This is a genomic window from Microcoleus sp. B3-D7 (assembly GCF_036705305.1).
GTDB lineage: Bacteria > Cyanobacteriota > Cyanobacteriia > Cyanobacteriales > Microcoleaceae > Microcoleus.
Window position 1 is genome coordinate 57,672 of the sequence record NZ_JAUBUE010000005.1, and the last position, 180,169, is coordinate 237,840.

Here is a 180,169-nt window from a genome sequence, read left to right on the forward strand (position 1 = left end):
GGTGTTCTGGGGAGGCAGGTGGATTATTTCTTGTTTAAATTTCGGCTAACGTTTCATCTTTGCACTACAAGCAATGACGCTAGTCTCAAGTCTTAAAAATTTTGATACTCGTCAAAAAAAAAGCAGGTATTGAACAATATATAGAATATCTGACTTTTTACCGATCGGTAATCTTTTCTTGGGGAGCGCCCTTTTTTGCAAATTTTTCCCCTCTCCGGCTTGACATAAATACAGACATACCCATTGATTTTGTTTCTTCTGCTGAGATCTTTTGGGTAATTTAGGACTGCTATCCTTGTACGACAGCAATACTTTGCTGTTTGTTCAGACGCTAGTTTCGGGCGATCGGACTCTGTTCTTTCATAAAACTTTACTATTGTCCGGCTTGTATCTTATACTACGCAAGTGTGAAATATTAAGGAGTCTTAACAAAGATGTCGGAGGCAGGACGGCCGCTGACAGTGCCGAAAGAGTTTCTGAGTCCTCCCGGTGACTTTAATCCGACACTGCTGCTATTTTTGAGTGCAGTAGCGATTATCGTGATTTCTAACTTGGGTTTCTGGTGTTGGGGATGGCCGCAGTGGTGCTGTTTTACGCTGAACGTGTTGGCTTTGCACATGGCTGGAACTGTGATTCACGATGCGTCTCATAATGCGGCCCATCGCGATCGCACAGTTAATGCTATTTTGGGACACGGTAGCGCGCTGATGTTGGGTTTTGCTTTCCCGGTGTTTACGCGGGTACATATGCAGCATCACGCCCACGTTAATGATCCAGATAACGATCCAGACCATTATGTTTCGACCGGCGGGCCTTTGTGGTTGATTGCTGCGAGGTTTTTTTACCACGAGATTTTCTTTTTTAAGCGCAAACTGTGGCGGAAATACGAATTATTGGAATGGTTTCTCAGCCGTTTGTTTGTGATCGCGATCGTGTATATCTCGATTCAGTACGACCATTTAGGTTACGTGCTGAATTTCTGGTTTTGTCCTGCTATGGTGGTGGGATTAGCCTTGGGGTTATTTTTTGATTATTTGCCGCACCGTCCGTTTCACGATCGCGATCGTTGGAAAAATGCCAGAGTATATCCTAGTCCTCTTCTAAATATCTTGATTTTGGGGCAGAATTATCATCTGATCCATCACTTGTGGCCTTCGATTCCTTGGTACAATTACAAGCCTGCTTATGAGGCTGTGAAGCCGCTGTTGGATGAGAAAGGTTCCCCTCAAAGTTTGGGAATATTGGAAGGCAAAAAGGACTTTTGGAATTTTATATATGACATCTTTTTAGGGATTAGGCTGCATCACAAGAAAGCGTCTGATTGACAAAAAACCCGGCTTCTCAAAGAAACCGGGTTTTTTTTATAATAAAAGCTTTTAACCATATATTCCCAGGGCAGGTTTTGAACTGTATCAAGTCCCGTAAAAAATAAACCCACCTGTAATGGTGAGTTAACTTTTAAATCAAGCCCAAAGTGAATCTATTATTTTTCTCCAACCACCGCCACTGCTAAATTCCTATCGGGGCGCAAATTTTGAGCTCCCCGCAAATAAGGATGATAAATTTCAGTATGTGCCGGCCAATTGACGTGAATTAAAAACCGGATGCAGCGTTCCAAAGCACCCTCAACGTGCATTTGCTGTACGTCCAACAAAGGAACATTACACCAGTGAGGACGTTCGCGGGCGATCGCGGCCGGAAACACAGCATCTAAATCGCGAGTAGCAGAAAACGTAGCACTAATAATTAATTCTGGATTTATATCATTTTTTGCTTCTAATTCATCTAACAATTCTCTTACGGCTTCTCGAATTGCTTCCACCGAATTCTCGCTGGCAGTTGTTGCCCCGCGAATCGCCCGCACTTGCCACTCCACGCAAATTTCCTCCATTTTTTGTCAGTTGTTATCGCTCATTAGTCATTAGTCGTTAGTGATTAGTCACTAATAAGTAGTTATACTAAATTAGGCTTAAATACCCACTTTATTTCTTAGTCCGCCCTTGAGTGGAGTTCGTTTGTGTAGTTTGACCTCAAACTCGTAGGCGAAGCCAGCGCGAAGCGCTTATGACGGGCGAAGCACCACATTTGAGTTTGAGGTCAACAGATTTCAATCGCCCAATCATCCAGGGAGTAACTAATGACTACTGACTCCTGACCAATGACTAATTTATTTAATCACGGGCGATACATCCACAGCGGCAAACCGCTAGTAGAAAGCTCGAATTCCAGCACATTATTGTAAGCTGAAAGCCCGGATATATCCAGACTACTCCCCAAGACGCGATTTAGGAAAGGTTTTTGTTTTTCTAGGGTGCAAGACTCGGTTTTTTCCGGGTCGAGGCCTGCGAGTTCGGCTGCAAGGCGACGAGCGTCCTCTTCTGTTCCCAGTCGATCGACCAAACCCAATTCTAAGGCTTGCTGGCCGGTAAAAACCCGACCGTCGGCAAAACTTTTTACTTTATCAACAGCCAAGTTCCGGGCTTCAGCAACGGTTTCCACGAATTGCTGGTAGCTGGTGTCGATCAAGTCTTGCAGAATTTGCTGTTCCGGATCGGTCAATCCTCGATCGAATGCCAAGATATCTTTATACGGGCCAGATTTAATCACCTCAAAAGAAACGCCTACTTTTTCTAACAGGCGTTCTATATTGTTGCCCCGGATAATCACGCCAATGCTGCCAGTAATTGTACCGGGATTAGCAACGATATGCTCGGCTCCCATGCCGATGTAAACTCCGCCAGAAGCTGAAATATTGCCGAAACTGGCGACAATTTTGACTTTTTCGCGCAAACGCTTGAGCGCGCTGTAAATTTCCTGGGAATCGCCCACAGTGCCGCCGGGGCTGTCTATCCGCAGCAGCAAGGCGGGAAATTTACGTTCTTCTACGGTTTTGAGAGCTTCTAGCACTCGTTTACGGGTTTCTCCGGCAATGGCTCCGGTGATTTCGATACGGGCGATTTGTTTGCGGTAGCGGGGCTTGAATGGCCAAATCATGGGCAGTGTACAGGCAATGTTACGGATTTTTGTAGCTAACTTCTTATAGTGTGCCTTATTCATCGGGGTAGATGTTGTGCTTGTGTTCGCAACAGGCAAGGTGCCTGTTGCACAAGAAAATTCTCGATTGTGGAACAGGCATCTTGCCTGTTCATAATTGCCGCAACAGGCAAGATGCCTGTTCCACAACAAAATCAAGGTGGAACAGGCATCTTGCCTGTTCATAATGGCCGAGGTTGGTGCGATCGCATTTAACTCAACACCAATATATAATTGTAAAAAATGCTTAACAAATCTACATCATTCTCGTGAGAGCCACTCTCATCAATTATTTGGAGTCTCCGCCATGCAGTTAAAACTTACCGATTCAAAATTGCCTTTTGCCCCGCTGTTGCTAATTGCGCCGTTTTTCCTGTGGGGAACCGCGATGGTAGCGATGAAGGGGGTGATGCCGCACACAACGCCGCTGTTTGTGGCTGTCGTGCGTTTGATACCTGCGGGTGCGTTGGTGCTGCTGGCGGCGGCGCTGATGGGAAAAGCGCAGCCGCAGGGTTGGAAAGCTTGGCTGTGGATTTCGCTGTTTGCTTTGGTTGACGCTACTTTGTTTCAAGGCTTTTTAGCTGAAGGTTTGGCGAGAACCGGTGCGGGTTTGGGTTCGGTGATGATTGATTCTCAGCCGCTAGCTGTGGCGATTTTGTGTTTGTGGCTGTTTCAAGAAAAAATTGGTTTTTGGGGCTGGTTGGGATTAGTTATTGGCGTTGCGGGCATCAGTTTGATCGGGTTGCCGGATGGCTGGATTTTGGGGCTTTTTCATCCTGAAAACAGGCAGGTTTCTGGGGGTATCGAACAGTTGTTTCAGGGTGGAGAATGGTTGATGCTGTTGGCGGCTTTGTCGATGGCTGTGGGTACGGTTTTGGTGCGCTGGGTTTGCCGTTATGTTGACCCGGTGGTGGCGACGGGCTGGCACATGATTTTGGGCGGTTTGCCGCTGTTGGCAATTTCGGCTGCAACTGAGTCTGAGCAGTTTGTGAATATCGATTTTTCCGGCTGGATGGCGTTAGGTTATTCTACTGTGTTCGGAAGTGCGATCGCCTACGGTTTGTTCTTTTATTTTGCTTCTACCGGCAGTCTAACCAGTTTAAGTTCTCTTACCTTTCTTACGCCTGTTTTTGCTTTGCTGTTCGGCAATTTGTTTTTGGGCGAAGTCCTCAATCCGCTGCAATCGATGGGAGTTGGGCTGACTTTGGTGAGTATTTATTTGATTAATCAGCGGGATACTTTGGGTGAGAAATTGCGAAAAGTGCGGCACGGCGAAGCGAGTGCAGAAGTAGAAGCAACAGGATTGTTAGAGCCGTCTGAGTTGAATTCTGTAGAATTACCCGTGCAGTTGCGGGTTAGCGAATTGGAATCAGAAGTTTAGATTGAGATTGGGTTCCCGACGCAATTAACTGTGTCCAGCAAAACAGCTTAATTTACATTAAAAATCCTCGTCGGGTTCTACAGCAATATTTCGGTCCTCAATTTCTTCTATAAAGAATTTGAAACTAGGATTGTCTGGGTAACTGGCTATTAAAACCTTCTGCTTGCAATATTTGCGGGCTATTTGTCGATAGTAGTCAGGATTTTTAGCATTGCGATCGATTGTAAAACCATCTTTTCTAAGTTGGTGGTTTAACGTATCCAGACAATTTATCAACTTAGCTTTTTTCTTATCTGTATAGTACAACGGCAGCAACCAGCACTCAATAGAATGTACTGATATGGCAAATACGATCCGATGTTCGTATTTGGTGTAAAAATCTTCCCCTATCAAACTTTTAAACTTATCTATGACTTTTTCAATCAACTGCCGAGGAGTCCACTCACCATTTTCATCTTGCTTGGCGATATTATAATCTTCTGAAACATCAGTATCTATTTGGATAATAATATAATCGATAAATTGAAATGCTTCCTTAAAGTTATTTGACTCGCAGTAAGCAAAAACTTGACTCCAACCTCCATAGCTATGAGATTTATTCTCATTATCTTTATCTCTTTCTGGTTGAAGGGGTCTAATATCTATATCCGGGTTATTGAAATATCCTGCTAAAATACTTTCAATAACAATCTGGTCAGTTAATCCCTCTGTAATTAATCCAAAATTAGTCATATTAAAAATTCTTAGGAAGTCCTCCGATATAGCCCCTCAAAAAAGCCTCTGATAATTTTACAGGTTCCTGTCCATCGATAGTTTTAGGTTTGAGAATGCGTCTAGCTTTAGTATGTCCTAATTGGTTTCGATAAATGACAAACAGCCGCTGTTCCTCATCATCTAAATCTAAACCGTCCAAAACAGCCGGGTTGTGGGTTGTAAATATAACTTGTTTGTCTGGTTTTTTTGCTAATTCGACTAATTCTTGCATTAATCTGCGACACAATCGGGGGTTGAGAGAAGCATCAATGTTATCTATTGCAAAAAATTTAGGAGTGAGATCGCTAATGAACAAGGCAAAGTAAAAGAGTAAAAATAAAAAGCCTTCATTAGAGCTTTTTTGGTCGAAGTAAGTTAAATCTGTATCTAAATATTTATCTTTTATTTGGAGAGAACTTTGCAGGGGTGATAAATCTTCAGGCACTTCAAAATCTCTAAACCAATCTATTAATCGCAACTTTTCTTTAATTTGATTGAGTTTATCTTGGTTTGTTTCTGAGTTCAAAAACTTTATAAGTTTAAACAAGCCTTCACCATTAATACCTAATGGTTGAATTTGTCCTTCTTTTTCAAAAGTTCGTAAGGCGTGGTTTTCAGGAGAGTAAATTGTAAATTTAATTAATTTAGAATGATAAAAAGAATTGTTCAACAATATTTTTAATACTAATGCAATATTTTTTTCCACTTCTTCTATACTGAAATTTTCTCTTTCTAAGGGTGCCATCTTTAAAATTTCATTTATTTTTTTTTGAAATGTTTGTTTTTTTGATCTTTCAGCAACCTCTTGTGCAATTTTATTAAATAATATAATATCTTCGGCTGTACCTGAGTTGGGAGCAACATTTTTCAAATAAAATTCTGGAGCGCTCACGATGTTTTTATTAACCCATTGAGAATAGGGAGAGTTGTCATTATGTAAAATACAACTAAATTTTTCTCCATCATTTTCTTTAAGATCAATTTTGATATCTTTAATCAAATTGTCAATTTCAAAAGCCGATCGCATAAATTGAGGTTCTGTAACTCTGATGCCCCGAGAAGCTAAAAACTCGTTATCCAGCTTGTCATCAGCAGCCGCAGAAGCCAGGGCGATCGCCTCTAGAATATTGCTCTTGCCACAACCATTTTCACCAATCAATACGGTGACTCGTCCTAATTCTAGCTTCAGCTTTTGAATGGACTTATAATTTTCGATTCTGACTTCTCCAATCATAATTCAATCCCATATAATCTTAGTGTACTCATTGTATCTCCGATCGCATGGATCTCAAGGAACGCCTGCACAGCCATCTGATTCAAATTGTACGCGATCGCAATCCATACCTCGCATCCGAAGGGCATTTTTATGCTCAGCAATACATCCGCGAACAGTTGGCACAGTGGGGGACTGTAGAAATTGACGATTTTTCCGTGCGCGGCCGAATTCATCACAATTTGATTTTGGATTTACCCCCCCTCAGTCCCCCCCTTGCTAAGGGGGGGAAGCAAGAAGAATCACCCGCAGCTTCGGGGGGGAAGCAAGACAATCTAGGTATTGAAAAGCAGATTAAAAAGCGGTTGCCGCCGATCGTAATTGGTGCTCATTACGATACTGTACCCGGATCGCCTGGGGCCGATGATAATGCTACTGGTGTGGCTGTTTTGCTGGAACTCGCAAGGGATATCGCATCTGGGCCGCTCAAATATCCAGTGCAATTAGTCGCCTTCGATATGGAAGAATACGGTTATTTGGGAAGCAGTCATCATGCAGCTAAATACAAGCAACAGCAAGAGTCAATCCGGTTAATGATTTCTTTGGAGATGTTGGGTTATTGCAACCACAATCCTAATTCTCAAACCTATCCCGCTGGCTTGAAATATTTTTATCCAAATAGTGGCAATTTTATTGCTTTAATTGGCACTTTGCAGACCGTTCCCGATTTGATTAATTTGAGTGGCAAAATTCGCAAATCTGGTCAGCCCTGCGAGTGGCTGCCGGTGCCGAATCGAGGTTTAATTGTGCCGGATACTCGTCGCAGCGATCATGTTCCTTTTTGGGATAATGGTTATCCGGCTATTATGGTGACTGATACTGCTAATATGCGAAATCCGCATTATCATCGAGAAAGTGATAGGATTGAGACTTTGGATTTGGATTTTCTGGCTGGTGTTTGTCAGGGGTTAGTCAAGGGCATTCGACATCTATAATTAACGCGAGCGAGCCCCTGCTAGTTTGAGCGACCATAAATTATGACTTTTATGAACCGAAGTTATGAGTTTTATGAATTGACTCGAACAGAAGTTGGGTCAATAATTGTAAATTAATCAAGCAAAAATATCAAAAAAAAGAGATATGAATCCTAATTATCCCGATCGCACTCGCTGGCAATTTTGGATCGATCGCGGTGGCACTTTTACTGATATTGTCGCCAAGAGCCCCGACGGTAAGTTAGTCATTCACAAGCTGCTATCGGAAAACCCAGAACGCTACACCGACGCCGCAGTTCAAGGAATTCGCGATATTTTGAGAATTCCCGCCGGCGCAGCGATACCCGCCGCCGAAATTGAAGCGATTAAAATGGGGACGACGGTGGCGACAAATGCTTTGCTGGAACGAAAGGGCGATCGCACAATTCTGTTAATTACTAAAGGTTTCGGCGATGCGCTGAGAATTGGCTATCAAAACCGCCCGAATATTTTCGCCCGTCACATTGTTTTGCCCCAGATGCTCTACGATCGAGTTATTGAAGTTGCGGAACGCTACAGCGCTCAAGGTGAGGAGTTAACTGCTGTCAATCCCGAGTTTATCCCGTCTTTGCAGCAAGCATACGATGAGGGAATTCGCAGTTGTGCGATCGTATTTATGCACGGCCACCGCTACTCGGAACACGAACAACAAGTTGCTAAAATAGCGAAAGAAATTGGCTTTACTCAAATTTCAGTATCTCACGAAGTTAGCCCGCTGATGAAATTAGTTTCGCGGGGAGATACTGCGGTTGTCGATGCTTATTTATCTCCGATTTTGCGGCGTTATGTCGAACAAGTAACCAGTCAATTAAGAGAGGCAGAGCCTCTGGATATGGGTTCTCAGGCACAGCCTGGGAACGAGGCTGTTGGGGCGGGCACCGGGGCAGCGTCCCCTAAATTAATGTTTATGCAATCGAACGGCGGCTTAGTGGACGCGGCACAATTTCAAGGAAAAAACAGTATTTTATCCGGGCCTGCTGGGGGAATTGTCGGTGCAGTTCAAACGAGCAAAAAGGCAGGTTTTGATAAAATTATTACCTTTGATATGGGCGGAACTTCGACAGATGTTGCCCATTTTAACGGCGAATACGAACGCGAATTTGAGACGGAAATTGCTGGGGTGAGATTGCGATCGCCCGTGATGGCAATTCACACTGTAGCAGCCGGCGGCGGTTCAATTGTCTTTTTTGACGGGGCTCGCTACCGCGTCGGACCGGAGTCTGCAGGGGCTAATCCTGGGCCCGCTTGCTATCGCAAAGGCGGCCCCTTGACGGTGACTGATTGCAATGTGATGTTGGGGAAAATTCAACCGGATTTTTTCCCCAAAGTATTTGGATTGAATGGAGATTTGCCGATCGCCCCTGACGTAGTAAAGCAAAAATTTGGGCAATTAGCGGGGGAAATTGGGGGCGAGAGGACGGCCGAAGAGGTGGCGGAGGGTTTTTTGGCGATCGCGGTGGAAAAGATGGCAAATGCTGTCAAAAAAATCTCGCTTCAGCGCGGTTACGATGTTTCGGAGTATACATTGTGCTGTTTCGGCGGTGCGGGCGGTCAACACGCTTGTGCGATCGCGGATGCTTTGGGGATGAAACGGGTATTTATTCACCCTTATGCGGGTGTGTTGTCGGCTTACGGTATGGGTTTGGCTGATGTGCGGGCTATTCGCGAAAGGGCGATCGAGCAACAATTAAGTCTCGAATTAATTACTGATTTACATCATATTTTAACTGCATTGGAGGCTGAGGGGAAGAGGGAATTGAACCGCAGAGGCGCAGAGAATGCAGAGAATGAGTCTGAGGTTTTAGTTGTTAGGAAGCTGCGCTTAAAATATCAGGGAAGTGACTCGGTTTTGGCGGTTGATTTTGCTGACAATATTGAGGTTATGCAAGCTGAATTTGAAGCGGCCCACCGACAGCGTTACAGTTTTATTATGCCCGAAAAACCGCTGATTGTGGAGGCGGTTTCGGTGGAAGTTGTAGAAAGAATGGATGTGCCGGAAGCATCCACAATTTCCCCCTCTGGTGGCACGGGCATCTTGCCCGTGCCACCAATTTCAACGGTGCAAATGTATGTTGCTGGCGGGTGGCGGGCAACGCCTGTTTATCAGAGAGACGATTTGCGATCGGGCGACTGCATAGAAGGCCCTGCTATGATTGTTGAAGCTACGGGAACTAATATCATAGAACCGGGCTGGGAAGGGGAAATCACCGAAAATAATGATTTAATTTTGAACCGCAGAGGCACGCAGATGGAGGCAGATAATATCCGCGTTGATTCGCGTTTATCTGCGGTTAAATCAGATCCAGTTTTGCTGGAAATTTTTAATAATTTGTTTCGGGCGATCGCGGAACAAATGGGCGTCACATTGCAAAACACAAGTTCCTCAGTCAACATCAAGGAACGTCTCGACTTTTCCTGTGCAATTTTCGACAAAAACGGCCAATTAGTTGCCAACGCGCCGCACATTCCCGTACATCTCGGTTCGATGAGCGAAAGCGTTGAAGCTTTAATTTTAGCACAAGGCAATTCGATTCAACCCGGCGATGTTTATGTTTCTAACAATCCCTACAACGGCGGCACGCATTTACCAGATATCACCGTTATTACTCCAGTATTCGATCGTGATTCCTCCCTTCCTTTGTTTTATGTGGCCTCGCGGGGACACCACGCCGACATCGGCGGCATCACTCCCGGTTCCATGCCTCCTAACAGTACAACAGTAACTGAAGAAGGTGTATTGCTTGACAATTTCCTGTTAGTAAGCGAAGGCAATTTTCGAGAAAAAGAATTACTTGAGCTTCTGACAGCGGGTAATTTTCCGGTTCGCAATTCCGCTCAAAATATAGCTGATTTGCAAGCACAAATTGCTGCTAACAAGCGCGGCGCAGAAGAGCTGCTCAAGATGGTAGAACATTATGGCTTAGAGACTGTGCAAGCTTATATGGGCTTCGTACAAGACAATGCGGAAGAGTCGGTACGCAGGGTAATTGATATTTTGCAAGATGGCGAGTTTACTTATCCGATGGATAGTGGCGGACAAATTAAGGTAGGGATTACAATTGACAAATCTACGCGCAGTGCAAAAATTGCTTTTACTGGCACTTCAGGTCAACAAACCAACAATTTTAATGCTCCGGCCGCCGTGTGCAAAGCGGCTGTTTTGTATGTTTTCCGCACATTAGTAGATGACGATATTCCTCTAAATGCGGGCTGTTTGAAACCTCTCGAAATCATCAATCCCGAAGGCTGTATGCTGAATCCTCGCTATCCAGCGGCGGTAGTTGCCGGAAATGTCGAAACTTCGCAGAATATTACCGATGCTTTGTATTGCGCGTTGGGAGTGATGGCTGCTTCTCAAGGAACTATGAATAATTTTACCTTTGGAAATCAGCGCTATCAATATTATGAAACAATTTGCGGCGGTTCGGGCGCTGGTGCAGATTTTGACGGTACTGATGCTGTGCAAACTCACATGACTAATTCACGTTTAACTGACCCAGAAGTATTAGAATGGCGGTTCCCGGTGTTGTTAGAAAGTTTTGCAATTCGGGCTAATAGTGGCGGGAATGGATCTCATCGCGGCGGTAATGGAGTTGTGCGGCGAGTACGATTTCGGGAGGCGATGACGGCGGGAATTTTATCGGGGCGGCGGGTGATTTCTCCCTGCGGTTTGAATGGGGGGGAACCGGGGAAAGTTGGGCGGAATTATGTTGAAACAGTGGATGGAAAAGTTGAGGATTTGGGGAGTACGGCGAGTGTGGAAATGCGGGCTGGGGATGTGTTTGTCATTGAGACTCCTGGGGGGGGAGGATATGGTTATCTATAGTAGTAATATCAACTCCGGTAGCATCGGAATTAATATTACCCACAGTCAGGACACGGCACTGCCGTGTCCTCGGTATCATTCTGATGCTACCGGAAACGATATAAGTAAGCGATCGCTCTTAATTTATTGTTATGAACCGACCCGCCTTTTTCCGGTTAAGGTTCTTTTTTATGGGGAGTAATATAGCCAGAGTTGTTCGTAACTTTTCTGATGTGTGAAAAGCTCGATCGCACAAGTGAAAAGTATATATTATCTTGAAAGAGGGACAAAATGGGAGAAATAGCGCTCTGCGGGCACCGCACCGCTAGAAAATGATCCTCAACTCTGGAATGTCGATCGACAAATCGTGTAGAATCGGGCTGCACCAGCATTTATTCTCAAAGCTATTCCATAACTATTGTGCAAACCCCTAATTTTTCCGAACTCAACCATCCTGTGGTCAAATCCCTGTTCCATCACAGCGACCAGGAATTATTGACTCTGTTTCAAAACCATCCCGATCAGGGTCGCTTCTTCACGGCGATTTTTTGCCGCTACGCTCAAATTGTACACTCCCTGATTCGCCATTCCGTGCGATCGCCCGTACAAGGCGATTACCTATTTGCCCACACTTGGCTGCACATCTATCACGAACTCCGAGGCCTCGATTTGCGCCGCGAAACCCAAGAGTCTGATGGCGGAAATCTCAGTCTCCAAAACTGGCTGATTAATGTCACCGCAGTCTGCATAAATCAAGCTGAATTGCCCCCTGTTGAGTCGATTCACTATTCTTTGCAGTCGGCTCCGCCTCCCCTGTGGTGTTACGTCAAACAAGCCTTGGAATTGTTAGCGCCGCTGCCGCGTTTAGTGGTGTTGATGGCTCAGACTTTCCGCTGGAGCGAAACTCGAATAGCAGCTTATTTGCAAGCAGAAGGCGAAGCTATTTCCCCCGCTCAGGTAAAGGCTTTGCTGCAAAAAGGATATCAAAGTTTAGAATCCAACTTGCCGGAGGATATTCGGGCTATTTATCTAGATGAAAATCTCGATTATCAAGAAGCGCTTGTCTAGAATAGCGATCGAGGTTGTGGTTTCTCAAAAACCCGGTGTTTTGAAAATACTGGGTTTTTTAGCTATCATGTATAGCGGCATATCCTCCGCCGGCACCCTACATTTTGATTTTTTCTGTAAGTTGTAATCATCTATTTTGGTTGAATACAAGGAATCCAAATATAAGAGGTGGAAATGGCTGTTTATCAAGTCCGGTTGGTGAATGAGGCTCTCGCGCTCGATCGCACGATCGCAGTACCAGACGACCAGTATATCTTAGATATCGCAGAAGATGCCGGCATCCGCTTGCCGAATGGATGCAAGCAAGGAGAGTGTTCTGCTTGCGTTGTCAAACTGCTGAGCGGTGAAATCGACCAAAGCGAACAAAAGTTTTTGAAGCCGTCTGAATTGCAAGCTGGCTACGCTGTTACTTGTGTAGCTTACCCGCTTTCTGACTGCACTTTGTTAACGCATCAAGAACAAGTTTTATATCAAACGTCTCTTTATTTAAAATCGTAAGTATGGAGCGATTTAAAGATACTCGTGAAGACATCTACTCATTCCAGAATGAATTTCTGGTGAGATGCCCTTTTTGTGGTTCATGTGCGATCGTGCGTTGTATAGATCCTGATAAGGTCGATAGCTTTGCTCCTCGCAGATTTTCCTGTACAACTTGTGGTTCCTCAAAAGATTGGTCTGAACAGAATATTGAAAGCTGGTATAGTAAGGCACAGGATAACTACTTCCACTATCCTCTGTGGCTTCAAACTTCCTGTTGCGGTAAGACACTTTGGGCTTTCAACCTTCGACATTTAGAATTTATTGAGGCTTTTGTTCGGGCAAAGCTGAGGGAACGAAAACCTCATGAAATTTATGGCTGGTCGAATCAGAGTCTGTTCTCTCGACTTCCCAAATGGATACAATTAGGTAAGAATCGAGAAGAAATTATCAAAGCGATCGCAAAGATACGTGAATCAGTTGTGACTCTTACCTAATATTCGCCGCTGGAAATGGTTGTTCAAGCAGATTTCGTATCATGTAAGGTGCGTGACTTTCCAGCATCTCGCTGCCACTTGAGTGGCTAGAAAGTCACGCACCCTAACGAGTATAGATAAACCCGTCCTTATAAATTCAGCAATTCTACAATCCGCTGAAGCGGAATGTGCGCCCAATCCAAGCGGTAATTAAGTTCGTAGGCTAGCTCGCCAACCGCTTTTTCCAAAATGTAAGCATCCAGCAAAACTTGTAGTTCCGGTATAGATTTGGGCAAGAAATCTGCATCGGCTGCTGTTGCCAAATAGCTCTTAACAAAAGTTAGGCTGACCCAGCGGTGCCAAACGTTCGCCCACTGCTGCATCTCCGGGAGATTTTCAGGGCGAATCATGCCACTTTCTACTTCATTGCGGAGTGCCAAAGTAACAGCGTAACTTATAGATTGCAGCATTCCCGCAACATCTCGCAGGGGCGACCTCTTCATCCGCCGCTCGTTTAAGGGTCGATCGCGTTCTCCTCCGAAATCAATAATTACGAAGTCTTTGCCTGTATAAAGAACTTGCCCGAAATGAAAGTCTCCGTGACAGCGAATTCTATCGGTCGTGATTCTCAAGTTCAAAATAGACTTGAAACGTTCCATGAGCAAATCTTCGCGGTTGAGCAGCTTTTGCGCCGATTTTTGTATTTCGGGCGGCAGTTTGGACATCCGTTTTTTCAGATCCAGCAAAGTTCTTCCTGCCAGATTTCTCATGTGTTGATAGATGGAACGCTGGTAAAAAGAGGTGAAGCTTTCTGGGGCAAAAGCGGGATTTTCTGTGTCACCAGCTAAAGCGAGGTGAAGTTCGGCTGTCCGCTGACCTAAAAGTTCGGCTGATGCTAAGTAAGAGCCGATGAGTTCGCGAGCTAATGCAGGAATTTCTAGGGATAAATCCGCTACTAGCGAGTTTGAGTTCCGCGGCATTTGTCCGGTCAAAGCGCTCGGTAAATAATTTTCGGGGGCAGTAGATAAATTCTCGCCGGAATGCTTTGCTTCTACGGTCATTACTTGCTCGAAATAGTCGCGCAGTGTGTCTAATGTATAAGACCAAGCATCTATGCTGTCGGGGATTAATTTTTGCAGTATTCCGACGGTAAGGACTTGTTTTCCTGGTGTGTGATATTCCAATGCTCCGGCAATTGGAGCGTAGTGTTGAATCGAGTTGAGATGGGTTAAAAAGCGTCCGATTTCTAATTCGGGGTTGATTCCTTCCTCGACTTTTCGCAATATTTTCAGGACGAAGCGGTCGCCGTAACCTGCGGATGTATTGCTTTGTTCTTTTTTGAACAGGTGAGGGTCGAGCTGCGATAAATCTTGTTCGGAGCTGAATGCACTGTCGGCAATTCCTAGCAGTTGACCTGCTGCACCTCTGTAACTGCGAGAAGTGGCGATCGCCCCCAGCAGCGCGCTCAGAAAACCTTTGTCCCCCGCAGCGTCAAATAGTACCCCGACTTCCTTGTTGGTTTCTGGGAAGTGGAGGCGCGCGATCGCCCGATCGTCGACATCGCCTTTAATCTCTTCCCAACCTAAAGGCAAAACGTAAGTTTCCGGCATACCTTCAGTATAATTCAACTGCAAAAACAGAATGTAAACTTGAGATTGCTCCCCCGCACTATCTTTACATTCAATCGGTACAATCTCACTTATTTCTAATGATTGAATTGTCCGAGCTGTACCGCTAAACCAGCGATGGCGCCGCAGGTATCCCGGCAAAATATTAAGCAGCATATCGCTTAACTGACTTGTAGTAAAAGCAGTTTTCCAATTGCCTATCACCGCCAAAGTAGGCAAGTCTGTGGGAACACCGTGCAGGGCCAAATCTTCATGTTTAACAGTAAGAGTAAACCAGTAAAACGTGTGAGGACTCAAGCACAAAAAGTAAGGATCTTCGCCAACAGCAGGAAACTCCGTGCGGCCGAAAATCTCCACCGGAACAGCACCTTTAAAGGGCGCAAGGTCTAATTCTGCCGTCTGGACGAAGCGCGACAAATTAGCCACTACGAGGATGTGTTCGTCTTGATAAGTGCGTACAAAAGCTAAAACTTTGCGGTTTTCCGGGTAGAGAAACTCGCAAGTTCCGCGGCCGAATGCTTGGAAGCGCTGCCTAATTGCAATCAGGCGTTTCATCCACCACCAAAGAGAACTCGGATTCGCCCGCTGCGCGTCCACGTTAACAGATTCGTAGTGATATTCAGGGTCAACAATTGGCGGTGCATACAGTCGCTGCGGGTTAGCACGGCTAAAACCGGCATTGCGATCGCCACTCCACTGCATCGGAGTTCTCACCCCGTTGCGATCGCCCAAATAGATATTGTCTCCCATGCCAATTTCATCGCCGTAGTAAAGCACCGGCGTACCCGGAAGAGACAGCAGCAAAGCATTCATCAACTCAATGCGGCGGCGGTTATTTCCCATCAAAGGAGCCAAGCGGCGACGGATGCCCAAATTAATTCTCGCCTGAGTGTCTTGAGCGTAAACCCGATACATATAATCTCGGTCTTCATCACTCACCATTTCCAGCGTCAATTCATCGTGATTCCGCAAAAACAAGGCCCACTGACAGTTATTGGGAATCTGCGGAGTTTGCTGGAGAATATCGCTAATTGGGAAGCTATCTTCCATATACAAAGCCATAAATAAACGCGGCATCAGCGGAAAATGAAAGTTCATGTGACATTCATCCCCAGCAGCGTAATATTCAACCGCATCCTCCGGCCACTGATTCGCCTCAGCAAGCAGCATCCGGTTCGGGAATTTCTCATCTACGTGCTTCCGCAAGTGCTTGAGGAATACGTGAGTTTCTGGCAGGTTTTCGCAGTTAGTACCTTCGCGCTCATACAGGTAAGGCACCGCATCCATTCGCAGTCCGTCTACTCCCAGTGCCAACCAGAAATCCACCACATCTAAGATGGCTTGGCGGACGGCCGGATTGTCGTAATTCAAATCGGGTTGGTGGGAATAAAAACGGTGCCAGTAATAAGCTTTTGCTACGGCATCCCAAGCCCAATTAGAGGTTTCAAAATCTTTGAAAATAATCCGAGCATCTTGATATTTTTCCGGCGTGTCGCTCCACACATAAAAATCTCTTTCGTTACTTCCTTTCGGGGCGCGGCGCGCTCGCTGAAACCAAGCGTGCTGGTCGGAAGTGTGGTTAACAATTAACTCAATAATGACCCGAATTCCCCGTTGGTGCGCTGCTTCTAAAAGGTCTTTAAAATCCTCTAATGTGCCGTAAATCGGGTTGACGGTAGTATAGTGAGATGTGTCGTAGCCGTCGTCTCGGAGCGGCGAGGGAAAAAATGGTAATACCCAAATTGCTGTTACTCCCAAGTTTTGCAGGTAATCCAGTTTTTCTGTCAGCCCTCTAAAGTCGCCGATGCCGTCTGCATTGCTGTCGGCAAAAGCCCGAACTGGTACTTCGTAAATAATCGCGTCTTTGAACCACAACGGGTCGTCATTTAACATTGAGTTTGGCATGATTTGTAGCGATGATTGGTAATTGGTAATTTGTACTTAAAATTTGGTAATTGGGATTTGTTAGTTCCCATCCAAACTGATAAATCATAACTTATAATTTGGCCGCTATTCCTCATGCCAGCCGCAGACTTTTAATCGTAATTTATTAACGCAAAACTTATAATTTCTTAACTATAAAATTTCAACAATCTGTTTGCTATTTCGGATACAGTTCACAATCCGGGTACTGTGCTAGCTACCGATGCGCGGTAGTGCCCACCATACATACTCTCGCTCTCTCTCCTTCTTCCCCTCTGGCGCTGCCGTCAAAGGTGCGGTATTTACTACCTGCCGGACGGTTGCCACGACATTACAGTACCTTGACGTTTATTACTAATTTTCGTTACATTAGTTTACATAAAGCAACAAAAGTTAAGGAAAAAGCAAATATGGCTATTGTAATCTCTCTTTTAATCGTCGGTTGGGTCGCAGCAGCATTAATTGGCACTCAAGCATATTTCCTCGGGGAACAGTCAAAGCCCATCCACGAGAGGAATTGGAACGATGAATCTTTTGAAAAATTGGCTGTAGCAATCACAGCAACAGAGATGGATTACAGCGTTCGCGTTCCTGCCTATAGCATGGATGCCTATGGTAGCCGCACCATCTCGAATTCTTGATATCAAGTAACAGGTTTCACCATTTTCAATAACAGGCAGGATGCCTGTTCCACAAGAGAATTGAGGGTTTGTGGAACAGGCATCTTGCCTGTTGCTAATTTTCAATAACAGGGCGGATGCCTGTTCCACAAGAAGACTTATTATTTGTGGAACAGGCAGGATGCCTTTTCCTAGCTGTTCGGCAACTACAAACTATTACCGACTAGCGCTGGGCGAGAATCTTTTTTGCGAAACTGCAAAGTGTTATTTTCGCAGTCGATCGCAATTGTATCACCCTCCACAAAGGCATTTTCCAGAATTTTGTTTGCCAGCGGGTTTTCCAGCTCCCGCTGGATGGCGCGTTTCAAGGGACGAGCGCCGTAAACCGGATCGTAACCGACATCTGTGATATGGTTTTTCGCCGCATCCGACAGTTCCAAAGTAATTTTTTGCTCGGCCAACAACCGCTCGATCCGCTTCACTTGAATGCTGACTATTTGCCGCAGTTCGACCTTGCTCAAAGTGTGGAACAAAATTATCTCGTCCACTCGATTGAGAAATTCGGGCCGAAAGTGCGATCGCAGGGCTGTCATTACCCGTTTTAACATCTGTTCGTACTCTTGGTCGGTCTCCCGTTCTTGAGTCAATAAATTTTCATTTTCACTCTTGTTTTCACTCTTGTTTTCACTCTTGGTTACACTATCAACATCAACTCGCTGGGCCGACACCTCAACAGTACCGTCGGCAGCCACTTTATAATCTGTCTTTTGACTTGACAAATCTTTCGTTTCCTGCTTCCTGCTAGCAGGTTTTTTGACGGTTTTTTCCTTCTTAGTAAACACGTCTAAAATGTGGTCGCTGCCGATATTGCTAGTCATCACAATTACAGTATTTCTAAAGTCAACCACTCGACCTTGAGAATCGGTAATTCTGCCGTCATCCAACACTTGCAGCAAAATGTTAAATACGTCCGGGTGCGCTTTTTCCACTTCATCAAACAGCACTACCGAATAAGGATGTCTCCGCACTGCTTCGGAAAGTTGTCCCCCTTCATCGTAACCGACATATCCGGGGGGAGCTCCTACCAACCGGGAAACGCTGTGTTTCTCCATGTATTCCGACATATCGATGCGGACGATCGCATCATCGCTGTCAAACAAAAACTCCGCCAACGCCCGCGCTAACTCAGTTTTGCCGACGCCGGTGGGGCCCATAAACAAGAAAGAGCCGATCGGCCTTCCGGGGTCTTTCATGCCCGCCCTAGCGCGCCGAATTGCCGCCGCCACGGCTGTTACAGCTTCCTCTTGACCGATGACTTTTTGGTGCAAGTGTTTTTCCAATTGCAGCAATTTTTGGCGTTCAGATTCTAACAACCGGTTAACCGGAATGCCCGTCCATTTAGCGACAATTTCCGCAATATCGCCCTCAGTAACTTTTTCGCGCAGCAGGGAAGAACCTTGAGCTTGCTGTTTCAAAAGTTCCGCTTCTTTCGCTTCGCGATCGCGCACCGCAGTTTCCAGCTTGCCGTACTTTAACTGTGCGGCTTTATTCAAATCGTAAGCCCTTTCTGCCTGTTCGATTTGGACTCGCAGTTGGTCTTCTTCTGCTTTCAATTTATTGATTGCATCCAACAACTGCTTTTCGCCCAACCACTGAGAGGACAATTTTTCCTGCTTGACTTTTAAAATGTCAATCTCCGATGTGATGCGTTCGACGCGGAAGCCGAGCCCAGGGGCTAGAGCACCTTTTCCTTCGCCTTCGATCGACAATTTTTCCATTTCCAACTGCATCACCCGGCGGTCAATGCCTTCCAATTCCACAGGTTTAGAGGTAATCTCCATTTTCAAGTGGGCGGCCGCTTCATCTACCAGGTCGATCGCCTTGTCCGGCAAAAAGCGATCGGAAATATAGCGGAAAGACAGAGTTGCAGCAGCTACCAGGGCCGAATCAGTAATTTTTACCCCGTGGTGGCGTTCGTAACGGTCTTTCAATCCGCGCAAAATCGAAACAGTATCTTCAACACTGGGTTCGCCGACAAATACTTGTTGAAAGCGGCGTTCTAGGGCTGGATCTTTTTCAATATTCTTGCGGAATTCGTCGAGAGTTGTAGCGCCGATGCAGCGCAATTCGCCTCTCGCCAACATTGGTTTTAACAAATTTCCCGCATCCATTCCCGAACCGGAACTGCCACCGCCGCCGGTGCCGACAACCGTGTGCAATTCGTCAATAAATAGGACAATTTGCCCGTCGGAATCGATGACTTCCCGCAGTACAGACCGCAATCGTTCTTCAAATTCGCCCCGGAATTTTGCCCCAGCAATTAAACTGCCCATGTCAAGGCTAAATAGCTGGCGATTTTTCAAAGATTCCGGTACGTCGCCGTTGACAATTCGCTGGGCTAAACCTTCGGCGATCGCAGTTTTTCCGACTCCGGGATCGCCAATTAACACCGGATTGTTTTTTTGACGGCGAGAAAGAACTTGTACCACGCGACGGATTTCCTCGTCGCGGCCGATTACTGGGTCGAGCTTGCCGGCTTTGGCGGCTTCTGTCAAATCGCGGCCATACTTGCTGAGGGCGTCGGAGTTAGCTTCGCCATCTTGATCTTGGGCTTTAGCGCTGCTGCGGCTGCCTTTCCCTGTTTCGGAATTTTTTTCTTGGGCTTTAGCAGTGGCGCGGAAAGATTTGATTGCTTCTTCGAGTTTTGGTCGATCGAGCGTACCGGCTGGGGGTTTGCGATCGTAACCGGGGCGGCCCGGCGGGCCGTCGCCTTTTGTCAGTAACCTGCGACCGACTCGTTCGTCTTCTACTAAGCCAATTAATAAATGTTCAACGGCGATAAAATTATCTTGCCAAGTCGCCCTGGTGGCCTCGGCAACATCTAACATAACTTCTAAGCCGCGACCGAGGTATAGTTGGTCAGCGTTGGCAACTCTGGGCTGTCGTTTGGCAAAAGCATCTAACTGCTGGGCCAAGCGGGGGGCATCGACTCCAGCTTTGCTGAGAATGCTGTTTGCCTGGCCTTGCTGTTCGAGAAGGGCGATGGCTAAATGTTCAACCTCTAGCTGCTGATTGGCAAAGCGGCGGGCTACATCCTGGGATTTGACAATGGCTTCCCAGGCTTGATCTGTAAATTTGCTAGGGTCTGTTGGCTGCACGTTGGTTCCTCGCAATCAAGGGGATTCCTGTTGTTATCCGTTAATACATCGTCTCACAACCATCATAATCTTTAAACAGGATTATGAATTTATGAGTGCGGTTAACTAGGGCGGAAGTTGTGGCCTAATTGACCTCTTACAAAAGCTTACAGTCCGCTATCCACCCCGAAATTTGGTGCGCTCAGACCGACTCTAGCGATTCCCTTCGGGATAGGTTGGCTGGCCGTACTTATAAAAATATTGCCACAAACAAGATTTTTTATCGGCTGAGACTTATGCTATTTCCCACTTACCAATTTCTAGTTTTTTTCCTAATTATTTTTAGCGCGATAGTCTCTGTGAAACCCCAAGTCAATTTGTATAAAATTGTCTTGTTAATTTCAAGTTTATTATTTTATTTCTTTTGGAGTTTCGACTTTCTCTTGCTCCTCGTTTTCTCTACAGCCTCTAACTATATCATTCTCCGGGTTCTCTGCAACAATAAGTATAAAAAACTTGCTTTAATCTCCGGCTTAGTTTTCAACATTGCCTATCTCGGCATCTTTAAATATTGCAACTTCTTTGTAACTTCTTTATTTGAGATACTGAACCAGCTACAAATTCCCGCCAGCTTTCCAGTTTTGCAAATAATCGCCCCCGTCGGCGTGTCTTTCTACACTTTTAGAATGATTTCTCATTTAATCGACTGCTGCCAGCAAAAAATACCCTGTCCAAAATTTATAGACTATGCCGCCTACATTACCTACTTTCCGCAAATTGCCTCTGGGCCAATATCGCGAGCTCGCGAATTTTATTTGCAGCTAAATTCACGGAAAAAATACGACTATCAAATTGAAGAAGTTATAGTTTTGATTTTGTCTGGGCTCTTCAAAAAATATACTTTATCGAGCTTTTTGTTTAACTTCACTGACTTACCATTCAAAGTACCCCAGCAGTACAGCAGCATCGATTTAATCCTCGCGGCAATTTCCTATTCCTGTTTAATTTATGTAGATTTCAGCGGCTATTCGGATTTAGCCAACGGTATCTCCTGTTTGCTGGGTTTCAAACCAATTGCCAACTTTAATATGCCATACCGATCACTCAGTCTGCAAGAATTTTGGAAAAGGTGGCACATCAGTCTTTCCGAGTGGCTGAGGGATTACGTTTACTTTCCCTTGGGCGGTAACAAATACGGCAAGTTCAGGAAGTACCTAAATCTATTTTTAACAATGGCGATCGGTGGATTTTGGCACGGCGCAGGTTTAAACTTTATTTTCTGGGGAGCAATTCACGGTTTAGGATTAATTGTCAACCATTTATGTAAAGATCTCCCCCAAGCTATCCACTTTAAATTAGACTATGCCTTTCCCAGATTTGCTAAATTTTGCAGTTGGCTGCTAACATTTACTTTTGTTACTTGTAGCTGGGTATTTTTTGGCACTCCCAACTGGGAAACTGCGGTGAGTTTTTTTGAAGGAATTTTCCATCCTGCAGTCACAAGTTTTCAATTTAACTTTTGGCAATTGTATTTAGTAATTGCAGTTATTGGCGCGCTCAACTTGTGGGGCGATCGCATCGCGAAACTATTGCAAACCGTATTGTCATTAAAAAACATTTTCTTTCGGGTTGTCTTAGTTTCACTGCTCGTGTATACTATCTTGATGTTGGGGCCAAGTACCGTCGCGCCTTTTATTTACTTTAATTTCTAAGAAATATGAAAGACCGGGAATTTTTGCTGATTGTTACTTCTGTAATTCTCACTTTAATATTTTCAAATTTCTCATTATTTCTGAAAAGCTTTGCTTCAACTCCTTTCGCCAGTGCAGAAATTAAAGAAGCAGCGCGCCAGATCGAAATAGACGGTTTCCGAAAATCAGAACAAGATTTTTGGAGCAAAATTAAAGATATTAACTTCGACAGCCTCCCCAAAGAACCAGAAATTTATTCTGTCCAAACCGAAACAAAAGCGCCCGTTGAACCCCCAAAGTCTGCTACAGCTAAAAAACCAACCCCAGCTAAAAAAACAACCCCAGCTAAACCTAAACTGACCCGACCTTATCGCAGATTTTTATTTATTGGAGATTCCGTAATGTTCGACTTAGGAATTCAACTTCAGTACACTCTTAAGAAAAAATACAATATCGCCGATACGAAAATTGACTACAAGGTAGCGACCGGATTAAATCGGATAGATTATTATGATTGGTATGCCAGAACTCGCCAAACTCTTAATAATTACCAGCCGGATGTAGTGATAGTTTTGTTCGGAGCCAATGACCGTCAAAATATCATTGATTCTCAAGGAAAAGCCTGGAGAATAATGACCAAAGAATGGCAAAAAGCTTATAAAGAAAGAGTTGAAAGATATGTCAATTTACTTGATGCGTCATCCGTAAGAAAAGTGTATTGGGTCGGTCAATCGATGCCTAACAAATCTTCGTATCTCAAAGCTTTTCCCCTCATGAACGATATTTATAAAAATGCCAGCAAATCTTCAGCCAAAATTGAATTTATTTCTACTTGGGACACTTTTGCACCCGGAGGAAGATTTCTTCCAGTAGTTGCTAATAAATCGGGTAAGCGAGGCTATGTAAAAAATAATGACGGCTTGCACTTTACATCCCACGGAGCTCAAATTATCAGCGACTTACTCGTTGACCAAATGGTAAGCGACAAAATATTAAAAGATCCGACAAAGAAATGACTATAGTAGGTTGGGTTTCGTTGCCCAACCTAAAATTTGGACATTTCACCAATTATTGCAAAATAATATATTTAGTTCGGGACGCACATTGGCCTTGATTAACTAGGTTTATAGGGAAAATCTAGGCTTGAGTTATAATAAATTTAGTCGTGAAACCGGGTTTATAACTCCCTATGCGTTCAGGACTAATATTGACAAAAAGCCACAGTAAATGTAATGCTGAATTCAGCATCCAACAACGGCCTCCATATCTAGCAATTGTCATGGCGACAAATTATGACGAGCAATATGTGGAAACTCGATCGCACTAACATCCCTGAGTCAATGGGGTGCAGCGGCAGAGCGCTAATCTTCACTCTCACTAAATATACTCAACCTTGGCAAAGAATAAACCTAGTTAAAAAAATCCTGCAACAGTGCGGCATCGAGCCTTTTGCTGAAGTTTTGGGCGTACCCAACAGCGGAATATTCAGAGAAAATATACCGGAATCCCTCAGAAAACCGCATCCGAATTTGCTGTTTCGCGCTTTGGCAATTCAGGCATTTGGGAAGGTGGGAGAGGGGCTGATATCAAGTGAGAGAAAGGCTAAAGCAAGTAATTTTAGCAAAAATCTGCTGGCGGCGTTAGAACAGGAAGCGCGAGGGGGATCGACTCCTTTAATTCGGTGGTCTGCGGCTGTTAGTATTAAGTCAATTTGGTTGGATGAAGCAGGGCAACAACAAGGCAAGGAAGGTGCTGTCAATGTCACAATCAATGCAGAGGAAATTGAGGGACGGGTTGTAGAAGAGCAAATTCAACTATTAGCAAGCAACAAATTTGCTTTGGGCGACAGCCGCAGAAATGACAGCCACAAGGAATATGATAATTGTCTCGATTTTTGGGTGTACGGCCCTAGCTGGCTGCTGCCGAGCCTGCCAATGAATGGCGACGAATATCTATTTTGGATTGATCGAGTATTTGCTGCGATCGCATTTACGGGCCCGTACAAATTGAATGCAGAAAACGATGCAGCCGCAACAAACTTTTTGGAAGGTGCGGAAAATAATTTTAATGACTGGGAGTTCTCCAAAATACTTGCCAAAATTTTTGAGTTCCTGCACCACCCGGAAGCGAGAGTTAAAAATCTAGCTGCCATTATTTTAGAACCTTACAAAGACAAGCTTGACCGAAAATCGGCGCAAATTCTGACAGCGCTTGTATATAAATTTAATATAAAATATCAGCCCTTAGAATGTATGACTATTCCCGAAATAGAGAAGTGCAAAGCGTCACTGTATCTAGATCAAATGGAAATTGACAAGGTGTATAGTGAGGCTTTGGCGCTGTGCGGCGATCGGGATGTCGAACTCGCAAGTTTATTGTCAGCTAAACAAAGGGAATCCCAAAATACTCTAGAGGAGCATATCAACAATCTCAGCAAGTTAGTTAAGTCAATCATAAATTGCCAGAGCTTGTTAGATGCTAATAGGGAACTTTTGTATTTGACTGTAGATCGGCTGGAAAAATGGGATTACACTCTAGACAATAAACTGGCGGCGCACCGCAAACAAATCCAAAACCTGAGCTTGGATAAAAGTACATCCGAGCAGTGCATAAACCTCGACAATGAACTCAATTATATCAGAGATGGTTTGCAGTATACTTTGTATGAAATTACCTCAAATATTAACAGCCAAATTAGAGAGTTAGAACTTTCTGCGTCCAAAAATAGCAAGACTGCAACAGATATGTTTAAGTGGACGTGGCTATTATTCAGGGTGGGGTTTTCAGTAGGGCTGTTTTTGTATTTATCGGATTTAGTGATTAAGTGGATATTCGCGGTCAGCTACACAAGCGAATTTCTAGTTTATTGGACTATTTTATTTAGTGTGATCGTAGTATTTTTGTTAGTGTTAGCTATATTTTTTTCGGGTATCGCTGCTTTAGACCAGCGCCGAGAATCTAAATTAATTCCTAAATTTGATAGCTTAAGCCAAATAGGGAGCAGTTTTTCTATATTGTGGCAAAAAATTTATTTGCAGCAGTTTGTACCGTCGGTGCGATCGAATTAAAAGTTTCAGTTGACAGTTGACAGTTGACAGTTGTGGGTACGACTGTTGTCAAAAGGAAAACGGAAGAGGGAAGATAGTTTTTCCTTCCCCTTCCCCCTCTTAAGAAAGTTAGGATGCGGTTGTTGCTGCTACTTTCTGGGTGTTGCTACCTTGATTTGCCAGTTGAATTAATTCAACTTTATATCCATCTGGGTCTTGCACAAAAGCGATGACTGTTGAACCGTGCTTCATCGGGCCGGGTTCGCGACTAACTTTACCGCCGCGGGCTTTAATTTCATCGCAAGTACCGTAAATGTCGTCAACGCCGATCGCAATATGACCGTAAGCATCCCCCAAATTGTACTCTGTGACGCCCCAGTTGTATGTTAATTCCAAAACTGTAGTGTCGGATTCATCGCCGTAGCCCACAAAAGCCAGAGTAAATTTACCGTCTGGATAGTCCTTTTGCCGCAGCAATTTCATGCCCAGAACCTCAGTGTAAAATTTGAGGGATTCTTCCAGGTTGCCGACTCGGAGCATCGTGTGTAGTAGTTGCATTTAGCTCACTCCAAATTTTTTAAGCTTTCATCTATTTTAGCGATTTCTTGCTGAAAAAACTCGCGCCTCAACCGTCGCAATTGCCGCAGGTTGACAACTGTCTATTTGATTTAGCTTTGTACTTCCACCACACCCCTAAACATATTCATACCGCAAGTAAATAGGTATCGTCCAGGTTTTTGAGGGGTAAATTCAACAGCAGTTACCTGATTTAGAGGTAATTCTCGCACAATGTGAAAATCTGGTAACAACACTTTTTCAAGACAACTGTTGGGGTCGCGCCTCAAGAAATTGAGCCTGACTAATTGACCTGCTTTCACAACTACAGTGGCAGGCTCATAACCCCCGTCTACAGTAATAGTCAACTCTTGTATCCCCTGAATATATTCAGCTTTCTGCCCTTTAGATTTACTGAACAAAAACCACCACAAGTCCAAACCAATTAATGTTAAACCACCTATTGTGACGCCAACTTTTAAACCTAGTGGCTGTTCAATGCTGCGGAATTGAGTCGTTGAAGTAGAATGCTGGACGGACATTTTGGAAGCTTGAACTCCCGATGCCATTCCCATCACAAGTCCTAAACTCGCGAGACTTCCCCAAATTTGACTAGGCTGTAACATTTTTATAATTACTCCAAATTTATGCACTAGATTTGGCTTGAAAATTCCGCAATCGCAAAGCATTAGTAACTACAGAGACTGAACTGAAAGCCATTGCTGCACCGGCGATAATTGGATTTAGCAGCCAGCCGAAAATGGGGTACAAAATGCCCGCCGCGATCGGTATTCCAGCGATGTTGTAAATAAACGCAAAAAACAGATTCTCGCGGATGTTCCGCATGGTGGCGCGGGAAAGTTTAATTGCTGTAACTATGCCTTGCAAATCGCCTGAAATTAAGGTAATGTCGCTGGCGGCGATCGCCACATCGGTGCCGGTGCCGATCGCAATTCCCACGTCTGCTAAGGCCAAAGCCGGCGCGTCGTTAATCCCGTCTCCCACCATCGCGACAATTTTTCCTCCGCGTTGCAGGGCTTGGATTTGAGCTGCTTTTTGGTCGGGTCTAACTTCGGCAAAAACGCGAGTAATGCCCACGGATTGGGCGATCGACTCCGCAGTCGCGCGGTTGTCGCCCGTCAGCATCGCTACCTCCAAACCGAGTTTTTGAAGAGCTTTCACCGCCTGCGCGGACGATGGTTTGAGAGCATCCGCAATGCCCAGAATTGCCTCTATTTGGCCTTCTACAGCCATCCAAACAACCGTTTTGCTCGCTGCTTCTAAAGCTCTCCCGCGCAGTTCCAGATATTCAGTATCGCAGCCTAGTTCCTGCATCCACCTCAGCGTTCCCAGGGCGATCGACTTTCCGCCTACAACCCCTCGAACACCACTTCCCGCGATCGCCTCAAAATCCTTAACATCCGTCAAATTAACCTCTTGAGATTGAGCGTACCTCACAACAGCTTCCCCCAAAGGATGCTCCGAATTTCGTTCTACAGACGCCGCCAATTTCAGCAAATTTAACTCATTGCTGTTCGCCGTTCCTTTAATTGTCACAAAATCAGTTACAGTCGGCTTACCTTCGGTGAGAGTTCCTGTTTTATCTAACACGATAATTTGGAGTTTGTGAGCCAATTCTAAACTTTCGGCTCCTTTAATTAAAATTCCCTTTTCTGCACCTTTACCAGTTCCCACCATCACAGCAGTCGGAGTTGCCAAACCCAAAGCGCAGGGACAGGCAATAATCAGCACTTCCACCATTGTCACTGTGGCTAGAGTGAAGTTTCCAGTCGCGTTAAACCAGATAATAAAAGTAGCTAAAGCGATGGCAATTACTGCGGGAACAAACCAAGCAGTCACTTGGTCTGCTAACTTTTGAATCGGTGCTTTTGAACCCTGCGCGTCCTGCACCATCTTGACAATTTGAGCTAGAAATGTATCTTTGCCAACTCTTGTCGCCCGAAATTTGAAGCTGCCAGTTTTGTTAATTGTGGCTCCGATAACTTCGTCGCCAAGCTGCTTTTTAACGGGCAAACTTTCTCCCGTAACCATTGCTTCGTCTACTGTGGAAGAGCCTTCAATAACATCTCCATCTACGGGGATTTGCTCTCCCGGACGCACCTGCACGACATCGCCAATTTCCACTTGGGCGATCGGCACTTCCAACTCTTCCCCGTTGCGAATTATCCGAGCAGTTTTTGCTTGCAAACCCATGAGTTTGCGAATTGCCTCCGAAGTCTCTCCCTTCGCGCGATTTTCTAGGGTTTTCCCCAACAAAATTAAGGCGATAACGCTGGCGGCTACTTCGTAGTAAACGCTAGGAGTCAAACCTTGAGCCGTTAAGAAACCGGGAAAAAATGTCACAAATACAGAATAAAAGTAAGCAGCACTCGTTCCCAAGGCAATCAAGGTATCCATTGTCGCAACGCGCCGTTTTAGGGATTTCCAAGCTCCTACATAAAACGATTTGCCGCACCAAAACTGTACGGGGGAGGTCAGGACTAATTGCAGCCAAAAATTGTGCAGCCATGCGGGAATAAATGGCAGGTGCAAGCCGGTCATCGCTGGAATAGCGCCCACAACCAGCAGGATGCTTATGATACCTGCTGTCCAGAGTTTCCGCTGCAAGGTTTGAGATTCAGATTTGCGATCGGCTTGTTCGGAATCATCCTCTGCCGCCGCCATTTCTTGAAGCGGCAAAGCTTGGTATCCCGCATCATCAACCGCCGATTGAATTGTTTCTAAGTTGGTTTGCTTGGAGTCGTATTGGATGGTTGCTTGTTCCATCCCAAAATTGACACGACACTCAAGTACGCCGGGAACAGATTGAATTGCTTGTTCGATAGAGGAAGCACAAGAAGCACAACTCATGCCCCGCAATTTAAGTGTGAGATTGTCCATGTATGCCATCCTCAATGAGACATTTACCCTTTGTCTTTAAATAGTTGGATAGCCCGCCGATGCGATCGCTTTCCTAACTTCACTTTCCGACTTAGCGGTTTGAATCGTGACCAATTTTGTCTTGAGATCTGCCTCAACACCAGCGGCTGAGTCAATGGCTTGGACTGCTTTTGTTATTGTATTCGCACAAGCAGAACAAGCCATCTTAGGAACTTTTAGCTGTAAAGTCATAGTTTGAACCTCAGCAGAAACTACTCTGCTCAATAAATGAATTAACTCCATTGTAAAGTCTCCTGTTCACTGGAGAGTCAAGAGGAATTGCGAAATAAATCAGAAATTCTCAAAAAAGTGGTTTGACACGCTACCCATAGGGGTAAGGCGCGCACTGTGCACCCTACATAATTCGGTTGTCAGTCCTGTAAATCTTAAATTTGAGTTCGATCGACGCCACAGCAATAATTCTTTACAATTCCGAGGCAAAAATTTCATCCTAATTTCATTTATATGTGGAAAGCTGAAGATAAATGGCCGTTTTAAGGATATAAAATCGATGAAACCAATTTCATTAAAAACAGGCTTTGCAGCCCTGATATTGACCGCCACAGCCGCTTTAACCAGCGGAGTGCTTGCAGCTTGTTCAAAAGCCCCTTCCAGTGAAACTCCAGCCCCAAACGTTACGGCTGCAACCGAAGCAAACAACAAGCAAAACGTGGCCCAAGGTGGCATGAATCATGGCATGGATCATGGCACGAATCACGATATGTCAATGGATTTAGGCCCTGCTGATGCCGACTACGATTTGCGATTTATTGATGGCATGACAGTACACCATCAAGGTGCTGTAAACATGGCAAAAGAGGTGCTGAATAAATCAAAACGCCCGGAAATGAAAAAACTTGCCACTGATATAATTGCTGCTCAAAACCGCGAAATCAATCAAATGAAAGAGTGGCGAAAAGCTTGGTATCCCAAAGCCAGCAGTACCCCGATGGCTTATCACGCTCCAATGGGTCACATGATGGCAATGACTCCCGAACAAATGCAAAGCATGATGATGAGCATGGATTTAGGGGCCGCTGACGACCAATTTGACTTGCGATTTATTAATGCGATGATTCCTCACCACGAAGGAGCTTTAGTGATGGCTGAAGATGCTTTGAAGAAGTCAAAACGCCCGGAAATGAAGAAATTGTCTCAAGAAATTCTGACTTCGCAAAAGCAAGAAATTGAGCAAATGAAACAGTGGCGGCAAACTTGGTATAAACAGTAATTTAGCTCACCTCAACAAAACGTGACCCAAATCCCCAAAATGAGTGACCTTAATCACAGTAGCTCAATAGTTAAGAAAATACTTGCTTCACAAAAGCAAGAAATTGAGCAAATGAAAAAGTCGCGACAACCTTGGTAGACAAAGTAATGTAGCTCGACTGTGGCTGTCAGCATTTGTCTGACTCCACCTCAGTTCCCTGAGAGTACCTACACCTACTGTAGATAATTGAACCGCCTTACCTCTAAAGTAGTAGAAAGTTACGTAAAAATACTGTAGACAATTGCTCAGCCCTACCTCTAAAGTAATAGATAGGTCAGCAAAAAGCTATATACATAGAGAGGGTAGTTTATGATATTGAATACCTTGGAATTAAACAGCACTTATAAATCAAATGCAGCCGTAGATGAGCTACGGAGCGAATTGAGAAAAGAAATTGCAGCGCCAGCAGAGATAAAAAAACCGGAAAAAAATATACAGCAAAATCGCTTGTCATTAGGCGAAACTTATCTTCGTATTTTAGAATCGGGTGGGCATCTGGGCTGTTGATTCAAAATTTTATCCTAATTTCATCCTAATTTCATTTGACCGTGAAATACTAGGTTGAGTAGAGCATTTCTAGCTCTTGGTCATTGCTTAGCGGTCGCTTCTTGGAAAATGCTAATAAGTAACTTTACTTAAGGGGTATCACTTACTTACCTTGGCAAAATACCAACTGCTAAACCTGTGGCACTCAACCTGATTTCAAGGACAATGCCAACGATGATATTCCACAAATATGCTCAGTGTTCGGCAATTATTAGCAGCTTGTCGGGAAGTTTGCTCAGCCTAATTTTGCTAAGTTCTCCTGCCGCTGTTTTTGCCCACGCTGGCCACGGAGATGAATTTCAGCATAGCGACGAAGCAACTGAAACTTCTACTGCTATTTCTGTAGATGCCGCAACAGCAAAACGATTAGGAATTAAAGTTTCCCCTGCTGCTCGCCAGCGGCTAGATATCGGCATCAAAACCACAGGACAAATTGAAACTTTACCCAACGAAAAAGTAGAAGTTACGGCTCCTGTTGCTGGGAAAGTAATAGAGTTGCTGGTTAAGCCTGGGGACAAAGTATCAAAAGGCCAACCCGTTGCGGTGTTATCGAGTTCAGAATTAGGACAGTTGCGGGTTGAATCTCTCTCGAAACGTGCCGAAGCTGAGGCAGATTTGCAGCAAGCGGAAGGCGATCTCAAACTAGCACGAGAAAATTACGATCGCCAACTTCAAATATCCGCAGCAGAAATCGCCCAAGCCAAAACCCAATTGACAGCGGTAACTAAGCAGTACCAACAAGAACAAGAATTAGTAAACAAGCGTTCTGTGGTGCAAGCCGCTAAAGAAAACTATCAGCGTCAAGTTGAAATAGCGCAAGCAGAAATAGCGCGGGCAGAAACTGAACTGACAGTAGCTAAAGAACAGTTCGATCGCGACAAAGAATTAGTGGCATCAGGAGCGATCGCGCGGCGCACAATGCTGGAATCGCAAGCCCACTTCGCCGAAGCACAAGCCGCTGTTGCTAAAGCAAAAAGCCGTCCTGAAGTTATCAAAGCCCAAACCGAAATTAAACAAGCCGAAGTAGACCTCCCAATGCGGGAATTGCGGGAATCTCAAGGCAGAGTAGCAGAAGCAAAAGCTCAACTTACCAGAGCTCAGAGCCGCCGGGAAGTCCTAGAAGCCGAGAACCAAGTCAAACGCGGCCAAACTGCCGTCGAAGTCGCTCAGTCGCGTATTCGCTTGGCTGACGCAGCCTATCAAGCGCGGCTCCAACAATTAGGAACTGCTGCCAACGATCGAGGACTCGTTACCGTAGTGGCTCCGATTTCGGGGACGGTAGCCGATCGCGAAATCACCCCAGGAGAGTCAGTAGACGCTGAAAAACCGTTGATGAGTCTGTTAAATGACAGCCGCGTTTTTGCCACAGCCAATATTTACGAAAAAGACCTGAATCAAGTAAAACAGGGTCAGGAAGTCAGGGTAAAAGTCGCTAATTTACCCGATCGCACTTTCAAGGGAAAAATCGCCTTAATTGGGTCATCCGTGGAAGGAGAAACGCGGGTTGTGCCGGTGAAAGCAGAACTAGATAATATTAACGGCGAATTAAAGCCAGGACTATTTGCTGAGTTGGAGATTTTAACCGACAAAACTGCAACAAATATTTTAGCAATTCCGAGTGAGGCAGTAGTGGATGTTAGCGGTAAAAAAACCGTTTACGTCCAAAATGGCAATGCTTATCAAGCTGTTGAAATTGAACTCGGTCAAACTGCCGGAGATTTAGTTGAAGTTAAGAGGGGTTTATTCGAGGGAGATTTGATAGTAACGCAGCGAGCACCTCAACTTTACGCACAATCTTTGCGGGGCGGCAGCCATAAACACTCAGAAGAGGAGGAAAAGAAAGAGGCAACTCCAAAGGTAACAGAGGTTAATTTTAATAATTTACCCGTGTCTTTATGGTGGGCGGGAATAGGGGGAGGAGTTGCGATAGCCTCCCTGACTTTCACAGCGGGTGTGTTGTGGGGAAATCGACGCAAATTGCCAGCAATAGCAGCGGATTCTGGAAACAATGCTGCAAATAATGGTTTTTCCGCTTCTACATCGACCTGGGACGATGAATTGCTATTACACAATGACAACCATCACGTTAAAACTCCAGAGGCAGAAGTCAAGAGTTTGAAGTAACAGCACGACACAGAAGTCACGGATACACGGATAGCTGTTTTTATCAATGCCCAATGCCCAATTCCCAATGCCCAATTCCCAAATTATTAAATGTTCAGCACAATTCTCAGATGGGTAATTAACCGTCGCTGGCTAGTCGTTGTCGCCACCATTATTGTTAGTCTGTGGACATTTTCTATCATCCCCCAAATGTCGCTTGATGTCTTCCCTCCTTTTGCACCCCCGCAAGTCGAAATTCAGACGGAAGCACCGGGGCTCGCGCCGGAAGAAATCGAGTCTTTGGTAACACTGCCGATCGAAAGTGCAATTAATGGAACTCCTGGGGTGACAGCAGTGCGATCGTCTTCGGCTGTGGGCCTTTCTGCGGTTAAGGTAATCTTTGATTGGGGAACTGAAATTTATCAAGCGCGGCAGTTGATAACAGAACGGTTACAGCAAGCGCAAAGCAAACTCCCGGCTGGGGTAGAAACACCGCAAATTTCTCCGACAACTTCTCCTGTCGGCACTGTTATTACCTATGCTTTTACATCAGAAACTACTCCTTTGATGGAAGTGCGCCGTCTGGTTGATTGGCAAGTCACAAATCGGCTTCTGGCAGTGACTGGCGTTGCTCAAGTGGTGGCTTACGGCGGCGAAGAAAGGCAGTATCAAGTATTAGTAGAACCTGCAAAGTTGAAAGCTTTTAATGTGTCGTTGCAGCAAGTAGCTGAAGCGGCGGCGGCTGCGAATGTTAACGCGCCGGGGGGGTATTTAATTACGCCGGATCGAGAAACTTTAATCCGGGGGGTGGGGCGGATTGAGTCTCTGGAAGATTTGCAGCAATCGGCGATCGCCTCTCGGCAAGGAACGCCCGTCAGAATTGGTGATGTAGCTGATGTCAAGATTGGTGCTGCCATCAAGCGGGGCGACGGCAGTTTTAACGGTAAAAAAGCTGTAATTGTGATGGTAAACAGACAGCCAGTTGCTGATACTCCGACGGTAACTAAAGCGGTTGAGGCAGCAATGGCTGAGGTGCAGCAAGCTCTGCCAAAAGATATTAAAGTTACTGTGACTTTTCGACAGGAAGAATATATTAATTCGTCGGTGGAGAATGTGCGATCGGCTTTAGTTGAAGGCAGCATCATTGTCACCCTTATTCTCATCCCGTTTTTGATGAATTGGCGCACTCTGGCGGTTGTTTTGCTGGATTTCTTTCTGACTTGGCTGTTGGCGCTGCTGGCGATGTATTGGTTGGGGCTGGGGCTGAATACGATGACTTTGGGTGGTTTGTCGGTGGCGATCGGCACTGCGATCGACGATGCGATCGTCTATGCCGAAAATACCTACCGCAACTTGAGAGAAAATAGGTCTTCGCTTCATCCGCGCCCGGTGATGGATGTGATTTTTGATGGCAGTCAGGAGGTGCGCGATTCGTTAATTGGAGCGACTGTTATTGGCATTGTGGTGTTTTCGCCAATTTTTACTTTGCCCGGTGTAGAAGGTAGGATTTTTACGCCGATGGGGATTACTTATTTGGTAGTTGTTGTAATTTCTAGTCTAGAATCGCTGTTAATATCTCCGGCCCTTTGCGCTATTTTGTTGCCTACCAAACGTATGAGTGCTGCGGAACCTTGGCTGCCGAGATTTTGCAAGCGCCTCTATCATTTTTTTATACAATTGTCAATGCGATTTTCGGGGATTATTTTAGCTTTAGCTGCTGCTAGCATGGTGGCTGCATTAATTATTTTGCCTTCCTTTGGACGGGTGTTTTTACCGGAGTTTCAGGAGCAAACTTTGGTGAATACTATTATGCTTTATCCTGGCGTGTCTTTGGAAACAACAGATAGCGCGGCTTTTGCTATTGAAGATGCACTTAAGGATGATAGCAGGTTTGAATACGTGCAAGTGCGATCGGGCAGAGCTCCGGGAGATGCTGATGCTGCGGGAGTTAATTTAGCTCACATTGATATCGGTTTGAGCGAGGCAGGGATGAAAAATCGGCCGAAAACTTTGGAGTCGCTGCGGCAGGAATTTGCTAAATTGCCGGGAGTTGCACCAAATATTGGCGGTTTTATTTCTCACCGGATGGATGAGGTTTTATCTGGTGTTAGAAGTCAGATTGCTGTCAAAATCTTTGGCCCGGATTTGGATCAACTTCGCAGCATCGGTGCCCAAGTTGAAGAGCAAATGAAAACCGTTGAGGGAATTGTGGATTTGCAACTCGAACCGCAGGTGCCAGTGCAACAAGTTCAAATTAAGTTTAACCGTCAAGCTGCGGGTAGATACGGTTTGAAAATCGGAGAGCTTTCTGAAATAATTGAGACAGCTTTAAACGGCAAAGTAGTTTCTCAAGTTTTGGAGGTGCAGCAAACTTTTGATTTAGTTGTGTGGTTGCAGCCTGAAGCTCGAAATAACTTAGAAACTATTCAGAATTTGCTGGTTGATACTCCCAGCGGCAACAAGATTCCCCTCGCCCAAGTTGCTACAGTAAAATACGGTACTGGCCCAAATACGATTAACCGTGAGAATGTTTCTCGCTTGATTGTGGCGGCTGCTAATGCTAAAGGTAGGGATTTGCGATCGGTTGTGAATGAAATTCAAGCTAAAGTAAAACGAGAGGTGGAGTTGCCTTTTGGCTATTTTATCCAGTACGGCGGTCAATTTGAAGCTGAGCAAAGAGCTTCGCAAAATATTATGATATTTAGTGCGATCGCCTTTTTGGTAATTACAGTATTGATGTACTTGTCCGTCAAGTCTATCGCTTCAACTGCTATGATTATGATTAATTTGCCGATCGGATTAGTGGGAGGAGTAATTGCGGTAGCTTTGACGGGCGGCATCATCTCTGTAGCTTCCCTGGTTGGCTTTGTCACATTATTCGGCGTTGCTACCCGTAACGGCTTGCTTTTAGTAGACAACTACAACACTAAATTTGCCGAGGGAATGCCTTTTAAGGAAGCAATTATAAAAGGCTCGATGGAACGGCTCAACGCCATCCTGATGACGGCTTTAACTTCAGCTTTGGGTTTAGCACCTTTAGTCTTTGAAGGTGGGGCGGGCAAGGAAATTTTGCAACCGCTGTCAGTAGTAGTTTTAGGAGGGTTATTTACTTCTACAGCCTTAACTCTGTTAGTTTTGCCAGCTTTGTATGCTCAATTTGGGCAATTTTTACTACCTCAAGAACCTCAGCCAGTTATTGAAGAGGGGAAGAGAGTTAATGTGTGATATTTTCTAATTATTGTCAGTCAGCAAGGAGTCAAACCAATGAAATCGCTCAAGTCAAATTTAATTGTTCTAGGTAGTGTCGGATTGCTGTTTTTGGGAGCTTGCAGTAAAGGCGACCAAGCAAGCGATCCAAATAGCACTCCAGCCTCCCCTCCTGTCGCCTCTCAACCTGCGTCTTCTACTCCCGCCACTGCTCCTGCAACAGCAACTAAAGGGGGGCAAGTTGTTCAGTCTGGAGCTTACTATTTAGAGTTTGTAACTGAAAAAGAAGCTACCGGAACTCATTTAGATGTTTTTTTGCAAAAAGGGCAGAAAAAGGAACCAGTTCCTAACGCCAAAGTGACGGCTCAAGTGCAGTTGCCGAATGGAAAGCAGCAAACCCTAGCTCTCAAGTATGATGCTGAGGGCAAACATTACGCTGTGGTGTTTCCCGGCAAAGATGCAGGAAGTTATCCCGTGAAAGTGACTGCGGATATTAACGGAGAAAAAGTTGACGGTCGTTTTACCTTCAATCAATAGATAGCTGATTTCCTAATGCGCTCTAAGTTATGGGCGCATTAGTTATTAGCAACAAACAACTGCCTCCTGCATTTCCACTAAAAAGCCGATCGTATTTCGCTCGCACTTAATTTCCTATTTACTTGCCTGGGTTTTTTTGAATGGGAAAAACACTCGACCTGCCAAACTTTGGAAGTAGATGCCGCCGACGGTAATTAAAAAGACGAAATAAGCGATCGCCTGCACGACATAGAGCTTATCCGTGTAGCCAAACAGCGCACTCAACAACAAACCTGGAAACTTGTCTTCGGGAAGCAGTTGCGAGGTATTCCAGACCATCGGCCCGAGAATGCAAGAATGGATTTTAGTAAATCTTTCGTAATAGAAACACATTGCTGCTGATTCGCGATTTGTTTGCGATAAAATATTTATCGCGCTGTCAAAGAGTCCCAAAGTAGATACCACTAAACCCGCTACAATGAAGAGCAATAAAATGCCCATATATTTGAAAAACAGGCGGATATTAATTTTGACTCCCCATTTAAACAGCAGGACACCAAGTCCGGTGGCTGAGAGAATGCCGCCCAAAGCGCCGATGGCTGGAATAATGCCTTGTTGAAACTTGGCGACGACAAACAAAACAGTTTCAAACCCTTCGCGCAAAACAGCAATAAAAACTAAACTAAATACGCCCCAACCGGCATGAGAGTTTTGCGTTAAAGCAGCACTTACAGCGCCTTCAACTTCGGCTTTCATAAATCGCGCTTGCTTGGTCATCCAAATCAGCATCCAACTCAGCATTGCGATCGCTATCAGCCCAAAGATTGCTTCTAGCAGCAATTCCATAATCGGTGCAAAAGGCTGATTGGATGCGGACAAAATTTGCATCGTCCAGACCAACAGTACACCTATCAAAGCGCTGGCAATAAGTCCAACCCCAACACCCCCAAAAACCCAAGGGCTTAAATAGCTTTGTCCCGACTTTTTGAGGCAAGCGAGAACGATTCCGACAACTAAGGCGGCTTCGACTCCTTCGCGGAGAGTAATTACAAATGTGGGCAATGCTTCGCTAAAATTCATCTTTTTAGTTGAGGTAATATCTGGAGGTAATTGGTAATTTGTTTTACCAATTACCGTTGGCGGTTTGAGTTAACTTTTTTAAGATGCGGGTTTGAGAACTTTTTGGCTGTCGCTTTCGATCGCTTTAACTAGCTGGTTGACTTGTTCGGTGGTTTTTACGGGGGCTGCCGGCGCGATCGCACTGGGCCAACTTGTCTTAAGTTCAGTCATGTTGGCAACAATTGCTTTATCGATTTGCGGGCTAGTTTTAGCCACTTGCTCGGCGATATCTTTGTACAGGCTTTCCGCGTACATGACAAAACCCCGCGAATCTTGGTATTCAATAATTGCGGAAATTTTGCCGTTAGCAACTGCCGCTCCGTATTCGGAATTAGCTGTATCCAACAAGCCGTTAATCACTTGCAGCACGAATTTCGGATCTTTTCGCTGCGTTTCGGGAAGGGCGGCAATTGCTCCATCAACTGCTTGCATTGATGTGGTAAATTCCGCCTTGACTTGAGCCGGATCTTTTGCACCCGCTTTAACTAAATCCTGCAATTTAATTAAAGTAGCCTTAAATTCAGGAATTTTACGCTCGTTTAGCTGATCTTCCACATCGGCATAAATTTCTTCGACTGGATGCCCGATGTGCGGTTCTGCCTGGTCTGGTTTGCCTTGATCCAAGAGTTCTTGGGCTACGAAAAGATGCCCTTTCATCAAGCCAAGTTTAGTCATGTAGTCTACATCTTTGGGTTCGCCTGTCAGCACCACATTTTCAATAGTTACCAAGTCTTTGATTTGGTCGAATTGCGCTTGAGTAATGACATTTTTTGAAACCAATTCTTCGACTTTTCCGTAAGGGCGGCTGGCTTGAATTTTGTTAGAAAGTGCCGGCACTCCTAACTTGGCTTCGAGTTTATCTAACTCTGAAAGAATGGCAGTATTGATGTTGATGCCGCCTTTTTTGCCGCCGTGATGCCCGCTGTGACCGCTTGTGGATGCGGGACTGGCTGTGGCAGCGGGTGAGGGTGTACTGTCGGTGTTGCTGGCTGTGGGGGAAGCGCAACCAGCTAGAGCAACGAGGATGGCTGTAGCAGTGACTCTAGGTAATAAACGAAATGTGGATAACATGGCAGTTGCTAATTTTTACGTTATGTGCATTTGGTTTCGCAAGTTATTAAGAATAATTCTCAATTATTTGCGAGCTATTCATTCTACCTATTTGCGATCGAGCTTGTCAAATAATTTCATACTTTATTTGAATCGGCGCACCCTGGTAGCAGGATGTGGTTTAAGTGATGACATCAAATACCCCCATGCAGCCAGCTTCGGCGATCGCATCTTGATGGGGATGAAACATAAATTTTCCAGCGTAGCCGTAGGTAAATTCTAAAATATGCCGTTCAGCTACTCCCATTGTGATTACATCGGTTCTTTCACTGGGAGTTAAAGTCATTCCCGTGCGATATACGTCAAAAAAGTTGGCGTGCAGGTGGAAGGTTACTGCCGCTTCGTACTCAATCAGGTTGAGAACGTACAGCCGGATTAGCTGATTTCTGTAAATAGGGATCGGGTTATTCATGTAATAATTGGGCAACCCGTTAAAAGCGTAAAGTTCGTTTTTTTCGTCGTCGTTTACGTCGTATCCTCCCATGATTAATAAGATTTCATCGGCGGGAGGGCGGGGTTTTGGCGGATCGATGATGAACATTCCATATAGTCCCTTACCTACATGGCGAGTTACGGGTTCAATATGGCAGTGATATAGATGCAATCCGTAAGGATTGGCATCGAATTCATAAATAAATACCGAACCGTTTTTCACTGGTTTAACGCCATCCATTTCGCTGGTATGAACGCCGTGAAAGTGCAGCGAATGAGAATGTCCGGCTTTGTTATAAAAAATGACGCGGATTCGATCGCCCTCTGTTGCCCTCAATGTCGGCCCCGGCACGCGATTGTTCACGTTCCAGGTGTTGAAAGCGACGGCGCTGTTAAGTTGGACGATCGAAGTATTAGCTTCCAGGCGAAATTCCCGAACCGTGCGCCCGTTTTCGCGCGTCACCGTGCCGTAATCAAAATCCCGCGCAATTTGCATCGGGTTAATATTGCTGACGGTGAGTGCATCTGCGGGGATGGGCGGTATTCTCGCGACTGATGTCGGTTTGCGAGTCAAGTTTTGAAGTGCGATCGCGCCACCCGCTACCCCAGCCCCAGCTATTCCTAGCTGTAGCAGTTGGCGGCGACTCCAGCGCCCAGCCTTTTTAATGGCGGGACGATCGGATAAATCTGTCATAACTTATTGAAAATTTTTCTCAAAAATTTACTCGTGGTAGATTATAAGACATTACCAGCTTGTTGTCAATTATTGTCAACTGTTCTCTTTTTCTGCGAATTCAGAATATTTCATGCTGATTTCATCTCAGTATGTGAGCTTAAAGATTGGGGTAGATGCTGCCGATCGCTAACAATGTATAAGGATTTACCGCTATAAATTAGAGTTATGAGAGTTTTGTTAGTTGAAGATGAGCCAGATTTAGGGAAAGCGATCGATCGCACTTTAAAGCAGGAAAAATATATAGTTGATTGGGCGCTAGATGGCAGTGAAGCTTGGGAATATTTAGACAGTCAGTGGACGCAATATAACCTAGCTATTTTTGACTGGTTGCTACCAGGATTGTCAGGATTGGAACTGCTGCGGAGATTGCGTGCTAAAAATAGCGCACTGCCCGTTTTGATGCTAACAGCCAAAGACCGAATGGAAGATAAAGTTGCGGGACTAGATGCCGGGGCTGACGATTATTTAGTTAAACCGTTTGGAATGGCGGAACTGTTAGCAAGATTGCGGGCTTTGCAAAGGCGATCGCCCCAAATTCAACCGCAACAGCTACAGGTAGGAAATCTGGTTTTGGACTGCGGAAATCGAACTGTGTGCCATCTCGATCGAAGTGGCAACAGCCAGATAATTGCTCTAACAAACAAAGAGTTTCAACTGCTAGAATACTTTATGAAACATCCCAACCAAATTATCACCACTGACCAAATTCGGAATCAGCTATGGGAGGCGAGTGCAGATACCTTTAGCAATGTGGTAGCAGCTCAAGTGCGCTTGCTGCGACGCAAACTTGAGTCGGTTGGCGGCGCGAATTTAATTGAAACCGTTCACGGCGTCGGATACCGCATGAGAAATTAAAGTAGGGCGGGTTTTCCGGTTGCCCCCACAATAAAATTTAATTTTTGTGGGACAGGCATCTTGCCTGTTCTTAACAATTAGAGGACTAAGGCCAACTGGCACAAAGGTATGTAGTTGCGCTTCAGCGCTCTTTCCTAAGCTAAGAACGCTTAGCCGGGTCAAAATGAGTAACGAGCCTACTAAGTTTCAGCGTTTTAATTCTGAGTCCAAGCTCCCCCAAGCAATCTTCCTTGATTGAAGTCTCAAAAATCGGAACGTGAAATAGGGGTTTTTGGCTTTTTGTATGGTTCAGATTTAAGACGCCGGACAGGGCTAGCTAAGAGCGCTGAAGCGCAACTACATACCTAAAATATCGCCCTTATTTGTAACAGTTGGTCTTCGTTCTAAATTATATAAAATCTAAGTTTAAATGAATCAAAATAAACTATTTAACCGAACTCGCTGGCAATTAGCCATTTCCTATGCGGCTGTAATGGGTTTGATTTTAAGCTTGTTGGGATTTGGCGTATATAAGGCGATCGCCCACGCTCACTGGGTAGCCATAGACCGGGAATTAGAATCGGTAGCGGGGACGCTACACGACAGCCTAGAACTCAAATTGCAGCAGCCCGGACGCTTGGAGCCAATAGTAAACGAACTTTTGCCCAACCTCCGGCTAATTGGAGTTAAAGGCATTAAAGAACAGTTGCCAAGCCGCCATATTTTAAGCGCTATCAACCAAGGCTATTACTATATTCGTTTATTTGATTATTCGGGGAAATTAATTGCTACAGCAGGCGCTTATCCCGAAGAATTACCCCTCCAATTTAACTCCCAATATTGGCAAACAATAACTGACACTAAAGGCAATGTTTACCACCAAATTTCTGTAGCGCTACACACCCAAACACAGCAAGATTGGGGATATTTTCAAGTTGGCAGGAGCCTGCAAGACTTCAATGATTATCTCAGTACAGTGAAATGGGTTTTGAAATTAGGATTGCCTACAGCATTGATTTTGATAGGCTTTGCTAGTTGGTTGTTGGCAGGATTGGCCATGAAACCGATTTACTCTTCCTACCGACAAATTCAACAGTTTACAGCGGATGCAGCCCACGAATTGCGAACGCCTTTAGCGGCTTCGCAGGCGACAGTAGAATCGGCCCTGTTGACGCCTCAATTAGATGAAAAAGAAGCGCGGGAAATTTTGCGGACGATCGATCGCCAAAACCGACGGTTGACTCAGTTAGTTGCTGATTTGCTGCTGCTGGCTCGCATGGATAATCAGGCGATACGCGATCGCCCTCAATTGTGTTGTTTGAATGACTTGGTGAGCGATTTAGTCGAGGAATTGGCAGCAATGGCGATCGCTTCTAAGGTAGCGTTAACATCCTCCGTGCGAGTGCAGCAGCAATTAAATGTTGTCGGCAATTCCGACCAACTTTATCGCTTAGTTGCTAATTTAATTGTTAATGCCATTCAATACACTCCGGCGGGCGGGAAAGTAACAGTTATTTTAGATTGCAATCACATCGAGGCGATCGTTCAGGTTCAAGATACCGGTATTGGGATCGCGGCGGCAGATTTAGAGCGAATATTCGATCGCTTTTACCGAGTCAACAGCGATCGATCGCGCCATACCGGCGGTTCGGGACTGGGATTGGCGATCGCCCAAACCATCGCCCGCGCACACCGCGGCAGCCTCAGCGCCCGCAGCGAATTGGGTTCCGGCAGCACCTTTCTCCTGCAGTTGCCTTTGTGAGCTACTATGTGAGGGCAACTGACATCTTGCACCATGTTCGCTTAACAGGCTTTTCGGCCTGTTCCACAAAAATTGAAATATCTTGTGGGGAGTAGGGGTTGGACAGGAGAACCCGCCCGTGAAAGGCTAATTGAGAATTGTGCAAGATGTGGGGAAAACCGAATCATCTTTTTGTGGTAATCCCTTTTGCAGAAGAGAGCACGATCGCCGAAAATCATTAAATAGCTATTTCTAAGCAATTAGCAGTCATCAGAGAGAAAAATTATGACAGTTTTAGAACAGGGAACAATCTCAATCCATACCGAAAATATTTTCCCGATTATCAAGAAGTCGCTATACACTGACCACGAAGTCTTCTTGCGGGAACTAATTTCTAACGGCGTCGATGCCATTGCCAAACTCAAAATGGTTTCCCGTTCCGGCGAATACGGCGGCGACATGGGCGAACCGCAAATCAACATAGCGATCGACAAAGAAAACAAAACCCTCTCAATTTCCGATAACGGGATCGGCATGACCCCCGACGAGGTAAAAAAATACATCAACCAAGTCGCTTTCTCCAGCGCAGAAGAATTTATTCAAAAATACCAAGGCAGTGGCGACGACGCAATCATTGGTCACTTCGGCCTAGGTTTCTACTCTTCTTTCATGGTGGCGAAGAAAGTAGAGATTGATACTCTTTCTTACCAAGAAGGCTCCCAAGCAGTACACTGGTCTTGCGACGGTTCTCCCGCTTTTGAACTATCAGAATCTTCCCGCACGGAACGCGGCACTACTATTACTCTTACCCTCCAAGACGAAGAAGAAGAATATTTAGAACCGACTCGCATTAAGCAGTTAATCAAAACTTACTGCGATTTCATGCCAGTTCCCATCAAATTTGAGGGAGAGGAACTCAACAAGCACAAAGCAATTTGGCGGGACTCAGCCAGCAATTTGCAAAAAGAAGATTACTTGGAACTCTACCGCTACCTTTACCCGTTCCAAGACGAGCCGCTGTTGTGGGTACACCTGAATACAGATTATCCTTTCATTGTCAACGGGATTCTTTACTTTCCCAAACTGCGCCCGGATGTCGATGTTACCCAAGGCAATATTAAGCTATTCTGCAACCAGGTTTTTGTCAGCGACCACTGCGAAGAAATTATCCCGAAATTCTTGATGCCGCTGCGGGGCGTTATTGACAGTACCGACATTCCGCTGAACGTTTCTCGCAGTTCTTTGCAAAGCAATCGCACTGTGCGGAGAATCGCTGATTATATTGCGAAAAAAGTGGGCGATCGCCTGAAAGAACTCTACCGCGACGACCGCAACGAATACATTCGCTGCTGGCAAGATATCGGCACTTTTGTCAAGTTTGGAACTCTCAACGATGACAAGTTCAAAAAGCAAGTCGAAGATATCTTAATCTACCGCAGCACCTACGAGCCAACAGCGGACAAGCCAGAAACTGTAACGCCAGAAGTTCAGGTGCAAACTGAGGAAGGAGATTTGTGGCAAGATGTCACTCCGAAGTCGGAAAATTCTACTTCCACGCAGCCTTACACGACTCTAAAAGAGTATTTGGAACGCAATCAAAAACGCCACGAAAATCGTGTGTTTTATTGTACCGATCCGGCGTCTCAAGCAACTTATGTTGCTATGCACAAAAGCCAAGGTTTAGAAGTGCTGTTTATGGATTCTTTCATCGACACGCACTTTATCAGCTTCTTGGAACGAGAATACTCAGATGTCAAATTCTCGCGGGTTGATTCCGACATCGACGAAACGCTAATTGACAAAGAGAAAGAAGCGGAAATCGTCGATCCGGCGACGAATAAAACTCGCAGCGAACAAGTTAAAGAGATGTTCCAAAAAGCTCTCAATAAGCCGAAAGTGAACATTCGCACAGAAGCTTTGAAGTCTGACTCTGCGGAGGCAACGCCACCTGCGATCGTACTTTTGCCGGAAGCTTTGCGCCGGATGCGCGACATGACGGCGCTTTTGCAGCAGCAAGCCGCCGAATTCCCCGAAGAACACGTTTTGCTGGTGAATACCTCTCACCCGCTGATTCAAAATCTGGCGAGTTTGAGTCAGGGTGCGATTATTCAAGGCGGCAGGGAGTCTCCGTCGGCTGAGTTGGCGAGTATGATTTGTCACCACGTTTACGACTTGGCTTTGATGGCCCAGAAGGGTTTCGATGCTGAAGGGATGAAGGATTTTGTCGAGCGATCGAATCAAGTCTTGACAAAGTTGACTGAACGTGCAATGTAATTACCCCCCCCAACCCCCCTTGCTAAGGGGGGGAGTAAGAGTTTATTTCTATTGCTGAGCGGGCGATCGGGTGTTTTTTGTCCCCCCTTTAACAAGGGGGGCTAGGGGGGTTCTGCGCTGTTGCTATATAATAAAAGGCTGCACGCAAAAAACGGTAATCTGGAGCGCAATATGTCACGGAAATGTCAGCTAACGGGAAAGAAGGCTAATAACGGTTTTGCAGTTTCTCACTCGCACCACCGCACTCACAAATTGCAAGACGCCAATTTGCAGTGGAAGCGGGTTTGGTGGCCGCAGGAGAAGCGCTGGGTAAGATTGCACCTTTCTACAAAAGCGATTAAAACCTTGCAAAACAAGGGTTTGGAAATCATGGCGAAGGAAGCTGGAATTAACCTGTACAAGCTTTAAAAAACTTGGCTAAATTAAAATGAGGGCGATCGCACATTGAATAGTGCGATCGCCCTTACTTTTAGAGAAAAACCTTTACTAAAGCTATTTTCGGCATTTCAGTAAATAAGTAGTCATCTGGCCTTTGCCTTTAACTTCGATCGCGCCGCGACTTTCAAATATATACTTGTCCTGCAATATATCATAAATTGCAGACGTGACTTGAATGCACCCCGGCAAGCCGTGGGATTCCATGCGGGAAGCGGTGTTAACTGTGTCTCCCCACAAATCGTAAATAAATTTTTTAATACCGATTACTCCGGCGACAACTGGGCCACTGTTGATACCGATTCTGATGCTGAAATCTTGATTGTGGGTATGGCTGAAGTCCATAATTGCCTGCTGCATATCGATCGCCATTTGGGCGATCGCCTCTGCATGATCCCTGCGGGGCATCGGCAGCCCTCCTACTACCATGTAAGCGTCGCCAATCGTCTTAATTTTTTCCAATCCGTGCTTTTCTGCTAGGCGATCGAATGTGGAAAAAATGTCGTTAAGCAAGGAAACTAATTCTGGCGGAGAAATTTGGGAACTAATTGTGGTAAAACCGACTATATCTGCAAATAATACTGTTACTTCGGCAAAAGTATCGGCGATGATGCTTTGGTCTTGTTTTAATCTGTCGGCAATGGGTTGTGGTAAAACGTTGAGTAGGAGACGGTCTGATTTTTCTTGTTCTAAACGCAAAGCTGCCTCAGCTTGTTTACGAGTTGTGATGTCTTGAACAGTACCTTCGTAATAAAGCAAATTTCCGTAGGAATCGCGCACGGTATAAGTATTTTCTGAAATCCAAATTATGCTGCCATCTCGGCGGTAAATTTGAGATTCAAAATCCGATACTTTGCCTTGTTCTTCTATTAAGCGGACAACTTCGCCGCGGCGATCGGGGTCAACATAAAGTTGTTGGCTAATCTCAGTTAGTGTGCCGACCAATTCCTCGCGTGAACTGTAACCGTAAATGCGAAGCAAAGCAGGATTGGCGCTGAGATATTGCCCATCTGGGGTAGTTTGAAAAATGCCGACGATCGCATTTTCAAAAATGCTGCGGTATTTTTCTTCAGCTTGCCGCAGCGCTTCTTCAGCCCGCTGGCGTTCTCGCGCTTCCATTGCGAAAGTTACAGAGTCTGCTAGAGAAACAGCGAAACTTTGTTCTTCAATCGTCCAAAAGCGGGGCATTCCTACGTGTTCTAAACAGAGAACTCCTGCTGTTTCTCCGCCTATTTGAATTGGCGTATCTAGCATCGAAGTGATGCCCAAGGGAATTAGGTAAAATTCCGAAAATTCTTTAGTTCTAAAATCGTTTTGCGCGTCAAAGGCAGCAATTGCGCGTTCTTCTCGCAGTGTTTGAAAATAGACAGGATAGTCTGCTGCTGTTAATTTCAAACCGTGTGAGTGCTGGTTGAGAGTGCGATCGAACAAATCCAGGCACTCCATCTTGGATTTAGTGCGATCGTACAGCCAGACGCTCGATCGCGCAACTTCCAGAGTACGGCTAGCAGTTTCCGTTATTTCTTGAAGCGCCTTTGTTAAGTCGCCTTGATTCAGCGCTTTGTTTTTGGCTAAATCAATTAATGCCGATTTCTGTTTCTGTAGCTGAAGTTCGCTTTGTTTCAGGGCATTTGTCCGCTCTTCAACTCGGATTTCCAGCTTTTCATTGAGCTTTTGCAAGGCTATTTCAGCTTTTCGGCGATCGGTGATATCTGTCCCGATGCAGAGGATGCCCAAAAGTTTGCCCGCTGAATCAACCAGCGGTTTATTTGCCCAAGATACCCAAACGCGATCGCCACTGCGCCGGATACTTTCATTTTCATAGCTGGTAAAGCGATCGGGATTTTGTAAAATTTGACTATAAACCAACTCTAAGTTATTTCCTTCACAGTCCGTCGGTGGAATAATGGTTCCCAAGGCATTTTTTCCCAGAATTTCTTCCTCCTTATAACCAAAGAATTTTTCGGCAAATTCGTTAAAAAAAGTAATATTGCCGTTAGCATCCAATTTCATAATAATGCTGCTAGCATTTTCCACCAATTCTCGATATTTAATTTCGCTCTCCCGCAGAGAATACTCTGCTGATGTGCGTTCAGCTACTGTCGCTGCCAATAACAGCGAGGTAATCGTAATTACACCCATAAAAGCTTGCAAAAATAAGATAGCCTGATTAATATTGTCGGCTTTGGCTGTGAAGGGCCCCCCTCCATGAGAACTGCCAAAAATTGCGATGATTGAGACAATAAACGATGCTAGGACAGCGGCTCGCTGACCGAATTGAAGCGCAGCCCACATTATCAAAGGAAAGGGCAAATATTCCAGGGGATAACGAGAAATCGAAGCTTCATGTTTCGACTCAAATACCAGCCAGCTCACCCCGATCAATAATATTAACCAGACTACTCGCTCAATTAAATAATTTTTCTTTGTTTCTGTTGGTCTTTTTAAACGATATGCTGTTACTTGAGGACGAATTAATATTAAAATTAAGGGAGTAAAAATTAAAACTCCCATTGTGTCTCCCAACCACCAATTCCATCGAGCAGACCAATATTCGCTCCACTCTATTTTGCCAGCTAAATAGAGAGAAACTGCGCCAATAGTGCAACTGATTTGAGTAGCAATTAGACCGCCAAACAAGATTAAATTAATTACATCTTTCAAACGTTCGAGAGAGGGACGAAACCGGAACCAGCTCAGGGCAGTTACTGCAAAAACCGCTTGCAGAATTGCCCCGACGTTTCCTCCCAGCCAAACCACGAATATCTGTTCATGTGGGTTAACCAAATTGAGCAAAAATGTACCCAAAACTATGGCAGGCCAGACTTTACTTCCAAACAATAAAAGTCCGGCTTGTGCAATTCCTGCGGGTGGCCACACCGAGGCAGCAAAGGGATTGACACCTTGAATTGAAATTGCTAGCCTCGCCCCCACGGCGTAAGCGACAGCAACGACAGTTACTTGAACTAAGTACCGCCCAATTCGGGATTGAGGGAATCGAAGAAACTGATTGAGGTTCAGATTCATACCGAGTTTTAAGTTTTAGGGAATTTCACATTCGGTCTTTAAAGTTCACAGCAGAAAGAAGGAAGAGGGATCAAGCAAGAAGGAAGCTAATGTAGGGTGCGCAGTGCGTACCTTACCCTATACGTTGCGCGTTAATGTAGGGCGATGCACTCCGCACCTTACCAATTATAAAGGCTTAGTTGATGGCGGCTTCAATCCACTGTTTCAAGGTAGGATTTACTTCATCAATGAGAATTTCATGTGATTTGTGAGTTGCTCTTTCTACGACTTCAACTTTGCCTGCTTTCAGCGAACGACCCGGAACAATCCGATAGGGAATGCCGATTAAATCGGCATCTTTGAATTTAACTCCGGCCCGTTCATCGCGATCGTCGAGTAGGGTTTCAATGCCAGATTGGTTTAGTTCTGCGTAGAGTTTTTCGGCGACTTCTACTTGTTGGGCGTCGGAAATATTGGGGATGCTAATGATGGCGTGATACGGGGCGATCGCCACTGGCCAAATTATCCCGTCTTTGTCGTAGGATTGTTCTACGGCCGATTGAGCTAGCCGCGACACGCCGACGCCGTAGCAGCCCATCATAAAGGGCATTTCTTCGCCTTGTTCGCTGGTGTAGGTAGCGCCCATTGCTTGGGAGTATTTGGTTCCTAATTGGAAGATGTGGCCGACTTCGATGCCTCTGGCGCTTTGCAAGGTTTGTTCGGGGTTGTGCACTGCCCGATCGCCTTTTTTGGCCGTCCTGACACCCACAACCGTTGCTGGTAGCGGAAATTCTTTGTTCCAATTGGCCCCGACAACGTGGTATCCTGATTCGTTTGAACCGGTGACAAAGTTTGTCAGGTCAACTGCTGTGCGATCGACTAAACGCAAAAACTTAGAGTTTACCTGCTTGCTTCCAGCGATATAATCATCAGCAACATCGGGAGCCATATAACCGAGAGGTAAAGATTTAGCAGCCCATTTCCGCTGAGCTTCCGCATCCGGAACAGTCAAAAATAAAACTGTTTTAGCTTGATAATTGCCCGCTAACTTCGTCAATTCATTCAGCAACTTTACCTGATTCACATCTTGGTCGCCGCGAATGCTTACCAATACCAAGACTGTGATACCATTGTCGTAAACAGCTTGGTAAAGCACATTTTTGACAACTTGCGTCGGAGAACATTTCAAAAACTTGCAAAGTTTATCAATTGTTTCAGTTCCCGGCGTTTCCCGCTTTTCAAAAGTTGCAAAGGGCGACGCTTCGGCATCAGCAGGCATCGATACAGCTTTTTCCACATTAGCTGCATACTGACCGTCTTCAGTATAGAGAACTTCATCTTCTCCCGCTTCTGCCAACACCATAAACTCTTGAGAACCAGAGCCGCCAATTGCTCCAGAATCAGCATCGACTGCTCGGAATTGCAAGCCCGATCGGCGCAGCATATTGCTGTAAGCTTGAGCCATATCCTGATAAGTTTTTTTCAGGCTTTCTTCGTTAGTGTGGAAAGAATAGCCATCTTTCATAATGAATTCGCGACCGCGCATCAACCCAAAACGCGGGCGAATTTCATCGCGGAACTTAGTTTGAATTTGATAGAGATGTACGGGCAATTGCCGATAGGAACGAATCATATCTTTAGCAATTGTAGTAATCACTTCTTCGTGCGTTGGGCCCAGTCCCAATTCTCGCTGCTGCCTGTCTGTCATGGAAAACATAATACCTTCCGCTTGAGTATAGGTATCCCAGCGGCCGGATTCTCGCCACAAATCTGCCGGTTGCAATTGCGGGAGGAGACATTCTTGAGCGCCGGTAGCGTCCATTTCTTCGCGCACAATTTGAGAGACTTTTTTGAGAACTCTCCACATCAAAGGGAGATAAGCGTAAAGACCGCTACCGATGCGCCGGATATATCCGGCACGGAGTAATAGTTTGTGGCTGGGAATTTCTGCTTCTGCGGGGTCTTCGCGCAGGGTGACAAAAAGCATTTGAGAGAGTCGCATAGCTGATTTCCTTAAAATACCGAATGATTGTAATCTCAGATTAACTTCTGATATTATCAGACGTGAGGCGGATTTGATTAAATATATGAATAAAATTTGGCAAAACTACGAAAAAGGTATGGCAGTATTTGATAATTGTCACTCTCCTACTGTGCAATCTCAGTGGCTTGCTTTAAAAGATGAAATAGGAGAATTTGTTCGAGAACCTAATTTAAGCGAAATTTGGGATATTGTTCATGCTGCTGGTCGATTGTTTTACAAACTAACCGGAATTCCTTTCAATTTACTGGCCTATCCTACTGTTCGCAAACACAGTCAACGTTTTGAGGAGTACGGCTGTATTCGCAGCATTCGCAACTGTGAGGGTAAATGCTGCGGCAAAAATTCGTAGCCTAGGCTGCGACGCACCCGATATCATGTTTGTTGAATTGCCTGCAATTAGATATAGAAACCCTCGATCGCAACCGACTGCTTATGCAGATCCCTCCCTCGGAATTACTAGATAGCTTTGAGCCTAAAAATCAAACGAAATCCTCAACCAGGTAGCGTACTCTACGATATGTAGAGTGCATTACATCGCACTTTACTACTATTGATAATTGGTGGGGGTTGCCCCCGCCTCAAACTTGCCACTTTTATGCGATCTCTGCTGCTACCAACCCCTTAAAAAGTAATTTCTGACTTTAGACGGATTTATTTTTTAGCTTCCAGAGCCATAATAAGCAGTAAGGATGAGATCACTATAGAACTGAGTTACCACTCATCCCAATGTCACTAAGAAGGGCTTCCGTAAGATAAAGCCGAACCCAAACAGAACCTCATCTAAAGATTACAAACACCCCTAGAAAAAAGTTGGGGGCATTTTTCGCTATGCCGAGTTAGGCATAAAAATTAAGGAGGTAAATTATGTTTCAAAGCGAGTTATTAATGTCGCTGTACACTCCAAAACTCGATAGGGGCCAAATGCCAGTAGAAATGCCTGTACAAATGCCTGTACAAATGCCTGTAGAAATAGATGTGCCATTTGACCACCCCGATATCGGAGGGCTGATGTTTTTAAGCCCTCAGTTTTTCGTGGCATTAATCGCCGGAGTCATCATGGCTTTCGGCTTCCAATTCCTGTTAACAAATTTCTCGATCGCCGCCAAAATATCAAATTGGGACGAGGCTTTACCCGACGATGACGATGATGATGAGTCCGAAAGTATAGGCCGTAAAGTTCGCAAAATCGAAGGTTTAGTCGGGGGTTGGATTTTAGTCACCGTTAACCTGGCTTTATTTTTGGCTTGTTTTCTGGCCGTCAAACTAACTTCAATTGCCTCGGTAGACGGAGCGGCAATTATTGGTGTGGTAATCTGGGCTGCGTACTTTTTAACCCTGGTGTGGCTCGGTTCTAGCGCCGTCGGTTCTATGATCGGTTCCTTGATAAAAACTGCTTTTTCAGGCGTTCAAGGCCTCATGGGTACTGCCGGTGCAGCGATCGGCGGCAAGATGGCCAGCGACCAAATGGTCAACACTGTAGAGGCATCTGTTGCCGCTGTCCGCCGCGAATTGAGTTCGGCGGTAGACCCGGATAGCATTCGCGAAACACTGCAAGATTATGTGGGTTCTTTGCAGTTACCGAAATTAGATGTTAAGGAAATTCGCGGTCAATTTGAAAAGTTGCTGGGCGATGCAGATATCAAATCTCTTGCGGGAAGCGACGTTCTGAAGAATGTTAACCGCCAGACTTTTGTGGATTTAGTTAAGAGTCGCACAGACTTTTCTCAAGAGGAAATAACTCAAGTTGCTGACCAACTCGAAGGCGTTTGGAAGCAAACTTTTGGCAAGCAGCAAGAGCAGAAAGACCCGAATTTAGAGTTGGTTGATTTTCTCAAGTTTGCGGCTCCCGATTTGCTGAAGTCTGACGAACTCAACGCCAAGCTGTCTCAAATTCTGGAAAGTCGGGAAAACAAATCGGAATCCAGCAGCAGTGGCATGAAGCGAGCGATGCAGTTGGGTGTGGAAGCTCTTGTGGGCACTGTTTTGTCGCGGACGGATTTGTCTGATTTGGATGTTGAAAAAATCACTGGTCAGTTGCAGCAACTGACAGCCAAAGGGACGGAACAAGCTAAATCTTTGGCTTCTAAGGTGGGCGACAAAGTGCCTGCGCTGCCTTTCAATACAGCTAAGGCTGATGTGGAAAACTACTTGATGAATGCCCAACCTTGGCATCTCAACCGGGAGACAATCAAGCAAGAATTTAGGGATGTGATTTACGACCCGGAAGCCTCTCCTGGGGCCGTTTTGCGCCAGTTAGAGCTGTTTAATCCCGATTATTTTGTAGGGATTCTGAGCCGCCGTGAGGGGTTTGCTCCGGAACAGGTGACGGAAATTGCCGAACAGCTTGAAGGTGTCCGCCAAGAAGTGTTGGAAATAGTGCAAGCTGCGGCTGGTGAAGAACAGTCTCAAGATTTGCGGAGCCGGATTGAGAATTATTTGCGATCGACTGGCAAAGATGAGCTGAATCCTGAAGGTATCGAACGGGATTTCCAAGCGCTTTTGGAAGACCGGGATGCTGGTTTTGAGGCTTTGCGCGATCGCCTTTCGCAGTTTAACCGCGATACTTTGGTGCAGTTGCTGGGTCAGCGGGAAGATTTCAGTCCAGAGGAAGCCGATCAGTTAATCGGGCGGCTCGAAAGTTCCCGCGATCGCGTTATTTCTAGAGCTCAAGAATTGCAAGAGCAAGCGCAATCGAAAGCCCAAGAATTGCGGCAAAAGGTAGAAGACTATCTCCGCAATACTAATAAGGAAGAACTCAATCCTGAAGCGATCGAGCGCGAGTTTCAAACGCTGTTAAACGACCCGGAAGCTGGATTTAAAGCGCTGAGAGAACGCTTGTCTCAATTCGACCGCGATACGCTGGTGCAGTTGCTGTCACAGCGCCAAGACCTCAGCGAAGAACAGATAAATCAGGCGATCGACCGGATCGAATCTGTGCGCGACAACATTATCCACGCGCCGCAAATAGTGGCAGATAGAGCTAAGCAACAGTACGAGGAAGTTACTGCAAAAATTGGCGAGTACCTGCGGAATACAAACCTCGAAGAACTCGATCCAGAAGGTATCAGTCGGGATTTGACTAAATTGTTTGAAAATCCGAAAGAGGGTGCTTTGGCACTTCGGGAAAGACTTTCTCAGGTCGATCGCGAAACTTTAGTCAAGTTGCTGTCGCAGCGGGAAGATTTGAGCGAAGAACAGATCAATCGGACGATCGATCGCGTGCAAGATTCGATTCGCAGCATCGTGAAATCGCCCCGCCGCTTGGCCTCTCGCGCTCAAAAAACAGTCCGCGATTTCCAAGGCAGTTTGGAAAATTACTTGCGGAATACGGACAAGGAAGAACTCAATCCTGAAAGCATCAAACGCGATTTGCAGTTGCTGTTTAGCGAGCCGGGAATGGGGATGCAAAGTTTGGGCGATCGCCTGAAGCACTTCGATCGATCGACTCTGGTAGCATTGCTGTCGCAGCGGGAAGACATCTCGGAAGAGGAAGCTAACAGAATTGCCGACCAAATTGAATCTGTCCGCAACCAAATTCTCGAACAAGTTCAAATGGTTCAGGACAAGTTTCAGTCGGCAATGGACGGTATTTTCGGAAAAATCCGCGATTACCTCAATTCGCTCGATCGACCTGAACTCAACTACGAAGGCATCAAGCGGGACTTGCGTAAAGTGTTTGACGACCCGCAGGCAGGATTTGACGCGATTAAAGAGCGTTTAGGTGAGTTCGATCGCGGTACTTTAGTTGCCCTGCTGAGTTCTCGTTCCGATATTTCCGAGACAGACGCTCACCGACTTGTTGACCAAATGGAAGGAGCCAGGGACAGCGTTTTATTGCGTTCGGAACGCCTGCAAAATGAAACCAAAAAACGCATCAAACAGCTCAAGAACAAGGCCAAGCAGCAAGCAGAAGATGCACGCGAAGCGGCAGCAACTGCTGCTTGGTGGCTGTTCGGTACGGCTCTGACTTCTGTGGTTGTTTCGGCTTTGGCTGGAGCAATAGCAGTCAACGGTATTTCTGGTTTGTTTAGCTAGACTTTCCACGAGTTTGAAATAAAGTTCTCCTGATTCTAGGCTGGCTGTTTGCCAGCCTATTTTCTTTGGAAGAATATCAGAGTCCTTCAGGATTCTATAGTTGGCGGAAACACTCTCGATAAATCGAGCGCCAAGTCGTGAAAATAAGGCAGATTAACAGACTCGTTGGGCAGAAAAATCAGCGTCCTGCGATAACCAAATTGGCCAGGGGCATTCTGATACGGCTCGCTGTAACATTCCAAGCAAGTTTGTGATAAATTAAATATCCAATAGTTACAGATTCCGGCTTCAGCATAAAGGGGGAGCTTAACCTGTTTGTCGTAACTCAAAGAAGAATCTGCAACCTCAATCAGCAACAGTATATCCCCTGGACAGGGGTGAGAGGATAGATAGTCGTCAGGGCGATTTTGTACGAGCGAAAAATCAGGTTCAGGTTCGCTGTTTGTCGGTAAAACGATGGGAGATTGACACTGTAAAGTTGCCCGCTCTGCTACTATGGCGCTTAATTCCCGCAATAATCTTCTCCGACAGGTTTCGTGAGCGGTACCTTTAGCTGCCATTTTTAGAAGTTCTCCATTAATTAACTCAACTCGATCGTCCTCACCAAAGAACCCCAGTTCTGTCAGGCGGTGATATTCCGCTATGGTGAAGCGTTTTGCAGTTGCGATCGACATAACAGCCACCTAAATAGAGGTCTGTTGCGATTATAGGCGATCGTCGATCGGCTAAACAATGCTAATTACGAGTACAGCCCACAACAATCTTGTCAAATTTGCCTCATCCTTTGGTTGCAAATTTTCCCAATTTTGGTAAATTTACTCCTCGAACTTATGTCCGGGATCATCTCTGTCTTAAGCAAGATTCTAGCATCACTATTTATTAGGTACTTTAACTTAAGTAGCAAACAAAAGTTTTCTCACAAATAAGAAAACTGAGCAATACATATTATTTTGGAGGCTTGAATGACCTTTACTACCAGTGCTTACGACCAAGGAAAAGCAGATATTAAGCAGTTGAGTGTAGACGACCAATTAGGTTTGCTGTGGTTTGTTTACACCCAAATGGGCAAGTCAATAACGCCAGCGGCTCCCGGTGCTTCCGGTTCCGACATCGCTCAGGGTTTGTTCGATCAAGTCAAGCCTCTGCCCCACCAAGAACAACTACAAGTAATGCGCGACATTGCCTCAAAAGCCAATACTGAAATCAGCCGGATGTACGGCTCGATGAGTCCTGAAACCAAGCTGGCTTTTTGGTATTTCCTCGCGGTAGGAATGGACGAAGGAACTATTATTCCTGTGCCTCCCGACTATCAACTTCCCGACGCAGGAAAAGCTTTATTAGGAAAGATTGAGGGCATGGATTTCCAGCAGCAAATTGATTTCCTTCGCGGTACAATTTTAGACATGGGTGCTGAAGCCGCTCCGGGGGCTGGCATTTAAAAATAGGGCTTACGAAAAAAAACCCGGTTTGTAGGGGAATATGGGGTGCCGCAACGAGGCATCTAAGAAGAAACCGGGTTTTTAGCCTTTTGATGCGTAAGTCCTCAAAAAGATTAGTAAGTAGATCAAACTAATACCCCGCGCCAGAAACCCGGCTTCTTCAAGAAACCGGGTTTCTGGCTGTTCGGTTTTTTTAGGTTTACGGCGAATACCCGCACTTTACAGCTAATAATTGAATTCAAGGGATTTGTTCCCCACAACTTCCGGCGCAGCGACTGTTAAACGCATATCTTCGGAGCCAAAAGTTAGCAAGGGCTGGCCTAAGTTTAAACTGGCAAAAGGACTTTCTTCGGCCACTTCTAATTCGCCTTTAATCAAACCGATGCGAGACTGTAATCCTCCTTTAAACAACAGCAAATTGCTGCGGTCAGCGCTGAAAACATTTCCGCTAAAAGGCAGCGGTAAAGCTAAAGTTTGCTTGCTGTAATTGAGACTGCACAGTTGACGGTTTTCTTGGCGAACTGTGACGCGGTAGCCTAGCGGTGCTGCCTTTACCGACTCGCTGCCTTCCCAGGTAAATTGAGCTAATTCTTTAGGAAGTCCCCAAATTTCCCGTCCGCCGGCTACCGAGTTAGGATTGTCTACATAAATATGGGAAATCCAAGCACCCCATTTTCCTGCATAATTGACGATCGCGCTAACGACAATTAACTCATTGTACTCCATCACCGAACCCAACCCGTAGGAGGATATATAAATGCCACCTAGGGTTTTTCCTGGCAATAAAGAGACAATTTCTAACTCAGAGCGAACCAAGGGGCGCACTCGTGCCACATCTACCAATTGTAAAGTCTCAACAGCATAACCTTGCAGATTCCAAGGTGCAGATGGATATACCATTTTCAGTGATTAAATTTATGAGATTTTATATTTATTTTAGCTTGGCGCTTCAAAAAGCAACTATTTTTGGTATTTCTTCACAAGTTTTTAGTAATTTACTTTATTTAAAAAAATTAATATGTGACGAGAAATTGGATGAATAGTTGACGTGGGTTATCTGTTGTATGGGGGCGGGTTGAGTAATATTATTAGTAGGAATTAGATATTATTCGTCAAACCCGCCCCTACAGATATTATCCGCGTTAATCCGCTTAAATCAGCGGTTAAACACCTCCAAATCTACTTACTAGCATAACCCGTACTTACCAAAAACTCCCGCAACTTTCCAAAGAATTGAGTGCGATCGCGTCCTTGATAAACCCTCTCCAACAACTGCCAACCTTCCGCCTCCTGGCCCATGACATAATTGTTCGCCATGAATGCCGCCAACACCCCTTTCACCTCCCCATTTTCACTCAGACGCTTGTTAGATTCCAGCCAAAGCTCAGCAGAATTCGTGTATACTTCCACCGGATACTGTTTGCTAACATCTTGCATTTTACCTTGGCGGTACTGCCAAATTTGCAGCGGAAAGCGAGAATCAGCGTAATTTGTAAAAGCCTCGGAAAATCTGCCGTCCTGACTCTTAAACTCTGGGATATCATTTTTGCCAAAATCGACTATTTCGTAACTCACATTGCCCCAAAAATGCTTGATGTGACTGTACTTGTTAGCCCCCGATTCGTAGCGGTAAATAAACGAATAATTGCAGCATCGGACGCCGCTTTTGATTGACACTAAATCTGCCAGCACTTCCGGTTCTTTGTCCCCGTCTAAATCACGGATTCGCAGCGATAAAAAACGTCCTTCTGATATTTCTTCGCTGGCTCTTTTGTCGGGATTATCTACTAGAGAGCGAGTCGGAATCAGCACTGGTTCTTCTAATAAAGTTTTACCGTCGCGGATAATTCTGATGCGGAGATTTTTAGCATTTTCTGCTTCTTTTACGAAAGAAACTTCCGCCCGAACTTTCCCCGCTTCCGAGATTTCTGTTGTTCTCGGCGGGCCGATATTCGCCGGAACTTGGGCGATATATTCGGCAGGAACTAAGGCACTTTGGCCGGGTTTGGCGATCGCCTGACAGAAAAAAGTTGCGACTTCGGCGCGAGTAACATTCCGAGTAGGTTCTAGCTGTTTAACCGCAGGATAATTGACCACAAGTTGTTTTTCTGTGGCCGTGGCGATCGCACTTCTGGCCAGTTCCGGAATATCCCGCGCATCCTCAAAAGTCGCATCCAAAATCTCAGCCGCCGACCCCGTAGGTGTATATTTCAAGCCGCTGGTTAAAGCTACCAAAGCCTGCCAGCGGGTAATATTCAAAGTGGGGTTAAAGATACTGCCACTGTATCCAGACATAAAACCCGTCTGATAAGCTTCTCGAATTGCTTTAAAACCCCAGTAATTTGTAGGAATATCTGCAAAGTCAATCGGAGCGCGGACGGTTTTGGCATCGGGAAAAGCCATGCGAACCATCGCCGCAAACTCAGCGCGGCTGACGGGGCGATTCGGGCGAAAAGTGCCGTCTTCGTAATAGCCACTGATGATTTTTTTCTGCGCTAACTCCTCTATGCAAGCTTGCGCCCAATGGTCGTTAACATCCTTAAATTTGGCTTGAGCAAATGCCGGCGCTACATTCAGACCCGGAAACATTAAATTCCCGATGATTATCCCCAGGGCTACCAGTAAACCGATGATAGCTTGCCATCTGTGCGATCGAATCATAGAACAGACTCCTCTACTTACAAATTGGCGATTGAAACTTTCCTAAAATTTATATAATATCAGGTATATTAACCTGATTTAATACCATTTATTACAAGTTAACCGGCGACTAAGGACACGGCAGTGCCGTGTCCCTAATTTTTCTAGTTCCTATAATAAAGCTTACTTCGACTCTAAAGTCATCTCCATCGCCATTTTTGTGGTGATTGTTGATTCTTCTGAGCTGCCAGCATTTTTAACACTCATTTCGCTATTTGAACTAATAGACACACTAGAGCGCAAAGGAATTAATCTATCCAAGTGCCCTGTAACTTTTCCCCGGCCCTGAGAACTAAAAGATTTGAGGCTTAAGGTAGTTCCAGCAGGCAATTGGGGAGAGGTAATATTTTGGGGGTTGGCTTGCTGCTCTATACTTACATTCAGAGACATAACTCCATCTTGCCAGCTATCCAATTCATAGGTAGCAATGTCATTCACATTCATGCCACTGAAATCAGAGGAAGAAGAAACGCGCCATTTGGCTCCTTTTCCGACTGCTTCGGCAGGCAGCGGCGAGGCTAGTTGTTCTAGAGATTTAGACATTTGTCCAACCATTTGTTTGAGGTTGTTGTCAGCTCCTTCGGGCAAAATAATGTCACCTCCTTTATGAAAACCGCGATTGTCCATGATGAAAGAGCCTTTCACTCCCACCATGCTTTTGAGTGCGGAACGCATGGCATCTCGGACGGCTGGTGGCATATTTCCGGTATCGCCGACGATATCTGAGTTAGTATAAGCAAACTCGTAGTGAATATCGCCATTGGGATCAATTTTAGTGACTTTTGTCTCGAAAGTCATCACCGATACTGGAATTTTAGCCCCAGGCGAAGACCGACCGGATGCGGATATTTCCATATCCGTTTTTACGGTCATAACAGTTGTTTCTTTGACATCGATAGCGGGTTTTAAACGCAGTTCCTGTCGTGGTTCCACTCCCGGATTTAGCAGTTCCACTTGCGGGGTTTTCGAGTTGGGGGCAGGCGCGGATACGCCAGGGGCTGGCTGCTGCACTACAAGTGGAGTTTCCGCGCTTAGGGAAGCAGGAGAAAGCTCGATCGCCCATCCGGCACTTACCAAACAAAGAGATGCAATAAACTGTCTTTTTTTCATTAACTTAATGTCCTGTTATTTGAATGTTGGTCTGTTCCCACAGTCTATCGACAGTCACAAATTTGTAACCTTTGTACAAAAGCAATGGAATTATTTTATCCGCCGAAGCTGCAACATCTTCACCGCCGCAATAGCCGTCGTGCAGTACAATAATTGATCCGTTTTCAGTTTGCTGCACGATGCGACTAATAACTTTCCTCACCCCCGGTCGCACCCAATCTTCCGGGACGACACTCCACATTACAGGGCGATATTCCCACTGTTGCAATAACTCTAATGTTCGCGGCGTAAAAATGCCGTTGGGTGGCCGCACGTCCAGGATTAATTGTGGGTCTAAATCGCAAGCTTTGGCAATTGCTTTCTGCGTGTCTTCTAAACTTTGTTTGAGTTCGTGGGTTTTTAGTTTGGGAAACGATATATGCTGATAGCCGTGGAGGCCGATCCAGTGTCCGCGATCGTACACTTCTTTAGCCGTTTCTGGATGCCTGTCCACGCAAAAACCTAGCCAGAAAAAACTAGCTTTGATGTCGTATTTATCTAAAATTTTTAACAGTTGAGGTGTGTGCTGACGGTGCGGCCCGTCGTCAAATGTGAGGGCGATCTCTCGGCTGTTGATATCTCCAGTCCACAGACATCTGGGAAAAGCAGATTTTAGGATGGGATGAACGACAGGAAACAGGGGTGCTAATGGCATTGATTAACCTTGATAAATGCGATCGGGTAGAAATGAAGCTGCGTTACAATAAAATAAAGTTAACTTAATCTAGGTAAAGATGACAACTACCGTTGAGATTGGAACGTTAATTGTCAGCACGCCGGGAACTTGCGGCACCCACCCGCGCATCGCCCAAACCCGAATTACCGTAAAAAATATTGCTATTGATGTTAATGCTAGGCTGACTCCAGAACAAATCATTGATCAAAAACCGCACTTGACTCGATCGCAAACACAAATTTATGGTTTACTAGCCTATTCTTTGGCGAATCAAGACAAACTCGACGCGGATATAGCAGCATAAAAGGCTGATTTTGACTCCGGAAAATCTGAATACATAATCCAACTCAAACCGTTAAAAGAGAATATAATCATAATATTAGTAAGGTTATATGAGAGGTTAATAACTATCTGTAATAGCTGAGTGATCACTACTTAAAAAATCTCTTAACTCTTTTGATAGAGCCTCAAACTATGTCCCATTAATCGACCTCTATCTCGGGGTCGATGCGCTTACCCTACAGTGTCTTCCTATACTAAAAACTAGCACAGCTAATCTACCAACCATCAAGGAGGAACAATGACCGAGGAATATTTAGCCGAACGCACAGTTTCAGCCGTATTTAAGGAAGAAGAACAATTAGACGGTGTAATTCGGCGGTTGCTCGATCGCGGAGTTTCCCGCGACCACATCTCAGTAATGGGAAAAAACTTTCAATCTAAAACTAAAATTGCCGGCTTTATTACTAAAAAAGATGTGATATTAGGCGGTCTGCGAAGCGGGGCGATTTTTGGTTCCTTATTCGGTTCTTTTTTGGGTTTGCTAACAGGCGTCGGCGTGCTGTTTATTCCCTTTGTCGGTGCAGTAGTATCGGCGGGCCCGCTGGGTGCGGTACTGTTGGGTGCAGCTAGCGGCGCGATCGCAGGTTCGGCCGGTGCGGGTCTAGTTTCGGCTTTGGTCGCTTTGGGAATGCCGGAAGACAAAGCAACTATCTATCAAACCCGCGTTGAAGCAGGCGAATTTCTCGTGATGGCAGAAGTTCCCGCAGATAAATCGGGCGAATTTCAACTCTTGCTAGAAAGTGCAGGTGGCGAAGAAGTTTCAGTTAGCGAAATGACGCTGCCGCGCGCCGTCAAAGGTCGCTGCAATAGTCCGGCAGACTTGTCTCCAGAAGTGCGATCGCACCTGTCGGAAGCTGCTCAAAAAACCTTTATGGAATCATACAACGCCGCATTTGATGAAAGCAACGACTCGATACAAGCGGAACACACCGCTTGGAATGCCATTCACCAGCAGTACGAAGAAGATGAAAACGGCGTTTGGACTAAGCCTTTAGCAAAAGTCTAGTCTTCCAATCGCAGCAAACTAATAAAAAATACGCTCAAGCCTCTAGAACTGCGGTTCTGGAGGCTTTGACGATTTTAGATTTGAGATTTTAGATTTGAAGATGGTGCAAAACTTAATTCGTAAAGACTTGGGAATTACAGAAAGTCTCATTACTTTTTGAAAGTGGTATTGCACTAGGTTGCGTTGTCAAGTACAATCTATAGGCTTACAATAAAAAATTGAGTTAAGCAAATGCAAAAATACGTTTGTACAGTTTGCAATTACGTCTACGATCCAGCAGAAGGCGACCCCGACGGAGGCATAGCTCCCGGTACTGCCTTTGAAGATATCCCCGACGATTGGGTTTGTCCCACTTGCGGGGCGGCAAAATCCGATTTTGAACCAGAATAAGCGAGAAAAAATTTGTCCGATCGAATCCTCAAAATTACAATCATTGGCGGCGGTGCAGCGGGTTTTTTTAGTGCAATTACCTGTGCCCAAACCTACCCGCAGGCCCGCGTCACTTTACTAGAAGCTGGCCGGCAACTCCTGGCAAAAGTTCGCATCTCTGGCGGCGGGCGCTGCAATGTGACTCATGCTTGTTTTGACCCCGGTGTTTTAGTGCAGAATTACCCCAGAGGAGGGAAAGCTCTGCGCGGTGCTTTTACTCGATTTCAACCCCGCGATACTGTAGAATGGTTTGCCAGTCACGGTGTGAAGTTGAAAACCGAAGAAGACGGGCGAATGTTTCCGATCACCGACGATTCGGGGACAATTGTTAACTGTTTGATTCGGGCTGCTGAGGATGCAGGCGTGAAAATTCGCACGGGTGATGCAGTCGTTTCAGTAAAGAAATTAACCGGGAATAACGCAGAGGGCGAACAAGGGGATACCGCCCCTAGGTTTGAAATTGAGTTGAAGTCGGGGGAGAGTTTTAAGTGCGATCGCATTCTTCTCGCTACAGGCAGCAATCCATCGGGTTATAAGTGGGCAAAAGAGTTAGGTAATACTGTAGAACTGCCCGTTCCTTCTCTATTTACTTTTAATATTTCCGACAGCAGAATCAAAGATTTAGCCGGAATTTCTGTTCCTAATGCTAAGGTGAAATTGCCGGGAGCTAAATTAGAACAAAGCGGGCCTTTGCTAATTACTCACTGGGGTTTGAGCGGGCCTGCTGTACTCAAACTTTCGGCTTGGGGTGCGAGATTTTTGCACGATCGCCATTATAAAACATCTGTGCTGATTAATTGGCTTCCCCAGTACAATGCGGAAGTTTTGCGGCAGCAACTGCTAGCGGTTAAGTCGCAGTTGTCGCACCGATTGATTGTTTCTAGCTGTCCGTTTCCGGTGCCGCGCCGCCTCTGGGAACGTTTGACAAGTTCGATCGGCATTGATGAGCAAAAACGCTGGGCAGACTTATCTAACAAAATCCTCGATCGCCTCCTCCTAGAACTCGTTCAAGGCGAATATCAGATTGCCGGAAAAGGCGCATTTAAAGAAGAGTTCGTCACCTGCGGCGGTGTCAATCTCAAAGAAGTCGATTTCAAGACAATGGAAAGCCGCCGCTGTCCCGGACTTTTCTTTGCGGGCGAAATCTTGGATATCGACGGCGTGACGGGCGGTTTCAACTTCCAAAGTGCTTGGACTACGGCGTGGTTGGCCGGTTTGGCGATCGGCAAACCATCGGATTTTAGATTTTAGATTTTAGATTTTAGATTGGGGAATACTTGCTGTGTAAAAGTTTGGGAGTTGCGATCGGGCGATCGGCTCGCCTATATTAAATTTTGTGTTATTTTTGAATTAAGGCGCACCAAATGTGTGTCCACTTCAGCTTGTAGACAAAATTCGCAGTTTGGCGGACTTAACATTGGGTGAGATACATGAAAGACTTGAATCTAAAAACCCTAGAGTTCGATCGCAACCTTGAGGGCCATCTTGACTCACCTTTCATCGAAAAAAATGGCTTGCTGGAATTCAACCCCCAATTTATCACTCCCGAATTTTTAACAACCTGGACGTTTGAAACACACCTGTACGACGAACAAGTTGCGATCGACCACTTTGTCATCACATTTCCCAGCCGCAGCGCACTCGAAAAATACGCCAAATCTTTTCGCCCCTTCGGCGCCAAAATTGTCGAAGGGCCAGACTTGTTCCCGATTAACTTTTGTTCGACAAACATTAACGTTCCCTCCGACTTGTGGCTGCATTTAATGACCTTATTAATGCCAGCGGGCGGCTTAGTAGTATTAGATGCGCCCCACGCAGCCGGCGACCAAAAAAACCGTTTCCAGCAAGAAAGAGGATTAGAAGCAGTTCACCACGTCGCGCTTCGAGTCGAAAACGTGCAGAATGCTGCTAAAATATGGCAAAATAAAAACTTTAAACCGCTATCAGAGCGTCCTCTAGACTACGGCTCATTAACCCAGTGGTTTCTGCAAAACCCCGCCGGACAAATCATCGAATTAATAGAACGTCGCCCCGGCAACAACGCCACCTTTGACTGCAAAAACATCGCAGGTTTGCGCCTTAGTGAAGTCGCCAGTCAGTAGGGCAGGCAAGATGCCTGCCACACAATTAACAATTATCCATTTCCCATGACAAAATAAAATATATGGTCGCATTAAAAATCCCCAAAGTCACTTTTCAACCCCCAACATTCAACTCACTTGAAGAAGAACGCCGCCACCGCAAACAGCGTTTAGCCGCCGCATTTCGATTATTTGCCCGCTTCGGATTTAGCGAAGGAATTGCCGGACACATCACCGTCCGCGACCCCGAACACCTAGACCATTTCTGGGTCAATTCTTTTGGAATGCACTTTGGTTTAATTCGAGTCAGCGACCTAATTTTAGTCAACCACAAAGGCGAAGTTGTTGAAGGAAATAAACCAGTAAACGAAGCAGCATTTGCCATTCATTCTCAAGTGCACAGCGCCCGCCCCGACGTAATCGCAGCAGCCCACGCTCATTCTCCCTACGGCAAAAGTTGGTCGAGTTTGGGCCGCCTGCTTGACCCGCTGACGCAAGATGCTTGTTCTTTTTATGAAGACCAAGCTTTATTTGACGATTACACCGGAGTTGTTTTGGAAATCGAAGAAGCTAAACGCATCGCCAAAACTTTAGGTGAGAAAAAAGCTATTATTTTACAAAATCACGGACTGTTAACAGTAGGTCAAACAGTAGATGAAGCGGCTTGGTGGTTTATTGCAATGGAACGTTCTTGTCAAGCGCAGTTAATGGCCGAAGCAGCAGGAAAACCTATTCTCATCAAGCCAGAATGTGCGCGTTTGACACAGCAACAAGTAGGGTCTCACCGTATGGGATGGTTTAGCTTTCAACCGCTTTATGACATGATTGTGCGTCGGGAACCCGACTTATTAGATTAGAAACTCGGCGGTTGAAACCGCTATTACACAAACACAGTCCGCCTGTGGCAAATAAAGAATGAAGGGGGTATTAAAGCCGGATTTAGTATCAGGAGTGCAAAAGTTATAAATTCATGCTGAAGCCGAGTCAAGCCAAGCTATCAAATCCTCTTGACTGGTAAAATCTAACAAGATTTCTCCTAAATCTTCCAAGAGTTGGGGAGATAGCTGCTGGATGCGAGTTTGAATTTCTGGTGGGATTTCACCAGTGCGCCGCGCGATTTGACGCAGGATTAATGCTGTTTGCCCCTCAATTATGCCTTCTTTACGACCTTCTTGCATCCCCTTAATAACAGCACCGCGTTGGTCTTCAAAAAACATTTCCCGCTTTTCCAATTCCTCTAATTCCTTAAGGGTTAAATTAGTTCTGCTGGCGATGGAAAAAGCTGTTTGAATTTCGGGAATTGTTGCAAACTTTTCCGGAATTTCATCGAAGAGGGGAGCATTTTTGATAAAATAAATCCAGCTTTGAATTAGGTTTTCGACTTGTTCCAGTTCTTTATTAAACTTGGGAAGTTCGACAAACACTAATTCTATTTCTCTGTTATAATACTCGAAGTTTTCTTCGAGTTCTTTAAATACAAAATGAGTGAGAAATTTTTCTGTATTTTCAAAGAGAATAAAATCAGTAATTGTTAAAGCAATCAAAGGATTTAATTTAGAGTATCCTTCCCTGGGTCGGAGTTGAGTTGCGTAGGTTTTGGCGGCATTGTACACTACCCGTTTAGTAAAAGCTTCTACATTTATTACCTGCATTTCGATAATCACAGTTTTGTTGCCTGTAATTTTGGCTTTAACATCCAGGTAAGTGTCTTTTAATCCAGTAACGCTCGGCGCGGCGTAAGGGTCAATAATTTCTAAGTCTTCAATGGTTGGCTGTGCGTCATAGAGCATAGCATTGAGGAAGCTAATCAAAATGTCTTTGCTCTGGGGCGAACCAAAGATTTTTTTGAAACCAAAATCTGTTTTAGCACTGATGAAAGGCATAATTAGTAATGGGTAATTAGTAATTGGGGCGTTTAAATCACAAAAGTCCTTCCATTTCTAAATCTTCAATAATCTGCAATCCGCGCGGGTCGCCGACTCGCAATAGCGAAGATTTAGCATCTTCCCGCACGCCCATATCTTCATCTTCTTCTAAAGCTTCAATCAGACCATCGATCGCCCCAGCGTACACTATATTATTCGGCAATTCGCGTGCCAGTTGCCCGATCGCCCAAGCGCAGTTGCTCCGCACAGCAGACACAGCATCTCCCCGCAGCGCTTCAATCAACGGCGGAATCGCCGCAATCACCACATAGTAACCAACTTTTGCCATTTGACCCAGAGAACTCGCCGCCCACAAACGCACCGCCGAAATATCTGTTTTCAGAGCATCAATTAAAGATGGCAAAGCGCGGTGGTCGCTGCAATTTCCCAAGGCCCAAACTACCCCTTTGCGAACGTAACCGTTCCAGTCGCGGTTAAGCTGAACAATCAGCGGTTCCACAGCATCGGGACTCGGATTTCGCCCCAACGCATAAGCCGCGCTCACTCGCACCAAGGGGCAACCGTCTCTCAATAAATTAATTAAATGCGAAATTGCTCGATCGTCCTGCAGTTCGCAAAAAGCCCGCGCAGCAATCATCCGGTGCTGAGGTTCCGGGGATTCCAGCAAAGGCAGCATTTCCTCGGGATCTGGCAGCGGGGGTTCGGATTCGTCAAAATGATCCAAAGGGCTTTCCAGTTCCGTGTCAGTATCAAGGGCGTTGGAGTAGTCGTTATTGTTCATAAAAAAACTTTACCGCACAGAGGATGCTCCTAAGCAACTCAGTCAGCACTCAGCAGTCCGCAGTCAATAATTGTAGGGTGCGCGCGCAGTACCTTACTACAAACAAATACCTCTGCTGTCACCTAAGTTAATAGCGAGGACTTCAGTCCTCATAATTGCTGTCACCTAAGTTTCTAGTGAGGACTTCAGTCCTCATAATTTGGATGAATCCGGACTAAAATCCTTACTACAAAGGAATATCTCTGCTGTTACTTAAGTTGGTAGTGAGGACAGAAGTCCTCATAATTGGAATGAATCAGGACTTTTGCCCTGATTCCAAACCAGTAGAATTTATATTTCAAAGGGATTTGAGCATCGAGAGGGAATGAGTTTGATAGCCTAATTTTTGATAGAGATTCACCGCAGGCTGATTGCTCAGAAATACTTGCAAACCAATTTGCCGATCGCCTCTTTCCCGCGCCCAATTTTCAGCATGAATAACTAAAGCTGCACCTACTCCTAGACGGCGATGTTCCGGTGCTACGTACAGCAAAAAAATGTGAGCGTAGCGTTCTCCGGTGGTTTGGTCGATCGCATTTCCCAACCACAAACATCCGACAACCGATGTCAGATTTTGGGCTTGAGATTGGGGATTGAGATACTGCGAGGGAAGCGCCGGCAAAATTTCTGCCTCTTCCTGGGTGTTTTTCTGGCACTCTACCCACCAAACCGGCGTCTGGTTAGAAAAATACTGCTCGACAGTTTGAGCCAAATGTCCCAATTCCCCATCCGGGTAAAGCTCTTGGTAAGTCCGGTGCATAAACTTTACCAGTTTTGCCCGATCGAGTCCCGATCCTGAGCGCAGCCGGTAGCCCGGTATTAGTTGAGCAGACATCAGCTCAGCGGACACGAAAAGCGGAGTAATTTAGCCCCAAGAAAATTGGATTCACTACTGCCGCTTGCTTTTGGGGGATCGCTTCCTCAATCGGTGCGGGGGCAGCCATGTCACCAGGCAAAAAGATGCGAGCACTGACTGCTACCAGAGCCGCGAAAAATACTAATACCGCTATCAATGGAGCAATGTATTGACGAATGATACCCATAACCGCAAAAACTTAATTCTTGAGTTGATATTATCAAGTGTACCATACAAATCTTGTCAGCTATAATTGCTACCATTGGACAATTAGCTCAACAAGAGAGCGATCGCAAATACCAACAAACAGAAAATCTAATATTATGAGTGCCTCGCCTGCTGTTTATGAATCTCTAGCTAAATCAATTGTTTTTTTGAATCAAAAGCCGAGCGCGCAAAATCAAGTTTCGACTTTCCTAGATACTAATAGCTACTATATCGATCGCATATTCGACGACCCAGAAACAAACTTTTATGCGATCGGGTTCGGTTCATCCAATCCCGAAAACCCGCCCGCCCTCGTATTTAAAGGTACAGACTTCATCGACGGCGACGCTATCTTTTCCGACTCGCGGGACATTGGTTTACCTGAATTTGAAAAGAACAAAGATAATATCAAAAATTGGCTCACAGAAATCGGTCAAAATACTGGTAAAAACCCCAGCAAATTATTGCCCGATGTCATCGGACACAGTTGGGGCGGAGCTGTCGCTCAAATTGTAGCAACCGAATACACATCTCTGACCGGCGATATCTTTACTTTCAACTCTCCGGGAGTATCAGTGAGTACATTTAACACTTTTCGGAGAAATCTCAGCAGGGCAGGCAACAAAAATGTCACTCACTACATTACCAGCGGAGATGTAGTCAGCTTGTTTGGCGAAGCATTTATCCCGGGTAAAGTATTTATCCAAAGTTTTACAGATCCGAGTATTAATCCCTTAACTGTTTTGGCAAAACATCGAACTGAAAATTTGTTAACTACTCCGCCCGTCGGTTTTTTGCAGAGGCAAATTTCCGTAGAACAATTAAACAGTTCTGAATTTACTTATAACAACGATTCAGATTTTAACGAGTTTATAGCTGCGATGAATTTGGCCCTGCCCAATGTGTCAGTAGCGATCAGAAGCAGAGGCGGTGCAGAGAGTGTGAGAACAGCGCCAGAATTTTCTTTTGTGCAGTTGATCAGAGAAATGCAATACGGTTTAGCTCCCTTACAACCGAATTATTTATCAGGCGACGCTCGCAACAATACTGCTACGGGGGGCCCTGGAGAGGATACAGTTATCGGCAACGGCGGTAACGATACTCTCAGAGGCAATCGAGGTAATGACAGCATCACCGGTGGTGATGGCGACGATTTCTTGTACGGCGGCAGAGATAACGATTATTTCGAGGGCGGCGACGGAAACGATTTGGTTTCCGGCGAGTTTGGCAACGATTTTTTAATTGGTGGTGCGGGGCGCGATCGCTTTGTATTGGAATCCGGCGGCGGAGCAGATGTGATTTTAGATTTTCAAGATAGTGAAGATTTAATTACCCTGTCGCGGGGTCTAACTTTTCCTCAAGTTAGAGTAACCCAAGGTGGTGACGGAGCTTTAATTACTATCCCGGTTACTGGGGAAATTCTTGCTACTCTCAGAGGCGTAATTGCCAGCGATATTACGCGGGTAGATTTTGTATAGCTTTAGGGTGCTCAAAATTTGTATTTTTGGTGGCGCAAAACCTGCCTTGGTTTTGTAGCGATAGGTTTTTTTTATTAAAAAATTCCTATTAATTTGCCGCTAAAAAACTACTAAAAATGACCACTTAATATGGTCAATAAACGAAGTTTATAGTAAAATTAGTTAAGTAGCTTAAAAACTAATTACCCCTCAAACGACAGGAAATAAAAAAATATGCCCTCCTCCCCCGCCGCTTACGAAACTATAGCCAAGCAAGTTGTTTACATAGATAACGACCCCCAGTCTCAAACTTTAGTTCAAATGGGTTTGACCGCTGCTGGCTACCAAATCGATCGCACTTTTGACGATCCCGGAACTGGATTTCACGCGATCGGCTTAATTTCCACCACCCCAGACAAACCGCCTATTTTGGTATTTCGCGGCACGGACTCGCTCGTAGACGATATTGCCAACGCAGACCCGCGCGGCGCCGGTTTCAACCAATTTGAAGCCAACAAACAAGCATTAGGAAATTGGTTGACAGAAATCAGTCAAGATACAGCCAAAAACCCCAGCCGCTTGCCACCAGACCTTCTTGGACACAGCTTGGGCGGTGCCATAACGCAACTAGCCGCCACCGAATTTACATCTACTATCGGAGATATTGTCACCTTCAATTCTCCCGGAGTTGATCAGAGCACCGTCAATACATTTAAGCAGAAAGCCGGGGCAGGAAAAAATGTAACTCACTACATAGTTAACGGCGATTTTGTTAGTTTGGGAGGAGAAGCTTTTATCCCCGGCAAAGTAATTCTTCAAACATTTACTAACCCGATTATCAACCCGCTACTTGTCTTGGACAAGCACACGCAAAGCGGTTTGTTAACTTCTCCACCTCCCGGCTTGACTCAGACAGAAATCACTGTAGACCAGTTGAGCCGCCCGGATTTCACTTTTACAGATTCAGATTATTTAGAACTGTTAGCTGGCTTAGACTTTGCACTGCCAACCTTGGGAACCTCGTTGGAATCGCGCAGCAGTTTAGAGCAATTAAGAACCACTCCGGGAACCTCATTTTTAGCAAACGTTGCAGCAATGCAAACTGCTCTAGCTCCCTCCCAAATTAATAATTTAGTCGGCGACGATGCCAACAATACAGCATCAGGTTTTGGAGACGACGATATTATCACTGGCAATGGGGGAAACGACACTCTCAGCGGCAACAAAGGCAACGATATTATCAGCGGTGGCAGCGGCAACGATCTGCTATTAGGCGGCAAAGGGGATGACAATTTGAACGGGGCAGAAGGAGACGATACACTCATTGGCGCAGCGGGTGCGGATCTCTTAATCAGTGGCGCTGGACGCGACGTATTAGTGTTAGGAGCAGGTGCCGGTACAGATACACTTGTAGACTTTCAAAAGGGTCAAGATTTAATCGGTTTGAGCGGAGGTTTGACCTTCAACCAAGTCAGAGTTACTCCAGGAGATTTTATAACGACGATTGAACTAGCCCGTAATGGCGAAGTTCTTGCCAGTATTCCTGGCATTCCAAGTAGTCCGCTAACAGCTAGTGATTTTATTGCGATTTAGTTGGCGGCTGGCAATACAGATATTCGGTAAGGACACAACAATGTTGTGTCCTTATTTTATTTTAGGAAAACAAACACCGACAATTTATACTCTGCCATGATTAAAAACATCAATATTCCTCCAACGGCGGGTTCACCGAAATCTCGAAAAAAAAGTGCAGACCTTCGTAAACCCGCCCCGCCCGGCTCTTATAATTATAGCGATCGCACTTGATATTAATCGAAATCGTCCAGTCCAGGTCTGGGCATGGATGCTAATTTTTTCTCATCGTCTAGGGGCAGAAAGAAAATCGTCAGCATACCGGGAATCACAGCCAGCGCGCTCATCAAAAAATAATTTTGATAGCCGAGACTCGCCTGCAAGTAGCCGCTAAAAACGCCCGGAATCAGCACTCCTGCAGCCATAAAAGCCGTTGTAATTGCATAGTGAGATGCTTCGTATTCAGGGCGGACAGTCCGCATCAAGAACACTGTATAGGCAGCTACGCCAAGTCCGTAAGTAAATTGCTCGATCGAATTTACGGCATAAGCCCATTCAATCCCCGGTTGATTGATTGCCAACAGCCAATACAGCACGTTAGTCGAATTTTGCAGAATAGCCGTCGGCCACATCCATTTTTTCAATCCTTGTTTAGCAATCAAATAGCCACCAAGCAACCCTCCTATTAACAAAAACATTACCCCTAAAGTACCGGATAATAAGCCCATATCCGACGTAGAAACTGCTAATCCTCCTTTCTCAACTTTATCCATTAAAAATGGCGGAGCCATTTTAAAAGTCAAGGCATCGCCCAAGCGAAAAATCAAAACGTAAGCCACAATCCAACCTATTTTATATTGCTGAAAATAGGTTTTGAATGCTTCGATAAAGCTGGTTCTTTGTTGGGGGGTGTCGGATTCCAAATCGTAATTTCGAGGATAGGGAAGATACCACCGCTGAAAGAGATATATCAGCACAAACATAATCGCACAAATGCCAAAGGCTGTCGCCCATCCGTAGTTAAGCGCAGACACGCTAAAATCAGAACCGAAAAGTGACAGTGGAATGTTTTGATAGATTTTGGTGTCGCCTGTATTTCCGGTGACTAAATGGTTTTCGGCCAGTTTCCCGGCTAAGAACACCAATAAACCGCTACCGGCAATGACAGCACCTCTATAAGCCGTGTTGCGAACCCCGACAAACAAGGCTTGCTGGTCTTTATTGAGAGTGTTTAAATAAAATCCGTCAATAGCGATGTCGTGAGTAGCTGACACAAAGGCGATCGCCGTAAAGATAACAAGCGATATAATAATCGGTGCCGGCGTTAATACGCCAAAAGCTAGGAAAGCAAACAGGAAAGCACATATGATTTCGGTTGCTAAAATCCATTTGCGTTTGGTGGAATACAAATCAACAACTGGCCCCCACAAACCTTTTAAAACCCAAGGAAAAGACAAAAGACTTGTCAATCCGATGATCTCGTTGCTGGTTCCCATACCTTTTAAAAAAATCACCGACATTAAATTAACGACGGTGTAAGGGAGACCTTGAGCGAAATACAATACTGATACCCACAATCCAGCGTTTTGCTTTTTTTCCATTGCAAAGATATTTTGGCGAGTTACTTATCTAATTTACTGAGTGCGATCGACAATTCCGGTCAATCAAACCGCTTGCATCACAGTATATGTCATTCCCATACCAGCGGCAGCCATATGAAGAGTGTATTTTAGCATCCTTCGGACTCACAAATATTTTATTTTTTGGAATAAGCCTGCAATATTTTTTCTCCGTTAAAATGAACGAGGTAAGCGCGAACATTCTTTTCCCAGTCAGAAGTGCCATAACTTCGCAGCAGTTCGAGAGCACTTTCTTCTATCTGATATGCCGTTTTTTCACTATTCACAGGACGTTCTGGACTGTCAGGATTAACAACAATTAAACCTGCATCTAGAAACAGATGCACCGTTTGGCGGCGCACAGTTGCCCGCGTAGTTGGTGCATATTTTTTACTGTACTCCCGATCCATAAATTCCATAATTGTTGTGATTCCCCGAAGTGGAGATTTTGCCAATCCCCAAGCATCCTTTGGCTTGAGGTCAAGCAAAGCCAGAAGGGTTAAGGCGGAACGTTCGTTAAGCTGACCTTTTGGAAAACCCAGCGCTGCAAGTATTTCTAGAGATTCATCAATACGGTTCTTGATTGTCATCGGACTATTTTCTAACGGATTGGTCGCCTTCAGCAGTTGTCTCTCGACAAGTCGATCCAGTTCCCGCTGTGTAGGAAATATTTCTCCTATTTGAGCGCCAAGTAAAAGTAATTGCTCTACAGTAGGATACTTCAAATTGCGTAAATCCGTAGCATTAACTTGAGTGTGTCCGTTGAACAGTCGGAAAAACGCATCTACCAAACTCGAATTTAGATAAACGGCCAATCCCCGCGCCAGGGTGAGGTCTAATCCGCGTCCCTGTTGGTGAAAGTAATTCAAATGGTTCTCAAAACCAACGCGAGAACTATTAATTTTATTGGCATCCCAGACAACTGCAACAATTCGCTTTTTCTCTTCCTTTGAGGAGAAGCGCTTGCTCAAAACATAATGTTGGTTAGGTACGAGGAGTGCAGCAGTTTTTTCCGTGACAGCTAAAGCTTGATGCTTTCTCGTGGCTGTGGGATATTCAACACCGCCAGCCGAGAAGTGGGCCGGATAAATCAGCGGAACTGTACCGTTCTCAGGTTTTACTCGCAAGTCAGAGCGAACACGAAAATCTACAACTTTTCCGGTGGAAACTGTTAAGCTTAATTCCTCTAGGGTGCAAGTAAATTGAGCCATTTGCTCGACTACTTTCTGGCTGACAGCATCCGGTAAAATCCGAATAAATTGCTCGGAATGATTGGGATTAATTAGGGCGGTATAGGGCAGTTGGTGAGACAAAACCAGGTCGTCGCCCACGCTGCTGCTTGAGGTAATTAGTACAGTATCTGGTGGTTCTATTTGTTTGGTGGCGCGCACAATAATAGTTTCTTGCAGCACCGCATCGTCGCGAAATGGCAACTGTCGGGATTCAAAGATGTGTACTTGGCGTAAAGCCATCATTTGAAGGAATACTTTGCGGAAATCTCGAAAGTATAAACCGTTGCAAAAGCTGCGGGGAGTAATCGATACTAATTCACCGTTTGGTTTGAGCAGGTGAGCAGCAGCAACTGTGAAGCCAGCGTAGAGATTGCTGGTTTCTAGTCCTATAGAACGCAGCAAGGTTCTGGCTTGGGATTTAGCGTCTATCTTGGCATAGGGAGGATTGATAATTGCATGGGTAAATTCCCGTTTTACTGGTTGTGTAAATAGATTGGGCTGCAACATATCGGCGCTGTCTTGAATAAAATCAATTTCGCGAACCTCACAGGTAAAAGATATCCCAAAACCCTGACATTCAATACTGCACAATTCTAAAGTTTGCTTGAGGTATTCAATCAAAATAAGGTCAATTTCATAAGCTGTAACGTGCAGGCTGCGCGGTCTGTTTGGGCGCTGGCAAAGTTCGCAAACAACGGCTGCTAACAGGGAACCAATACCAGCACCGGCATCTAAAAGCGATATATCGGGACAGTTAAATTCAAACATTCCCGCCATCAAACTTGCCACGGATGAAGGTGTTAAAAATTGTCCCTTTTCTCCTCTCTGGCTTTGCTGCAACTTTCGGGTTGCTTCTTGGCGCCAGCCATCTACTCGATCGAGTAAATTGCTGTCATGCGGCAGGGCTAGGGTTTGAAAGTGAGGTGCTATCATTTTTTGATAAAAGTGCGTTAGCGAAGCCCTCGAAGAGGATCGCGAGTTCAGTTTATTTTCGCCCAAAATTGCACCGATGTGCAAAAATGTCAACCGCACTAAAAAATATATAACTTATCCAAAAGTATGTTGACTGTTCATATAGGTAGATCGGGAGGTAGCTAACGATGACACAAACTCAAACCAAGCGTTATGATTTTACTTAAGTCTCTAGGTGTAAGTTATGACAACTATCAACTGGAATGAAGTTTTAGATAGTATTTCAAAGAATGCAGAAGAGCCAGAAGTCGAAGATCGATTTGTCAAACGCCTTCTAAATGCGCTTGGATTCACATCTGATGAGTGGGTACAACAGTTTAAAACAGGGAAGGGTCCTGCTGATTTTGCTGCTCGCAAGAATCACGATGATGATAAATTTTCAGTGGCTAAGATTAACCCAGATTTAATCATTGAAGTTAAAGGGAGAGTATCAGGAAATGCCATCATTAACTTAGCAGAAGGTACTCCCGCGTACAAAAAAGCTAAAGAACAGATAACAGGTTATCTTCTTGCTCCTAAGTGCCAAACATCTCAATGGGGTATGATCACTAACTCAACAGATATCCAGCTATTCCGCAAACATGGTAAAATCGTATTGCCTGCTACTGACTGCATGAGGATAACCAAAAATAATATCATTGAGATTATCACTAAAATTAAGAACTTGCTGGAAAATCCACCCAAAGCTTTAACAATTTGCATCTATAATGATAAGGGAGGTGTGGGGAAAACTACAACGACAATCAACTTGGCGGCGATTCTTCGCCAAGAGCAGAAAAAAGTGCTTGTTGTTGACTTCGATCCACAGCAAGGAGATTTAACAGATTCATTAGGCTTACAGGAGGGAAAAGTCAAATTCTCTGATTGCCTGCTTGATGAAGCATTGAATGTTAAAGAAACTATTCAACCATTTAATCTGAAGAATAAAGCAGGTCAATTAGTTAAGATGTTTGATGTAATCCCATCTGATTCAGGCTTATCGAAGTTCATGACTTATGAGTATGAAGCAAAAATTGACAAAGGTTCAGCAAAGCTCCGAGATTTGCTTGAGATTTTTGTTCGTAATTATGATTACATCTTAATTGATGCACCTACGAACTGGACTTTTTTTAGTAAAAGCTGTGTGATAGCTTCCGATGTAATCCTCATGCCAACAGAACACAATAACTTTTCATCTTTAAAAAATGCTGCTAAAGTTATTAAAGAATTCTTACCTGAAGTTAAGAAGCTGAGGGAGGACGGTGGCCCTATTGCCTTGCCTATCTTTTTCAATAAATACAAAGAAACCGAGGCTTCTCAAAAAAAATTAAATGTAGAAATCAAAGCAATTCTTACAGTTAAAAAAGGTGAAACTTCTTTTCTAGATCCTAGTTTGTTACCCTATTATTGGCCTAAGTTTACAAAAACGGTGATGGACACAACTATATTCTATGTTCCAGAATATGAAGTTGTTTCAAGTGCAGCTTTTTCTCGAAAACCAGCGGTTTTTCAACACAAAAAAGCCGCTGAATATTACTTAAAATTAGCGAAGGAGTATTTTTTGTATGAGTAATTCTGAGAACATCGGTAAGTTAATGCACTTGAAGTTATCTAAGATTGAGTCAGCAGAACCCTGCTCTGAGTCAGAGTTTATCATTGCCGGAGCCGCCGAAGCCGTATTGCAAGCAGGTAATCGCAATTGGATTCCGATTATTGTTAAAGAAACAGGCGACTATCAGTATCAAGTTGTGAGCAATCACTTTGTCTATGCTGTAGCTCAGCAAGCCAAATTAGATTTAGTATGGTGTATTGTCATTGACCCAAAACCATCAAATATTGAACAAGCGAAGATTCTAGCGCGAGAAGCAAATCCCCAAGTCAATCTGAGTACAGCATCAAAAGATACTATTATAGCTGTACTTAAATACTTAGTTAAAGAGCATAATTGGAAGAATGTAAAACCAGTTGAAACTGCCACTAAAATTGTAGATTCTAACCGCGAGCAATGGTCAGATTTTATCCCTTTGACTAAGCTCAAATGTAATTTGACTAAGGCGAGATTAGATTTTATTGCTAAAGTATTTTCTATATCACCGCCACCACCGCCGCCGCCACCGCCTGAAGCAGTTAGTGTGAAACGTGCATCTAGAGATGAAATTTTCGATCGTCTCAATTACTTATCAACTAATAAAATAGGCGGCTTTGAAAATATAGATGCAGAAAAAACAGCCGATGCTATCTTCACCGCGAATAAAGGGAAGTGGAAAACCCTCAGTCCAATTTCCAAACTTGAATGCGGCATTGATACAGCCAAAATGAAAATCATTAAAACCCTATTTAGCCTGTAAAACTATGTTAAGTGGTGTAGCGGATTCAATTTACTGGCTCAACCGCTATATTGAAAGATCGGAAAATATCGCCCATTTTGCCGAAGTCAATTTTAATCTCATTCTCGACTCTCCCAGCGGTATTACTCAACTATTTACCGATCTGCCCACTTAATGTACCATTGTGCGAAAATGTCAAGCGGACGCTCAAACCAAAAGTCCGTAAAGGACTGTTAAACGCTCTCTCACACATTTCTGATGCGAAATACCAAAACATTCTTTTTGTCAAGCTTGTTCCTGATTGGCTTAACAATTAGTTTTCTGCTGACTCCTGGTTGGTTCTCCAACTTCCCATCCCGCGCTAGCGCAACTATGCCCCCGCAAACCCAAACCGCCGAATTTCGCGCCTTCTGGGTGGACGCCTTCAACCCCGGCTTCAAAACGCCTCAAGAAGTCACAAAATTGATCGCAGACGCGCAGCGGGCCAATGCCAACGCCATAGTCGCCCAAGTCCGCCGCCGCGGCGATGCTTTTTACACCAGTGCGATCGAACCCCGCACCCTCGATCCCAACGTTCCCCCCGGTTTCGATCCACTGCAAGATTTGATTGACAAAGCCCACGCCGCAGGCATTGAAGTACACGCTTGGATGGTGACGCTGCCTGTGGTTTCGGGTACCAAACTTCCCGCCGGTCACGTTTGGCAACAACACGGGCCTTCGGCCCCCGGCAGCGACAATTGGGCGATGCTGACTTACGGTGGGGAAGCCCAAGGCTATCTCGATCCCGGCCATCCAGACGCCGTAGATTATACTGTTTCCGTCTATTTGGACTTGCTGAAGCGCTACGATGTGGACGGCGTACAGTTGGATTATGTGCGCTACGGCGGGCCGACTTGGGGCTACAATCCGACTTCGATCGCCCGTTTCAATCAGCAAACAGGTCGATCGGGCAAACCCGCACCCACCGATCCTGCATGGATGCAGTGGCGGCGCGACCAGGTGACAAATTTAGTGCGGAAGCTTTATGTAGAAAGCCTTGCGATTAAACCGCGCGTTAAAATTACCGCCGCCACGATCGCCTGGGGAGACGGCCCGAAAAACGATGCAGGGTGGTATCAAACGCAGCCTTACAAAGAAGTATTGCAGGATTGGCGCGCTTGGCTGGAAGAAGGGATCGTAGACATGGCGATGCCGATGACTTACCAGCGCGAGTACAAACGATCGCAAAAACTCGCTTACGACAACTGGATCGAGTACGCCAAAGACCACCAGTACAACCGCCAAATTGCGATCGGCCCCGGCAATTACCTCAACTACATCGAAGACACTCTAGACCAAATTCGTCGCGCCGAACAGCCGTCTGCGAAAGGAAATCACGTCGCAGGTACGGTGCTCTATTCCTACGCTAGCAGCAACGTGTACACGAATGTCGAACTGCGATCGGGCGGCACCGGTGATTTGCCCCGCCAGCCTTGGAAATACGTTCCCCAAAGCAACGATTTGTTTTACACCGCGCTTTCGCAGCCGAGTCAATACGTTGACGCTGCGACGGGCAAAACCTATGAAACTCAGCCTGTGTGGGCGACAGCAGCAGCGGTTCCCGATATGCCTTGGAAGTCGCGGCCGACTACAGGTGCGATCGCCGGAAATTTGCAGCAGTGCGCTCGAACTTGCGACGGTGCGAGCTTGACATTGCAGTCGATCGATGCGGCTGGCAAAGTGCGTCAACTGCGCGCCGATGGTAAAGGATGGTTTGGGGCGATCGAGCTTTCTCCGGGAACTTATCAGTTGAAAGTTGACGGAAGTCAAATTCAACAAACAGTTAATGTTGTCGCCGGTGAAGTTGCAAAAATCAATTTCGGAGCCTCTTAATCACTTTTTAGGGTGCGCCGATGTGGGCTATTGCGATCGACTTACAGCGTATCCCGGGTTTATAGAACCCATGTAGGATCTTTTTGTTGTCTCACAAGCCTTTGAGGTATCTAGGTTGTATCTGGTTTGATGCCTGTTAGCTTAAAGTCCTGACTCTGGTATTAAATCCTCTGGTAAAACTATCCCCTCAAAACCATATAGTTCGCTCAAGAAGATACCAAATGGGTTCTATAAAGTTTCTAAGATTTCTGACTTAGGGAATCTTACTTTTGCGAGTGAAGCATACTTATCTGCTTCAGAGCGATAGCCAGCCGCACAAGCTACGACGGTAGTAAATCCTTTTGCAGAAAGACCCAACAGGCGATCGTAATTGACAGGTTCAATTCCTTCCATTGGACAGGTGTCAACACCAAGCAATGCAGCACAGGTCATAAAGTTGCCCAGTGCAATATAAGTTTGGCGCGTTGACCATTGATTGATATTAAAACTGCGGGCACCATCCACCAAGTCACTGACGATTAGATTCCGATATCCTGCCATTGCCTCTACGGTTCCGCCCCGCAGCTCGACAGTGCGAGCCAGAAAGCGATCGACATCCTCGGCAGTGAGATTCTTTTTAATCGCGAACACGACATAATGAGAGCAATCAGTAACCTGTGACTGATTCCAGGAGTGGGGCTTGAGCTGTTCTTTAAGTTCCGAGCTGGTAATAATCAGAAATTTCCAAGGTTGAAGCCCATAAGAAGATGGTGTTAACACTAACGCATCTTCTAAAGCTGTCCAGATTTCTGGAGCAATTTTTTTGGCTGGATCGAACTGTTTGGTGGCATATCGCCATTTGAGATTTTCGAGTAAGTCTGTCGTAGTGATGTGATTCATTTCTTTTACTTAAGAGATTGCAATTAATCATGGTTGAAACGGATAATTACAGGCTGGTTGCAAATAATCCTGATTCAAATGAAATGATAACGGAAGCGGTCTGCAAAAAGTAGCGAGCAGGTCGATTTGTTCCCCCGACAGACTAATTTTTAGCTAATTCCTAATCGCTTTCCAGAATGCTTGCGAGCAAAGCTTGCTGAGCGTGCATCCGATTTTCTGCCTGATCCCAAACGCGCGATTGACTGCCTTCAATCACTGCATCGGTAATCTCTTCATCTCGGTGCGCGGGCAAACAGTGCAGTACAATTGCATTTTTATCTGCTAACTTCAGCAATTGTTCATTTACCTGATAGGGTTCAAACAAAGGAATCCTGATTTTTGCTTCCTCTTCCTGTCCCATACTCGCCCAAACATCAGTATAAATCACTTGAGCATTCTTCACAGCAGCTTCTGCGTCCGTCGTCACAGTAACTTCTGTTTTTCCCTTAGCAATATTCTTAGCTTTTTCCACTATCTCAGCATTCGGCTGGAAATCTTGAGGGCAAGCAATTCTTACATTCATTCCCGTCATTGCACAGCCCAACATCAGCGAATTAGCCATATTATTGCCATCGCCCAAATAAGTCAAAGTCACCCCTTTCAACTTGCCAAAACACTCTTTTACTGTCATTAAATCCGCCAGCACTTGGCATGGGTGTTCGTCATCTGTCAGTGCATTAATCACAGGAATTTTCGCATAGTTGGCAAAAGTAACTAAATCCTTTTGCTCGAAAGTCCGAATCGCCAAAATATCTAAATATCTATCTAAAACCCTGGCTGTATCTACCAAAGGTTCACCGCGGCTGACTTGTGTAACGTTGGGATTGAGGTCAATCACTTGCCCTCCCAATTTATACATTGCTACCGTAAAACTTACCCGCGTTCGCGTTGAAGCTTTGGAAAATAACAAGCCGAGAACTTTATTGCGTTTCAGCTTGACCATTCCCGATTTTAAACTGGCTGCTAGATCCAGCAAATAATTTAATTCATCTATGCTTAAATCTGCCAGACTTAATAAATCTCGCCCTTTTAATGAATCCATGCTTTCCCCCACACACAAATTTTTAACTGTGTCTTAAATCTTAGCCCGCAGAGGTGGGTTTTGTTTCTGTAATCCCTAGTTGACATCTGCGGGTAAGGTTTATGCGGGCAATTGCTCGATCGCGCGATCGATCGAATCGCAACCTTGTTCAACCGTTTCTACCACAGCCAACACGCCCCGCAATTCCCCAGCGCCGGGGAAACCCTTAGCATACCAGGTTAAGTGCTTGCGCGCTTGGGAGACACCGCTTTCACCTTTATATTCCCACAAAGCCCGCAAATGTTCCTTAGCACATTCGAGGCGTTCAATTGGTGTCGGAGCTATCTTTTCGACACCAGTTTTCAAGAAATAATCAACTTCTCCCACCAAAAAAGGATAGCCCAAAGTTCCCCGCGAACACATCACTCCATCCGCGCCGGTTTCTTCCAGACATCGCATCGCTGCTTCCACTGAAAAAATATCCCCGTTAGCAATAACAGGAATCGATAAAACTTCTTTAACTCGGCGAATCCACTCCCATTTGGCCGGGCCAGTGTAACCTTGCGATCGAGTGCGGCCGTGCACGGTAATCATTTTTGCTCCCGCATCTTCCATCCGCTTCGCAAATTCCAAAATATTAATTTCTTTGTCAGTCCAACCAATCCTAGTTTTAACGGTGACAGGAACATCTACCGCTTCCACAACCGCCCGCACAATTGCCTCGGCAGTTTCCGGATCTCGCAGCAGGGAAGAACCGCCGCCGTTTTTAGTAATTTTGTTAACCGGACAGCCCATATTAATATCAACAGTATCGGCTCCTTCTGCCACTGCTTTTTGGGCCGCTTCTGCCAAGAAATCCGGCCGGCAGTCAAACAATTGAATGCTAATCGGGCGCTCGTTCGGGTCAACTTCCATAATTCTCGGCAGTTGCTTCACGTAGTGCAAACCCGTAGCGTTCACCATTTCCGTGTACATCATCGAATCGGGCGCGTAGCGGCGCACCAGGCGGCGAAATACCAAATCGGTAACGCCGGATAAGGGCGATTGCAGGACGCGGCTTTTAACTTCAAAATCGCCGATTTTGAGCGGAGTTGCTAACCTTTCTTTTAATTCGGGAGATAGAGCAAGCATAGTCGATCGCACTTTAATTCTAATATCTGTATATTATACTACACTTCAGGTAGTTGACAGTTGTTAAATATACTTTTAGCCGATTATTGAGTGACAGCTAAAAGTATATTTAACCTGACCGCAATGCCTATTTTACACATCCCGATCGCCCGAATTTGAATATTGTGAAACCAGGGCCCAAACGCCAACGCCGACCACACTTAAATCTCTGTGCCGCTTCGATCTATCTATGGGGTGTGACCATTAATGAGGGATCTACCTACTAAGAGTGTTGCCCAAGTCATATTTTTATTGTTTAATTCTCCCGAATGCTCGGCCTGCCTTCGGCTCCGGCTATCTTCAGACGACTAATGGTTAAATTTATTGGGATTGTGCAAAAGCCGTACATCAGATCGTTTTAAACTACAATTGGTGGATTCCTGACGACGCCGATCGAACATTAAAAAAATTGTAGAGAATTCCTATGGACGCCGCAGCACTCTGGCAACGCTATCAAGACTGGCTTTACTATCACGAGGGATTGGGACTTTACCTCGATATCAGCCGCATGGGATTCGACGACGCTTTCGCAGCAGCACTGAAACCCAAATTTGACAAAGCTTTCAAAGACATGGCAGCTTTGGAAGCAGGTGCGATCGCCAATCCCGACGAAAACCGCATGGTGGGCCACTACTGGCTGCGAAACCCCGATTTAGCTCCCACTCCAGAATTAAAACAAGAAATAGTCGAAGGCGTAGCACAAGTTGAAACATTTGTCAAGAAAGTTCAAAACCGCGATATTAAACCGCCCTTTGCTCCGCAATTTACCGACATAATTTCGATCGGCATCGGCGGTTCGGCCCTCGGCCCCCAATTTGTCTCCGAAGCTTTATCCCCAGACATTCCGCCCCTAGCAATTCATTTTATCGACAACACAGATCCCGCTGGGATCGATCGCATCCTTAACAAAATCAAAGACAAACTCGCCAGCACCCTAGTAATTACTATCTCCAAATCCGGCGGCACCCCCGAACCCCGCAACGGGATGATCGAAGTTCAAAAAGCCTTCGCCGCTCAAAAACTAGACTTCGCCAAACAGGCAGTTGCCATCACTGGAACAGACAGCAAACTAGACAAATTAGCCAAATCCGAAGGCTGGATTGGCAGCTTCCCGATGGCCGACTGGGTGGGAGGACGCACTTCGGAACTCTCAGCAGTAGGACTTTTGCCAGCAGCTTTGCAAGGCATCGACATTCGGGCGATGCTCGACGGCGCTAAAGTCATGGACGAAGCTACTAGAATTCCCGACATTAAAAATAATCCCGCCGCCCTTTTAGCCATGAGTTGGTATTTTGCCTGCAACGGACGGGGCGAAAAAGATATGGTAGTTTTGCCGTATAAAGATTCACTGCTATTGTTCAGTCGCTACTTGCAGCAATTAGTCATGGAATCGATCGGCAAACAGGAAGATTTAGACGGCAATACAGTTCATCAAGGTATCGCAGTTTACGGCAACAAAGGCACCACCGACCAACACGCCTACGTCCAGCAACTTCGAGACGGCGTGCCGAATTTCTTCCTAACATTTATCGAAGTTTTGCAAGACAGGCAAGGCATTTCCCCAGAAGTAGAAACCGGCGTCACTTCAGGAGATTATTTGTCGGGTTTATTGCAGGGAACTCGACAAGCTTTGTACGAAAATCACCGAGATTCCATTACTGTCACAATTCCCCAAGTCAACCCTCGGACAGTAGGAGCATTAATCGCCCTCTACGAAAGAGCCGTAGGTTTTTACGGTTCCTTGGTGAATGTCAATGCCTATCACCAGCCGGGCGTCGAAGCAGGCAAAAAAGCTGCCGCTGCTGTATTGGACTTGCAGCAGCGGGTACTGCAAGTGCTCAAAGACGCTCAAACACCTCTGTCTGTAGCAGAACTAGCCAAAAAAGCAGGAAAGCCAGAGCAAATCGAGACAATTTACAAAACTCTGCGGCATTTAGCAGCCAACGGGCGCGGCGTAGCTTTGGAGGGCAAATTAGGACAACCGGCTACTTTAACTGCAAGTTATCAAGAGAATTAAACAGTAGAATTAAACATTAAAAGTGAAATTAGTCACTTTTAATGTTTAATTTTTAATTCCCCCATGCCATTAACTATTCTGGTTGCTGACGACGATTTCGCTACTCGCCTGTCAATTACCGATTATCTAGAAATTACCGGATACTCTGTAATCGCTGCTGAGAACGGCAAAGAAGCTTTAGGTTTGGTAGATGAATTTCAGCCCCACTTGATTGTTACCGACATTACAATGCCCGAGATGGATGGCTACGAATTCGTGCGGCGAGTTCGGACTCGTCCCGCTTTCCGCTTGCTACCGGTGATTTTTTTGACGGAACGCACGAGCACGCAGGAACGGATTCGGGGCTATCAGATGGGGTGCGACAATTATCTGGCTAAGCCTTTTGAACTCCAAGAATTGGGGGCGGTTATTCGCTCTTTGCTCGATCGCTACGCTCTAATCGCTCAGGCACCGTCTCATTCCCCAAAACCAGAACCGACGCCAACAGAGGCACGCAGCAGAGCCAATGGCAAGCCTGAAGCGGATTTTTTCACTCAAAAGCCAGAAACCGACGATCGCCCCTCTCCCAGCCAAAATGCTCCGAGTTTGACTCAGCGAGAGCGAGAAGTGCTAGATTTGCTGACAGAAGGTCTTTCTAATATTCAAATAGGCGATCGGCTCCACCTCAGCCCTCGAACTGTCGAAAAGCACGTCAGCAGCTTGTTCAGAAAAACAGAAAGCAACAACCGTGCAGAACTCGTTCGTTTTGCGATGGAACACCATTTAGTCGGTAATTGGTAATTGTTAATTGGTAATTGGTAAATTTTCCTGATTTATAACGTACTCCAACAAACCCTGGGAAGCATCCAGCAGCAAATCAATTACTCGATCGAATCCCTCGGGACCGCCGTAGTAAGGATCGGGCACTTCTTTAAGGTCGTATTTCTGGCAAAAATCGCACATCAACCGCACTTTATTTTTATATTTTCCCATATTATCGAGGGCAAGAATATTCCGATAATTCTCCCGATCCATCGCCAGAATCAAATCAAAATTCTCAAAATCTTTCCTTTGAAATTGGCGGGCTTCGCCTAACAATTCAATGTCTCGCTTCCTCGCCGCCAATGCCATCCGCCTGTCAGGGGGACTGCCAATGTGATAGCTAGCAGTTCCGGCAGAATCGCAGGTGATGCGATCGCTCAAACCAGCTTGTTCAATTAAGTGATTCATAATATTTTCTGCTGAGGGCGATCGGCAGATGTTTCCGAGGCAGACAAATAATAATTTAGTCATTAGTTAGTAGTTATTAGTCATTAGTTATTAGTTATTAGTTATTAGTCAGTCAACAGTGCTAATTTGTTGGGTGCGTCGCTTTCAGAGTCAATCTGCAAGTTCCATCGAACATGGAGCAGCGACGCACCTTACTATAGCGGTTTTCCAGAAAGTTTAATCAGTCAACAGTCAACAGTCAACAATTGACTGATGACTAATGACTAACCGAAACCGGGGAGATTGAGTCCGCCGGTGAGTTCTTCCATTTTCTCCCGCATCGTCATCGTAGACTTAGCGTAAGCATCCTGCATCGCCACTGTGACGAGTTCAGAAACCACATCAGCACCTTCACCGAGGGCATCCGGTGAGATTTCCACGCGGCGGGGTTCTTGGTTGCCGCTGAGAAAAACCTTGACCAAGCCGCCGCCGGCTGTTCCCTCAATTTCCATTACATCCAACTCTTCTTGGAGCTTTTTAGCTCCTTCTTGAACCTGCTGAGCTTTTTTGAAAGCTTCAGTCAGTTCTTTCATTTTTCCCAGGCCGAAGCCAAATCCTTGTCCTGATTTTGTCATAACTACTTTGTGATGGTGTGTGGGCTGGCAGTCTGCCGTTTCCGTATTACTTCAATGATGCCTTAGAAGGGAAACTCTCCCAGTATTCTAACTTCTGGCTCCAACAACAGCGACCACCGCTGCTCGACTTGCTGTTGAACGTGGCGGATCACTTGAAAAATATCATTGGCCGTTGCCGACCCGCAGTTAAGAATAAAATTAGCATGGCGCTGAGCCACTTGTGCGCCTCCGATCTGATATCCCTTCAGTCCCGCTTGTTCGATGAACCAACCTGCCGTCTTGGGGCCGGGGTTGCGGAAGACTGAGCCACAGCTCGGTAAGTGGTAAGGTTGAGTTGTCCGCCGCTGGCTGAAATGGTCATTAGTTTCTGCCATTACTTGCGATCGGTCAAATCCCGGCTGTAACTGGAAAGTCGCTTCTGTTACTAGCCGATCGCCCCCTTGGAGCACCGAAGTCCGGTAGCGGTACTCCAACTCTTGGGGAGTCAGAATTTCCACCTTACCACCAGGGGATAGGACGCGAGCGTTGACCAGAATATCAGCAGTACAGCCTCTGTGAGCGCCTGCATTCATCACCACAGCCCCTCCCACGGTGCCCGGTATGCCGACTGCCCATTCTAGACCTTTCCAGCCCCGTTTAGCGGCCAACCAAGCGAGGCGGGGAATTGACTCCCCCGCCCCCGCTGTCACTTGACCTGTTTCTGGATTAAAATTCACCTGTTTCAGGTAGCGAGTGCCGACGACCAAACCGGACAAACCCCGATCGCTCACCAACAAATTAGAACCCGCACCCAGTAGAGTCACCGGCATCCCTTCATCGTGTGCCCAGGCAAAACTCGCTTGCAAAGCCTCCATACTGCGGGGAGCAACGTACCACTCGGCGGGGCCACCGACTCGGAAGGAAGTCAGGCCCGCCAGCGAAACTTGGGAGTTAATCTTGCAATCAGTTCCCCGCAAAGAAATAGGAGAATACACTCGCCGATTTTCCTTAACAGAGGAGTCATTCGAGATAGTCACCATCTTGAAAATCCTTAAAAATACCTTCGCTCGAAGACGTGGTTGAAAATCCATTTAGCTAACTTATGTCGCCCCTTTGAGCGAGCCGCCCGACAGAAGTTTCGGCACAACGTGCAACGCCATAATGTCGCTCAACTCTACTCTGTTCGCGAGCTAATCGGGGCGATCGGCTTGTTGATAAAAAGCCATAACCTCTGGAATAATCTGATTCAGATTACCAGCACCCAAAAACAGAGCCAAATCTCCCGGTTGCAGATTTTTGGTTAAAAACTTAGTGACTGACTCCAGGGAAGGCGCAAACTCAACCTCTCGGCCTTCTTTAGCAATCAAATCAGCAACCTGCTGCCCGCTAATCTCTCCTAAATTCGGTTCCCCAGCACTATAAATATCGCAAGCCACAACCAAATCAGCATCCCCAAAAGATTGAGCAAATTCTGGCAAAAATGTCAGAGTCCGGCTGTAACGGTGGGGTTGAAAAATTGCCACCACTCTTCGGGATTTGGGATTTTTTTCGCTACCTTCAATACGCAAGCGAGCCGCCGCCAAGGTAACGCGGATTTCGCTAGGATGGTGGGCGTAGTCGTCCACAAACAGGATGTCATTGTGAAAACCCCGCACCTCAAAACGGCGGCGAGCTCCTTCAAAGCCAGCAATCGCTTTGGCAATCGCCGAAAATTCTAACCCCAACAATCGGCCCACTGCTACCGCAGCTAGTGCATTGCTGAGATTGTGTGTACCCACCAACTTCAACTCCATTTCCCCTAGGAAAGATCCTCGCTCCCAAATCCGGGCCTTGGTGCTTTCTGCTCCGTACTCCACGCCCGAAGCCGTGTAGTCAGCACCGCTGTCTGGCTGCAAGCTGTAGCTGACATGAGGCTGAAGGGAATCTTTGACTATTTGGTCGTCAATGCAACCCACCAAGGTTTGACAGTTTTGGGCAAACACTTTAAATGTGTCTATTACCTGGTCAAGGGTATCGTAATGGTCTGGATGATCCAGTTCCACATTCGTCACTATGCCAATTTTGGCTACCAGCTTAACGAGAGAACCGTCGGATTCATCAGCCTCGGCCACTAAGTAGGGCCCTTCCCCCAAACGGGCATTGCCTTCCCAAGCATTTACCTCGCCTCCTACTACGATCGTCGGGTCTAGACCCGCAGCCATCAGCATGAAGCCGATTAAGCTGCTAGTAGTAGTTTTGCCGTGAGTCCCGGCTACCGCTATGCTTTGGTAATCTTGAATTAACGCTGCCAACACATCCGAGCGATGAAAAATCGGACAGCCCAAATCTAAAGCAGCTCGATATTCGGCATTTGCTGGGTGAATAGCCGTCGAACATACTACTTGAGGCAATCCCGGAAGTGCTTGGGCGCTTGAACAGTTGCCGTTCAATTGGAGAGCTTTGGCTGTCGCGACAGAAGTCCCTACCGTACCCGCGACTATCGAGGATACTGCTCTTTCCTGTTGCCCGCAGTCGGGACTGCTACCGTTAAGGGCCGTTTGAAATAATTCAAAATTGCTGGCGTCTTGACTCCAAAAAATATGAGCTCCCATTCCTTGCAAGCGCTCGGTTATGTGACTCGATTTAATGTCGGAGCCGTACACAGGCAACTTGCGTTTAGCTAGAATGTAGGCAAGGGCTGACATCCCAATCCCACCAATGCCGATGAAATGAAATGGTCTACCGCTAAAATCAACAGAACTCGGCATCTTTGCTCCTCACACACCACACCACGCCAATAACACGCGATATCATATCAAGAATTGTTTTTTCAGGATACAGTTCGCTAGAGATTTTGTACAAAATTCTCTGCGCGTCCCTAGATTTGCGGGACTTGTAGAGATGTTTGTCTTGTATCCTATATGACTTAGTACCGAGTAGTTTTCCGGAACAGTCACAGCTCGAAAATTGCAGGTAACAGAAAACGGGGTCTGGGGTCGGGGTCAATAGACTAATTTTGGGTGGTTGCATACTCCTGCATTCTTTCTATTTCGATCCGCCTGCTGTGCTGGGATACGGCAGCAAAAGCCCCACAACCTTTCTACCAAGATTGAGGGTAAAACCCATAAGGATTTACAAACACTACCACGAACAACAAAATTTCGCTCCTTTTATAGTCATTTATCTACCCGTACGGTCATTTTTTCTTGAAAGTGAGAGATTGACACGATCGCAGCTATAGTATATATTCTTACTTTATTGTATATATACAAGTTATGCAGTTAGTCGAAATAGTCGCAAAGCCATAGATCAAACCAAATCATTGGTTTTGATCGAGAAGCCGATCAACTCTCTTGGCAGCCCTTAAAATTTTTATCACTGCGATAAGTATATCTACCGTCAAAACTTTTTCGGTCGCCCACAAACGAATGCTGAGGCGGTCGATCGCGCACTCAAAACAAGTTGGGATTAATATTGGCAAGGTTAATCATCCAGTCCCGCACCCACTCTGACGCTCAGAACCTGGTTTTTTAAGTCTTATTGAAGGTTTGAACGAATTAAGGGGGTTGAAAAAACCGGTTTTAGCGTCCGGGAAGATCCTCGAAACTAGGGTCATCCAGGGGTTTGTCCCCAATGAAAACCGAGGGTTTTCTAATAAACGAGCTTATGGTTAAAAGCGTATAAACATAAAAGTGGCGCGATGTCTGTATTAATCCTGATTTGGGGGGAATATGGCGAAAATAGCGATTTTGGGGGGGACTTTTGATCCGGTTCACTGGGGTCACGTGTTGGTAGCCGAGACGGCTGCGAGTCAATTTGCTCTCGATCGAGTCATTTGGGTACCGGATCGCTCTCCTCCTCACAAAGAGCGCCCGGATTTGGCAAGTTTTGAGCAGCGGCGGGAAATGCTCGCTCTGGCGATCGGCGATCGCCCTGACTTCCTAATTTCGCCGCCGTCGGCAAATCCCTCCGACAATTCTTTTGCGATCGACACCCTGCTGTATTTGCAAAAATTGTATCCAGGCGATCATCGCTGGTACTGGATTATTGGTAGTGACGCACTCCTTACTCTCCCCAAATGGCACCGGTGCGGCGAAATTGCCGGGTTGTGCGACTGGTTGGTGGCCCCGCGTCCGACTCAGGGAGAGCGAGTGACAGCAGAAAGCGCGGAGATTGGGGAACTGTCCGAGTGGGGAGATTGTCCGGGTGGAAAACCCATCGATTCCGGGGGAGACAGGATGCAGGTTCAGGCAAATGCTGTTGGCCGGCGAGTTGCCGAACAAATGGCTCTTTTGGACGTGGAGATTCGCTGGGAGGTGCTGTCCATGGCTGCGATCGAGATTTCGTCCAGCCACATCCGCCGCTGCTGCGCCGAAAGGATCGGCCTCCGCTACTTAGTCCCGGAAGTGGTCGGGACTTATATTGCATCCCATCAGCTTTACCAGTAACTAGCGGCAGAAAGCCTAATGCCTTCTGCCTTGCAATTTTAGCCTTCTAGAAAAGTTCAAGCTTTTTTGATCGACACAAAAAGTTAGAAAGGATCGACCTTTGCGATATGATCTTGTCTCATAAGTCAATTCTTAAATTTTTTCAAAATTTAAGCCTGAGCTAGAGGCTGCCATCGTTAGGAGGTACAAGGTGATTAGAGTCGCGATCAATGGTTTTGGACGTATCGGGCGCAGTTTTGCGCGCTGCTGGCTGGGCCGAGAAAACAGCCAGCTAGAGTTGGTAGCTATTAATGACACTTCCGATCCTAGAAGTAATGCTCACTTGCTGAGATACGATTCCATGATGGGAACGTTGAAGAATGTGGACATCAGTGCGGATGAAAATTCCATTACTCTCAACGGCAAGACAGTTAAATGCGTGAGCGATCGCAACCCGCTAAACTTGCCTTGGAAAGATTGGGGTATTGATCTGATTATTGAATCGACCGGTGTCTTCGTTGACCAAGCTGGTGCATCGAAGCATATCACTGCCGGCGCTAAAAAAGTGCTAATTACCGCTCCCGGCAAGGGTTCTGAAGTTGGCACTTATGTCATGGGAGTCAACCACCACAACTACAAGCACAGTGACTACACAGTCATCAGCAATGCTAGCTGTACTACTAACTGTCTGGCTCCTGTACTGAAAGTGCTGCACGAAAATTTTGGCATCGTCAAAGGCATGATGACCACTACCCACAGCTATACTGGCGACCAGCGCTTGCTGGATGCCAGCCACCGCGACTTGCGGCGGGCCCGGGCGGCAGCAATGAATATTGTGCCGACTTCTACCGGAGCAGCCCAAGCTGTGGCTTTGGTGATTCCAGAATTGAAGGGCAAGTTAAACGGTATCGCCATGCGTGTGCCGACTCCCAATGTGTCCGTAGTCGATTTTGTGGCTCAGGTAGAGAAAAAGACTTTTACCGAGCAAGTAAATCAAGTGTTCAAAGAAGCTGCCTCTGGCTCCATGAAAGGAATTTTGGAGTACAACGATTTGCCTTTAGTTTCATGCGACTATCGCGGAAGTGATGCTTCTTCGATTCTGGATTCCAGCTTAACGCTGGTGATGGATGGCGACATGGTAAAGGTTTTGGCTTGGTACGACAATGAGTGGGGCTACAGTCAGCGGGTGGTTGACTTGGCTGAATTAGTCGCCGAACGTTGGGAAGCCTAGTACCCCAAGGCAGAAGGCATTAGTCATTCGGCAGAAGGTAAAAAATCCTGATATTTTGTACTTTTGAGTCGATTTCTAGCTGACTGATTATTTCTGTTTTCGAGCGGTAGAGACTTTTGCCAGTCGATAGTTGGCGAGTACAAAATGAAATATGGCGCAGGACACGGCAGTGTCCACAGGTGTCAACTTAAGCCTGAAAGCCTTGGTATCTCTTGTTCATAGCCAAGTCTAGATCCCCCTAAATCCCCCTGGTTGTTGGGGGACTTTGATAAGACTCTTGTCCCCCCCTTATTAAGGGGGGCTAGGGGGGATCAAGGGTTAATAGTCAAACAGCGGTCTGTGACAGGGTTTGACGTTAAATTGACACCAATGAGCAGTGCCGTCTCCCTACGATATCCGTATGCTGTTACTCCCAGCTATCGAACTTTTTGCAATAATACTTCGATCGGGCGATCGGGTCTGCTTGATGATAAATTTGTTGTTTGTAGTAAGCGCTGAAAATTGCTTTAGTTAAGTTCTAGGAAAACCCCAAATATTAAAAAAATAAAAATTCAGACTATAAAAGTTAAACAACTGGAAAAATAGCAACAGCTACGGTGTAGTTTTGCCAACCAAATCTGATATGAAAAAAGCGCTAATTTGTGGTGTATCAGGTCAAGACGGAACTTATTTAGCTAAACTTTTGCTCGATCGAGGTTATGAAGTTTGCGGCACCTCCAGGGACGCCCAAATGTCTAGTTTCGGAAACCTAGCCCGTTTGGGCATTCGAGACAGAGTAAAACTAGAATCCATGTCTCTCAACGATTTTCGCAGCGTCTTGCAAGTGCTTGCCAAAATAGAGCCAGATGAGGTGTACAATCTAGCAGGTCAAAGTTCCGTCGGTCTGTCTTTTGAACAGCCCGTAGAAACCCTGGAAAGCATTGCCACAGGCACATTGAATCTCTTAGAAGCAATTCGGTTTACAGGCAGAACAATCAAACTTTACAATGCCAGTTCCAGCGAATGTTTTGGGGATACCCGAGGCAATCCAGCCGATGAAAATACGCCTTTTCGCCCCAGAAGCCCTTACGCGGTGGCGAAAGCAACGGCATTTTGGGAAGTAGCGAATTATCGGGAAGCGTACAATTTGTTTGCGTGTTCTGGTATTTTGTTCAATCACGAGTCGCCGCTGCGACCGGAGAGGTTTGTCACCCAAAAGATTGTATCTGTGGTGTGTCGAATTGCAGCAGGCAGTTCCGAAAAGCTGCATTTGGGAAATATTTCAGTGCAGCGGGACTGGGGTTGGGCACCGGAATATGTGGAGGCGATGTATTTGATGTTGCAGCAGTCAGAACCGGACGATTATGTAATTGCCACAGGTGTAAGTTATCCTTTGGAGGAGTTTGTGCAGACAGCGTTTGTTGCTGCGGGTTTGGATTGGCAGGAACATTTAGTAACCGATGCGAGTCTCTACAGACCGACGGAGATTGCAGTTGGGAGGGGAAATCCGGGAAAGGCGAAAGAAAAATTGGGGTGGGAGGCGAAGTATAAGATGCAGGATGTGGTGAGGAGGATGGTGGAAGCGAGGATGATGTGAGGGAAAATTATGAGGTGAAAATATGGAAGGAGAATATGCAACGGCTAAGAAGTGGTATAAGGCCAATCGCCGTGAGTTGAAAAAATATCGGGGTCAGTGGATCGCTTATACTAACTGAGGGGTGATTAGTTGCGATCGGGATTATCGAAAGATGAAGGACGAGATTCCCGGTGATACCTAAATTGGTTTATGCGCTCAAGCGCGTATATGAAAGCGAATTTATTGAGGCTGTTAGGTTTTATCCTGTCAGTTTGATATAAAATTCAAACAGGCTGGGAATAGCATTCTTTTTAAGTATTGAAAAGTTACTGGACAAGAAAGGTACAATTTGTTTGCCTTTGCTGGTATTTTGTGATAAAGTTCTGGTCGGAAGCAGACTATAAGATACCGGAGGTGGTGCGGATGATAGTCTAGGCGAGGATGGGTAATGTTTGAGTTCTATAAAAATTTTGAGGTTTAATCCATGAAATCATTAGTTATAACAACAATTCATAAACCAACTGCTGCTCTGTTTAAATACAGAGATATTTTGCTAGATTTAGGGTGGAAAATTATTGTAGTTGGGGATAAAAAAACTCCTAGAGATTTTGAGTTGCCGGGGGCTGAATACTTTAATGTAGAGCAGCAATGCGAAGACTTTGGCGAGCTAGCTTCTCTGATTCCTATGAATCATTACTCCCGCAAGAATTTAGGATACTTGTATGCTATGCGCTTGGGGGCAGAAGCGATCGCGGAAACAGACGACGACAATATTCCCTACGATGACAAGTATCCCAATTTCCTCCCTTCCCTGGTTAAGACTCCAGCAGTAGAGGTTAAAGGTGCTGTCAATGTCTATTCTTACTTTACCAGTAAAAAAATATGGCCCAGAGGCTTGCCACTTGACAAAGTTAATAGTTTTGTCGATGAGAAGCTGGCAACAGAAAAAGAAGTTACTTGTTACGTCCAGCAAGGGCTAGCAGACTTAGACCCCGATGTAGACGCTATTTATCGTTTGACGGTTGGTGATGAAAATATTAAGTTTGAACCGGATAAGAAGTTGTCACTGTCGCCCGGGTGTTATAGTCCTTTCAATACGCAGAATACTTTATTTGAAAAGCAAGCTTTTCCTCTAATGCTGCTGCCTATTGGTGTGAGCAGTCGTGTTACCGATATCTGGAAAAGCTACATTGCCCAGAGGCTTTTATGGTGCATGAACTCTAGTGTTCTATTTCTGTCGCCTTCAGTTTATCAGTTGAGAAATGAACACAACCTGATGAAAGATTTTAGTGAAGAAATTCCTTTGTATACTCAGGTTCACAATTTAATTGAATTACTGGAAACTTTTACAAGTGATACTAGCGATGGTTGCGAATTAATGATAGAGATGTATGCTTATCTCCATCGAAATGGTTTTCTCGGCGAGATAGAGGTTCGTCTGTGTAAATTGTGGATTGAAGAGGTAAAAAAATCTTGTTAGCAATTTTGTCTCAATAATAACTGTAATAAATTGATTATTTATTACGTGGAAAAGTAATAGTGCCATAAATATTTAGGAGCAATTGGTGATGAATAACCCAAATTTTGAGAATTACTACGGATTAGCAGATAAATTGGCAAAGGAGGGTGACTGGGAGGGGGCAATTGCTTGTTATCACAGAGTAATCGCCCTCAATCCTGACTCGCAATCAAAATGCTTTTTAGATGATTTGGAAGGGATAAATTTTCTGCGAATTAAGGCTAAAGAATTAGGTATTCTCCCCGGAAACAACGTTGAGGAAACCAGTGAAGGCTATTTAAGCTTGGAGGGCAATCAAGGCTTTGTGTTTTACGGGCCGTATATAGACATTCCCGATGGGTTGTACCGCGTTAGAGTTGGATTCAGTTTCCCAGAGAACAGTTTAGAGATGACTGAGGAAAAAGACTGTGATCGCAGTTTTAACTTTGATGTGGTGTCTCCTTGTCCTTATGTTTTATATGAAGCCAAGGTTGATAGCCATCAAACCTCTCTTGAATTTTACTTGGACTTTATTGAAGGTCACAGAACAGAATTTCGTTTCTTTTCTACCGGGTCAGCATTTTCAGTAAGCTGTATTGATATGACTCTTGTCTATCACCCAAAACCCAACACCAATGCTGCTTTTTTATACTACTTTCATTTGGGTTGCATCTTGCAATTAAAAAATCAACGGGAGAAGGCAAATCAAGCGTATCGTCGTGCTGTTGAATTTTCGCCAACAGGAGCAGTAATTGATGGTTTAATAACTGACCAATATGCCTTAACTCTCCCACCCGTAGCCGAAGAAGCTTACTTGAGTTTAGCTGTGCTTTTAGAACAACAGGAGAGGTGGGAAGAAGCGATCGCTTGCTACCGCAAGGTTTTGGAAGTTGCCCCCTACCAGTCCACAGCATCCTATAAATTATCAATTATCTTAGCAGCACAAGGTCTGTTAGATGAAGCTCTCGCCTGCTTCCAAAAAGCCCAGAAGCAACCCAGCGAGGCAGAAATTTATGAAAAAATTTGGAATGGTTTGAATCAACTGGCTCCTTGGCACGAGACTGATCTAGATGGTCAAGCTGAAATTAAATTGGAAGATGCCTCTACATACTTCACTCACACAACCAAATATACCGTGATGAAAATGGTATCTTTAAGTGACTTGAATGAATCAGAAAAAACGATTCTTGAAGAGGAAAAGTTTTCTTTAGCTAACTTGGAGTTAATCAAGCAAGACTCTCTAGCTTTAGAAGAGATTTATATCAATCAGTTTCAAGAATTAAAAGGTATAAAAATAGCAAAAAAAGTCACAAAAAAATCCAATTTCACATGGAATTTAATTAAAGCCACTAACGATTTTCAGCAAAGCGTAGTAGAAACAGGTTATATTTATTCAGTCTGCCCGTTTACAGGCAGGGTACTTAGGAGTGATCGTTCATTTTATATCCAATATGATTCTAGTGTACCGATATTAATTTATCAATTTCAAGGTACAGAAATATTTTACCTGATTGTGGGGACTTGGAGCGGTGGCAAGTTAGGTATTTATTTTCCTAGATTAGAGCTAGTAATCAACTTTTCTAATGAATGGAGTGTCTGGCTGAGTTCGGAAAATATAATTAATACATTTAAGGCTCATGCTGTTAGTTGTTGGCGACAATTCAAATCTTACATATCAAATGAAAAAACCAAAGAAGTTGTTGCTGTTGTCGGGAATGTCTCCAACTTGGGTCACTATTTCTGGAATCAAATTAGTGGACTTTATTATTTATATGAAAATGACATCTTGCAGAAAATAGATAAATTATTAATAGGAGGTAATGAATATTTTGACCTCAATGCGCTTTTTCCAGAAATTTCGCCAGAAAAACTTGTTCGCTTATCCGACAATAACAAATTTTTTAAATCTATATTAGAAAATAATTACTTTGTCGTTCAAGTGACCAACTCCTTAATCAAAGAGGATTTAGCTGCCCGAATTCATGGCGCTGCTGTCCATAAGTGCAGTCAGTCTTTTTTGCAAAATGTAGAAGCAGCTAAGAAACATTTCCCGTTGCTATGGATTAATCTTCGCAGCCATAATAAGGCTTGGATATCCCAAGTGGAAGGATATGCAAATATCATCACAAAAATATTTGATGATTATCCAGGTATGGCAGTTGTCTTTGATGGTTTTTCCACCGAGAAACCCTATATGGAGCAAATACAGGCTCTAATTTCTCCTAAGGTTAAGGTATACAATGCGCTTGAATGTCCTCTCCACGAAACAATCGTGTGGGCTAGTACGGTAGATACATACATAGCTGTTATTGGTTCTGGATTAACGTTGGTAACTTGGATCGCTAACAAGCCTGGAGTAGCCCACTCCGATCGTGGGCATTATTCGCAGTTGATTTTTTGGGTAGAGGTTCGTGAAAACTCTGTAGATCCAGTATTAGTGCCTGTTGATTCTATTATTGATGTCACTACTGGGGGGGGCTGGGAAAATTATGATTGTGATTGGAAAGTAATTTATGATCAGGTTATTAAAATAGTAAAAGATTTGGACAAGTCGCAGGAACAATCACAGTTAATTGAGAACGAGTTCACCCAAAAGGACTTGAGTCAATCACAACTACAACCAGTCACAAATCACCAGGAATATCTAAGATTAGATCTAGGCTGCGGCGGCAACAAAAAAACGGGAACGATTGGATTAGATTACTGTTATATTCCTGGTATTGTTGACCACGTACTTAATCTACAGACTGATACATTGCCATTTCCCGATCGCAGTGTTGAATATGTTCACTCCTCACATACGTTAGAACATTTGACTGACCCGATACATCTATTCCAAGAAGTTAGTCGTGTTTGCATAGATGGTGCTAAATTGGAATTATGGACCCCCTATGTTTGGCATAATTCAGCATTTATTTACGGACATACGAATTACTACCAAGAGGATAACTATATGCACCTCTGCGTTTGGTTTGCAAACTTGTGGTCGGTGTCGCTTGGTGCTAGGTGGTATCTCAAGGAAATTGTATACGTTGTCCCCCCCCACATATTAATCGAACTTTACAAGCAAAAGATTCAGCTTGAATTTGCAATTCGATATTATAAAGGTGTTGTCCAAGAGTTTGGTGCTATTATCGAAGTCCGCCATGAGGACAAAGAACAAACGGTTTACCCTCAACTCAGCTTTACTACTAGCCGCCAAGGTCAGCGCTACTTGCTCCAGTCAGTTTCGGAAATAGTTGAACAACAAGAACTCCTCGAAGCAATCAGTTGGTTTTCTGCTCCCTCAAATTGAAATTTGAGGCGGACAATTAATTGAAGTGTCCATTGCAATTATTTTCTGGATGAGTCAGGATCTATTGTGGCAAGGAGTTTTATTTTTTATTCGGGTTTTGGGATTGCCTTGCTTTTGAAACAGCAGTTGTCAATTAGTTATTGACAATTGCTGCTCATCCAAAACAAGTTCATATTACTCTTATTTTGCTTTAACAGTTTTTCGGAGAATCATAATCATTTCCCCAGAGTTTTCTTGGAATAGTTCTATTTCAAAACTAGAAGATAGGTTTCGTTGACCGTATGCGAGCATTTCAGGGAAAGTCTCTGATGTCCAGACGTGGAAATGAATGCTGTAATCTATGTCAAGTAGAATCTGCATCCGCGCAGCCACCTGTTCTTCAGGAGTTTTGTCAACTAGCCTGACATATTCCTCGTAATGACCTAGCTTAGACCATTCCGGCCCTTCTTTGTAGTCCCGAATTAGGTGGTCGAGGGAAGTCAGGGGTCTATCGATGTCAAATGTATAGCGTTTGTCTGGTACGCCCATATACACAAGTCCTCCCGGTTTAATAACTCTCAAAAAGTTTTCCAGAGCACCGATCGGATTTTGACAGTGTTCTATCATGTGATTGGCAATGACAAAATCCCAAGAGTTGTCAGCGATGGATGACAGAGTTTCACCATTATCTACAATGTCCGCTTCTACTAGATTTACCGTCGCTAACTCGGGGTACTGCTTCCTCAAATCGGTTACAGACATTCGATCTACGTAATGAACCTTCACGCTCTCTGGAACTTGCAAAGGAGCATGAAGGGCTCCTACTTCTATTCCCTCGCCTTTGAGGTATTGAAAAGCAATGTCTCTTCGTACTTGCTGAAAATCCACAGTTAACCTCTCTGATTAAAAATTTGTTCGATTTCGATCGACCTTAAGTTACTCTTTTTTCTGTACTCAGTCTAGCTCTTTGCTCTGATGCTCAGGTTGGGCTTTGACTCAACGGTACAAGGGTACAGCCCGATCGACCTTTCTAGTTTACCCGATCGCCCGTGTTGGTGGATCGCTTGAGTGCGATCGTCTTCGTGTGTTGATTTTTCGGGTAATCTCTATTGTTAAGCTCGATGGCTTAGGGCAAGGGGGCGATCGCCTGTCTATAATACCTGGTGCGTGCGGGAACATCCTCAGAGGCCTGAAGTCTGATATCCTTGGGAAGGCAACGGCTTGAGTTCATTGCGGGCGAGCGGGCAAAAATTTCCCCTATATTTTGGTAAACTCCTCAAAAAGCTTTGTGGCAGTCGCTTGTCTCCGGGCAACTGGGAACTCTAAATTACGTTTTAATCCCGCCTACCTACTTAGAATGGTTTTTGTATCTATCAAAATTGATGCTAGGAGTATATAACTAAATGGCTTTACAGATAAATATTCTGGAAGATTCTATCTTGTTGATGTCGCCACGTCGTCTTAAGCTATCTGCGTGGTTTGAGCATATTCCGTTTGCTTTTTTCTTGATAGAGGTTCTAAAACCAGAAATTTTTGTCGAACTTGGTACTCATTACGGGGTCTCCTATTGTGCTTTTTGCCAAGCAGTATTAGAACTGAATCTAAATACCACTTGTTATGCAATTGATTCGTGGGAAGGCGATCCCCAGACAGGTTATTATGCTTCTGAAGTTTTGGCAGATCTCCGAGAGCATCATGAACCATTATATGGTAGTTTTTCTTGTTTAATTCAAACTAAATTTGACCAAGCCTTGCAAAATTTTAAGGATGGAACAATAGATTTGCTCCATATTGATGGCTATCACACTTACGAGGCTGTGAAGCATGACTTTGAAGTATGGCTTCCTAAAATGAGTAATAAAGGAGTTATTATATTTCATGACATTAATGTTCGAGAACGCGACTTTGGAGTTTGGCAATTGTGGAATGAACTTAAGTGCCAGTACCATAACTTTGAGTTTGTGCATGGTCACGGACTGGGCGTTTTAGCTGTAGGAATGGATCAGCCCGATAATTTTAAAGAATTATTGAATGCCTCGGGATACGAGGCAACGAAAATTCGCAATTTTTTTTCGAGAGTCGGATATGGGTGGAAAGTGGGATTTTCTCACTCGCAAAATCAAGAGGAATTAGCTCAGTCACAAAAACGGTTGCGAACCACTCAAGGGGAGTTAGAACAATCCCAAGCTCAATTGCATCAGACTCAGGAGGAATTGGAAGACTCCCAAACTCAACTGCATCAAACGCAGGGAGAATTGGCATACTCAAAATCTCAACTGCACCAAACTCAGACCGAATTGCATCAAACTCAGGGGGAATTGCATCAGACTCAGGTGGAATTTAAAAGATCGCAGTCTCAACTGCACCAGACTCAGGGGGAATTGGAACACTCCCAAACTCAACTGCATCAAATTCAGGCGGAATTAGAAAACTCCCAAACTCAACTGCATCAAACTCAAACGGAATTAGAAAACTCAAAATCTCAACTACATCAAACTCAGGGGGAATTGCATCAGACTCAGGTGGAATTTAAAAGATCGCAGTCTCAACTGCATCAAACTCAGGGGGAATTGGAAAACTCCCAAACTCAATTGCATCAGACTCAGGGGGAATTAGAAAACTCCCAAACTCAATTGCATCAGACTCAAACGGAATTGGAAAACTCCCAAACTCAATTGCATCAGACTCAAACGGAATTGGAAAACTCCCAAACTCAACTGCATCAGACTCAAGCGGAATTGGAAAACTCCCAAACTCAACTGCATCAGACTCAAGCGGAATTGGAAAACTCCCAAACTCAACTGCATCAGACTCAAACGGAATTAAAGAGATCGCAGTCTCAACTCGATCAGACGCAGGAAGAATTGGCGGAATCGCACTCTCAAGTTTACCAAAGCCAGAGAGAATTAGAACAGTCACAGATACAACTGCATCAAACCGAGGCTTTATTAGAACAGTCACAGATACAACTGCATCAAACCGAGGCTTTATTAGAACAGTCGCAGACTCAACTGCATCAGAAGCAAGAGGAATGGAACCGATTGCAGACGCAACTTTATCAAATTCAGGAAAAATTAGAACTATCTCAGACGCAACAGCATCAAATCGAGGCAAAAGTGCAACAATTTCAGATGCAACTTCATCAAACTCAAGAGCAATTGCAACAGTCTCAGACTCAACTTCATCAAACTCAAGAGCAATTGCAACAGTCCGAGATACAACTTCATCAAACTCAAAAGCAATTGCAACAGTCCGAGATACAACTGCATCAGACTCAAGGAGAATTTGAACTATCCCAGTTTCAGCAAGCTTTAGGCAACGATAAAGATGGACAAGACCAGATGCAGTACAGACTTTTTGTGTGGGAGGCGTGTCGCGCTTATCACAATAACGCTTTGACTAAGATGCAGGAGTGCTTGCAGCAATCTTTAAAATATACGCCTTTTTCAGGAACCCAAACCGTTAATGACTGGTTAGAGAGTTTGGCTAAGTTTTCCTCAGAAAAAGGTTGTGAATTTGATACCTATTCGCTGACTAACTCAGAAGAGTGGAAACAATTAATGGGTCGAGCCGTTAGGATTAAGCCAATACTAGGCCGAAGTCGATTTGTGGAACAGGCCTAGAATAAAACTTCAGGTGAATGGCACCTTAGTCACCCAGTAGAGCCTTTTCTAATTTTTGGTAATACTGGGTAAAAAAACTAGGATCGAGTTCTATAGCCTTCAAGCAAGAAGCAACAGCTTCACGATTGCGAGCTTGTTTGGCTAAAACTTTGGCTAAATTGTGGTGAGACCAAGCAAAATTAGCATCAACCTCAATAGCTTGGCGGTATGAACTAATAGCTTCTTCAAGATTGCCCTTGGCGGCCAGGGCATCCCCTAAGTTGTGGTGAGACCATACAAAGTTTGGGTTCAGCTCAATAGCTTGATTGTAGGCCGTGATAGCTTCCTCAAAAAAAGTTTTTTCTTGAAAGACATCCCCTAAATTATGGTGAGACCCAAAGTAGTTTGGCTCAATATAGATAGCTCTTTGGTAAGCGACAATAGCCTGATCTAGATTACCTTGTTTTTGCAGAGCTTCCCCTAACTTGTGGTAAATTTGAGCATCCTCTGGGTTAAGTTCAACAGCCTGGCGATACGACGCGATCGCATCTTCTAGAGCATTGTTTTTTACAAAAGCTTCTCCTAACTTCTGGTGGATTTCAATATCATCGGATTTAACTGCAACTGCCTTTTGATAACAAGCGATTGCCTCATCTACCCGATTTTGCTCTAACAAAATATTCCCTAATGGTATGTATAATTCATACTCGTCTGGCTTAATCTCCAGCATCTTTTGGTAAGTCTCCACATTCCTTGGGTTAAGTTCGATCGCCTTGCGATAACACTTTATCGCCTCATCTAAATCTGACTGAACTTGTTGTGTAAGAGACTGGGTACAAAATCGCTGTTGTAGAGCATCTCCTAAATGATAATAAACCACATCCGAGTTGGGGGCTAGCTCAATAGCTTTGCGATAGAAGTCGATCGCTTCCTCCCAACGCTGAAGTTGAGCCAGAGCATATCCTAAATGGTCTTGAGATTCAAGAGAGTTTGGTTCAATCTCGACAGACTTCCGGTACTCAGCTACAGCTTCGTGCCACCTTTGCTGTGTCGCCAAGGCATCGCCTAAATGAAAGTATAGGGTAGCAACGTTGGGGGCAAGAGCGATCGCTTTCCGATAACAAGCGATCGCCTCCTCCCACCGCTGCATCAACGCTAAGGTATGCGCCAAATAATGATGCACGATCGCCGAACCCGGTTCCAACTCAGTCGCCTTCGTGTAAGCCGCGATCGCCTCCTCCCATTTACCTTGTGCCACTAAAGCCGTTCCCAATTTATAGTAAGGCCAATGCAACTCAGGCTCCAACTCAATCGCCTTTCGGTAATAACCCACCGCTTCTGCTAATTCATTCTTGCCTTGCAAAGCTTCTGCCAACTTCAGGTACAAATCTCCCTTGCCCGGATTCAGCTCGATCGCCCTTCGCAAGCAATCAATCCCTTCATCAACCCGTCCCAATCTTGCCAAAGCCTCCCACAAATTTTGGTAAGGCAAAGCCGATTCTGAGTCAAGTTCGATCGCTTTTCGCAAACAACTTACAGATTCATCCAGTTGACCTTGCAAACACAAACCCTTACCCAGGCTGTTATAAAACTCATAAAAATCTGGATATATCTCCACAGCTTTGCGGTACGCAGCCACGGCCTCATCGAGATTCCCCTGCTGTTCCAAAACCTCCCCTAAATTGTGCCAATACCAGGCAGAACTCGGGTTGAGTTCGCAGGCCCTGCGGTAGCTTTTCTCAGCGCCATCCCACTGCCCCAATTTCGCCAAAACTTCACCCAAATTGTGGTGATACCAGGAAAAATCTGGGTTGAGTTCAGTACACCGCTGGTAGGCGCCGGCGGCTTCCTCTAATTTATCAGACTGTTTCAGAAGGTTGCCTCTGTGAAAATAATTTGAAGCAGTCTCTTCATGCACTTGTAATGAGTTATTCATGTTTAGCAAGTTATTGTGTACTTGACTTTTTGGTCGGCCTGGTCTTATGCTCTAATGCTGAAATCCTGACGATCCCTAGTTAAATGCGGGCTATAACAAGGATCGTTTTCAATAAATTTTTGCCATCTTTTTCCTAGAGTATCTGCCTCTTTTTGCAACCGCGCCTTTTTTTCCGCCGTATCTTCGTAACCACGACTTTTTGATTCGTGGTGGTAGAGAGAAACATGAGGCACGTAAATATTTTGATAGCCTTGCTCAACCATTTTCAAGCATAAATCCACATCATTATAGGCAACTGCTAGTTCCTCATCAAATCCCCCCACACTCTCAAATACCTCACGGCGGCACATCAAACACGCGCCTGTCACCGCTGACAGATTGTTCATCCCCACCACATTGCTGAAATATCCAGGGAAGTTAGCGGGAAAACCGAGGTATATGTGGCCGGCAACGCCGCCAACTCCAAGCACAACTCCAACGTGTTGGATTGTGTTGTCAGCATATAGCAACTTAACTCCCACAGCGCCGATAGAAGACCTTTGAGCTTGCTCCACCATCGCGTCGAGCCAATCGGGAGTAATCACCTCTGTATCATTATTCAAAAATAACAAATAATCTCCCTGCGCTTTGCTAACCCCGTAGTTATTAATCTTAGAAAAATTGAAGGGAACGTCGAACGGGTAACAGGTAAATCTATGGGGTTCCTTCGCTGTCCATTTAGCAATTACTTGAGCCGTCTCTAACTCTGTGCTACCGTTGTCGATAACTATAACTTCATAATTTGGGTACAGACTCTTAGTGAAGATAGATTCTAGGCATTTATCTAAAATGTTGCCGAGATTGCGTGTAGGAATAATGATGCTTACCAGCTTGTAGTCAGCGATTTTGTAGCGGACGATGTAGTGTCCTAAATAGTCCGGCACTCCCTCCACCTTGCCCGGTTCCCCCCTCCTTTCAATAGCTTCTTGCAGAGTTTTCATTGAGGCTTCATAAGCATAAGGCTTTGCCTCCGAACTGCTAGCAGTCGAACCAGAGTGCATTCGCCAGTGATAGAGGACTTTTGGAATGTGATAAATGTTGTTAGTTTTTTCTGTAAACCTCAAAACCAAATCATAATCCTGAGCACCTTCAAAACCCGCTCTAAAACCTTCAATTTCGTTGATAATCGATCGCCTGTAAGTCCCCAAATGGCAAGTGTACATCCGAGACAGGAACGAGTCGGGACACCAATCAGGCTTGAAATACGGCCCCATGAGCTTCTCATCAGCAGTCAGCTTATCTTCATCGGAATATATCATGTCCGCTTCTGGATGGCTGTTCAACATCAACGCCACTTCATACAGCGCATCTGGCGTCAGCAAGTCGTCGTGATCTAGGAGCGAAACAAACTCCCCTTCTGCAGCCTCCAATGCTGAATTAGATGCGCGGGAAATATGACCGTTTTCGGTTCTATAAACAACTTTGATTCGACCATCTTTATCCGCATACTCGGACAAAATTTTCTTGACGTGAGGAGCAGTGGAAGCATCGTCAGCAATGCACAATTCCCAGTAAGGATAGACTTGATTCCGAACTGAGTCTATCGCCTCCCTCAGAAAATTTTCCGGCGTGTTGTACACTGGTACAATCACGCTGATCAGAGGCTTGTAATTCAACAATTTTACTGTTTCAGCCATCTGCCGCAAGTCTGCTTCTCTAGGGCAATTCTGAGCCCGCCACCTGCTATAAGCATCTTGGCTTTGCAGTAGCCCTTCCCGCAAAACATCCAAGTCTAGAGGAAATAATTGAGGATTGAGTTCATTAGCTCTCTGGTAGTAACCTAGCGCTTCATAGAGCTTATTCTGTTGGTTTAATACTCGCCCCAAATTGTAGTTAGCCCACGCAAAGTTGGGATCGAGTTCAAGGGCTTTGCGATATGCGGTAGCGGCTTCTTCAAATTTTTCTTGCCGCAACAGAGTATCCCCTAAGTTGTGGTATGACCACGCAAAGCCTGGATTGTGTTCAATGGCCATCTGGTAAGAAGCTGCCGCTTCATCCAACTTGTACTTTTGCTGATAAAGGTCTCCTAAATTGTGGTGAGTTCCAAAGTAATTCGGGTTAACTTCTATCGCTTTTTTGTATGCGACAATAGCCTGATCTATTTTACCTTCTCCCTGAAGACTCTCGCCTAATTTGTGATAATCCACAGCATCCCCAGGAGTCCGATCACTCTTTTCCGCCGCTTTAGTTATTCCCTTTTTTTTTAATACTTCTTGTAACCGCTCAGAAATTGCCTTGTCATCAGGCCGAATCTGCAACGCCATCTGATAAAAGACGATCGCCCCATCCGACCAATTCTTCCGCACCAAAGCATCCGCCAACTCAACATAAAGGTCAGCATCATTCGGCGCAATCTCCAGCGCCTTGTGATACAACTGCACGTCATCACGATTCTCCTGAATCGCGCGCCTGTACAAACGCATCGCCTCCTTCAAATCCCACTGCGATCGCATCCTCAAAGCATCAGCCAACTTTTGCGAAAGCCACGGCAAATCCGCCTGAATTTCCGCAGCGCGGCGGTAAGCGGCGATCGACTCCTCCCACCGTTCCAGCTTCTCAAAAGCTGTTGCCATGTTGTAATAAGTCCACGGAAAATCTGGATTTAACTCGGCCGCGCGTCGGTAAACCTCGATCGCTTCCTCCCACCTTTCCATTTCTAGCAGCGCGTCGCCCAACTTGCTCTGCGACCAGAAGAAATTCGGATTAACTTCGTTAGCACGCCGGTAGGCAACAACTGCCTCATCCCACCGTTCCAAATTGACCAGCGCTTCTGCTAAATTGTTGTGCGCCCAAAAATGGTCGGGATTGAGTTCGATCGACCTTTGGTAAGCCGAAATAGCCTCATCCCACCTTCCCAGTTTAATCAGGGCGTCTGCTAAATAGTTGTGCGACCAACTGAAATCTGGATTTAATTCTGTTGCTTTGCGGTAAGACTCTACAGCTTCTTCCCACCGTTCCAACTTCAGCAGCACATCTGCTAAATTGTTGTGAGACCAGCTAAAATCTGGATTTAATTCTATAGCCTTGCGGTAAGCATTTACAGATTCTTCCCACCGTTCCAACTTAACCAGCGACTCAGCTAAATTGTTGTGCGACCAAGAAAGATCTGGATTGTTTCTAATAGCATTAGTGTAAGCATCTACCGCCGCTTCCCACTGTTCTTGACCCTTAAGAATTTCGCCCAATTCGTGATAAGCTGCGCCAGCATTTGGGTTCAACTCTACCGCGCGTCGGTAACACTCAATTCCCTTATCTACCTTACCTTGCTCGATCAAAGTTTTGGCTAAATTCTCGTGTTCCTCAGCGGTGCCGGATTTGGGGTCGAGCGCAAATGCTCGATACCAAGCCTCAGCCGCCTCCTCGGACTTGCCTAACTGACTTAACAGTTTCGCAAAATTGCGGAAAGCACCTGCAAAATCAGGTTTCAGGGCGATCGCCTTTTCGTAAGCAGAAACCGCTTGCTGCCACTGTTCTTGCTGCGCGCAAATGCTGCCGTAATTAGCGTATGCTTCGGCAAAATTTGGGTTAATTTCTATTGCTTTGACATAGCAACTTTTAGCTTCATCAATTTTGCCACCAGCTTGCAGGGCGTTGCCCAGCATTTTGTAAAGCGGTGCTTCCGGCTTAATTTGCAGCGCCTTCTTGCAAGCTGCGATCGCCTGTTCCAATTTGCCTTGAGCAAAATAGCCTTCTGCCAGTATTTTGTATGCTTCTGGATCTTCTATATTAATTGTAGAATTAACTGGCTGCTGCACTGGCTGCTGCACTGGCTGCTGCACTGGCTGCTGCACTGGCTGCTTGACTGCCGTTGCTGCTGGCTGCTGCTGCTTAACTGCACCGTTTTTCGCAGTGGCACCCGCCAAAGTTTGCTGTCCCTCGCTGCCATTTCTCGCATGAGCTGCGTTCAGTTCAATAGCTTTGCGATAATATGCTGTCGCTTCCTCTAACTTGCCTTGTTTTTTTAGCGCTTCGCCCAATTTTTGGTAAGCAGTCGCCACATTAGGATTTAATTTTATGGCGCGATCGTAACAAGCGATCGCTTCGGGGTATTTTTCCTGCCGAAAAAAAGCGTCGCCCATATTCAAGTGTTCCCCAGGCGCTACTTTTTCCGGTTCCAAACTAAATGCTTGATACCAGCACTGCTGGGCTTCTTCCGGTTTGCTAATTTGTCCGAATACTTTTGCTAAATTCCGGTACACTCCCGCGAAATTCGGCTTAATAGCGATCGCCTTTTGATAAAATCCGATCGCCTCCTGCCATTTTTGCTGCTGCGCGCCAAGGCTGCCCAAATTCGCGTATACTTCCGCAAAATTCGGTTCTATTTCAATCGCTTTAGCGTACCAGTGCCGCGCCTCTTCCATCCTGCCTTGAGCTTGCAGCGCGTTGCCCAAAGTCTTGTAAGCCGGTGCAAAATTAGGGTGAATCTTCAAAGCTTGCTCGCAGGATGCGATCGCTTCTTCTATTTTTCCTTGGGATAAGTATGTTTCTCCCTGTTGGTTAAATTGAACCGCTGTTGATTCTGTATTCACTGTTGATGGCATATGGGCGGCGGCTCCAGAGGCAGGAATTAAATAAGGTAGTCTAAACGTTTCACAATTATACTCGCGTTTGACACTAAGAGTAGCGGGCTTGTTCCCCTAATTCTTAATTTTTTTGATTCCCGCTGCTGGCGAGGAACCGGGATTCTCGGCTGATTTTTTGATTTTACGGCTAAATATGTAAGAATCAGTACGGTTTATGGCAGATTTGCGCGCCCGTCGCGACTTTTGTAGCTTCTGGTCGAGCGCCGGTTTTGTAAAGCAAAGTAAACAATGCCGGTTCTTGCTTGTGGGAGGCTTTGTTGTGGACTGGGCAAGGGAGTCCACCTAAAAAATATTACAAACTGCCCAAAATCGGCGCTCGAACCCAAACGAGAATAGCCTTTTTAGCAAAAAACGATCGCCCTTTTGCGAGAAAGCGATCGCCCTTTTTTTCAACCATTAGTTAACAACTATTAGCAATTACTAATTAAGCTGCTGCGGCTGCGTCTTCTTCTGCGTCTTCTGCTTCAGAACCTGCTTGAATTCCCAGCACGGTAACAACCACCTGATCTGGTTCGCCGAGAGCTACCACTCCCGCAGGCAAAACTAATTCGTGAATGTGCAGCGCATCCCCTAACTTTAAATTAGAAATATCTACTTCAATTGCTTCAGGAATGCTGTCAGGTTTGCACTTAACTGCCAGTTGCGTCAGCACGGTATCCAAGATGCCGCCTTCTAACTTGACGCCGACAGCTTCGCCGACAAAATTCAGCGACACTTCAACTTCCAGGCTGTCTTGAGTTGCTACGGAGAAAAAGCTCAGGTGGTAAGGATAGCCTTTCCAAGGATGAACTTGAACTTCACGCAGCAAGGTTTTTCCGCTCCAAGAGAGGTCGGGAATGCTGAGGTCAATTAGGGTATTGTTGACTACGTGCTTTTTGAGCAGGTGTTCAACTGTTTTGGCTTTGATGGTAAGGGAAATAGATTCAGAGCCTTTGTGGCCGTAGAGGACGGCGGGAATCAATCCAGAGCGGCGGAGGGCGTTAGGTTTGCTGCCTTCTGCCCGCTTTTGACATTCTACTGCGAGTTCCATTTTATGACTTTCTGTTGATTGTTTTTACATTTTATCAAATTTATGCTACAGCGATCGAAGTTAATTAAATTCGCTGAATATTTGATAATAATAACTGGGAATTGGGAATTGGGAATTTGGCTATTCTCCGAATCTCGGTCTCTTCAACTCTCCCAATCTCCCCATCAATATTTCCCAATCTAAAATCTCAAACCTAAAATGGTTTGGCGGGATGACCGTCTGCTGAAAGCAAAGCGCGTTTCGGGCCGTGAATCGGGTCTTCTACAATAATAGTTTGGTCGCGGCTGGCACCGAGAGAAACAATTGCAATCGGCACTTCCATCAAGTCTGCCAAAAACTTTAGATAATCCAATGCTTGCGGCGGTAAATCTTCCAAATTCCGGCACTCTTCCGTAGATTGTTTCCAACCGGGAATGGTTTCGTAAATAGGTTTGCAGCGAGCAAAGATCCGGGAACTTTTCGGGAAATCAACACATCTTTCGCCGTCAATTTCGTAAGCAACGCAAACTTTTATTTCTTCTAATTCATCCAAAACATCTAGTTTGGTAATTGCCAGACAGTCAAGGCCGTTGATGCGGACTGCGTAGCGGCCGATTACCGCGTCGAACCAACCGCAGCGGCGTTTTCTGCCCGTTGTAGTGCCGAATTCTGCACCTCTCTCGCCCAAAATTGCGCCTATTCCATCTACCATTTCGGTAGGGAAGGGGCCTTCTCCGACGCGGGTTGTATAAGCTTTTGCTACGCCAATTACGCGATCGATCGCTGTTGGGCCGACTCCCGTTCCCACACAAGCCCCACCAGCGATGGGATTGCTCGAAGTAACGTAAGGATAAGTGCCGTGGTCTAAGTCTAATAAAGTGCCTTGCGCGCCTTCAAACAGAATATTTTTCCGCTTGTGAATTCCCTCATAAATTTTCAGGGAACTATCTACTACGTGCGGTCGCAAACGTTCCGCATAAACTCGATATTCATCAATTACATCTTGCGGATTTAAAGGCGGCAAATTGTAGAGTTTTTCGAGAAGGACATTTTTACAATTAATCGTCCATTCCAGTTGTTCTTGCAACCCTTCCAAGTCCATTAAATCGAGCATCCGAATGCCAGTGCGTTCGGACTTGTCGGCGTAAGTAGGGCCAATTCCGCGTCCCGTCGTCCCGATTTTATAATTTCCCCGCTGCGTTTCCGATGCTACATCAATTAATCGATGATAGGGCATCGTTACGTGAGCAGTTTCCGAAATCATCAGCGAGGCCGTCGAAATATTCAGTGCCTCTAGCTGGTCTAACTCTGCAATTAAAACTTTGGGGTCGATGACCGTACCGCAGCCGATAATACACTCTTTATCAGGGTAGAGAATCCCAGACGGAATTAAGTGCAGCTTGAAAGTCTGACCGTTAACTACCACGGTATGACCCGCGTTGACGCCCCCTTGGTAGCGGACAACGATATCTGCGGATTTGCTGAGCAAATCGGTAATTTTGCCTTTTCCTTCATCGCCCCACTGGGCGCCGATCACAACTACGTTAGCCAAGGGTTTCTCGCGTTCAGTTCAGGTTGACACAATCTCCGATTATCTATGAATGCGTCCCAAATGTCAATCAATTTTAAATTTTAGATTTTGGATTTGAGATTTGAGAGGCTACGCCACGGATACATCGGTTCACACGTCGATCGGACACGCAAATTAGTGAGAGCCGATCCACTGACGAGTCCGGGGGCAACACACCCAATTGCTTTCGGTCAAATTAATTTTTGTTACAATCGAGAAAATTGAGGCTTTTTTGCCATGACTTTACACGCTGAGTTGCACCGCCATCTGGGCGGTTCTGTCGTTCCTAGGGTGCTGTGGCGGTATTTCGATCGCCACAATGCTGAGATGGTTAATCGATTTCAAAAATACTCGGATTTTGAGGAATTTTACACTCGTCCGCGCAATACTCTCAATGAGTATTTGGAACTGCACACGCTGGTAGAAAGCGTTCAAACTGTTGAGACTTTGCCTTATTTTATCTATCGGTTGATGCGGGGCGCTTACGTGTTTGAAAATATGGCTTATTTGGAGTTGCGCTATACGCCTTATTTGCGGACTCCAGAACATTTGGAACAGTCAGAACGCATTGATTTGATGGCAGAAATTGTAAAGGTTGTGGGCAAGGCAAGTCAAATTAGCGATTGTCCGATTGTTACCAGCCAAATTTTGTGTATGCACTCGCGTTTGCCTTATGAAGTGAATCGGGCGATCGTAGATTTGGCGGCCGGGATGCGAGAATATGTTTGCGCGATCGATATAGCTGGGGGCGATGATTGTATTGGCGAGCGTTTGGAGGAGTTTGTCGGATTGTACCAGTACGCGAGGTCGATCGGCATCAAAACTACCGGCCACCTCTACGAAACTACGTCTGGTTGTTATCCCGAACTTCTGCCTTATCTGATGCGTATCGGCCACGGGATTCAAATTCCCTTAAAATATCCCGAATTGCTGCCAGAAGTCGCGCGCAGGGGTCAATGCTTGGAAGTTTGCCCGACTACCTATCTAAAAACGGGGACGTTGCAGGATATGCGCGAATTGAAGGTTGTGTTTGATCGATGTTTTGAAGCTGGTGTCGATATTGCCATTTGCACCGACAACGCGGGATTGCACAACGTGCGACTGCCTTTCGAGTACGAGAATTTGTTAACTTTGGATATCATTGATTTTCGGCAGTTGCAAGCGTGTCAAGAAGCTGCTTTCCGCCATGCTTTCGCCTGGCCCTACGACGAGAGGCCTGTGAAAATGCTGACTGGTTTGTTGCAGCATGAGTCTGTCGCTGCGATCGTTAATTAAAGAATATCTATTTAATGGACCGCGAAGGCGCGAAGGAATAGAAAGAAGAAGATAGGTAGATGTTTTCAGGTAAAGACTCTACTTGGAAATGATAAAAACCTCTTTCTTCTCTTCCTTCGCGCTCTTTGCGTCTTCGCGGTTCATTTAAAAGAGATGTTTGTAAACTTATAATAAGTGTCAGGCGATCTCCAATCGGTAGCAAGTTATAGTTTGGAGGCAGAATCATCAATATAAAAAGATAAAAAAACGATGACAAATATGGACGCTTACTGGATGCCATTCACCGCAAACCGACAGTTTAAAGCCAATCCGCGAATATTGGTTTCGGCAAAAGATATGCACTTTACAAGCGATGATAACCGCTCAATTTTAGATGGTACTGCGGGGCTGTGGTGCGTGAATGCAGGACACGCCCGCGAGACAATTGCCGAAGCAGTTAAACAGCAGGTTTTGCGTTTGGATTACTCTCCGGCTTTTCAGATGGGACATCCGGGTGCTTTTGAATTAGCGGAACGTTTGGTGAAGATGATTCCGGGCAATTTCGATCGCGTTTTCTTTACTAACTCGGGTTCGGAATCTGTAGAAACTGCTTTAAAAATTGCCATTGCTTATCACCGGGTAAAAGGTGAAGGAACTCGCCAACGATTAATCGGCAGGGAACGCGGCTATCACGGCGTTGGTTTTGGGGGAATTTCAGTCGGCGGTATCGGTACAAACCGCAAGTTTTTTGGCAGTTTGCTCACGGGAGTCGATCATTTGCCTCACACTCACAATCTCGAACACAATGCTTTCAGCCGCAAACAACCGGAATGGGGAGCGCATTTGGCGGATGAATTGGAGCGGATTGTCGCTTTGCACGATGCGTCTAATATTGCAGCGGTAATTGTCGAGCCTGTGGCTGGTTCTACAGGGGTTTTGATTCCCCCGAAAGGTTATTTGGAGCGACTGCGGGCGATCTGCGACAAATACGGAATTCTGCTAATTTTTGATGAGGTTATTACCGGATTCGGGCGACTCGGCTCTAGTTTTGCTACGGAATATTTTGGGGTGGTTCCCGATATTGTGACGGCGGCAAAAGGGATAACTAACGGTACGGTGCCGATGGGGGCGGTGTTTGTGAAAGAAGGCATTTATGATGCTTTTATGAATGCTCCTGAAAATGCGATCGAGCTTTTTCACGGTTATACTTATTCTGGTCATCCTCTGGCTTGTGCGGCTGCTCTGGCGACGCTGGATATTTATGAGGAAGAAAGGCTGTTTGAACGAGCTGATAAGATGGCTGGTTATTGGGAAAATGCGGTGCATTCTTTGAATGGGGTGCGGCACGTAATTGATGTTCGGAATCTGGGACTTGTGGCGGGGATTGAGTTGGAATCTATTGCTGGAAAGCCGGGGAAACGGGCTTTTGATTGTTTTATTCAGTGCTATGAAAAAGGCTTGCTGATTCGCACGACTGGTGATATTATTGCTTTGTCGCCACCGCTGATAATTGAGAAAGAACATATCGACCGCATTGTGGAAATTTTGACAGGGGTTTTGCAGGAGATGGAGTGAGATTAAACTGAGATATTGCCCAATGATAAACAACAGGCAAGATGCCTGTTCCACAAAGAGTGAATTTATTGTGGGGGGGGAATTCTGCCCGCGATTAAACTCTCTCTTTGTACTTTTTTAAGAACAGGCAAGATGCCTGTTCCACAAAGAGTGAATTTATTGTGGGGTGGGCATCCTGCCCGCCCATAGAAGGCTTGTTGAAAATGGTTCAAAAAATTGAAAAGCGCTATAATAATTAACAACTAACGACGAATGACGAATAACTATGGTGCAATTAACTGCAAAAATCTCTGCTAACGAGTTAGCAAATTTGGCTGTAGATTTGATTCGGAAAACAGGTTGCGAGTACGGTGATGTACGTTTTTGCAGTTACCGAAGGCAGAATCTTTACGCGCGCGATCGCTCTTTAAGTCAACTGTCAGATAATGTAAGTTCCGGTTTTGGGGTGCGAGTGCTGCTAGACGGCGCTTGGGGGTTTGCCGCCAGTCACAGCAAAACGCCCGCAGAGGTTGCAAGAATAGTCGCTTTGGCTGTAGAAATCGCTAAAGGCAGCCGCTTAACTCAAAAGGAACCAGTGCGGTTAGTGCCTGTCGAAAAATATGTCGATACCTACATTACTCCCATCGCCATTGACCCTTTTTCTGTACCAGTTGCGGAGAAAGCTGAACTGCTGCTAAGTATCAACGAGAAGCTGCTAGCACACGGCGCACAAGGCATCAAAAAAGCTGATTCTTTTTTGCAGTCAAGCCGCGAAGACAAGGTTTTTGCTTCTACAGAAGGCTCGCTAATCGAACAAACAATCTATCGCAGCTATCCGGGTTTTAGCTGTACGGCAATTGCAGGCGGCGATGCCCAAAGTCGCAGTTACGAACGCCCGCCGCTTAATATCGGTTACGAACATATTAATCCCGATGATTTGTTGAGTCAAGTCGAAAGAGTTGCCGCCGAAGCTATTGAGAAAGTCCGCGCTCCGAAAATCCCTGCTGGTATTTGCAAATCCCTGATTCTTAAACCTACAAATTTGTTTTTGACAATCCACGAATCTGTCGGTCATCCAACTGAATTAGACCGGGTTTACGGCTACGAATCTAATTTTGCTGGCACGAGTTTTGCTACTACTGATAAGTTAAATAAACTGCAATACGCTGCACCTTGGGTGAATTTTAAGTGCGATCGCACTCAGCCAGGGGGCCGCGGTACAATGGGTTACGATGATGAGGGCGTAAAATCACAAGATTGGTACGTTGTCAAGGATGGGGTTTTAGTTGATTATCTCACTGACAGAGAGACGGCTTATCGCCTCGGACGCGGTAGCAGCAACGGTTCTGCTTACGCTGACAGTTGGTCGAGCGTGCCGATGGTCAGAATTCCCAATTTGGGATTGGAACCGGGCCCGGATGGCGGCAGCCATACTGCTACTTTGGCAGAGATGATTGCGGATACCGAAGACGGGATTTTAATCGACGGTATCGGTAGTTATTCAATCGACCAGCAGCGGCGCAATTTTCAATTCGGCGGCGATGCTTTTTGGAAGGTGGAAAAAGGTAAAGTTGTCGGTATGTTGAAGGATGTAACTTATCAGGCGATGACTACTGATTTCTGGAATCAAATAGATGCGCTCGGGCCGGCTTCGGAGCAGGTTCAGTGCGGTACTAATATGTGCGGAAAGGGCGAGCCGATGCAAGTTGCTCAGATGACTCATGCTTGTGTGCCGGTGCGAGTGAGGGATATTCAAATTGGGTAATAGGGCATGGGGCATGGGGCATCGGTTCTTAGTTATTAGTTAATTGCTAACAAGGCCCAATTCCCAATGTCCAATTCGCAATGCCCAATTCGCAATGCCCAATTCGCAATGCCTAATTACCAATCATGATTGTAACAACATCGTCCGCACTTTTAAGTGAACACCAAGCCTTATCTGTAGTAGAAAAAGCAGTCAAACTATCCAAAGCAGAGGAAGTATTTGTCAGTCTCTCTACTGGCGAGGAATCTCTTTCCCGCTTCTCGGAAAATCAAATCAGCCAAAATATTAGCAAAACTGTATTTAACCTGAGCATTACTAGCTATTTTGGCAAAAAAAGCGCCTCTGCCGCTGTTACAGAATTTGATGAAGATGCGATCGCCTCTGCAGTCAAGCGATCGGAAGAATTGGCCAGAATTGCGCCGGCAGACCCCGAATGGATGCCGCTGCTGCCGCCTCAAACCTACGATTTGCGATCGCCCGCCTTCGACGCAGCAACGGCAACTGTATCGCCTCTAGCGCGGGCGGAAATGGTGCAGCAAGCCTGCGCGAGATCATCCCAGGGGGGCGCTCATGGTTCGGGCACTTTGAGCACTGAGGCGTCGCTGTACGCGATCGCCTCGTCAACCGGACTCCGCGCCTGCAACCAGTCTACAAAGGCGGATTTCAGCTTTACTGCTCGCGTTGAAGACGGTTCTAGTTGGGCTCAGAGCACTGCTTGGAGTATCAACGAATTGCCGATCACCGACTTAGCAGAACAAGTGCTCGATCGGGCGATCGCATCTCGCAACCCCCGCCCCATCACTCCCGGCGTTTATCCGGTAATCCTTGACGGCGCTGCTTTTGCGGGCTTGCTACCGTGGGTGATTTGGGGGCTGGATGCGAGGGCGGCGGACGAGGGGCGATCGTTTATGTCGATCGCCGATTCAGAGGGAAAACCAGCGGGAAACCGCGCGGGGGAACAACTTTTTAGCCCGTTAGTGCAAGTGCAGCGCGATCCGGCTCATCCTTTGCTGCGATCGAATACTTTTTTCGGCGACGGATTGAGCAATAACTATTTGGAAATCATCAAAGATGGCGTCCCTCAAAGTTTGTCTTATTCCCGCTACTGGGCCGCACAAAAAGGCAAAGAGGCAAAAGGTGCTTATTACCCGATCGTAATGACAGGTTCCGACCAAAGTTTAGCAGATTTAGTTGCTCAAACCGAGCGAGGAATTTTCGTCAGTCGAGCTTGGTACGTTCGCTACGTGAATCCGAAAACATTGGAAGTAACGGGGATGACTCGCGATGGTACTTTTTGGATTGAGGATGGCAAAATTGCTTACCCGATTAAGAACCTGCGTTTCAATCAAGTTTTACCTGATATGTTGCGCGATGTGGATGCAGTTAGTGCGGTGAAGCGTTACGGCGGTAGTGTCGTACCCGGGGTGCGCGTGAAAGCTTTTAATTTCACGAGTATTACTGACAGTTTGTGATTTGCAAGGGTGAGGTGCGCGGAAACCCACCCGGAGGAGGTGGGTTTTTGTGTCGGTAAGGTAGATTGGATGCGGTTTCGGGCGATCGCCTGTTGACAAAGCTGTTCGGAAAATTAGTATTTTTTTAACCGAGGCATCTACCTTAAGGTAGAGTATTCTTTGTGAGGCTTAGGATTAAAACCAGCTACTATCTAATTTAGGGCGATCGAGAAAAAGCAATTACCAATTACCAATTATCAATGAATCAATATTTTGCTACAGTTGCGCGCGGTTTAGAAACTATTGCCGCCCAAGAATTAGAACGTTTAGGGGCTCAGGATGTCAAGCCAGATTTTACTGGGGTTTACTTTGCGGGTGATCGGGCTTTATTGTACCGCGTCAATCTTTGGTCGAGAACAATTTTTCGAGTGCTAATGCCGATCGCCGAATTCCGGTGTTACAACTCGGATATGCTCTACCGCGAAGTGCAGAAAATCCCTTGGGACGAATACTTAGATCCCGACAATACTTTAGCAGTAAACTGCACCGGTGGCAACGAAAATTTGAACCACACTCACTTTACAGCTTTGCAGGTCAAAAATGCGATCGCCGACCAACAGCGCCTTCAATTTAACAAGCGTTCTAATGTCGATGTAGAGCATCCCGATTTGCTAATTAACATTCACATTCATCAAGATAGAGCTATTTTAAGTTTAGACAGTTCTGGCGGCAGTTTGCACCGCCGGGGATATCGACCAGCGATGGGGCTTGCTCCCCTCAAAGAAACCCTAGCTGCGGCTTTGTTGGAGATGGCAGAATGGACGCCAGATTTGCCGTTTTTAGACCCGATGTGCGGTTCTGGAACTTTGCCTTTGGAAGCGACTTTAAAGGGATTGAATATTGCACCGGGATTGTTTCGAGAAAAGTTTGGATTTATGAGTTGGCGGGATTTTGACGAACCTTTGTGGGATAAATTGTGGGCCGAAGCTGAAAATAGTGAGTTACCGGAACTGAAAGAGGTGATTGCAGGGTGCGATCGCGATTCCGATATGTTAACTCAAGCTCGCACGAACGCGCAGCAAGCTGGTATTTCCGGTAAAATTCAGTTTGCTCAAACCGAGTTATCCCAATTGGAAGCACCAGCAGACAGAGGCGTTTTGATTTGCAATCCTCCCTACGGAGAGCGCCTGGGAGATGCTAGCGAATTGGGAGATTTGTACAAGATGTTGGGGGATATTTTCAAGAATCGTTTTAAAGGTTGGAATGCGTTTATTTTGACTGGAAATAAGGAGTTGGGTAAAAAAGTGGGACTCAGGACATCGCGGCGAATTCCGGTTTTTAATGGATCGATTCCGTGTACTTTGCTCAAGTATGAACTGTATTAGGAGATGGGAGCAGGGAAAATAGCGGTAATGAGCAAGCTACTACAAAAGTGGAGAAGCAAAAAAGCAGAAGATAGGTGACAAGGCAGAGAGAGGCACTAAGAGTAAAGGAAAAAAAGAATATCTGCCGAATTAAATGGCTCAACAATAATCAAATTCAAATGCCGACTGGGGAAATTATTTCACCTTGATATGAGGTATGTCACCGCTCATCCCTGCATCGGCAAAAAAGAAACGTGAGCTGAAACAATCTTCCACCCTTCCGGAAACTTGCGCCACATCTGACTTTGCCGCCCCAGTCGCACCACTCCATCCATTACACGGCGGAATTCCAGCGTCACAGCCGCCGTGTCTGCATCGAATGTCACGACTTTGAGGTTGAACATTTCTCGATCGACATTTACAGGCGATCGTCCTTTGCGAAAAGCCCTCACCTCATCGCTCCCGTAGAGGTTCTCCGTCACCCCAAACCGCACGACTTCCGGCGCATCCCAGAACAAATTATCGAGAGTTTCAATATCATTCGTACAAAGAGCTTTTTCGTATTTTAAATATAGTTCAGTTAACTCAGTCACCACAGCATAATCATTGATAACCGTCATAAATTTGAGATTTTAAAACTCTTAAATTTCACACGTTTTGTTTGCAATAAGGACTAAGTTCCTTATTGCAAACGCAACTAATTAGAGAAAATTAATGCTCTATTTTGAGCGAAATAATCTTGTCACCTTGGCGGATAGCATTGACGACTGACATATCCTCAGTTTTGCCAAAAGTTGTGTGAACTCCATCTAAATGAGACTGGGGAGAATGGCAAATAAAGAATTGGCTGCCACCCGTATCTTTACCTGCGTGAGCCATCGATAAAGTTCCTGCCAAATGTTTGTTCGAGTTGATTTCACACTTGATTTTGTAGCCGGGGCCGCCCGTTCCATTGCCTTTTGGACAGCCACCTTGAATCATAAAGTTAGGAATGACTCGGTGAAAAGCCAATCCATCGTAAAAACCTTTTTCCGCCAAGTCAACAAAATTCTTCACTGTGTTAGGCGCATCCGCATCGAACAATTCCAAATTGATTGTGCCTTTGTCGGTTTCCATTATAGCGCGGGTCATGATTTTTCCTTGCTTCCTAAAATGAGTGTGTTGCCTGCGTGTTAATTGCGGACTTCGCTTTTATAACGACAGGTTTCAAACTGTCGTTATATTGTGGCTTTCAGAAGTGTAGCATATTCCGGCAACTCTCATAGGACTTATGTGTGCTTTCTGAGGAAACCCGGTTTATTGCGAGATTTCGGGTTAGCAAAACCAATATTTTCCCAGACACCGGGTTTGTTACCCTCTGTCATATTTTAATTGTTGGTCACTTGCGGGTGATCGGGTTCTTCCTGAATATCGTTCATATTAAAAATGAAAGGAACCCGACTCGAACCTGCGCCCATAACCAGCACTTTTGGCATCTGAGCGCCGCCGCTTCTCCAAGCTTCGATCGCCTCTTTTTGCAGCACTAAATCGCCGCCTTGAGCCTTCAAAGTTTCAGCCAAAAGTCTTTGAGCTTCCGCCCTACCTTGAGCGCGGTTAATGTCAGCTTGAGCCTGCTGCTCTGCTTCCTGAGCCACATAAACAGCCCTTTGCGCCCGCTGTTCAGCAACCTGTTTCTCCTCAACCGCTTTTGCAAAATCTGTGGAGAATCGAATGTTAACAACGCTCGTATCGAGCACGATTACATCATACTTTGATAGCCTTTCCTTCAGCGCAGTATCAAAGTCTCGCTTCAGTTCACTTCTTTGAGTAATAGATTGTTCGGCGGTTCTCAGTGCAGCCGCTGTTTTAAATGCTTCTTGAGTCTGAGGAGCAATAATTTTTGAAACTATATTCTCCAAAGTTCCTTGAGTTCTTCTGATATCCACTATTTTCTCAGCATCGAGGCGAAAATTGATCGCAAAACTAGCATTTAAATCCTGGAGGTCTTTAGTAGCACTCTGGGCGGGAACTTCAAATTTTTGCACTGTTACATCGTACACATCTACCTTGGATATTAGCGGGGGTCTGAGGTGAAACCCCTCTAACAATGCTCCATCTGTGGCTTTTCCTAAAACGCTAACCACCCCTGCTTCGCCTGGATTGATAACGACGAAAGAGTTTAATCCGAGGAGTAGCACACTTACTAATATAATTCCAGCGATTGCTGATGATATGCTTTGGAAACTTTGACTTTTCAACTTACACGCTCCTTTGTGATAATTCCATTATAATGGTTAAATAGATTGGGTCGCCTCTAAAGTCTAAAATCTAAAATTACAATCTAAAATGGATGGGGTTGCCTCGGAAATCTCAAATATAAAATGGATGGGCTGATGCTCAAAATTGTTAAATATCCTAGAACTTATCACATCGAAGGTTCGCGTTTCCAACCAGGCGATGAAGACCTCGATAGCGTGCCATTTAGCGCCTTGATCGATCGCCCTCTAATTATAGAAGAAAAGGTAGACGGCGCTAATACAGGCATCAGCTTCGCACCAGACGGGCAAATGCTGCTGCAAAGTCGCGGTCACTATCTCACCGGCGGGCCGAGGGAAAAACATTTTAACTTATTCAAACAGTGGGCTTTCAGTCTCAGCGGGGCGCTGGGAGAAGTGCTGGGAAATCGCTACATTCTTTACGGCGAATGGCTTTATGCGAAACACACTGTTTTTTATGATTTTTTGCCGCACTATTTTATGGAATACGACGTGCTGGACTTAGAAACAAGTCAATTTCTGAGTACAGAATCCCGCCAGAAGTTGTTAAGCGGACTGCCGTTAGTGTCAGTTCCCGTGCTGTTTTCGGGAGTGCTGCAATCCCCCAAGCAAATGATGCAGTTTATGGAAAAATCTAATTTTATTCAACCTGGACATTTGGATCGGTTGCGTTTGTCCAGTCGAGAATTGGGATTAGATGAAGAACGGTGTTTGAAAGAGACTGACAAGAGCGATCGCATGGAGGGTCTGTACATTAAAGTCGAAGAAGATGGCATAGTAAAGGCGCGTTACAAATACGTGCGCGCCAGCTTTTTGACTGCTATTAAGAATGCCGAAGGACATTGGCTAAATCGCCCAATTATACCCAATATTCTGCGTCCAGGTGCAGATTTATTTAATTTCACAGGATTTATGTAATAGCTATAGTTATTATAAAAAACTGCGATTAAAAGCGCTCATACCTAAATTTTCGTCCCTCTCTAATAAACTAAAAAATAAAGGTGCAAATTCCGCACCTTACCATATTAACAAACAGGTGAAACGATGACAGCTATCTTATCACAATCCCCAACTTGGACTTTTCCCTTTTGTCCCGAACCGCCCGATTGGTTTCTGGATTGGGACAGCATTCAAAATCATTTCGATTGGATTAAAAACTTAAAAGGATGTCAGCAAGACCCGATTTACCACGCCGAAGGAGACGTTTTAATTCATACTAAAATGGTCTGCGAAGCATTAATATCTTCCACGAATTGGCGACAACTACCCGAAAAAGAACGATCGATACTTTTTGCCGCCGCTTTGCTGCACGATGTCGCTAAACCAGCCTTTACAAAAATAGAAGCCGACGGCAGAATTAGCTCAAAAGGTCACGCACGCCAAGGTGCGAGAATGGTCAGACAAATTTTATCCCAATTCGAGCCGCCTGTGCAGTTTGACATTCGCGAAACAGTTGTGGCGATCGTCCAATTCGGCAGTTTACCCATCTGGCTGATCGACAAACCCAACCCGCAGCAGTCTGTAATTAAAGTTAGTCAAGTTGTCCGCTGCGATTTTCTCGCACTTTTAGCCGAAGCAGACGTGCGCGGCCGACAGTGTAGCGACAGACAAGAATTGCTCGATAAAATAGAACTATTTCGGGAGTTTTGTCAAGAAAATAATTGTTTGGATTCTCCCCGACAATTCCCATCAGCACACAGCCGATTTATCTACTTCCGCAAAGACAACGCCAACCCCGATGCTGAAATGTTTGACGATACAAAATGCGAAGTTGTTTTGATGTCGGGATTGCCAGGAAGTGGCAAAGATTATTGGATTAGAGAAAACCTGCCCAATTTGCCTGTAATTTCCTTAGATGCGCTGAGGATGGAGATGAATATATCGCCCGAAAAAAACCAAAGTGAGGTTGTAGAAAGAGCCAAACAAAGAGCCAAGGAATATTTGCGATCGGGAACTTCTTTTGTGTGGAACGCCACGAATACAACCAAACAAATGCGCCAGCAATTAATTGATTTGTTTGCTGCTTACAAAGCGCGAATTCGCATTGTTTACATCGAAGTACCGATCGCAGAAATACAGGATCGCAACCGTTCCCGCACCGCCCCAGTCCCAGAAGCAGTGATTCAAAAATTAGCCGATCGCCTGGATATTCCAGATCGCACAGAAGCCCATCAAGTTGAGTGGATCGTAGCCGATCCCGCTACTTTAGGGGCGATGCCCCGCAGTTAGCCATATTACTTCAACGCGCTACCAACTCCTTTTTCCCTAAAATAGAGTCGTCATAATGCGCCAACAAATCAGCCGGGTGATCGTAAATTGCCGCAGCATTTGCCAGCGAAGCATCATCGAAACCTCCGCACCTAAAAGCAATTACTGGCACCCCGCACTTGCCCGCAGCTTCGATATCGTAAGGAGTATCAGCTAACATCACCGTCTGACTCGCTTCCATCTGCAATTTGCTCAAAGCAGCTTCCACAATATCCGGTTCCGGTTTAGAAGCTTCCGCATCACTCGATGTCGCCGCTTGCGCTTGATCCAATAAATCGTCAACTTGTGCAGCTTTCAGCAAACCGGAAAGTTCTTCGGTGGTAGCTGAAGTAGCAATAATTAGCCGCAATCCTTCTTTCTGCATTTTTAACAGCAAATCGCGCGAACCGGGGGTTGGAGAAAGTTCGGGAGCAAAGCGGTTAATAATCAGTTCTTTGCGCCGCTGTGCAATCTTTTTCCCGTCCCCTTCTTCGTCGGAAAGTCCTGATACCATTTTGGGTATAACTTTGTCGCCTCCCATACCAATTAGCGGGCGAATTTTATCGAACGGCACCTCGTAGCTGTAAGCCGCAAATGCCTCTACCCAAGCTTGAGCGTGGGCGTCATTGCTGAGCGTCAGAGTACCGTCAATATCGAGAATTACTGCTTGCAATTGCATAACTTATTTGCTGTTAGTTATTAGACTTTTTGCCAAAACTTGGTTTGTAGTAAGGACTAAAATACTTAACTAATTAATTAGCCAATTAGCGAGTAAATTTCTTACCACTAACCTTTGGTTAGTAGTAAGAACTTTAGTGTTTGTTAGGTTAGGAGTAAGCACTTTAGTCCTTAATTATTTAATTAGTCAATCGGGGACTGGCAAGCTTACTATTAACTTTTTGACGGGCTATTTCATTCCGGTGCCGTGCAATTTGGGTTCGGGCGGCGGCGGTACTGGTTCAGGCCCTAACGGTTGCGGATTGGCTACATATTCAAATTCGCCTTTGCCGTCCATTGATTTGCCTTTCGCCCAGCGTCCCTCGCTACTTTCGGAACCTTCAGAATGATTCCAAAACTGATAAGCAAATTCTGATTTTTCCAACTCCTGCGGGAAGGAACTCGGAACGGGTGTTGTTTCCATTCCCGAACTTTCTAAATCTTCGATCGCCGCCAGCCACAAATTTTGGTGCATCGTGTCGCGGGCGATCATAAAACTCAGGGTGTCTTTCACGCCCGGATCGTCTGACATTTCATACATCCGCACAGCCTGCAATCTTCCTTGCGATTCGGCGTGCAAATTCGAGCGAAAATCTGCTAAAAGATTGCCGCTAGCAACGATATAACGGCCGTTCCAGGGATACCCTACGCTGTCGCTAGGAAGTGCGCCCAAACCAGATACAATTGCGTGCTGCGGGTTCATGCTGGCGGCGATCGCATCTCGCGGGCTGTTTCCTCCCATCACAGCACCCACCACAGCATCTTTGAAACCTTCTTCTTGCATAGATACAGGAGCTTTATCTAACAAGTGAGCAATCATAGTTGCTAGCATCTCGATATGCCCGATTTCTTCTGTACCGACATCAAGCAACATATCGCGATATTTTGCTGGGCCTCGGCAGTTCCAACCTTGAAATAGATACTGCATCATCACGGTCATTTCGCCAAATGTACCGCCAATTAGTTCTTGTATTTTCTTGGCGTAAACGGCATCTGGCTTTTCTGGTCTTTTGTAATACTGTAGTGGCTTCTTATGGTAAAACATGGGGAATTCCTCCCAGGCTGTTTTGAACAAGTTTCATTATTTGTAACGCTGCCAACGATCGAGGGGAATCAGCTTTTAGTCATAAAGAAATTAAATCAAGCCCGGTTATCTTTATCACTTTAGTTTAATGCGGTTTCTCGCGGTGGCGAACTAAGACTCTCTTAAATTTGGTCGATCGTACATTCTATTTAAACAAACACAGCGCTGTGTCCTCCGGGTGTCAAAAAACACGTCAAAACCGCACTCCTGCAGGGGTTTTAACCCCTATCGGAGAGCGGTTTCTTGGGTTGAGCGGACACCTATGTGCTGTGTCCATCCCCCTAGCTTCGAGTCCCCCCCTTCTTAAGCGGGATGGGGAGAATCAGGGGAATCAATGAGTTTGATAATTTTCCTCAGTCCAACAGCGCGGCAGAGTTTCACCGGAAGGAAAGACTAAATTACTTTTTGGAAAAGTTGCTGTCTCTTGCTCTTCTTGACCAGCTTGATTTTTTCCAGGCACTTCATTTTTTGTAGGGCTGATTAAAGCCTCTACATCGAGGATTTCAATCAAGTCGCCTGATTCTTTTTCTTGTAAAAGCATAGTTTTTCCGTGAAGGGTAAATGCGAGTTAGGGTTTGAGGACAACTTTGATGCAGTTATCTTTTTTGTTTTTGAAAATGTCGTAGCCGTGGGGCGCTTCATCCAATTTCATTCGGTGTGTAATTACGAATGACGGATCAATTTCGCCTTTTTGAACGCGATCGAGCAAAGGCCGCAAATAGCGGTGAACGTGCGTCTGTCCCATTTTCATGGTCAAGCCTTTGTTGAAAGCTGCACCTAATGGCACTTTGTCAACGAAGCCGCCGTAAACGCCGGGAATTGACACTGTGCCACCCTTGCGACACGCGACGATCGCTTGTCGCAGGGCCGTAGGTCGATCGCTCTCCAACCGCACGGCTTGCTTGGCTTTGTCGTACAAAGCGTCGAGACCGGTGCCGTGGGCTTCCATCCCCACCGCGTCGATGCAAGAGTCTGGTCCGCGTCCCCCCGTCATTTCGGTGACTGCTTCCCCGGCGTCGATTTCTTCGTAGTTGATGATTTCAGCTTTGGCCGCGGCAGCCATTTGCAAGCGTTCCGGTATGCGGTCGATCGCAATTACTCGCTCGGCCCCCAGCATAAACGCGCTTCTGATCGCAAATTGTCCGACTGGCCCGCATCCCCAAACAGCTACAGTATCCCCCGGCTGAATGTCGCAGTTTTCGGCCGCCATGTAACCGGTAGGAAAGATATCGGTGAGGAACAATACTTGTTCGTCAGAAAGTCCGTCGGGAATTTTTAAAGGGCCGACATCTGCAAACGGAACTCGTGCGTATTCTGCTTGTCCGCCTGCATAGCCGCCCGTTAAATGCGAGTAGCCAAACAGTCCTGCCGGCGAATGACCGAACATTTTTTCAGCCAGCCCAGCATTGGGGTTGGAGTTGTCGCACAGCGACCACAAATCGCGGTTGCAAAAAAAGCAACTGCCGCAAGAAATAGTAAAAGGAATGACGACGCGATCGCCCTTTTTTAAGTTCTTGACTTGGCTGCCGAGTTCGACTACTTCCCCCATGAATTCGTGCCCCATGATGTCGCCCGATTGCATTGTCGGGATGAAGCCATCTAAGAGGTGCAAATCCGAGCCGCAGATTGCTGTAGACGTGATTTTAACTATTGCATCGCGCGGGTTGATAATTGTTGGGTCTGGTACATTATCAACGCGCACATCATTTGCTCCGTGCCAGCAAAGAGCTTTCATTATTTTTTTCCTCTAGTTAACTACTAGCTAGCAAATTTTTGATTCTAAATCTTACCTTTACTAAGCTGAGAAATTACTCGCTTGGATGTTTTTAATTTTAAGCTTATAAAATATATATTCTCTCTATCCGAGGTATAAGTTATAAATCTATCTTCCGGCTGTTTTCAATACCAAAAATGTAAAATTTATGCCCCTAAAGTGCGGGAAATTTTACATTCTTCCGTTAACCGCCAACAGTTATAGCAACCGCGCCCGACGGTTAGGACATTCTTAATTGCTAAAATCCTTAGGGAAGATTGCAACTTCGGTCTTCGTTCAACATCTGCAAGAACAGCTAATAACGAGATGGATGAGGTTGTTTTTGTCGATTGGCGATCGCTTTTATCTCACAACAAATAAAGCTTCTCACTTAATCTCACTAAAGCCCAGGTCTTGGCTCACTTTAGATAAAGAGCGACCGAAAACTTCTCAAGTAAAAGCGGGTTTATCGATTATTAAGTAGGGTACATGACTTGTGTATCGCTCCACACTCAACCTGAATCTGGAGAATCACGCACCCTGCTTAAGGATGATTAATAGTCAAATATTGTATCATTAGTTATAACTAAAAGCCGAGCTTGCGGTAAAGTTGTTAAAGATTAAAATTTATCGATCGCCTTTTATGCCTTACACTGCATCTACCCCAACAGACCCCAATCAAGCCAACATCCGCAATGCCGACCACCGCCTACTAGAATTCACCAAGCTAACTCCGATGATGCAGCGGTATGTGGAAGTGAAAGAACAGTATCCCCACGCACTTTTATTGTTTCGAGTCGGAGATTTCTTTGAGTGTTTTTTCCAAGATGCAGTTACGATTTCGCGGGAATTAGAACTTGTTTGTACGAGTAAAGAAAGCGGCAAAGAAATCGGCAGAGTGCCGATGACAGGAGTGCCGCACCACGCCCTCGACCGCTACACGTCAATGTTAGTAGAAAAAGGCTATGCTGTGGTAGTTTGCGACCAAGTTGAAGATGCCTCGATTGCTGCGAAAGAAGGCCGCCAAGTCAAACGCGAAATTACCCGGATTCTCACTCCCGGAACTTTGACTGATGACGGAATGCTCAAACCCAGACAAAATAATTTTTTAGCAGCAGTCGTCATTGCTGGGGAACATTGGGGATTGGCTTATACAGATATTTCTACGGGAGAATTCGTCACTACCCAAGCAGACAGTTTAGAACAATTAACCCTAGAATTGCTGCGCTTGCAGCCTTCGGAAGTCTTGGTACCGACTAATGCGCCGGATTTGGTGACTATGTTGAGGCCCGGAGAGAAATCAGAACATTTACCCGAGTGTTTGCCGAATTCGTTTTGCTATTCTTTGCGATCGCAAATTCCGTTTACTTTGCCCGAAGCAAAACAGAGAATCCTGCAAAAATTCAAAGTGCGATCGCTTGAAGGTATGGGATGCAGCCATTTGCCCCTCGCAGTGCGCGCCGCCGGCGGTTTGCTGCAATATCTCGAAGAAACTCAAAAGGAAAAAGCAGTTTCTTTGCAAAGATTGCACACTTACACTCTCACCGATTTTCTCATACTCGACTACCAAACCCGCCGCAATCTCGAAATTACTCAAACAGTGAGAGATGGGGTTTTTCACGGTTCGCTGCTGTGGGCGATAGACAAAACCAGCACTGCAATGGGAGGCCGCGCGTTGCGCCGCTGGGTGCTGCAACCTTTGCTCAACATTAAAGGCATTTGCGCCCGACATGACACGATTCAAGAATTAGTAGAAAATAACGGTCTGCGCCAAGATTTTCAGCAGTTGCTGCGCCAAATTTACGACATCGAAAGACTGACAGGCCGCGCCGGTTCGGGAACAGCTAGCGCGCGGGATTTGGTCGCTTTAGCTGATTCTCTGGGAAAACTGCCGCAATTAGCCTCGATCGCAGCCCAAGGACGATCGCCATATTTGAAAGCGCTGCAAAATGTACCGCCAATTTTAGAAGAATTAGCCACTAAAATTCACGCTCATTTAGTTGACGAACCGCCGATTCATTTAAAAGAAGGAGGCTTGATTCGAGCGGGAATCAATCCCATGCTAGATGAAATGCGCCACACTGCATCAGCAGACCAAGAATGGATTGCCAATTTAGAAGCAACCGAGAGAAAACGCACGGGAATTTCTAATCTAAAAGTAGGCTACAATAAAGCTTTCGGCTATTACATCAGCATTACCAAATCGAAAGTAGACCAAGTGCCGAAGGACTACACCCGCAAGCAAACTCTCACTAATGAAGAACGTTATAGCACTGAAGAATTAAAAGAAAGGGAAGTGCGAATTCTGACAGCGCGGGAAGATTTAAATCAATTGGAATACGATATTTTTGCTAAAGTGCGATCGGAGGTAGGAGAACACGCAGAAATTATTCGCAACGTTTCCCGCGCCGTGGCGGCGGCAGATGTTTTGTGCGGTTTGTCAGAAGTAGCAGTTTACCAGAATTACTGCCGCCCGACGATGACAGAAAGTCGGGAAATTAAAATTATTGAAGGTTGTCATCCTGTGGTGGAAAAGTCTTTACCGCCGGGATTTTTTGTACCTAATTCTGCTTTTTTGGGTCGGGAAGACTCGTTAAACCGCCCAGATTTAATTATTTTAACCGGGCCGAATGCTAGCGGGAAAAGCTGCTACTTGCGGCAGGTGGGTTTGATCCAGTTAATGGCGCAGATGGGCAGTTTTGTGCCGGCAAAAGCTGCTAGTTTGGGAATTTGCGATCGCATTTTTACCCGCGTCGGCGCAGTAGATGATTTGGCAACAGGTCAGTCTACGTTTATGGTGGAAATGAACGAAACTGCAAATATTCTCAATCACGCGACGCCGCAATCATTGGTGTTGTTAGACGAAATTGGCAGGGGAACGGCGACCTTTGACGGGCTTTCTATTGCTTGGTCTGTGGCAGAATATTTAGCAACGGAGATTCGGGCGCGGACGATTTTTGCGACTCACTATCACGAATTGAATGAGCTAGCTTCTATTTTAGATAATGTCGCCAATTATCAGGTGACAGTTAAAGAATTGCCGGATCAAATCGTATTCTTGCACCAAGTTCAGCCGGGAGGTGCTGACAAATCTTACGGAATTGAAGCGGGGAGATTGGCCGGTTTGCCGCCGTCGGTGATTGACAGGGCGAGACAGGTGATGAAGCAGATTGAGAAACACAGCAAAATTGCGATCGGGCTGCGGAAAGGTGTTAAAAAAAATGGTAGAAAAGAGTCGGAGGGCGAACAGTTGGATATTTTTGAAGATTAAAGTTTAAGGTCTGTAAAAAAGTTTGTAGATGTGTAGTGTGCGTCAGATAGTCCAAACCTGTTACAATCGAAAGGATCGATGTCTGACGCACCCTACAACTGCGACACTTGCCTCTGCCTTAAAAGCTTAGATTTAAAGACTAAAGTCCTTACTACAAACCTGCAATTCAAATTCACTTTCCCTTTTGCAATTTTCTTACTTCTTTGTGTACGCTCATCCCAATTTCCAAAGCCTCATTTAGCAACCGCCCGTATTCAGTCGCCCGATCGCTCACATCCAGCGCCATCAAAGCAGCTAAATTACTTTCAATATTAGCAAATAACTCGTAACGGCGGCCGATAAATTTCTGATTTTCCCTGAGAATTCTTTCTGTTTTCAAAGCACAGACTAAACTTTCTCTAGTAATTTTTAATGCTTCAATTGCATCTCCTCGGTTAATTAAATTGGCTTGTAAATTGCCAGCATCCGTTAGGCGATCGATAATATCTAAAGCCTGAATTACCTCATGATACTTCTCAACTTCATCTAGCAGACCCGCCAGCGTTGCCAGAGGCTTGGCCTTAACCCATTTATAGGCATTCCAAGCAACAGTAATCGCCAGCGACAAACTCAAAGTTATTTGTAAAACCCGGACAAATATTTCAGCATCGCTAAATAAACCAACATTATGTTTATTAGCCAGTAAAGCAACAGGCAGCGAAACAACTAATGTCAGGCCAAATATCAGCAACTCATTCAACAAAAGAGAAAACAGCTTTTTCCCGTCCCGGAGTGCAGCAGGTCGGTAAAAATCCGCTGCAAAACCGTCGCTCAAAGCTATTCCGCTCAAATCCTCCAACTCCTTCTCAGAAATTTTTAACTGTTCCAAATCCGCTTGTATCACTCTTCACCATCTCCTTTAAGTGGGATTAATTACGATCCTCCCAGAGACATAATTGATTGCCACAGACTCATATAAAAATTGCTGTCTCGGTCTCGGAACAGTTGAAAAGCTTGTCCCGGTGCCCCAAAAAACGGTCTTAGCGTCCATCCCAATTGACTGCCAACAAACGCATAAAGTCCCAACCAGAAGCGCAAAATATTTAACCTGATGTCTTTGCCTTCCGCATCTTGTTCTGAAAGAAAGTGCATTCCTTGATAAATGAAATTTACTCCCAAAAATCCTGTGATGGCCATGATAGCAACATTCAGCACCAGATAAAAATTGTAATTGGTACTGCTTATGAGGAAAAACAAACTAACAGGTGCAAATCCAAACAGCAAAACGCTAATCATCGCCATCGCTGTCATCAACAATGTCAAATACTGCTCAAAAGTACGTTTTGAACCAAACATGACATTAAAAAAGTAAAGTGTGGGAAAGCAGATAATCAGCGTCAGTAGGTAAAGTGCTGGCAACTTAATTGCTGAAACCAGACATTGCATCCACGTACTAGATGCACCTAATATCGCTCCGTAAATGGCAAAAAATACTGTACTAGAAATCAACAAACCGAAAATTTTAGATTTGAGCTTTACACCTTGGCGAATTTCTTCAAGAAATTGTTGCCGTTCCCGCAGCAAATACATTACTACTGAAAAATATTTCACGGGCTCTCCTTGTGACTGATGCGACTCCGAATCAGTCATAACTCAAGCTGAGTTCGATCGGCAATCTTGCCAAATCAGGGCACTGTATGTTAACTAATTCTTCTTGCAGATACAGGGCTTACACAGAACCTAATTATGTAGGGTGCTCTTGGGTCGCGCACCTTGCCGCTATTAACTATCGGCTGGATATTTCTAGTCAAATTCTCGTCACATTGTCTCCACATTGTATCCAAAAAGGTCATTTGATAGTCATTTCCTAGTCATTTCGTAGTCATTTGATAGTCACTTTGACCGCCTACTCAGCCGTATTCTGGGCAATAAAAAACCTCAAACCGTTGATTTCTCCTTGGTTTGAGGTTTTTGTAGGCGCAAGCGGGCAGCGGGAATCGAACCCGCATAGTTAGCTTGGAAGGCTAAAGTTTTACCACTAAACTATGCCCGCGCACAGAAACTAAACATACCACAAGTCTCTGGGGATTGCAATAGGTCTGTGCAAAATTTTTGAATACCTCCCTCACAGTGGCTGAATAGGGACTTGGGGCCCGATCGCCCCCTAGCCCCAAAAATCTCCGTCTCCCATACTGCGTAAGACTTTACGGGTGGAAATAATCGTAAATTTGCTGCGCCAGACGCGGGCCAATCCCAGAAACTTCTGCCAACTGTTCGGGAGTCGCTAAACGGAGGTAGTCGATCGACCGAAAATGTGCCAACAATTGTTTTTGTCGGTGGTGTCCCAATCCGGGAATTTCATCAAGGCGCGATCGCTTCATTCTCTCGCTTCTTCGATCGCGGTGAAAACTCACAGCAAATCTGTGCGCCTCATCCCGCACCCGGCGCAATAATTGTACGCCCGGTTGCTCAGAATTAGTTTGCAGCGGCAAAGATTCCCCCGGCAAAAATATCTCCTCTCGCTGCTTTGCCAAACTGACAACCCGCAACTCTTCTAGCAAATTCATTTCCCGCAAAACAGCCACAACTGCCGACAGTTGACCTTTGCCGCCATCTATCATGATTAAGTCGGGTTTGTCGGAAATAGTATGAGAAACCGAGGATAAATTGCTGATTTCTGCCGGTTCTTCTAAATCGCTAAATCCCTCTTCCATCTTGGCTGTTTCTTCTTCCTTCAATCCTCGGAATCGGCGACCGATAACTTCTGCTAAACTCGCAAAATCATCAGAATGACCCGATTTAATTTCAGGATTTTTAATTTTGTAGTGGCGGTAGTGCTGGTTGGCGGGCAAACCGTCAATGAATACAACGCGGGAAGCTACGGCGTCAGAACCTTGAATGTGAGAAATATCGTAACCTTCAATGCGGCGAGGAACTTCTGGCAAATCGAGAATTTCTGCTAAATCTTGCATTGCTTGAGAATTGCGATCGCTCAATCTTTGCATTCTCGCCAATTCATACTCAGCATTGCGTTCCACCATCTCAATCAACTCAGCCTTAGTTTGCCGCTGCGGCGTCAAAATCGTAACTTTGCGCCCCTTACGGTTGCTCAACCAATCGGCTAATATTTCCGCTTCTGGCAATTCGTACTGCACTGAAATTTCGCTGGGAATTTCTACGGATTCGACATTTTGATAGTGTTCTTCCAACACCCGCTGCAAAATCGCTCCGGCCTCTACCCCCCCTCGTTCCCCCCCTTGCCAAGGGGGGGATGAAAGAGAAAGTTGAGATAACTCTTGCTCCCCCTTTGCAAGGGGGGGTTGGGGAGGTATTTCCGCCATAAATCCCAATCTTCCGACCAGTTGACCGGCGCGAATTTGAAACAATTGAACGCAAGCGTGCTGGGTGTCGGCTGCAAGTGCGATCGCATCCCTGGAAACCGTATCGTCGGGCAAAGACACTTTTTGACCCGCACTCAAAGACTGCAAACCCTTAATTTGGTCGCGAATGCGCGCCGCCGTTTCAAAGTTTAAATCTTCTGCTGCCTCTTCCATTTGGGGCTGCAAAATATCGAGCAATTCCTCAGTCCTTCCCTGGAAAATCATCGCTACTTTTTGGATGATTTTTCTATATTCTTCCGGCGAAGTTAACCCTTGACAAACTCCAACGCAGCGGCCGATGTCGTAGTTCAAACAGGGACGGTCTTTAAACAGCGGTTGAGGGCGCTGCCGCAGCGGGAAAATTCGCTTAATTAAATGTAGCGTACTCCGCAGTGCCCCTGTATCGACGTAAGGGCCGTAATAGCGGTCTTTGGCACTACCTGCGCGGCGCTTGCGGGTGATAAAAATGCGCGGGTATTCCTCAGACCAAGTTATGCACAAATAAGGATATTTTTTATCATCTTTGAGGAGGACATTAAAGTAAGGTTGGTGCTGTTTTACGAGGTTTGCTTCTAACGCTAAAGCTTCTGCTTCGGTGTCGGTGGCGATGAATTCAATTTCGCGCACTTGCTGCACCATCATCGCAATGCGGGGACTAAGATTTTGGCTTTCGCGGAAGTAGGAACGGACGCGGTTTCGGAGTTTTTTGGATTTGCCGATGTAAAGGATGCGATCGCTCTCATCGCGCATTAAATATACACCAGGAACCGCCGGAATTTCTTTGAGGCGACTTTCTAGGCGTTCCGAGTCTTTAACTAACGGCAGAGTTTTTGTGGATGGCATTGCAAGCTATCTCAGCAAAATAGAGACTGATTGTACACTCTTTTATTTTACCTTAATTATGTCTATTTTGACTGCTGCGACCGTCGCCAAACCCACCGATTAAACTGGAAAATCAGTTACAGTATCTGAGATAAAAACTTGCGGGTGCGTTCTTCCTTCGGGTTCTGAAAAAACTCTTCTGGTTGGGCTTCTTCCACCAAAACACCGCCATCCATCAATACAATGCGATCGGCGACTTCGCGCGCAAACCCGACTTCGTGAGTCACCACTACCATTGTAATTCCTGTTTGAGCCAAATTTCGCATTACATCTAAAACTTCCCGCACCATTTCCGGGTCTAATGCTGATGTCGGTTCATCAAACAGCATGATTTTAGGCTGCATGGCTAGAGAACGTGCAATAGCTACCCGCTGCTGCTGTCCCCCAGACAACTGTCCGGGATATTTTTTTGCTTGTTCCAAAATTCCCACTCTTTCTAACAGTTGCATTGCCACTTCTTCGGCTTTTTTCTTGGGCCAGCGGCGCACCCATACTGGCGCTAGCATGACGTTTTGCAAAACTGATAAGTGGGGAAACAGGTTGAATTGCTGAAACACCATTCCTACTTCGCGGCGAATTGTCTCGATGTTGCGTAAGTCGTGGGAAAGTTCGATTCCGTCGATCGTAATTTTACCTTGTTGGTATTCTTCTAATGCGTTGAACGTGCGAATAAATGTCGATTTTCCCGAACCAGAGGGCCCCATCACGACCACGACTTCACCTCGGCTTACTGTCATGCTGACACCTCGCAGTACGTGAAATTGTCCGTACCATTTGTGGACGTTTTCTGCTACGATAACTTGTTCTGGGGCTGTTAGTTGAGTTTCCATAATATTTTTTTATTTTTTAAGCGCAGATGAACGCAGATGAACGCAGATGAAAGTTGAGGAGTTTTTAGCGCTGGCCTACTCCTAATGTTCGCTCTATTTTGCGGCTGGCTAGGGACATTGAGTAGCAAAATATCCAATAAATGATGCCGACGAATATGTAAACTTCGGCGTACCTGCCAATATAGGATGGATTTGCTAAAACTGCGCGGGATATTCCGATTAATTCTAACATTCCGAATAGAGACAGCAGGGATGTATCCATGAATAATCCGATGAATTGACCGCCGATCGCCGGAATGACTATTCGCAGTGCTTGAGGCAGTACAATGAGAATTGTAAGCAGGGGTGTATTAAGTCCGATCGACCTCGCTGCTTCTATTTGTCCCCTCGGCACCGCCTGCAAGCCACCGCGCACGTTTTCTGCCAAGTATGCCGCACTAAATAACGTTAATCCAGCAATGGCTCTAATCACTCTATCCAATTTCGGATATTCTGGCGGCAAAAAGAGTTGCAGCATCACTTGACCTAAAAACAAAATGCCAATTAATGGTAAACCGCGAATAATTTCAATGTATAGTGTTGATAACAGTCTTACAACTGGCAAAGAACTTTGTCTGCCGAGTGCTAGCAATACTCCCAAAGGAAAGGAAAGCACAATACTAATAACTGCTAAAAACAGCGTCAATACTAAACCGCCCCAATCATTTGTTGAAACTTCGCTCAAACCCAACCCGCCTTTAATTAACCACAAAACTATTGGGAAGGAAAGAACCCAGATTGCAGGTATCCAACTCATTATTTTAGGGTTAATTTGTCTCCCCGCCCAATAGCTAGCAGCCGCTACAATAATATTTGCTAGCAGGTAAAAACGAGATGTTAAGTCGATCGGCGAAATGACCGTACCCACAACCGCAGCACCGAGTATAATTAGTAAAGGCGGATTCCAAAGACGTTCTTGCCGCTGAATGTTTCCCCAAGTTAATCCTCCCAAGAAGGCAATTATGGCTGTTACTATCCACAGCCGCCAGTAGGATTCGCGGGGAAATCTGCCGGCGAAAAATAGCGGCAAGTTAGCTTCTAAAACGCGCCACTGAGCTTTTGTTGTTGCCCAAACGATAATTCCTTTAATAGTTTGGAAAGCGATAATTAGGCAAACTACCGTCAGAATGCTGTTGTACCAGGTACTAAATAAATTTTTGCGCGCCCAATTCCAAGGGGTAGGCGATTCGGTGGCTGGGGGCGGTAATATGGGGACAGTTTCCATATAGCGGTTTTCAATCCTATGACGTACAGTAACAACCAGTTATTTTATTAACCCGCGTAGGCGGGTTTTGTTTGTGTAGACGCGATTTCCAATCGCCACGGCTAAAAAAAATCCTACTTATTTTCGCCGATTTATCCAATCTTCTCCACCTGGTAACTGACTTAAATGCTGGGCTAACACTGCGGGTAAATCTTTGGCGGAATGGATATAAGTCAAGTTCAATAACCTCACAGCGGTTTGAATAATCAGGTTTCTATCCATCATCTCTGCAAGTTGAAATTGAGTATAAACACCATTCAATACTTCCTCCGCAGCCTCTGCGATCGCATCCTCAATCACCTCCTCCTCTATAAAACTCTCCCATTCATCAGAATTGATGTAATAAGATGTTTTATTATCTTTAATATTTGCCTTCTTAATTTCTCTGATTGCATTGCGAATCGAACTTGCCCAAGAACCCGTTAATCGCTGTTCAACTTGATTTTTAATCAAGTGAATCAGCAAAACATTTAAAAAAGATTGGATTTGTCGCAAAATAGCCTGTTTGCTCATTCCATCTAACTCATCGACTATTGCCAAAGCATCCGTATACCTCCCTTCCACTATGCTCTTTCTAAGAGCAATTAATTCTTGTGTCATTTGATTTCCCTCAACTTTGATACTAGCAAGCCAAAGATAGTTGTGAGTTATTTATTATTGCTTAATCCTTAACTGACAAGTTTTAGTTACTCTGTCTAAGCTAAAGTCACTGTATGCCATGTGACGCGCTCTCCTTTTATCCCCATTAAAATAGATTAAATATAAACTCTTTATCTCTCCTTGATTTGTACGGTTTTATTGTACCAATTCATGAACAGAGAAACTATCAAACTAATTGTTAGATATGTTACCATGATAATTAACATTGCTTCGATCGCCCGACCGGTCTGATTCAACGTCGGAGATCCCACAACAAAGTAAACGTCCGGATAAGCAACCGCAACCGCTAAACTCGAATTCTTAGCTAAATTCAGATACTGACTGGTTAAAGGCGGCACAATCACCCGCAAAGCTTGTGGCAAAATTACCATCCGCATCATTGTTCCAGACTTCAGCCCCAAAGACTTTCCCGCTTCCCACTGACCTCTCGATACTGACTGAATTCCGGCCCGCACAATTTCTGCAATGTAACTGCCAGTATACAAGCTGAGTCCTGTCACCAGGGCGGCAAATTCAGGAGTTAATTTTAATCCTCCTTCGAGTTGCAATTCTGGTGTCAGGCGGGGGAAATCTAGCCGAAAAGGCAGATTTTTGGTAATAATCCAAGCTAAGATTGCACTTAGCCCGATCGCACCTAGAGCCCAAAACAACTGTCTTCCCGGCTTAGCTTCTTCCAACATCACCCGCGCCCGCCACATCCACAGCCCCGCCGCCGCCAAAACTCCGACTGTTAGCAAAATCAACCAAATCTCAAAACCCGGCAAAGCCATCGGCGTTGGTACAGCAATGCCGCGATTTGTCAAGTAAATCGGCCCCCTCATCTGCTGATTGTCTTCGACTTTTGGCAGAGAAATGAAAACTGCAAAGTACCAGAAAAATAATTGCAGCAATAACGGCGTATTCCGCAAAATTTCTACGTACAAACCAGCCAAATTCCGCAGCAGCCAATTGTCGGAAAGGCGCGCAATTCCTACCGTCAAACCCGCAACTGTTGCAAAAATAATGCCGATAGCCATCACCCGCAACGAGTTGATTAAACCCACAAAATAAGCTTGTCTGTAACTGTTGGCGGGACTGTAGGGGATTACACTTTCACCTATATCAAAAGATGCTTGGGAATTGAGAAAATCAAATCCAAAGGCAATCCCCAGTTGCGAGTAATTGGCAGTGAGATTGTCCCAGAGAATGGCGATCACAACTATTACTAAAATTAGGGCTATCGCCTGTCCGGCAATTTTCCAGAAGCGATCGTCCCGCAGGAGTTTTGATATATCTTTAAATTTGGGCAATTTCTGCGATTTTCCCGGTTGAGGTTCTGGGTTCATAACTGTTTAATGTAGAGCACACTATGCCTAACTTTAGCCTGCCTAAAATATCTTGTAGGGTACACCTAGCAAGCACCCTACAAGTCAGGTAAGCGCGGAGTACCTTGCTGTCTAAAATATCTTGTTGGTTAACTGTTAACAGTCAACAATCAACAGTTAACAGTCAACAGTCAACAGTCAACAGTTAACTAAAATTAACGGAACGGCGGCGAGTAAAGCAAACCGCCATCTTTCCAGAGTCTGTTTTGACCCCGTTCTAACTTGAGTGTACTTTTGGGGCCGAGGTTGCGATCGTACATTTCCCCGTAATTCCCGACTTTCTTCACAACGCGGACTGCGTAGTCGTTCGGGAGTCCCAAACCTTTACCTAAATCTCCTTCTGTTCCTAGCAAACGTTTGACGTTAGGGTCTGTAGTGCTTGCAACAAGTTGGTCTACATTTCCTGAATTAATTCCCAAATCTTCAGCTTCAATCGCAGCAAAAACGACCCATCTCACCGCGTCAGCCCATTTAGGATCGCCGCTTTTCACCGCTGGGGCTAACGGTTCTTTTGACATCACGATCGGCAAAACAACATTATTTTCGGAATTCGGCAGAGTTGTCCGCTTCGAGACTAGCTGCGATCGATCGGCAGTAACACCTTGACAGCGACCTTCTTGATAGGTAGCAAAGACAGCATTCACATCTTCAAATACCACAGGAGTGTATTTAACTCCTAATTTTCGCATTTGGTCGGACAAATTTTGTTCGGTGCTCGTACCTGTCTGCACGCAGATAGATTTGCCCGCAAAATCTTTTAAACTTTTGATGCCGCTGTCTTTTTTGACCATGATGCTTTGAGAGTCATAAAAGATCACCGGGGCAAATTCCAGTCCGGTAGTGCTGTCGCGACTCGCCGTGTAGGTGGTATTTCGGCTGAGAATGTCGATTTCTCCCGCCTGCAAAACTGTAAATCTATCTTTAGCATTGAGCTTTCGGTACTCGACTTTTTCGGGGTCGTCAAATATTGCCGCCGCTACCGCCCTGCACACATCCACATCCAGTCCGGAGTATTTGCCCTTTTCGTCTACAAAGCTAAAACCCGGCAGTTCGCCACTGACGCCACAAATCAGTTTGCCGCGGCTGACAATTGTATCTATCCGGCTGGAACCTTGTTGCGAGTTGCCACCTGCAGTAGTTGTTGCTGTTGTTTGTCCGATTTGTGCCGATCGATCCCTACAAGACGCCAACGGTGCCACAAATAACACACTTGCTAGTAGCAGAAATCCCCATTTACGCATAGATTTTAGTAGAACGCTTTCCTGACAATCCTACCTTGTAGCTGTCGAGAACTGTGGCGATCGGCGATCTACAAAAGCCTCCGGCTTCAAATTAGCCGTTCTGCATCCGGTGCTGCACAGCAGCAACTGCACCGACTACCCGCCTGTTTTTTTTTGAGCAAACTGGGAGCCCAGAGTTGGAAACCCGGTTTCCGGCTGGAGGTCTGGTCGTCAAACCTAAGATTTATCCTTGAAACCCGGTTTCTTTTCTGCTATTTCTGCCCAGCGCAAGGGCTCATCGCCCTTCCCTGGAATATTTATCCGATTTTGATTGAATCCGCTCACAGTAGCTCTGGTGCGAGCCGCTGCTCAGCTAAATCGCGGATTAGGGAAAGCCGAGACTGGATGTATTCGTCCAACACATCTGCTTCTTTGCCATTAAGCGCAGAGTTCGTTTTTAACTGCTTTAGCAGCCACTGTACCAAGGTCGCATCGTCTAAATTGACTAACAGAGTAGCTTGGGTGGTCTCAATTAATGACCAGAGTTGGCGTAACATGACTGGAGTCATAAAACCTCGTTGAGCGTAAATACGCACTTAATGGGCGGGGATAGCGAAAAGCGGGTCTTGGTGTCTCAAGCCGATAGACGAAAAGCACCCTTATGTCGATCGGCTTAATGATTATTTTATATTTGACCACATTAACTTAATACAGTAGTGTCATAAGTTACAACACACAAGATGTTATAAGAGTTCCCAATTCCTTCACATTGAGATAAATATCTTGATAAAAGATTAAAAATCTTTACAAGCGAGCGATCGCGGGGCTGCCAAGAGCCGTCCGCGATCGGGCTGGAGAGCCCGGTTCAAAACAAAATTGATTCATTACTCACTAGCCACCAACTTTTCAACCTCCGCCAGAATTATTTCTAATTCAGCGATGATTTTTGTAGCCCCCTCCAAATCATTAGATTCAGCCCGACTTTGAAGCTGATCTGCCATGTCGGGCATTAACCGCACCGCCGCCGTAGCGCTGACACCTTTAATTTGATGAGCGTGGCGGGCGAGTGTCTCCATATCTCCCGAAGCAATCGCCTCCTTAGCAGCTTCTAAATAACTACCAGTATCCACCACAAAAGCTTGCAGTATTTCCCGCTCAAACTCTAAATCAGCGCCCGAAATTTCGTGCAGACGTGCCATATCGACTAGCGATTCGATATCTGGCTCAGAATTTTGAAGTTCCTCGCCCTTAAACTTGGGAGTTTCAATTTTTAGCTTGGCGGACCAATTTTCTAGTACCGATTTTAACTTTTCAATCGCAATAGGTTTGCTAATATAATCGTCCATGCCCGCCGCCAGACACTTTTCCCGATCGCCCTTCAAAGCATTGGCCGTCATCGCAATCACCACCGTCTTTTGATGCGGCTGCATCTTGCCAGCAGCAACATCTGCCGCTTCTAGGCGGCGCAATTGCAGCGTTGCTTCGTAACCGTCCAAAACCGGCATCTGACAGTCCATCAACACAATGTCATACTTTTTCAGAGCAACCATAGATACCGCCTCTGCACCGTTATTGGCCACATCCGCCGCGCATCCCAAAACTCTGAGTTGATTCAGACCAACTTTTTGATTGATTGGAGTATCTTCAACTAACAAAATCTTTAAACTTGCTAAGTCCCGGTTGTCAATAGCTGAGGCTCGATTGGACGTTGAATTTGGCAGCGGCTCATCAATCAGCGTCATCGGGGCGATCGCATTCGCCAAGCAATCAAATAGTCGGTGAGCTTTCACAGGTTTAGTTAAATACCCGCTAAAACCGCTATCTACCAAGCGTTTCGCCTCTGCAAGCTGAGTCATTGAAGTCAGCACCACCCACTTTGTTTGCTGCATTGCAGGCTCAGAAATCCTCAAGCGTTCGAGACTTCCCGCCACCATTTCCGGCAACTGAATATCCACCAAAACGATATCGTAAGGGGAATTAAGGCTGACAGCTTTGTACATAGATGCGATCGTCATCCAACCGTTCTCAACCTCCTCAACCTCCATTCCCCACAAAACAGCCATTCTCACTAGCACTTTTCGCACTGTCGGCTTGTCGCTGGCAACTAACATTTTTCGCCCGGCCAGCACCGTTTCAAAATTCACTTCGCACGCTGTCCCGACAGCAGTTAAATTTTCATTAACTGTCGGCACAGTAAACCAAAAAGTCGAGCCTTGGCCTGGGGTACTTTCCACACCTATTTGCCCACCCATTAACTCCACCAACTCCTTAGAAATAGCCAGCCCCAAACCTGTGCCACCGTATTTTCTTGTCGTAGAGGCATCAACTTGAGTAAAAGATTGAAACAGCTTTTTTTTGTCTTCGGGAGCAATCCCAATCCCTGTATCTGTGACTTTAAACAGCAGGAGCAGAGAGTCATTGTTTTCTGTTTTTAACGCTCCGATATTTTCTAAAATTTTCTGATTGTCGCTGGCTGCCAATAACCCAGAATTACTAGCATTAGCTACCTCAATTACAACTTCTCCTGCTTCTGTAAACTTAATAGCATTGTTGATCAAATTAGTGAGTATTTGCCGCAACCGCGCTGCATCACCTTTAATTTGCACCGGCACGTCGCTGTCAATCAGCGCCACCACTTCTATACCTTTTTCTTGTGCGGGAGTGGCCAACAAATCCAGCACTTCGTTCATACAGATACTGAGGTTAAATTCTAGTATTTCTAAGCGCATTTCTCCGGCTTCCAGTTTGGAGAGATCCAAAATATCATTAATGATGGAGAGTAAATTTTGACCGCTGAGTTTCAGCGTCTGTACAAAGTCAAGCTGTTCGGGAGTAAGATTCGTTTTCAGCAGCAACTCAGTCATCCCCATTACTCCATTCATAGGAGTACGGATTTCGTGACTCATATTTGCTAAAAATAGCGACTTCATTCGAGACGCTTCTAGGGCTGCTTCTCGGGCTTGCTGCGCTTGTTCAAAAAGAGTAGATTGCTGAATGGCGATCGCCAACTGCACGCTCAACCTTCCCAGCAAATCCATCTCAGAATCAGTCCAAACACGCGGAGCGCTACACTGATGGGCAATCAGCAATCCCCACAACCGATTTTGACTCGTTTCCAAACTCCTTCCCGGCAGTTCAATTCGAGTTTCCGGCGAAAATTCTGCTGCCAACCCCTGACTTTCATCGCCTATAAAAATTGGTACAACTAAATTAGCCCTTACCTGCAAACTAGCAAGTAAATCTCGGTGTTCCTCGCTCAAATTGGCAGTATAAATATCTGCCATTGCTTGAATTGTTTCTGCACTGTACAGCCATACATAACTTTCCCCAAAGGATGTTCTTTGAACTTTTCTGCCCAGCAGGGGCATCCAATCATCCCCTACAGATTCCACAACAACCAGCGCTGTTTCCTCGGACTCAAAACGATAAATTACCGTGCGGTCAGTTGCCAGCAACTGTCGCACTTCGTGTACAGCAGTGCTCAGAGTTTGAGTGAGGTTGAGAGACTGGCGGACTCGCTGGGCGATCGCCGAAACCAGCCGTTCTTGTTCTGCTTGTTCCCGCAGCATTCTCTCAGCTTGCTTGCGTTCGGTGACATCGCGAATTACCGCAGCAAAGCACAGCGGTTCGGTGGTTTGAGGGTGCTTGACCAGAAAAGCATTCATCACAACATCTATGGGTTGTCCGTTGCCCAAGTGCTGCATTTGACCTTCGCCTTGCCACTGACCATGACTGATAATTGTTGGTAAAATCTCTTGACTGAATTTCTGTTGAAAATAAGGCCCAATATAATCCCATATCTCCGTATAAAGCACTGGCGAAAGATCCTCTACACCCACCAGTTTTCGTCCGGCTTCGTTGACAAACAGTGTTTGGCCTTTGAGGGTAGCCATACCGATAAAATCGCTGCTGTTTTCAATCAGCGACACAAATTTTTGCCGTTCTTCTTCTCCTTTTTTGCGTTCGGTAATGTCGCGCTTGACGCAGACATGACAAATTACATCGTCGGCGTTGTTAATCACAGAGTATGCTGCAACGTCGATCGCCAGCGTCTGGCCTTTTTTAGTGCAGTTAGTAATTTCGCCCCGAAAACTTCCTGTTTTCGCTAAACTTTGGGCAATTGCCGAAAAGCGCTCCCCCGCAAGCAGCGGCGAAGCTTCTGCTTCTAATTCCGCGTCTGTGTATTCTAAAAGCGTTTGGTGAGCACGATTTTGTTCGAGGAAAAACCCGTCAGCATCGATAATGACGATCGCATCATTGGAGTTTAAAAATATTTCTCGGTAAAGTTTTAGTTTTTCCTCAGCTCGCTTGCGTTCGGTTATGTCTCTTTTGACATTTACGTAGCAAACTACATCCCCAGCATCATTTAAAACCGCAAAAGCCGAAACCTCCACCTCAACTGTTCCTGCTTGCATAGCCTTAATACAGGTCATTTCGCCTCGGTAACTCCCTGTTTCTGCCAAGCTTTGCAGCACAGACATAAATGCCTGTTCTCCCATGTGAGTGGCAGGCGTTTTTCCCCACAATTTTGACGCGCTGTGACCCAGCAAAGCCGTGTGAGCTTGATTTGTTTCTAAGTAATAGCCTTCGGGATCTAAGATCGCGATCGCATCGTTGGATTTCAAAAAGATTTGTTGATAAAGTTGCAGCTTCCGTTCAGCTTGTTTCCGGCCGCTAATATCCGTGAACAAGCCGTAGTAAACAATCTCCCCCGATGCTTGAAATTCTGGCTGGGAAGCTCCTTGCACCCATTTAAGTTTTCCTGACGGAGTGACAATTCTTCCTTCCCACCGCCAAGGCTGCAAATTTTCTGCTGAAAGCGTCACCGAGTTGAGAAAATCATCTCGATCTTCGGGATGAATCATGTCAACAATTACATTAAAATCCTGCTGAGCAGCCTCTGGTTCTATTTCATACAATTCTCGGCAGCCCGCGCTCACAAACGAGAAGGCCATCGAGCCGTCTGGATGCAAGTCAATTTGATATACCGTACCGGGTACGCTAGCAGTAATTTTTTGCAGTTTGGCTTGGCTTTGATTCCTAGCTTCATCTGTGGCCTGCAATTGACCAATCTCTCTAGAAAAACCCAAAACCCCAAATATATTACCCTCTGCATCGCACAGTGGGACTTTTTGCGTGTCAAAGACGTGCTGTTTGCCACTTTCAAAGACGATCGCCTGGTAGGGATTGCGAACCCTCTCCCCAGCGAGAACAGCTCGATCTTCCTCGCGGATGCCCCTAATTTTGCCGTTGCGATCGCCAAATACTAATTCGGCTGAAAAACCTAATTCAATATCATCTTTGCCGATAATTTCCTCAACATTTTTCCCCAAATATTCAGCAAAACTTTGATTGACAAAAATGTATCTAAAGTTTCTATCTTTCGCAAACACTCTGTCCGGAGCCTCGTCCATTACAGCCCGCAACAATAGTTCTTGACTTTCCGAATCCAGAGCAAAATTATTTGGAAATCTATCCTTGGCACTGGTCGTTTGACGTGCTAAAGTTACTAACTGTTTGGCACAAATTTGAGCTACAGTGTGGAGCAAACAAAGGTGTTCCAAATTAAAAGCAGTTGCTGGCTCTGCACCAATGAAAAATACTCCCAACAATTCTTCACTTTCATCCAGGTTGGCTGGTGCCATCAAGACCGACTGAAACTGAGCAATTGGTGGCGGAGTGACGTTGTGCGCCCAGTCCCGATTGCCAGCAAGCCATTCAGCGCGAGCAGCTTGCAAGCGCCCTTCCATTTCGGCTTTGGTGCTAGCACTTAACGGCTGTAAGTGTTCCAGATATATGTGATCGTCCGGTAGCGTCAAAATTGCGATCGCCTGTGTGGGAATGAGGCGATCGAGATGTGCCAGACACGCAGACCAAATTTCCTCAACACTGAGAGCGGCTTGAACTTTTGCAGTAAGTTCGTTGAGAACTTGCAGTTCCAAGGTACGCTGGCGGACTTTTGCTTTGAGGCTGGCGGCTAGGATTTGCATAGTGCTCACCAAACTGGTTTGCTTATATTATAATTATTGATTTTTAAACTTTTTCAAACAATCATCTTAAAATACATCCGCCGAAAAAACAACTTTTTTATATTGAAATTACCTTCAACCGATAAAAAAAAGCGTGCGATCGGGAGCAAAGCGGCACCGCAAAGCACCTGCTTGGCTCCCGCAGCGAGATTAAACGGCGAAATTATCCCATTAAAATTACGTTATCGATCACATGGATCACACCGTTATCAGCTTCGATATCCGCAGCGACAACTGTAGCATTTTTCACCTCAAAACCGTCAGAACAATCAATTTTAATCGGCGAACCTTCCAAGGAAGTAACAAAACCGAGTTTTGCCAAATCAGCTTTCATAAACTTGCCGGAGACGACGTGAAACATCAAAATCCTAGTGAGTTGGGGAACGTTCTGCACTAGGGTTGTGATAGTTCCTGGCGGCAATTTCGCAAAAGCATCGTCAGTGGGTGCAAAGACAGTAAAAGGGCCCGGACTTTTGAGGGCGTCTACTAAATTAGCTACTTGCACGGCTGTTACGAGGGTTTGGAACGAACCCGCACCTACGGCAATATCAACAATATCAGGCATTGTGTTTTACCTCATCTGGGAAAAAAGTTCTATTAAGTATCGTAAACTGAGGCGGGCAACAATACCTACTGTCTTTTTTGAAAAATTGGTAATTCTTTTGTAGTGAGGACTTCAATCCTCAGATTTTTGATGAGGACTTCAGTCCTCACTACAAACCTAATAATATAGGACTTACGCATGGGGGTCCAGAAACCGGGTTTTTTACGAAAATACTTCGTTAAAACCCGAAGATTAGGTAAAAAAACAAGTTTGGATGAGTCGGAGTGCGTAAGTCCTGTAATAGTTATTTTACCAGATATAATATTACTAACCGCTTGGCAATTTAACGGCGCGGTGCTTTTCAGTTGTTACAAGACTGCTGGCGATTGTGATACCAAAACCTCTGTTTTTAAATCGGCTACTTCAGTATTTAGGTTTTCTCCCTTTTGTATGCTAAAACGGCCGTACAAAATTGAAATTTCAAAAATATCCGTATGAATTAAAGCTGGTTTCCGGTGCGCGTCTTCACCCAAATGAAAACCCATCAAATCAGCTAATGGTTCTTTTACTTCCTCTTCATCATGCACCTCCCACATAATTTCTCGGCAGTCTTGAAAAACTAAAGAGTAAGGCAATCGATCGCCTGTAGGATCGTAGATACATTCCAGTAATACTTCATTCCCCCACAAAGACACCTGGACATTTTTCACGAGGGATGTAAGTCCACCTAAATTAAGCAAGTTGTAGTCATCAGGCATATTAATTACTCACTTTTTCTCCAGGAATGTGCGTATCAGGAATCTGATTGCCAAATTCATCGCGTGTTTGGAGTACCCTACCATCTTTGTCAAGACGCAAACCCCAGTTTATTCTTCTACCATCTGAGCCATATCGCGGTGCTGGCAGGCGAACAACTTCACTATTAGTGCGGATTATGACTTTTGACCTGTCAGAAAATTTGTATTCAACATAATTTCCTGAAGAACTTTTTACCTTAGCACCCAGTCCGCGCAAAAAGTCATCGACTTCTTGGCGAGTCATCCAGGTTAAGTCTCCAAACTCCGATGCAATTCCATTTCCTCCTACTCCCTGACTCGGCACGCAAGTCTCCTCACCAACCATTGCCTCTTCGAGTTTAGCACAGTTGCAGAATCGGAAAAAGGAAGTTCGGCAACGGATTCGCTTTCTGAAGAGGTAACGGATGTAACTGATAAATGGATGGAAGAAGGAAGAAGGATAAAGGATAAAGGAAGAATCATTCCTAAAATTCGCAATGGCCAATGCTTTTCGGCCCAATTATCAATTCCCAATGACCAATTATCAATTCCCAAAACAAATAGGGGGTGCGTTACGCCCCCTACTCATTAACTAAAACTAACTAAAGTAGGAAACAATTATTAGCCGCCGATTTGCACTTTCACCACGCGGTTCTTTTCTGCTTCCGCTTTGGGCAAATTCAGGTGCAAAACTCCATTTTTGTACTCAGCTTCTACGCTGTCATTTTGAACCCGTGCGGGTAGGGGAATCACCCGGCGGAACGAACCGTAGCGGAACTCAGAGCGAGTCATGCCTTTATCTTCACTCTTAGTTTCCAGACGGCGTTCGCCACTGATAGCAACAGCTTCTGCGGTTACTTGTACGTCCAAATCCTTAGCTTCCATGCCCGGAACTTCTAATTTAAGGTGGATGGCTTCGGGAGTTTCATCGAGTTCGGCGGGGGGTACAAAAGCAACACCGTTAGAGGCGCGATCGGTGGCCGGTGTCAAGCTATCAAACAACCGATTCATTTCTCGTTGCAAGGAGTCCATTTCCCGCAAAGGTTCCCAACGAATAAGTGCCATAACTAATACCTCGACTATCTGAAGTTTTTAGGGTTGAGAAACACTTGACTCAACCTGTATTTAATATATTCCAGCTCCAGAAACTGGGGGATTCGGTTTTCCGCAAAAAGGTCGATCGCATTACCGAACATTTGCGAGCAATAATGTTGAGGGAGTCGGTTGGAGAGTTGAGATTTGAGATTGACTCCACAGATGAATCTGGAAGTTTGACCAAGAGTCTAAAATTTCAAGTATCCGTTTTTGGGCGAAGTCAGCCGATTTGAGGTTGGAGAGTTGAGATTTGAGATTGACTCCACACATGACTCGGGAAATTTTAACTTTGGTCTAAAATTTTTGGCTCTCCACCACTCCTGTCTGCTAGCAACTATCCGTTTGTGGGCGAAGTCATTGCAGGTGGCGGTATTCGATCGCATCGGAACCCAACAATTTGAGATTTTAGATTTAATTTAGAATTCCCAACCTAAAATCTTAAATTCGACATATAACGAAACAAAATTAACTCCACCGCGAATGCTGATAAGAAGCGTAGGTATCAAACAAAGCACCCACTAAACCAAAAGTTAGACCAATGACGAAAAAGCCCTGGAGGGGACAGCCGCTGCCGAAAGTAGCTAAGAACTGCAAAATCATGTCTTCTCCAGAACGACCAACTCCTTGGAGAGCAGGCACGAAGCCGATCAGCAAAAAGCTAGTCAATCCCGCGCCGATTAACAATACGGGAGCGACAAAGCTCAACAGGCTGGTCAGCAGTACAGAGCGAAGAAAATTGGGAAAAATGCTCATAAGAGTCAGTAAATTCAGCTAAACTGCCGAAAGGTGCAAGCAAACAAAACTTGTCCTTTTCTACGATAGGCAGCGATCGCCCTCAGTGGCCAGTTCTGTCAGAAATCTTAAATGTTATAGAAAAAACTTGTTTAAGATTTGTAGATAGATTTCATTTTTTGCAGTTGTTCTACACTCGAAATCCCCTTGAGCACCACTACATCTTCGAGCCTCAGTTTGTGGAGTCAGCGGTTGCTGGCAGCAATTTTATTGGGCGGCCAAGTCATGCTGCACTTGCTGAAGGGCAAAATTCACCGTCGCAACACCATCGACCAAATGGCAGCAGTCGGCCCAGAATCTCTGCTGATTGCTTTGCTGACTGCGGGTTTTGTCGGCATGGTATTTACTATCCAGGTAGCGAGGGAGTTTATTAACCTCGGGGCCGGCAATGTCGTCGGTGGCGTTTTAGCTTTGTCTTTGACTCGCGAGCTCGGCCCCGTCTTAACAGCCGTCATCGTGACGGGACGGGTAGGTTCGGCTTTTGCAGCGGAAATCGGCACGATGCAGGTAACAGAACAGATAGATGCCCTGCTGATGCTCAGAACAGACCCGATCGACTATTTAGTAATTCCCCGCGTCCTTGCTTGCTGCTTGATGCTGCCAATTTTAACCATCATGTGTCTCGTCACCGGCATCGTCGGCGGACTGCTGATTGCTACGACAATGTACGGCATCTCTCAAAGCGTGTTTTTAGAATCAGTCCGCAATTTCCTGAGTCTGTGGGATATTTGCAGCGCGGCAATTAAGGCTTTTGTGTTCGGTGGCTTGATTGCTGTAATCGGCACTAGCTGGGGTTTAACTACCACCGGCGGGGCAAAAGGCGTCGGTCAATCGACTACTACGGCGGTGGTGACGGCTTTACTGGCTATTTTTATTGTGAACTTTTTCCTGACTTGGCTGATGTTTCAGGGGACGGGCTCTAGCGTACTCAAAGGCTTGTAAGCTAGGAAACAGATAAAATATGAATAATCGGCAACATTCGTTTACTACCCTTGATTTAAACCCGTGAATACCACTGCCTCTTCGACTGCGCCGACAAGTACGATCGAACTCGCTCCGAGTTATGCGATTCCCTTAGTCCTGGTACTGGCGGCCCTACCGCTGCTGTTCGTGCAAAAGTGGGCAAGTTTGCCGCTTTCGCTGTTCGGCTTGTTTCTGATGTACCAAACCGCCACCCTCCGGCTGCAATTTACCCCAACCGATTTGGACATTTATCGATCGTCCAACTTAATCCGCCGCTTTCCTTACCGAGAATGGCAAAATTGGCGGATATTTTGGCCCGCTGTGCCGATTTTGTTCTATTTCAAAGAAATTAACAGCATTCACTTTCTGCCGGTTCTGTTCGATCGTAAAATGCTACAGACCTGCTTAGAACAGCGCTGTCCCCGTCAAGACTAAAAAAGTTGTTAATTTTTAATTTTTAACTTTTCCGAGCCCTACGCCGAACCAAATTTCCCATGAATTCAGACGAATCTCCAACCCAAGAACCGCAACCACAACCAGACGCGCCCACCGCTGACGGCGAAGTCAATTTACCCGTGAATGAGACGGAGTACCAACTTCCATCTCAAACACCGGATTTGTCTATCGAGCTTCAGGAGTCCGCCGCCCAACTCCCGGGCGAAACAGACCTGCCGCTGGGCGAGGAAGATGCCGAAATCGCCCAATTCGTGGACCCAGCAGGCGCAATCGCCCAAATTCCGCCCAACACCGACTATCGCGAATCAGAAAGTCAGATCGCTCAAATCGAGCCTCCAACAGACTCCCAGCCAACAGCAACCGCAGAAACGGTAACCCACATCCCAGAAAATGTTACCGAACAGTTGGCAGAGAGAGTCAAAGAATTGCAGCAGCAAGAACAAGCTTTGACAGAAAAAATTGCAGCCTTGGAAGCCGACAAAGCCAATGCTATAGAAGCGTTGGGCCAGGCTCAAGCATCGATCGGGCGTTTGGTACAAGACGGCTTGATTCAATTAGATCAGCGCAAACAAGCGCTACAAATCGAAGTAGAAAAACTCGAACGCCGGCGCGATCGAATTCAAAAGGAAATGCGAACCACTTTTGCCGGCGTTTCCCAAGATTTAGCAATTCGAGTCCAGGGTTTCAAAGACTATTTAGTAGGCAGTTTGCAGGATTTGGCCGCCACCGCCGAACTCTTAGATTTGACCCCACCGATGCAAGAGACACCCAAGCAAATTCCTGCTGAGGAGTCTCAATCCTCAGCACCGGTAAATCCCAAATTTGCCGAACAGGGATTTCAAGAACAAGCCAAACAAATTCGCCGCACCCTCGACCAATATCGCACTGTCCCCGACTACTACGGCCCGCCTTGGCAACTCCGTCGCACTTTTGAACCCATCCACGCGGAACGAGTTTCTAACTGGTTTTTCACCCAAGGAGGAAGGGGTGCTTTGCGAACTATGGGCTCGCGCTTGCAAAATATCTTGATTACTTCGACTATTATTTCTGTACTCAGAAGCGTCTACGGTGGACGGGTGCGGACTTTGGTGCTCGCCAACAGTCCCGAACGTTTGGGAGAGTGGCGCCGGGGTTTGCAGGACTGTTTGGGCATTACTCGCAGCGATTTTGGCCCGGAAAGGGGGATTATTATGTTTGAGTCGGCGGAAGCTTTGGCTCAAAAAGCCGATCGACTGGTGAAAGATGGCAAATTGCCGCTAATTGTCATTGATGAAACTGAGGATTTAATTAGTTTGTCAATCTTGCAATTTCCGCTATGGCTGGCCTTTGCTGCCGATCCGCAAACTTTGATGGCTGCTAAGGATTTTTGATTGGGTAATTGGTAATTGGTAATTGGTAATTGCTAATGAGTAATTGCTAATTGCTAATTATGCTAGGGGAAAGGTTGCAAAATTTAAAAGTACACGAAATCTCAAATTAAAAAATGGCTAGCTGGATAATTTTAAATGGCGCATTGCTAATAGCAGCTTATCTGCTGGGATCGATTCCTACTGGTTACGCCTTGGGGAAATGGATGCTAGGAATTGATATTCGAGAGGTTGGTTCGGGTTCGACTGGTGCGACTAACGTACTGAGGACTTTGGGTAAGTGGCCGGGGTTGGGGGTGTTGCTGGTTGACGTGTTGAAGGGGGTAAGTGCGATCGTCTTAATCCGATACATTTACTCGCTCGATTTTACCAGCCAGCTAGCAACCGCCGCAGGTTTAGAAAATACTGCAACTGTCATCCCTTGGATGGCAACTTGGGCGGGTTTCTCTGCTGTTTTGGGCCACAGCAAATCTATTTGGCTGGGGTTTACCGGCGGTAAATCTGTGGCTACGAGTTTGGGAGTTTTGCTTGGTTTGTACTGGCCAGTAGGTTTGGGAACTTTCGGAATTTTCGGGATAGTATTTGCGGTATCGCGAATTGTCTCTTTAAGCTCGATTATCGGGGCAATTAGCGTTGCTGGATTGATGTTTGCTCTACATCAGCCGCTGGCTTATGTATTGTTTGGAATTGCGGGCGGTGTGTTTGTAATTGTGCGGCATCGGAGCAATATTCAGCGCCTGTTGAATGGTACGGAACCGAGGATTGGAGAGAAATTGGAAACAGCAGCTAGCGATTGATCGGTAGTTCGGTAGTATTGTTGTACCCCTGGTTGCAGACTACCATTTCTCTGTCCAATCTTCGATTTAAGCTCTTGCAGGAGGCTTGGCAGCGCCTTCTACAGCTTAGAATCCCTGAACCGAGATAATGCTGTTTAGAATGCTGTTTTGCAGTTGAGCAGGCGTTACACCATCAACAAAACCGATTAAATCTCCTGAATTTCTTACTTTGACGAGAGTTCCTGAAGTCACGAACGATTGGGGTTGAAATACATTTGATAGCCCTGGCGGGGCAAAAGAAGCGGCAGCTTGCGGAAATTCTAACTGTATTGTAAGGGACACATTTGTCAAGTTTTCCAACACTATATCATTCACAGTCAAACCGTCTGCTAATCCAATTTTATCGAAAGCGGGTCTGAAATTTGCAATGATATCGGCATTATTGACATCTCTAACTCCGGGTTCTGCTTGGAGGACGTACAAGTTGCTCCCCCCGATTTTGATTGAACCATTATCACCCAGACCTGCTAAAATGTCGCGATCCAAACCTCCCACCAGAGTGTCATTTCCGCTACCGCTGACTAAAAAATCATTGCCTTTACCTCCCAATAAAATATCATTTCCAATGTCACCCGTAAGTGCATCTGCATCTTGACCTCCGTTTATAGAGTCGTTTCCCTCCACTCCAATTATTGCGTCTTTCCCTCTTCCCCCAAATAAAGAATCGTTGCCAAAATTCCCTCTGATAATATCTTCCCCTTCATTGCCATAAACCAAATCGCTAGCTGTTGAGCCTATGACTGAATCGTCACCTCCGAGCATCCATACTCCCGAGGGGAAATTAGTTACACCTCCGAATCGGGAATTAGCGAGGGATAACTCAACAGATTCAGATGTATTGTCGCCAACTAAGCGAGGCACTCCTGATGGGTCTCTTTGTAAAGCCATAAAATATTTTGTCCCTAAAATTTCAGATGCCAAGATTATTAAATAAGCCACTCTCAAAATCAATTCATATATTCATAACTTTGAGTTCATAAAAGTCATAACTTTGAGTTCATAAAAGTCATATTTGTGGTACGCTCGACACCAACGAGTGCAGCGAGTTAAGGGGATGGAACAATTTAGGTGTCTGAATCCAGGGGATATTCTGCGCGATCGCTACCGAATTATCGCTAAATTAGGTGAGGGAGGGTTTGCTAAAACCTATACGGCTAACGACGCTTTGGGCAGCCCCGAAAATCCCCTGTGCGTCGTCAAGGAAATTCCGCCTCCTGAATCTAACGATGAGCGGCTGTTGGAGGAAGCACAGCACCAATTTGAAAAAGAAGCTAAAACCCTGAAGTATCTCGATAAGTGTCCGCAGATTCCCAAGTTAATCGATCGCTTTCAAGAACAGGGAAAATTTTACTTAATTCAAGAATACATCGAAGGAAATCCGCTCAACAAAGAACTTGCATCTCTCAGGCAGTTTCAGGAGTCAGAAGTTATTGATTTATTGCAAGATATTTTGTCAGTTTTAGATTGCGTCCACTCTCAAGGTATTATTCACCGCGATCTGAAACCGTCAAACTTAATCCGGCGCCAGCTTGACGGCAAAATTGTGTTAATTGACTTTGGGGCAGTAAAAGCGATCGGCACTTTGGCGATCGAGAACGGTCAAATAACTCAAACTCGCGTCATCGGTACAGACGGTTATATGCCAGCCGAACAGTGGAAAAATCAACCAAGATTTAACAGCGATATCTATGCTGCGGGAATCATCGGCATTCAAGCGATCGCAGGGTTAGATATTGAAGACTTTTTTCATGATAAAAAAACTGGGGAACTCGTCTGGCACTACTCAACTGACGATCGCCCGATGGTACAAATTAGCGACAAGCTGAAAAAAGTTTTAAATAAGATGGTGCGCTACCACTTTAACGATCGCTACCAATCTGTTGCTGAAGTGTTGCAGGATTTGATCTCGCTAACAGCGTTGCACTCACCTGCCCCCCCTTCACAACAACCTCTGCTGCCGAAGCCTAAACGCCAATGGCAAGATACATTGAGAGTCTGCTTGCCGATCGCGATCGCAGGATGCCTCGGGCTAGCAGCATTTTTAATACACAAAATTTTTACACCTCAAACTTGTCCTTTAATCCAGGGAGATGCTGTGAGTTGTGGCGAGGAAATCCTGATAAAAACATCGAGTCCTCGCTTAAAACAACGGGGAATTAATGATTTTTTTACTACCAACAATCAATCAGCATTTAATTTATTTAAACAATCGTGGAACGAAGAAGAACGCAAAGATCCAGAAACTTTAATTTACCTGAATAATGCCCTTTTGAAGGTGAAAAAAGCTGATTATTACACCATTGCAGTTGCCGTTCCCATCAGCAACACCGAAGGAGGTACTGTCAATTCTGATTTGGCTAAAGAAATGCTGCGTGGCATTGCCCACGCCCAAACAGAAGTCAATCTAGGACTTTTTAATTCCGAGCGCAATAACGACTTTCCAGGTCAAGATTTTTTACCAGGTAAAGACATTAATGGCAAGGGTATTAGAGTCATTATCGCTGACGATGCCAATCTGAAAGCAGAGGCACAAGCTAGGGCCTCTTCACTCGTCAAGCAAACCGAGATTTTGGGTGTCGTCGGTCACTATACTAGCAAGATGACTGTGCATACAGTCGATATTTATGACAAAAATCACTTGGTCTTAATTTCGCCGGGGAGTACAACTGAACAATTAACAGAAAAACCTCGGAAGTTTTTCTTTCGCACTGTCCCTAGAAATCAAATTACTGCTGAAGCTTTCAAAAAGTATCTGAGTGAAAAGGCAGGTCAGAAAAAAGCGGTGGGTTTCTACTGTCCTGAGATTCAAGCTACTTCTTCATTGTGGGAAGAATTCAGAAAACAGTTTAGACAAGCAGGAGGAAATATTTTCAGCATCACTGAATTCGATTTGTGTAAGAAAAATTTCAATGTTGAACTAGCATTACAAGAAGTCGAACGCAGTGATAAAACAGCGATCGTCTTAACTACGAGTCATGTCCCGGATGCAGTCAAAAATGCAATGGCACTTATTAAAGCCAATGGCGATCGCAATTGGGTAGTGGGAACCGGGGGAATCTATAGCCAGAAAACCTTAGAAACCGCTTCCCAGTTACCGTCTTTTGAGAAACTGGTGACATCATCCTCTTGGCATCCTTTAACTGCTCCCAACCGCACATTTGCCGATAATGCTCGAAAGCTTTGGGGAGGAAACGTCAACCACCGCACTGCTTTAACCTACGATGCAACTCGGACGCTAATTAAAGCAATAGAAATGCAACAGCAACCCAGTCGCGAAGGGATGCAGAAAACTATTGCGAGTCCGAATTTTAGCGCCACAGGATCAACCGGAACTATTGAGTTTGATGCGAATGGCGATCGCCAAAATTTTCAACCGGAGTTAGTGCATATTGTCAAGTGTCGAAAAGAACAGTTCGGTGTAGCTTTTGTTCCCGTCAAATATCGGACGGCAAAAGCGGCAGGTTTAAAGTGCGATTGAACTCGTTTATGATTGTTTCTGTGCGTTATTCCTGACTTATTTGCCCAATTCTTGAGAACGCAAACAAGCTGCTTTCACTGCTTCGATTAGTGCAGAACGAAAGCCGTTACTCTCTAATTTAGCAATTCCCGCAATAGTTGTGCCGCCGGGACTCGTAACTCGATCTTTCAATTCTGCTGGGTGCATTCCCGTTTCTTGCAATAACTTTGCCGTACCGAATACTGTTTGCAAAGCTAATTGAGAGGCGATCGCCCGTGGCAGCCCAGCACAAACTCCGCCATCTGTCAAGGCCTCAATTAAAACTGCTACATAACCAGGCCCGGAACCGGAAAGCCCTGTCACCGCATCGAGCATACTCTCAGGTACTTCTACCACTTCTCCTACGGCCTGAAAGATGCGCTTTACCAATTCTAAATCAGCCGGTTGAACAAGTTTTCCCGGGGCGATCGCGCTCATTCCCGCTCCTACCGTGGCTGGAGTATTCGGCATCACCCGCAGCACTCCCCGCCCTGGGAACGCGGGTTCTAGCTTGCTCAGTGGCACTCCTGCCAAAATCGACACTACCAGCGCTTCTGGCTGGGAATTAGCCGTTTCTCCATTATTTCCCTGTTTGCGATCGGCCGCCACGACCAACTCCAAAGCTACCGTATCAAAAACTTGCGGTTTAATCGCCAAAAACAGCACTTCTGTAGCGGCAGCAACTTCTAGATTGCTGGCTGTTGTTCCAATCCCGTAGGTTTCAGTCAAAAATTGGCGACGTTGAAGTTGTGGGTCGCTCACCAAGATTTCTGAAGGCAAATAAACTTTTTGTGCAATTAAGCGGGATAAGAGAGCTTCTCCCATTACCCCGCCTCCGATCGTACCAAATTTTATGTTAGTCATTAGTCAGTTGTCACTTGTCACTTTTGAGTTGTCAGTTGTCAGTTGTCAGTTGTCAGTTGTCATTGGTTACTTAGTTGTTAGCTAATGTTATTAATCCGCAGTGTTTATTCCACAGTTATTAGTTGTTAACTATTGACTACTGACTACTAACTACTGACTACTGACTACTGACTACTCACCACTGTCAACTGACTACTAACTACTGACTACTGAGCGATTGGAGCTTGTTCTGCCGGCCAGACTGTTGGTGCAGGAGCAGCAGGACGAGGGCGTCCTTGAGCAGGAGGAACTTCGTGAACCACACCAGACTGAGTTCTCACCTGCACGCAGCTAGGCGTAAACAAGAAAATACTTTCACCAATTCGCTCTTGATGACCGTCCAGGGCATAAGTACCGCCCGCCACAAAGTCCACAGCTCTTTGCGCTTGGTCTGGGTCCATCACCGTCAGGTTCAAAACCACAGACTTCCGTTCCTTAAGGGCTCGAATTGCTGCCGGCATCTCTTCAAAAGTGCGCGGCTCCATTACTACTACTTCCGAAATCCCGTTCATAGCTCCAGGCATTCCTATCACGTTATTCATTACTGACCCTACTCCGCCGGTTGGTGCAACGACATCCATACCTGTCGATCCTACTACTGACCGCTCCCGCATTCTACGATTTTGACGACGTTCTTCTTCTGCTGCTGCGACGGCAGCGGGGTTCGGTTCAGGCGCTTGGTAGAAGTTCTGATAGCGCTCCCCTTCCGTTTCGTCGTAAACGTCATCGTACTCAGGCTCATTGTTGATGCCTACAAAATCTCGCAGTTTAGAAAAAATATTCATGATTCACGCTCCTTCACGACTTGGCTGCCCCGACTATACTCGCGTTGCGCGTTAGTCGCGGGCGGCTGACTACTCTATATTTAACCTAAATTGTCTTTATTAGAAGATTTCAATTATTTATCCCCTCCTAGAGCCAAATAAGGTTTGTCCTAGCCGTACCATAGTAGCACCTGCTTGAATTGCCAAATGATAATCCCCCGACATCCCCATCGATAGCTGCTGCATTTGAATGCAGGGCAAATTTTGCTGCTGGATTTTCTGTGCAAGTTCGTGAGTGCTGTTAAATAATTCTAGGATTTGCGAGTCATCTAATCCCAGCGGAGGAATTGTCATCAAACCTTGAATTTTGATATGCTGACATTTGCTGAGTTCTGGAAGGTCGGCCAGCAGTTCTGGAACGCTCCAGCCGTATTTGTCCGGGTCGGGCAACATTTTGACTTGCAGGCAGACTTGGGGAGAGCAGGACATTTCCCCCGCCAAGCGCGAAAGTCGCTGAGCGAGTTTTAAATTGTCGAGAGAGTGAATCCACTGGAAATGCTCTAAGGCCTTGGCGGCTTTGTTGGCTTGCAAGTGGCCGATCAAGTGCCAGTTGATATCCGGCAAATCTTGCAGTTGAGTTTGTTTTTCGGCAGTCTCTTGAACCTTACTCTCGCCAAAATCCCGGATACCGGCGTCGTATGCTTCGCGGATAGCATCAGTCGGTACCTGTTTGGTAACGGCAATTAACCGAACTGATTCGGGCAAGTGTTGGCGAATGCTGTTAATTCGAGAGGCTATGGTCATGGGTACTCAACGCTGGGAACTGGAGGGAATGAAAATTAAGACAGTTACCAATTACCAAATTACTGATTTTCGTTATTGAAACGTGCGCTGGTGAATGGTCTGCAATTGGTCGTACTCTTGATATTGACCGCTGCGACGCAGGGTTCGCAGGCGAATTTCGACCATGAGGCGAGCGTCGGATCGGCTGATTGGTTCAAATCTCAGCCCGCCAGGGCCGTTTGTCACCAAAAAAAACAGGCGCTGGGCGTATAGGGTGGTAAATAATTCTTGGCTGTCTTCAACCTGGGATACCCTGAAGAGGAGGCCAAAGTTTGGATGATTCAGGTAAGTTTCGGTAGTCATTCACGCTCACAATCGATCAATTTTAGATTAAAGATTTAGATTTTAGATTTTAGTTTCACTCGATCGCCCGACGGCGTTGTTTGACGGCGGGCTACAAAGGGCGATCGCCGTAGCCGTGCAATAGTCTCCGTCGTGGCTGAGGCTCAATTGCCACTGGCAATTTCCCCAAACAGAGGCTTGTGCTGCTGCGGTTCCGTGCAGTTGCACATTGGGAGCACCGTTTTCGGAGCGCCGAATTTCCACATCTGCATACCGTATTCCCCGCCATCCCGTGCCTAGAGCTTTGACAACGGCTTCTTTTGCTGCCCAGCGCCCCGCTAGTTGGTTGCAGGAAACTCGATTCATTTTACCTTTAATGCTGCTGTGTTGAGAATTTAGTTGCCCGCAATCCCTTTGTTCGGCGGGCGTGTAAACTTTTTCGAGGAAGCGATCGCCAAACCGGTCTAATGCGGCTTGTATGCGCGGAACATATACGATATCTGTCCCAAGATAGATGTTCAAGGTCTTGGTTCTCTAAATATTTGTCTCCATTACTTTAGCAGGACTGTCGCGTACCAGACAAAACTTACTCAAATGTCGGCTCGTCCTCCAAACCCCGCTCGAATCCAGGGCTGTTTCATTCTCTTGTAGGGCCAATCCCTCGTGAAGAGCCCCGATATCTGAAACTCGAATCAGTCCTTCCCAATTCTTCAATCTCAAATCTAATCAATCAATCAATCAATCAATCTCAAATCTCAAATCTCAAATCTCAACTGTCCCAACCCCAAACGAAGCGGGCGCTCCAGAGGACGATCAAGCATCCGAGGGCGATCCAATCTCGGATTTTCAATTGCAATTGGTGCCATTCTACACGGTGTCGATCGGGACTGGTGAAGCCGCGAACTTTCATCGCGCTGGCTATTTGTTCAGCTCGCAGGAGTAAGTTTTCTAACAGCCGCTCCGCTATCATCAACCACACTTGAGCGGCGCTGCGAAATCCGAGTTTTTTCCAGTTTATCGCTCGGGTTCTGACCGATCGCACTAAATTTTGTATTTCTTCCAATACTAGGGGAATGAACCGCAAAGATAAAGTTAATGTTAAGGCTATTTCGGTAACAGGCCAGTTCAAGCGGCGCAGAGGCTGCATTAAGTTTTCAATCGCTGCGGTAATTTCTTCGCTGGCTGTGGTGAGAAGGTAGAGGTTGGTGCTGTAAATTACTGTGAAAAATAGGGTGCTGACGTTGATAGCTAAATCTAGGGATTTGCGGGTGATTTTAATCGGGCCTTGTTTGAATACAACGTAACGGTAGTTTGTGGGTTGGGGGAGTTGATTTGGGCTTTGGGCTTTGGGATTATTGGGGATTGGGGAGTTTGAGCCTAAGTTAAAAGATTGGTACCAGGGTTTGGGCTTTTGAGGGGCCCGAAGGGTTGCCGGCTGTTGGGAAAAGGTTAATTCGTCGGCGGGGATGCGGGGCTGGTGTTCTGCGGGGAGTCCGTCGGGGGCGATCGCGCTGAGGCAAAATACTAATAGGCAGAATAGCAGCAGCATTCCCATTTGCTGTTTCCACACGCGCAAGGGAATTGCTGCTGTTAGTGTCAGTAAGATTAACATTCCTACTAGCATCAACCGCCAGATGGGATTGGCGAGTATTGGTGCAATCAGAAATGTCATCAACCAAGCTAATTTTACGCGGGAGTCTAGCCTGTGAAGCCAGGTTACTGGTTGTTCTAGGTAAAGTCCTATGGGGAGCGATCGAAGTAAGTCCATCTTGGGATTTTAGATTTTAGATTTTAGATTGTCGATTATTAATAATACTAATTTATTGAACCGCGAAGACGCGATGGACGCCAAGAAGGAAGAGAAGGAAGAGAATAGAAAAAAACGCAATTTGCTTTGGTCGTTAAATTGCGTTTTTTATTGAATCTAAAATCGAAAATTACTTGACGCGCAGTGCTCTGTTTGTTGTGCTCATTTCTGTGGCACGAACTTTTTTGCCTCTCCAAAGTAGCCGCATTGGTGTACCGGTAAAGCCTAGATGTTTGCGGAATTGGCTTTCCATGTAGCGGCGGTAATTTTCGGTGAAGCGTTTGGGATCATTGACAAATAGGGCGATTGTCGGTGGCTGCGATCGCACTTGAGTACCGTAATAGATTTTGCCTTGTTTTCCTTGGCGGGTAACTGGGGCTGAGTGCCAGGTTGTGGCTTCTTCTATGACTTCGTTAATCACGGCGGTAGGGACGCGGCGTTTGTGTTCGTCTGAAGCTTTGTCTACTAATTCAATGATTTTTTCAACTCGCTGTCCACTCATGGCGCTAACAAAAATCATTTCGGCCCAGTCGAGGAAATAAAGTCGGGTTCTTACTTCTCTTTCGTACTCGTAGATGGTGTCGGAGTCTTTTTCTACTGCGTCCCATTTGTTGACGACTATGATGCAGGCGCGACCTTCTTCGCTGATACGATCGGCTAATTTTTGGTCTTGATCGGTAACGCCGTCTATTGCGTCAATTACTAACAGTATTACGTTGGCGCGGCGGATGGCTTTGAAAGCGCGGTTGATCCCGAAAAATTCTGCGCCGTATTCGACGTTTTTCTTTTTACGAATTCCGGCTGTGTCGATCAGGCGGTAGGTTTTACCGTTGCGTTCTACTAAGGTGTCGATCGCGTCGCGGGTTGTGCCGGAAATCGGGCTGACTATGGCGCGGTTTTCTCCGAGAAATGCGTTTAACAAACTCGATTTGCCGACGTTGGGACGACCGATAATTGCTACTTTAATTTCCTCAACTTCTGGTAATACTTCTGTGGGAAGGTAAGTAATTAATTTGTCAAGCAATTCGCCGGTGCCGTTGCCGTGAATGCCGGAAATTGGGTAAGGTTCTCCCAGTCCCAATTGCCAAAAGTCGGCGGCTTGGGTAAGGCCTGTATTTTCCGATTCGCATTTGTTGACGGCGAGAATGACTGGGACTTTTTGCAGTCGCAGCCAAGATGCGATCGATTCGTCGCCGCCGGTGAGCCCCGTTTGTCCGTCTACTACGAAAATGGCTGCGCTGGCTTCTGCCAGGGCTGCCATTGCTTGTTCGCGAATTAAAGGCAGAAATTCTGTCTCGTCGTCGAATACTAGCCCGCCGGTGTCTACGACTTGATATTCTCGATCGCCCCAGTATGCTGGTCTGTAAGTGCGATCGCGCGTGATTCCTGGTTCATCGTGGACGATCGCGTCTTGGGTGTTGGCTAAACGGTTGACGATCGTCGATTTGCCTACATTGGGGCGTCCAATAATAGCAACTATAGGTAGAGACATAAAAGTAGCAGCAATGAGGCTGCGCCGTAATTTTGAGGTTTAGCCTTTTATTGTAAGCGAAACTGGCCCAGATTGTATGCGATCGGGCTGCATCGTGTATTATGCGCCCTCCGGGGCTGTGCTGCCCGCGCCGCGAACTCATGGCGACCTCTGGAAACGAGATAAAGTACGATCGGACTGTTAACCTGGATTACCAGAGCTTGGTAACGATAAATGCTTCCTCCACATTCTCTAAAAATTGCTAAATGGAACGACTTATTTCTGTATTCGGGTTAGCTGTTTTTGTCGGTTTGTCCTACGCCTTTTCAGTCGATCGGCGCGCTGTCAAGTGGCCGCCCGTATTGTGGGGAATTGCCTTACAGCTAATTTTTGCTATTTTGATTCTCAAAACTGCTCCGGGTTTGGCTGTCTTTAAATTTTTGGGAGATGTGGTGACGCAGTTTCTCAATTTTTCTGATGCGGGGGCAAAGTTTATATTTGGAGACAATTTTTCAGAACACTTTATCGCTTTTAAAGTGCTGCCGACTATCATTTTTTTCTCTTCGTTTATCACCCTACTTTATCACTACGGCATTTTGCAGCGAGTTGTGCAAGCAGTGGCATGGTTGATGATTAAAACCATGAAAACTTCTGGCGCCGAAACCCTTTCTTGTGCTGCGAATATCTTTATTGGGCAAACGGAAGCTCCATTGTTAATTAAACCTTATTTGCCGGCGATGACGCTCTCGGAACTCCATGCTGTCATGACGGGAGGATTTGCCACAATTGCCGGCGGAGTCATGGCAGCTTATATTTCTTTTGGAGTATCGGCTCAACATCTAATTGCGGCGTCGGTGATGTCTGCACCAGCAGCTTTGGCTATTTCTAAATTGCTTTACCCAGAAACTGAAAAGTCGCTGACTGCTGGGGAGGTGGAGGTGAAGGTGGAAAAGGTTTATGCTAATGCGGTGGATGCGGTGGCTTCGGGTGCTAGCGACGGGTTGAAGTTGGCGGCGAATGTGGCCGCTATGCTGATTGCTTTTTTGGGTTTGTTGGCTTTTTTTAATGCGCTTTTGGGGTGGTTTGGAGGGCTAATTAGTTTGCCTCAGTTGTCGCTAGAATTAATTTTAGCTTATTTGATGGCTCCGGTTGCTTGGCTGATGGGGGTGCCTTGGGCTGATTGTGCAGAGGTGGGGATTGTTTTGGGAAAAAAAACGATTTTGAATGAGTTTGTTGCTTATTTAGATTTGATGGAATTGGTGAAACAACAGGCGATTTCTGAACGATCGCAAATTATCTCGACTTATGCTTTGTGTGGCTTTTCTAACATTGGTTCGATCGGGATTCAGATTGGGGGAATTGGCGCGATGGCTCCGCAGCGGCAAGGCGATTTGGCGAGGTTGGGCGTGAGGGCGATGATTGCTGGCTCTTTGGCTTGTTTTATGACTGCTTGTATCGCGGGGATGCTGATTTGAAAGTTTTGAGTTTTTAGTTAAGCTTTGCGGTGCTTATGGTGCACCCTATATTAACTCCAGTAAATGTTATTAAATAAAAGTTAAAAAACCCACAAAATTATTTGATGAGTGGTATTGCTTTGATGATTGGCGAGGCAAGACATGGAATTTTAGCGATCGGCTATTATTGAAAATAAGCAGGAGTTTAGTTTTTGACGAAAGCTTAAAACAGCAGCTTAAAAATGGAAACTAAATTTCCCTCAAAGCTCAACACATTAGGTGGTAATATGGCTGTTCTGCAACTAGAAGACGGTAGAACATATACGGATATCCGGGCGATCGCGAGTCAACTGGCAGTTTTAAATATTGAGATCGATTCCCTGCCCCAAAACAAAAATCCGGCGTTTCAAGAACTGCTCGTTCAAGACATTCTCAATGTTACAGAAAAACAGCAGATTCTCGCAGCCTTTAATAGCGAGTTTGAACAGTTCAAGCGCGCCAGCGGATATCGGTGGTGCGACTTAAAAGTGCTGCATCCAGGTTCGCAGCAGATTTACGCGCTGATGACTCAAAGCGATCGCACTCACACCCACACAGATGCAGAAGTTCTTCACATTTTAGCTGGGGAATGCGTTTTTGGGTTTGTGTATTCTAACGGCTCTCAGGTACAATTAATGCTGCAAGCTGAAGAATACATTAAAGTGCCTGCTAATACCGAACATTGGTTTTATCTCACTCCGTCGCTGTACTTGAAAGCTTTGCAGTATTACACCACTGCTCAAGGCTGGGTTCCTCAGTATACTAACAGGAAACTAAAAATTAAAAATTAAGAGTCAGAAGAAGAGGGGAAATTTGTAGAGGAGGAAGAAGAAGATGAAACAGAATTGGGTGACTTACTATCAAGCGGTAGAAGGTCGCCCGCCGCATGAAACTTTGCTGAAAGCCTTGTCAATTTTTGACACGGAACCGTTGCTCGATCGTCCTCGATTCGCTGTAGATTTAGGCTGTGGCGATGGACGAGATACGGTGGAACTCCTGCGTCGAGGCTGGCGGGTTTTAGCGATTGACAGGGAACAAAATGCTTTCGATCGCCTGCTGGATCGTCCGATTCAACGCGATCTGCTGCAAACTCAATTGATGCGTTTTGAAACCTTAACTTTGCCTCAATCGATCGATCTAATCAATGCCAGTTTTTGCCTTCCTTTTTGTCAGCCCGCCGATTTCCCCCATCTTTGGGAAACGATCGTGACATCGCTAAATCCCGGAGGATATTTCTGCGGTCAATTGTTTGGCGATCGCGACTCATGGGCTGTTTATCCCGATCGCACTCATCATACTCGCGAACAAATTCAAGTGCTGCTAAAGTCCTTTGAGATTGAGTGGTTTGATGAAGAAGAACATCCTGGATTAACGGCGCTAGGCGAGGAAAAACACTGGCATATTTTTCACATTGTTGCTCGTAAGAGAGATTAATATATATAGTGCCGACTGCTTAAAGAAGTCGGCACTATATTGAAGTCGGAGTTCTGGAAAAGTTGCAGCTCGTTTTTACTGAATTTTTCGGAATTTACCGTTAAATTAGCTTCCTAATTGCTAAGGAATGAAAAATAAATAAGGTGACTAATAGAGCAATAGTTTACCGTGGATCAAGGCTTCTGGGGTTTAATTGTGCAAGTTATTGATTTTTCATTCCTTAGTCTCGAACCTTTCTAATTTTTTAAATGCTTTCTCATTCAGCGGGTGCGGCCATTTCAATTTCTTCGCAACGCTGCAACAGCGCTTCTATTTCCTGGGCTAAAAAAATTACTTCCGGCCAAGAAGAACCGTTAATTAAATCTTGAGCGTGAGCTAATTTGTTTCTCAATGCTTCTGCTGACTTTAAAAAACGCTCCCCGTAGCGTTTGGATTTGAGCCCCAGCCGATCGACTATTTCAGCAGAAGTCAGGATTAAATCTCGTTTGTCGCAGAATTGCAGGTAATCGATTAAGTCAATTGCTTCATTTCGCGATCGCCCCAATTCCCAAAGGTGTTTTGCGGCTAAGATGCGATCGCCCTTAAGGAATTTTTGCCAAGAATCTTGGGGAAAGTAAATCCGCACGATCCGCAATAAATTCATTTCCAGAAGCGTCACCAATCCAAACAGCAGCATCCGCACCGGTGCTTTTTGCAAATCGCCGCAGGTAACGATACCGTTGATCCTGTTGCTTTCTAATACAAATAATCTCGGTTTTTCTCGCAGCAGCGGCAGCAATTCCATCAAAGGAGTCGAAGCGGCGATTAATTGTGAGGGGTGAAAAATTTGCTGGTAGTCACTGCACTTGCCTTTACCTAAGTGCGATCGTTCTACATAGCCGCAAACCGTGCCCTTTTCTTCAATACCGAGCACGTCAAAATCGCGGGCCTCCATCCACGATCGCAATTGGGCGGCATCTTCGCAAGCTGGGACAGATTTCAACGGTTCCGCGAGGTATTTAACTGTAATGCTGTCTTTGAATAAATCCCGCAAGTCGGCGGAACTTGATTTTAAATGTTTCATCTCATGTCTGGTAATTTCATGGATCGTTGCGCGACAAGAGGACAATTAATATTGTAACTGCAAGTAGAGACGCGGAATTACCGTGGGAAACATCTCAGTTTTGTAACAAGTATTTTTTACGAGTGGGAGGGGGACGATCGCACACGGATAGTAAAAGCAAAACTGAGATGCTCGCTTAGCGTATCTCTCCAAATTTCATGATATTACTTACTGGCTAACTCCGGGCAATAATGGTTGGCGGCAAGAGTGGTAATAATATCGGCATCCGCAAGAAAACTTTCTTTGAGACTTGGATTTTCGATACTGACAGCTTGCCCGATCGCTCTTAATTTAACTTCCGGCAGAGAAACTCCAGATTTTGCTTCCGCACACATTCTTTTAGCGGCCGCAATTTTTTGACCGGGCGCCCTTTGGATTGCTTGCAGTAAATTGTCCGTTGCTTCGGGAGAGTAGCTTTTTGCTAAGCGTTTGTAGTCTTCGAGAAATTTCCCATCGTTTCCTGTCAGCTTAATGTCGGATTCTTGAGGCGAACACAACAAATTTAAGTTAATTACTTCTCCCGCTGAATTGACAAGAAAACATCCTTCGCGTTCTTGGGCGATCGCGCTTTGGTTGCTGGGTACAAATTGTATAATAACGGCGGACAGAACAGCAGTTAAACGCGAGTAATTTAGCATGGGAATTACGTGATATACTTTAGATTTTTAACCGAATAATGCAGAGCAATATGGCGTTCTTGAGTTAGAGCGAGTCCCGGAAATTAACCGACGAAATACTTGGAAAAGCTAGTTTCACCAACACTCTCTAATTTCTACTAAAAATCGGCCTACATAAACCAGCCCCGACTAACCGACAAGAAATCATTGCAGGAAAATCAACCGACATAATATCAGACGAACATTTCGTTGTCTAGGGAAGTTTTCATTAACAGCAAACATCCCCCTCGTGTGAGGGGGGAATGTGTGGAACCGGGAACCGATCGAATGTAGTCGCCTTGATGGCAAATTTCCCCTTCTACAATTAAATCTCCTTCTAATACAAGCACTTCCTCCGAGGCTGCGTGTCGGTGCATGGGAAATGTTACTCCAGGTTCTAGTCGCATCAAGCAGGTTATTTCGCGCTTTGTTTTGTCAATATAAAGCTTGCCAAACGAGACTCCCGGAACTCCATAAGATTTCCATTTTACATCGTGCGATCGCACGATTAAAGATGGAGTATTGCTCTCTGTTGGAGAGGTAACAATGGGCTTTAAATTGACTGATTCTGTCGAGGTTGGCGGCAGTTCGGCTATGCGCTGGAACAGGCGGTTTTTGAGGTCGGGGGCGACGGGCACTGGGGGGGCTGTGTAGGCTATCGCGGCAATTGCCGCTTCAAAAGCTGCTAATTCACTTGTCAGTTCTGCGGACTCTTTCAATTTCTCTGCAAATGCGCCGCGTTCTGACTCGTCGAGGGTATCGAGAGCTTGAAGGGCTGCAAGGATTTTATACTCCTCGTCTGGCATCATTTCCATCTGTTTTCCGCCATTAATTGTAATTCAGCCTAAGTTGATTTTAAATTTGGGATTGCTCCGCTGCCCTCGCACTCAAGATAGATGATGGGAAATGGTATAATTTTAGATTGTTAAAAAACAAAATTTAAGTTTTTTAACAGTCTAAAAAAATTGTTCGCTCAAAGCTTGACGCAATTTGGAAATACCCAATCGAATTCTGGTTTTGATTGTACCTGTCGGGATACCAGTTTTAGCTGCGATCGCCGTGCAAGTCAGCCCTTGGTAGTAGGCGAGTTCGATCGCCTCTTGCTGTTCCTTTGGCAGTTTTTCTAATGCCGCTTTGACTTGTTCCCTGCGTTCTTTAAACATTGCATCTTCCATCGGTTCTGCAACGCTAGAGATGGGTACTTTAGCATCTTCCAGACAAGCTTCAGCCGCCCGGACTGTTCGCTGCATCGATCGCAGGCGATCGAGGGAACGACTGCGGGTAAGCATGAACAACCAGGTATCTGCTCGACTGCGAGAAGGATCGTAAGTTGCTGCTTTTTGCCAAATTTGGGAAAAAACATCGAGTACAACTTCTTCAGCTTCTTCTACCGAACCCAGAATTTTGTAAGCGAGAGCGTAACTTGGGCGACCGTAGCGATCGTAAAGTTTAGCTAATGCCGTTTGGTCTTTCTGGGCAATCTGCACTAAAAGCAGCGATTCATCGCCTAACTTCTGGCCTGTCATTTCAGTGTACCCAAAATTTTTGTTTTGACGGCACAGATCCAAAATTAAAATTTCGGCGTATATCACTACAGAACATAATTGTAAGTTTGAAGCCTGAGGTACAACCTGGAGTATGCTTTTCCGGGCTAATTTTGTCGTGCTTTGAATTTTTAAAATCCCAAGTTATCTTGAATTTTACCACCTGATTAGTAATTTTTTTGCCACTTAACAATCCGCTTTATGCACAACGAAGAAATGCCCTGAGCCTGAACAGTCAAAACCGCGCCATTAACTCGTTCCTAAGCTCTGTCTGCTCGCTCCCAAGCAGAGCATGGAAACCCATAGAAGCGAGGCTCTGTCTCCAGTAGAGCGAGGGAGGCTCTGTCTCGGATCGGGCATTCCCAAGCATAGTCCGGGAACCAGTAAATCCTCAATAACACACTTTTTTACATAAATTAGTCTGGCAGCACAGATCCAAAATTGCCAAACCTTCGTATACCACCAATAGGAGAAGGCTCAGCAACAGCGCAAAAGCCCGACAGGTTGACATATTTCAACCTGTTGCTACAAAAGTAAAACCTGCGAATGCGGGTTATTTACCACTGATTTGTGGAAAAATCTCATTGAAATAAAGGTGCTAACTGTGAAGCTCACAAAAAAAATTCGCCGAACCATACTAGCTATTGAAGTAGCTCTAATTGCTCTATTAACTCCCGGGATAATTGTCGCTTCTGACCACGACGACGGCGAAGTAGATATCAAAGGTCGCGCTGTAAATTTAACTGACCTGTACGTATATCGCGAAAAAGACCAAAACTCCGGTGCTGCGGACGGGGATTTAGTATTTACCATGAATTCAAATCCCAGGTCTGTAGCCCGTTATCAATATTATTTCAGCACTACAGCCCTCTACCAATTTCACATCACGCAGGTAGGTGACGTGAATTCTACACCTACTGGACGTTCGGATATTATCTTGCGGTTTGCCTTCAGTCCGCCTAACAATCAAGGTATGCAAGCGGTAGCTGTAACTGTTGTGCGTGGTGGCTCGGAGACAACTACTAAGACTACAGTTAACGGCGGGCTAATTGCCACAACTCCGCTGAATTCTAATGCTGTTTTAAATACAGTACCTGTGGGCGGTTCTAACTTGACTGTATTTGCGGGTTTACGCGAAGACCCGTTTTTCTTTGATGTCGAACAATTTTTCCGAGTTCGCGCCGCAGCTTTGGGAACAGGGCCGCGCACTGCTTTTAAACAACCGAATCAAGCGATCGACTTTACTAAAGGTTACAACGTCAATACAATTGCTGTGCGCGTTCCGAAAGCGTTTTTGCAAGCAGGAACAGGGGCGAATACTTTTGATGTTTGGTCAACAGTTTCGATCCGGGATGGAGCTGGCGGTTTTAAACAATTTGAGCGTTTGGCAAGACCTGCAATTAATGAGGGTTTGATAGTTACTCCCGCTTATCTGGAAGCATTCAATAATATTCCTCCGAGAGCGGATTTGAGCGCTGCTGCTGCTCCGGTGCGGCAGGAAGCTGTTGCTACTCTGAATGCTGTGGATCTTTTGGACGGTCGGGATAATGTCGATCCAAATGCGATCGCCGGAGCTTTCTTGCCCGATGTCATGCGGATCGATACCACAAAAACCAGCGGCTACGCTAGCGCTACAAATGCTCAAGGAAGCTTGATCGGAGGTCGTATGCTGATGGACGACGTTATTGATATCACTCTGGGAGCTTTGGTGGGTTCTCCGGTTGGCGATAACGTTTCATATAACGGAACTCCGGGAAATCCGGCTCAGGGACACAAACCTTTAGAACCGACTTTTCCTTATTTGGCTTTGCCTAATTAGTCATTAGTCATTAGTCATTAGTCATTAATTATTGGCTAATGACCTATTGAAAATACTTTTTTGAACCGCAGATGAACGCTGATTAAAGCGGATGTATGAAAACTAAAAGTCAACACAAAATAAAGTCGGATATTTTCTCGTATTGGTTGCTGATAATAGTTCCTTTAGTTGGGATGGTAGTCGTGAATTTACATCCTAATTTGCGTTTACTTTCCGATAAATTTTTTAACAAAAACCCCGAAAATCTCGATACTAATTACCGCTATCACTTTTCGGAAAGTTTGAGAAATAATCCCAATCAAAAGGAAGCAATTCAGCAAGAGATTGCTTTTTACCAGCAGCGATTGGCTGTTGATTCCCGCAGCGGTTTGAACCGGGCGGCACTGGCGGGATCTTATTTAAAAATGGCTCGCGCTACTGGGGAGGGAGGTTGGTTTTTATTGGCAGAACAGGCGGCTCAAAGGTCGATCGCCGATTTGCCTTTTGACAACCAAGGTGCGCTGTTAGTTTTAGCTCGAATTGCTGAGGCGAGACACGATTTTGCTACTGCTTTGCGCTTTGCTAAACAGGCGGGTTCTGACAATGAAGATGCGATCGGCCTTTTAGTTACATCTCACTTAGCGATGGGTAAAGTGAGCGAAGCAAATGCAGCCGCAGAAGCCTTAGTTAAACGGATTCCTAACTTGGGTTCTCTCACTTTAAGAGCTTTAGTGAGAGAGTCTCAGGGCCGAGATGCTGAGGTTTTGCAGGATTACCAGCAAGCAATGGCGGCGGAGGAACCGGGAGAGGTTGGGGGTTCGGCGCGGGCCCGATCGCTCTTGGGTCGATTTTACGCGCGTCGTGGGCAGTTTGTGCAGGCTAAAGCGCTGTTTTTGGAGGCGCTGCGGTTGGTGCCGCGATACCCGCTGGCGCTGATTTATTTGGCGGATTTGGAGACGCGGCAAGGCAATTATCGGGAGGCGGAAGGCTATTACAGCAAGGTTTCTGCTTATTCTGGCCCGGTTGAGACTGTGTTCGATCGCATTGTCGATCGCGGTATGGCGAGGGTGAAGGATTTGCAGGGAAATGCGATCGAATCCCGGCGACTTCGGGACAAAGCAGAAGCTGGGCTGCGACAGGAACAGGTTTCTGGATCTGGCGGTTTTGGCCACCGCAGGGATTTGGCAAGTTTGCTGCTGGAAAAAGGTCGATCGCAGGATGTCACCGAAGCGCTGGCGTTAATGCAGGAGGAGGTGAAAATTCGGCGGGATGCTGTAACTTTGGATACTTTGGCTTGGGCGCTTTCCGCCGCTGGTGAATGGCAAAAAGCCGATCGAGTGATGGCGGAAATAGTGCGATCGGGCATTCGCGATGCGGGTATGTTTTACCGGGCTGGTGCGATCGCCCGGACTTTAGGTAAGGATGCTGAATCTCGCGCTTTTTTTCAAAAGTCCAAGGAAATTGACCCGAGTTTTGACGATCGAGCTCGCCAAGCATTGGGCTTGGGAAGTTATGAATTTTGAGATTAACTAATAGCAGCCATTCTGCCAAGTTCGCCATTCCGTCAATCCGCCAGGGGTTTCAACCCGTGGCTAAAAGCTTAAGTCCTCTTGCATAGAACTGAAATGCACAATTGTTGAATTTGATTAGCTATTCAGTCGGTTTCAACCGACTTTCGCTATGAGACGGGGATTTCAATCCCCGGCGGGCTTGCGGGTAAGCGCGCCGGAAAAATCACAACAAAAACAAATAATTCATCCGAAAATTACTAACAAAACAGGTATTTATGCAGTACAAACTTAACCGACTATCAAAATTATTCATCCTATTTTTCCTAACACTTTCATTCTTACTAACAACCTCAACCAGACCAGTTTACTCCCACTGGTCAGACTTATCCGTAGCAGAAATAGTAGTCAACGATTTGCAAACCGAAATAACATTAACTTTCCCAACCGGCTTAACAAACTTCGCCGACGACAATCGAGACAGCCAGCTACAACCTGCTGAAGTTCGCAGCCACCAAACACAGCTAGAAAAGTTTTTTAGCCAACAAATCCGCCTCACCAACAGTAGCAACATTCAAGGCTCCGTAGCAGTAAAACCACTAGAAATAGCAGCTAAAAGCGCCAGTGTTATCCAGCAGCCCAATACCCACAGCACCTTAATTTTAGACTACACCTGGCCCGCACCTTCTCAAGATAAAACCCCCGGTTTACCTGACTCAATTTCTATCTCCAAACCAGAGAAATTGCGGATTAATTACAATCTTTTTTTACCAGAAGTTCCGACAGCTAGTTGCCAAGCTACGATTGTACAAGCGGGTGCTGTAAAAAGCTTTGTGTTTACGCCGCCAAACCGCGACTTTTTGTTAGCAGGAAAGGAATCTATCTGGGATTCAGGTTGGAGTTTTTTACTAGCAATAGCGGGAGCATTTGCTTGGGGATGCGTGCACGCGATGTCGCCCGGACACGGAAAAACCATAGTCGGCGCTTATTTAGTGGGTTCGCGGGCTACTCCCGTACACGCTTTATTTCTAGCAGCGACGACTACAATTACTCACACTGCCGGCGTGTTTGCTGTGGGCGGAATTACTTTGTTTGCTTCTAACCTGATCGACCCAGAAAAATTAGATCCTTGGCTGAGTTTAATCTCTGGTTTATTAGTAGCCGTAATCGGGTTTAACTTACTCTTATCAAAAATTAAGACTAGGTTGGTAGTGAGGACTGAAGTTCTCAAAAAAATCAAAACTAAAATTTTTAATAAAAACTGGTTTTTAAGGAGTAAAGTCTTTGCTGCGGAATGTGAAGAACCAGTAAATCTTTTGAGTAGAGGAAGTTGGGAGCGAGAATTCAAGCCTGTAAAACGCGATATATCTCACGACTACCACCATCACGGAAACGGCCGGATTCACTCGCATTTGCCTCCCGGTGCTGACGGTTCTGCTATTACTTGGAAAAGCTTATTAGCGTTGGGAATTTCCGGCGGTTTGTTGCCTTGTCCTTCCGCTTTGGTGATGCTGTTGAGTGCGTCGGCTTTGGGCAATGTTGGTTTGGGAATGACGCTAGTGGTAGCGTTTAGTTTGGGATTGGCTTTAGTGCTGAGTGCGATCGGATTAATCTTAGTTTATGCCAAACGAAATTTTGATAAACTGCCAAAACAGATAACAGCAGTTAAATTTCTGCCGGCGATTAGTGCCATGTTTGTAACGTTTTTGGGGTTGGGAATTACCGGACAGGCGATGTTGAAAATATTTGCTGCAAATCAGTGGGTAATTGGCAATGGATAAGCATAAAATTAGGACTCTTTCTCCTAACTGCAAACTTACGAATAAGTCTGCTTTGAGATACCCGATTTCTGGAAGAATCCGGGTATCTGGGTATCCTGTTTTTTAGCCGTTGCTCACTTATCAGGCCGCACTATGTTTATTAATAATTTGGGCTAAATCCGGTACTCCCTTTTCTACGTAAGTCTTAGCTGAGGGGCGGAGTTTGGCATAGGCGCCTTTAACCATCCCTCTTGTGCTTTTCTCGACCCTTTTGTCACTTATCTGGAGCAATTCGTCTGCTACTTCACCTTTTCTTTGAGCAAAATATTCGACTGGGTTGCCATTGTTTACGGCTTCAGTCCACATCGGATCGAGTGCGATCGAGATTTCTGGCAGAAGTTGATCGACGACTTGGGCGCAATAGTCAGCCCGTATCCCCTTGACAGTAGAGTAGGCAGCTTTCAGAGCCATACCACCCAATCCTGACGCTGCTGCAACTTGTTGGTCTATCAACTTTACACAGTCATCAACAAAAGTTTCTCTGTGGTTTTCATTCAAGAGAATATCACTAAGTCCCATTTTCACTTTCCTTGATTTAATAGTCAATGTGCTTATTAGCTTTGAGCTCAATCTGACATCATATATCTATTTTGAACCTTTATTCAAGGTTTCCCAAGTTTTTTAAGGTTTGAATGTGTCTATGACACAACCTAATGTTGAGATTTGTTTAGTATGTTATGGGAATTAATGTTCTATCTGCTACTAATTATTTGCCTAGGGTTTGTAGTAAGGGCTTTAGTCCTTATTAGGTAATATTAATGAGGACTAAAGCCCTGACTACAAACTGATGAGTTGTGAACAGTCACATAAAAAAGAGAACAGCTCGAAAAAAATATTAGAAAGGCTCTGCCTAAGTCCGATCGCACTTGCACGTATGAGCTGGCACGTATCATTAGGATTGGACATTCGGCTTGATGCCCGCAGGTACTGCAACGATGGGAAGTTTCACGGTTTGAGCCGGACGCTCGCTCGATTGCAATACCAAATTTTTCGGTAATTTCGCGGAAGTGCTTAGTCCGGGAAATATGTGAAGCGATAAAGTTAAGCCGGCCGCTAATAATAATTTTTCTAACATGGCATTGTCTCCCATACATACGCCCTAGGGCATAATTCCTCTTACACCTACAACATATAAACATCCTCAGTCGCTTGGTGCGATCGCACGGGCATAGTTAAGTGACATCTATCACCACTGAGAAGGGGGTGATGGGGATAGGGGGTGTGGGGATGGGGGGTGATGGGCACTATGGAAGTGGGGGAGAGTGGGAAATCTTTCATCGCACTTCTACCGTCAACATCCGTTGAGCGTGTTAAATTCCTTACATCGGTTCGTTGCCGAACTTCCCTACAAATCAAGAATTGTCCTAGAGAAAGAAGCCGTTGAGTCTCTCTCAAAGGTAGAATTAGCGCGTAGAAGTTATTTGACACAGCGGAGGTACCGACAAGATGCTTGCATACATTCTGGCGTTGGCGGTCGGTCTAGGCAGCTTCAGTATTTACATGGCGGCCTTCTTTTTTCCAGAAGTGCACCGCAAAAGTGATTTTACCTGGAGCGGGGTAGGGCTTTTTTATGCGTTAATTTTATGGGCTTGTGCGGGACGAATTACTGGTGCTCTCCTGCTTGGTCAAATGGCGGGCGTGGCGATGTTGGGCTGGTTTGCCTGGGAAACTCTGACTTTGCGCCGGCAGGTGACGCCCGTTGCTGAGCAAACACCGATTCCTCAGTCGGCGAATTTGGCGGCAGCAGGCGTGCCGTTTGCTGGCTTGTTTGCCAAGAAAAAAGAACCAGCAGCAGCGGCGAAAAAACCTAAGTTTGTTCGATCGCCCAAACCGAAAACTGATGTGGTTCCAGCACCCACTCTGGATAAGGGCGAGGTAAAGCTAGAGGAACAGCCGGCGATTTCCCCCATAGCTGAAAGTATTGCTGAAAGTGCGATCGACGAGGCAACGGCAGAAAGTGCGATCGCCCCTGACTTGAAAATTCCCGACTCGAAACCACCTGCAATTGCAGAAATACCAGTGTTTTCAGTCGAAACTCCTGCTGCTGAGACTTCACAACCCCTAACAGAATCAGCAGCCAGCAGCTTCACTCCTCCACCTCTACCTCTAGAAATTTCAGAAATAGCCGTTGCACCAAGTGTGGAGCCAGCAGAGGCTCAGCCAGAGCCTCAACAGCAGCCAGAAGTCGATGATTTTGACGAGGAAACAGAATGGAGGGCAGCCGTTAAAGAGTCGCAGGCGGCAGCGGCGGCAGCGGCGGCCCCAACGGCGGCCCCAACTCCTCCTACTCCTCCTCAACCAGCTAAAAAATCCGGCGGTTTCGCAAGTCTGTTCGGCAATATCAAAAATAGTCTCGGCGGTATGTTGGGACTCGGTGTGGCTAAAAACAAGTCTGATACAACTCCCCAGACGCCAAAACCTTCAGTGACTCCAGAATCGATCGCACCTGAATCTCAAATAACGGCAACTCCTGCACCGGCTATCGACCAAATTCTCGAATCCGAATTAGCCCAGGCGGCTGCGGAAGTGGCAGCAGAAAGCAGCAACACTGTTGTGGAAACAAGCCTTGGAGTGCCGTTTCCCACCGATGTTGAAGCAATGGCCGAGTTGATGGCGGCAGACATCGCGAGTTTTGACAAAATAGGGGAAACTCCGATCGAAGATCGATCGTCCGCCCAAATCCAGACACCGCTGGCTGCGGTTGGTGAACCGGAAGCAGCAGCAGGCGTACTAGAAGCAGAAGCCCCTGCTGTATCTCTGGAAACCCAGACACCGCTGGCTGCGGTTGGTGAACCGGAAGCAGCAGCAGGCGTACCGGAAGCAGAAGCCCCTGCAGTATCGATAGAAATGACTGTGGTGGAAATGGCAGAGCCTGTAGAGATAGAAGTACCGGGAGAACCTGGGTTGAGCGTGCAGGTGGAAACGGTTTCAGTATCAGTGATCTCGATCGAATCTACAGATAAAACACCATCTTCTGAGGGAGAACAACCGGAATTGATTCGCCCGAATCCCCCCCCTACAGATAAAACACCATCTTCTGAGGGAGAACAACCGGAATTGATTCGCCCGAATCACCCCGATCCGAATCTAGTCGAAACTGCTAAACCGGCCACTGAATCCAAGTCTGAGAAGGTATCCGGCGAAGATCAGCCGTCATCTTGAGGCAGAAAGTAAAAGGTAGAAACCAGAATTTTTTTTATTCTGCCTTCTGCCTTCTTACTTTTTACTTCTTACTTTTTTCTTCTGCCCTCTTCCTTCACGCTTGACTTCAGTCCTCAACATCGATCGGTTAAATCCGTTAAATCCGTTATATGGTTTCCGGTTGCATCGGAATAATAAAATTGAGTCAACAGTTAACACTCAACCATTTAGTTTTTAGACTCCGAGTCAACAGTTAACAGTCAACAATCAACAATCACGGACGGTGTAACCGGAATAGATATTAAATCCCTTACACTGCGCGTTGCCGAACTTCCTTCTCCCTTAATATTATGAAAGCAATTATGGTCGTGGGAACAACATCTCACGCAGGGAAATCTTTACTCGTTGCAGCTTTGTGCCGAATCTTTTCTCGGCGAGGCTGGCGGGTAACTCCGTTTAAAGGTCAGAATATGGCACTGAATTCCTATGTCACAGCAGCCGGCGGAGAGATTGGTTACGCTCAAGCAGTGCAAGCTTGGGCTGCGGGCGTCGCACCTTGGGTAGAGATGAATCCGATTTTGCTCAAGCCACAAGGAGACATGACTTCTCAATTGATTGTCAAGGGCCGGGCGATCGCCAATGTGCGAGCAGCTCAATATTACGAGCAGTATTTCGATATCGGCTGGCAAGCTATTCGGGAATCTTTAGAATTTCTCAAGCAAGAATTTGACATGATTGTGTGTGAGGGAGCAGGCAGCCCTGCTGAGATTAATCTCAAACACCGCGATTTAACAAATATGCGGGTAGCTAAATATTTAAAGGCTCGGACTTTGCTAGTAGTTGATATCGATCGCGGCGGTGCTTTTGCTCACATCATCGGTACTTTGGAATTGCTCGATCCCGACGAACGAGCTTTAATTAAAGGATTCATTATTAATAAGTTTCGAGGACAAAAATCGATCTTAGATCCGGGTCTGACTTGGCTAGAAGAAAGGACTGGAATCCCGGTAGTTGGGGTGATTCCTTGGATAGACGAAGTGTTTCCCTCAGAAGATTCTCTCGATTTGCTCGATCGACGTTCTCCCAATTCTCAAACCGACATAAATATTTCGGTCATCCGCCTGCCCCGAATTTCCAATTTTACCGACTTTGACCCCTTAGAGTCGGAAACTTCCGTCACCGTCAAATATGTCAGCCCAAAAGACCATTTAGGCCATCCAGACGCCGTAATTTTACCAGGCTCTAAAACTACAATTTCCGATTTGCACGTGCTGCGCCAAACAGGTATGGCAAAAGCTATTCAAAATTATTTAGTAGCTGGCGGTACAGTCATGGGAGTTTGTGGTGGCTTTCAGATGCTGGGAGAAAGTATCACGGATAAAGAAGGCGTGGAGGGAGAAAGGGGAGAATTTCCAGGATTGGGATTGCTGCCTTTGAAAACTGCGATGGCACCGAACAAAATTGCCCGCCAACGCATCGTAACATCTAACTATCCTCAACCGGGTTTGCCAGTTTCCGGTTACGAAATTCATCAAGGAAAAACGCAAATCCTAGAGTCAGATTTGACTCAACCGCTATTTGACGATGCTAGTTTAGGCATTGTCAATACTTCTCAATCAATTTGGGGTACATACCTGCACGGCATCTTTGACAACGGAGCTTGGCGGCGAGCTTGGTTAAATCACTTGCGGCAGCAGCGGGGACTCCGCGCCTTGCCTACTGGTATTCCTAATTACAGAGAACACCGAGAAGCTCTGTTAGACTCTCTAGCAGATACAGTGGAAAAGCATTTAGATATCAAGCATATTTTAGGTTAATTAGTTAACTGTTGACTGTTGACTGTTGACTGTTGACTGTTGATTATTGTTTATTAGAGTTGAGGTTCAAATTCAATGACAAAAGTTTGTTTTTTACCTGATAACGTGACAGTTGAAGCTGAACCGGGAGAGCTTTTATTAGATGTAGCCAAACGTGCAGGGGTTTCTATTCCTACTGGCTGCCTCATGGGTTCTTGTCACGCTTGCGAAGTAGAAATTGATGGCGGAGATACGATTTGTGCTTGTATTTCAGGCATCCCTTCGGGGAAGAAGCAAGTGACAATTAATCTGTATGTTGACCCGACTTGGTAATTTGTTAGTTGACGGTTGACTGTTGACTGTTGACTGACAACTGACAACTGACTAATTTTTTTGCCATTCTTGCTGTTTTTTGCGAGCCGATTGCAGCCATTTTTGGGATTCGGGATAAACCGTTGTGCCGGGTTTGACAGATTCTAATTGATTGATAATTTGTTGCAACTGGCTGAGGGAGTAACCGGGATTTTGAGAATTCACATCTTTTTGCAAGTTTGCCAACAAGCTTTTAGCTTCTTGCAAGGCTTTGGCAGAATCTTTTTCTGCTTCCAGTCTAATCTGGGTAATTCCTAAATTTTTTTGATATTCAGCGAGTTTAGTTTGAGCGTCGAGATAACCAGGGTTATCGACAGAAATCAATTTTAGTCGGTTAATTCCTTCTTGCCACAATTCTGCTATTTGCTCCCACTGTGCGGCGGGATGGGGAGGCTTTTGGGAGGCGACGGCGGCGGACAGAGCAAATTCTTTAGCAGCTTCAATTAAGTTGTCAGCCTGCACAGAACCGGTGGCGACGCCGCCCATTGCTTGAAAGTCTCTTTCTGCTGCTTTGAGTGTTTTCTTAGCCGTTTCTCCTGCGAGGGTTTCGGCGGGAATTTGATTGAGTTGGTCGATCGCACTTTGCCAATTTACCGTCGCTTTTTGTCTATCCGCAGCAGTTTTGGCTTGCTGATACTCCTGTTTCGCGGCCTTTAGCGTTTGTTCGACTTGATTTAACTGAGTAAAAGCATTTTTTTGCTGGAAAATCTGAGCCTCCATCCGCCCCACATTTTTGCGGGCGGCTTGAAATTCATCGACTGTAAACCGCCAACGGCAGCCGAAAAAAGAGCAGTAGGTTTGTGGATAATAACCTAAAAACCAAACTGGCAAGGCGTCGAGGTGTTTTTGCGCCTCTTTTGCTTTAATTTCGCCCAAGTCAAAATCAGCGACAGCCGTGGCTTTATTCACCAGTTGATCGGATTGTTCCACAAGGGCGATCGCCTGGCGGTAATTGTGATCCATACTCATAAAACTCGGCAGCAATAATATCGGCATTGTTTTCGCCACGGGCCAGCGAATCATCGGAAAAGGTAGATTTAGCAGCCAAATTATCCCCGCAGCACTTCCCAGCAAACTCCCAGCAAAGATGATTTTACCGAACAATCCGGGCGGGCGGTTGGCTTTGACGGCTGCTTTGAGAGCTTGTTCGCTGAAGTTGGGAAATTCGTCTTTGAAGGTATCGCGGATTTCTTCTTTTGAGGCGAAAGTGCCGTTTTGCAAGCGTAATTTCTCCAACCGCTTGATTACCATCCGTCGGTAGACATCACCGGCTAGACTATCAGCCGCCGCGCACTTGTCAACTTCGGTCCGCAAAATTTCAAAAGCTCGATCGGTAAGACGCGCCATAAAACTCACCTATTCCCTTTTAATTATTTTACAGGTTCCCGTGTAAATAATTGTTAAAATATATAAAGCCCACATCAAATATCCGAATTAATTTCATGCCGACTGCTTTAATCACCGGTGCTTCTGGCGGAATTGGTGCAGCCTTTGCCGCCGAATTAGCCAAACGCCAGCACAATCTAATCTTGGTAGCTCGATCCGAAGACAAATTGCAACAGCTAGCTGCTACACTGCAACAGGAATTCAATATTTTAGTCGAAATTATCGTTCAAGATTTGACCGCACCGGCCGCTGGAACTGCTGTATTTGACGCAGTTGTTAAAAAAGGTTGGACGGTTGATTTGTTGGTGAACAATGCGGGTTTTGGTGATTACGGTGTTTTTGCCGATCGCCCGCTTGACAAACAAGTAACCATGGTCCAACTAAATATTGTAGCATTAGTTGAACTATCGCACTTGTTTTTGCAGGGAATGAGGCAGCGAAAAGCAGGAAGTGTCATCAATGTTAGTTCGATCGCAGCTTTTCAACCGATGCCGTACTTGTCGATGTATGCAGCTACTAAAGCCTTTGTTTTGAGTTTCAGCGAGGCACTTTGGGCGGAAAACAAAGATTTAGGAATTCGCGTTTTGTGCCTTTGTCCAGGGCCGACCGAATCGGACTTTTTCGCAGTAGCTGAATTTCCTAAATCAATGGCATCCAGTAGCGGGCAAAAACTCGTTCCCGCAGCGGAAGTAGTGCGAGATGCTCTCAAAGCTTTAGACAAAAATGAGTCTCATGTTGTGACAGGGGGAATTCCCAATCAAATCATCGCCAATATGCCTCGATTGATGCCGCGAGAACTTTTGGTGAAGTCGGTAGAAAAGGTGTTTCGGGCGAAAGCTTAATTATATCATGTCCGGTCGATTAACCATGATATGATCGGGAGGAACACCACCCCCATCAAATAAAGAATGCCAAAACGAA

The 180,169-nt window shown here is 45.5% G+C and carries 142 protein-coding genes, 1 tRNA gene and 1 pseudogene; 67 read left to right on the plus strand and 77 right to left on the minus strand.

Features of this window, described 5'->3' with window-relative positions:
* The first annotated feature begins 434 nt into the window (after positions 1-434).
* Positions 435-1,325 (plus strand): beta-carotene hydroxylase, encoded by an 891-nt coding sequence (gene crtR / locus QUB25_RS05800; protein ID WP_333060691.1) that lies wholly within the window; start codon positions 435-437, stop codon positions 1,323-1,325.
* A 158-nt stretch (positions 1,326-1,483) separates the two neighbouring features.
* On the opposite strand, the gene aroH is transcribed toward crtR, so the two are convergent.
* Both aroH and sppA read right to left on the minus strand, forming a co-directional pair.
* Positions 1,484-1,891 carry a chorismate mutase gene (gene aroH, locus QUB25_RS05805; protein ID WP_333060692.1) on the minus strand — a complete coding sequence of 136 codons (408 nt, stop codon included), beginning with the start codon at positions 1,889-1,891 and terminating at the stop codon, positions 1,484-1,486.
* 284 nt (positions 1,892-2,175) lie between these two features.
* The gene (gene sppA / locus QUB25_RS05810; RefSeq protein WP_333060718.1) at positions 2,176-2,994 is read right to left on the minus strand and encodes a signal peptide peptidase SppA; all 819 of its coding nucleotides are present in this window, start codon (positions 2,992-2,994) and stop codon (positions 2,176-2,178) included.
* Positions 2,995-3,340: 346 nt separating this feature from the next.
* Here sppA and QUB25_RS05815 point away from each other — a divergent pair, with 346 nt between their 5' ends.
* Positions 3,341-4,414, plus strand: coding sequence for a DMT family transporter (locus QUB25_RS05815; protein ID WP_333182345.1), 1,074 nt, complete (start codon positions 3,341-3,343; stop codon positions 4,412-4,414).
* A gap of 57 nt (positions 4,415-4,471) precedes the next feature.
* Here the strand turns inward: QUB25_RS05815 and QUB25_RS05820 are convergent, their stop codons facing one another.
* Both QUB25_RS05820 and QUB25_RS05825 read right to left on the minus strand, forming a co-directional pair.
* Positions 4,472-5,146: a phage tail protein gene (locus tag QUB25_RS05820; protein ID WP_333182346.1), complete on the minus strand. Its 675-nt coding sequence runs from the start codon at positions 5,144-5,146 to the stop codon at positions 4,472-4,474.
* A gap of 1 nt (position 5,147) precedes the next feature.
* The gene (locus QUB25_RS05825) at positions 5,148-6,401 is read right to left on the minus strand and encodes an AAA family ATPase (RefSeq protein ID WP_333182347.1); all 1,254 of its coding nucleotides are present in this window, start codon (positions 6,399-6,401) and stop codon (positions 5,148-5,150) included.
* Positions 6,402-6,448: 47 nt separating this feature from the next.
* Here QUB25_RS05825 and QUB25_RS05830 point away from each other — a divergent pair, with 47 nt between their 5' ends.
* The 4 genes from QUB25_RS05830 (at position 6,449) to QUB25_RS05845 (ending at position 12,785) form a co-directional block, all read left to right on the plus strand.
* Complete coding sequence (locus QUB25_RS05830; RefSeq protein WP_333182348.1) at positions 6,449-7,375, plus strand: M28 family peptidase; 927 nt, start codon at positions 6,449-6,451, stop codon at positions 7,373-7,375.
* A gap of 145 nt (positions 7,376-7,520) precedes the next feature.
* Positions 7,521-11,240: a hydantoinase B/oxoprolinase family protein gene (locus tag QUB25_RS05835; protein WP_333182349.1), complete on the plus strand. Its 3,720-nt coding sequence runs from the start codon at positions 7,521-7,523 to the stop codon at positions 11,238-11,240.
* Between the two features lie 399 nt (positions 11,241-11,639).
* Entirely contained in the window at positions 11,640-12,287 is a 648-nt protein-coding gene (locus QUB25_RS05840; protein ID WP_333060700.1) for a sigma-70 family RNA polymerase sigma factor, read from the plus strand.
* Positions 12,288-12,461: 174 nt separating this feature from the next.
* Complete coding sequence (locus tag QUB25_RS05845; protein ID WP_333060701.1) at positions 12,462-12,785, plus strand: 2Fe-2S iron-sulfur cluster-binding protein; 324 nt, start codon at positions 12,462-12,464, stop codon at positions 12,783-12,785.
* Between the two features lie 604 nt (positions 12,786-13,389).
* Here QUB25_RS05845 and treS read toward each other — a convergent pair.
* Complete coding sequence (gene treS / locus QUB25_RS05850) at positions 13,390-16,761, minus strand: maltose alpha-D-glucosyltransferase (RefSeq protein WP_333182350.1); 3,372 nt, start codon at positions 16,759-16,761, stop codon at positions 13,390-13,392.
* A gap of 440 nt (positions 16,762-17,201) precedes the next feature.
* Between treS and QUB25_RS05855 the strand changes: the two genes are divergently transcribed.
* A complete protein-coding gene (locus tag QUB25_RS05855) occupies positions 17,202-17,432 on the plus strand; it encodes a photosystem II protein, Psb35-related (RefSeq protein ID WP_333037381.1) in 231 nt (76 codons plus the stop codon).
* Between the two features lie 185 nt (positions 17,433-17,617).
* On the opposite strand, the gene QUB25_RS05860 is transcribed toward QUB25_RS05855, so the two are convergent.
* Positions 17,618-20,569, minus strand: coding sequence for an AAA family ATPase (locus QUB25_RS05860; protein ID WP_333182351.1), 2,952 nt, complete (start codon positions 20,567-20,569; stop codon positions 17,618-17,620).
* Between the two features lie 620 nt (positions 20,570-21,189).
* Here QUB25_RS05860 and QUB25_RS05865 point away from each other — a divergent pair.
* The 3 genes from QUB25_RS05865 to QUB25_RS05875 all read left to right on the plus strand — a co-directional run bounded on the left by QUB25_RS05865 (position 21,190) and on the right by QUB25_RS05875 (position 25,307).
* Positions 21,190-22,260 carry an MBOAT family O-acyltransferase gene (locus QUB25_RS05865; protein WP_333182352.1) on the plus strand — a complete coding sequence of 357 codons (1,071 nt, stop codon included), beginning with the start codon at positions 21,190-21,192 and terminating at the stop codon, positions 22,258-22,260.
* Positions 22,261-22,283: 23 nt separating this feature from the next.
* Positions 22,284-23,255 (plus strand): DUF459 domain-containing protein, encoded by a 972-nt coding sequence (locus tag QUB25_RS05870; protein WP_333182353.1) that lies wholly within the window; start codon positions 22,284-22,286, stop codon positions 23,253-23,255.
* A gap of 276 nt (positions 23,256-23,531) precedes the next feature.
* Positions 23,532-25,307: a hypothetical protein gene (locus QUB25_RS05875; RefSeq protein WP_333182354.1), complete on the plus strand. Its 1,776-nt coding sequence runs from the start codon at positions 23,532-23,534 to the stop codon at positions 25,305-25,307.
* A 108-nt stretch (positions 25,308-25,415) separates the two neighbouring features.
* Here QUB25_RS05875 and gloA read toward each other — a convergent pair whose 3' ends face one another.
* From gloA to QUB25_RS05895, 4 genes are all read right to left on the minus strand, one after another.
* Positions 25,416-25,844 carry a lactoylglutathione lyase gene (gloA, locus tag QUB25_RS05880; protein WP_333182355.1) on the minus strand — a complete coding sequence of 143 codons (429 nt, stop codon included), beginning with the start codon at positions 25,842-25,844 and terminating at the stop codon, positions 25,416-25,418.
* Between the two features lie 110 nt (positions 25,845-25,954).
* Positions 25,955-26,467 (minus strand): cupredoxin domain-containing protein, encoded by a 513-nt coding sequence (locus QUB25_RS05885; protein ID WP_333060709.1) that lies wholly within the window; start codon positions 26,465-26,467, stop codon positions 25,955-25,957.
* A gap of 19 nt (positions 26,468-26,486) precedes the next feature.
* A complete protein-coding gene (locus QUB25_RS05890) occupies positions 26,487-28,742 on the minus strand; it encodes a heavy metal translocating P-type ATPase (protein WP_333182356.1) in 2,256 nt (751 codons plus the stop codon).
* Positions 28,743-28,778: 36 nt separating this feature from the next.
* Positions 28,779-28,973: a heavy-metal-associated domain-containing protein gene (locus tag QUB25_RS05895; protein ID WP_333135789.1), complete on the minus strand. Its 195-nt coding sequence runs from the start codon at positions 28,971-28,973 to the stop codon at positions 28,779-28,781.
* 319 nt (positions 28,974-29,292) lie between these two features.
* On the opposite strand from QUB25_RS05895, the gene QUB25_RS05900 reads away from it, so the two are divergent.
* The 5 genes from QUB25_RS05900 (at position 29,293) to QUB25_RS05920 (ending at position 36,444) form a co-directional block, all read left to right on the plus strand.
* Positions 29,293-30,012: a DUF305 domain-containing protein gene (locus QUB25_RS05900; protein ID WP_333182357.1), complete on the plus strand. Its 720-nt coding sequence runs from the start codon at positions 29,293-29,295 to the stop codon at positions 30,010-30,012.
* Between the two features lie 348 nt (positions 30,013-30,360).
* Positions 30,361-30,558 (plus strand): hypothetical protein, encoded by a 198-nt coding sequence (locus QUB25_RS05905; protein WP_333182358.1) that lies wholly within the window; start codon positions 30,361-30,363, stop codon positions 30,556-30,558.
* Between the two features lie 204 nt (positions 30,559-30,762).
* Positions 30,763-32,721: an efflux RND transporter periplasmic adaptor subunit gene (locus tag QUB25_RS05910; RefSeq protein WP_333182359.1), complete on the plus strand. Its 1,959-nt coding sequence runs from the start codon at positions 30,763-30,765 to the stop codon at positions 32,719-32,721.
* A gap of 90 nt (positions 32,722-32,811) precedes the next feature.
* Positions 32,812-35,925 carry an efflux RND transporter permease subunit gene (locus QUB25_RS05915; RefSeq protein WP_333182360.1) on the plus strand — a complete coding sequence of 1,038 codons (3,114 nt, stop codon included), beginning with the start codon at positions 32,812-32,814 and terminating at the stop codon, positions 35,923-35,925.
* Between the two features lie 39 nt (positions 35,926-35,964).
* Complete coding sequence (locus QUB25_RS05920; protein WP_333182361.1) at positions 35,965-36,444, plus strand: hypothetical protein; 480 nt, start codon at positions 35,965-35,967, stop codon at positions 36,442-36,444.
* Between the two features lie 114 nt (positions 36,445-36,558).
* Here the strand turns inward: QUB25_RS05920 and QUB25_RS05925 are convergent, their stop codons facing one another.
* The 3 genes from QUB25_RS05925 to QUB25_RS05935 all read right to left on the minus strand — a co-directional run bounded on the left by QUB25_RS05925 (position 36,559) and on the right by QUB25_RS05935 (position 39,778).
* Entirely contained in the window at positions 36,559-37,503 is a 945-nt protein-coding gene (locus tag QUB25_RS05925; protein ID WP_333182362.1) for an FTR1 family protein, read from the minus strand.
* Between the two features lie 78 nt (positions 37,504-37,581).
* A complete protein-coding gene (locus QUB25_RS05930; RefSeq protein WP_333182363.1) occupies positions 37,582-38,613 on the minus strand; it encodes a helix-hairpin-helix domain-containing protein in 1,032 nt (343 codons plus the stop codon).
* Between the two features lie 160 nt (positions 38,614-38,773).
* Positions 38,774-39,778, minus strand: coding sequence for a multicopper oxidase domain-containing protein (locus tag QUB25_RS05935; RefSeq protein WP_333182364.1), 1,005 nt, complete (start codon positions 39,776-39,778; stop codon positions 38,774-38,776).
* Positions 39,779-39,985: 207 nt separating this feature from the next.
* Here QUB25_RS05935 and rppA point away from each other — a divergent pair, with 207 nt between their 5' ends.
* From rppA to rpmB, 4 genes are all read left to right on the plus strand, one after another.
* A complete protein-coding gene (rppA, locus tag QUB25_RS05940) occupies positions 39,986-40,675 on the plus strand; it encodes a two-component system response regulator RppA (RefSeq protein WP_333059243.1) in 690 nt (229 codons plus the stop codon).
* 409 nt (positions 40,676-41,084) lie between these two features.
* Complete coding sequence (gene rppB / locus QUB25_RS05945) at positions 41,085-42,416, plus strand: two-component system sensor histidine kinase RppB (RefSeq protein ID WP_333182365.1); 1,332 nt, start codon at positions 41,085-41,087, stop codon at positions 42,414-42,416.
* A 264-nt stretch (positions 42,417-42,680) separates the two neighbouring features.
* On the plus strand, positions 42,681-44,669 hold the full coding sequence (gene htpG / locus QUB25_RS05950; RefSeq protein ID WP_333182366.1) for a molecular chaperone HtpG: 1,989 nt from the start codon (positions 42,681-42,683) through the stop codon (positions 44,667-44,669).
* 171 nt (positions 44,670-44,840) lie between these two features.
* On the plus strand, positions 44,841-45,077 hold the full coding sequence (gene rpmB / locus QUB25_RS05955) for a 50S ribosomal protein L28 (protein ID WP_015177569.1): 237 nt from the start codon (positions 44,841-44,843) through the stop codon (positions 45,075-45,077).
* Between the two features lie 84 nt (positions 45,078-45,161).
* Here rpmB and QUB25_RS05960 read toward each other — a convergent pair whose 3' ends face one another.
* Both QUB25_RS05960 and proS read right to left on the minus strand, forming a co-directional pair.
* Positions 45,162-48,131, minus strand: coding sequence for an adenylate/guanylate cyclase domain-containing protein (locus QUB25_RS05960; RefSeq protein ID WP_333182367.1), 2,970 nt, complete (start codon positions 48,129-48,131; stop codon positions 45,162-45,164).
* Between the two features lie 175 nt (positions 48,132-48,306).
* Positions 48,307-50,112, minus strand: coding sequence for a proline--tRNA ligase (proS, locus tag QUB25_RS05965; protein WP_333182368.1), 1,806 nt, complete (start codon positions 50,110-50,112; stop codon positions 48,307-48,309).
* Positions 50,113-50,197: 85 nt separating this feature from the next.
* Between proS and QUB25_RS05970 the strand changes: the two genes are divergently transcribed.
* Both QUB25_RS05970 and QUB25_RS05975 read left to right on the plus strand, forming a co-directional pair.
* Positions 50,198-50,503, plus strand: coding sequence for a hypothetical protein (locus QUB25_RS05970; protein WP_333036600.1), 306 nt, complete (start codon positions 50,198-50,200; stop codon positions 50,501-50,503).
* Between the two features lie 515 nt (positions 50,504-51,018).
* Complete coding sequence (locus QUB25_RS05975; protein ID WP_333182369.1) at positions 51,019-54,189, plus strand: MFS transporter; 3,171 nt, start codon at positions 51,019-51,021, stop codon at positions 54,187-54,189.
* An 86-nt stretch (positions 54,190-54,275) separates the two neighbouring features.
* Here QUB25_RS05975 and QUB25_RS05980 read toward each other — a convergent pair whose 3' ends face one another.
* Complete coding sequence (locus tag QUB25_RS05980) at positions 54,276-54,863, minus strand: Uma2 family endonuclease (RefSeq protein ID WP_333182370.1); 588 nt, start codon at positions 54,861-54,863, stop codon at positions 54,276-54,278.
* Positions 54,864-55,151: 288 nt separating this feature from the next.
* On the opposite strand from QUB25_RS05980, the gene QUB25_RS05985 reads away from it, so the two are divergent.
* Positions 55,152-55,628 (plus strand): orange carotenoid protein N-terminal domain-containing protein, encoded by a 477-nt coding sequence (locus tag QUB25_RS05985; RefSeq protein ID WP_333182371.1) that lies wholly within the window; start codon positions 55,152-55,154, stop codon positions 55,626-55,628.
* Positions 55,629-55,853: 225 nt separating this feature from the next.
* On the opposite strand, the gene QUB25_RS05990 is transcribed toward QUB25_RS05985, so the two are convergent.
* The 4 genes from QUB25_RS05990 to QUB25_RS06005 form a co-directional block, all read right to left on the minus strand.
* Complete coding sequence (locus tag QUB25_RS05990) at positions 55,854-56,528, minus strand: acetoacetate decarboxylase family protein (protein WP_333182372.1); 675 nt, start codon at positions 56,526-56,528, stop codon at positions 55,854-55,856.
* A gap of 279 nt (positions 56,529-56,807) precedes the next feature.
* Complete coding sequence (locus QUB25_RS05995) at positions 56,808-58,289, minus strand: S-layer homology domain-containing protein (RefSeq protein WP_333182373.1); 1,482 nt, start codon at positions 58,287-58,289, stop codon at positions 56,808-56,810.
* Between the two features lie 162 nt (positions 58,290-58,451).
* Positions 58,452-59,438: a DUF6263 family protein gene (locus QUB25_RS06000; protein WP_333182374.1), complete on the minus strand. Its 987-nt coding sequence runs from the start codon at positions 59,436-59,438 to the stop codon at positions 58,452-58,454.
* A gap of 4 nt (positions 59,439-59,442) precedes the next feature.
* Positions 59,443-60,132, minus strand: coding sequence for a polysaccharide deacetylase family protein (locus QUB25_RS06005; protein ID WP_333182375.1), 690 nt, complete (start codon positions 60,130-60,132; stop codon positions 59,443-59,445).
* Positions 60,133-60,211: 79 nt separating this feature from the next.
* Between QUB25_RS06005 and QUB25_RS06010 the strand changes: the two genes are divergently transcribed.
* The 6 genes from QUB25_RS06010 to QUB25_RS06035 all read left to right on the plus strand — a co-directional run bounded on the left by QUB25_RS06010 (position 60,212) and on the right by QUB25_RS06035 (position 64,868).
* Positions 60,212-60,457, plus strand: a complete 246-nt coding sequence (locus tag QUB25_RS06010; protein ID WP_333182376.1) for a DUF433 domain-containing protein — start codon at positions 60,212-60,214, stop codon at positions 60,455-60,457.
* Between the two features lie 276 nt (positions 60,458-60,733).
* Positions 60,734-61,501, plus strand: coding sequence for a ChaB family protein (locus QUB25_RS06015; protein ID WP_333135748.1), 768 nt, complete (start codon positions 60,734-60,736; stop codon positions 61,499-61,501).
* A 231-nt stretch (positions 61,502-61,732) separates the two neighbouring features.
* On the plus strand, positions 61,733-61,891 hold the full coding sequence (rd, locus tag QUB25_RS06020; protein ID WP_333036615.1) for a rubredoxin: 159 nt from the start codon (positions 61,733-61,735) through the stop codon (positions 61,889-61,891).
* A gap of 24 nt (positions 61,892-61,915) precedes the next feature.
* The gene (locus QUB25_RS06025) at positions 61,916-63,181 is read left to right on the plus strand and encodes an NAD(P)/FAD-dependent oxidoreductase (RefSeq protein ID WP_445251932.1); all 1,266 of its coding nucleotides are present in this window, start codon (positions 61,916-61,918) and stop codon (positions 63,179-63,181) included.
* A 179-nt stretch (positions 63,182-63,360) separates the two neighbouring features.
* Positions 63,361-64,032 (plus strand): hypothetical protein, encoded by a 672-nt coding sequence (locus QUB25_RS06030; RefSeq protein ID WP_333182378.1) that lies wholly within the window; start codon positions 63,361-63,363, stop codon positions 64,030-64,032.
* 62 nt (positions 64,033-64,094) lie between these two features.
* Entirely contained in the window at positions 64,095-64,868 is a 774-nt protein-coding gene (locus QUB25_RS06035) for a class II aldolase/adducin family protein (protein ID WP_333182379.1), read from the plus strand.
* A gap of 111 nt (positions 64,869-64,979) precedes the next feature.
* Here the strand turns inward: QUB25_RS06035 and QUB25_RS06040 are convergent, their stop codons facing one another.
* The 4 genes from QUB25_RS06040 to QUB25_RS06055 form a co-directional block, all read right to left on the minus strand.
* A complete protein-coding gene (locus tag QUB25_RS06040; RefSeq protein WP_333182380.1) occupies positions 64,980-65,894 on the minus strand; it encodes an Rpn family recombination-promoting nuclease/putative transposase in 915 nt (304 codons plus the stop codon).
* A gap of 37 nt (positions 65,895-65,931) precedes the next feature.
* Positions 65,932-66,678, minus strand: coding sequence for a HEAT repeat domain-containing protein (locus tag QUB25_RS06045; RefSeq protein ID WP_333182381.1), 747 nt, complete (start codon positions 66,676-66,678; stop codon positions 65,932-65,934).
* Between the two features lie 337 nt (positions 66,679-67,015).
* A complete protein-coding gene (locus QUB25_RS06050) occupies positions 67,016-67,552 on the minus strand; it encodes a GNAT family N-acetyltransferase (RefSeq protein ID WP_333182382.1) in 537 nt (178 codons plus the stop codon).
* 4 nt (positions 67,553-67,556) lie between these two features.
* Positions 67,557-67,760 carry a hypothetical protein gene (locus QUB25_RS06055; RefSeq protein ID WP_333036629.1) on the minus strand — a complete coding sequence of 68 codons (204 nt, stop codon included), beginning with the start codon at positions 67,758-67,760 and terminating at the stop codon, positions 67,557-67,559.
* A gap of 136 nt (positions 67,761-67,896) precedes the next feature.
* Between QUB25_RS06055 and QUB25_RS06060 the strand changes: the two genes are divergently transcribed.
* Together QUB25_RS06060 and QUB25_RS06065 are read left to right on the plus strand one after the other, a co-directional pair.
* The gene (locus tag QUB25_RS06060; RefSeq protein ID WP_333182383.1) at positions 67,897-69,258 is read left to right on the plus strand and encodes a calcium-binding protein; all 1,362 of its coding nucleotides are present in this window, start codon (positions 67,897-67,899) and stop codon (positions 69,256-69,258) included.
* Positions 69,259-69,471: 213 nt separating this feature from the next.
* Positions 69,472-70,830 (plus strand): calcium-binding protein, encoded by a 1,359-nt coding sequence (locus QUB25_RS06065; protein WP_333182384.1) that lies wholly within the window; start codon positions 69,472-69,474, stop codon positions 70,828-70,830.
* Between the two features lie 215 nt (positions 70,831-71,045).
* Here QUB25_RS06065 and QUB25_RS06070 read toward each other — a convergent pair whose 3' ends face one another.
* The gene (locus QUB25_RS06070) at positions 71,046-72,410 is read right to left on the minus strand and encodes an MFS transporter (protein ID WP_333182385.1); all 1,365 of its coding nucleotides are present in this window, start codon (positions 72,408-72,410) and stop codon (positions 71,046-71,048) included.
* 155 nt (positions 72,411-72,565) lie between these two features.
* Positions 72,566-74,593, minus strand: a complete 2,028-nt coding sequence (locus tag QUB25_RS06075; protein ID WP_333182386.1) for an Eco57I restriction-modification methylase domain-containing protein — start codon at positions 74,591-74,593, stop codon at positions 72,566-72,568.
* Positions 74,594-74,816: 223 nt separating this feature from the next.
* Between QUB25_RS06075 and QUB25_RS06080 the strand changes: the two genes are divergently transcribed.
* The 4 genes and pseudogenes from QUB25_RS06080 to QUB25_RS06095 all read left to right on the plus strand — a co-directional run bounded on the left by QUB25_RS06080 (position 74,817) and on the right by QUB25_RS06095 (position 78,810).
* Positions 74,817-76,184: a ParA family protein gene (locus QUB25_RS06080; protein WP_333182387.1), complete on the plus strand. Its 1,368-nt coding sequence runs from the start codon at positions 74,817-74,819 to the stop codon at positions 76,182-76,184.
* A complete protein-coding gene (locus QUB25_RS06085; protein WP_333182388.1) occupies positions 76,177-76,959 on the plus strand; it encodes a hypothetical protein in 783 nt (260 codons plus the stop codon). The genes QUB25_RS06080 and QUB25_RS06085 overlap by 8 nt, the downstream gene beginning before the upstream one ends.
* Before the next feature lie 4 nt (positions 76,960-76,963).
* A pseudogene (locus tag QUB25_RS06090) lies at positions 76,964-77,104 on the plus strand (alpha-E domain-containing protein); the annotation flags it as partial.
* 116 nt (positions 77,105-77,220) lie between these two features.
* Complete coding sequence (locus tag QUB25_RS06095; protein ID WP_333182389.1) at positions 77,221-78,810, plus strand: family 10 glycosylhydrolase; 1,590 nt, start codon at positions 77,221-77,223, stop codon at positions 78,808-78,810.
* Between the two features lie 228 nt (positions 78,811-79,038).
* On the opposite strand, the gene QUB25_RS06100 is transcribed toward QUB25_RS06095, so the two are convergent.
* The 3 genes from QUB25_RS06100 to dusB all read right to left on the minus strand — a co-directional run bounded on the left by QUB25_RS06100 (position 79,039) and on the right by dusB (position 81,880).
* Positions 79,039-79,689: an NAD(P)H-dependent oxidoreductase gene (locus tag QUB25_RS06100; protein ID WP_333182390.1), complete on the minus strand. Its 651-nt coding sequence runs from the start codon at positions 79,687-79,689 to the stop codon at positions 79,039-79,041.
* A gap of 160 nt (positions 79,690-79,849) precedes the next feature.
* Positions 79,850-80,770, minus strand: a complete 921-nt coding sequence (gene argF / locus QUB25_RS06105) for an ornithine carbamoyltransferase (RefSeq protein ID WP_333036647.1) — start codon at positions 80,768-80,770, stop codon at positions 79,850-79,852.
* A gap of 99 nt (positions 80,771-80,869) precedes the next feature.
* Positions 80,870-81,880, minus strand: a complete 1,011-nt coding sequence (gene dusB / locus QUB25_RS06110) for a tRNA dihydrouridine synthase DusB (RefSeq protein WP_333059203.1) — start codon at positions 81,878-81,880, stop codon at positions 80,870-80,872.
* Positions 81,881-82,343: 463 nt separating this feature from the next.
* Between dusB and QUB25_RS06115 the strand changes: the two genes are divergently transcribed.
* Both QUB25_RS06115 and QUB25_RS06120 read left to right on the plus strand, forming a co-directional pair.
* A complete protein-coding gene (locus QUB25_RS06115) occupies positions 82,344-83,936 on the plus strand; it encodes a glucose-6-phosphate isomerase (RefSeq protein WP_333182391.1) in 1,593 nt (530 codons plus the stop codon).
* Positions 83,937-83,999: 63 nt separating this feature from the next.
* Positions 84,000-84,716 carry a response regulator transcription factor gene (locus QUB25_RS06120; RefSeq protein WP_333182392.1) on the plus strand — a complete coding sequence of 239 codons (717 nt, stop codon included), beginning with the start codon at positions 84,000-84,002 and terminating at the stop codon, positions 84,714-84,716.
* 3 nt (positions 84,717-84,719) lie between these two features.
* Here the strand turns inward: QUB25_RS06120 and QUB25_RS06125 are convergent, their stop codons facing one another.
* From QUB25_RS06125 to murC, 4 genes are all read right to left on the minus strand, one after another.
* Positions 84,720-85,208, minus strand: a complete 489-nt coding sequence (locus tag QUB25_RS06125) for a low molecular weight protein-tyrosine-phosphatase (protein WP_333182393.1) — start codon at positions 85,206-85,208, stop codon at positions 84,720-84,722.
* Between the two features lie 200 nt (positions 85,209-85,408).
* Complete coding sequence (locus QUB25_RS06130) at positions 85,409-85,759, minus strand: YbaB/EbfC family nucleoid-associated protein (protein WP_006634273.1); 351 nt, start codon at positions 85,757-85,759, stop codon at positions 85,409-85,411.
* A 62-nt stretch (positions 85,760-85,821) separates the two neighbouring features.
* Positions 85,822-86,778 carry a UDP-N-acetylmuramate dehydrogenase gene (gene murB, locus QUB25_RS06135; RefSeq protein ID WP_333036656.1) on the minus strand — a complete coding sequence of 319 codons (957 nt, stop codon included), beginning with the start codon at positions 86,776-86,778 and terminating at the stop codon, positions 85,822-85,824.
* Between the two features lie 150 nt (positions 86,779-86,928).
* Positions 86,929-88,485 (minus strand): UDP-N-acetylmuramate--L-alanine ligase, encoded by a 1,557-nt coding sequence (gene murC / locus QUB25_RS06140; RefSeq protein WP_333182394.1) that lies wholly within the window; start codon positions 88,483-88,485, stop codon positions 86,929-86,931.
* A 963-nt stretch (positions 88,486-89,448) separates the two neighbouring features.
* On the opposite strand from murC, the gene nadD reads away from it, so the two are divergent.
* From nadD to QUB25_RS06165, 5 genes are all read left to right on the plus strand, one after another.
* Positions 89,449-90,165 carry a nicotinate (nicotinamide) nucleotide adenylyltransferase gene (gene nadD, locus QUB25_RS06145; protein WP_333059190.1) on the plus strand — a complete coding sequence of 239 codons (717 nt, stop codon included), beginning with the start codon at positions 89,449-89,451 and terminating at the stop codon, positions 90,163-90,165.
* Between the two features lie 190 nt (positions 90,166-90,355).
* Positions 90,356-91,375 carry a type I glyceraldehyde-3-phosphate dehydrogenase gene (locus QUB25_RS06150; RefSeq protein WP_006634268.1) on the plus strand — a complete coding sequence of 340 codons (1,020 nt, stop codon included), beginning with the start codon at positions 90,356-90,358 and terminating at the stop codon, positions 91,373-91,375.
* A gap of 622 nt (positions 91,376-91,997) precedes the next feature.
* Positions 91,998-92,951, plus strand: coding sequence for a GDP-mannose 4,6-dehydratase (locus tag QUB25_RS06155; RefSeq protein ID WP_333182395.1), 954 nt, complete (start codon positions 91,998-92,000; stop codon positions 92,949-92,951).
* A 463-nt stretch (positions 92,952-93,414) separates the two neighbouring features.
* On the plus strand, positions 93,415-94,410 hold the full coding sequence (locus QUB25_RS06160) for an STELLO glycosyltransferase family protein (RefSeq protein WP_333182396.1): 996 nt from the start codon (positions 93,415-93,417) through the stop codon (positions 94,408-94,410).
* Between the two features lie 88 nt (positions 94,411-94,498).
* Positions 94,499-97,723, plus strand: coding sequence for a tetratricopeptide repeat protein (locus QUB25_RS06165; protein ID WP_333182397.1), 3,225 nt, complete (start codon positions 94,499-94,501; stop codon positions 97,721-97,723).
* 180 nt (positions 97,724-97,903) lie between these two features.
* Here QUB25_RS06165 and QUB25_RS06170 read toward each other — a convergent pair whose 3' ends face one another.
* Positions 97,904-98,590: a methyltransferase domain-containing protein gene (locus tag QUB25_RS06170; protein ID WP_333182398.1), complete on the minus strand. Its 687-nt coding sequence runs from the start codon at positions 98,588-98,590 to the stop codon at positions 97,904-97,906.
* Positions 98,591-98,693: 103 nt separating this feature from the next.
* On the opposite strand from QUB25_RS06170, the gene QUB25_RS06175 reads away from it, so the two are divergent.
* Together QUB25_RS06175 and QUB25_RS06180 are read left to right on the plus strand one after the other, a co-directional pair.
* Positions 98,694-98,927 (plus strand): hypothetical protein, encoded by a 234-nt coding sequence (locus QUB25_RS06175; RefSeq protein WP_333182399.1) that lies wholly within the window; start codon positions 98,694-98,696, stop codon positions 98,925-98,927.
* 178 nt (positions 98,928-99,105) lie between these two features.
* On the plus strand, positions 99,106-101,325 hold the full coding sequence (locus QUB25_RS06180; RefSeq protein WP_333182400.1) for a class I SAM-dependent methyltransferase: 2,220 nt from the start codon (positions 99,106-99,108) through the stop codon (positions 101,323-101,325).
* 25 nt (positions 101,326-101,350) lie between these two features.
* Here QUB25_RS06180 and QUB25_RS06185 read toward each other — a convergent pair whose 3' ends face one another.
* The 4 genes from QUB25_RS06185 to QUB25_RS06200 all read right to left on the minus strand — a co-directional run bounded on the left by QUB25_RS06185 (position 101,351) and on the right by QUB25_RS06200 (position 110,423).
* A complete protein-coding gene (locus QUB25_RS06185) occupies positions 101,351-103,240 on the minus strand; it encodes a tetratricopeptide repeat protein (protein WP_333182401.1) in 1,890 nt (629 codons plus the stop codon).
* A gap of 44 nt (positions 103,241-103,284) precedes the next feature.
* Positions 103,285-107,820 carry a tetratricopeptide repeat protein gene (locus QUB25_RS06190; RefSeq protein ID WP_333182402.1) on the minus strand — a complete coding sequence of 1,512 codons (4,536 nt, stop codon included), beginning with the start codon at positions 107,818-107,820 and terminating at the stop codon, positions 103,285-103,287.
* Between the two features lie 466 nt (positions 107,821-108,286).
* A complete protein-coding gene (locus QUB25_RS06195; protein WP_333059165.1) occupies positions 108,287-108,892 on the minus strand; it encodes a 50S ribosomal protein L25/general stress protein Ctc in 606 nt (201 codons plus the stop codon).
* A 193-nt stretch (positions 108,893-109,085) separates the two neighbouring features.
* Positions 109,086-110,423 carry an adenylosuccinate synthase gene (locus QUB25_RS06200; protein ID WP_333182403.1) on the minus strand — a complete coding sequence of 446 codons (1,338 nt, stop codon included), beginning with the start codon at positions 110,421-110,423 and terminating at the stop codon, positions 109,086-109,088.
* A gap of 255 nt (positions 110,424-110,678) precedes the next feature.
* Between QUB25_RS06200 and QUB25_RS06205 the strand changes: the two genes are divergently transcribed.
* The 5 genes from QUB25_RS06205 to QUB25_RS06225 all read left to right on the plus strand — a co-directional run bounded on the left by QUB25_RS06205 (position 110,679) and on the right by QUB25_RS06225 (position 117,850).
* Positions 110,679-111,716 carry an adenosine deaminase gene (locus tag QUB25_RS06205; RefSeq protein ID WP_333182404.1) on the plus strand — a complete coding sequence of 346 codons (1,038 nt, stop codon included), beginning with the start codon at positions 110,679-110,681 and terminating at the stop codon, positions 111,714-111,716.
* A gap of 249 nt (positions 111,717-111,965) precedes the next feature.
* Entirely contained in the window at positions 111,966-113,270 is a 1,305-nt protein-coding gene (locus tag QUB25_RS06210) for an aspartate aminotransferase family protein (RefSeq protein ID WP_333182405.1), read from the plus strand.
* Positions 113,271-113,535: 265 nt separating this feature from the next.
* A complete protein-coding gene (locus QUB25_RS06215) occupies positions 113,536-115,014 on the plus strand; it encodes a TldD/PmbA family protein (RefSeq protein ID WP_333182406.1) in 1,479 nt (492 codons plus the stop codon).
* 125 nt (positions 115,015-115,139) lie between these two features.
* Positions 115,140-116,486 carry a TldD/PmbA family protein gene (locus tag QUB25_RS06220; RefSeq protein ID WP_333182407.1) on the plus strand — a complete coding sequence of 449 codons (1,347 nt, stop codon included), beginning with the start codon at positions 115,140-115,142 and terminating at the stop codon, positions 116,484-116,486.
* A 239-nt stretch (positions 116,487-116,725) separates the two neighbouring features.
* Complete coding sequence (locus QUB25_RS06225) at positions 116,726-117,850, plus strand: THUMP domain-containing protein (RefSeq protein WP_333182408.1); 1,125 nt, start codon at positions 116,726-116,728, stop codon at positions 117,848-117,850.
* Between the two features lie 206 nt (positions 117,851-118,056).
* Here the strand turns inward: QUB25_RS06225 and hpxZ are convergent, their stop codons facing one another.
* From hpxZ to QUB25_RS06240, 3 genes are all read right to left on the minus strand, one after another.
* The gene (hpxZ, locus tag QUB25_RS06230; protein WP_333182409.1) at positions 118,057-118,449 is read right to left on the minus strand and encodes an oxalurate catabolism protein HpxZ; all 393 of its coding nucleotides are present in this window, start codon (positions 118,447-118,449) and stop codon (positions 118,057-118,059) included.
* 91 nt (positions 118,450-118,540) lie between these two features.
* A complete protein-coding gene (locus QUB25_RS06235; protein WP_332982885.1) occupies positions 118,541-118,960 on the minus strand; it encodes a peptidylprolyl isomerase in 420 nt (139 codons plus the stop codon).
* Between the two features lie 236 nt (positions 118,961-119,196).
* Positions 119,197-120,066, minus strand: coding sequence for a prohibitin family protein (locus tag QUB25_RS06240; protein WP_333182410.1), 870 nt, complete (start codon positions 120,064-120,066; stop codon positions 119,197-119,199).
* A 135-nt stretch (positions 120,067-120,201) separates the two neighbouring features.
* Here QUB25_RS06240 and QUB25_RS06245 point away from each other — a divergent pair, with 135 nt between their 5' ends.
* Together QUB25_RS06245 and QUB25_RS06250 are read left to right on the plus strand one after the other, a co-directional pair.
* Complete coding sequence (locus tag QUB25_RS06245) at positions 120,202-121,002, plus strand: RNA ligase family protein (RefSeq protein WP_333182411.1); 801 nt, start codon at positions 120,202-120,204, stop codon at positions 121,000-121,002.
* A gap of 126 nt (positions 121,003-121,128) precedes the next feature.
* Positions 121,129-122,313: an AAA family ATPase gene (locus tag QUB25_RS06250; RefSeq protein ID WP_333182412.1), complete on the plus strand. Its 1,185-nt coding sequence runs from the start codon at positions 121,129-121,131 to the stop codon at positions 122,311-122,313.
* A 10-nt stretch (positions 122,314-122,323) separates the two neighbouring features.
* Here QUB25_RS06250 and QUB25_RS06255 read toward each other — a convergent pair whose 3' ends face one another.
* The 4 genes from QUB25_RS06255 to QUB25_RS06270 all read right to left on the minus strand — a co-directional run bounded on the left by QUB25_RS06255 (position 122,324) and on the right by QUB25_RS06270 (position 125,867).
* Positions 122,324-123,010, minus strand: coding sequence for an HAD family hydrolase (locus QUB25_RS06255; RefSeq protein ID WP_333182413.1), 687 nt, complete (start codon positions 123,008-123,010; stop codon positions 122,324-122,326).
* A gap of 228 nt (positions 123,011-123,238) precedes the next feature.
* Entirely contained in the window at positions 123,239-124,093 is an 855-nt protein-coding gene (locus QUB25_RS06260; RefSeq protein ID WP_332960413.1) for a manganese catalase family protein, read from the minus strand.
* A 370-nt stretch (positions 124,094-124,463) separates the two neighbouring features.
* Entirely contained in the window at positions 124,464-124,673 is a 210-nt protein-coding gene (locus QUB25_RS06265; RefSeq protein ID WP_333182414.1) for an acetyltransferase, read from the minus strand.
* Between the two features lie 27 nt (positions 124,674-124,700).
* Positions 124,701-125,867: a zinc-dependent alcohol dehydrogenase gene (locus QUB25_RS06270; RefSeq protein WP_333182415.1), complete on the minus strand. Its 1,167-nt coding sequence runs from the start codon at positions 125,865-125,867 to the stop codon at positions 124,701-124,703.
* A 661-nt stretch (positions 125,868-126,528) separates the two neighbouring features.
* On the opposite strand from QUB25_RS06270, the gene mutS reads away from it, so the two are divergent.
* The gene (gene mutS, locus QUB25_RS06275) at positions 126,529-129,156 is read left to right on the plus strand and encodes a DNA mismatch repair protein MutS (RefSeq protein WP_333182444.1); all 2,628 of its coding nucleotides are present in this window, start codon (positions 126,529-126,531) and stop codon (positions 129,154-129,156) included.
* Between the two features lie 172 nt (positions 129,157-129,328).
* On the opposite strand, the gene QUB25_RS06280 is transcribed toward mutS, so the two are convergent.
* From QUB25_RS06280 to QUB25_RS06350, 15 genes are all read right to left on the minus strand, one after another.
* Positions 129,329-130,039 (minus strand): hypothetical protein, encoded by a 711-nt coding sequence (locus QUB25_RS06280; RefSeq protein ID WP_333182416.1) that lies wholly within the window; start codon positions 130,037-130,039, stop codon positions 129,329-129,331.
* Positions 130,040-130,068: 29 nt separating this feature from the next.
* Positions 130,069-130,785: an actin-binding WH2 domain-containing protein gene (locus QUB25_RS06285; RefSeq protein ID WP_333119558.1), complete on the minus strand. Its 717-nt coding sequence runs from the start codon at positions 130,783-130,785 to the stop codon at positions 130,069-130,071.
* Between the two features lie 332 nt (positions 130,786-131,117).
* Positions 131,118-131,188: transfer RNA gene (locus QUB25_RS06290), tRNA-Gly, on the minus strand.
* A gap of 151 nt (positions 131,189-131,339) precedes the next feature.
* Positions 131,340-133,358, minus strand: coding sequence for an excinuclease ABC subunit UvrC (gene uvrC / locus QUB25_RS06295; RefSeq protein ID WP_333182417.1), 2,019 nt, complete (start codon positions 133,356-133,358; stop codon positions 131,340-131,342).
* A gap of 116 nt (positions 133,359-133,474) precedes the next feature.
* The gene (locus QUB25_RS06300; RefSeq protein WP_333182418.1) at positions 133,475-134,227 is read right to left on the minus strand and encodes an amino acid ABC transporter ATP-binding protein; all 753 of its coding nucleotides are present in this window, start codon (positions 134,225-134,227) and stop codon (positions 133,475-133,477) included.
* Positions 134,228-134,291: 64 nt separating this feature from the next.
* Positions 134,292-135,491, minus strand: coding sequence for an amino acid ABC transporter permease (locus QUB25_RS06305; protein ID WP_333182419.1), 1,200 nt, complete (start codon positions 135,489-135,491; stop codon positions 134,292-134,294).
* 117 nt (positions 135,492-135,608) lie between these two features.
* Positions 135,609-136,130 (minus strand): DUF29 family protein, encoded by a 522-nt coding sequence (locus QUB25_RS06310; RefSeq protein ID WP_333169427.1) that lies wholly within the window; start codon positions 136,128-136,130, stop codon positions 135,609-135,611.
* Between the two features lie 170 nt (positions 136,131-136,300).
* Positions 136,301-137,515: an ABC transporter permease subunit gene (locus QUB25_RS06315; RefSeq protein ID WP_333182420.1), complete on the minus strand. Its 1,215-nt coding sequence runs from the start codon at positions 137,513-137,515 to the stop codon at positions 136,301-136,303.
* Between the two features lie 194 nt (positions 137,516-137,709).
* Positions 137,710-138,795 (minus strand): amino acid ABC transporter substrate-binding protein, encoded by a 1,086-nt coding sequence (locus QUB25_RS06320; RefSeq protein ID WP_333182421.1) that lies wholly within the window; start codon positions 138,793-138,795, stop codon positions 137,710-137,712.
* Positions 138,796-139,115: 320 nt separating this feature from the next.
* On the minus strand, positions 139,116-139,343 hold the full coding sequence (locus tag QUB25_RS06325) for a hypothetical protein (RefSeq protein WP_190656515.1): 228 nt from the start codon (positions 139,341-139,343) through the stop codon (positions 139,116-139,118).
* A 315-nt stretch (positions 139,344-139,658) separates the two neighbouring features.
* Complete coding sequence (locus QUB25_RS06330; protein WP_333182422.1) at positions 139,659-144,764, minus strand: PAS domain S-box protein; 5,106 nt, start codon at positions 144,762-144,764, stop codon at positions 139,659-139,661.
* 202 nt (positions 144,765-144,966) lie between these two features.
* The gene (locus QUB25_RS06335) at positions 144,967-145,368 is read right to left on the minus strand and encodes a fasciclin domain-containing protein (protein WP_006634220.1); all 402 of its coding nucleotides are present in this window, start codon (positions 145,366-145,368) and stop codon (positions 144,967-144,969) included.
* A 347-nt stretch (positions 145,369-145,715) separates the two neighbouring features.
* On the minus strand, positions 145,716-146,105 hold the full coding sequence (locus QUB25_RS06340) for a hypothetical protein (RefSeq protein ID WP_333182423.1): 390 nt from the start codon (positions 146,103-146,105) through the stop codon (positions 145,716-145,718).
* A 1-nt stretch (position 146,106) separates the two neighbouring features.
* Positions 146,107-146,469: a hypothetical protein gene (locus tag QUB25_RS06345; protein ID WP_333182424.1), complete on the minus strand. Its 363-nt coding sequence runs from the start codon at positions 146,467-146,469 to the stop codon at positions 146,107-146,109.
* A gap of 275 nt (positions 146,470-146,744) precedes the next feature.
* Positions 146,745-147,188, minus strand: a complete 444-nt coding sequence (locus QUB25_RS06350) for an Hsp20/alpha crystallin family protein (RefSeq protein ID WP_333036736.1) — start codon at positions 147,186-147,188, stop codon at positions 146,745-146,747.
* A gap of 240 nt (positions 147,189-147,428) precedes the next feature.
* Between QUB25_RS06350 and QUB25_RS06355 the strand changes: the two genes are divergently transcribed.
* On the plus strand, positions 147,429-147,638 hold the full coding sequence (locus tag QUB25_RS06355) for a hypothetical protein (RefSeq protein ID WP_333036738.1): 210 nt from the start codon (positions 147,429-147,431) through the stop codon (positions 147,636-147,638).
* Between the two features lie 45 nt (positions 147,639-147,683).
* Here QUB25_RS06355 and QUB25_RS06360 read toward each other — a convergent pair whose 3' ends face one another.
* Entirely contained in the window at positions 147,684-147,971 is a 288-nt protein-coding gene (locus tag QUB25_RS06360) for a hypothetical protein (protein ID WP_333036740.1), read from the minus strand.
* A 186-nt stretch (positions 147,972-148,157) separates the two neighbouring features.
* On the opposite strand from QUB25_RS06360, the gene QUB25_RS06365 reads away from it, so the two are divergent.
* The 4 genes from QUB25_RS06365 (at position 148,158) to plsY (ending at position 151,593) form a co-directional block, all read left to right on the plus strand.
* The gene (locus QUB25_RS06365; protein WP_333059116.1) at positions 148,158-148,952 is read left to right on the plus strand and encodes an MlaE family lipid ABC transporter permease subunit; all 795 of its coding nucleotides are present in this window, start codon (positions 148,158-148,160) and stop codon (positions 148,950-148,952) included.
* Between the two features lie 63 nt (positions 148,953-149,015).
* Complete coding sequence (locus QUB25_RS06370) at positions 149,016-149,408, plus strand: DUF3119 family protein (RefSeq protein ID WP_333036744.1); 393 nt, start codon at positions 149,016-149,018, stop codon at positions 149,406-149,408.
* A gap of 59 nt (positions 149,409-149,467) precedes the next feature.
* Positions 149,468-150,799 (plus strand): DUF3086 domain-containing protein, encoded by a 1,332-nt coding sequence (locus tag QUB25_RS06375; RefSeq protein WP_333182425.1) that lies wholly within the window; start codon positions 149,468-149,470, stop codon positions 150,797-150,799.
* Between the two features lie 113 nt (positions 150,800-150,912).
* Positions 150,913-151,593, plus strand: a complete 681-nt coding sequence (gene plsY, locus QUB25_RS06380; RefSeq protein ID WP_333182426.1) for a glycerol-3-phosphate 1-O-acyltransferase PlsY — start codon at positions 150,913-150,915, stop codon at positions 151,591-151,593.
* A gap of 105 nt (positions 151,594-151,698) precedes the next feature.
* Here plsY and QUB25_RS06385 read toward each other — a convergent pair whose 3' ends face one another.
* Entirely contained in the window at positions 151,699-152,520 is an 822-nt protein-coding gene (locus QUB25_RS06385) for a calcium-binding protein (protein WP_333059111.1), read from the minus strand.
* A 166-nt stretch (positions 152,521-152,686) separates the two neighbouring features.
* Between QUB25_RS06385 and QUB25_RS06390 the strand changes: the two genes are divergently transcribed.
* Positions 152,687-155,110, plus strand: a complete 2,424-nt coding sequence (locus QUB25_RS06390; protein WP_333182427.1) for a bifunctional serine/threonine-protein kinase/ABC transporter substrate-binding protein — start codon at positions 152,687-152,689, stop codon at positions 155,108-155,110.
* Between the two features lie 36 nt (positions 155,111-155,146).
* On the opposite strand, the gene proC is transcribed toward QUB25_RS06390, so the two are convergent.
* From proC to der, 7 genes are all read right to left on the minus strand, one after another.
* A complete protein-coding gene (proC, locus tag QUB25_RS06395; protein ID WP_333182428.1) occupies positions 155,147-155,992 on the minus strand; it encodes a pyrroline-5-carboxylate reductase in 846 nt (281 codons plus the stop codon).
* A 206-nt stretch (positions 155,993-156,198) separates the two neighbouring features.
* A complete protein-coding gene (locus tag QUB25_RS06400) occupies positions 156,199-156,816 on the minus strand; it encodes a cell division protein SepF (RefSeq protein ID WP_006634207.1) in 618 nt (205 codons plus the stop codon).
* A 117-nt stretch (positions 156,817-156,933) separates the two neighbouring features.
* Positions 156,934-157,599, minus strand: a complete 666-nt coding sequence (locus tag QUB25_RS06405; RefSeq protein ID WP_333059108.1) for a YggS family pyridoxal phosphate-dependent enzyme — start codon at positions 157,597-157,599, stop codon at positions 156,934-156,936.
* Positions 157,600-157,671: 72 nt separating this feature from the next.
* Positions 157,672-157,941 (minus strand): transcriptional coactivator PipX, encoded by a 270-nt coding sequence (gene pipX, locus QUB25_RS06410; RefSeq protein ID WP_006634205.1) that lies wholly within the window; start codon positions 157,939-157,941, stop codon positions 157,672-157,674.
* A gap of 42 nt (positions 157,942-157,983) precedes the next feature.
* On the minus strand, positions 157,984-158,442 hold the full coding sequence (acpS, locus tag QUB25_RS06415) for a holo-ACP synthase (RefSeq protein ID WP_333059107.1): 459 nt from the start codon (positions 158,440-158,442) through the stop codon (positions 157,984-157,986).
* Positions 158,443-158,689: 247 nt separating this feature from the next.
* The gene (locus QUB25_RS06420) at positions 158,690-159,688 is read right to left on the minus strand and encodes an energy-coupling factor transporter transmembrane protein EcfT (protein ID WP_333182429.1); all 999 of its coding nucleotides are present in this window, start codon (positions 159,686-159,688) and stop codon (positions 158,690-158,692) included.
* Between the two features lie 169 nt (positions 159,689-159,857).
* Complete coding sequence (gene der, locus QUB25_RS06425) at positions 159,858-161,219, minus strand: ribosome biogenesis GTPase Der (RefSeq protein ID WP_333059104.1); 1,362 nt, start codon at positions 161,217-161,219, stop codon at positions 159,858-159,860.
* Positions 161,220-161,464: 245 nt separating this feature from the next.
* On the opposite strand from der, the gene QUB25_RS06430 reads away from it, so the two are divergent.
* From QUB25_RS06430 to QUB25_RS06440, 3 genes are all read left to right on the plus strand, one after another.
* Positions 161,465-162,673, plus strand: coding sequence for a NupC/NupG family nucleoside CNT transporter (locus QUB25_RS06430; protein WP_333182430.1), 1,209 nt, complete (start codon positions 161,465-161,467; stop codon positions 162,671-162,673).
* 221 nt (positions 162,674-162,894) lie between these two features.
* Positions 162,895-163,482 (plus strand): acireductone dioxygenase, encoded by a 588-nt coding sequence (locus QUB25_RS06435; protein WP_333073063.1) that lies wholly within the window; start codon positions 162,895-162,897, stop codon positions 163,480-163,482.
* 43 nt (positions 163,483-163,525) lie between these two features.
* The gene (locus QUB25_RS06440) at positions 163,526-164,125 is read left to right on the plus strand and encodes a class I SAM-dependent methyltransferase (RefSeq protein WP_333182431.1); all 600 of its coding nucleotides are present in this window, start codon (positions 163,526-163,528) and stop codon (positions 164,123-164,125) included.
* A 256-nt stretch (positions 164,126-164,381) separates the two neighbouring features.
* On the opposite strand, the gene QUB25_RS06445 is transcribed toward QUB25_RS06440, so the two are convergent.
* The 4 genes from QUB25_RS06445 to QUB25_RS06460 all read right to left on the minus strand — a co-directional run bounded on the left by QUB25_RS06445 (position 164,382) and on the right by QUB25_RS06460 (position 167,409).
* Entirely contained in the window at positions 164,382-165,188 is an 807-nt protein-coding gene (locus QUB25_RS06445; protein WP_333059099.1) for a hypothetical protein, read from the minus strand.
* A gap of 203 nt (positions 165,189-165,391) precedes the next feature.
* The gene (locus QUB25_RS06450; protein WP_333182432.1) at positions 165,392-165,865 is read right to left on the minus strand and encodes a DUF732 domain-containing protein; all 474 of its coding nucleotides are present in this window, start codon (positions 165,863-165,865) and stop codon (positions 165,392-165,394) included.
* A gap of 212 nt (positions 165,866-166,077) precedes the next feature.
* The gene (locus QUB25_RS06455) at positions 166,078-166,692 is read right to left on the minus strand and encodes a cupin domain-containing protein (protein WP_333182433.1); all 615 of its coding nucleotides are present in this window, start codon (positions 166,690-166,692) and stop codon (positions 166,078-166,080) included.
* Between the two features lie 147 nt (positions 166,693-166,839).
* A complete protein-coding gene (locus QUB25_RS06460) occupies positions 166,840-167,409 on the minus strand; it encodes a sigma-70 family RNA polymerase sigma factor (RefSeq protein WP_333182434.1) in 570 nt (189 codons plus the stop codon).
* A gap of 622 nt (positions 167,410-168,031) precedes the next feature.
* Between QUB25_RS06460 and QUB25_RS06465 the strand changes: the two genes are divergently transcribed.
* The 3 genes from QUB25_RS06465 to QUB25_RS06475 all read left to right on the plus strand — a co-directional run bounded on the left by QUB25_RS06465 (position 168,032) and on the right by QUB25_RS06475 (position 172,514).
* Positions 168,032-169,246 (plus strand): DUF4331 domain-containing protein, encoded by a 1,215-nt coding sequence (locus QUB25_RS06465; protein WP_333182435.1) that lies wholly within the window; start codon positions 168,032-168,034, stop codon positions 169,244-169,246.
* A gap of 95 nt (positions 169,247-169,341) precedes the next feature.
* The gene (locus QUB25_RS06470; RefSeq protein ID WP_333182436.1) at positions 169,342-170,748 is read left to right on the plus strand and encodes a tetratricopeptide repeat protein; all 1,407 of its coding nucleotides are present in this window, start codon (positions 169,342-169,344) and stop codon (positions 170,746-170,748) included.
* 263 nt (positions 170,749-171,011) lie between these two features.
* Positions 171,012-172,514, plus strand: coding sequence for a HoxN/HupN/NixA family nickel/cobalt transporter (locus QUB25_RS06475; protein ID WP_333182437.1), 1,503 nt, complete (start codon positions 171,012-171,014; stop codon positions 172,512-172,514).
* A 120-nt stretch (positions 172,515-172,634) separates the two neighbouring features.
* Here QUB25_RS06475 and QUB25_RS06480 read toward each other — a convergent pair whose 3' ends face one another.
* From QUB25_RS06480 to QUB25_RS06490, 3 genes are all read right to left on the minus strand, one after another.
* On the minus strand, positions 172,635-173,072 hold the full coding sequence (locus tag QUB25_RS06480; protein ID WP_333040283.1) for a DUF6918 family protein: 438 nt from the start codon (positions 173,070-173,072) through the stop codon (positions 172,635-172,637).
* A 373-nt stretch (positions 173,073-173,445) separates the two neighbouring features.
* Positions 173,446-173,628, minus strand: coding sequence for a hypothetical protein (locus QUB25_RS06485; protein WP_333059089.1), 183 nt, complete (start codon positions 173,626-173,628; stop codon positions 173,446-173,448).
* A gap of 47 nt (positions 173,629-173,675) precedes the next feature.
* Complete coding sequence (locus QUB25_RS06490; protein ID WP_333182438.1) at positions 173,676-173,981, minus strand: hypothetical protein; 306 nt, start codon at positions 173,979-173,981, stop codon at positions 173,676-173,678.
* A gap of 18 nt (positions 173,982-173,999) precedes the next feature.
* Between QUB25_RS06490 and QUB25_RS06495 the strand changes: the two genes are divergently transcribed.
* The 3 genes from QUB25_RS06495 (at position 174,000) to QUB25_RS06505 (ending at position 177,823) form a co-directional block, all read left to right on the plus strand.
* On the plus strand, positions 174,000-175,715 hold the full coding sequence (locus tag QUB25_RS06495) for a Ycf66 family protein (protein WP_333182439.1): 1,716 nt from the start codon (positions 174,000-174,002) through the stop codon (positions 175,713-175,715).
* Positions 175,716-176,044: 329 nt separating this feature from the next.
* Positions 176,045-177,511 carry a cobyric acid synthase CobQ gene (cobQ, locus tag QUB25_RS06500; RefSeq protein WP_333182440.1) on the plus strand — a complete coding sequence of 489 codons (1,467 nt, stop codon included), beginning with the start codon at positions 176,045-176,047 and terminating at the stop codon, positions 177,509-177,511.
* A 75-nt stretch (positions 177,512-177,586) separates the two neighbouring features.
* On the plus strand, positions 177,587-177,823 hold the full coding sequence (locus tag QUB25_RS06505; RefSeq protein ID WP_006634188.1) for a 2Fe-2S iron-sulfur cluster-binding protein: 237 nt from the start codon (positions 177,587-177,589) through the stop codon (positions 177,821-177,823).
* 51 nt (positions 177,824-177,874) lie between these two features.
* On the opposite strand, the gene QUB25_RS06510 is transcribed toward QUB25_RS06505, so the two are convergent.
* Positions 177,875-179,209 carry a hypothetical protein gene (locus tag QUB25_RS06510; protein WP_333182441.1) on the minus strand — a complete coding sequence of 445 codons (1,335 nt, stop codon included), beginning with the start codon at positions 179,207-179,209 and terminating at the stop codon, positions 177,875-177,877.
* A 95-nt stretch (positions 179,210-179,304) separates the two neighbouring features.
* Here QUB25_RS06510 and QUB25_RS06515 point away from each other — a divergent pair, with 95 nt between their 5' ends.
* Entirely contained in the window at positions 179,305-180,090 is a 786-nt protein-coding gene (locus QUB25_RS06515) for an SDR family oxidoreductase (protein WP_333182442.1), read from the plus strand.
* The last annotated feature ends 79 nt before the right edge of the window (positions 180,091-180,169 follow it).

Excerpts from the sequence above, each read along its gene's own strand:
- crtR (WP_333060691.1), top strand. The coding sequence starts at position 435 with ATGTCGGAGGCAGGACGGCCGCTGACAGTGCCGAAAGAGTTTCTGAGT.
- aroH (WP_333060692.1), bottom strand. The coding sequence starts at position 1,891 with ATGGAGGAAATTTGCGTGGAGTGGCAAGTGCGGGCGATTCGCGGGGCA.
- sppA (WP_333060718.1), bottom strand. The coding sequence starts at position 2,994 with ATGATTTGGCCATTCAAGCCCCGCTACCGCAAACAAATCGCCCGTATC.
- QUB25_RS05815 (WP_333182345.1), top strand. The coding sequence starts at position 3,341 with ATGCAGTTAAAACTTACCGATTCAAAATTGCCTTTTGCCCCGCTGTTG.
- QUB25_RS05820 (WP_333182346.1), bottom strand. The coding sequence starts at position 5,146 with ATGACTAATTTTGGATTAATTACAGAGGGATTAACTGACCAGATTGTT.
- QUB25_RS05825 (WP_333182347.1), bottom strand. The coding sequence starts at position 6,401 with ATGATTGGAGAAGTCAGAATCGAAAATTATAAGTCCATTCAAAAGCTG.
- QUB25_RS05830 (WP_333182348.1), top strand. The coding sequence starts at position 6,449 with ATGGATCTCAAGGAACGCCTGCACAGCCATCTGATTCAAATTGTACGC.
- QUB25_RS05835 (WP_333182349.1), top strand. The coding sequence starts at position 7,521 with ATGAATCCTAATTATCCCGATCGCACTCGCTGGCAATTTTGGATCGAT.
- QUB25_RS05845 (WP_333060701.1), top strand. The coding sequence starts at position 12,462 with ATGGCTGTTTATCAAGTCCGGTTGGTGAATGAGGCTCTCGCGCTCGAT.
- treS (WP_333182350.1), bottom strand. The coding sequence starts at position 16,761 with ATGTTAAATGACGACCCGTTGTGGTTCAAAGACGCGATTATTTACGAA.
- QUB25_RS05855 (WP_333037381.1), top strand. The coding sequence starts at position 17,202 with ATGGCTATTGTAATCTCTCTTTTAATCGTCGGTTGGGTCGCAGCAGCA.
- QUB25_RS05875 (WP_333182354.1), top strand. The coding sequence starts at position 23,532 with ATGACGAGCAATATGTGGAAACTCGATCGCACTAACATCCCTGAGTCA.
- gloA (WP_333182355.1), bottom strand. The coding sequence starts at position 25,844 with ATGCAACTACTACACACGATGCTCCGAGTCGGCAACCTGGAAGAATCC.
- QUB25_RS05885 (WP_333060709.1), bottom strand. The coding sequence starts at position 26,467 with ATGTTACAGCCTAGTCAAATTTGGGGAAGTCTCGCGAGTTTAGGACTT.
- QUB25_RS05890 (WP_333182356.1), bottom strand. The coding sequence starts at position 28,742 with ATGGACAATCTCACACTTAAATTGCGGGGCATGAGTTGTGCTTCTTGT.
- QUB25_RS05895 (WP_333135789.1), bottom strand. The coding sequence starts at position 28,973 with ATGACTTTACAGCTAAAAGTTCCTAAGATGGCTTGTTCTGCTTGTGCG.
- QUB25_RS05900 (WP_333182357.1), top strand. The coding sequence starts at position 29,293 with ATGAAACCAATTTCATTAAAAACAGGCTTTGCAGCCCTGATATTGACC.
- QUB25_RS05905 (WP_333182358.1), top strand. The coding sequence starts at position 30,361 with ATGATATTGAATACCTTGGAATTAAACAGCACTTATAAATCAAATGCA.
- QUB25_RS05910 (WP_333182359.1), top strand. The coding sequence starts at position 30,763 with ATGCCAACGATGATATTCCACAAATATGCTCAGTGTTCGGCAATTATT.
- QUB25_RS05915 (WP_333182360.1), top strand. The coding sequence starts at position 32,812 with ATGTTCAGCACAATTCTCAGATGGGTAATTAACCGTCGCTGGCTAGTC.
- QUB25_RS05920 (WP_333182361.1), top strand. The coding sequence starts at position 35,965 with ATGAAATCGCTCAAGTCAAATTTAATTGTTCTAGGTAGTGTCGGATTG.
- QUB25_RS05925 (WP_333182362.1), bottom strand. The coding sequence starts at position 37,503 with ATGAATTTTAGCGAAGCATTGCCCACATTTGTAATTACTCTCCGCGAA.
- QUB25_RS05930 (WP_333182363.1), bottom strand. The coding sequence starts at position 38,613 with ATGTTATCCACATTTCGTTTATTACCTAGAGTCACTGCTACAGCCATC.
- QUB25_RS05935 (WP_333182364.1), bottom strand. The coding sequence starts at position 39,778 with ATGACAGATTTATCCGATCGTCCCGCCATTAAAAAGGCTGGGCGCTGG.
- rppA (WP_333059243.1), top strand. The coding sequence starts at position 39,986 with ATGAGAGTTTTGTTAGTTGAAGATGAGCCAGATTTAGGGAAAGCGATC.
- rppB (WP_333182365.1), top strand. The coding sequence starts at position 41,085 with ATGAATCAAAATAAACTATTTAACCGAACTCGCTGGCAATTAGCCATT.
- htpG (WP_333182366.1), top strand. The coding sequence starts at position 42,681 with ATGACAGTTTTAGAACAGGGAACAATCTCAATCCATACCGAAAATATT.
- rpmB (WP_015177569.1), top strand. The coding sequence starts at position 44,841 with ATGTCACGGAAATGTCAGCTAACGGGAAAGAAGGCTAATAACGGTTTT.
- QUB25_RS05960 (WP_333182367.1), bottom strand. The coding sequence starts at position 48,131 with ATGAATCTGAACCTCAATCAGTTTCTTCGATTCCCTCAATCCCGAATT.
- proS (WP_333182368.1), bottom strand. The coding sequence starts at position 50,112 with ATGCGACTCTCTCAAATGCTTTTTGTCACCCTGCGCGAAGACCCCGCA.
- QUB25_RS05970 (WP_333036600.1), top strand. The coding sequence starts at position 50,198 with ATGAATAAAATTTGGCAAAACTACGAAAAAGGTATGGCAGTATTTGAT.
- QUB25_RS05975 (WP_333182369.1), top strand. The coding sequence starts at position 51,019 with ATGTTTCAAAGCGAGTTATTAATGTCGCTGTACACTCCAAAACTCGAT.
- QUB25_RS05980 (WP_333182370.1), bottom strand. The coding sequence starts at position 54,863 with ATGTCGATCGCAACTGCAAAACGCTTCACCATAGCGGAATATCACCGC.
- QUB25_RS05985 (WP_333182371.1), top strand. The coding sequence starts at position 55,152 with ATGACCTTTACTACCAGTGCTTACGACCAAGGAAAAGCAGATATTAAG.
- QUB25_RS05990 (WP_333182372.1), bottom strand. The coding sequence starts at position 56,528 with ATGGTATATCCATCTGCACCTTGGAATCTGCAAGGTTATGCTGTTGAG.
- QUB25_RS05995 (WP_333182373.1), bottom strand. The coding sequence starts at position 58,289 with ATGATTCGATCGCACAGATGGCAAGCTATCATCGGTTTACTGGTAGCC.
- QUB25_RS06000 (WP_333182374.1), bottom strand. The coding sequence starts at position 59,438 with ATGAAAAAAAGACAGTTTATTGCATCTCTTTGTTTGGTAAGTGCCGGA.
- QUB25_RS06005 (WP_333182375.1), bottom strand. The coding sequence starts at position 60,132 with ATGCCATTAGCACCCCTGTTTCCTGTCGTTCATCCCATCCTAAAATCT.
- QUB25_RS06010 (WP_333182376.1), top strand. The coding sequence starts at position 60,212 with ATGACAACTACCGTTGAGATTGGAACGTTAATTGTCAGCACGCCGGGA.
- QUB25_RS06015 (WP_333135748.1), top strand. The coding sequence starts at position 60,734 with ATGACCGAGGAATATTTAGCCGAACGCACAGTTTCAGCCGTATTTAAG.
- rd (WP_333036615.1), top strand. The coding sequence starts at position 61,733 with ATGCAAAAATACGTTTGTACAGTTTGCAATTACGTCTACGATCCAGCA.
- QUB25_RS06030 (WP_333182378.1), top strand. The coding sequence starts at position 63,361 with ATGAAAGACTTGAATCTAAAAACCCTAGAGTTCGATCGCAACCTTGAG.
- QUB25_RS06035 (WP_333182379.1), top strand. The coding sequence starts at position 64,095 with ATGGTCGCATTAAAAATCCCCAAAGTCACTTTTCAACCCCCAACATTC.
- QUB25_RS06040 (WP_333182380.1), bottom strand. The coding sequence starts at position 65,894 with ATGCCTTTCATCAGTGCTAAAACAGATTTTGGTTTCAAAAAAATCTTT.
- QUB25_RS06045 (WP_333182381.1), bottom strand. The coding sequence starts at position 66,678 with ATGAACAATAACGACTACTCCAACGCCCTTGATACTGACACGGAACTG.
- QUB25_RS06050 (WP_333182382.1), bottom strand. The coding sequence starts at position 67,552 with ATGTCTGCTCAACTAATACCGGGCTACCGGCTGCGCTCAGGATCGGGA.
- QUB25_RS06055 (WP_333036629.1), bottom strand. The coding sequence starts at position 67,760 with ATGGGTATCATTCGTCAATACATTGCTCCATTGATAGCGGTATTAGTA.
- QUB25_RS06060 (WP_333182383.1), top strand. The coding sequence starts at position 67,897 with ATGAGTGCCTCGCCTGCTGTTTATGAATCTCTAGCTAAATCAATTGTT.
- QUB25_RS06065 (WP_333182384.1), top strand. The coding sequence starts at position 69,472 with ATGCCCTCCTCCCCCGCCGCTTACGAAACTATAGCCAAGCAAGTTGTT.
- QUB25_RS06070 (WP_333182385.1), bottom strand. The coding sequence starts at position 72,410 with ATGGAAAAAAAGCAAAACGCTGGATTGTGGGTATCAGTATTGTATTTC.
- QUB25_RS06075 (WP_333182386.1), bottom strand. The coding sequence starts at position 74,593 with ATGATAGCACCTCACTTTCAAACCCTAGCCCTGCCGCATGACAGCAAT.
- QUB25_RS06080 (WP_333182387.1), top strand. The coding sequence starts at position 74,817 with ATGACAACTATCAACTGGAATGAAGTTTTAGATAGTATTTCAAAGAAT.
- QUB25_RS06085 (WP_333182388.1), top strand. The coding sequence starts at position 76,177 with ATGAGTAATTCTGAGAACATCGGTAAGTTAATGCACTTGAAGTTATCT.
- QUB25_RS06100 (WP_333182390.1), bottom strand. The coding sequence starts at position 79,689 with ATGAATCACATCACTACGACAGACTTACTCGAAAATCTCAAATGGCGA.
- argF (WP_333036647.1), bottom strand. The coding sequence starts at position 80,770 with ATGGATTCATTAAAAGGGCGAGATTTATTAAGTCTGGCAGATTTAAGC.
- dusB (WP_333059203.1), bottom strand. The coding sequence starts at position 81,880 with ATGCTTGCTCTATCTCCCGAATTAAAAGAAAGGTTAGCAACTCCGCTC.
- QUB25_RS06115 (WP_333182391.1), top strand. The coding sequence starts at position 82,344 with ATGGACGCCGCAGCACTCTGGCAACGCTATCAAGACTGGCTTTACTAT.
- QUB25_RS06120 (WP_333182392.1), top strand. The coding sequence starts at position 84,000 with ATGCCATTAACTATTCTGGTTGCTGACGACGATTTCGCTACTCGCCTG.
- QUB25_RS06125 (WP_333182393.1), bottom strand. The coding sequence starts at position 85,208 with ATGACTAAATTATTATTTGTCTGCCTCGGAAACATCTGCCGATCGCCC.
- QUB25_RS06130 (WP_006634273.1), bottom strand. The coding sequence starts at position 85,759 with ATGACAAAATCAGGACAAGGATTTGGCTTCGGCCTGGGAAAAATGAAA.
- murB (WP_333036656.1), bottom strand. The coding sequence starts at position 86,778 with ATGGTGACTATCTCGAATGACTCCTCTGTTAAGGAAAATCGGCGAGTG.
- murC (WP_333182394.1), bottom strand. The coding sequence starts at position 88,485 with ATGCCGAGTTCTGTTGATTTTAGCGGTAGACCATTTCATTTCATCGGC.
- nadD (WP_333059190.1), top strand. The coding sequence starts at position 89,449 with ATGGCGAAAATAGCGATTTTGGGGGGGACTTTTGATCCGGTTCACTGG.
- QUB25_RS06155 (WP_333182395.1), top strand. The coding sequence starts at position 91,998 with ATGAAAAAAGCGCTAATTTGTGGTGTATCAGGTCAAGACGGAACTTAT.
- QUB25_RS06160 (WP_333182396.1), top strand. The coding sequence starts at position 93,415 with ATGAAATCATTAGTTATAACAACAATTCATAAACCAACTGCTGCTCTG.
- QUB25_RS06165 (WP_333182397.1), top strand. The coding sequence starts at position 94,499 with ATGAATAACCCAAATTTTGAGAATTACTACGGATTAGCAGATAAATTG.
- QUB25_RS06180 (WP_333182400.1), top strand. The coding sequence starts at position 99,106 with ATGGCTTTACAGATAAATATTCTGGAAGATTCTATCTTGTTGATGTCG.
- QUB25_RS06185 (WP_333182401.1), bottom strand. The coding sequence starts at position 103,240 with ATGAATAACTCATTACAAGTGCATGAAGAGACTGCTTCAAATTATTTT.
- QUB25_RS06190 (WP_333182402.1), bottom strand. The coding sequence starts at position 107,820 with ATGCCATCAACAGTGAATACAGAATCAACAGCGGTTCAATTTAACCAA.
- QUB25_RS06195 (WP_333059165.1), bottom strand. The coding sequence starts at position 108,892 with ATGGAACTCGCAGTAGAATGTCAAAAGCGGGCAGAAGGCAGCAAACCT.
- QUB25_RS06205 (WP_333182404.1), top strand. The coding sequence starts at position 110,679 with ATGACTTTACACGCTGAGTTGCACCGCCATCTGGGCGGTTCTGTCGTT.
- QUB25_RS06210 (WP_333182405.1), top strand. The coding sequence starts at position 111,966 with ATGACAAATATGGACGCTTACTGGATGCCATTCACCGCAAACCGACAG.
- QUB25_RS06215 (WP_333182406.1), top strand. The coding sequence starts at position 113,536 with ATGGTGCAATTAACTGCAAAAATCTCTGCTAACGAGTTAGCAAATTTG.
- QUB25_RS06220 (WP_333182407.1), top strand. The coding sequence starts at position 115,140 with ATGATTGTAACAACATCGTCCGCACTTTTAAGTGAACACCAAGCCTTA.
- QUB25_RS06225 (WP_333182408.1), top strand. The coding sequence starts at position 116,726 with ATGAATCAATATTTTGCTACAGTTGCGCGCGGTTTAGAAACTATTGCC.
- hpxZ (WP_333182409.1), bottom strand. The coding sequence starts at position 118,449 with ATGACGGTTATCAATGATTATGCTGTGGTGACTGAGTTAACTGAACTA.
- QUB25_RS06235 (WP_332982885.1), bottom strand. The coding sequence starts at position 118,960 with ATGACCCGCGCTATAATGGAAACCGACAAAGGCACAATCAATTTGGAA.
- QUB25_RS06245 (WP_333182411.1), top strand. The coding sequence starts at position 120,202 with ATGCTCAAAATTGTTAAATATCCTAGAACTTATCACATCGAAGGTTCG.
- QUB25_RS06250 (WP_333182412.1), top strand. The coding sequence starts at position 121,129 with ATGACAGCTATCTTATCACAATCCCCAACTTGGACTTTTCCCTTTTGT.
- QUB25_RS06255 (WP_333182413.1), bottom strand. The coding sequence starts at position 123,010 with ATGCAATTGCAAGCAGTAATTCTCGATATTGACGGTACTCTGACGCTC.
- QUB25_RS06260 (WP_332960413.1), bottom strand. The coding sequence starts at position 124,093 with ATGTTTTACCATAAGAAGCCACTACAGTATTACAAAAGACCAGAAAAG.
- QUB25_RS06265 (WP_333182414.1), bottom strand. The coding sequence starts at position 124,673 with ATGCTTTTACAAGAAAAAGAATCAGGCGACTTGATTGAAATCCTCGAT.
- QUB25_RS06270 (WP_333182415.1), bottom strand. The coding sequence starts at position 125,867 with ATGAAAGCTCTTTGCTGGCACGGAGCAAATGATGTGCGCGTTGATAAT.
- mutS (WP_333182444.1), top strand. The coding sequence starts at position 126,529 with ATGCCTTACACTGCATCTACCCCAACAGACCCCAATCAAGCCAACATC.
- QUB25_RS06285 (WP_333119558.1), bottom strand. The coding sequence starts at position 130,785 with ATGACTGATTCGGAGTCGCATCAGTCACAAGGAGAGCCCGTGAAATAT.
- uvrC (WP_333182417.1), bottom strand. The coding sequence starts at position 133,358 with ATGCCATCCACAAAAACTCTGCCGTTAGTTAAAGACTCGGAACGCCTA.
- QUB25_RS06300 (WP_333182418.1), bottom strand. The coding sequence starts at position 134,227 with ATGGAAACTCAACTAACAGCCCCAGAACAAGTTATCGTAGCAGAAAAC.
- QUB25_RS06305 (WP_333182419.1), bottom strand. The coding sequence starts at position 135,491 with ATGGAAACTGTCCCCATATTACCGCCCCCAGCCACCGAATCGCCTACC.
- QUB25_RS06310 (WP_333169427.1), bottom strand. The coding sequence starts at position 136,130 with ATGACACAAGAATTAATTGCTCTTAGAAAGAGCATAGTGGAAGGGAGG.
- QUB25_RS06315 (WP_333182420.1), bottom strand. The coding sequence starts at position 137,515 with ATGAACCCAGAACCTCAACCGGGAAAATCGCAGAAATTGCCCAAATTT.
- QUB25_RS06320 (WP_333182421.1), bottom strand. The coding sequence starts at position 138,795 with ATGCGTAAATGGGGATTTCTGCTACTAGCAAGTGTGTTATTTGTGGCA.
- QUB25_RS06325 (WP_190656515.1), bottom strand. The coding sequence starts at position 139,343 with ATGACTCCAGTCATGTTACGCCAACTCTGGTCATTAATTGAGACCACC.
- QUB25_RS06330 (WP_333182422.1), bottom strand. The coding sequence starts at position 144,764 with ATGCAAATCCTAGCCGCCAGCCTCAAAGCAAAAGTCCGCCAGCGTACC.
- QUB25_RS06335 (WP_006634220.1), bottom strand. The coding sequence starts at position 145,368 with ATGCCTGATATTGTTGATATTGCCGTAGGTGCGGGTTCGTTCCAAACC.
- QUB25_RS06340 (WP_333182423.1), bottom strand. The coding sequence starts at position 146,105 with ATGCCTGATGACTACAACTTGCTTAATTTAGGTGGACTTACATCCCTC.
- QUB25_RS06345 (WP_333182424.1), bottom strand. The coding sequence starts at position 146,469 with ATGGTTGGTGAGGAGACTTGCGTGCCGAGTCAGGGAGTAGGAGGAAAT.
- QUB25_RS06350 (WP_333036736.1), bottom strand. The coding sequence starts at position 147,188 with ATGGCACTTATTCGTTGGGAACCTTTGCGGGAAATGGACTCCTTGCAA.
- QUB25_RS06360 (WP_333036740.1), bottom strand. The coding sequence starts at position 147,971 with ATGAGCATTTTTCCCAATTTTCTTCGCTCTGTACTGCTGACCAGCCTG.
- QUB25_RS06375 (WP_333182425.1), top strand. The coding sequence starts at position 149,468 with ATGAATTCAGACGAATCTCCAACCCAAGAACCGCAACCACAACCAGAC.
- plsY (WP_333182426.1), top strand. The coding sequence starts at position 150,913 with ATGGCTAGCTGGATAATTTTAAATGGCGCATTGCTAATAGCAGCTTAT.
- QUB25_RS06385 (WP_333059111.1), bottom strand. The coding sequence starts at position 152,520 with ATGGCTTTACAAAGAGACCCATCAGGAGTGCCTCGCTTAGTTGGCGAC.
- QUB25_RS06390 (WP_333182427.1), top strand. The coding sequence starts at position 152,687 with ATGGAACAATTTAGGTGTCTGAATCCAGGGGATATTCTGCGCGATCGC.
- proC (WP_333182428.1), bottom strand. The coding sequence starts at position 155,992 with ATGACTAACATAAAATTTGGTACGATCGGAGGCGGGGTAATGGGAGAA.
- QUB25_RS06400 (WP_006634207.1), bottom strand. The coding sequence starts at position 156,816 with ATGAATATTTTTTCTAAACTGCGAGATTTTGTAGGCATCAACAATGAG.
- QUB25_RS06405 (WP_333059108.1), bottom strand. The coding sequence starts at position 157,599 with ATGACCATAGCCTCTCGAATTAACAGCATTCGCCAACACTTGCCCGAA.
- pipX (WP_006634205.1), bottom strand. The coding sequence starts at position 157,941 with ATGACTACCGAAACTTACCTGAATCATCCAAACTTTGGCCTCCTCTTC.
- QUB25_RS06420 (WP_333182429.1), bottom strand. The coding sequence starts at position 159,688 with ATGGACTTACTTCGATCGCTCCCCATAGGACTTTACCTAGAACAACCA.
- der (WP_333059104.1), bottom strand. The coding sequence starts at position 161,219 with ATGTCTCTACCTATAGTTGCTATTATTGGACGCCCCAATGTAGGCAAA.
- QUB25_RS06430 (WP_333182430.1), top strand. The coding sequence starts at position 161,465 with ATGGAACGACTTATTTCTGTATTCGGGTTAGCTGTTTTTGTCGGTTTG.
- QUB25_RS06435 (WP_333073063.1), top strand. The coding sequence starts at position 162,895 with ATGGAAACTAAATTTCCCTCAAAGCTCAACACATTAGGTGGTAATATG.
- QUB25_RS06440 (WP_333182431.1), top strand. The coding sequence starts at position 163,526 with ATGAAACAGAATTGGGTGACTTACTATCAAGCGGTAGAAGGTCGCCCG.
- QUB25_RS06445 (WP_333059099.1), bottom strand. The coding sequence starts at position 165,188 with ATGAAACATTTAAAATCAAGTTCCGCCGACTTGCGGGATTTATTCAAA.
- QUB25_RS06450 (WP_333182432.1), bottom strand. The coding sequence starts at position 165,865 with ATGCTAAATTACTCGCGTTTAACTGCTGTTCTGTCCGCCGTTATTATA.
- QUB25_RS06455 (WP_333182433.1), bottom strand. The coding sequence starts at position 166,692 with ATGATGCCAGACGAGGAGTATAAAATCCTTGCAGCCCTTCAAGCTCTC.
- QUB25_RS06460 (WP_333182434.1), bottom strand. The coding sequence starts at position 167,409 with ATGACAGGCCAGAAGTTAGGCGATGAATCGCTGCTTTTAGTGCAGATT.
- QUB25_RS06470 (WP_333182436.1), top strand. The coding sequence starts at position 169,342 with ATGAAAACTAAAAGTCAACACAAAATAAAGTCGGATATTTTCTCGTAT.
- QUB25_RS06475 (WP_333182437.1), top strand. The coding sequence starts at position 171,012 with ATGCAGTACAAACTTAACCGACTATCAAAATTATTCATCCTATTTTTC.
- QUB25_RS06480 (WP_333040283.1), bottom strand. The coding sequence starts at position 173,072 with ATGGGACTTAGTGATATTCTCTTGAATGAAAACCACAGAGAAACTTTT.
- QUB25_RS06485 (WP_333059089.1), bottom strand. The coding sequence starts at position 173,628 with ATGTTAGAAAAATTATTATTAGCGGCCGGCTTAACTTTATCGCTTCAC.
- QUB25_RS06495 (WP_333182439.1), top strand. The coding sequence starts at position 174,000 with ATGCTTGCATACATTCTGGCGTTGGCGGTCGGTCTAGGCAGCTTCAGT.
- cobQ (WP_333182440.1), top strand. The coding sequence starts at position 176,045 with ATGAAAGCAATTATGGTCGTGGGAACAACATCTCACGCAGGGAAATCT.
- QUB25_RS06505 (WP_006634188.1), top strand. The coding sequence starts at position 177,587 with ATGACAAAAGTTTGTTTTTTACCTGATAACGTGACAGTTGAAGCTGAA.
- QUB25_RS06510 (WP_333182441.1), bottom strand. The coding sequence starts at position 179,209 with ATGGCGCGTCTTACCGATCGAGCTTTTGAAATTTTGCGGACCGAAGTT.
- QUB25_RS06515 (WP_333182442.1), top strand. The coding sequence starts at position 179,305 with ATGCCGACTGCTTTAATCACCGGTGCTTCTGGCGGAATTGGTGCAGCC.